Here is a 168,094-nt window from a genome sequence, read left to right as displayed (position 1 = left end):
TGTGAGGAGAAGGGGTTGTTACCCGGACGAGGACCCGAAGAAGATTTAGCGGCGCCCTTGGCACCGGGCTTGGGAGCCGCAGATTTAGCTGCAGGCTTTGCACCCGGTTTAGGGGCAGGTTTCGGTGCCGCAGGTTTAGCGGCAGATTTCGCGTCCGCCGACTTCTTTGGAGCGGCAGGCTTAGCACTAGCAGTTTTAGCTGTGGAAGCTGCAGACTTCCCTGACGCTTTAGTTGGTTTTTCAGCTTTTTCAGGTGCCTGAGCGGGGGTGGGGAACGCTTCACGCAGTTTCTTAACCACGAGCGGGTTAAGGGTCGAGGATGCGCCCTTTACGAATTCGCCTTGTTCGGCTAGTTTTGCAATAACTTCTTTTGACGTTACACCAAGTTCTTTAGCAATCTCGTGTACGCGAGGCTTAGCCAAATTTTCTCCTGTCCTGGCTCGCACCAGGACGGTGCGAACACTAATGATGTGTGTATGCGCGCACTAGGCTCTCGGTTACGCCTAACACACGCGTGGGCATAAATTTGCCGGGGTGTGAGCACAGATGGGTACTCATGTCGCGGCACTCATTAGATATCCATCAGTTTTCTGACTCGCTTTCGTAATCTGCAAGAAGTCGTCAAACTCGTTGACTTATAGGGATGTGAGTTTCACTCATAGCCCGTAGTTTCGGGCTTGCGCTGAGCGAAGTATTCGGTCAAAACCATAAGGTCTGCGCGAGCAATTGAAACTTTAAAGGCGCGGGCGAAAGCATTTTTACGAAAAGCCTGTTGCTGGCAGGATTCACGCATATGCAGCCACGCACCGCGACCGGGCAAGGTGCGGTGCACATCCGGAAGGATGCGCATCCGTTCTCCGTCGCCGCCGAAACAGACGATACGGAGCATATTCCGCGGACTATCGCGGAGGCGACAGCCAATACAGGTACGGAGAGGTTCACTCATTGCTCTCCCCTCTTCCCCCATCAAAACTGTCACAGTCGTTTAGGCACACCACTGGGGCGCACGCACCAAACGCACATCTTAAGTGTAGCCCCTCATCTGGGTCACGTCCGTATTCGGTTTCACGAATGCGGAAAGGCCCTTCAGGGGCTACAGGGTACTCCTACTAGAATACCGGTTACTACTCGTTTTCGTCTAAATCAAGGCTGCGGGCTACTCGCTCAGCCACCTCTTCTTCGGCACGAATCTGAGCATATTTTGATTCCGCCAAGATATCAATGCGCCAGCCGGTTAGTTTCGCTGCAAGGCGCGCGTTCTGGCCTTCCCGCCCGATTGCCAGCGAAAGCTGCTCATCGGGGACAATCGCACGAGCAGAATATTCACGGGGGTCAGCAATAATAACTTCGGTCACCTTAGCGGGCGAGAGCGCAGCCGTAATAAACTCCGCAGGATCCGTCGAGTAATCAACAATGTCGATCTTCTCGTCATTAAGCTCGGCGGCGACAGCACGTACGCGAGCGCCCATATCACCGATGCAGGCACCCTTAGCGTTGATACTGGGGTTCGTTGCGCTTACCGCTATCTTCGAGCGATGTCCTGCCTCGCGAGCAATGGAGTTAATCTTGACCGATCCGTCGGCGATCTCTGGAACCTCATGCTCAAATAGGCGAAGCACCAAGTTCGGATGCGACCGTGAGAGCACAATCGAGGGCCCTTTCTGCCCGCGGCGCGCCTCTAAGAGATATGCACGAATACGGGTTCCGTGGGGATATTGTTCTCCGGGAACCTGCTCGTTCGCGGGGAGTACGGCCTCAATAGTTCCCAAATCGACTTGAACCATACGGGGGTTATTCCCCTGCTGAATAACGCCGGATGCTAAGGTTCCTTCTCGGTCTTTAAATTCACCAAGCACGGATGCATCTTCGGCATCGCGCAGACGCTGCGATAAAACCTGACGCACCGTCGCCGCAGCAATGCGCCCAAAGTTATTGGGCGTATCATCGAACTCATCGATTTTCTGGTTGTCATCGTCAAGTTCCGGCGCAAGAATAGCGAAGTCGCCGGTGGTTCGATCGATGACGGCTCGGGAGCCTTTAATGGCGCCGGGCTGCTTCATATAGGCAAGCACCAGAGCATTTTCAACCAGCGAGAACAGTTCCTCCAAAACGAGACCTCGTTGCTTTGCAAGTGCATGCAGAACGCCTAAGTCGATCGTCATATTGTTGTCCACGCTCTTCAGCCTTTCCCTGTAGCACGGCGCCGGGACGCTTTTTCTGCGCCCCGGCTCCCGAACGGTTTGCTTTATGTTTGTTGAGTGTGAAAAAACAAACAGAAAGCCTATTTTGTACCTATTCTACAGTCTCTTGAGTAGAATTGAAATCAATTTCAACATTAGCATGCCCAATATTTTCCCAGGGCACAATCATAGCGTCATGGTATGTCTGCTTCTGCCCTTTCTTAGTCTGTTTCTTACGCCGAAGCACAGGGCCCTCGTCCGTAATCTCGTCAAGACGAGCCACGTATTCCGTGCCGTCTGTCTGTGTCACCGCCACAAGTCGGGTGCGAGCACGTTTCCAATGGCGGCGCTCGGTGAGTTCTCGGGTAGCTCCAGGAGAGGAAACCTCCAACATGTAGGGGAAGAACTCATCGTGCTTATCAGCTTTATCCAGAGCCTGTGAGATAGCCCCCGAGATTTCCGCAAGGCTGTCCAGAGAAAGAGAATCTGTCCGATCTTCCGTATAGTCCACGGTAATTTCTACCGTTCGGTTAGCTGCCGGACCACTGATCTTAATCCTTTCAAGCACTAACGAAAACTCGCTGAGCACAGGTTTGATAGCTTCGTTTACCTCGTCCTCATGTAGAGAGCGTGTCCCAATTTTTGCCGGTGCCGATTTTTCTGCCCCTGCGGATTCGAAGGGACGAGTCACACCCCTGGCGGTTCGTGATGCGGCACGCCGAGAGCGAGCATTGGGGGCGCCGTCTTTCTTACCGGACCGTTTAGGTTTATACGCCATATCTTCCTTCTCTTCTCGATAATCTTGTCGAGGATGATGAACGCGTCTATGCCTGGGAATAGGACCTAAGACCGGATCTCGGCGAGGATTTCGCGCACCGCATCCGATACAGCAATATCGCGTGCCTCTCCACTTCGCCGGTCTTTGAGTTCCAAAGTGCCGTCTTTGAACCCGCGGCCAATCACTAAGATGGTGGGTACGCCCAGAAGCTCTGCATCGCCGAATTTAACGCCCGGGCTGGTTTTCAGACGGTCGTCCAAAAGCACCTGCACCCCGGCACCTTCAAGCTCCGTGCTCAAGGTTTCTGCGTACTCGTGGGATTGAGCGTCTTTATTCGTGATGACGATGTGCACATCGGCGGGTGCCAAGTTACGCGGCCAGATCAGACCATTCTCGTCATGATTGCCCTCAGCGATTGCGGCAAGCGCACGGGTTACGCCAATACCGTAAGATCCCATCGTCACGGTCTGGAGTTTACCGTTCTGATCGAGTACTTTCAGTCCCAGTGCCTCGGCGTATTTACGGCCAAGCTGGAAGATATGTCCCATCTCAATGCCGCGTGCGGCAATAAGCGGTCCGGAACCATCCGGTGCTGGGTCGCCTTCGCGTACTTCACACGCTTCCAAAACGCCGTCTGCGCTAAAGTCTCGCCCGTAAACGAGATTTGCCACGTGTTTGCCGTGCTCGTTAGCGCCAGTAACCCACGAGGTACCGCGAACCACGCGCGGATCAACGAAAAACGGAATACCGGTAGCAGTTTGACGCTCTTCGGTATTCTCACCCAACATGGGCTGATCGAGAATAAGACCCGGACCAATATAGCCCTTGACGAGCTGCGGGAATTTCTTTAGATCCTCCTCAGAAGCAGCCTCAACCTCGATCTCGCCACCGATACCCATGAGCGCACCAATGTTAACCTCGACGCGTCCCAGATCGACTTCGCGGTCACCAGGTACACCCACGGCAAAGAGTTTACGCTCCCCAGCGGGGGTAATGACTGCGCCCACAAAACATTTGAGCGTCTGTTCAGCGGTGAGTTCACCGCCGGTCACCTGCGGGTGCAAGTCATTCATCTGGGCCACAAGGGTTTCAATCGTGGGAGATTCGGGGGTATCGAGTACGATAGCCGCGGGCGTATCCGTGAAATCAATGTCTGCAGGCACAACAGTGGTGACTGCCTCCACGTTTGCGGCGTAACCACCAGCTGAACGCACAAAGGTGTCTTCACCTACAGGGGTCGGATGCAGGAATTCTTCACTGCGTGAACCGCCCATAGCACCCGATTGCGCGGTCACGATGACGGTGTCTAATCCCAAGCGGTTAAAAATACGCTGGTAAGCGGCGCGGTGGGCCTCGTAAGCTTCATTCAAGCCTTCGTCGTCCACAGTAAAAGAGTAGGAATCCTTCATGACGAATTCGCGCCCACGCAACAAACCGGCGCGGGGTCGCGCCTCGTCACGGTACTTATTCTGGATCTGGTAAATATACAGCGGCAGATCCTTGTAGGAGGAATAAAGGTCTTTCACCAACAGAGTGAACATTTCCTCATGGGTGGGCGCCAGAAGCATATCGGCACCCTTGCGGTCCTGCAGGCGGAAGAGATTATCACCGTATTCTTCCCACCGGTTAGTTGCTTCATAGGGTTCTCGCGGCAACAATGCCGGGAAGAGAACTTCTTGGGCTCCAATTGCGTTCATTTCTTCACGCACGATATTTTCTACCTTGCGCAGAACTTTCAAACCCAAGGGCAGCCAGGTATACACGCCAGGAGCGGCACGACGAATATAACCTGCGCGCACTAAAAGCTTATGGCTTGCTACCTCAGCGTCTACAGGATCTTCACGCAGGGTCCGCACGAAGAGGTTGGACAAGCGAAGTACCATGTGTGTTCTCCTTGGATTTGATGCTAGACCTTCACCGCATCCCACATTCCTTAACCCGAAAGCGGCGGCGAACGGCGATGAATAATATAACAAGTCTATAGGTTTCCGCGCTCACAGGCGAAGCATAGTTGGTATAAAAAACCAACGTGTATATTTTCAGACGCTAACAAGTAAAGATAATGGTCGAATATTGCCCAATATCTTCCCATCCAGTGCGCTGATAAAGAGAGAGCGCCCGATCGTTGTAGTTATTAACGTAGAGGCTCAGATACGGGTGCCTCTCTCGGAAAAGCTCACAGGCCGCAGCAAGAAACGGAGCCGCAAGCCCCAGACCGCGATAGTCGGGGTGCACCCAAACGCCCTGTATCTGCGCAGCATCCAGATGCGATATACCCAGATCAGCTTTGAAGACCACCACGCCGAGATCGTTAGTGACAATCACGTTTTTGCCTTCGGATACCATCGACCGTACACGGTTTCTGTAGTTGCTGCCGTACCGTGCGATGGGTTCAATACCGACTTCCTCATGGAACATAGCGGCTGCGGCGGGCAGAACATCATCGTAATCTGACAGAACAGTACAGCGCACATATCCTCCAGGGCTCTCTGGAACCGACTGTAACGAGGGTAGATAGCCGGGCAGTTCAGGCAGAGAGGCCGAATAGAGTGAGAATAGATTTTTTTCTGGGGGCAGGTACAGTAGCGGCTGTACCGTCCGAACAGAGAAAGGCCTCGCGAGGCGTTTCCTCAAGTGCTCCCAGATTGGAAGCACACATTCACTGGGTCCAAAAAGAGACTCAATACTGCCCCGAGAACGGTAAATAAGGTGAGCAAGAACCTCGGCATGTGAGCGCATTCGATCGTCGTCGGGTAACCAGATGGGAACGGTATTGCTGCCCAGTAACAGCGCGCTCAGCAAGATGCCATCTTCGTAAATCCCCACGAACCCGCGATACTGTGCTGGCAGCTTATTCCCCGTCATGCGTGCTCCGGATGCCGATGCTGGCGGCAGCCCGTAAATATCGTAATGCTCAATAGCGTAGAGGTTCCCCAGCGTATCCGCATAGAGAAGCTCTTCGAGGGCATCTGCATCGCGCCGATCGAGAGCCACCACTTGGGGGGCGGATGAGGAGAAAAACTTTTTGAGCACGCTTTCGATTCTATCTAACGAGAGAGCTATCGCGGTTTTGAATGTGTCACAGCAAAGCGCCCCGCGTCCGTTGAAGGCGAGGCGCTTAAAGATTTCAGACTCGTCGCGTTTATATTCAACGCTACGGACGAGGTACAGCCGTACTATTTGACGGTAACAGCGGGGGCACCTTCGGGCACATACTCCCCCGAAGCTTCCATCTCGGCGGCAATACGGGTTGCCTCTTCAAGAAGGGTTTCCACGATCTGATCTTCGGGAACGGTTTTAATGACTTCCCCTTTCACAAAGATCTGTCCCTTACCGTTACCGGACGCCACTCCTAAGTCTGCTTCACGTGCCTCGCCTGGACCGTTCACCACGCATCCCATCACGGCGACGCGAAGCGGAACCTTCATATGCTCCAAGCCCTTGGTCACGTTTTCGGCGAGCTCCCACACATTCACCTGGGCGCGACCGCATGAGGGGCACGAAACAATGTCGAGCTTGCGCGGGCGCAGGTTAAGGGATTCCAGAATCTTGGTTCCCACCTTGACTTCTTCCACCGGAGGGGCCGAAAGCGAAACACGGATCGTATCGCCAATCCCCTGAGAGAGGAGGGTGCCGAATGCTACCGAACTCTTGATGGTTCCCTGGAACGCGGGACCTGCTTCGGTTACGCCTAGGTGCAAAGGCCAATCGCCGCGTGCGGCAAGCTGCCGGTATGCCTCAACCATAACCACCGGATCGTTATGTTTAACGGAAATCTTGAAGTCGCGGAACCCGTGCTCTTCAAAAAGAGAGGCTTCCCACACAGCGGATTCAACCAGCGCCTCCGGGGTAGCGTGACCGTACTTTTCAAGCAAACGTTTATCGAGCGAACCAGCATTCACACCGATGCGGATAGAGGTACCGTGATCGGAAGCCATCTCGGCGATCTCTTTTACCTGGTCATCGAATTTACGAATGTTACCGGGATTCACACGCACCGCGCCGCATCCGGCTTTAATAGCCGCATACACGTACTTGGGCTGAAAGTGAATATCCGCGATCACCGGAATATTAGACTGCTTTGCGATGATGGGTAGTGCCTCAGCGTCTTTATCGGTCGGGCATGCCACGCGCACGATATCGCATCCGGCGGCGGTTAGCTCGGCAATCTGCTGCAGGGTTGAACCGATATCGTGGGTCTTGGTGGTCGTCATAGACTGTACCGAAATGGGAGATTCGGAACCGATACCCACGGTACCTACCTTGAATTGACGGGTCTTGCGGCGAGGCGCAAGAACCGCAGGGGCAGGCTTCGGCATACCAAGGCTAACCGACAAGGCAATCCTCCAAATGTCATAAAAATTGGGGCGCGGGATGCGCCGCTCAGCTTCCTATTGTGCCACCGTCGCGCGCAGAACCACTAATACGGATACCCTAACCGCGAGCAATATCACGATGAGATGAAAAAACGGTAGTCCCGCTCACAATTCGTTTGCGTACACGATCCTCACTAGACGCTATGTGGTACATAGCTTGCTCCGCCATTTAGAACAGCCGCAGGGGTTTAATAAAGTCGGCGGCAATAATCACAATGGACATCAGAATGAAAGCACCCGCTACAACATAGGTAAGCGGCAGAAGCTTGACCGGGTCAAACGGACCGGGATCGGCACGGCGGGTAAGCTTGGCGAAGCCACGTCGAATTGCCTCCCATAGAGCACCAAAAACATGCCCTCCATCCAAGGGTAGAAGCGGAAGCAGGTTGAAGGCGAAAAGCATCAGGTTCATTCCGGCTATCAGCGAGACTAAGGTCGCAGTTTTTGCTTTCAGATCGATACGGTCTGTCGAGGCCACTTCACCGGCAATCCGGCTTACCCCCACTACGGATACCGGGGAGTTCGCATCGCGTTCCTGATTCGAGAAGAGATTCGCTCCCAGCTCCCATACGCGCTGTGGAAGCGACCACATGGAATGTGCAATACGTCCCAGCGTGTCGCCCACATTAGGCATTACATCGCCCAACGAGCCTGGAACCATCTCCGAAGTTGGTGAGATACCGATAAAGCCGCCGGTCATCATCTTGAATGACCCATCGTCGTTAAGCACATATTCTCGGGTCTTTTCATCCACGACCGGACGCTCCAAAAGCGCCGGGGTCATGGTGAGCTGCTGCTCAGAACCATCGCGTTCAATGGTGACGGTTACGGTATTATTCCCTGCCTGACGGATGTTAGAAGAAACCTGTTCCCAGGTGCTCGTGCGGTTGCCGTTGATAGCAACTATACGGTCATCTTTACGCAGTCCTGCCGCTTTCGCGGGAGACGGTGCCGAAGAGTCAGTACATTCGGAATATGAGATACGGTCTTCGGTGATCGTTGCTTTTGGCACGCAATCGGAAACCGATGCCACTTTATTAGTTGCAGACAGGGTTCCAAAACCGCAGATGAGAATGGCGGTGCATACGATCCCGATGAGCAAGTTCATGCTAGGCCCGCCCAGCATGATAATCATGCGTTTATACACGGGAAGTTTATAAAACAGGCGATTTTCATCTCCGGGTTTCAGGCGCTCTAAGTCAGCCTCACGGGCCGCATTCGCCAAAGACCCAAAAGGACTGGTAGTTCCGGCGCGAAGAGTTTCGATCTCGGGTTCGTGTTCTTCCTCCACGCCAGTGGTACCCTCGGCGTTCCCCTCTGCGGGATGCTCCATCGCCCGTTTCGCGCGTTCCTCATGTTCGGGCGCAGGCGGATACATGCCGATCATCGAAATATATCCGCCTAAAGGAATGGCTTTAAACCCGTACTCAGTTTCACCGCGGCGGAACGAAAAAATAGTTTTTCCGAAACCGATCATATATTGCGGTACACGCACCTTAAAGAGTTTCGCAGGTACCAGGTGTCCCACCTCATGCAGAGCAATAGACAGCGCAATAGCTATCGCCATGATGATGACGCCTGCGGCGTAGAGCAGAATCTCCACATTTCTCCTTCGCAACAAAAGGTACGGGTTCTCAAGCGGTTTCCCGCGAAGTCTCTAGGGTACTCCCCTAAGCTGTGAAATTATAGGGTACGTGGCGCTCAGGTTATGCGCCGCGTAGGGAAAACCTTCGTGATGGTTATGACGGCATCTTCGCGGCGCAGAGCTCACGAGCGTATGCACGTGCCCAAGCTTCGGCGTTCAGAACAGCCTCTAAGCTCATGTCGGCTTCAGCCGTAACCTCGCTACTGGCGGCGTGCGCCTCCAAAACACGCGCCACGGAATCCACAATATCGGTAAACCGAATTTTACCGGCGTGGAAAGCGCTAACCGCTTCCTCATTAGCGGCGTTAAAAACGGTGGGAAAGGTTCCGCCCCGTTTGCCCGCCTCTTTAATCATCTGCACAGCAGGGAAAGCCGTCGAATCAAGCGGCTCAAAAGTCCATGTTTGCGACTGAGTCCAATCGCAGGGAGCCGCTACCTGCGGAATGCGATGCGGCCACGTCAGTCCCAGAGCAATGGGCAGAAGCATGGTCGGCGGGGACGCCTGGGCGATAGTCGCGCCGTCTACGAACTGAACCATCGAATGCACAATCGACTGCGGGTGTACCGCAACATCAATGCGGTCAAGATCAACCCCAAAAAGATGGTGTGCCTCTAACACCTCAAGGGCCTTATTCACCATAGTTGCCGAATTGGTTGTGACCACCAGCCCCATATCCCAGGTAGGATGCGCCAGCGCCTGCCGTGGGGTAACGTCTTGAAGCATGTCACGGGTATATCCTCGAAAAGGTCCACCTGAGGCCGTGAGAATCAGCCGGTCTATCTCGGCGTCGGTGCCACTGGCTAATGCTTGAGCAAGAGCCGAATGTTCCGAATCCACGGGAACCATCGGGGCTTCTAACGGTGAGGCATCAACGGCAGCACGCACAAGCGGTCCACCCGCGATCAGAGATTCTTTATTTGCAAGGGCAACCCGGTGTCCCGTTTTGAGGGCGGTCAGTGTGGGTTCTAAACCGATAGATCCGGTAATACCGTTGAGCACCACATCCGCCGGATGCGCCGCCGCCTCAACGCTGGCACGTTCTCCCCAGACGATGCGCGGACTGTACCCACTAATGCCCACACTGCGGGCGGCCGCATCAAGGTATTCTTGCAACCGTTGTGCATCCTGCGCCGGGCCGCTGGTGGCAACAAGCTCGGCACGTACCCGAACTGCCTGCTGTGCTAATAATTCGAGGGAGCGTGAACCGGCGCTGAGAGCTACAACCTTCAGCGGTGCATCCTCAGCATCGACGGTGGTGCCCGCAAGACGCGCAAGATGCTCTATAACCTGTACTGCTTGGGTGCCAATAGACCCGGTGGAACCGAGTAAAGTAACCCTTCGAGCATCGCAAAGTCCATGTTTAAGAGCATCAGTGAGGGTTTCGCGGAAGCCCCCAACCCGAGTAGAGGAACCAAACTTCATGTTTACTAGTATCGCATGCTGCCAGCACGGCCTCAGAAGGTCCTGCGGCTACCAGCAACGTCTCTTAGGTCAGATCTTGGATAAGCTCGATACAGCGATCCATAAAGGCATCAACCTGGGTTTCTTCATAGCTCACCGAGCCGGTCGCAGACCTAAAGACAGCGTTACGAATAACGGATGTATCAAGCGGTTCTTCGCTATTGAGTTGAGCATAGATATGATGGCATACCTTATCAACATCACCCACAAAATACCCGGCGTGCTTGCGTTTAGAGGGGCGGCGGAAGCGTTCACCATCCGGCCGCTCTAGTCGCTGTGCCAGAAGCTCACCCGCGTCTACGAGGGACAGCTCCCAATTGCTTAAACCGTACTGTTCGATATAACGGCTGCGTTCCAGCTTGGCAAAACGTTCTTCTATACGCTCTAGAGCGCGATCGACGTCCCCTACCGCATAGCCGCCGGGCTCGGTACGAAAAACAACCTGGCGAATAAGCCGCGACGTGTAGATATTAGCGTGCTGCTGTACGGCGCCGCTTAGCTGTTCGTAATCCTCGGCTAGTCGAGCAAAGAGACGATCGACCTCGGTTCGTTTATAACCAGGTTCGAGTTCTGCCGCACGGCCGAAGCCGTTATCTGTACGACTAGTATTCGTTGCCAAGGATTCTCCTTATCATCAGGCAGGGCACACGACGTGAGTGGCTCGTGTGCGTACCCTACGCATAAAGTTTTCGCTATCTTGTGTTCCACTCTAGAGAGGAAGCACAAAGGTAAAAATCAAACACCCAACCGCGGCCGCAAAAAGTACCGAGTCCAGACGATCCATCATGCCGCCGTGCCCAGGCAGGATATTTGACATATCCTTAATGCCTATTCGACGTTTAAAAACAGATTCTACAAGGTCACCCGCCGTAGAGGCGACAACCATAACTGCGGCAAGCGGTATTCCCCAGTACCATTTCTGCCCCAAAATACTTAGCGCAATACACGCTACCACGGCAGACCCAAGATAGGAACCGGCAAAGCCCTCCCAGCTCTTCTTTGGCGAAATGGTAGGTGCTATAGGATGTTTACCCCATATAACACCGGCAATATACCCGAAAGTATCGTTGCTGACGGCCATAAGAAGGATCATCAGGATGCCTGCCCAACCGCGCTCGGTGCTAAAGTACACCATCGAAATTCCGAGGGTCAAGGGTACCCATCCCAAAATTAGAATGAGACCCCTCAAAACTTTATACCGTGAGGCTGTGCGTTTCCTGGGTACCACCAAGGTGACACAAGCAAGTACTAGGGTGACAGTAACGCAGGAGATCCCCAAACCAGTGAATCCCCAAATATACGCTGAGACTATGGGGATCGGAGCCAGCACCGTCACCAGGGTCAGGGGTAAATTGTAGTCGCGTTTTTTGTTGAGTGCGGAGGCAAGCTCCCAGCTTCCCAGCCCGGTAGAGATCGCGCAGAGAAGCACAAGAAACGGAGGAAAGAAAAGCCCTGTAGTCAGCACCGCGCCGAATGCTACGCCTACGCCGATAGCGGCGGGTAAGTTGCGCCCCGCTCGGGATGCTGTTTTCCCTGGGGCGGGGGCTGTTTCGCTCTTCTTATCCCCCGTATCTTCTCGTGTGTTCATCTCTGAGCCTTAAACCTCAAGCAGCTCAGATTCCTTGTGCTTGTAGAGCTCATCGATAGTATCTACATGTTTCTTAGTGAGGGCATCAAGCTCTTTTTCGGCACGGGCACCGTCGTCCTCACCGATCTCGCCGTCTTTCACAAGCTTATCAATGACGGTTTTAGCATGGCGGCGCACATTACGTACCGAAACTCGAGCTTCCTCGGCTTTGTGGTTGACCAATTTTATGTATTCTTTACGACGCTCAGAGGTCATCTCGGGCATAACCACGCGGATAGCGGCACCGTCGTTGCTGGGGTTTACACCCAAGTCAGAGTCACGCACTGCTTTTTCGATAGCAGCTAAAGCGCTCACATCAAATGGAACAATCTTAACCGTACGGGCATCTTCAACGTTGAACGACACCAGCTGCTGCAATGGAGTCGGCGCGCCGTAGTAGTCTGCGGTAATAGAGCTAAAAATCGCAGGGTTCACACGTCCAGTGCGGACCTTGGCGAATTCTGTTTTGATAGCTTCAATGGTCTTATCCATCTTCTCGCCGGCTTCGGCAAGGGTTTCTTCGATCACGACGGAATCTCCTTTATAGGGGAAGTCGGCTCATGCCGATTTTGGTAGCTACGGCTACGGGAAACACCAAACGGTGCAAACCGCGACCTAGTTATAGTTTAGTCGCCCGAGACTATCTCGGGCGACTTCTCACCGTTTTTTCCTTATGGCTAAGCCGTTGAACGGCTTCTAATGCAAGGAGTATAACGGCATAACGTTTCTTTAGCGGGTTACAAGAGTACCCATCTTCTCCCCCAGAATAGCGCGGGTTACGTTACCTTCGCCCTGCATGCCGAAGACGCGCATCGTCACGTTATTATCGCGACATAGGGAGAATGCGGTCTGATCCAACACGCGAATGTTGCGTTGCATAGCTTCATCGTAGGTGAGGTTATACAGGCGCTCAGCCTGAGGGTCTTTATTCGGATCGGCAGTGTAGATGCCGTCCACACCATTTTTTGCTACCAGAACTTCGTCAGCGTGAATTTCCAAGGCTCGCTGGGCAGCTACGGTATCGGTCGAAAAATAGGGCAGACCGGCACCGGCGCCGAAAATAACCACACGGTCTTTCTGCATGTGGCGAATAGCGCGGCGAGGAATGTAGGTTTCTGCAACCTGCGGCATAGTAATAGCAGACTGTACGCGGGTATCAATACCTTCTTGCTCCAAGAAATCCTGAAGAGCCAGAGAGTTCATCACGGTACCGAGCATGCCCATATAGTCTGCGCGGGAACGATCCATACCTGCCTGTGAAAGCTCGGCGCCACGGAAGAAGTTACCGCCGCCAATCACGATGGAGGTCTCTACCTTACCCACAGTTGCTGCAATCTGCTGTGCAATATTACGCACAACCCCGGTCGAAATACCAACTTCTCCCCCGCCGAAAACTTCGCCTGAGAGCTTGAGTAGAACACGGCGACGACCGGTGTCGTCTCGATGGATTGGGTGCGTGTGCGAGTCGGTCATAAATACCCTCCAACGGATAAAACTTATGCTGATAACGGGGTGAACACTCAATAGTCCTTATCAAGGATACGCTACGGAAACACTGTCTTGTGGTACACCCTTCGATATTTTTCTCTCTCATTCGACATGCCAGAAGGCGTAGAGATTGAGAGACTAAATGCTCCGGGCATATAAAACCCTATAAAACCTCAGGTCAACACTGTATCTGCAAGATAATCTATACAGAAAATAGGTTCTGGAACTTTCTTTGCGCTAGGTGCGCAACCTGCACAATATTTATACAAAAAAAGTCGGATGCTCACCCTTCACAGGGCAAGCATCCGACTTTAGCATATAGCCTCAGATAAAGGCTGTCTGCTTGAGGAAAGCTCCTAGAAACTAGGCACCAACGCGGAAACGTGCGAAACCGGTAGCGGTTGCGCCAGCCTCAGAGAGAGCCTGTGCCACAGACTTCTTGGTGTCTTTTGCGAAGTCCTGGTCAAGCAGGGTGTTCTCTTTGAAAAAGCCCTTGAGACGACCCTCAACGATCTTATCCAGAATCTTCTCGGGCTTGCCCTCAGCAATTGCGGTCTCACGTGCAACACGCTTCTCAGCTTCAACCTGGTCAGCCGGGATAGACTCAGAGTCCAGGTACTTGGGGCTCATCGCTGCGATGTGGACTGCTACGTCGTGCGCAATTTCATCAACGTTATTGCCGGAAACAGCAAGCAGAACACCAACCTGTGCGGGCAGGTCCTTAGAGGTCTTGTGCAGGTAAACTGCCACGTTCTCGCCTTCAACACGTGCTACGCGGCGCACCACGACCTTCTCACCCAGCAGGGCGGCAGCATCGGTGGTGAGCTCTTCAACGGTCTTACCCTCGAAGGATGCGGCCTGCAGCTCTTCCAGAGTGGATGCGTTAGCCGCGATAGCAGCCTCCAGCACGTTACGCCCGAAGGTAATGAAGGGTTCGGACTTAGCCACGAAGTCGGTTTCAGAATTGACCTCAACCATGTAACCAACGCCGTTTTCTACGCGAGCTGCAACCAAACCTTCAGCGGTTGCACGACCTTCACGCTTGGTGACGCCCTTCAGACCCTTCACACGGATAATCTCCATTGCTTTCTGCTGGTCGCCGTTAGCCTCATCGAGAGCTTTCTTGACGTCGAGCATACCTGCGCCGGTCTTCTCACGCAGTGCCTTGATGTCTGCTGCAGTGTAGTTCGCCATGTGAACTCCTCTTTTTCCTTAATTTAAGATGTAGGCGTGATAACGCCCATGAGCTATGAGCGGACGGCACCTTACCCGCCACAGGGTAGGTACCGTCCGTACTGCTTTTCCCATCGTGGAAAAGCTAAAGCCTACTTAGCTTCAGCCGCCTGAGCTGCCTCGTGCTGCTCTAGCAGTTCGCGCTCCCACGCAGCCATAGGCTCTTCAGCAGCCTCTGCCTTACCGGTCTTCTTAGCATTACGCTCAATGAGACCTGCAGCGACAGCGTCTGCCACCACACGGGTGAGCAGGTTGACGGAACGGATCGCATCGTCGTTACCAGGGATGGGGAATGCAACTTCGTCAGGGTCACAGTTGGTGTCAAGAATAGCTACCACGGGGATGCCCAGCTTCTGAGCCTCGTTAACCGCCAGGTGCTCCTTCTTGGTATCAACAACCCATACGAGGGAGGGAACCTTGCTCAGGTTACGGATACCACCCAAAGTCTTTTCGAGCTTCTCAAACTCGCGGCGCATCAAGAGCAGTTCCTTCTTGGTGTAACGAGAACCTGCGACATCGTCAAAGTCGATCTGCTCAAGTTCCTTCATACGCTCAATGCTCTTAGCAATGGTGGAGAAGTTGGTGAGCATACCACCAAGCCAGCGGTGGTTAACGTAAGGCATATTCACGCGGGTAGCCTGCTCAGCAATAACTTCCTGTGCCTGCTTCTTGGTACCCACAAACAGAATGTTGCCGCCGTGTGCAACGGTGGATTTAACAGCCTCAAAAGCCTTATCGATGAATTCGAGGGACTGCTGCAGGTCGATGATGTAAATGCCGTTGCGTTCGGTGAGGATGAAACGCTTCATCTTGGGGTTCCAACGGCGGGTCTGGTGACCGAAGTGAACGCCGGAATCCAGCATCTCACGCATAGTTACGACGGGCATGTCGTCTCCTTTATATCAGGGTGCCGCGCTGACCTCCCATCTCGGGCTAGCCACACGCGCGCATAGTAGTTATCGGTTTATCCTAGTGGCGATTAGACATTCGGGTTGCCCCGTGTCTCAAGCCCTGACCGCTTGTTCTAAGCGGACCGAAGGTCTTTTATCACCTGGTACTTAGGTTCCAGGTGCTCACACCACGCGTCGTCAGCGAGCCTTTCCGTTACCAGGCTAGGCACACTGCAATAGAAAATTGTACCTGATATTTGGGTCTTAAGTCTTTAGTACCATGAGCTTTTCGTCCGTATAAACGTGGTTTTTGTAAAAATTTTTGCTACCACCTCACTTGAATCCGTAGAATCACGAGTCTTCATATTTTGGAAGTTTGTGAAAAACGCTGAGCCATCTCACCTGTTTTTCACGAAAACGCTAAATACCGTCTGTGGATATCGAATAAAAATGTCCCGAAAGGGTAAGTTTTCCACAGTACAGCCTTGTACATATCTTTATGCGTCTTCGACTATGGTGTGCTCGAAGAATGATATGTGATTGGTTAGGGGCGTGGATACACCGCGCGGGTCTGGCGGCGCAGGCACGTATTTTTACGATGTCCAGACGACACTTTGTATCTGCGCTGCGGCGTACTCCCCTGTTTCTTCTAGTACGCTGGCGCTCAGGGCATCCTATAAAAGTCCGGGTACCTTCTCCAATATTCTTGCGGGTTTTAACAATCCAGATCATAGTCCTTACCGTGGCATTATCTTTAGGCTTCGAGCCACACGTCAGCGGTATAAAGTACCGACACGGTCCCCTACAGATCATGTACACTTCTGCGCGTTCATGGATTTCACCTATATCTGGAAAACCTCATGTTATTCATGCCTTTATCAAGCCCAGTCAGCGGTGGTCGGCAGGGCATCGCGGAGTCGATCTTGAAGCAACAGAACAGGACCAAGTGCGCGCTCCGGCGCCTGGAACCATAGTTTTCTCGGGAACTGTCGTCGATCGACAGGTAGTAGTCATTGAGCATCCGAACGGGTATAGGTCGAGTTTCGAGCCCGTCACCGATCCTCTGCCAGTCGGTACTCACGTTCAGGCGGAGCAGGTTATCGCTCGGGTGGATGCGCATCCCGCAAAACCTCGGTGCTCTACCACATGCCTTTACTGGAGCGTTCGGCGCGGCGGCGACCACAAGAACGGAAGCGGCAAAAACGCAGAATATATTAACCCTATGCTTCTGTTGGGACCAGCAGAACCAACTATACTACTTCCCGTTGACGAGAGTTTCAAAGCCTGAAATATTACCTATATGTCGTGAGCCCCGCATCGTGCACGATGCGGGGCTCACTGTGTGCCTGACCAACCGGTCTCTGCTTTGCTATACGTTATGGCACGGCACTACTGCAAAAAGTCCTGATCACTATCACCCGAAACGGGTTTCTGCTGTGACTTTGCAGCGTGCTTCGGAATAGGAGCCTGTTGGGCGGGCAGCGGAATAGTACCGTCCGTTTCAGCCGCATAGGAGCTTCCGGACGAGAACGCAACGGTCGGCGAATCGTCGCCGTAATTGAGAACATCCGAGTCAGAAGCTGTGTAGGCTGCTGTCGGCTGCGCCGCTTGCTGTGCAGCTCGGCGTTCGCGTGCCTTCTGGCTTGCGCGACGAATGCGCTTGCGGAAGATGAAGAGCACCAACAGAATCAGCAGAAGCAGACCGAGCAAAATAGCATCCACCACAAAGTCCGTCATGGTAAACCCATGCGCTGGAATGGTGAGGGATGAGGTATTGACATAACCCTCCGAACTATTAACCGTAACGTTACGCCCGTCGCCAGAAAGATGTGAATCTTGGCGACCAAACATAGAGTTACTTCCCTGCAGAGCATCGGTTTTAACCGAGCTCATGATAGGGAGTTCAAACTTGAAACCGTAGTTTTTGGGCTGTAGCTGACCAAAACGCTCCTGCAGGTTAAACTTGGGCGAAACCGTATAGTCTGCCCCGAAAAGATTAACCCCGCCAGGATGATGAATCGTCATTTCAGAACCGGGTAGGTAAGCACCAATACGGGTATTGAATTCCGCAGAATCTTTGCCCCGTATCTTTGCTGAATATATCGTATTATCGCCGTCAGTACGTTCCTCAAATGTCGCTTGAGCCTCATCAGGCCCTTGAACGAAAGACTTAAGGGCATCCCCAGCCTGCGCGACATCAGAACTCTTAAAGGCAAGCTCAAACCTCGCTTCAACAGAACCGTCCATACCCAGCGCAGAAGTCACGTTTAGGCTTTCAGGCTGAATCGTGCGCGAATTCTTTAGGTTGACTTTTATTACCCTATCCGACGCGGATGCGCTTGAGCTTGAGCTATTCGACGAGCCGTAGTCCTGGTCAAAATTTTTACCGTCGTCAGAGAAGCTAAACTTCACCCCGTAGTTGGTTCCCGGTGAACACACACGGCTGCAATCAACTGAACCTGTTATATGCTCAATGATCTTCACCCCAGAAGAATCAGTTTTAACTTCTTGGGAACTTTCTAACGCAGTCTCTTGAGTACCCAGAATTTTCTGAAGTTTAGCATTGAGATCCTCGAAAGAATCGGCAGTAAATTTTAAGTTGCGACCGCTTTCATCTTTACCAGATTGCGTGGACGGTAAGCTCCGGTAAGACTTTTTGGCGATTTCTTCGTCAATACCCTTGGTAAGCTCAGCTCCCTCAGGTTTCACCGAGTTAAGATAAGTGTCTACAGCACTTACCCGGTCAGGTACCATGATCTCTTTTGCGAGAAAGACAAGCTTGGCGTTGTATTTACCGTCCTTCTTATCGACTGCAATCACAACTTCGTCAAACCCATTATCTTTGAGGTCTTTAGCTTGAACCTCATTGGAGGACTCTGTTGTTTTAATTTCGCGACCTTCAAAGGTAACGCTGTTTTTCCCACTTGACTGCAGGACATTGTCTTTGCGTTTTGCTTCGACCAAGCCGTCTGTTACAAGCGCTTCGGGAAGCCACTTGATAAGGTCCTGCGAGGTGAAGTTTTCAGAGACTTCAAGGCCCTGAACCAAACCGTCTTTGCTGTCGCTAATCAGAATTTTGGGTTCTTTATCAAAGCTTGAAGCCTTCAAGATAGCGGAGACTTTAGTACGATACTCATCTACGCTATTAAAATTCACTTTGAAGGTGGCCTGAGCATTATCGCCTTCGGTTCGAATGCCCTCATAATCAAGTTCTTGAGGCTTGTGTTTCTTAATCGAAGCGTCAAGAGCGTTAACGTCACCCTTGAGGTAATCTTTGTTGTCTTTCAAACTGAAAGACACTGTAATGGTGCGGGAGCCTTTCTCGGAATTTTCAAGCCCAAGATTTGTCTCAACTTTTGCACCACAGGCAGACATAATGAGCGCTAGAACCGTCAGAAAGACGGCAAGGAATCCAAGTCTTCCTTGCCGTCTTGACGAGCGCTGCTGTAGTAGCTGGCTCATCTTACGATGCTCCTAGAGGCTTGATGCCAAGGGGTTAGGCATCATCTGGAACGCAATGTTGTATACAATGAGGGCCACAAGAACCCATGCAGTTGTAAGAAGAGCGTGCATTAACACAGGAGATTTCTCAAAACGACCCAGGCGATTCAGCCCCAGGTAGATAAGAGACTCACCGATCACAATCGAGAACGCAAAGATTGCTACCAGAAGATATATCGTCAGGGTGGGGTTCTCTGCAAAGTTCTTCCCATTTGTACCCATCGTGAGAAGAACAAAGAGGTAGAGCAGAAGATAGGAGCCAACCAAAGGAAGAGCCGCAACACCTGCCGCGCTCATGCAGTCGTTGAAACTCGACTGAACTTTTCCGATACGAGCGGTCAGCATGAGCTGCAAGCCGCGCAGAACGTGAATCGCAAAAATTGCGACAAAGAAAATCAGGAAAATCATGACGGTCTGCCCGAAGTTTCCTCCCTGAGAGGAGCTCCCCCGGCTACCGTAGAATGATCCGCGGAACATGTAGAAAAGCCCAAGAAGACCGCTGACCAGCTGCGTAATGACCAAAGAGCCTGCGAAGGACTGTGCTGCTACAGCGATAATCCATCCCCAAGGTTGGCTGTCCTGCAGTCTTTTATGTGCGTCGCCCGGCTGGCTCTTAAAGACATCAAGGAAGCTGCCCCAAACATTCTTGAGAGCTTCAGCAAAAGGGTTTGGCGCTGCCGGTGCTGCTGGCTGGGCGAAACCAGCATGTGGGTCTCCCTGAGGCTGTGCAGGGTTTTGCGGGTTAAACCCGTTCGGCTGGGGAATCTGCTGGTTCGGAGCACCCGGAACCGGGTTTCCAAACTGATTAGGATCCTGCTGGTATTGTCCGCCCTGCTCCTGGGGAGGTACAGACTGGTGCATATTAGGGTTCCCATACGGTTGAGCGGGGTTGGGATTCTGGTACCCGTCATTGCCATAGCCTTGAGGATGTTGTGGCTGACCTTGACCGGACTGCGGAATATTCTCACTCATCATCTGATCCTTATCTCGGATTTTCCTATGCAACAAGCCGATATACACTCGGGACGTTGCTTCAAGAAACCAGATAAGTCTGAAGATCTCATGGCTAAGCCTTATTCCAGGAAGAAGGCGCTGGAGCAACAGTACTCCGTGTGTTTATCGGCGATGTCTCGCGTGTGCATGCGAGGTTACTTTTTACCCTACCTTAAATCTCGCCTTTACTCACGATAATTCGTCATATCTTCAGAAAATAAGGTATTTATTCTTCTTCTAATTTCTTCACGCGACGAGTCACTACGATGGGGATAGAGATCAGCACCACGATGAGCAGGGATGCTACGACAATCCCAGCAATCATAATTGGCCTGTAGTTGCGGGGAGCCTTCTGCATATGAATTTCCATTGTGGCGGTGTTAATACCCTTGGCGCGCACATGAATTGCCCCATCGGACTGATCTACAACAGTATTAGCAGGAGGATTTACCACCGCCATACCGTCCGGCGCCACCACAATATATTCACTGTCGCCACTGAATCTATCGGTGACTTTAGCATCCGCAACGAGCTTGGCACGCAACGTCAGCTGATCGTTCTCACCCTTCTCAAGACTTACCTCGCTACCGGGCATATAGTTATTGAGCAAACGTTGGAAATCTTGAACTTTGATATTGCTGATCCGGGTAGTAAAGGTACGCCCTATACCCTGCTCATTACGCTCCATATTATGTTCACCGGTCTTTGTATTGGAGGCACCAAAGATCTCATTAATACTCCGGCTAAAAAGCATTGCGTCGAGCGGGCTAAAGGTATATTGGAAGCTCGCACTCAAAGAAGACTCGGAGCTGATGTAGAAAGTGCTTGAAAATTTCTCAGGAACCACTCGGCGACTCATCGTATAGCTGACAACCGAAGATGTACCAGAATCGTATTTTGCTGCCTCGTTGACGCTGTACAAAGCTTCGTCGCCGCTCTTACCCCAGGATGCGGGCGCTGCCACAAGCCCCAATGGCGGGGATGACATGCTCGCATCACAAATACCGGCACAATCAATATGCACATTCGCGGTTGATAAAAGCTCTTGATTTTCTCCTGTGGACTCACTGAAAGAGATGGAATTATTCTTGGTTCCGAGAAGCTGTTCGAGGTCTCTATTAACCTGGTCGATGCTATTCGCAGTAAATGTTACGTGCCGACCCTGCGCTTCTTTCGGGATAAGAGCATCTTTACCCACAAAATACGGCTGATACGAATGAATATCGGACTCTACCTTTTGGTTATCAACTTTGACGGCCTCCAGATAGGTATCTAGGTCTTGAAGCTCGCTTTGCCCAATCTCACCTTTAAAATCTCCGAGAAGCAAGTGCCCCTCAAAGGTACCGTCTTCCTTGAGCTGAAGCACAAAAATAAGATTGCGAACATGGGGCGAAGGAACATCCTGCTGATCTGCGCGAGCTGCTGTCAGGAAGGCCGAGCCGTGATCGTATGTAGGCACCGGCGCAAGAACGGGTGCCGCCACGCCAAGAACAGAGGCGAGGGTAAACGCGGTGGCAAAACGCAGAAAGCGGCGCTCATATAAACCGTGTAGCGCTCTCATGCAGGATTTATCGGTGGTCATTATTCCTCTTTTGAGTGAGCCGGAGTCTCTAACAGGGGTTCCGAGAGAAAATGGTGCTTTTCAAAAGTAGCTGGCAAACACTTTATCTCTCAAATGTTCGTATCTAATGTAGCGTGTTTATGCTCTCTGTTCTAACTCACGTAACTCGAACCCCGATATAAAGCGAAAAGACCCCGCTTGGCGACATGTAATAAATGAGTCATACCGAGCGGGGTCTGTAGGGAGTGTGGGACTTGAACCCACGACCAAAGGATTATGAGTCCTCTGCTCTAACCGGCTGAGCTAACTCCCCTAGAGGCTTAGCGCGTAAGCCACGTCTCTAGAGTACCTGAGGGGTACAGTTTTGGCGAATCTTAGACACACCTTATTTTTCAGAACGTTGAGCAAGAAAACGCTCATAGGGGGCATCCGATACATATAATTCCTCAAAAGTGCGCCAGGTATTCTCCGCACTATGGAATTCCACAATACGGCGGCTCTCACGCCCCATCTGCTCGCGTTCAGCGGCAGGTAGACGAAGAATTGCTGTAAGTTTATCCGCCAAATCCTGCGGATTATTAGGCTCAAAGAGGTATCCGTTAACGCCTTCTTCCACGAGATGTGGAAGCGCTAGGGCGTTTGCCAAGACTACGGGGGTGGATGCGCTCATAGCCTCCAAGGAGACAAGCGACTGCAGCTCTGCGGTCCCAGGCTGACAGAAAATATCTGCCCTCTGGTAAACACCCGGCAGTTCTTCGTCCGGAACAAACCCGCGGAACGTTACTCGGTTTTCAACACCGCATTCGCGTGCCTTCTGTTCGAGGGTTTCACGAAGCTCGCCGCCTCCAGCGATATCAAGGCGAACGTGGTCAAGGTCTTCGGGGAGAAGAGAGAGCGCCTCAATAAGCACATCCACGTGCTTCTCTTCAGCAAGACGGCCCACGAAGGTTACACGCAGTTCGCCGGGTGCTTTGCCCAAATCTGCGCCCTCAGCAAGCTCGTAGTCGCTGATTTCAATGCCGTTAGAAACGGGCATAACGGGGCGAGTAAATCTTCCAAGATCTCGCATCGCATCGGCGCCGATCTGAGTCGGAGTTGTCACCACCGCCGCATATTTGAAAAGACGGCGCATATCCGCCCAGGTAATGTGCGCATACACCTTTTTGATGGGTTCCGGGAACGGCAGGAATGGATCTAAATTTGCGGGCATAAAGTGGTTAGTGGCGATAACTCGAATTCCACGCTTATGTGCCTGCTTCAGTAATGCGCGCCCGATAATGTAGTGGCACTGCACATGAATAACATCCGGCTTAACTTCGTCAAGGATACGACCCACCTCAGCGTGGATTTCCCAGGGAATACAAATGCGGTTGGTTTCATGAGTGGGGGGCAGATGCGAACGCAGACGGTGCTCGACGATGCCGCCCTCTACGACGGTTCGGTAGCTAGGTCCACGGCTGGGATTTGCGGCAACTACGTGTACTTCGTGCCCGCGCTTGAGCATAGAGGTCGCTAGGCGGTGCCCAAATTGTGCCGCGCCGTTCACATCGGGGGGATAGGTCTCAGCACCGATCAGGATCTTCTTTGCCTGCTGCATCGCCTGTTCTCCTTGGTCTGACTTCTCAGGTGTATGGGGTGTTCTTCATTATTTTATCGGGTGTTATCGCGTTCCTCAGCATAAATAGGCCTTGGAGTTCTCTGAGAGTCGCCTCTATACGCACTCAAAATTGGCCCGCCACCGCGGAGGTGACGGGCCAATATACGGAGTTTGTGGTGCAGGTACTTGCGTTAACGTCGCACAATCTTTCGGAGGAAGAGTACGACTGCAGAGAGCGATGCGCCCAGAGTTGCGAAGGACTTCCACCGAGCCTTAACAACCTCAGGCTTGGATGCATTGCTGACCATGTTGCGCCCAGCGGTAGCCGCGCTGCTGGGCGCGTTCTGCACACCGGTCTTTGCGGAGTCTACGGTTGATTGGGTGAAGGATTGAGCATTCTGTGCGTACTTCTGCATATCATCGCGCAAAGCTGCAAGGTGTGCGCGACGTTCTTTAGTGCGCTGTTGAATCTGCTCAATGGTGAGCGGCTTGGGTTCTTCTTCGCCGCGTGCCTTACGCTCCTCAGCTTCTTGGCGTGCCTTCTCTGCAGCGGCCTCACGCTCTGCCTGCTTGCGCGCTGCACGCTCAGCCTGCTCTTGTTTCAAACGGGAGGCTGTCATTGCGCTGCCCTCACGAAGCACACCGAGATCGAAGAGAACGCCGAAGATTGCCGATTCGGGAGCAAAGGGCAGTTGGGCTTTAACTTTTTTATATCCGATAAGCCCTAAGATGGCGAGAATAATGAGGAAGACGCCTGCCCAAATCAGCGCCGAGGCCCATAAAGGTACAAGCTGTCCAAGAAGGAAGATAAGCAGACCGATAATAGCGATGACCATGAAGCAGGCAAAAACAGCTGCGACGGCGAGGAAGGCTGCACCTTTGCCAAGAGCGACGCCTTTGGTCTTAAGCTCGTGCTTTGCAATCTGGACTTCGTCTTTGACCTGGTTAATACCTAGGGTTTTAAGTACCTTAGCGGCATCAAAGAGACCCGCGATACTTGACTTAATCCCTGCAATGCCTGCTCGTATGCCTTGGGGATTAGTGTTTGTGGTCATGCCCACCTCTCCGTGATTGTTCTGTGTGGAGCTTCTGTTTAGCACCCCACGGTTATTATTCTAGCTCTATTCTTACCGCAGGTGTGTTGTTACACAGCCGCCCCAGCGATCACACCAACCAAACCGTATGGTTTTTCTGCTCTCATCAAATCTTCAGAAGGCGGCAGTACACGGTTTTATGGTGCGTAGGGTATCTTTCGCATTCTACCGTGTGCTGTGTAATTTCTCGAAAACTTTTATGCGTATGCATTCATATAGTGTTCGAGACAGAGATGTTTGATGCGCGAGAGGGTTCTTGTGCGAGGGTATTTAGAGCCCTCCAGCGTTGAGAAAACATGGAGCGGGTTACTGGCAAAATCCAGTCACCATACAAAAAAGCCTCGGAGCTTTGCTCTGAGGCTTTTAAATGCTCCCCCGACTGGACTCGAACCAGTAACCCTTCGATTAACAGTCGAATGCTCTGCCAATTGAGCTACGGGGGATTATCCCGTTACGGCGTTTATCCGCAACGAGTAATAACTATACCGGCTGTTTGTTGCCTCCGCAACTTAGGGTATAGTGATGTACCTTACTAGTTTTTTGTGAGTGTTCTGCGGCGCATTTCAAGTTCTAAAAGCTCTCGCTGCACGTGCGCATACTCTTCACCATCAGAGGCCGAACTGAGCTGCTCCAGGCGCATCATGAGGTCGGATTTCTGTCGGGTGATCTGGTGGATAAAGAGACTGTTGAGGGTACCCTCAATAAACCTGGGGAGATGTTCTTCGTGGGCTATGGGCAGCGCCGCCACACTCAGTTCGGCGATCGCGGGGTGTACCTCGGCGATAGTACCGGACCGCACTACGTTGAGCCATTCAACCCCGGCAGCGGGCGCTACCGTGGAGGCCGCGTGTATGATGCCTCGAGAAATTTCGCGGTGCATACGGTAGCGGAATTCTACGCGGGCGAATTCCTGCCACTGGGATACGCTCATCAAGTGAGGATGCTGCAGGGCGATTTCGAGCGCGGCCTTTTCGAGACGAGCCACGGGGTCGGCAGGGTCGGGGGCGAGTATTGGCTCTCCCCCGGCGGTATTTGCCACGCTAGTATCACTGTGCATAGTATTTCCGGGGTTCGCGGAACCTTCTGGCTGAGGCGCAGGGTTTCCAGCAGATGCGTTCCACGGTTGAGCTGAGTAGTTCTGCGGATCCTGCTGCTGACCGTATCCAGATACCTGCTCGTACCGGGGCGTTTGGGCCTGCTGAGCCACCGGTTCGTAACGCTTTTTCTGCTGCGGGTGGCGCTGGGCGTAGGCAACTGCACGCTGTATTTCCTCAAGTTCCATACCGAGCTGTCCAGAGACTTTACGCATATAGGCCGGGCGCAGGTCGCGGTCCCTGATTCCGGCGATAATGGGCGCGATGGCGCGCATCGCCAGCACACGCCCCTCTAGGGTGGTCAGGTCGAAGCGTTTGAGGGTTGTGTCGATGACGAATTCAAAGAGCGGACGGCGAGAGGCGATAAGGGATCGTACCGCCGCATCGCCCCTGTGCAGGCGAAGATCGCACGGGTCCATACCTTCTTGGGCGACCGCCACGTATGTTTGTGCCACGAAACGCTGATCCTCCTCAAACGCTGCGAGCGCGGCTTTCTGCCCCGCAGCATCGCCATCGAAGGTAAAGATAATTTCTCCGCCAGAGCCGTCATCGGTGATCATGCGGCGTACCACTTTAATGTGCCCTGCACCGAAGGCGGTGCCGCAGGTTGCTACGGCAGTTTTGATGCCTGCCAGGTGTGCCGCCATAACATCGGTATAGCCCTCGACGATGACGACCTGTTTGGTTTTGGTCATCTCACGTTTGGCAAGGTCGATGCCGTAGAGCACTTGCGATTTTTTGTATAGCGGCGTTTCGGGGGTGTTGAGGTATTTGGGGCCTTGGTCGTCGTCGAAGAGACGGCGTGCCCCGAATCCGATGGTTTCGCCCGCTACGGTGCGGATGGGCCAAATGATACGCCCACGAAAACGGTCGTAGAGGCCGCGGTTTCCCTCAGAAAACATACCGGTAGCGCGCAGTTCCTCGTCGGTAAATCCTTGGGAACGCAGATGTTTGAGCAGATTGTCCCAGCCGCGGGGAGCGTATCCAACCCCGAAGGTTTTGGTGGCGGCCGGGTCGAACCCGCGAGCGCCAAGAAAGCGTTGTGCTTCCCCCGCGTTCGCTGAGTAGAGGCTGCGTTCAAAGAACTCTGCGGCGATTTTGTGTGCGTCGAGAAGTCGGCGGCGCAGGCTTGCTTCGTACCTGTCTCGCGGGTTTCCACCTTCATAGTGCAGGGTGTAGCCGATACGCGCCGCTAAGCGTTCAACGGTTTCAGTAAACCCGGTGTGTTCCATCGCCATAACGAAGGAGTAGACATCACCGGATTCGCCGCATCCGAAGCAGTGGTAGGTGCCCATTTGCGGGCGCACGTTGAAGGAGGGCGTGCGTTCGTCGTGGAACGGGCACAGCCCTTTGTACGCGCCGATACCTGCACCTTTGAGGGTTACGTATCCCTCAACGATTTCGCGGATGTCGGTACGGGCGCGTACTTCATCAATGTCTTCTTTGCGGATTAGTCCAGCCATCGTCTCATTTCTGCTGCACCGTGCTGTAATACAGTTTTAGGTATTTCATGCCCGTCTATACACGGGTCTCTGTCTTGTCTTTGCCGCGTGGAAGGCTGCGGCTACCACAAGGGCTTCTCCCCCAGCATCCAGGGGGTTCCGTTAATGCGTTTATAGAGCGCAACCGCCGACCTGTCGGTTAGGGATGCCACTTGATCAATGACAAGGCGCAGGCGTGCATCGTCGTCATGAGTCCCCAGCTGCGCGTAGTCCGTTCTGAAGATGCTGTCGATATACTGCGGGTTTGCGCGCTGGGAATCTTCGTAGAGCGCTTCAACTAGAATACCCAGTATTTCGTGCTGGTGTTCGTAGTGGGGTTGGGCGTCACGAACCGTCATAACGAATGCTGTTGCGATCCCCTTCATGACGGCGATTTCGTCTCGGGTATCTTCCGGTACGATCAGTTCGGCGCTGTAGCGGGTTAGCGGGGTGTTTCGCCCATAACGTTCACGGGTTGCTTCCACAGCGCTCCAGGCGAAACGACCGATGAGTTTACTGGTGAGTCCCTTGAACTGGGCTAGGGAGGCGCGCGAACCGGTCATGCACGGAACCCACCGGTTCAGGGTCTCTAACCGGCTGAGTGCCGCATCCAGCTGTTCGTCAGTAGCGGCTGGCAGATACCATTGGCGGGTCATGTCGAAGACGGCTTGCCGATGCTTCGCCTCACGCAGCTGTTCTAACTGCACGTGCCCGCCGAAGACTGCATCTTCAACGTCGTGCACCGAGTATGAAATATCGTCGGCAAGGTCCATAACCTGCGCTTCCAGGCATTTGCGCTGGGACTCTACCCCGGCATCACGCGCGCCCTCGCGGAACCATTCAAAGACCGGCAGGTCATCCTCGTAAACACCGAATTTGTGGGTTTGGGTACCATCTGCGCGACGTGGTGCATCTGTGCGCGTCCACGGATATTTGCAGGTTGCGTCCAGGGATGCTCGTGTCAGGTTCAGACCCGCAGATACGTCATGTTCGGCGATCACTTTCGGTTCAAGGCGGCTGAGCAGCCTAAGGGTTTGGGCGTTGCCCTCGAACCCGCCCATATGGGCGGCGAGCTTGTTCAGGGCACGTTCACCGTTATGTCCAAAGGGCGGATGCCCCAGGTCATGAGAGAGGCAAGCAGTATCAACTACGTCTGGATCGCATCCGAGCATCCCGCCCACTTCGCGCCCGACCTGGGCGACTTCAAGGGAATGAGTGAGACGGGTACGCACGAAATCGTCCGTATCCGGGTTCATGACCTGGGTTTTAGCGCCTAGACGCCGCAGCGCAGAGGAGTGAAGCACACGGGCACGATCGCGTTCAAAGGGGGTGCGATCCCGGAACGGATGTATTTCGGGCACCCAGCGTTCCGAATCGTCGGGGGTGTACCCTGCGGGCAGGTTCCATTCCCAACGTTCCTGCCCCTCTTCGGCAATGCGAGTCATCGCTCCTCCGTTCCTGCTTCCGGTGCGTCTGGCACATTGTTTACTACCTATATAAGCACTATTTCACCCAGACGCAATGTTTTTATCAGACTACGACAAACTCCGACCGATTATCCGCCCGAGATATCGAGTTCCGCCTCCACAAGTCCAAGCCTTTCAGCATCCCCCAGAATACGAGAATTTAGCCACCCATCTGGCAGATGCGGCTTCTTCGGGCTCCCGGCCCGGCCGCGCGAACCTTCAACCGCAGCCCCCGGATACCCGATACTGTGATCAAGCTGCCCCAGCAGTTCACGGAAAGTCGCTAAATCAGGTACGGTCGCCATCTTGACACGCAGCTCGCCGCCCACCGGGTAACCCTTGAAATACCAGGCAACATGTTTACGGATCTCACGCAGTCCCTTGTACTCATCCGCAAAAGTCTCAACAAGCAGCTCGGCATGCCGGTAAATCATTGCGGCAACTTCACTCATAGTAGGTCGGATACGCTCGGTACTACCCTCAAAAGCATTCTGCAGATCGCCAAAAAGCCACGGGCGCCCTTGGCAGCCGCGCCCAATCACCACGCCGTCCACACCGGTCTGTTCGACCATGCGCACGGCATCTTCGGCGGCGAAAATATCGCCGTTGCCTAAGATGGGGACGTCTGGAATCGCCTCGCGAAGCTGCGCGATTGAGCCCCAGTCCGCTGTTCCCGAATAGTGCTGGGCAGCGGTGCGCCCGTGCAAGGCTATGGCGGCGACCCCCGCATCCCGGGCTATCTTAGCGGATTCAAGGAACGTGATGTGGTCATCATCGATGCCTTTACGCATCTTGATGGTCAGGGGAATATCGTTACGCGATGCTTCTTTGACCGCCGTATGCACAATCGCAGTAAAGAGATCGGTTTTCCACGGAAGCGCCGCGCCGCCGCCGCGTTTTGTGACTTTCGGCGCCGGGCACCCAAAGTTCAAGTCGATGTGATCCGCACGGTCTTCTTCTACGACCAGCCGAATAGCCTTACCCACGTTAACCGCGTCTACCCCGTAAATCTGGATGGAGCGAATCTGCTCATCTGCGTCATGTTCGATAATACGCATCGACTCGGGTTTGCGTTCCACGAGGGCGCGCGCCGTCACCATCTCGGTTACATATAATCCGCCGCCGTACTCGCGGCATAGACGACGGAACGCCTTATTCGTCACACCCGCCATCGGGGCGAGCACCACGGGCGTTTCAACAGTCAGTTTACCGAGTTTCAGCGGCGGTAATTTCAGGTGGGAGGCTTCAGAATTCACCTCTATATTGTGGCATACACACGCAAATCAGCACGGATGCGCATACCCCGGTTCACGACAGGCGCACTGGGCAGGGTGCCATACGGCTATCGTGCCCTCATGATGCGGTCTTTCTGAGGCATAGTCGGTGCCTTAATCTTTAGGAAGCGGCACCCGGATAATCGCTTGCGTAAATATAGGTTGGGTCGCCTTCCACGCTCGCGGTTCCGGCACGCAGAAGAACATCGGTTACCTCTACGAGAGCGGTCATCGAGTCGTCTACCTCAACCAACACCGGGTACTGCGCCGTCAACAGCGAAAGAAGCTGCATAATAGCCTCGACCGCGCCTTCGTTCTGCATGTCATATCCGAGCAAAACCTCAGTCGCGGTATTCTCATCGACCAGCGCGGCAGCGGGGTCAGTCTCAAAGGGGTGATAACTCACCGCAAAGGCAATGATTTCGCCTTTCTTCCCCTCTTTCTCAGTCTGCTGAATGTTATCGCGCAGTACCAGTGCCCCGAAGGCGCGTGCCTCGTCCGAGAGGAAATACCGGTTTACGGTTCCTAATCCGACCTCGGCGGGAACATCCCAATCATGCGAATCGTGGTAGAACTCCCAAAGTTTCGAGGTCAGCTCAACGGAACCGGTCGCCAAATCCTCAATTGCCTGGGTGGGTTTGCCGTTCTCATCCTCACGCAGGGGCACCGGCGGAATCGCGCCCGCATCAATATGAACCAAACGCGAGCGCTGAATCATTTTCATGCCCTTTGCCTGCGCAAATTCCTCGCCGGTGCTAAATGGTGCCAGCTTCACGCGGAGGTTCAGAACCTGCCCGTTTTCGGCGGCGATCTCACGCAGCCGGTCTAAAAGCTCGGTACCTAACCCGGCGCGGCGGTGCCCTTCGGCAACCTCAAGATAGGTCCACAGGCGTTGTGGATGCAGAAGTGACGCGGTCACCACACCAGCGGCGATAGGCACACCCGAGTCGGTGACCACAAGGGTTCGGCTAAAAGGTGCGTCCGAGGCCTCTCCGAAGGATGCGCGCTGCTGCGCCTCCTGCTCGCTTCGCGGATCTCCCCACACCTGCAGAAGTTCTAAATCGTCGCCTTCGCGCCATGGACGAAATTCGTAGGTGTTCATGGGATGCCTTTCTTCCACAGGATGCGCGGGTTTCACCGCGAGGATAGGGTTCTCACTATTGTACGTATCGGCTAGGTTCTGCACCAGATCCTAGTGACTGAGTGAAAATACCGGCGGGGCTCTCTGTTGCAGAGAACCCCGCCCATGTACATGTCGAAAAAAGATCCTAGACAGCTAGACGCGCCGCCAGGTATGCCTTCACCTGATCGAGTGCCACACGCTCCTGGCTCATGGTGTCACGCTCACGGATGGTAACCGCTTGATCCTCCAAAGTATCGAAGTCTACGGTAATGCAGAACGGGGTGCCGATTTCGTCTTGGCGGCGGTAGCGGCGGCCGATAGCCCCCGCCTCATCGTAGTCGATATTCCAGGCACCGCACAGATCGGCTGCCAACTTGTGGGCGGGCTCGGAGAGTTCGGGTTTCTTCGACAGGGGCAGAACGGCAGCCTTCACCGGTGCCAGGCGCGGATCGAGTTTGAGCACCACGCGCTTATCGACGCCGCCCTTAGTATTCGGGGCTTCATCCTCAACGTAAGCATCAACGAGGAACGCCATCATGGAGCGTGTCAGGCCGAATGAAGGCTCAATGACGTAGGGCACGTAACGTTCGCCGCTGGCTTGGTCAAAGTATTCGAGCTTCGCGTTCGAGTGTTCATTGTGCACGCCCAGGTCGTAATCGGTGCGGTTCGCCACACCCATGAGTTCGCCCCATTCGCCGCCTTGGAAACCAAAACGGTACTCAATGTCGATGGTGCCCGCCGAGTAGTGCGCGCGGTCGTCCTCAGGAACATCGAACCGGCGCATATTGTCGGGATTAATGCCCAAGTCAACGAACCAATTCCAGCAGTCTTCAACCCATGCGTCAAAGTGTTTATCTGCTTCGTCGGGGTGAACGAAGTATTCGATCTCCATCTGCTCGAATTCGCGGGTGCGGAAGATGAAGTTGCCGGGGGTGATCTCGTTGCGGAATGCCTTACCGATCTGCCCGATACCGAAGGGAGGGCGTTTGCGGGCTGCGGTCACCACATTGTTGAAGTTTACGAAGATGCCCTGCGCGGTTTCGGGGCGCAGAAAGTGCAACCCTTCTTCGTTATCGACAGGACCCAGGTAGGTTTTCAGCAGCCCTGAGAAGTTCTGCGGCTCGGTCCATTCGCCGCGGGTGCCGCAGTTCGGGCAGACAACCTCGCCCATATTTTCGGGCGCACGCCCCTTTTTAGCCTCAAAGGCTTCGATCAGGTGGTCTTGGCGCTGGCGCCTGTGGCACGAGAGGCATTCCACCAGCGGGTCCATAAAGGTTGCCACGTGCCCGGATGCTTCCCACACCGGGCGCGGCAGGATTACCGAAGAGTCCAGCCCGACCATGTCTGCGCGTGAACGCACGAAACGCTGCCACCACTGCTGACGGATGTTTTCTTTCAGTTCCACGCCGAGGGGACCGTAATCCCATGCGGAGCGGGAACCGCCGTAGATTTCACCCGCCTGGAAGACGAAGCCGCGGCGCTTAGCGAGCGCAATAACGTTGTCGAGAGTGGACTTTTCTGCCATGTTTACTCCTTTATGCCCCGCCACCGGCTGTGGCGTGCGTGAGTTCAGTGTTTTTCCGCGCGCGGTAAGCGCCGGGATATACGGTCACAAGTACAAGATACTAGGGTATCATTGCCTGCCTGCGTTACCGTGTAGTTTCTGGGTAACGGTAGACAGTGTTTAGTTAGAGCGTGTAGATGAGGGACACGTGGCGGGTTAGTATGACTGCCGCACATGGCATCCTCCCGCCGATACACTGGTGACATGGAGAAAATCTATATTCGTGACGAAATGATTCGTCTGGGACAGTTTTTGAAGCTGGCTAATCTGGTCGAAGACGGTGCACAGGCACGCGAAGTAATCCAGCATGGGCTGGTAAAGGTCAATGGGCAGATTGAGGAGGCGCGGGGCAAACAGCTGCATCCGGGCGATATGGTGAGCTTCAACGGGGTAAGTGTGCAGGTGGCTCAGGACTAGGTTTTCTGTCCTTTCCCTTCCCGCAATAACGCATCTTGGGTTGTGTAACGCACCGCCGGAAGGTGCGTTACACAACCCAAGATGCGTTATTCAGGTCCTTTTAGTCAGCTGACCCTTGCTCTGACGCCCCAGCGTTACCCGCAGCATCCGCAACTTTTTCGGCACGGATTCGGGGCGCGTTGCCCAGCACCTTCACGTCGATGAACTCGCCCACATGGCGAATTTCCAGGGCGCTTACCCCGTGCCCGGTGCCCGCATACAGAACTTTGATGCCGTCGGTGTACGCGCGAATCCACTCGTAGGTGTAATCCACGAAGGGCTGCGGAATAATAGGGTCTTCCTGGTCCCTGCCGAAGAAAACGGGCAGCTCGGTGGCTTTGAGCTCGTCGTCCTTGAAGTAAGGAGAGTCCGATTCGACCGCGTACCCGGAGAGCCCCACCAGTGCAACAAATTTTCCTGGGCGATGCCGCACCATAGAAGTCGCCACCGCCATGCCTTGCGAGAACCCCACCAGCGCGACCGAAGCGTAGTGTGATTCGTGCTGCTCGACCCACTCCAGCACGTAGTCGCTGGCCTGTTCTATGGTCCGCACATCCGCGTTGAGCTGTTGGTCCAGCGGGTACCACTGGTAACCTATGGCCTCGGCGGGAATGTGGGCACCGGTTGCGTCCGCCGAAAACTGGGTGCCTACCGGCTGCGGGGCGCGCATTCCCGCGTAGGTGATGCCCTCCTGCGGCAGATGTTCAGCCAGCGACAGCAGGTCTTTCTCGTGCGAACCGTACCCGTGCAGCAGAAGCACCAGGTGGGTTCCGGCGCGTTCATCCTCGGGTCGGGAATATTCGACAATGTACGTATTTTCGCTCATATCTTCATCTTACCGAGGAGCCTGCCATAAACAACCGAATTAGATTTCCGCTCAAGGCTTGACCCTCACCCAACGTCAGGATCTACAGTAAAAACATGGACGCGAACACTACACCAGATGGCGGGCAGCACGAGTACACCGTAGGAGAGGCTGCATCCCTGCACGGGCTGACCGTGCGCACGCTTCACCACTGGGAACAGCGGGGTCTGATCAGCCCCGCGCACGATGAGCTCAACGGATACCGCTACTACAGCGATGCCGATCTTGAGCGCATCACCGTCATTATGGGGTATCGCGCCATTGGCATGAGCCTTGAAGCCATTCGCAGCGTACTGCAGGACGAAGCGAACAGCACCGAGCATCTACTCGCCCAGCGAGATATGCTCCAGCGCAAAATGGCCGCCTATGAGCGCATGCTAACAACACTAGATCAACTTTTGGAGGATGCAATGGCACCTAAGAACGAACAGCTTACCGCTGCAGAAAAAGCAGAAATTATGGGCGACGGGTTCAACCCCGCACATGAGCAAGAAGCGCAGGAGCGTTACGGGCACACCGACGATTGGGCTGAATACCAACGCCGTACTGCGGCTATGAGCCGCACCGACTGGGTGAAGGGCAAGCAGGAGCTTGACACGGTTGAGCAAGCCCTCGTCGAGGCTTTCACTCGTGGCGTGCAGCCGGGCAGTGAGGAAGCGAATGAGCTTGCCGAGCGGCACCGCGCCTCACTTTTCTTCTTCGAGGTAACCCCCGCCAAACACGTAATTCTGGCACGCGGTTATGTTGAGGACGCCCGTTTCAACGAGCACTACGAGAAGCTCGCTGCGGGACTGGCTGTCTGGCTGCGGGACATCATCTACGAGAATGCCCGCGCCCACGGCCTTGACCCCGAGAATGTGACCTGGTGCTAACCTCGTCCATTCACAAATATCGGTACCGTACACAAAGCCTTGTGGGGACTTATTTCACGCCGAAATATAGTCCTCACAAGGCTTTTATGTACGGTTTCTATGTTCGGATATATAAAAACGAAAGCTAGTTCTGTTTTTGTGTTTCAAGAGGCGAACCGAAAAGAGCGGATATATCATGAAGAGATTTTTCTTCATCGACAGCGCGCTCTCGCTCGGGAACCGGGACTCCGAGAGCCTTAGCGAGAATCGCCTCCAACTGGCGGGATTCGACTAAGAAACCGTCATGTCCGTGGTCGGATTCGATAATATCGACCTTTACGGGAACCGGCAGCGCCTCCGCCAGACGATACGATTCGTGCGGAAAAAACAGACGATCGGTGCTTACGGCGGCGATAGTCCACTTGCAGTCGCTGAGCGCAAGCGCATGCGAGAGGCTGCCGCGCCCGTGTGCAACATCGTGTGAAATTAGCGCCTCATTCACGGCAAGGTAGCTATTGGCGTCAAAACGCTCAACGAGCTTATCGCCGTGGTGGTCTAGGTAGCTTTCGACCGCATACCGTCCGCGGTTCTCACCGATGGACCCGCCGTCGGTGGATTCTCCGCGGTTTGCCTGCCGCCCAAAGCGGTGCTCCAACTCTGCTGGGCTGCGGTAGGTGGTATGGGCTATGCGCCTCGCCAGCGCGAGCCCGGCTGTGGGTGCCGTTCCCCCGTAATAGTCGCCGGAAACAAAATTGGCATCAGCACGGATGGCGAGGTTCTGGGTGTGCGCCCAGGAAATCTGTTCGGCAGTGGCGGCGGGGCCGGCGGCGATGACCGCGCATCCACGTACCAGCTCGGGGAAGGTTGCCGCCCATTCGATAGCGCGTGCTCCGCCGAGCGATCCTCCGATGACGTGGTGAAAACTCTTAATCCCTAACCGGGTGATAAGTTCGGCTTCGGCTCGTACCGAGTCGCGAATAGTGACGTGAGGGAAGCGTGATCCCCAGGGTTTCCCGGCGCCCGGGTATCCCTCGGGTACGATGCTTGCCGGGCCGGTTGAGCCGTAGCATCCGCCCAAGATATTGGGGGCGATCACAAAATATTTGGTGGTATCGACCACCGCGCCCGGCCCCACAATACCTTCCCACCAACCATCACTTTCGACCGCACGGATACTGGGTGCAGGCATATCCGATGTGGGAATCCCACGCGAAACATGGGTGTCACCGGTGAGGGCGTGCAGAATAAGAATCGCGTTGTCCCCAGCTTTATTAAGAGTCCCCCACGTTTCGTACCCGATGTTTACCTGTGGAAGCACGGTACCGTTTTCGAGGGTGAAATCACCGATCGCCATCTGCCGCAGGTACCCCTGAGCGCTGGGATGCTGCAGCTGCGACAGATAGGTGGCGTGTACGGTATTTTCCGTCATGTTTTCTCCTGGGTAACCGGTAGTTGGTAATGGCAGGCGAGAAACCGATACCGCGACCGGGCACTTACTGTGCAGCCCGGTCGCGGCGGTGCAGGTTAGGCGTTCAGAGTTGCAAAACCCAATTCTAGGTCTGCGATAATGTCGTCAATATTTTCGATACCTACCGAGAGACGCACAAAGTTTTTGCTCACCCCAATTGCCTCTAGCTCTTCCTCGGAAAGCTGCGAGTGGGTGGTGGATGCAGGGTGAATAACAAGCGAGCGTACATCGCCGATATTCGCAACATTGGAGTGCAGCTGCAGAGCGTCCACAAAGGTGCGAGTCTGTTCCAGGTCTGCGTCTTTGAGGGTGAATCCCACAACGGCGCCCGGTCCCTTCGGCAGGTATTTTTGGGCTCGCTCGTACCAGGGCGATGAAGGCAGACCGGCCCAGATCACCTGATCGACCAGCGGATGCTCCTCCAACCAGTTTGCGACCTTGGTCGCGTTCTCGATATGGCGTTCGATGCGCAGGGAAAGAGTCTCCAGACCGATACCAATGTTGAAGGCGTTAGTTGGAGAGATCGCCGCCCCGGTGTCGCGCAGAAGCGAAACTCGCGCCTTGAGAATATAGGAAAGGTTCGCACCGAAGGCGGAGTCTTTGCCCAAGTCACGGGCATAAACTAAACCGTGGTAGCCAGGTGCTGGCTCGTTGAACTTGGGGAACTTTTCAGGGTCGGCACCATAGTCGAAATTCCCGGAGTCCACGATAACGCCGCCGATTGAGGTGCCGTGCCCACCCAGATATTTCGTGGCGGAATGGATTACCACATCTGCCCCAAATTCGATGGGGCGCACAAGGTATGGGGTGGGAACGGTGTTATCGACGATTAGGGGAACGCCATTGTCGTGGGCGATCTGGGCGATAGGCTCGATGTCGAGCACATCGTTCCGGGGGTTAGGTACGGTTTCTCCGTAGAAGAGTTTCGTGTTGGGGCGAACCGCATCGCGCCATTGCTGCAGGTCGTCCGGGTTTTCAACAAACGTAGTTTCAACGCCGAGGTCGGCAAGCGTGTATTTAAGTAGGTTGTAGGTTCCCCCATAAATTGATGGGGAAGCCACGATATGGTCGCCCGCGCCCGCAATATTAAGAATCGCATAGGTAATAGCCGCTTGGCCTGAGGCCAGCAAAAGCGCACCCACTCCCCCTTCAAGGGATGCGATGCGGTTTTCGATAACCTCTTGGGTGGGGTTGTTCAGACGGGTATAGATAGGCCCAAGCTCAGCTAGAGCGAAACGGTTAGCGGCCTGTTCTGCGTTCTCGAAAACGAACGAGGTGGTCTGGTAGATAGGTAACGCCCGAGCTCCCGTTGCGGCATCCGGTGCCTGCCCCGCGTGAATCTGGCGGGTCTCAAATTTCCAACCGGCGGGGTTGGCGGGAGTCGGGACTGTAGTGTTGCTCATGCGAAGCTCCTTGTGATAGTTCAGGGGGCCGCATGCCGATTTCGGTACAGAGTTCTTAGGCTTTCTTCTCTGCAAACGAAAAAACGATGTACCAGAATCGGGCACATCGGTCCCGCGCTTGCGTTGTACTTTGTGTTCAACGCCTGGTCCTCACCCAGGGCACCCCACCGCGGAGGAGGGTTGCCGGCCAGCTAGCTGGGGCTTATCACTGGCTCTCATGACCTGCATCTAGAGTTTCATAGGAAGCGCGCACGGTCAAGCGGGATACGTGTTTTCGGCGTATTGTTGCAAAGATGACGTTTTATGAATTGCCTTTGCTCTGACCTCATTTTAGGGATTCGTATACTCTCAACCCGATTAGCCGAGTCAGGCACCTGTAGTATCCGCAGCAGATTCATCCCATTGGCCTTGACCCGGTGGTAGTCCAACAGAGTCTAAAAGACCGGGGAAAAGATTCTCAATCACGCTGTCTCGGCGTGTAATTTTACGGTGCGTTCCCAGCACTTCGGTGTGCATGAGCCCTGATTCTCGGAGCACTTTGAAATGATAAGACATCGTAGATTTGGCGATTCCATAGTCAAAATCACCGCAGAACTGCGGTCCGTGGTCAGCAATGCGTGCGAGAACATCTCGTCGAATGGGATCTGACAATGCGCCAAGGACACGATCCAACGTCACATCATCAGGGGTGGGGTGATGCAGCCGTTCTTTACCCATAACCATGCCTTTCCAGGTTCTTCGCATAACGTATTGAGCCTGCAAGACTCTGTGACAGAATATTACCTCTTGGGCTTGCCCTTTAGCATAATATAGATTTATTCTAATTTCGACGAACATAGAAATAGCATCAAGGGGTACACCATGAATTCTCACAATACATCTCATCAGCTACCTCAAAATTCTGAGGCAACCATGCGGCTTGTCTCATTCAGCACTCTCTTTGTCATCGGCACAGATACTCTGCTCACTGCCCCTCTGCTTCCGCTGCTCAGCAAGGAGTTCAACACCAGCACAGAACAATCAGGGTGGTTCGTCTCTGCATACGCTTTAGGGTATGCAGTTTTCGCACTCATTGCAGGCCCGCTGTCAGACCGCATTGATCGCAGGCGCATTATTCTTACCGGGTCCATCGGCTTTACGCTTTTTACGGGCTTATGCGGTTTAGCATGGGGGTTTTGGTCTCTTTTTACCGCCCGGTTTCTTGCGGGAGTGTTCGCTTCTCTGATCTCACCGCAGATTTGGGCATCTATCCCCATGACAGTGCCGAAACAAGCCATTATTAAAACTATGGGGTATGCAACGGCTGGACTTGCCATAGCCCAAATCGCCGGTATTCCTGTAGGTTCATTCCTCTCCACTTATGGATGGCAGATACCATTTTTTGCAATCGCCGCAGCGTCTCTTCTTCTCTTGGGTATACTCTATTCACGTTTTCCCAGCATTCCCCCCTGTGGCTGCGGCGCAAGATGGAAATTTTCTGACTCCCTACCTGCACGTTTTAAAAGCCCCTTCACTTTTGCTATCCCTCCTGGCGTACCTGATTTTCCAGACAGGAGTATTCGCATCTCTATCTTTCATAGGTTCATGGTTTGCGCGAGACTTTGGGGCATCGCAGACAACCATCGGTTTCGCCATGCTTGTAATCGGATGTGGCAACGCTCTAGGCTCCCTCACAGGGTCACGATTCGTCGCACATATAGGTATGCAAAAGACTATGCTCGTGGGGCTTATTGCACTCAGTATTGTGTATCTCTCAGTGTCATTGACAGCTAATTTCTGGACTGCTTTAGGTATTTTTACGCTTGCACTTTTTCTCGGAGGAGTTATGCTCCCCATCCTCATGGGAGAGCTGCAAAGCCATACCGCTATAGCTCGCGGTACTGTATCATCCCTCTCAAACACGGCAATGTACGCTGGAACAACTATCAGCGGTGCCGTCGGCGGTACATTACTCACACAGTTTCCGGGGTATAGCGGTATAGCCGTTATGAGCGCATGTGCAATCGCAATTTCTCTTGGGGTCTATGCACTTGGCGGAGCGTTCCGGCCGAAAAACGGGGAATCGTTTTAACTTCTTCGAATAAAATCAAAAAAAATTTAATCACAGCATTCCGTGAGCCATGCTACACTGATGGAAACCTTGAATCTAGGAGTGATGAGGTATGACCTCCCGCTAAAGTCGCACCGGCTCGCGGAATGCCCGCCCAGATGGTGGGCTCTAAAAATTTCAGAAATAACCCTGCTTTGGTTCGATACATTTCATGAGCGCATAGTGAGCACCTTGAACACCAAAGTTCTGAGGGTTTCATTGTTATACCTTCCGCATCTGCAGTCGGTGACTTGGGATTATTCAGGCACTAAGAAGTGCCTCTCTCACGACTATTCATCTCACCCGTCCCACATATTGCAGGCGTGCGAACACCATGCTCAAGAGGCTTCGGGTGACTAAGCACCGCAAGGTTTTATCACAATGTCTACAATTCTTGACGCGGCACAGCTATGCCGCACCTTTGGCAAAGGTGAACACGCTTTCACCGCTGTCGATAATGTTTCGTTCAGTATAAGCTCCGGCGAAATTCATGCTCTGCTCGGTCCCAATGGGGCGGGGAAAACAACGGTTGTGCAGATGTGCGCAACACTGCTGACTCCCACGAGCGGTACCGTGCGCATTGACGGGGTGGATGCACTTGCGCACCCCCAGCGTGCGCGCGCGTCCCTAGGGCTTGCGCTCGGCGGAGATACCGGGTTCTATCCGCGAGCATCCGCCCGCGATAATCTTCTCTTCTTCGCTGACCTTGCCGGGGTTAGCGCGCGCAAACGCCGTAATCAGGTGGCGAGCGCTTTGGAACGGGTCGATCTTGCCGATGTTGCCGCGAAGAAGGTACAGGAGTTTTCCCGCGGTATGAAACAACGTCTGCACATCGCGCGGGCACTGCTGGGCGAGCCGAAACTGCTGCTTTTGGATGAGCCGACGAACGGGCTTGACCCAGATATTTCGCTGACGATACGCCAGCTAATTCGCTCCCTCGCTGATGACGGCACCGCTATTTTACTCACGAGCCATCTGCTGGGCGAGATTGAGGAGTTAGCGCATCGGGTCACGGTCATCGGGGCTGGTCGTGTAGCGGTTTCGGGCACAGTGGCGGATATTACCGCGCACGCCGGGATCTCCGCTACCACCGTGGGGCGTGTGGGTGCGAATGCCGGGGCGGTGCTTCAAGAACTTGCCCGGTCTTTGGGCGATGCAGGAACAGTGTTGCTGACCCCGCGCGGCAGCGAGTGGGAGATCACCGTGTACTGGAATGAACGTTCTGTTTCAGAAGAGCCGCACCCCTTCAGTACCGAACACGCCGAGGCTCTGCTGACCCGTATTCTCGCTGAGCGTGAGGTTCAGATGCTCACACCGCTGTATACTCGCCCAGCCACCCTCGAAGAGGCATACCTGGCTATGGCGGAAGGACTGAAACGATGAACCGGCAACTTCGCTTGATGTCCTTTTCCCTGCGCCAATTCCTCACAGTTCCCTACTTCCTGCAGCTGCTACTGCTGAGTACCTTTGGGGCGACGGCCCTGCAGGCGCTCGCCGCCGGTGCCTGGCCAGTAGATGCGACCCTCGCCTGGACTCGCGCAGGCATTATCGGCACCTGGAACATGTGCATTGTTGCTGCCGGAATCCTCAACTTTGAGCGCTACCGGGGAACGTTCGTGTATCTGCTCAATGGTGCCGTGAACCCGTTGCGGGCGCTCGCAGCGGTGGTCTCAACTGCCTCCATTTTTGGGCTTGCCGCCCTGCCATTGGCCTGGTTTTTCTGGGCGCTGTGCACCTTCTCGGTAGATTTCACGAATTTTACTCATGTGGGTGCACGCTATCTGGTGGGTCTTCCGCTGCTGTGGGTTTCCTGTCTGGCGGTGACCTTCGTGATTGCAGGGTTCTTTGTGGCGACCCCGAACGCTATCGCCTATGAGGAGCTGCTGCTCGTGCCGGTTTTCGTGGCTTCCGGGGTGCTTTTTACCGAGAGTTCCGCGCCTGCCTGGCTTGATGCGCTCGGCACGCTGATTCCGATTCAGGCACCCGTGAAGGTTCTGCTTGGGCAGATGCCTATGAACTCATTCGGTGATTTTCTGGGCGTTGTACTGCAAACCTGCGCGGTCACAGCCCTCTGGATGCTCACGGCATATCTGTTAGGTAGGCGAGCACTGCGCGCTGCAACGGTGCATGGCACTTTGGGCGCAATCTAGGAGGCTGCGATGTTTAAACGAACGAACTCTCTCTATCGCCTGAACAGTACCGCCAAGGTTGGGTGGTCTTCATCCATCACCTTCGCCACGGTTGGTACGGCGCTCAGTACCCTCGTGATCGTACCGGGGATGAGCGTGCTGTTCAGCGTTCTACTAGGACGTGATCTTTCCGCACCTGATCCTGTGCGGATCGCATGTGCCTCTGCCCTGGCAAGCGTGGTACTCGGTGTGGCGTCCGGCGTTGTGGCGCGCGCGGCGACCGACCGCTGGCTGGGAGTGTTCGAGCAGGTGTGCACCGCCCGACGGTTTGATGCGGCTTATTGGCTGGGAGTCTCTGCAATGCCCGTGCTTTTAGCTCTGATCACTGGCATCACGAACTTGGGTATTGCAGCTGCCTATGCCGGTTTCGGTGGTTCCCTTGAAGGCAGCCTGTCCATGCTTGTGCGTTCTGTGACACTCTTACCTCTGACTCTCATGGCAGGCGTATGTCTGGGTGTTTTCGCCGCTGGACTGGGACTGTATCTCTCCGACCCATACCTGGGAGGAACTATCTTAGGAGCGCTTCTGCCTATCAGCGCGGGCGTGATCGTGCCGGTAGATGCATACCCGGCGTGGCTGGCGGCATTGTGTACGTTGGTTCCCGGCGGGCGGACAGTTGCCCTAGTGGGAGGCTCTTCTGAAGTGGTGGTTTCAACAGTCGTGACTGAGGTGCTAGTCTGCGTACTTTGGGCGCTTGCGGGGCTTGTCCTAGTGCATGCCGCTGCGCGACGCATTCGCTCGGGTGCACACACGAATCTGCTCTGAAAGTCTTATGTCTCCTGCGAGCAACGGATTTTTGGCCGAGAAGGTGAGAAAACATCACTTTTTTGGTCAAAAATCCGCTTCTCGTAAGTTCCCAAAATAACCTCTTACCCTTGACAGGTGACTATATAGTCACATATTCTCGTGTTATGGATGATGACGCAGTTTTCAAAGCTCTCGCAGACCCCACCCGCAGAAAGCTGCTCGATAAGCTCTACACTACCGGCGGCCTCACCCAGGGACAGCTCGAAGAAGGTCTGGGAATGACTCGCTTCGGAGTGGCCAAGCATCTGCGCATCCTCGAAGACGCAAACCTTGTGATCACACAGCGCTCAGGCCGCCAAAAGCTCCACTACCTTAACGCTGTGCCGATTCGCCGCATCCACGACCGTTGGATCGATAAATACACCGCCCACCAAAGTTCAGCACTTCTTGACCTACAGAAGAATTTAGAGGAGGAAGACTCATGAGCACCGCCGACAGCCCAAGCACTCCCCCACGTCCCCAGAGGATTATCAGCTCGGTAATTATTCAAAACACCCCGCCGCGGCGTGTGTGGGAGGCAATCACCCAGCCCGAGTTCACCTCCCAGTATTTCTTTGGTTCGCGGGTTGAAGTCACCGAGAACGAGCCGGGCCGCCTGCGCTACCTTTCCCCAGATGGGAAGGAAGTTTGGGGAGACGGCGCGATTCTGGAGTCTGACCCACCGCGGCTTCTTGTTGTAGAGTGGCGCTCGCTTTATCTTCCCGATGCGGCACACGAACCGGCAAGCCGCGTTACCTGGCAGCTTGAGCCGTGGACGGATGGTGCCACGAAACTCACGGTCACCCACGACCGCCTAGAAGACTCTCCTGTTACGGCGCAGAATGTGGCCTCACCTCGGGGCTGGTCGTTTGTGTTGGCAGGCCTCAAACGAGTTCTGGAAACTAGCGAATAAAACCCGGCGCCCCCTGCGAGCAGGTGGTTTTTGGTACGAGCAGGTAGGAAAATTCTATCCACTCAGCCAAAAACCAACTGCTCGGGAGGGTATAGACACCGCGCACAGCTGGATACGCAAAAGTACTGAGAGATGCTAGAAAGCCTCAGACATCTGCCAGGAGATCGTGCGGGGAACATCCTCGAAAAAGAAGAAAGAAATATTAAGTTCCGGCAGTTCCACCGTCACAGAACCAACCTCTGCAGCTATGCCCCATTCTCTCAGCTGAGCCACGAGTTCTTCGGCGGAAAGCCCAGTCAGAGGCAGCCCCTCAAAAGAGAATTTATCCCCATCAGCCCATGAGATTTCAATCAGAGAAACAAGATCGTCTTCTCCGAGTTGGCATGCGATACTACTATGTTCTGAGCCTTCAAGAGCGAGACGACCATGAAGTGTACGGATGCTCCTACCCGTACCCGGCAGATCGGCAACTATCATCCTCGAATCCGGGAGTTTCCGCTCATAGAATTCAATCTTCTGCCCTAGAGGAAAACCGGGAAAACCCTCGCGTTTAAAGTCGTACATGTGTGACTCCTCAAGATGTGTGCTTCTCACACCATAAAGTTCTGCCGCGAACAGGTGGTTTTTGGTACGAGCAGGTAGGATTTTTCTACCTGCTCGGTCAAATCCTACCTGCTCGCGGACGTTAGGATTTAGAGCTTATCGCCCATCGAGACGTCAATAATCTGCCCGGTAATTGTTTGCGATGCATTCTGAGTCAGCAGACCAATTACTTCTGCCACGTCTTCAGGCTGGGTAACCTTCTTCATCGCGTTGCCGGATTTCACGAATTCGGCCGCCTCCGCATTATCGCGCAGCCAGGCGGCGTTAATATCGGTATCGACCACGCCGGGCGCCACAAGATTTACAGTAATCCCCTGAGGTCCAAGCTCAACCGCCATATTCCGCACCAGGTACTCCAGTGCAATCTTGCTCATGCCGTAGCCCGTCATCGCGGGGAATGCGTAGCGAGTCAGCACCGAGCCGGTAAAAATATAACGCCCGCCCGGTGCGCTCATGAGCGGCACCAGCCCGGCGGCAAGTTCGTAGGGGGCAACCGTATTGATCTGCAGCAGATTACGCAGAGCCTCTCCATTGAGCTCCTGGAAGGTTCCCTGCGTGCCAACGCCTGCGTTGAGCACCGCAACGTCGAGGGTATCCCCACCCAGCGCATCCTTCACGTGAGTCAGGAAGTCAGAAACGGACTGTGGATCTGAGAAATCAGCCTGTACAGGTGTTACTTTTACTCCATGTTCGGATGCGGCAGCCTCTACCTCGCTAAAGTCCGGGTTTCCCGCACGGTGCTGCGCAATCACATGATACCCCAGCTGCGCCAGCCGAACTGCGGTCGCCTTACCAATACCGCGGCTGGCGCCGGTGACGAGAGCAATCTGTGCCATTTTTCCTCCTTGTATGAGCTGTGAAAGACGCTGAAAGTTCAGCATCACCTTTCAGCATAGTGAAATAAAAGAGAAGCTGTCTATCAAGGAGCACTGCACCTATCGCTAGATATGGCATCAATAGATACATCACTGCAGACTTCTATGTCCAGCGCAGACATTGGCTCCGTGGGGTTCGCCTGCTGCGGCAGGCTGAATAATGAATTGCATCATCATGCTGCTGCACAAATCTGCTCTTTCAGATCAATTTACGCAATCTAGCAGAACGATCGCACAGGACACCTTCAAGCTGAAATACGCAGCGATTCAAGAAGCTTCGTTAAGGTTTTCATCGTGTCTTCTAAAGCATCTGAGGAGTCGGTTTCGGCCAGCCACAGCGCTGCCTCATTCATCGCGCCAGAAAGCAGATGCGAAAGAGGCTCCACCGGCTGCTTTGCAATAATTTCCTGTTCCATAAGGGTCTTGAGGATGTCAGCCAAGAGCACCATTGAAGACGATTCATCGAGCGCCCGCCATTCATGCCACCCCAGAACGGCAGGTGCATCTACTAACATGATCCGCCGCACATTTGGTTCTACTGATGCAAGAATAAAAGTTTTGCTGCCCTCTACTAACTCTTCCCAAGGGGTGGCGCACGACCGAGCCGCATCTTCAATCTGACGCCCTACATCCTGCTGCACCTCACATACAACAGCACGGAAGAGGTCTTTCTTATTTTTGAAATGATGATATAGAGCCCCTTTAGTGATACCAAGCGAAGAGACGATATCGTCTATGCGCACGCTGGCATAGCCATCACGAGCAAACCTTTGGCGAGCCTCGGTTACAAGTGCTGAAACAGTAGCTTCACGCTGGGCGGCACGCTGTCCTTCCATAGTTCTCCCCTTTTATATTGACATACCCAAAGTATGCCAGATATTTTTAACATACTCAGAGTATGTGAAACTTTTTGGATCCCTAATTACCCGTATATGCAGGAGGAATATATGAATTTCATTGACCGCTACCCCCTCGTCGTTACCCCCATGAAAGACTCTTCCCGAGACTTCTGGACGTCTTATTTTGACTTCCAGATTATCTTTGACAGCTCATGGTTTACTCTTCTTGCTTCTCAAGACGGAGCCACATCTATCGCGTTCATGACGCCCGATCATCCTTCTGCGCCTCCCGGCTCAGAAACTTTCAACGGAATTGGGATATGCCTTGAGCTTGAAGTTCAAGATGCCACCGCCACCTATAACGATCTCAAAGCTCAGGGACTCGACATAACCTATCCTCTAACCAATGAGCCTTATGGGCAACGCCGTTTTGGGTTTTCGGACCCTTCAGGATTATGGATAGATATTGTCGAACAGATCGAACCTGCCGCAGGATACTGGGATAAATATATGCTTCCCTAGTCTCAAAAAAATCAGCCACACATACTGAGACAGCCGCGACATGCGGGCTACCTCAATTCGGAGATTTCTAGGGCGATATGTGCGCTGCCTCGTTACACTAGATAGCAAGCATATTTATCCAGGACTATTACGAGAAAGAGCCCCATGAGCGACGCATCGAACACCACACCAGCAGAAGAAGTTCCCCTCGTTCCCGTCCCTAAAAAAGTTGAGCATATTCGTGAGTATCACGGCGATACTTTTATCGACCATTACGAGTGGATGCGAGACAAAGAAAATCAGGAAGTCCTCGACTACCTGAACGCGGAGGCAGACTACACTGCCGCCGTCACAGCGGATCAGCAGCCTCTACGCGAGCGCATCTTTGAGGAGATCAAGTCCCGTACCCTGTTGACGGATTTGACGGTTCCGAATCGCATCGGCGATTGGTGGTATTACAGCCGCATGGTTCCCGGCGGTCAGTACCCAATTTTCTACCGTTACCCTGCCCTGCATGAGGGCGACGAGGTGGTGCGCTACACTCCCCCGGTTATTAAGCCCGGCGAGCCGCTGGAAGGCGAATCGGTGGTGCTTGACTGCAATGAGTACGCCAAAGACATGGAGTTCTTCGCACTCGGCGTGTTCCAGCCTTCGCGTAACGGTAAGCTTCTGAGCATTTCGGTTGATGAGAAAGGCGATGAACGTTACGAGCAGCGCTTCCTCAACCTGGAAACGGGCGAGTTCCTGCCCGATACCATTCCGAATATTAGCGGCGGGTCGTTCTTCATCAACCACGCGCAGCAGCTCGTGTACACTGTGCCGGACGATTCGTGGCGTCCCTACCGCGTGTATGTGCACGATATTGGCGCAGGCACCGAAGATTATCTGATCTACGAGGAGACTGACCCCACCATGTGGCTGGGTTCTGCAATGAGCGCCGACCGTTCATCCATCGTACTCTCTAGCGGCAACTCCGAGTTCACCGAGGTTAGCCTGGTGCCTATTGCCGACCCGAAGAGCACGCCACGCGTGATCATTCCGCGGGATGCGCGCATTGAGTACCAGGCGGAGCCGATCACGATTGCCGGTGAAACCCATCTGCTGATTCAGCACGACTATAAGGCGCTGAACTCGGAGCTGGTGCTCGCCGATATGCCGAAAGAAGGCGAATCTTTAGAGGAATATTCGAAGCGTTGGGTTCCGGTGATTCGCCACAGCGAAAATGTTCGCCTCGAAGGGTTCACGCTCTCTGCGACCCACCTGGTGGTAACCGCCCGCGCGGATACGACCACACGCCTGTTCCTTGCCCCGCGGGAGCAGCTGCCCGTGCAGTGGCGCCGCAAGAAGCCCGCAGGCATCACGTTCATGGAACCTGCCGGGTTCGATGAAGAGCTGTACACCGCTGGCGTGCTGCGTGCCGAGAACTATTCCCCGGTTATCCGTATCGCCTACACCTCATTCCTAACTCCACGCCGCGTATACGATTACTTCCCCATGTCACAGACCCTGCTTCTGCGCCGCGAGACCCCGGTGCTTGGCGGTTATCAGCGTGAGGATTATCGTGCCTACCGTGACTGGGCCCCCGCCGCCGATGGAACCCTCATCCCTATCTCGGTGATTCACCGTGCCGATCTTGACCTGACGCAGCCGCATCCGGTGCTTCAGTACGCTTACGGATCCTACGAAATTTCGATGGACCCCATGTTCTCCATCCCCACACTGTCGATTCTGGACCGCGGAGTGGTGTACGTGATTGCGCATATTCGCGGTGGCGGCGAGATGGGGCGCACCTGGTACATCAACGGCAAGAAGCTGCACAAGAAGAACTCATTCACTGATTTTGTGGATGTCACCGATTACCTAGCGACCAAGCCATGGGCGGATCCTGCGCGTATCGCCTGCTACGGTGGTTCCGCGGGCGGGTTGCTTATGGGTGCCGTGCTGAACCTGGCTCCTGAGAAATATGCGGTCTCAATTGCCCAGGTTCCCTTCGTGGATGCACTCACCACCATCCTTGACCCTGACCTGCCGCTTTCTGCTTTGGAATGGGAAGAATGGGGCAACCCCATTGAAGATAAGGAAGTGTACGAGTACATGAAGTCCTACACCCCCTACGAGAACATCCGCCCCGTGCGCTACCCCGCTATCGCGGCGGTAACCAGCCTGCACGATACGCGCGTGTTCTATGTGGAACCCGCCAAATGGATTGCAAAACTGCGCGAAACCATCGACCCGTCATCCCCCACCCCGCTGCTGAAGATCGATATGACCGGCGGACATGGAGGCGGCTCCGGGCGGTATACCCGCTGGCGTGAGATTGCTTGGGATTACGCCTTCATCCTCACACACCTAGGGATTACCAAATAAGCGGGTATACCCTTCCGCATGCAGATTTGGTACCTCGCGCGCTCGGAATCTGCATGCTCCAGCCCGCTGGCGTGAGATTGCTTGGGATTACGCCTTCATCCTCACACACCTAGGGATTACCAAATAAGCGGGTACACCCTTCCGATGTGTCCCTTCTTCGGGGCACAAAAAAGGCTCTTTATTCCAATAAAGCGGCGAATAATACGCTTTATTGGAATAAAGAGCCTTTTTAGCAGGTTGTCAGGGATGTCCCACAAGCCCGCGTTCTAGGGCGGCCGCGTGCACATCATCCCAGGTTCCGGAGGCTACAAGCTCGCCGTCTTCCATGACAAGTACCTCATCGACCGCCGCCAAAACCTCGGGAACCGTACGGTGCGTAATGTAAACAAACCCTTCCATGCTCTCAAAAAGAGCACGCTCAACCCGTCCCGCCGTAGCGTGGTCCAACCCAGTGGTGAGCTCATCCACAATATAGAAAGAGCGTTCGTGCAAGAGCATACGTGCAAGCAAGATACGCTGTTTCTCTCCGCCGGAAAGCGATCTCAAATCGTCGCTCAGCATATAATCAAGACCCTTCGCGGAAGCCCATTCGCCCAGACCTGCGCGCTCACAAGCCCAGAGAATCTGCACATCCGGCACCGACGGATCATACAGGCGAATATTCTCGCGCAGGCTATCGTGCAGCAGATGACTGTCCTGCGCAAGCAGCCCTAGGGAAACATGCATATCCTGTTCGGCAATCTCACGCAGATCGCGCGTCTGCCCAGATTCGTGTACCTCAATAGTTCCGCTATACTCGGGATGATTTCCAAAAAGAGGTTTGAAAAGCGTAGATTTGCCCGAGCCGGATGCGCCAATCACCAGATACTTTTTACCAGTCTCAAATATGAAACTCACGCCATAACCCGCCGACTTTTCGCCCAGCGGCTTGACGTCACGATAGGTAATCGCGTCCAGTGTGAGAGGCTCGCCCGATCGGTAATCTTCCACAGCGGGTACTTCTGCATCAATCTTGCGAATAATCTCACGACCTGCATAATACTGGGTGAGCAAACCCGTAGATATAAACAGCGGCATGCAAATCATACCGGTCAACTGGGCAAAAGCGACCACCTCGCCCACGCTCGATAGCCCCGAGAGCACCAACGCCCCACCGGCAAGCCACGTTCCCAAATACAGAAGTTTCGTGAACATACTATTGACGGCGTCTACACGCTCCTGCGTGCGCTGATAGCTCCGCGCAGCCACGTACCATTCACTCAATTCTTCAGAAAAGCGTTTAGCCACGAATGAGTATGCGCCCAGAATCTTCCACCCCAAAGCGCTGCGGAGCGCATCACCGCTAACCTCGTTCAATGCGTCGGTCCGCGAAGCATAAACTTTCGTCACGGTACCAATACGTTTTCGAGTCAGCATCGGCATCAAACCCACCGGCAGGCTCAGCGCAAGAATAGCGCACGCCATGAAAGGGTTCAGAATAAAAGCAGCCACAATGGCGAGAATAAGCTGCGTGGCAAGGTACCCGCCCCAGAAAATAACGTCAATATAGTTGGTTTTAATGCTTTCAAGCTGACTCGTGAACTGCGAAAAATAATATTCGGAGCTCCTGCCCGTCAGCCGCGCTACGGGAGAAAGCCCGATGCGGCGGAACAATTCTGCACGCAGATTATTCTGAATCTGCACCCCAGCGAGAGCGGCACGGTACTGGCGTGCGTAATGAAAAAATGTATCGACGATAAGATATACGGGCACGGCAAGAAGCATCAAGAGAAAAAGCTTACGATCGCCCGTGATAACGGCATCGGAAAGGTACTTGATGAGCACACTTTCAAGCACCGAACTTACAGCAAGCACAAGAGTAAGCATGATAAGCATTAGGAGGGTCCCCGAGCTGAGTCTTCGGATAACCTTCATGCTTTCCTCCCCAATCTACTATGCTGCATATCACTACTGTACCGTATGAGGGTGAATGTGCCGCGTGTCTGCTGCGGGCTTCTCCCCTTTTACTCATCGCGCTGCTGCACTGTATTCAGCATAAAAAGGCTCTTTATCCGAATAAAGCGATAAAAAATACGCTTTATTCGGATAAAGAGCCTTTTTAGCACCCAGTTATAGCATTTATCAGGGTGCTTAGGTAATTAGCCTTCCACACCGCAAGCCTGCAGAATAAGCTCACGCACGCGAGCCGCATCCGCCTGGCCTCGGGTAGCCTTCATGACTTGGCCAACGATTGCGCCCGCTGCCTGAACCTTACCAGCACGAATCTTATCGGCAACATCCGGCATGGCCGCCAAAGCTTCCTCAACGGCGGCGGTGAGCGCACCATCGTCAGAGACCACAGCAAGACCGCGAGCCTCAACGATCTCGGCAGGCTTACCTTCGCCAGCAAGCACATGCTCCAGAACCTTACGGGCAATCTTATCGTTGATCTTACCCTCGCCGATCAACGCTTCAAGCTCCACCACCGTTGCGGGTTCAACGCCCAAATCGGTTAGTTCAACTTCTGCCTGCTTAGCCTTACGGGCAATTTCACCCATCCACCACTTGCGGGCAGCGGATGCGCTAGCCCCAGCGGCAATAGTCTGCTCAACAACATCAAGAGCACCGGCATTGACCACGTCACGGAACTCTTCGTCTGAGTATCCCCACTCCGCTTTCAACCGGCGGCGACGTTCCGCAGGGGGCTCGGGCAGACTTGCGCGCAGCTCTTCAACCCACGCCGTCTCGGGTACCACGGGCACCAGGTCAGGTTCCGGGAAGTAGCGATAATCGTCGGCATCAGATTTGGGACGCCCTGATGAAGTCTCACGGGTATCCTCATGCCAGTGGCGGGTTTCCTGCTGAATTTTCTCACCACGTTCCAAAATAGCAGCGTGACGGCGAATCTCATAGCGTACCGCACGTTCCACCGAGCGCAGGGAGTTAACGTTCTTCGTCTCCGAACGAGTACCGAATTTCTCGCTCCCCTTGGGCATGAGCGAAACGTTTGCGTCACATCGCACGTTACCACGCTCCATGCGAGCATCCGAGATACCTAAGCCTTTGACAATCTCACGAATCGCCGCAACATAGGCGCGTGCCAGTTCGGGCGCACGCTCGCCGGCGCCCACAATCGGGCGGGTCACAATCTCGATTAGCGGTACACCGGCGCGGTTGTAATCTACCAGTGAGAATGCCGCGCCCTGGATGCGCCCGTCGGCACCGCCCACGTGGGTGAGCTTACCGGCGTCTTCCTCCATATGTGCGCGCTCAATCTCAACGGTAAAGACGGTTCCGTCTTCGAGTTCTACATCCAGCTTGCCATTCTCAGCGATAGGACCGTGATGCTGCGAGGTCTGGAAGTTCTTCGGGGAGTCCGGGTAGAAGTAGTTTTTACGCGCAAAATACGAGATAGGTGCGATATCGCATCCCAGGGCGAGACCCAGCTTAATAGCTGATTCAACTGCAACCTTGTTCACCACGGGAAGCACACCGGGCAGCCCAAGCGAGACCGGGGTGATATTGGTGTTCGGTTCATCCCCGAAAACGTTCGGAGCGGCATCGAACATTTTGGTGTTTGTATTGAGCTCTACATGCACCTCAAAACCAAGCACCGGATCATATTTCTCGATGGCTTCTTCGAAGCTGAGGACTTCTTCACTCATTACTTGGTACCCCCAAAGTCAAAGTCGCTAATCAGATTTTCGGTGTTGGGAATGCGGGTGTAGAACGGCGCGCCCCAGGTATCATTCAGAAGTGCTTCCAAACCGGCACCCACTCGGTACAGGCGTGCATCCTCGCGTGCGGGGGCGGTGAACTGTATGCCCACAGGCAATCCGTCCTCGTCAGCAACACCTGCCGGAAGCGAAATCGCGGGAACCCCCGCAAGGTTTACCGGCACGGTTGCCACGTCACCCAAGTACATCGCCATAGGGTCACCTTTGGTTTTCTCACCCAGTTTGAAGGCGGTCGTTGGCGAGGTTGGAGAAACCAGCACATCGCACTTCTCAAAAGCGGCGGTGTAATCACGCTGAATGAGGGTGCGCACGCGCAATGCCGCACCGTAGTGGGCATCGTAGTTACCCGCTGAAAGCGCATAGGTACCCAAAATGATGCGGCGCTTAGTCTCGTCGCCAAAACCAGCTTCGCGGGTAGCTGCCATGACGCGCTCAATAGTCACCGGACCGTCTTCGGGTATAACGCGCAGACCGTACCGCACGCCGTCGTATTTTGCCAGGTTTGAAGATACCTCGGAGGACATAATCATGTAGTAGGCGCTAATCGCTTCCTTCACTGAAGGAAGGGAAACTTCTACAACCTCAGCCCCAGCCTTCTCCAGCAGCTTTAGGGCGTCGTGGAAACGGTCAAGAACGCCCTGTTGGAAGCCGCTGCCGGAACCGCCACCGAGTTCTTTAATAACGCCGATGCGCATCCCTTTGAGGGATTCAGGGTTGGCACCCTCAAGAGCCTGAGCCGCAAAAGGACCGACTGGTTCATTCAAAGAGGTAGAATCCATGGGGTCGTGACCGGCGATAGCTTCGTGAAGCATCGCGGTATCAAGCACGGTACGAGCGCAGGGACCTACTTGGTCAAGCGAAGATGCCATAGCAATTACGCCGTAGCGGGATACCGAACCGTAGGTCGGTTTTACGCCTACAGAACCGGTGAGGGAGGCAGGCTGGCGAATAGATCCACCTGTATCAGTTCCAAGAGCTAAGGGAGCCTGGAAAGCCGCAACAGCGCTGGCAGATCCGCCGCCAGAGCCGCCGGGGGCACGATCAAGCGCCCAGGGGTTACGAACTACGCCAAATGCCGAGTGCTCGTTCGAGGAACCCATCGCAAACTCGTCGAGGTTAGTCTTCCCCAAGATTGGCATGCGTGCTGCACGCACCTTGCGAGTTACGGTACCGTCATAGGGGCTCATCCATCCTTCAAGCATGCGCGATCCGGCGGTGGTGGGCTGTCCCTTTGTGACGATCAAGTCTTTAACAGCGATGGGTACACCAGCGAGCGCGGGCAGCTCTTGACCTGCCGCACGGTCAGCATCAACAGCCTGCGCGGTCTCCAGGGCTTCCTCACGGTTGATGTGCAGGAAAGCGTTCAGACCACTTTTACCGTCAGCGCGGTTCTCGCTGAGTGGGGTGCCATCGGTTGCTTCAATGCGATCTATATGCGCCCGGGTAAGCTCAACGGCAGAAATCTCACCGGCTGCAAGTTTTTGAGCGGCTTCAGCCGCAGTGAGCACAATAAGTTCGTTCACGTCTTCCCCTTAGTCTTCGTCGAGAATTGCGGGCACGCGGAATTTGCCATCCTGCGCATCGGGGGCGCCTGAAAGCGCCTCTTCCTGGGTGAGGGTCTGCCCTACAACATCTTCGCGCAAGACGTTCTGAAGCGAAATCGGATGGCTGGTCGGGGGTATGTCTGGGGTGACGGTTTCAGACAGATGCTCCATCGAGCTGACAATAATATCGAGCTCTGCCGCCATAGCGTTGAGCTCGTCCTCGGTCATCTCGATGCGTGCCAGTTCGGCAAGGTGCTTAACCTGCTCGGTGGTGATGGCAGACATGATTCTCCGTTAGGTATACTTTCAATTCTCTATCTAGTGTACCCGCCGGCTCACAGGTATGCTGACGTATTGGTGATCTAGCGAGAGAGTTTTTAGATTTACAGGGACTCCAAACCTATAAGCCTGCACAGAATAGATTTTCGCTCTGGTATTCATAAAAGTCTGAAGTGTAAAAGGGCAGTATTGTACCTAGACGCATATGAGCCCCACCTTCCCAAAGGAAGGTGGGGCTCATATGTCTACGTTAAGGTGAACTCCCTAAATTATGCGGGGATGTTCAGAACCTGACCGGGGAAGATCAGGTCAACGTTGTAGACAACGTCGGTGTTAGCAGCTGCGATTGCCTGGTAACCACCAGCAACGCCGAGCTGAGCAGCGATACCGGAGAGGGTATCACCGGACTGCACGGTGTAGGTGCCAGCAGCGGTTGCTGCGGGTGCCTGAGCTGCAGGTGCTGCTTCCTGAGCAGGTGCTGCGGGAGCTTCCTGAGCAGGAGCCTGAGTCGTAGGTGCGGGAGCAGCAGGTGCTGCTTCCTGAACGGGCTCGGAGTAGGACTGCTGAGCCTGTGCCTGAGGTGCTACCTCCTGCTGAGCTGCACCGGGATCGGTGTAGGAGGGGGTTGCGTTACCGGACAGACCGAGCTTCGAGGAGCATGCGGGCCATGCGCCCCAGCCCTGCTGTGCAAGCAGACGCTCTGCTGCCTCAATCTGCTGTTCACGGGAAGCATTCATGGGGGAACCGGACATGCCGACACCGTTCCAGGACTGCTGGGTGAACTGCAGACCACCGTAGAAACCGTTGCCAGTGTTGGTTGCCCAGTTACCACCGGACTCACACTGTGCCAAAGCATCCCAGGTGGATGCCGGTGCTGCGTTTGCAGCAGGCGCGGCAGCGGCTGCAGCTGCACCACCAATAGCGAGAGCAGCAACAGTACGGCGGATTGCGGAAGTGTTCTTCATAATGCTCCAAATAAGGCCATCCACGCTCACTCCGTCCCCGGAGCTTCATAGCGTTACCGCTCACCCGTTTTAACAAATTGATTACTTGTCGAGGCTCTACCATGTGAGCGGCTATCCACGTGATTCGCACTTCCGCCATAGTCGCGTATTGCGGGGTAGACGGCAGAGGCGCATCCTCACGTGGGGACGTGCGGTAGAACCGGGCATCGTTTTGGGGTTTCCGGTCCCAAAACTAAATTTCTGATTGACTCCCAATAAAGGAATCGTTCTGCAGATAAAGATAGCTGAGAAAACTCAAGATTCCAACCTCTTCTATGCTCTCAGCAAGCGTTCTGAGTTCTCACAGGGAACTCCCAGGTAAATTAACTCAGGGTAGGCTAAGTTCAAACTTTTAAAACCTCGATTCCTACTCATCCATTGCCATACCAAGGAAGCATACAAGAACAACTCTTCTATATTCTGTTTCTGGGGGTGGGCTTTATCATTTCGTAATAGTGACCCTCCACCCATTTAAAAATTTTTTAAAAAATTTTTCGCTTGCGGCGTGTTTTAAGGGTTCATGACGACATAAGTCCAAACCACTTAACAGCTCTGCGGCGCGATGGCGCGCCTTAGCATATATGCACGGTCTCTGGGAGATTATGCGCTTATGTCACCCCATATAGAGCTATTTTCGGGCGTTAACAACTCTATTACCGGGTTTCAGGACCTTCATCGCAGCACATCATGCAGCTGCGCTGCCCCACACCAAATACCAGCTACAGCGTAACCTTTCGCCGTTATTTGGTGGATAACTCGGAGTAAGAGTCCTACTCCCCCGGTGTTAGCGCATCGGGCCCGTGGGCCAAAAGTTTCGTGAACCCGTCTTCATCAAGAACCGGAATTCCCAGGGCCTCGGCCTTATCGAGTTTTGACCCCGCAGAGGCTCCGGCAACCACAAAATGGGTCTTCTTAGACACAGACCCGGAGGCACGCCCGCCCCGCACGATAATCGCTTCCTTCGCGCTGTCACGGCTATAGTTCACAAGGGTTCCGGTCACAACCACGGTCACGCCTTCGAGCGTGCGTCCTATTGACGCGTCACGCTCATCTTCCATACGCACACCGGCATCCGCCCAACGGGCAAGAACTTCGCGATGCCAATCCGTTGCAAACCATTCGATAATCGAATCGGCGATAACGCCGCCCACACCATCAACAGCCGCTAACCTATCCCGGTCAGCCTGGGCGATCGCATCCATAGAGCCAAATTCGGTGGCAAGGGCTCGCGCCGCGGTTGGCCCCACATGGCGAATCGATAAGGCCACAAGCACGCGCCAGAGAGGCTGCGATTTTGCTTTCTCAAGCTCTACGAAGAGATTTTGTGTGTTCTTTGTAGGAACAGGGTCTGGCTTTGCTTTCGTGGGCTTCGTATAGAAGTATGGAACAAGCTCAAACTTGCCGGTACCCACCCCCTTGACCTTCTTCTCGCGGCGAATTTTCACATCGCGTAGATCTTCAGCGGTGAGATCGAAGAGGAACGCCTCACTCGTGAGCGGAGGCTGCTCAGGCTCGGCGGGAGCTGTCAACGCCTTAGCCGCCTCAAAGCCGAGTGCTTCAATATCGAAAGCACCCCGCGACGCGGCGTAGTAGATGCGCTCGGTCAGCTGCGCCGGGCAGGAACGGTAATTGGGGCAGCGCATATCGACGTCGCCCTCTTTACCGGGAGCCAACGTCGTACCGCAGGAAGGGCACTCGGTGGGCATGACGAACTCGCGTTCATGACCGTTACGAAGAGCAACCACAGGCCCCACGATCTCGGGAATCACGTCGCCAGCCTTACGAAGAACCACGGTGTCTCCGATAAGCACACCCTTGGCCTTCACCACATCCTGATTATGTAAGGTTGCGCGTTCAACGGTAGAGCCCGAGACAAGCACGGGTTCCATCACACCATAGGGAGTTACGCGGCCGGTACGCCCAACATCCACGCGAATATCGAGAAGCTTGGTGTTAACCTCTTCGGGCGGGTATTTATACGCTACAGCCCAGCGCGGCACTCGCGAGGTGTACCCCAGTTGAGTCTGCGCTACAAAGTCATTGACCTTGATGACAATGCCGTCGATCTCGTGCACCAGAGAATGGCGCTTTTCACCGTACTCGGCAATATACCGAAGAATATCATCGACTGAAGTAAAAAGTTTGCTGTATGGACTGGTGGGAAGCCCCCAAGCGGCCAATTGCTCGTAGGTTTGGTACTGGGAGTTCACGTCTAGCCCGGTCCGCGAGCCCACGCCGTGAACATACATGCTCAGAGGGCGCTCAGCGGTCACGGCAGAGTCTTTCTGGCGCAGGGATCCTGCCGCAGCGTTTCGGGGGTTGGCGAACGGGTTCTTCCCCTCAGACACCATTTTTTCGTTGAGTTTCTTGAAGTCTGCCGATGAAATGAAAACCTCGCCGCGTACTTCAAGCTCCGCCGGATGGTTCTCCCCCGCTAATTTCTGTGGGATTGAGGCTATAGTGCGCACATTATGGGTTACATCCTCACCCGTGGTGCCGTCACCACGAGTAGCCGCACGCACCAACACACCGTTACGATACAGCAGATTGACCGCAAGACCATCAATCTTCAGCTCCGTAAGCCACTGCGGTGCGGCACCGGTGAGAAGACGGGTATTTTCTTCGGCCTTTGTTAGCCATGCCCGAAGCTCCTCAAGAGAAAAAACATCCTCAAGGGAGTACATGCGTACCAGATGGGTTACCGGCGAAAAAGCCTCGCTGACTTCTCCACCTACCTCTTGGGTAGGCGAATCGTTAGCAATCAACGCGGGATATTGTGCCTCAATCTGCTCAAGCCTGCGGTAGAGCCTATCGTATTCGGCATCCGAGAGAGTCGGGGCATCTGCCTGATAGTAGTCATGCCGAGCGGCGCGAATAGTATCGGTCAGCTCGGCATATTCGGCGCGAATAGTATCGGTCAGCTCAGCGCTCGAATCTAGCGCCTTGAGGGCACGGTCAAGGGATGCGGGAGTTTCAGCAAGATTTTCAGTCACCCCACTAGTCTAACCGTTCGCTTTCCCCGATGCGCCGGTTAATGTCACGGGGAAAGACTAGTCTTGCGCTTCTATGGCGTCAGCAACAATCACGGTAATATTATCGCGACCGCCCGAGCGCAGCGCCTCATGCTGTAGCACATCGGCGGCATCCTGCGGGTGACGTATGGAGGTAAGAACACGCGCCATATATTCATGGGAAAGCTCGCCAGAAAGACCGTCCGAGCAGAGCATCAGACGGTCGCCCGCTCGTGCGGGAAGCACCCAAAAATCGGGTTCCCAAAAATTACCTGTACCTAGTGCACGAGTAATCACATTTCTGCGCGGGTGCGTTAGGGCTTCAAGCTGAGTAATCTGCCCTTCATCCACCAGATATTGAACCTCAGAGTGATCAGTAGTGACCTGCTCAAGAGATACATTGCCCTCGTTGCCCGGCAGGCGTTCCATTTCAGCATGGTGAATACCATCGTCTTCACGCATCAACCGGTATGTACGAGAATCGCCAATATTAAAGACAACCCACAGGTACTGCTGACCTATATTGGTAAGCCACGCGCCGGTTACGGTGGTACCGCCTGAACGCGAGAGCGCATCTTTAATACTGTCGTTCGTTTCACCCAAAATCTCGCGTGTGCGATCAAGGGCACGCACAATTTCATGGTTCAGTTCATTTGTTAAACGACGATGACGCTGCTTTGAATTTTTATCTTGGTAGTCCTGTTTAATCTTTTCGACACGCTGGCGGTAGTTTTCTTGTTCTTCTTCGCTCATACCGCCGGGTCGAGTAAAAAAATGCGAATACGCCAGCTGACGTACACACAACCGCGATGCGACCTCTCCCGCTTCGTGACCGCCCATACCGTCGGCCACCACGCATAGAGACCCCGCTACAGCCATCGAGTCCTCGTTGTTGTCACGATGAGCCCCACGATGAGTCGCACCACCGGTGCGCAGGGTCAGGTTCAAGGGAGTTGCCATGATGTATCGTTCTCCGTTATGTAACTAGCGCCGGGCGTAACCGCCACAGGGTCTACATTACCAAAGCTACGCACGTTGCGTGTGCCTTGGTACGTCAGAGTAAAGCGGTCGCCATACTCTTTGAGCGTTTCGGCGGTCTCGCTGTCGGTCAGCACAGAACCAGGTTCCGCGAGAGATACCAGCCGTGAAGCAAGGTTTACGCTCGAACCATAAACATCTCCACGATTCGCCAGGACCTCGCCCCAAATAAATGCTACACGCACTTCTGGCAGTTCAGGGTCTTTTCCGATTTGCTCCGCCAGTTTCAGACTGATCTCGGCGATAGCCTCGGGAGCCTCCGTGAGGAAGAAAACTTCATCGCCTAGAGTCTTAATGATGCGCCCGCCGCTCGGAGCAATAATGTCGAGGCAGCTTTGTTCAAAACGGTTGATAAGACGCGCTAATTCGGGGGCACTCAGGTTACGAACCAGGGAGGTATACGACACCAAATCAACGAAACCTACACCCCGCACGAGGGGGAGCTGAGCTGGCTCCGGCCCCAGCTTTTTATTCTCGCGCAGAGCGAGACGAAGAACACCCGTATACATTTGACGACGATAAGCGTAGAGCGCGAGTTCTTCGAGAACCGGCATGAGATCTGCAAGACGGAAGAGAAGCTGACGGCGTGCCTGCGCATCGTCTACACCATCACGATCCATAATGTCGTGCACCAGCGTTTCAATCTGCCACGCCACAATGCGATCGGTCAGCTGCCCTACGGACCGTGTCAAAGAGACAATGCTCTCTTCCGCAACAAGATTCGTTCGGTTGAGATTCTCCAGGTCTTCGAGCATATTGACGTCGAGTTCCGTGAAATGGGGATCGGCGGCATGAATATCAGGAAAACCCATATTGCGCCAGATCCGGCGAGCATCTTCAAGGCTCATCTGCGCGGCAGCAGCGGCTTCTCCAGGTTTATACCGGCGGCCCTCTCCCAGCAGAGCGCGTTCAAGCACGCGTACGCCTTCTTTTGAGGTTTCGTCACGGTAAATATTGTTTTGCGCCAGGTTCTGCAGAATACGCAGATTCAACATCTGGGTTTCAGGACCCAACGTTCGGGGATTCTTATACGGGGTAGCCTCAACGCTATCGCCAGATAGGCTCTCATGAGTCATAGGCGTTGAGTTCTCCTTCCTTGTCCCCTGGATATATGCAGCACACTGTATTCGGGTGCAGTATTTCACATTAAGAATACCCGTGTGCTCTTCCGGGCAGACATAAAAAGTATGCTTGCCCACATTATTCTACCCTTACCAGGCAAAAATCTCGCCCGCTAGACCCTAAACATAACTAACACGTAACGGATAGTAGTCCTGCCAGGCATGCTCGACAATATTCCGGAACCGTTCGGGGTTTGGAAGGTGCATAAGCTGGTGCCGAAACCCTCCTGCATAATCAACATGGAAAGATCCGTACCCCATCCAAGCGCCCAGGCTACTCTGCGAAACCCAACGATTTCCCATGCCGTCAAGCAGCAAGGATATGTCAGCCTTACGGCGCATCAGGCCCTTAATAATCATGATGCGATGCGTGGTGATAGCGTACCGTGTGACAGACCAGCGCCATATCTTACGAAGAGCCACCAAAGCGGTAACCGCAGCTACCACACTGCCCGCCCAGAAGAGCAGCCCCGATGATCGTGCGGTCGAGGCAAAACTTGCTGAGGTAAAGGCCACCAGCAGGTAGACAAAGGCTCCCACAAGAGCGCCGGGATGAGCCCTCGTTAGGATAATGGTCTGTTCGCCGGGGTAGAGTTTGCCACGCAGTTTCATGCTTATGCCTTTGCAGAAGTATTAGGGGTTATCTCAGACGGTGCTAGCGTTGGAGAATCTTCCCGTCTGAGGGCAGGATAAAAATTACCGTAGCTTCCATCTGCAGGACGCAAATGTTCAATGTCTCCTACGGAATAGGCCTGCACGGCACCGGTTGTATCACGAATTAGGATGCGCCCTTGAGCATCAAGATCGGTTGCAACTCCGGTGACGATGCGTCCATCAGGAAGGTGCACCGATACCTCGGCTCCCAGCGTCACCGTGGCGGCACGTGCCTGATCAAGCAGAGACTGTCCGCACAACAGAGTTTTTTGGGGGTCTCCCCCAACGCTTACAAACTCACGATAGCGACGGGCAAAAATGGTCAGCATACGGTTCAAAACCACATGGTTATCAACGGGTTCACCGCGTTGGATAAGAGCGCTCGTGGCGGTCGGTACGGGCACCTGGTCTTCACGCATATTCAGGTTCTGCCCAATCCCCACGACAATGCTCAGGCGCTCTTTCTCCCCCGGCGCTTGAGTCGGTTCGCTCAGGAGCAGGGCGAGAATACCGCATGCCTTACGACCTTGAATGACCAGATCATTGGGCCATTTTAAGGCGGCATCAAGCCCCAGTTCACGCCAGACATCAAGCACGCTCAGCCCGGCAAGCATGGTCAGCCAATGGTAGCTTGTGATCGGCAGCTGCTGCCCAATACCAGCATGGGGACGCACCACAATGCTGGTGGCTAAGCAAGTACCTGCAGGAGCTGTCCACGAGCGGTCCATACGTCCTTTTCCGGCAGTCATATAAAGGGTGGTAAAAACCGACAATTCCCCCAATTCGGTACGTTCGCACGGTTCCCCGCGTGTAAGGCGCCGAACAATTTCGGTGTTCGTCGTATCGACAATATCGTAAACACGCACGAAGCTGTACCCTGCCTCACGTGCTTCGGGGAGAATACGGGACGGATCAAGGATTGCAGGCCTCTGGTCTGGTAGCGACATATGTACCATCATAGTGGCTCGGAGCCTTGTACACTCTGTACTTCGTGATGCTGAGCTCTCGTACGGGTGTGAGATAGTAGAGTAACTGGGGTCTACGCCCTGCGCGTACCCTTGGAGACAGATAACCACCGGTAAATACCATAGGAAAGGAACCCGCCATGGCATACTATGTCATTTCTTACGTCTACGGAGACCCAGCCCTTCAGGATGCACATCGTCCGGCGCACCGTGAATACCTCTCTACACGCGTCCAGGAAGGTACGATCGTAGTTTCCGGTCCGCTTCTGAAAGACTCGGTGTCCGTAGGTGCTCTCCTGATCGCTCAAGTTGATTCTTTTGATGCCGCCGAGACCATCGTCAAGAACGACCCCATGAAAATTGGCGGTGCCGTCGAGTCCTACACTATCGGCGAGTGGAACCCGGTTCTGGGCAGCATCCGCTAGTTTTACCCCTCAATACCGTTTTCGACCCGCCGCTTTGTGCCCTCACCAGGCAACGAACCGGCGGGTTTATCACGATGGGGCATAGGAATCTGACCGGCAACACGTATAACGAAAATACGCGGGTACCTGGCACCATGACCGTCCCGCACACTATAGTTGATAGGGTAGCTTTTCTAGCCTGAGAAAACCTACTATCTGTATCGACACCGCACGTCATAAACACCCTCTACCCATGATGCGTGCCGCACGAATCGAGGAATACATGTCTGAGAACACTCAGGAATACGACTTGAGTACGACCGCCGGTAAACTCGCCGATTTTTATGCTCGTCGCGAGCAGACCCTTGCCCCCGGCGGGCAGGCCGCTGTAGATAAACAGCATGCACGCGGTAAGAATACGGCGCGCGAGCGCATCGACATGATTCTCGATGAAGGTTCTTTTGTAGAGTTTGACGCCTTAGCTCGCCACCGTACCACGGCTTTCGGTATGGACAAGAAAAAACCCCTCGGTGACGGCTTAGTTTCGGGCTACGGCACCATTGATGGGCGTCTTGTCGCTATCTATTCTCAAGATTTTACGGTGTACGGGGGTTCGCTCTCGCAGGTGAACGGCGAGAAGATCGTGAAGGTGCAGAAGTTTGCCCTCAAGAATGGCTGCCCGGTGATCGGCATTAACGATGGCGGCGGGGCTCGCATCCAGGAGGGTGTGGCCTCTCTGGCGCTGTTTGCCGATATTTTCCGGATGAATGTGCGTTCTTCGGGTGTTATTCCACAGATTTCAATTATTATGGGCCCCTGCGCAGGTGGTGCCGCATACTCCCCCGCGCTCACTGATTTTATTGTGATGGTCGATAAGACCTCGCATATGTTTATCACCGGTCCGGACGTTATTAAGGCGGTCACCGGTGAGCAGGTTGACATGGAAACCTTGGGCGGCGCCCGTCAGCATAATGCAATGACTGGCACGAGTGCCTACCTTGCCGAAGATGAAGAAGACGCTTTCGATTTCGTGCGGGAGCTTTTGGAATTCTTGCCCTCCAATAACCTGTCAGAGTCGCTGCCGTTGGATCATGACCAGGAGTTTGAGGTCGTGGTGGATGATCTGGATCTTGATACTCTCATCCCCGATTCTGCGAATCAGCCTTATGATATGCGCGATGTGATCGAGTCCGTGGTTGATGATGGGCATTTCTTTGAGCTTCAGGCGTTATTCGCCCCGAATGTCATGATTGGTTATGCCCGTGTGGAGGGTCGCACGGTGGGTATTGTGGCAAATCAACCTACACAGTTTGCGGGATGTCTCGATATTGCCGCCGCTGAGAAGGCTGCGCGTTTTGTGCGTAATTGCGATGCTTTCAATATTCCGATTTTGACGTTTGTGGACGTTCCCGGATTCTTGCCGGGTACGGATCAGGAGTTCAACGGTATTATTCGCCGCGGTGCTAAACTGCTCTACGCCTATGCGGAGGCGACTGTACCGCTCATTACAATCATTACTCGCAAGGCTTTTGGCGGCGCATATATTGCGATGGGGTCAAAAACGCTGGGAGCCGATATTAACATGGCGTGGCCTACCGCCCAGGTGGGTGTGCTTAATGGTCAGGGTGCGGTCAATATTCTTTATCGTCGTGATCTTGCCGCAGCTGCGGAGGCTGGCGAAGATGTTGAGGGACGCCGTTCTGAGCTGATCGAGCAGTATGAGGAAGAGATCCTGAACCCTTACCAGGCCGCCGAGTTGGGGTATGTGGATGAGGTTATCGCCCCGCATGAGACCCGTGTGCGTATTATCTCTTCTCTTCGCGCGCTGCATGATAAACGTGCCGCTATGCCTGCGAAGAAGCACGGGAATATTCCGCTGTAGTTCTTGACCGCTCCCAGTTCACGTTGTGATGCAGTACTGACCGGAGTTCGAACCAAGATACTGCATTATCGATTATTTATTGTCAGGAGGCGCCTGTGGCAGGCTACAATCCGCTGAATTATTTCTCTTTCGGGAAGAAGAAGGATGCTCCTACGACTCCCAAAGAGTCCGCTGATCAGGTTTTACCGCGGGACGGTACTTCGGAGGCTGCCTCTCACGCTGATACCGTGGATCACGCGGATATTCAGGATGATTCACAATCTTCCGAGCAGCCTTTGCTGCGTGTTATCAAGGGTAATCCGACGGTTGAGGAGATTGCCGCACTCACCGTATTGGTAGCTTCATATCAGAGTTCGCAGGCTCAGCAGGAGCACAATTCGATTCTGACGGCGGCTTCTCGTTTGCTTAACCGGCGTCAGCGGCTGGGGGCTTCGCTGCGTCCCGGTCCGGGATCGTGGCGTAGGGCTCGCCCGATGTAACCTTGCCTTCGCTGCGGCAAAATATCGAGTCTCGTGCGCTATAACGTACGAGGCTCGACGTATATGAAGAGAAATACGTATGGCTTCTCTGGAAGATATTTAGATGCCCTATATACTAGGTATATATAGCGAACCACACTAAAATGCCCGAAAGGTGGTTCAGATATGTCTAAAGAATACAAAAATTATGCTGTGCCGCTTGAGGCCGTTGAGATTCTTTTTCTGCCGGCTCTGCGGCGGCTTAGCCGTGCAGTCCCCCGCACCGTGGCGGATATATCGCAGTCCCTCTCTGAACAAACACACGCTTTAGGCACCAAAGAAGAACTTCAGGATCTTAAATCCGATGCTTTTATGCACCAGGTCAAGGCAACACTCCAGGCGATGGCTCGCTTGGGCTATGTGCTGGTCGTTCCCAAAACCACAACCTCGAAAACTCGCTATCTGCTCAGCGATTCCGGTGCCGACATTCTAACGGCGCAGATTCGGCGCCGCGGCAGCGTCATTCCCCAAAGCGCTCGATATGAGCTCCAAAAACTGTTTACTCCGCTTTATGCAAGCGCTCCTAAGGGTTCTGACACGTCGGATTTTCCCGATACCCCAGCTTCAGAAGATAAACACGAACATAGTTCGTATACCCCGATGACCACCCCGTTGAGTCCCGGTGCGTCTTTGCGGGATGCGCATCCCGATCTTATTTTGGCTCAGGCAACATATGCGGCAGATTTTGCCGGTGATCTTATCGAACGTATTTATGCTGTTTCACCGACATATTTTGAATATATTGTGGCAGATGTCTTTAATTCTTTAGGGACTTTTCATGCAGCAGTTACAGGCGGCCCTAACGATCACGGGATTGATGTTCTTGTACATTATCCTAAAGAACTTTGTTTTCCGCCTATCTATGTTCAAGCAAAACATTATTGCGGATCATCAAAAGTAACCCTCAGCGATATTCAAAAATTTGCTGGAGCAGTTCTTTTACACAATGGGTTACAGGGTGTTTTTGTTACCTGTGGAGAATTTGCTGCGCAGGTTCCGCAACAAATGGAAGCCCTTCCCGGTGGCAACCGCATTGCTCTGGTTGACCGTGACCGTTTAGTTTCACTGATGATTCGACACCGTGTGGGGGTCATTCATGCTCCGGGAGAATGCACCTACAGAATTGATGAAGAGTACTTCTCCCGCGGAATTCCGCAGGATTCTCATGAGTGACACCTTCGAAGGACAGCAGAATCCTGTATAAATAGACCGCAAAGCTGGATCAGTAGTTCTGCGCACCTTCCTGTCATAATTCATCCTTTTGGATGAATACACTTATTCCTTTTTCCCGTTTATACTAGTAGAACAGTAAATATAGATATCAACAGGGGTACTTGTGACCATCGTAAATACGAACATGCTTCGGCATGAGAAAACACCGGTAGATAACATTCTTAAAGCGCTTTCCTGGGACGATATTCCAGAGGAGTACCGCGATGATTGCCGTGATATTGCGGTTCGAGCGGCATTAGCGCTTTTGCGCCAATTTGAACGAGCACATGAGCACGGACAGAAACTGCTTTTTCCCGAACTTTACACTCCAGTTGGGGTTGAAATAGGTTTCACCATGACCCAGCGCTATATTGCGGTGGGTAAATCCGTGTTATTTCGTGATGCGATTGACAAAATTATTGTCGCATTCGTAAATCATGATTATCTTGATGTATCGCTCAGTAATCTGCATCCGGGAAATTTACTCTATTCTTTGAGCGAACGTGGGCTTGATTTTCTTCAGCGCCCTGAGGACGAACAGCGTGAAATTCTAGAGGATCTTTTCTATCCCATTATTGGCACGCATTTGTTCTATATGCAGGATTACTATCCGCGACTGCTGGCTCAAATTAATGTGCGCAATATTGCTCCTATTGCCCTATCGGTTATTCCGCTGCATCTGAGCGTTACAGAGAGTAAACTTCGTGAGCTTGTGATGCGCGAATGTGGCTTTGTGCAGGGATGGTACGGTCTCACCCAACTGGAACAGCAGCTTTTTGAGACATCATGCGCCGAATCTGTGCGTGGACTTCTTGATGCAGGCTACCTGCGCCCTAAGGAGCACCACGATAAGATCGCATATGCGCTCACGACCGAGGGTAAGAATCTGCGGTACAGTTTCCCGCACGGGGTGCCTGCCCAGGCACTCAGCGATATTTTCGATGATGCTCCCGTCTCCCTGCTCACGGTGGATCAGCTTAAACACCATGAGAAACTTCTCATTCGTATGGGGCACGTCATCATGGATGCGGTACTCGCCAAAGGCGAGAACGCGAAGCTGCCCCTGGCCGATGTGGATCGTGCTATTGCCCAGGATGCTGAGATTCAGCAGCTTGCAGACGAAGACTCTCCTGAGTATTTGCAAGGACGCGAGCATGTCTATGACGTACTGTTGGCGCACCGTTACCTCGAAGAGGGAGATGAAGATGAGCAAGAGGTCTTCATGGTGGGGTCTGCCTACGCCGATGCTCTTAGTAGCGTAGAGGACGGCTCGATTGACGAGTTGATGCGCCGTGCGTTCCTCGATCCCGCAGCAGCGGAACAGATTCCGCATCCGCATCATATGCTTTTCGACATTCTGACCTTGGTGCGTGACAACCCGGATATCAACTTCTACGATCTGTTCGCGAAGGTTGAGGACACGCTGGATTTGCCGTATCTGCAGGCTCGTTTGGCGCCGCATCGCTCCAATACGACTCCTCGCGTGCGCAACCGGTACGCGGTTGCGGTTCAGGTTTTGAAGCAGGAAGGCTATCTGCAGGTTCATGGTGGGCAGAGCGGTCGGCTTTCTCGTAAGGATCCCGAACGGTATACACTCACGCAGAGCGCCATAGAGCTTTTGGAGCGCTTCCCCAACGGTATTCCGGAGACTGTTGCCGCGCGTATCGTACCGCTTCAGAAGCAGGCACTTCGACACAAACTTCCCGAGGATATCGCGGCTGCGCTCAATACTGGCCGTAAACCGTATGAGAAGCGAGAACATTCTCAGGATTCCTATTCCTACCAGAATTCGCGCGGTCATTACGGGTCAGGTCCCCGCTCGGGCTATGGTGCTCCCGTTCAGGCGACCCCGCAGAACATTGCCCAGGCACAGGGTGGTTCGGGTGTTTCTTCGGCAGCTTACGCTTCGCAGTCCTTCACCCAGCCTGCCCCCGCCTACCAGGCATCTGCGCCGGTACCGTCTCAGACACCCGGTGTAGAGCAGTCGTCGGATGCGCCTTCGGACGCTCTTAGCGCCGTCGAATCCGCAAGGAATGCCGTGCAGGATGCGCAGAGGCGCTACCGCGATGTCTTCAAACGTGCTCTTCTTCAGCCCCAGCTGCAGGCGGTGACGAAGGACCGTTTCACCGATATTGCGGCAGACTTGTTCTCAGTACGCGGATATACGGCTGAACGTGCGGATGCTTCACAGGGTGTTCAGGTTATTGCTTACCCCTCTGGTGGGCAACGCGACCGCGCATTCTATGTGCGGGCTCAGCGTTCAGCCGACGGTGCGGTCAGCGTACAGGATATTACCAACCTGTACCTCTCTCTAGAGCAATTGGGTGGTCAACTGGGTGCGTTTATCACGGATGGAACTTTCGGTGATGATGCATACGATGAGTACATTCGATGCTCCACCAAGTACCCGCATATTCTGGTGGATCTTATCGCGGGCGACGAGCTCATGAACCGTCTAATTGCCCATCGTTTGGGTATTCGTGACGGTCGGGTGCCCGGGACGATAGAGCTCGATGACGCGTATTTCAGCGGTTCTGACTCCGCTGCATCGTAATTATCTTAAGTACCCCTCACGCGACGGTGGCTGATAATCTCAGGATTACTCAGCCGCCGTCGCGGCGTATGCGGCGCACGCAAGTTTCGGCGCTTCACGTACTGGACATACAGCGCAATAATGCCGTGCTGTATGCCACGCTACGTTAGTATGAAAAGTATGAGCATTCACCACGAAATTCCGGAGATTTACCGCGTCAAGCGAGCGCTGACCGACGTCGATCACATCGCCAACGAATTCTACGAAGCGGTTCTAGATTTAGATCCCGTCATTGCAACGGAGCAGGGGCGCACGGGTGTCGCGACTCAATTTCGCGACTATTCCCCCGCCGGGGAGGAAGCCTATATCCAGTTAGTGCGCGCGACCCTCAAGAAACTTGATCAGGTCATTCCCATAGACGATGTTGATCTTGTGACTCTTGATGCCATGCAGGAGCGTCTGGGGCTTAGTCTTGAGAGCCACCGTGCCGGGCTAGGCGGCTGGCAGTTAAACAACATTGTTTCGGTTCCTCAAGAGATTCGCGGCGGGTTCGATCTGATGGCGCGAAATACCGAGCAGGATTGGGCTAATATTGCCGGGCGTCTGTTCAACGTTCCGCAGGCGATCACCGGGTTCGTTCAGACTCTGCATACGGCTCGGGTTGCCGGCTATGTCTCGCCGCGTCGACAGATAGAGATTGTTATCGAGCAGATCGCCGCGTATATCGCCGAGGACGGTTTCTTCGATGAGCTTGCCGCCGAGATTACTCAAGCGGTACCGGATCTTGCCGAGCAGGCGCGGCGGGGTGCTAAAGCGGCAAAAGATGGATACGCCACGCTCAAGACGTACTTGCACGAGGTGCTGCTCCCGGCAGCTCCCCAGCAGGATGCGGTCGGCCGCAAACTCTATGCCCTGCACTCTCGGGCATCCTTAGGGGCTTCTGTCGATCTTGATGAAACCTATGCCTGGGGTGTGCAGGAGCTTGACCGCATTATCGCTCAGCAGCGGCAGGCTGCAGAGGAGATCGAGCCCGGAGCATCGATTGAACGTGCCAAAGAGATCCTGGATGCCGACCCGTCACGCACTCTGCACGGAACCGATGCGCTCCGCGAGTGGATGCAGTCGCTCTCGGACCGCGCGGTGCACGAGCTCGCAGGTACCCAGTTTGATCTTGACGGCCCAATGCTGCGTCTGGAATGCCGCATCGCCCCTACCCATGAGGGCGGCATCTATTACACCGGCCCCTCCCCCGATTTTTCGCGCCCTGGGCGCATGTGGTGGTCTGTTCCTAAGGGCGACGATACATTTGGCACGTGGCGCGAGACTTCGACGGTGTACCACGAGGGCGTTCCGGGGCATCATCTGCAGACGGCTATTGCGCTGGTCATGAGTGAGAGCATGAATAAATGGCGTTCGCAGCTGATCTGGGTTTCCGGGCATGGTGAAGGCTGGGCGCTCTACGCTGAGCGTCTGATGGAAGAATACGGGTTCTTGACCGATCCTGGAGACCGTATGGGCATGTTGGATGGTCAGCGGATGCGCGCCGCCCGCGTGGTTTTCGACATTGGCGTGCACTGTGAACTTCCGATCCCCGATGCTTGGGCTGAACCGCTGGGGGTTGAACCAGGTACCTTGTGGACTCCTGAGCTGGGGTACGAGTTCTTGAAACTCAATCTAGAGGGTACCGAGAGCGTCATCCGTTTTGAGTTCTTGCGGTATCTAGGGTGGCCCGGGCAGGCGCCCAGCTATAAGGTAGGTGAACGTTTGTGGCTTCAACTTCGAGACGATGCGCTTCGTGATGGGTTGTCTTTACGTGAGTTCCACACGAAGGCTCTTATGCTCGGTTCGGTAGGGCTCGATACGTTACGCCGCGCCCTCACCGATGAGGTCATGCCCCATAGCGATGATGAGGATGACGACGACGATGATTAAACCCCTGCGCTTTACCGGGGAATAAAGCTAAACCCTAGAGAAGAGAGCTGGCGCTAAAACCCGTATATTTTGCTGCGTATCGTACATAAACCTATGAACATACAGCAAAGTGTACGGGTTTTAGTGTGGTTAAACGCGGTACACCGGCTACGGAATAAGGTTCGGTTTGACCTGTACGAGATGCGGGGCGAAACGACATTCGTAGTCGGTGATAGGCCTGTCCGATTCGCGAATGCCCATACCGACCGCCTCGCCATTGACCATCCAGATGCCCAGCATCGGCAGGTTAGTGCGGTTAATAATCCCCGAGTACACCGGCGGAGCAACAAAATCCTGATACACAAATTCGCTTTCAGGTACGTTGATAAAGTGGTCATCGTCCTCATCACGCACAAAGACATCGTAATCGGGAGCATTGATCTCAATGCCATCGCCTTCGCGGCCAAATATCGGTTTACGAACCCAGTTCTTCAGACCGCCTCGCGTACCTACATGTGTTTCTAAGAGGTTGGGGTGGTTGGGATATAAATCCCATAGAGCGGCGAGCAAAATCTTATTCGACAGGAACATCTTCCATGCGGGCTCAATCCAACGGTTCATCCTATCGTGGTAGGCGAAGAGCAGCTTATCGTAACCGCTTTCGCTATCGGTCACCATATCTTCCCAGGGATAAAGCTTGAAAAGGTTCTCGATGCGCTCTCCCTCAGGGTCTTTCCAGATTTTTAGGGTCTCATCGAAAATAACCTCGTCGATACGGATAAGCTTCGTGGTCAGGCCCGCACGATTGGCGGCATGGGCTATAAGCCAGAGATTGTTATAGTCTTCATCGTTAACATCGATTTCTTTGGTTACACTCGCTAAGTGCAGTTGTGGTGAACGCCCATGAGAGAGATCGTGCGCAAAGATTTGCCGCCAGCGTTCGGTGAATGCCTCACCAATTTCGCCCCAGTGCACGTAACCGCGGGTGTCGAGGCGCTGATCGCTCGCCCATGTCTTCTGGCTGATAGCGGCCTCAACGATGCCGGTTGGGGTATCGGCGTTGTATTCCAGGAGTTTGAGAGGGTCGCCGGGCACCCCGGAGTAGATGAAATCGAAGCGACCGTAGAAATCCGGTTCGTGGCGGTTCCACGATTCTTTAGCCATGTTAAAGGCGGCTTCGGGAAGACCGAGCGTTCCGTAGGCACCAGATGCCATACGCTCAATAGCGTGCAGGCACATTTGATGAACCTCACGCGCCTGGTCCCGCAGATTGGTCATTTCTGCGGGTGTAAAAACATAGGCCGCATACTCATTCCAATAGTGCTGCAGATCGTGTGGACCATCGACGCTATAGGTCAGGCCTTCGTCAATAATGGTTTGTTCCCAGCCGGGGCGTCCCACCGGAAATTCTTCGCGTTTCATATTATCTTTCGTGATAAGACACCGCCGCTGAGTACGATGTGCAGTATAGGAACTTGTAGAGAATTCTCATCTGCGGGGCGGCGTATAGAGCAACCGGCGCAGATAATAGGTATGTCAGCCGGGTGTTTATGTCCCTTGAGAAAATACGCGGGGCGGGCTATCCGCCGGAGGTACCGCCTCCGGACTTCGAGCCTCCGCCGAAGCCGCCTTTACTCCCGGAGCTGCCGCCTTTATTATTCGAGCTGCTTCCACCCTTACCGCCCGAGTTATTCCCCGTCAGTCCCGTTCCCTTAGAGGTCGTGGTCTTGCCGCCGCTGCGCGATTCCGTCACCTTGCCCGAGGAATAGGTGGAAGTCTTTTTAGCACTCTTATAGGAGGATTCAAATCCGCCGCCGCCGCGGGAAAGACCGCTGTATACCGTTCCCGAATTGGGGCGTGTGGTGCTGCCGCCGCTCAGGGATGAACCTACGGCGGGAATGGAGGTAGTACCGGCGCTGCGGCGCCCTAGGTAGTACCACAGGAACGCATTGGTTGTACCGGAATGGTGTGTCGTGCCCGAATTACCGGAATTCTGAGTTCCGGAATGAGAATCGCCCGAAGAGCCAGAGCTGGAATCCGAAGAAGTATTCCCAGCCTCTTTCTCTGCCTTCTCGCATTGTTCATCCTCAACGCGCAGCCCGGTGTTGGAGTCTTGACAAACCTGAGCGTATTCTTCACCGTCCGCACTAAAGGCTTCCTCGCTCTGGTGCAAAGAGTTATAGGCGAATATGCCGCCGCCTGCCAAAAGGGCACCGGCGCCGAACACTGCGAGCGCTTTCTTACCGGTACCGCGTGCAGGAGGAGACTTGAGGTCTTGATTGTCCTGTACGTTCTCCGGATGCTCTACGTCTGCGGCATCTGCGGTTTGATGTTCGGCCCCGCTCACGGGTCATTTCTCCTTCACACTATCCTGTCTCGGTGATAACAGGCTCTTTTCAGGATACCAAGCACGCCTCGCACAAAGGCTTTTCTTAGCCGATAAAAATTAGCAATAATACGTGCCTCGGGTCTTTTTCGGTGGCGCTTGTACGGTCACGCTATGTCATACAGTCATAGTTCGTCACACTAATTACCGCTGTTTTCTCTTACGGGTCTACAGTAACGCCATGCCTACTACACATGAAACACCGCAAAAATCCAGATTTTCCAGCTGGGCTACTTCTTTCGGACATCAAATTATAGCTTCCCTTATTCTGGGCATCGCGCTCGGGTACGTTGCGCTCACCCTCGGCGGCGATGCAAAAAATAACCCCAACTGGCTCATGGCCACTCTAGACGCTGTCGGCACGTCCTATGTGACTCTCCTTAAAGCCGCGGTGATCCCGCTGGTGTTTACCGCCGTCGTTGCCTCAATCTCGAATCTCTCGCAGGTGACGAATGCGGCGCGTTTAGCGGTTAAGACTCTTATCTGGTTTGCTATTACAGCATTTTTTGCGGTCTCCATCGGTATCGTACTGGGGCTGCTCGTTCAGCCTGGAGTGGGTGCCGAGGTAAGCGCCTCGGGCAGCACCAGCACCCGGGGATCATGGACAGCATTTCTGACCGGGATTATCCCCTCCAATTTCTTAGGGCTTGAGGTCACCACGAAAACCACCGACTCCGGTATAACCTCTTCGGTCTCCTTTAACGTGCTCCAAATGCTCGTGATTTCGGGGGCTATCGGTATTGCGGCCCTGAAGGTAGGCGATGCGGCTAAGCCCTTTATTGATATCGTCAAGAGCGCGCTCGCCATTATTCAGAAGGTGCTGTGGTGGATTATTCGCCTCGCTCCGCTGGGCACGATCGGGCTGATCGGGCACGCCGTCTATGCCTACGGGTGGACATCTATGGGCTCGCTGGTGAAGTTCATTGCGGCACTGTATGCGGGTCTGCTCCTCGTATTCCTGGTGGTGTATCCCATGATCGTGAAGTTCAACGGGCTCTCTGTGAAACAGTACTTCTCGGGCGTATGGCCCGCAGTGCAGCTTGGTTTCGTATCACGATCCTCGATGGGCACTATGCCCATGACTGAGGCCGTTACCGAACGTAATCTCGGCGTGCCGCGTGCATACGCATCCTTTGCAGTGCCGCTGGGTTCTACGACCAAAATGGATGGATGCGCCTCCGTCTACCCCGCGCTGGCAGCTATTTTTGTGGCGCAATTCTACGGAGTGCACCTGGATATTTCGCAGTATCTGCTGATTATTCTGGTGTCGGTGTTGGGTTCTGCCGCTACGGCAGGTACAACGGGCGCTATCGTGATGCTCACTCTGACCCTTTCGACTGTGGGTCTTCCCCTTGATGGAGTGGGTCTTCTATTGGCGATTGACCCGATTATTGATATGGGACGTACCGCCTTGAACGTTGCCGGGCAAGCTTTGGTTCCCACGATTGTCTCTAAGCGCGAGGGTATCCTCAGCGCCGAGATCTACAATGCACCGCGCAGCGCTAACGGGTTTGTGCCGCAGGATCTTGTGGAAGCCGCCCAGTCGAAGCTGATTCGTGGCGAGGATACCTCGCCTAGTTCTGCCAAGGTTACCGCTGCGTCCTAGGCGGTTCTTGGCTACGGCATAGGGTATGCAGCGCATCGGTATGGTACGGAGGTCGTTCTCTCGTATGAAGACCAATCTTGATACTCGTTCTAAAATAAAGATATGACTTCCCAATCTTCTGTTCCATCCGGTGCGTCGCATTCGGCATCAGGCCCCGCACCGCGCCTGATTCTGGCTTCCGCATCACCCGCGCGTAAAAAGCTCCTTGAAGACTCCGGCATTATGTTTGATATTCACGTCTCCGATGTCGATGAGGATGCGGCACTCGCCAGTGCTGCCCAGCGTGCCCGTGAAGAGGGACGTACCGACCTAACCCCGGCGGAGGTTTCCGGTATTCTTGCGGAGGCAAAGGCACGCGCGGTTGCTGATTCTCTTGCCGCCCAGGGTATAGTAAACGCCTTTGTACTCGGATGCGATTCAGTCTTTGAGTTTGAATCGGTCGCCTATGGCAAACCGCACACCCCTGAGAAAGCACGCGAGCGCATCGCTGCGATGAGTGGCCGAAGCGGGGTGCTCCACACCGGGCACTGCCTCGTGGATTTACGGGACGGGCTCGGTGAGACCGAGGGTAAACAGCTTCCCGCCATTCATCAGGTACGCAGCGCTACCGTAAACTTTGCGCCGATGAGCGCCGCAGAGGTTGATGCTTACGTTGCCACGGGTGAGCCACTTCATGTAGCGGGTTCCTTTACCCTCGACGGATATGGTGCTGCCTTTATTCAAGGCATCCGCGGGGAATCACATACGGTGATTGGGCTATCGGTGAATGCACTCAAGGAAATGCTCTCACAATATGGGATATCGATAAACATGTTCTGGAAGTCCTCATCAGACTAACGAGCGCTAAGCCAAACCTAGTATAAGCATCCTCACTTTTCTTATATTTTTCGCGTCATTCGGCGCTATATATTCGCCATTCTCAGCTTTTCTCGCTATGCTTTCGGCAGGATAAAAAGGAGAGCCTCAGTGACTCACAACCCGGCAAAAGCCACCAAAAACTTTACAGCTGTTCCCGGACACCATACCGGTCCGGTCAGTAAAATTCTTATTGCTAACCGCGGCGAGATCGCGGTACGTATTATTCGCGCAGCCCGTGACGAAGGTTTAGAGACCGTCGCCGTTTATGCAGAACCGGATCGCGATGCCCAGCACGTTAAACTCGCGGACGAGGCTTACGCTCTAGGAGGGGCGACCGCGCCCCAGTCATATCTGGTGATGGACAAGCTCATTGAGGTAGCTATTCGTTCCGGCGCGGATGCGGTGCATCCCGGCTACGGTTTCCTTTCAGAAAACGCCGAATTCGCCCAAAAAGTCATTGATGCCGGGTTAACCTGGATTGGTCCCTCCCCCGAATCTATTACCCAGTTGGGCGATAAAGTCGCCGCGCGCCATATCGCTCAGAAAGTGGGTGCCCCCTTGGTACCGGGGACCAAGGATCCCGTAGAGTCTGCTGATGAAGTGCTCGCTTTTGCCGATGAGCACGGTTTACCCATCGCGATCAAGGCAGCATTCGGTGGCGGCGGTCGCGGCATCAAGGTTGTGCGTAACCGCAGCGATATTATCGAGCTCTACGAATCCGCCGTGCGTGAAGCGGTCGCAGCCTACGGTCGCGGAGAATGTTTTATTGAGCGATTCCTTGACTCCCCGCGCCATATCGAAACCCAGTGTCTGGCCGATGCTCACGGCAATGTTCAAGTTGTTTCGACCCGTGATTGTTCTCTTCAGCGTCGTAATCAAAAGCTCGTAGAAGAAGCCCCCGCCCCGTACCTTACGGAAGAACAAAGCGACCGGCTCTATGAAGCATCCCGTAAGATTCTGCAGGAAGCCGGATACCAGGGTGCGGGTACCTGCGAGTTCCTGCTTGCCCCGGACGGAGCGATTTCCTTCCTAGAGGTGAACACCCGCTTGCAGGTTGAGCACCCGGTTTCCGAGGAAGTATCGGGCATTGATCTGGTGCGCGAACAGTTCCGCATTGCCCGCGGCGAGAAAATCGATCCGCAGAGCCCCCAGCTGCGCGGTCATTCCTTCGAGTTTCGCATCAACGGCGAAGATGCAGGGCGTTCCTTTATGCCAGCGCCGGGTACCATCGAAAAACTTCGTGTTCCTTCCGGCCCTGGTGTGCGCTGGGATTCCGGCTTCGTAGAAGGCGATGCTATCAGCGGCAACTTCGACTCAATGCTCGCCAAGCTCATCGTGACTGGTGCTACCCGCGAGCAGGCGATCGAACGCGCTCGCCGAGCCCTAGACGAGCTCACACTCGACGGCCTTCCGACAGTGGTTCCCTTCCACCGCGCAGTTCTGGACGAACCCGATTTCGCCCCCGCAGCAGGAGCAGACTTCAAGGTTCACACCCGGTGGATCGAAACCGATTACAAGAACACCATTTCGCCCTACTCCGGCGCTCCCGGCAGCGTGGATGATGACGATGCCGAACGTCAAACCGTGGTCGTTGAGGTTAATGGTAAGCGTCTTGAGGTTGTTCTACCTGAACTGGGCGGTACTCCTGCCAAGAGCAGTTCAAAGCCCGCATCGAAAACCCGTAAGTCCCGTGCTCGCGGCGGTTCAAATGCGGTCAGCGGCGACGATCTGACAAGCCCTATGCAGGGTACGATCGTAAAGGTCTCCGTTGCCGATGGAGACACGGTCGCCGAAGGCGATCTGATCCTGGTGCTAGAGGCTATGAAGATGGAACAGCCTATCAACGCGCATAAGGCCGGTAAGATTTCCGGGCTGTCCTTGAAGGCGGGCGATACCGTCACCGCAGGTGCCGTTCTAGCCACCATCAAATAGCCTGCTGACGGGACTCTATACCCTATAACCGCCGGATGCGTTCTCTCATACGCATCCGGCGGTTTGTTTTTCGTGTATTCCTGATTTTTCATCCTCGAACACTGAAATACAGCTGAATGGTCCAGATGATGAATACAGGATGTTGGCACCGCATCGCGAGGCGTAGAATATAAAAGTTGAAAATCTACACTCACAACATCGAGCGTAGTCGCTACTATCCCTTTTTCAGGAGCTAATTCACGATGAGCACACACGCGCCCGACGTTTCCGCCGGGCACAACACGCAGGTTGAGAATACAACCCCCAAGAGCAGAGTTATTATCGCCTCTCTGGTGGGCACCACCATCGAATTCTACGACTTCTATATTTACGCCACCGCAGCGGTAGCGGTTTTCCCGGTTCTGTTTTTTGCCTCCAAAGATGACACTACGGCTTTATTAGCTTCTTTCGCTTCCTTCGGGGTCGCCTTTATCGCCCGCCCCTTGGGTTCTATCGTTTTCGGTCACTTCGGCGATAAGATCGGCCGTAAAGCAACGCTCGTGGGCGCACTTCTGACCATGGGGTTGGCGACCTTCCTCATCGGCTTGTTGCCCACCTACTATCAGATTGGTCTGTGGGCACCGGTCATGCTGACCATTATGCGTTTCTGCCAGGGTCTAGGCCTAGGCGGCGAATGGTCGGGTGCGGCTCTGCTCGCCAGCGAATATGCCGAAGAAGGCAAACGTGCACGTTCCGCTATGTGGCCTCAGTTAGGCGCGCCTATCGGGTTCTTTCTTGCCAATGGACTTATGTTGCTTCTAACCGGGTGGATCACTTTCAACTCCGCCACAGATGGTAAGAACCTCGATCACCCCTTCCTCGTCTGGGGCTGGCGTATTCCGTTCTTGCTCTCCATCCTCATGGTTGCTGTAGGCCTGTATGTACGTTTCAAGCTCGAAGAAACCCCTGTCTTTGCCAAAGCTGTCAAGAATGATGAGAAGGTTAAGACCCCGCTGGTTGAGGCGTTCAAAGTTGCCTGGTGGCCCATGATCCAGGGCACTTTCATTATGGTGGCATGCTATGTGCTGTTCTACCTAATGACGACGTGGATTCTCTCCTACGGTAAAGCTGATGTTAAAAACGGTGGGTTAGGAATCGCCTACCACAAGTTCTTGGAGATTCAGCTCATCTCTATCATTGGTTTTGCGCTCTTTATTCCCGTCTCGGGATGGTTAGCCGACAAATACGGTCGCCGCAAACAGCAGCTGTGGACCACTATTGCCATGGCTGTCTTCGGCGGTACTTTCACCCTGGTCATTGCTCCCTCCGTCGTGGGAACCGGCAAAAACGCTAACCTCGTTATTATTACCATCTTCATGTTCATCGGAATGTGCCTGATGGGGCTTTCTTTCGGCTCCATGAGTGCCTATCTGCCCGAGCTGTACCCCACTAATGTGCGGTACACCGCCAGCGGTATCGCCTACAATATGGCATCTATTTTGGGAGCCGCCTTGACCCCGTTCGTGGCGGTATGGCTGAATACGAAGTTTGGTGTTGGGGCCGTCGGATACTACCTAGCAGGTGCATCCTTGCTGAGTGTTCTCTTCATCTTGCTCACGCATGAAACCCGCGACGTCGATATGAACGCGGTCAACACTAAATAGCCTGAATACTGTAAGCATTTGAGGGGCGTGACTCTACACGAGTCACGCCCCTCAACCTATATCAAGAGCTGTGGTGAAAACTAAACACGGGTGTGAAGCTGCCGCGATGCCGTAGAAATCGCCTCGGATAGAGACGGGTATACAGCAAAGGTTGCGGCCAAATCATCCACCGTCAGCTTCTTCTCGATAGCCAGCGCGATAGGATAGATAAGTTCGGATGCACGCGGACCGACCACGACCCCGCCAATCACAGTACCGGAGTGCTTACGGGCAAAAACCTTCACAAAACCGTCTTGGAACGCCATCATTTTGGCGCGCGGATTCGTAGTCAACGGAAGCATGACAGCCTCGCCTCGGTAAACCCCGGCGGCAAGGTCTTTCTCACTAATACCCACGGTCGCAATCTCCGGGGTGGTGAAAATATTCGCTGCCACTCGGTCGGTGCGAAGCGGATGCACCGTATCTCCCAAAAGATGCGCCATCGCTATGCGCCCTTGCATAGCGGCTACGGAAGCCAACGGGTACACACCCGTGCAGTCTCCCGCAGCGTAAATATGCGGTACTGACGTACGTGAAACAGCATCGACAACCACATATCCCGACTCATTGGTCTCTACACCAGCTGTCTCAAGACCCAGTCCTTCAGTGTTGGGAATAGAACCAATTGCTACCAAGCAATGCGTGCCGGAAACCTTGCGCCCATCGGAGAGAGTCACTACCACGCCGTCGTCGGTGCGTTCCACGGCGCTCGCACGCGACCGCGGCATTACCCGAACACCACGGCGCTCAAAGACGTCTTCCAGCACACGCGCGGCGTCTTCGTCTTCGCCCGGAAGCACACGATCTCGCGAAGAAATTAGGGTCACCTGGGAGCCAAGCCCGTTATAGGCAGAGGCAAATTCGGCACCGGTAACACCCGAACCGATTACGATGAGTTCGCGGGGTACCTCACGCAGATTATAGAGCTGTGTCCAGGTGAGAATCCGTTCCCCATCAGGCTGCCCGGTCGCCATCTCACGTGGGTGCGTCCCGACCGAAAGCAGAATAAAGTCTGCATGCAGGTCATATTCCAGCCCGGTATTATCGGTAACCGCGACGGTATGCGGGCCCGTAAGCTTACCGGTGCCGCTGATAATTTTGACCCCGGCGGAGGCAAGAGCCCTTTTGATATCGGCAGATTGTTGATGCGCTAGATCCAAAACACGGCTATTCACCCGGTTCATATCTACTTGCAGCTGCGGCGCTTTGCCCTTTGTATTTTCGATCCCCAATCGCCCAGCATCAGAGAAACGAGTCATCATATCTGCAGTAGCGATAAGCGTTTTCGAAGGTACCACATCGGTTAGGACTGCGGAGCCGCCTAGAGCATTACGTTCGATGATTGTTACATCGGCGTTCGATGATGCTGCCACAAGCGCGGCCTCATAGCCGCCGGGCCCAGCGCCTAGTATCACGATTCGTTGGGATGCATAGTTCACTGTTGAAGTCACACTTTCATTGTGTGCTATCACACTGAAATACTCAACCGAAACCGCCGTCGTCTCTAGGATATTAAATGCCGATTTTTGGTGCTGAGTAGGTACCGTGATGCCTGCAGGAGCGGCAGAGTTGCCGAGAACGCTACGGATACATCTTGCTGCCTACGAGAGTCTTATATTTGCCGGGTAACGTCATGAACCCGTAGTTTGAGTTTGCGCAGTGTCATAAGTGTGCATTCGTGCGGGTAAAAACACTATACTTGAGAAAGGAGTTCTCGGTTTATAAAGGTTTATAGGGCACTGAAACCGGGGTGAAGCACACACATCATCGACCCAATGCAGGTCGCTACAGATGAAGGAAAATTATGGCTAAAACGACGAAACCTCCCGCCTACTCCGGGCATGGCAGGCATCTTGAGAACGCAGTGTTGTTCATCGGCTGCTTCGTATTTTTGCTTCTATCCCTCTACCTGCTGGGCACCTACCCCGAAGGCGGTCCGGTTCTGTATGCCGGAGCCCTCGTTGCGTTTGGAATTTTCTTTGGTGTTGTGTTCCATCTGCTGCCCTCGAAGACAACCCGTAAGATTACGGATCAGAACAAGGTACAGAAGTAACTGAAGTACCTCATTTTATAGTTTTTCTTATCTGCCGGACGGTATCACAGTCTATAAGAAATGTGACACCATCCGGCAGTATGTTGCTCCCACGCTATTCCTTGCTGCCAAACCTTACCGGTCCGCTCGTGCCAAATTCTCCGCTGCGAACCTTAGCTCGATGGGCGACATAAAACAGGAGGGCAGGTGCACCGCAAGCAACCGCGATCAGCAGGTACGCCACTACAACGAAGTACACCGTTAACCCGTACGAGCTGAAAAATACCCAGACAATCGTTCCTAAAGCGACAAAACCTAGCGCAGCCCATCCCACGATACTCAGCAGAAGTCGCACCCAGCCTTTCGGGGTGCGCGGGGTAGGTGCCGATGACATCATGACTCCTCCAATGCTTTCGGGTCTGCCGCGTAGATAGAGTTAATGAACTTCGAGCACCATTCCAACATAGGACCGTCAATAAGGTCCACGCCACCAACCGGCAAAGTCTTAGGACGCGGAACCAGCGTCAGCCACGTGCTCAGACCCTTCGGTTGGGTGTGGGTTGAGCCGGGATACACACGTTTGAGGCGCATCTGCCGTGATTCCGGCAGTGGTTCACCGCTGACCACACGCAGCTTCGGGCCCAGCGCAGTAATCTCATGGATACCTGCTTCCCGTGCTTCGCGGCGCAGCACCGCCACCTGAAGCAGATTCTCCACGGGCTCGGGTAAGGCACCGTAACGGTCATGAAGCTCTTCGCGTGCCTCCGCGATCTTCTGATCGGTGTCTGCGGAGGCTATCTGGCGATATGCCTGCAGGCGTAGACGTTCCGCATCAATATAATCATGCGGAATATGGGCGTTAACGGGAAGATCAACCTTAACCTCGACCTCGGTGTTCTCCTGTTCGCCGCGGAAATTTGCCACGGCTTCTCCCACGAGACGCAGATACAGATCAAAGCCCACACCCGCGATATGCCCGGACTGTTCGCCGCCGAGCAGGTTACCGGCGCCGCGAATTTCAAGGTCTTTCATCGCCAGCTGCAGACCTGCACCCAGCTCGTTATGGGTAGCTACTGCTTTGAGGCGTTCATGCGCGACCTCACCAAGGCTCTTATCCGTCGGGTACAGGAAGTAGGCATAAGCCCGTTCACGCCCGCGGCCCACACGCCCGCGCAGCTGGTGCAGCTGACTCAGCCCATAATTCTGAGCGTTATCAACAATCAGGGTATTAGCGTTTGAAATATCCAACCCGGTTTCCACGATGGTTGTACACACCAGAACATCGAAGCGTCGCTCCCAGAAGTCCACGATAATCTGCTCAAGCCGAGATTCGCTCATGCGCCCGTGCGCCGTGGCGATGCGCGCCTCCGGCACGAGCTTACCGATTTCGGCGGCGACAGTATCAATATTCGCCACCCTGTTATGGACGAAGAATACCTGCCCTTCCCGCATAAGTTCGCGTCGAATAGCGGCAGTAATCTGGGCATCGGTACGCGGCCCTACAAAGGTCAGCACGGGATGCCTCTCTTCCGGCGCGGTCGCCAACGTTGAGGTCTCCCGAATACCGGTAAGCGACATTTCAAGCGTGCGCGGAATCGGGGTGGCGCTCATGGCAAGCACATCCACATTAGTGCGCATCTGCTTGAGCTTTTCCTTATGCTCCACACCAAAGCGCTGTTCCTCATCAATAACGACGAGTCCAAGATCCTTGAACTTCACGTTTTCCGAGAGGATGCGGTGGGTACCAATTACCACATCTATGCTCCCGGAGGCAATATCCTCCACGATAGCGCGGGTTTCTTTAGCCTTTTGGAAGCGCGATAGCACCTTAATTTTGATGGGGAATCCTGAGAAACGCTCGGTAAAAGTCTCAAAATGCTGCTGCGCCAGCAGGGTTGTGGGTACGAGTACGGCAACCTGTTTACCATCCTGCACGGCTTTGAAGGCAGCCCGAATAGCGACCTCCGTTTTGCCAAAGCCGACGTCCCCGGAGATCAGGCGATCCATGGGGATTTCCTTCTCCATATCCGCCTTAACCTCGTGAATAGCGGTGAGCTGGTCGGGAGTCTCATTATAAGGAAAAGATTCCTCAAGTTCCCGTTGCCAGGGAGTATCTTCTGAGAATGCATGACCACGCGAAGCTTGCCGCGCCGAGTAGAGTTTAACCAAGTCAGCGGCGATTTCTTTAACCGCTTTACGTGCGCGGCTCTTTGTCTTAGCCCAGTCGCTCCCGCCCATTTTAGAGAGGGTCGGGGTTTCGCTTCCCACATAGTGCGAAATGAGATCCAGCTGATCGGAGGGTACAAAGAGGCGGTCAGGGGCTCCCCCGCGTTTTGAAGGCGCATACTCGATCACCAGGTATTCTTTCAAAGGGGTTTCCCCATGTTTTGAAGACACTCCAGCGACTGGGCGCGAAGCCATTTCAATGAATTTACCGATACCGTGACGTTCGTGCACCACATAATCGCCAGGGGTTAGTGCCAGAGGATCGACGGCGTTACGTCGTTTACGGGGTTTGAGTTTTTTGCCGCTCGTGCCACGTGGCGCATAGGTGCCGCGCCTGCCCAAAATTTCACCTTCAGTCAAAACAGCAAGGCGCGCCTCAGGAATTAAAAATCCGGCAGAGGCTGGGGTCTCACAAACTTCGACTACTCCGGGTTGTAGAGCGCCTTCCGTTCCCCCGTCGAGGGTTTCCCGACGTATGGCCGGAATCGGGTCTTCTCCTGAGATACTCTCACGGAAAAGCTCGATAAGGCGGTCGGTGGATCCTCGCCCATTGGTAAGCGCCAGTACCGTCCAGCCGTCACGAACCAGCGAACCAACCTCGTGAAGCATTTGTTCTACCGAGCCGGTGAAGGATGCTGGAGCCTGTGCCGCGACCGTCATAGTTGGGATGTCGTCGTCGAGAGCATTGTTGAGAAGATCTACACTATCGACAAGCTCGGTGATTTCCCACCAGGATAGGTTACGGTCCAAAGATTCCTGCTGGGTCGCGGCAATCGTGCGGAACCCGCTGTCGCTAACCCGAAGCTGTCCCAAGTCTATAGGCGCACGCGAGCCCGCATCAGCGGAAGCATCCCAAGCGGCCGCTAAAAACTCCTCGTTGGTTGCCACAAGGTCTTCGGCACGGGCACGCACCCGCTCAGGTTCCAGAGAAATAATGAGTGATTCTTCGGGGAGCAGAGACACAAGAGTCTGCATTTTATCGACAAGAAGCGGGGTTAGAGATTCCATGCCTTCGACATAGATACCTCCCGCAATCTTCTCAAGCATGCTTGATGCCGTCGGATAGTCCGTTTTGAGTCGGGCAGCACGTCCCATAACTTCCGGGGTAATGAGAAGCTCACGGCATGGGAGCAAGGTAACGTGCGTTGGGTGGTCTGCTTCCTGCCCTAGAGTACGCTGGTCTGCCGTTGAGAAGTAACGTATTTCGTCAAGTTCGTCGCCGAAGAATTCCAAGCGAACTGGATGCTGTGCGGTGGGTGCAAAGACGTCGATAATACCGCCTCGAACCGCATATTCACCACGCTTTGCTACGAGATCTACACGCGAGTATGCGGCATCTGTTAGACCTTTAATAACGTCTTTGAAAGAGTATTCTTCACCGCGTGCCAGGCTTACCGGTTCCAGGTTCTCAATACCAGCCACGAGGGGCTGAATGACCGCGCGCACCGGGGCTATAACAACCTGTGGAGTCGGCGTTTCAAGATGAGTTATAGAGCGCAGAACATTCAAACGTTTTCCCACGGTATCGCTGCGTGGCGAAAGCCGTTCATGCGGCAAAGTTTCCCATGCGGGAAAGCTCTCGATATGGTGATCAGGCAAATATGAGTGCAGGGCATGCGCGGTATCCTCAGCCTGTCGCTCGGTTGGTGTAATAATGAGCGTCAGCGGAGTTTTTCCGGTTCTGGACTGGCGCCGTACTGCAACGGCAAGATCAGCTATAAGGGGTGCCTGTACACCGGCGACGGCGCCAATTAGGGTTTGGACAGGACGTTCCGCAGCGGGAACATCGCAGGCTTCAAGAATATGACGGTAGGAGGGCTGTTCTGCCAGAAGACGGCTCAGTCCAGTTAGTTTCACGGATACTCCTTCTACCGGATGCGGTGGCTATCAAGGCGGCGCCTCCCAATAACGCGTGCGCTCTATATTGCCACGTTGATGCGTTTGGGTACCCGTCTATCTTATACCGTAGGGGTATCTCGCTCAGGCTTTTTGTCTATCTCCTCGACTACAGCCGGTGGGGCGGGTCTTCACGACAAAATCTATTGTTCGTCGTTTCCTATCTGCTCATATTTTTGAGGATGGCATGCGAAATGCATATTTTTAACTGTTCATGAAAGTGTCCTTAAGGTATATACCCTTGTAAATCCTGGTTTTAAGGCCGTGGCTAGGAAATTTATAGCAGGGTTTGCCCGCCTCCCTTCTCCCTTGTTATCACAGGGAACATGTTTTCTGGGGGTATATACTATTATTTTTTATTTGATAGGTAAAGTATGTGCCAAGTCTCAGAACGTATATTGAGTGCATATTTATAAATTTAAGAGCTTTAAGTATCTTTCAAGTAGACTCAGCTACCAAAACCTACCCCCTCAGAAGTTTTATAGGTATTTTATGAGTAAATTTCTATACACGAGAACAACTATCAACTTTGTATCGCAACAACCATTTACACCTTTCTTTTGATAAGGGTTCATAAAATATTTATTAGGTTTTCTTATAGTATTTGTCCACCCCTCGGACTATCCGCGAGTATTGTGACCTCACCGCGGTCACAACTTTCGTTCGCTGTGCTAGCCTATAGGTATCCACGGAAAGTTCTGTGCCTTCATGGCGCGGTGTAGCCCCATGGAAAATAATAAAAACCAACGGGTACTCCCGTCGGCAATAGCAATTCACTCACTTACAATTACACAAAGGGTGGGTTGTCGTTATTGTTGGCAGAAGTGCCTTCACTTTACCGATAACCAACCACCTTACAACTGAACGAGAAAGATCGTGCTTCGTACGTTTTCTTCACTTCCGAAACAGCGACGGGCAGCAACGGGCTTACTTCTGAGTTTGTCTCTGATAGTCCCCCTTGCGGCATGCTCTCAGTCATCAGATCAACAGACTGCGAGCCCTGACAGCTCAGCCTCAGCAAGCTCGTCATCTTCTGCTTCCAGCGCATCTAGCGCTTCTTCCGCCCCTTCTTCTGGGACTGCTACTTCCTCTGAATCTGCACAGGCTGAAGTTCCTGCGCAGGACGAAAATTATCCCCAGGCAGAGCAACTCAAAGACGCTAAAACTGTCTCGACTGACGCGGCCGAGGTTAAAGAAGTCAACGGTCTCGTAAACTCCTATGAGCAGACCATGTCTTCTGTTCCAAGCGCGCCTGAAGGTTCAGCAGATACTGCTTCATCAGATTCCGGTCAACCCCGGCAGTTTGTTGATGAGGCAACCATGGACTCCATCAACAAGGTAGCTGTAGACAACGCCGCCGAAGAATACGCGGCATCCGCTGCCGAGTATGCCCAAAACGGTTGGCATTACGAGGGCACCAGCACGGTCGTCGGCACCCCCAAAGTTGCCGAAGGAACCTACCAGGGCAAGCGTGCACGATTCGTCGAGGTGTGCCTGGATTCCTCCCAAGTCAAGACCAAAGACAGCGCGGGTCGGGAACTCCAGAGCGGAGGCAAACGGTCTCTCAATATATATACGCTGGTCGAATCTGACGGCACGTGGAAAATAGCCCAACACGACTTCCCTAACAATCCCGATTGCTAAGCACATGGTACGTCGTACCTACAGGCATCATAAGGCCGTTTTATCCTTCGGTGTCTGCCCGTGTTTATTCCACTCCTTCAATACGTATTCAGCATTCAACGGAGGTGCAATAAAACCATGAAATTTGCTAGAAAAGCGACTACGGCGGTAGGGCTTGCCCTGACGCTTGGACTTTCCGGGCTAGCCCCGGTAGGTCCCGTAGCCTACGCTGCTGAGGATGCGGTCGTTCACGACGGCTCCTCCAGCGACAAGGCAGCCGCTTCATGCTATGAAGCTAAACAAGTCAACAAGGATGCAAAATCCGGTAAGTACTGGCTGTACACCCCTTCGATGTCGGCTCCACAGCAGTTCTACTGCGACCAGGAGACTAACGGCGGCGGTTGGGTTCTGATTGGTCGCGGCCGTGACGGTTGGACCGAGAACTACCACGGTCGAGGTGCTGCGTCTAAGCTGTACACCAGCCCTGAGGGTGACGACGCGATGACTCCGGTACAGCTGCCCTCTACCACTGTTGATGAACTGCTGAACGGTCAGAAGCCACAGGATCTTGAAGATGGCGTGCGCTTCCGCCGCGCCCTGAATACTGACGGCACGGAATGGCAGAACATCACGGCGCACCGTGATCAGACCGAGCGTTGGACCTGGGCTCTGCGAAGCAACAATATCTGGTCCAATATTGACGTCAGCGCGGATAACCCCCAGTACATGCAGAGGGATCGTACCCACTTCGACAAGACCGAGGGTCATATCCAGCAAAATGGCACCTACTCGGTGCTGAACTTTGATGAGCAGCGTGAGCAGGGATGGAAGCTCGGTTTTAGCTACAGCCGTGATGTTCGTGCTAACGGAAATCGCAATGAGAGCGCAAGCAACTCATATCTGTACCGCCCGAGCGGTTCCAACGCTACTCCCTTCGCTTTCACTCAGGTGTACCTGCGCCCGAAGCTGACCCAGCAGAACATGGGTGCACAGGCTATTGGCGATAACGGTACCGCGGCAAGTAACCGCCGCGCACTGCCCAAGAGCGGTTCTATGCCATGGAAGTGGCGCACAAGCGATAAGTCTGGAACCGGTAACGTCAACGAAATGAACACCTACGTTCAGGCTATTACTCAGGTAGGCGACACTGTCTTCACCGGCGGTGACTTTGCATACCTGGAGTCTGCAGCCGGTGCTCATGTGGATCAGTCTTATCTTGCTGGTTTCAACGTCAATACTGGTGAACTGGTACAGACCTTCAAGCCGAAGTTCAATGGTCAAATTAAGTCTCTTGAGGCTCTGCCGAACAACAAGTTGGCCGTTGGTGGCGAATTCACCGAGGTTAACGGAGAAAAGGTGCCCGGTTTTGCGGTGCTTGACCCCGCAACCGGACAGCTTGACCGCGAACTGAACCTGCAGGTTGAAAACAATGTTTCCGGTTCAGCTCTTTCTGTGAAGACTCTGCAAGCTCAGGGAGATTACCTGTACTTGGGCGGTACGTTTACCCATCTCAAGAGCTCAGGAACCCCCAATAAGGTTTACTCCCGTAACGCTGCTCGCGTGAAGATCTCCACCAACCAGGTTGATCGCACGTGGACCCCGCGTTTCAACGGAACAGTAAATGGTATGAGTGCATCGGCAGATAACTCCGAGGTATTTGCCGCTGGTTACTTCACCGAGATGAATGACCAACGCGCATTCCGTGTGGCACGTATCCTCGATTCCGCCAAGAAGGTCGGAACATGGGAGGTCACTCCCTCATACCTTCCGGATCCACAAACCCGCGAGAAAAGGGTGTGGGGCTTCCATTTTGACGTTCAGGATGCTGGCAGCTCCGTATGGCTTGGCGGTACTGAGCACATGATTTCTCAGTACACTAAGAACGAACCAATGACCCGTTTGAGCTCGAGTATTACCCGCAACGGCGGTGATTTCCAGGATCTGCATCTCAACGGTAATAACATCTACGGCGCCTGCCACTGTGGTGACTTCCTGTACCAGGGCAGCGGCACCCACGACTACGCATGGCGTGGTTCTACCGTGACCGACAGCATCCGTTTGGTTGCTGCGTTCGATAAGGACAGCGGTAAAACTCTCCCCGAGTTCGCTCCTACTCTTAAGGGTAAGAGTGGTCACGGCATCTGGGAATCCTTCGTGGACTCCAATGGTGTACTGTGGGTTGGCGGCGATTTGAACCGCTCCCTAGGTGAAAATGGTGTACAGCAGGAATCTGTTGGCTTCGTACGCTACGCACCACGCGATGTTACTCCCCCGCCTGCTCCGAGTAACCTGACTGTTACTCAATCCGGTGATAACGATCAGCTGAACTGGAGCGCATCTGGCGAGGCGGGTGCACGTTACCATGTGCTCCGTAACGATCGCGTGATTGCTACTGTGAACGGCACCAGCTACAGGGTAAAGCACACCGACAACGCTCGTTACTTCGTGCGTGCGGCTGATGCAAACGGTAACTACTCTGCTTCTACTTCGGTTGCTGTATCTGGCAAGAAGGCTGAGCAGCCTAAGCAGGAGAACCCCAAGCAGGAGAATCCGCAGCCTCAGCCGGAAAACCCTAAGCAGGACGATCCTAAGCAAGAGGACCCCAAGCAGGAACAGCCCAAACAAGAGCAGCCTAAGCAGGACGATCCTAAACAGGACAACCCCAAGCAAGAGCAGCCTAAACAGGATGATCCCAAGCAGGATGACAATAAGAATATCGTCAAGCCTCAGCCGGAAAACCCCATCCAGGACGATCCTAAGCAAGAGGACCCCAAGCAGGAACAGCCCAAGCAGGACAACCCGAAGCAGGAAGATCCTAAACAGGATGAACAGCCTCAGCCGGAAAACCCTGCGACAGACGACCAGGTTCAGCCCGCTGATCCCAACGATGATCTGAAGCCGAACGAGCCTAAGCAGCAGGAGAACCCGAAGCAGGAACAGCCCAAGCAGGAAGATCCTAAACAGGACAATCCCAAGCAAGAGCAGCCCAAACAAGAGGACCCGAAGCAGGAGCAGAAGCCCCAGGGCGATCAGGTTCTCGTCGATAGCGGTTCTTCATGGGTCTACCGCGTAGGCAGCGACCGCGCCGAAAGCGAATGGAAAACTCGTTCATGGCTCGGCGGTGCATGGTCTCGCGGCAAGGCTCCCCTGGGTGCTGGCTCGGTGAATGTTGAGACCGAGGTGAATACCTTCTTTGGTACTCCGATGAGCATCTACGCCCGTAAGGACGTTACCCTCACGAAGGAACAGGCTCAGCAGTATCTGAAGCTCACCACCTACGCAGATGACGGTACTGTGGTTTATGTCAACGGCAAGGAAGTTGCTCGTAAGAACATGCCGCAGGGTCGTATCTCGGCTAACACCCCCGCAACCCAGCGTCCGGAAAGCCAGAACGCTCAGCTGTTCTCAGTTGACGTTCCTGCTGAGTACCTGCGCGAAGGTCGCAACGCAATCGCCGTTGAGGTTCACGCTAACTCGCACTGGAGCAACAACATCAGCTTCGATATGCAGGTTATTTCCACCGCGCAGCACCAGAATCCCCTTCCTGAAGTACAGAATCAGGAGGATAACGGTCAGCAGCACCGCCCTCAGGTCTGGTACTGGTACTACCCGGAGTACTACGGCAACTATGGTAACGGTGACTACTACGGTCGTCGTAACCAACGCGTAGCCTATAACTACGATCACCGTGGTTTTGGTTACATGGGTGGCTTCGGTTATGCCCACGGATTCTTCGGTCGTGCATTCTACGACTACGGATTCGGTTGGTAATCACCTAACCCCCGCGTAGGGACTGCATAAACGCTCCTGTAGCTGGATTTAGTATTCGGCTACGGGGGCGTTTTTCAGCGCGATACCGTCTTCAATGTTTGACTAAGAGTCAGCAAAATAAGGCGCGCCTGGCAAAGTCCTACTTTTTAGAGCATTTTATTTCTATAATCTTTATGACTTACTTTTTGCTCGGACACTCGGTTTTAGATCGCATGTCTTCCGGCGGGCTTAGGTAACAGCAAACGTCGTCATCACCCGCGGCACCACCTCAAACTTTGATCACCGATTAGGATTCTTCACATGGGTCACATCACTACGCCAAGCACAGCAAAACGCCCCGGCTTTTCGGATACTCTGAGAGCGCTTGAGCAGGCGCAAAAACCAGGTATTGGAGTTCCCGCATACACCCGATGGGTAAACCGCAGGGTTGCACGCTATTTTGCTGCTGCCGCTGTCTCCCTCGGTATTACGCCCAACGGCGTTACGGCAGTCAGCGCAGCTGTCTCGGCGGCAGGTGTTATCGTTCTTCTAACCGCTCCCCCAACAATCCTGACAGGCGTTATCGTTGCACTTCTGTTTGCCCTCGGTTACGGGCTTGATTCGGCGGACGGGCAGGTAGCCCGCGTGACCGGCGCATCCTCACCCGCAGGAGAATGGCTTGACCATGTAGTAGATTCCATGCGAGTACCCACCGTACACCTAGCGACGCTGGTAGGTTTCATCCGTTTTCCCGAATACTTCTCTGTATCACATACCGCCGATGGTTTTCCCGGTGGCTGGATTCTTTGGGCACTGCCCATGGCATTCACAGTACTCACCGCCGGACATTTTATGAGTCAGATTCTCGCTGAGCAGCTGCGCAAAAACCGTAAAACTGCGGCACCGTCGACCGGGGGTAACCTCCGTTCCTTCATCAATCTGCATATGGACGCCGGTACGCTCTGCTGGATCTACATTTTTTGGGGTTTTGGCGTGATCTTCGTCTTCGTCTATGCGCTTCTTTTCTTGGCAAATGCGGCGACCGTTTTGCTGTCTATGCGCCGTAAATACGTCACGCTCGCAACCCCCGCATCGTCCCCCTCGCAGGAGGCATAACCGTGAAGTTTGAATCTTCAGCTCCCGCCGTAAGCGCCGTGATCGCAACTAACGGTAAACGTCCCAAAACTCTGCGCACTGCGGTACGCTCTATTCTCGATCAAGATTACGCGGGGTTTATCGAGGTTGTCGTGGTGTATGACCGGGTAGAGCCCGATCTGCTGGAAGACATACAGGTTCCGGAAAATCGGAAGCTCATTACGATAGCAAACACACGCACGGGCGGTCTTGCGGGCGGTCGTAACAGCGGGATTCTTGCCGCCACTGGAGAAATTATTGGTTTCTGCGACGACGACGATTATTGGATGCCCACCAAGCTGACCGAACAACTCGCACTATGGAATGCTCACCCGGAGGCAGTCGCGGTTTCTTCGGGTATCACCGTTCGCTCGGGTGGGCGTGATATTGAGCGGCTGGCGCCTAAGCGTGCATCCTTCGATGACTTTCTGCTCTCACGCATTACGGAAATTCATCCTTCCGCTATGCTCTATGCGAGGCAAGACCTTGTGACCGACCATCTCGGTTTAGTCGATGAGGAGCTGCCAGCTTCCTACGGCGAAGACTACGATTTACTCTTACGAGCAACCCGCTATGGCGACGTTTTTTCAGTGCAGAAACCGCTTATTCTGGTGCTGTGGGATCGTCCCTCATTTTTTGCCGGTAAGTGGCAGGCTATGGCGGACGGGCTTACCTATATACTGCAAAAATTCCCCGAATTTGAGCGTAGCCCGCGTGGACTGGCACGTATTGCCGGGCAGATAGCTTTTGTGCATGCGGCGCTCGGTCACCGTGATCTTGCTCGTTCCTACGCCCGCTCGGCCCTTAAACGCGATAAAAAGCAATTACGTGCCTGGGCGGCATACGTGGTAGCACTGGGGATTGTGAAACCTCAGCTGCTTCTTGATCTCGTTCAGAAGACAGGAAGAGGTCTGTAATGTCTACTGCTCTAGCTCTTCCAACCCTCGGTGCTTCAAGGAAGCTCGCGTCTACACCCGCGGCGGGCGGTGCATCCGCACAGGCACCCCGTAAACGTCTTCCTGCGTGGCCTCTTCTCACCCTGTTCTATGGGTTCCCGGCATTCTGGGCGTTGGGGCTGCTTCAGATCGTGCCGCTGGTGCTTTCGGTTACGATGGTCATTTACTTGACTATCCGCGGCGGCGTGCGAGTGCCCCGCTCGCTCTGGATATGGGCTGCGTTCATCTTCTGGGTGATTGTCTGTACCGTCTCGTTAGAAGATGTGACAGACTATATCGCCTGGACACTGCGCTTCGTCAATATTCTCAATGCGGGCGTGTATGCGCTCTACTATTTCAACGCTAAAGAAAGCATCTCGATCAATCAGCTCTTGGGCAGCTTAACTGCCCTGTGGGTTACGGTTGTCGTACTCGGATGGGGCGGCGTGCTCTTCCCCGAAGTGCGCGTTCAAACACCAATGAGCTACGTCGTGCCACAGAGTTTCATGTCGAACTCTTTGGTGAAAGACTATATGCTCCCACCCTTCGCGGAGGTTCAAAACCCCTGGGGGGCGCCTGAACCCTACGTGCGCCCCGCCGCGCCTTTCCCCTACGCCAATAGCTGGGGTCTTGCCTTTACCGTGCTTACGCCCGTCATGTTCGCGTTCTTTGCGCGCACACGCTCGTGGCTTCTGCGCATCTTTTTGGCGATCGTCCTCGGAGCGTCGGTCGTGCCGCTCGTGGCGACCAGTAACCGCGGTATGTTCATTGGTCTGGGTTTTGCGACTGCATACGTCATTATTCGCCTGATTATTGGTCGCTATTGGGGCCTGGTAACGGCGGCCGGGGTAATGGTTGTCGGGGTGGTGACCGCGTTAATTGCCTCCGGCACGGTGGCAGCTATTTTGGGTCGTCAGCAATATTCTGACTCGACCGGCGGTCGCGCGGCGCTGTACCGCTCAACCTGGGCAGCGTCCTTAGAGTCTCCCATTGTGGGGTATGGAACTCCCCGTATGGAATTGAGCGTGGGTGTTTCGATGGGTACTCAGGGGTATCTATGGACTCTAATGTTCTGTTTCGGATTTGTGGGTCTTGCTATATATGCACTCTTTATTCTTAGTATTTTGGGTGAAGGGTTGAAGGTGCACACCCCCGCCGGATTCTGGTTGCATTCTATTCCGGTCTGCAGCTGTGTTGTCATTATTTTCTATAGCTTCGATGTGGCACAGCTGAGCGTTCTTCTGCTCAGCGCCATGGCTTGCATTCGTGCACGATATTACAGAGAGGAGCTTTAATGGCACGTCATGCTTCTTTAGCGCGCAGCGGCTCGCTGGCTTCTCTCTGTGTGATGTACGGTGCCGGTATTGCGTTCGTTACAACCCTCGTGGTCTCAAACGGAATCGGCGCAGCCGGTGCCGGTGAATTCTTCCGTCTAATGGCACTCTTTGCGATCGGAACCTCGCTCTCAGTCTTCGGCGCGGATACCGGACTTGTACGTACGATGTCCGCACAGCGTGCCCTAGGACGATACTCTGCGCTCCCCCAGCTTATCCGCTTCGCTCTTTTCCCCTCGGTACTTCTTGCCGTTGTTGTAGCCCTCGCAGCGCTGGTGTACAGCTTGATCATGCCGGGAAGCGACGAATACGCCACCGCTCTACGGGTGAGCGCTCCGTTCCTGATAATTGCCGCCGCCATGACGGTGGGGTTCGGAGCATTACGCGGTCTAAACCAGGTAGTGACATTCACCCTCCTGCAGAACGTGGTGCTCCCGACTCTTCGCCTAGCTGGCGTAGCTCTTGCAGTGATTCTCGCGGGTTCTCTGATGGGCTTAGTGTGGGCATGGACTATTCCGGTGATTATCACCACGGCGGTCACCGCATATCTGCTCAACCGCCCTCTTCCCGAAGAAATGAGCCAGGATGCGCCGCCCACCACGAACGAGCATCAGGACGCCCCAGAAGAAACGCTGCGTTCCTTTTGGATGTTCTCATCTGCCCGCGGTGTTGCCGCTATTGTCGAGACCGCACTCGAATGGATTGATGTGCTGGTTATCGCAGCATTCCTCGGACCGGCCGCGGGCGGTGTCTACGGCGCGGTAAACCGGTGTGTGCGTGTTGGCACTATGGTCGAACACACCGGGCGCATCGTGACTGGACCATCGATCAGCGCGGCGCTGGCAACCCAAAATCTGGTTCGTGCCCGTGAAATCTTCCTTGCGACCACCCGCGTGCTCACCGCCCTAGCCTGGCCTTTCTACCTTTCACTTGCTTTCTTCGGCCCGGTTTTGCTGCGTTTCTTTGGTAAAGGTTTCGAGTCTGGCGCCGGTATTCTCTGGGTTATCTGCCCGGCGGCGATGCTCGCGATGAGTGCGGGCGGCGTGCAATCGGTCCTGCTCATGAGCGGTAAAAGCCGTTGGCAGCTTCTCAATAAGCTCTCGGCTCTGGTTCTGGCGATTATCTTGAACCTTACCTTGGTTCCGTTATGGGGGCTCTATGGTGCCGTCACCGCTTGGGCGGCGGCGTTGCTGATTGATACGTTCTTGGCAAGCTACCAGGTTTTCAAGCTGGTGGGTATTCGCGCTACTGTCAAGGAAATGGCTCCGGCGCTCATCCTTGGCGGTGTGGTACCGACTGTATGCGCCCTTATTCCGCTTGCAATTCTGGGGCAAAGCCTAGTAGCTCTGGTGCTGTACCTGGTTCTTCTGGTTCCAAGCTACGGTTACCTGCTGAAGCGCTTCCGCAAGCCGTTGGGCGTTGAACGTTTCCTCTCGGCACGCAAGAAGCCCGCAACCGCGGAAGAAGTTGTTGCAGCCCAGACCCCGGAAAACGCGCCTACCACGGTGATGGCGATCGTTCGCTCCCCCAGCAAGTTTTCGGCGGTGCGTGCTGCCATTGCTCAGGGGCGACGTGAAGCGTTCCCGCAGTATACCGATTCCGGTGCCGATGCACAGCGCTTGAATGATGCGCTTGCCCACGGAGCAACGATGGTTCAGCTCGTCGGGGTTTCCCCGCAGCATCCTCAGCGCTCTTCCAGCATTGCTTCCGCCGTTACTGCGGCGCTTTCAAAAACACCACCGGCGCAGTCTTCGGATGCGCCCTCTCAGCAACATACCGCAGCTGAGACACATCTGTCAGCTACGCCTCCCGCCGAGGGAACGGCGGTTCACCACGAACAACTTCACGAGAAGGGACAAACTCCGCACATGGGGAGAGAACAAGAGTCTGCGCCGCAGGCTAACGCATCGTCGCAGGATCACAGCAACCCCCAGACGGGGAAAACACCGCATATCGAAAAATCGCCAACCGTGCCAATATTCCTGGGTGCGGCGGCTGGTGATGAGCCGGGTTCACCCGATTCTGCGGTTGGTACCCTCAGAAATGCTCTGCCGCAGGATTCTGCACAGCCTGAAGCCGATAAATCTCCCGAGCCAGCTCAGCCCGTGCAAGCCGTGAAGAAGCCGAGGCTTCCTGCGATTGCACAGGCTACCGCGAATGGTGCCCCGGATACGCCCACGGGCATGATACCCGCGCAGCCCGCCGCTAAGACTCAGGCGACACCAACGGAAAGCACAGACGCCGAAGCCCCGGCGAAGTCTTCCGAAGATACGACGGACTCTCACAACACAACACCGATCACGAACCACGAACGACCCAGGATTATCGTTCAGAAAGAGAACACCATGGAAAATTCGAGCACTTCCGAGAAACAGCCTTCGGCATCTTTGCTTGAGCAGGTTCAGCGAGTATGGCGCCATAAGCTCATTGTTCTTATTCCGATCGTGGTGATGGCGATTCTTGCGGGAACCTACGGTGTGATTTCGCCTGCATCATACGCCGCGAAATCAACTGTGGTGGTTTATCCGCTCGTGAACGACCTTTCTGGAACCGGCAGCGCGAACTCCTTGAAGGTCGATATTAACACCGAGTCCCGTGCGGCAAGTTCCCGCCAGGTTGCCGGGCGTGCCATTACCAAGGCTCAGGCTAACCAAGAGGGCCCCAACTACCAGGCGATGGACGTTGATAAGCTCATGGCTGCCACAAAGGTAACGGGTACTTCGCAGTCGGCCGTTTTGGATATTGAGGTGACTCTGCCTAACGCCCAGCAAGCGGCTGACTACGCAAATGCCGTGGCTGAAGCCTATCTGGAGGTGCGCAGTGAAGGCCTCAAGTCTAATGTGGAGGACCGGCGCAAGAAGCTCAATGAGAAGATTGACGAAGCACAAAATAGCAATACCATCCCAGCTTCCGAACTTACTCAGCTTCGTGAACGCCTTTCTCAGCTTGAGCTGATTTCTCAGGAGGGCGGTCGTGTTGTATCTTCGGCTCAGGTTCCAAAGAGCCAGAAGGGACTCTCCCCCATGGTTCTGACTGTCGTTGGCGGTGCCTTCGGTCTGCTGGTGGGTATTGCTGCAGCATACATTTATGACCGTTCGATGCGTACCTTAGGTTACGCTGGTCGTCTCAAGGAAATGGGTATCGATTCGCATGAGCTCAAGCCGAACGACACCGAAGGCGCGCTTTTGCTGCTGCACCGTGTAGGCGCTACGGATGGTGACCTCAAGAAAGCCGGTTATGCCGGTATTACCCTCAGTTCTGCATCCGGCAAACTCGCTTACCGTTTGTACCAGGCTCTCTACACCGCGCTGCCAAGCGATCAGGTGCGTTTTATCGACTACAAGTCGCTCAAAGACAGTCACTCGCTGCAGAACCCCGAGAAGTATGTTGCGGGTAATTCCATTCCCGTTGTGGTTGATTTGGGGAATTCCGCTACGCTTCCGCAGGTTGTGCGATTCAGCAATGCCACTCGTTTGTGCCTGATTCCGGTGAACAAAGATACTAACCGGGCAAAGCTGCGCGAGCTCTTCTCGTACCTGCAGACTCTTGAAAATACCGTGAGCATCGCAGTATTTATGGAACCGCAGAAGGAGGGGTAAGCGATGACTAATTCGTCGGATAAGTCCGCAAAGTTACTTCTCGTCTCTAGCAGCGGCGGGCATTTGAAGCATCTGACCGAGACCGCTTCTGCATGGGAAAACTACGAGCGGGTGTGGGTGAGTTTCAAACAGCCCGATGTTCAGGCGGCGCTTGAGAACGAGCGTGTACATTGGGCCTACTACCCTACGACCCGCAATATTAAGAACGCTATTCGGAATTTCTTCTTGGCTCTGAAGGTTATTCCTCAGGAGAAACCGCAGGCCGTAGTTTCTGCGGGGGCTGGGGTTGCGGTTCCGTTCTTCGTAGCGGCGAAGTTATTTCGGGTCAAGACCATGTACATTGAGTGTTATGACCGCCCAACGCTGCCGACGATGACGGGAAAGATGCTCTATATTCTGGCCGATAGCTTTAACGTTCAGAATGAGGAACAGCAGAAGAATTTTCCGGATTCGACGATTCTGCATCCGATTTTCTAGGGCGCAGCACCGCATTATATGCGCGGGCGTGGGATTAATAATTTTCACCGCTTTCATGACCGTGAAGTTTTACTTTAATCCTGCGTCTGCGCGTATATACTTAATACATAACAAACTGATAACAACATCTGCGGGCGAGCATTACCTTCGACTAACCACCGGAGTCAATCGCAGAAACTCTTCCGATTTACCAACCACTCGGGGTTAGCTGGCCTACTTCCACTCTTTAGGCTGACCGATTCCGCACTCACCGATTAGAGTTAGGATCAGACATATATGTCTATTCAGAACGTGCCCCATACTGCAGGGCATAGCATTATTCTCGATCCGGCGAGCTTCACTCTCGCCCAGGCTCCCTCACGTCTTCCGGCGGATACTTATGATCTTGTGGTTTCTCTCGGAACCGACTATCACACCTTTGATCGGCTGCTACGGTGGGTCAAGGCTTATTTGGCGGAGAACCCTCAGGTACGATGCCTCATTCAACACGGCCATACCTCCCCCATTGAAGGGGCAGACAACGTTAAACTTCTGCCCGCAGGCACCCTCAAACGCCTATATGCCAAGGCGCAGGTTGTACTGGTTCAGGGTGGTCCGGGGTCTATTCAGGATGCGCGTGCTACCGGCGCTATCCCCCTCGTTGTACCGCGCCGCGTTGAGTTTGATGAAGTTGTCGATAACCACCAGGTCCCTTTCGTTACCATGATGGAGAAGCAGGGCGGCGCCGTTATCGTTGAGAGCCGCGCAGACCTGTTCGACAAGCTTACTTTAGCCTTTGAAAATCCCTCACTTTTTCATGCGGCACAGCCCTATGTGGCGAACCCAAGTATCGCAGCGGGACAGCTGGCGCAGGGGCTCGATAACCTGCTTTCGGGGAAAACTCGCCGTGCTGAGGGATATATAGCCCGTTTCAAGCAGGCAGCACGTGCTCACGCTGCGGGTAAACAAGAAATGGCTCGAATTAACGCTATTACACCCAGCGAGTAGAATCTAAGTAGCTATCGACGATATAGTGCACATGTATCCGCCGAGTTTTCAGACGTAAGGCTACACCGGAGCATCCGCCACTATATGAGGCAGAAGACCGCACATATACGCGGGTGTTCCACTCAAGTTGTGCAGCCACGAAGGCTGTTACCTGTTAGGTACGAAAGCCTCGGAGCGCTTATCTTCCGGATAGGATGCCCGGGGCTTCGCACGCGCCATGGAAGGAAAAGAGAAAATATGGCAGTTCAAGAGTCCAACGACGTCAACGTATCAGTTGAGCAGATCGCTGCAGCATACGCCAGCGAAGATTTCGCACGCTTTGTATGCAATGAGGTTGGTGTTAATTTCGTCAGCTTCAACCTTGACGGTGACCCCGCCGGTGAGTACACCATCACCACCGAGCGCACCATCCCCGCAGACCGCGTGCCGGATATTGCGAAGAAGTTCGTCTCTAACGGTGTGGGTATGACCCAGACCGATAAGGTGAGCGCACCCGCTGCCGACGGCACCCGCACCGTGAACACCGAGGTTAAGGTTAGCGGTATGCCTGTAAGCGCGCAGGCTACCCAGACCCTCACTCCTGTGAGCGACAGCCAGGCACGTGTGGACGTCAATGGTGAGGTCTCCTGCTCGATTCCGCTGGTGGGCAAGAAGATTGCTGCCGCTGCCGAACCTCAGGTTGGTCGCGTGCTCAAGGTTCTTGGTACCTCGGCTGAGAAGTGGACCGCTCAGCAGGGTTAATTACTGGTCTGCTAGTCTACCTGCTAAAAAGGCTCTTTATTCGAATGAAGCGGCGAAAAACCCGCTTTATTCGAATAAAGAGCCTTTTTATGTTGGGTACTGAATGCTAACGACCGATGGGGCTTTAGGATGCTTCGGCTTCTGCCGCTCCCACGGGGGTCTCTGCTTTAGCGGCGACTACCGCCTCATGATAGGCACGGTCACCAAGAAGTTCGGCGAAGCGACGCATCTCAACACGCAGGTCGTGCTCAGCTTCTAGCAGGTCAACAACTTTGCGGAGCTTGGTGCTTGAGGTGTGCTCCGTATAGGGGAAGTAATGGACGCTCACACCGACCTCTGCGAAACGTTTTTCAAGGGCGAGGCCCTGCGGGGTTCCCTTCCAGTCATCGCCTTTGAAAAAGACGTTAAAGGGCTTCTGGTGCCATGTTTCGATCTTATCGGGGGTGGTTTCGATATAGACTTCGTCCACATAGTCGATATGACTGACGATTGCGGCACGTTCATCAATGGGGATAACGGGACGGCGCCCCTTGGTTTGTTCAAGAACGTCGTCGTGCACGACACCGGCGATAAGGTAGTCGCAGTTTTCCTTCGCCTTGCGCAGGATTTCGAGGTGCCCGTAATGGAACAGGTCGTAGGCGCCGGCGGCGTATCCAATAATCATAAGAAACCCTCTCTTAGGGTACGTGCTTACGGCAGACGCCTGGGGCACATTCACACGGTGACTGCGCGGTTTTATACCGCACGTATAGCACCATCAGTTTACCAGCCGGAACGCTGTTCAGCTTCCGTCTGGATAACCGCAGGAACATGATAGGGACGGCAAAAAGGTGACTTCCCGATGGCTATGTCGAGAAGTCACCTTCTATATGAGCTACCCTTGGGTAAGATCTCCTGCTTGCCAAGCCTGGTGATCCTGCCACGAAAAGCCAGCAATACGCTCGCCATGAGCAAATAGCTCCCATGGATCGTTCACCGCGCCCGCTTGCAGGGTTAAAGTCCACGGGGAACCATCAGAAGCACGCAGTGTTATCACGGGGTTATACCCGTCTTCTGAACCGGAAACCTCAGTGATTACCGTTCCCTGAACTTGCCCCAGACTATCCGGAAAATGATTATCCTGGGGCTGGGGTCCCTTGGGAACAGAGCCCTCTGCTGCGGTAAGAACACCGCTACAGTTAACTTGAAGTGCCCAATCTTTCCCAGATAAAACTGCGCAGGCGTTCTCGCCCATGATCTCCACTGCATCAACGGTTAGCGGGAGGTGTGAACGCATACGTTCAAGTACTGAACGGGTATCCCACCCCGCAGGTGTCTCATCCGATGGTTCCAACGGGGCTGTGCCATCAGAAGGAACATACCCAAAATAGTGGCGTGCCTCGGCAAAACTATGAGGCACAATAAATTTCTTATTCTCTTCTACCTCAAACTCTGGTTTGTACCGATACACCGCCACGCTACGACCCGTGTAGAAGTTCTCATCATACGGGTCAATTCGCATAGCGTGCGCATAATCGATCAGCATATCCGCACTGAGGCGGTCAGGAATACGCGCAACCTTATATGCTTCTTCCTTCTCAAAGTTAATTGGGAGCCCCTCATGAACGAAACGCCACCGAGAGCCCATCTCACGTTTAACCTCAACACATCGTCGAGCCCGTTCCGTGTGAATATCGCCGGGATTATCAGGCTGAAAAAGAACCTCAAACCGGCGACGACCTCGCACATTCACCTGAGAATCAGCATGAGAAGCTATGGGGTACCGATTCGGAACATTTGAGATCAGCACGCCGGTAGTATTCAATAGTCGAGAGGTTGTGTGCACAATAGAATCTACATCGTTACTCGGCACACGATTTGTCAAAACCGAAACCCAATAATTTTCACACTCAGTAAACACAACAGCATCACTGATACGACGCAGCGGCTCAAGGTACGATATCGCCGCAGCTAACCCGCCTGATTCAACAACCTCATACTGCATGCGGTAGCCCAGCTTTTGCTGCCAGTCGATATATGCCTGGGCGATATCCTGCAGGTCCGCATAAATATAGCCAAGTTCGTAGGTAGTGGGCTCATATGCACCGTTAGCTAACGTATAGTGGGGATTCATAACACTCTATTCTGTCTGTTATCGCTACGTAAGAATTTAGGATGCGGAACGGGTAAAGGTCTTCGTTGCAGGATCATCGTATTCCCGCACAGTACGTATTTCTATCCCTCCATGTTCTGGGTCATTAGCAGCTATACGCTGTGCCTTATACTGCGCGAGCTTGCTCTCTTCAGTCAGCCAGAGAACATAGTACCGTTTACCATCAAGCGTGTACTGCAACTCAGGATGGTTATACCCTACTTGGTAGCCGTAAGCACTCTGCTGAGGGGCATTAACAAGAATATCCTCAGCACCCTGATAATGTAATTGCTCGATGGTGCGTTGTAAGTCATCATTCTGGCTGGTAACGGGGCTTATGAGTACCATGTATTTATTCCTTCGTCATGGGGCGGGGGATGTAATGATCTACATTAGCGATAGTATCGGATAGAGTTTGCAGGTGTACGAGTTCTCGTCACCAATATTTAGACTTTTACCTTCCGGTCTGCTGGCAGCGTGCTTCTTTCCATGCTTCGTGAGCCTGCCAACTGGGGCCTTCGATAATCTGTTCCCGATTTTGTATGACACCCCACGGAGCATTTTCATCTTCGCTCAGGATGTGAATTACCCAGTCCTCACCATGAATATCGCGAACGGTAATAAGCGGATCATAGGCATCTGGTGTATCCGCTTCAACGGCAATTATCATGCCGCCTTGGAGAGCTTTAATAGGCTCTTGCTGATTCCTCGGAAACCCTTCCAGATGATCTTTCTCTCGCGCCGGAGCGATACGCCAGTCACAATCCACATAGAGCTTAAAGGAAGAATTATCTTTATTACCCGTGAAAGAGAAATTCAAATCTCCTACGCTAACTTGTTCAACCGGTAATGGCAACAATGCCTGTAGCTCACTCAGACGTAGAGAATCAGCCTGATATTCATCTAAAGGCTCGAATTCATCAGATTTTTTAGATTCATTCTTCTGGATATCATCAAGATGTGGTTTCGATGAGTCTTCATCATCACCATAGCTATCGTAAAGATGATCAAGTTTATATTCTTTGCGCGCTTGGGCAAAAGTTAAAGGTTTTAAGAATTTTGGATCATCGTGATGCCAAGACGCTTCTACATCACATATAAGGGCGGGTCCAGTATAGAAACTTGGATTATACGGGTCAATCCCTAGATGCTGTGCATACTGTAACATTAGCTCTGGAGAAAAACGGTCAGCTACTTTCCGATTCTCATAGACATTCGTATCCTCGAAGCTGAAAGGTGGTTGACCAGCTGCCTGGAAATACCATTTCCGAAGCCCTTGCCGAGTTAAATGTATGATACGACGCCCGGTCTTACCGCACAGTTTTTCTCCAGATCCATTATAATAACCAAAAAATATATCTCCATATGATTCCCTATAGTTATCAAGATCTTTATAATTCTTCGGTGGATAAATATTGGGAATATACCTTATTAGAACACCATCAAGAAAATATTTTTTCTCCATGTTCCACATGATAGTTGTATAGTCTTGCATTTTTGGACTATTCCTTAACATGACAGTCCATCCGTTCTTACATTGAACAAAAACAATCTTAGTTTCAGCAAATTGCAAAGGCAAGAGTGTCTCAAATAAATTATCCTCCAAAATATGAACTTCTTTACATTTTAAATTCCTAGGACTTTCGATATTCGATGCCCAATTTTTGTAACAATCAGCAACATATTGGTAATTTCCCTTGAAGAAGGCTAAGTCATAAGTGACAGGCTCATACCGACCACCAGCTAGACGATAACGGTTAACATCCTCAGTCATGGTAATCTATCCATTCTCATATTGGTCTTCTAGCAGAAGGTTTATCTTTAACGTTACCTTCAGTGTATCGATTTAGTTCATAGAAAAACGGCCCTTCGGTCATGAGGACCGGAGAGCCGCTCGATGGGTGAAGCTATGTTTTAGGGTCAGCGCAGCAGCCAACCATAGGTGCGTCTATTTCGTGCTTGCCTCGCGGGCTGCCTCTTCGACTGCCACCCACGAGAGCATCGCACATTTGACGCGGGCCATAAACTTTGAGACCCCAGAAAATGCCGCCATATCGCCGTATTCTTCCTCATCCAGGGTAATCTGACCGCGCGAGCGCAACATCTCGCGGAACGCATCTACATGGTTCTGCAGCTCCCCCACGGTCATACCCGGTGCCATCTCGGAAAGCACCGATGCCGCCGCCATCGAAATGGAACAGCCGTCGCCTTCCCACGAGACCGATTCGACGACCTTTTCGCCGTCTTTCTGCTCATCAGAAAGCACGAGGCGCAGGTTGATTTCGTCTCCGCAGGTGGGGTTGTACTGGTGGTTGTCGGCGCTGGCGTGCCCGGCGGGTACCTCCACCAGATGTTCGCCGGTGCGCTGCTTTGAGTGTTCCAGAATAATGTCTTGGTAGAGCGATTCTAGGGACATGAATTATCCAATCCTGTGTATATGAGTAACGGCTTCTTTACAGCCCGAAGTAGGGGCGTACCTCGGCGAGCGCAGCAAGGAACGCATCTACATCTTCGGTGGTGTTGTAGATGTATGCGGAGGCGCGGGTCGAGGCCGTCAGCCCGGCGCCGCGGTGCAGCGGCTGGGCGCAGTGGTGACCTACGCGCACGGCGATACCTTTCGTATCGAGCAGCTGCCCAGCGTCGTGCGGGTGAACCCCGTCGATACCGAGGGAGACGAGCCCGGCGCGTTTGTTCGGGTCGCTGGGTCCTAGCAGGCGCACACCCTCAATGTTCTGCACCCCGGCCACGAGCCGCGCACCGAGTTCTTGTTCCCAGGCATGTACGTTGTCCATGCCGAGGTGCTGCAGGTAGCGTACTGCCTCGGCGAAGGCAACTGCTTGGGAGACGCGCTGGGTTCCCGCTTCAAATTTGATGGGGGCGGGCATATAGTCGGCGTCTTGGAGTTCGACGCGGGTGATCATAGAGCCGCCGGTGAGGAATGGGGGCAGGGCACCAAGAAGTTCGGCGCGACCGTAGAGCGCGCCGATGCCGGTGGGGGCGAGCATTTTGTGCCCAGAGAACGCGGCGAAATCGACACCGAGTGCGGGGAAGTCTACCGGCATGTGGGGTACGGATTGGCAGGCGTCCAGGACGGTGAGGGCACCGACTTTTTGGGCGAGTGAGACGAAGCGCGGCACATCCGCAATGGCGCCAGTGACATTGGAGACGTGGGTGAAAGCGAGGATGCGGGTTTTCTCGGTGACGAGTTCGGCGGCGGCTTCGTAGTCGATCTGTCCGTCGTCGGTGGCGGGGATGTGTTTGAGGGTTGCGCCGGTGCGTTGGGCTAGAATCTGCCAGGGTATGAGGTTGGCGTGGTGTTCGATTTCGGTGGTGAGAATTTCGTCGCCGGGGTTCAGGGCAAAACGGTGGGCTTTTTCGCCGCCGAGTCCTTGGGAGGCGTTGCCTATTGAGTAGGCGACAAGGTTGAGCGCTTCGGTAGCGTTGGAAGTCCAGACGATGTTTTCGTCGCGGGCTCCTACGAAGGCGGCAACGGTGGTGCGAGCCTGTTCGAAGAGTTCGGTGGCTTCAACGGCAAGGGTGTGCGCGCCGCGGTGTACCGCAGAGTTTGCGTGCAGGTAGAAGTTGCGTTCAGCATCAAGAACTTGGAGTGGTTTTTGGCTGGTGGCGCCGGAATCGAGGTAAACGAGCGGGTTGCCATTGACGACGGTGTTGAGAATAGGGAAGTCTGCGCGCAACGCTCGCACGGTGTCATCGTTGAGCGGCGTGTTGGCGGGGACTGAGTATTCTGCCACGGTTGTTCCTTTTCTCTTGACCGGTTTCAGGCACGCCGCATGGCGTCGAGACCCCTGCTGCTGGCACGTTAGGTCGGGGCTGTACGCCCGGGCTTAGTGTCTGTGGGGCTATAACGTCATGCTTTTCTAGCTTATTCCTTGGCGCGGGCAAAACCTAGTTAGGTGTGTGCAACAGCCTAGGAAATCTGCCTAACCATAGCTACGGGCGTAACGGGGCGTCACGTTTGCTGCTGGGCTTATCCGACAGATGTAAAGGCACCAGATTGTGCGGTTTGTCGAGTACCCGTGCCCTGCGCATATTTAGGATGCACTGTGAAAGCGCTGCTGCGCCGCCGTCAGCCCGTCGGTGATAAGCATGGCGACCGCATCAACAGAGTTGTCGATCAGGAACGGCAGGTCTTTGACTTCGGCTGCCGTGAAAGGTTTGAGCACGTAGTCGGCGGTGTTCATGCGCCCGGGTGGACGACCGATACCAGCGCGCACACGGTAATAATCTTTGGTGCCTAGCGCCTTGGTAATATCGCGCAGGCCGTTGTGACCGCCTTCTCCCCCACCAATTTTGAGTTTGATGGTGTCGAAGGGAATATCAAGCTCATCGTGCACCACGATTATGTGGTCGGGGTCGATGCCATAGAATTTTGCGACCGCAGATACGGGCCCGCCCGAGGTATTCATGTACCCGAGGGATTTCATGAGTACGACCTTGGAACCGCCTATGCCTAAGCGGCCTTCGACAACTACGGCGGATGCTTTGGAATGCTTCTTGAAGGTGCTGCCCATTTCGTGGGCGATTTTATCGAGCACCATCTGCCCGATGTTATGGCGGGTTTTCGCGTATTGCGGTCCGGGGTTGCCCAGGCCTACGATGAGCCACGCATCAGACATGTTCTCGTGTACCTTCCTGCGGGTTATAGGGTGAGAAATAAAAAATGCTCGGTAGAGATTACTCGGTAAACCGGATAAAACTATGGGCGGATTAGGCGGTTACTGGTCGGCTATCTCGCACCTGAGCCAAACAGTAAAGATGAGTGTACGCCGTAAGTTGGCGGGGAATATGGAAGCGGCTCGCACCCGCCAGAAGCAGATACGAGCCGTACCGTTGCCGAAAAACCTCTAAAACAGGTTCCGTCGTAAACGTTGATGCGCCGCGCGCTCCTTCGTCTACCTAACCTTAGTCGACGAACAGCAGGTCGATGTGCTGCAGTTCGGGGCGGATCGGGTGACGCTGAATATCCTGCACGCGAGTCTTGAACTGCTCACCATCAACCTCGATCACCAGAACAACGTCCTTGTTACGAACAGCCATGGTGGTCGCGTGGCCGGGGAGGATCACGTGCTTAGGCTCTTTGCCATTGCCGTAGATAACGGCGGGGATATCACCAACAGCGCGGATGCGGCGTGCATAGCCCTTACCGAAATCGGTGCGGGGCTCAGCAGCAATTTTAATTTCAGACATGGTAATCTCCATTCTTTAATCATGGGTAATGCGCCAAGAGAATAATGGCGCAAATCATGGGATTCCATGCGCCACCTCGTCGATAACGGCAGAATCTGCCCTCGCCTTGGCTAACACTATATTCTTACAGATTTTCCAGATACGAGCAAGGATAGTTTTTCCTAGGTCCAGGCTCGCACCCCAACATCAAGTACTGCTGAGGATCCCCAGATGCTCGGCGAGCGCATCGCGGTGATCGCAAGGCCGTCTGAAAAATTAAAATGTATTAACAAACCGCCCTCGTCCCCATACATATTCAAGATGTGACTTGACTGCGTTTTACAAAATTACATATTTGGAATTTCGAGAACACTCTCATTTTTAGAGTTTGAACTGAAAGAGAAAAAATACTACCCTGTTTTCAAATGACGTTGAATAAACGACTAAAACCCAATAAAAACAACTAAAGCCCAATAAAGACAACTTAAGGAGACAGCATCATGGCAAAAGATTTGAATGTGTTCGATAAAGAGTACGGTCTTTTGATTAACGGCGCGTGGACGAGCCCCGGCACGCTTTTGGATTCCTACAATCCCGCCAACGGCGAAACACTGGCAAAATTTACCGACGCGTCCGACGCCGATGTCGATACCGCCGTCGCCGCCGCACAGGAAGCGTTCAAAACATGGCGCAAGACCACCACAACCGAACGCGCCGCCATACTCAACAAAATCGCCGATGTAATTGACGAAAACTTGGAATTGTTCGCCTTGCAGGAAACGCTGGACAACGGCAAACCCATCCGCGAAACCCGCGCCGCCGACATCCCGCTGGCTTCCGACCATTTCCGTTATTTCGCCAGCGTCATCCGCGGCGAAGAAGGCACCGCAACCCAGCTCGACTCCGAAGACCTGTCCATCGTATTGCGCGAACCTATCGGCGTCGTCGGTCAGATTATTCCGTGGAACTTCCCCTTCCTGATGGCGGCTTGGAAAATCGCACCCGCGCTCGCCGCAGGCTGTACCATTGTCATCCACCCGTCTTCCAGCACTTCGCTGAGCCTGTTGTCGCTCGCTCAAAAAATTAACCACCTGCTGCCTAAAGGCGTGCTGAACATCATTACCGGACGCGGTTCAAAATCCGGCGAATACATGCTGCACCACAAAGGCTTCAACAAACTCGCCTTCACCGGCTCAACCGAAATCGGCCGCCGCATCGGCATCGCTGCCGCCGAAATGCTCATTCCCTCTACCTTGGAGCTGGGCGGCAAATCCGCCAACATCTTCTTTGACGACATGCCGTTCGACAAAGCCCTCGAAGGCGCACAAAAAGGCATTTTGTTCAACCAAGGCCAAGTGTGCTCCGCCGGCTCGCGCATCTTCGTACAAGAAGGCATTTACGACAAATTCGTCAACGCCTTGGCAGAAGAGTTCAAAAAAATCAAAGTCGGACTGCCTTGGGAAGACGATACCCAAATGGGTTCGCAAGTCAACGCCGGCCAGCTTGAAACCATTTTGAAATATGTCAAAATCGGTGAGCAGGAAGGCTGCCGCATTATCACCGGCGGCAAAAAACTCGAAGGTGAATTGGACAAAGGCGAATTTGTTGAGCCGACCTTGATTGAGGCTGACAACAACAACGCCCGCGTTGCCCAAGAAGAAATCTTCGGACCGGTTGCTACCGTGATTAAATTCAAAACCGAAGAAGAAGTCGTCAAAATGGCCAACGACAGCGAATACGGCTTGGGCGGCGCAGTTTGGAGCAAAGACATCAACCGCTGCCTGCGCGTCTCCAACGCACTGGAAACCGGTCGTGTCTGGGTGAACTGCTACAACCGCCTGCCCGCAGGCGCACCGTTCGGCGGCTACAAAACTTCAGGCATCGGCCGCGAAACCCACAAAATGATGCTCGCCGCCTACACGCAGGTGAAAAACATCTACATTTCCACCCGCGAAGAACGCGAGGGGTTATATTAATTGCCTGCTGAACGCTGATTGATAGAGAGAAGAGGTCGTCTGAAAATCCGGAGTCGATTGAACTGCCCCCCCATCTTGGACACTCATAAAAACCTCTTCAGGCGCTCTGCATAAGCTGGGTTCTGTATGCAACAGAACCCAGCTTTTTCAATTTCAAACTGCAGCGCTCCCGCAGTCCCCCTGCGCTACATGCTTTGAACCATAAAATGGTCGGAAAGTAAGTTCCTATACCCCGGCGTACGATATAGTACGCCTTGGTCGGAGTGCAGCATCGTTCCTTTGCCGGCAGGCTTTGTGCAGCATTTTCATCACCATATCGCTGTTGGCCCTGCGGCTCACGACGTAGGCGACGATTTCGCGGTTGAGCAGGCCCACTACCGGTGAGAGGTACAGTTTACCGTCACATTGACCAACACTATATTCTTACAGAATTTCCAGATTTGAGGCGGGTGCGCAAGGAATCCCAAGGATTTCGCCTTTGCTCCCCTGCGCTTGCCGCGCGCCGCTTTACCGGCAGCGCCGCCGAGGCGAGCATCAAAAGCACACAAACCCAGAAGATGACCTGCAGCTGATTCTTATAGGGTGCATCATAGGTCAAATTCACCTCATATGTTCCTGCTGGCAGAACCGTCTTGATGTATCGCCCCGGTCCGGCAGACAGCGCCATCGCGTGGCATTTCTGGGTGTTTTCAGCGTCGCAAAGTTTACCCGTCCAGCCGGTGTAATACGATTCGTTCAGGGCGACTTCGGTTTGATGCTCAACCTCAACCCGGTACGATATCTTGCCGAACCTGCTGTACGAGAGTGGGGTGTACTCTAACCCTGCACAGTGACCTTCCTTGAGGCATGCATCGGAAAGATCCGCGAAAGAGCCGCCCGAAAGCGGCACCACGGCACCGGCAGCGGCATAGAACCGAATAAAGTCATTGCCCTTTTCGCCTTTGAACGCTTCATGCTGTTCGCGCAGTGCCGAGCTCCCTTGAACATTGGCGTATCCGCTCAGGGAATCGGTGCAGGTGAAGGCGCCTCCCAGGGCAATATTATCGTGGTCCCAATCTTTGACGGGCTGATCGGAAACGCGACGTTCAGGGCGACGCGTATAGTTCTGCTCGCACGCCTGGTTTTGGTGCATAAGCTGCGAAATCTCAGCCCCATAGTGCCCGACCTCAAGCCGTTCACGCGCCGAAGCCCACGTGCTTGTCACCGAGTAGGCGAAATTCAGCCCGGAGGCTACCGACAAGCAAAGCAGCAGGATGCCCAAGGTTCGGGCTGAACTCTGCCGCGCAAACCGCCATAAACCGTGCGTATAGTTCGTTACAACAACCGCTGTTAGGGCAAAAAGTACCACCGGCACGAGCATCAGCACAAGGCGAGGAACGCTTAGATTCCACGACAGCGATAGGCCGAAAATCACGATGGCGGCAGCAACAATCGAGCATCCCGCCAGGACGCGACGGCGCGACACGTTGCCCTCAAAAAGCCGTTTAAGCCCCAGGCTGCCCAAAATAATCATGGTGAGCGGCACGAAGTTTTTGAAATCGTTAATCCAGAAACGGCTCAGGCTCATACCCGGAATATTCCACAGAAGCTTAGGGGCGAAGGTCGCCAGCCCCAACAGCAGAATTGACAGCCCGCCCAGCAGATAGAGCGGCAGGTTACGCCGTGAACGCCACGGCACGAAGGTGAGGGCGAGCAGAAGCGGAATCACGATAAAGAAGGGGCGCATCGCAATATCCGAGCTCATGGCCGGGTTATCGTACGGGTAAATGAGTGAGGCCAGGTTCGGGAAAGTCAGGTGAATGCGCTGCGGGCTCCAGTCGCGCTGCCCGGTTCCCGACAGTAGCGCCGGAACATATTTGACGACGCTCAACGGTACCGCAATGAGGATGCTGACGATGACACGCCATATCCAGGCGCGGCTTCGAGAGACGATTATCCACCCGATACCCCACCCACCAATGCATACGGCGGCGGCGATAAGCTGCCCCGGGTATATACCGACGAAACTCTGCCACAGGATTAAGACCGCAAGCGGAATCCCGTAGCGTTTATGCCACGCCCATAACGGGGAAATGACGAGCAGGACCCAGGGCCAGTAGGCGGCGGCACGGTGAAAATCCAAGAATTGGGCGTTTGCAAAGATTGCCGGAGCGAAGAATTGCCCCACGAGGGCGATCAGCGAAACAAGGTGGCGCCCGGTCAGCTGACGGACCAACAGGTACATGCCCACCGCGCCAAGACCCGCGAGCACCGCCGACGTGATAGACGATACCGTAGGACTCCACGGCGAAATACCGTTTGCGATGCCCTGCGGTAGCACATACGATCCGCCCTGAATATTGCTCCCGGCGGGGCGGCCCATCCAAGTGTAGGCAACCCAGTCGGGCGGGTTGAAAATCCCGCCGTTATTCCACCAATAGTAAGAATCTGAGAGGTAGTGGGCATTCGCATCGCCGTTAACCACCGTCAGACGCATGAAGTATGACCAGTAGGTAATGACCTCAAGTGCGATTACAAGGAGTGCAACCTGTATGCCCTGACGCGCGAGAAGATCACGGATTTTAGTCTTCACGTGTCCCGCCTAGCTGGTGCAGATACTCGGCGAGCGCATCGCGGTGATCGCGCGGGGTGAACCCGGCAGCAATAAGTTTTGAAAGATCCAGGGCAGAGTTGGCGGGGCGCGGGGCGAAGACCTGGGCGTCAGCGAAGTATTCCTCAGTGGTGGTGTTGCTTACTCGGGCGGCATCGTGACCGGTTCCGGTGTAGACGGCTCGGGCTAGGTCTGCCCAGGTGATAACCTCGCCGCTATTTGACACATGGTAGGTGCCATAGGGTGCGCCGGTAAACAGCAGATGCAGTGCCGCCCCCGCCAAGTCTTGGGTGAAGGTGGGGCGCCCCCACTGATCCGCCACAACGGCAGGATTCACGCCGCGTTCGGCCAGCGATGCCATAGTCGCCACAAAATTTTTGCCCTCGCCAACCACCCAGCTGGTGCGCAGCAGGTAGTGTTTGCGCCACGCGGTCGCGGCGCTCTCCCCCGCCGCTTTGGAGGCCCCATAAACGCTCAGCGGTGAGATGGGATGCTCCACCGAGTATTCCTGCCCTACCGGCAGAGTTCCGTCGAAGACATAGTCGGTGGAAACGTGCACGAGAGGAAGATTCGCTTCTTCGCAGACGCTCGCTAGGGCGGCGACTCCGTGAGCGTTGGCGGCCCAGGCTTCGCGGCGTCCCTCGGGGGTTTCGGCGTTATCCACTGCGGTGTAGGCGGCGGCATTGATAACCGCACGGTATGACCGCCAGCGGAAGGCTTTTCGCCATTTTTCGGGGGTTCCAAGGTCGAGCCGGTCACGATCCACCGCCTCGAAAGGGATGTTCTGTGCGGTCAGCTGGCGAACGAGTTCACGCCCGAGCTGCCCGCTTGCACCCACAATCAGAAGAGGGTCGGGGGTAAGCGGGGTGATCTCATGTAAGCGCGGATGTTTGCGGTCCTTCTCGGAAAGCTCAGCCTGCGCCAGGTCGATAGGCCATTCGATGGCGGCGCTTTCGTCCGCGAGGTTCAGGAAGCTGTATGCGGTCAGAGCATCCGCCGACCAGTGGTCGTTCACCAGATAGGTGTAGGCGGTGTTTTCCTCCAGGGTTTGGAAGGCGTTGCCAACCCCGCGCGGAACGAAGATAGCGGTGTCGGGGCCGAGTTCGACGGTCACGACCCGTCCGAAGCTCTCCCCCGCACGCAAATCTACCCAGGCGCCGAAAATTCGGCCGCTCGCCACCGAAACGTATTTATCCCAGGGTTCGGCGTGAATACCGCGTGTGGTACCCACCGAGGTGTTAAAAGAAATATTATTCTGCACCGGGTCAAAATCGGGCAGGCCGGCGGCACGCATTTTCTCACGCTGCCAGTTTTCCTTAAACCAGCCGCGATTATCGCCGTGCACGGGCAGATCGATGACGAGCAGCCCCGGTATATCGGTTGCCCTTACGTTCAACTCTTTCGTCATTTACTGCCCCGCCTTCGCGTATTTAGCCTCAACTTCTGCCTTGAGCGGTTCCCACCAGGAACGGTTATCCGTGTACCACGCGATGGTATCGGCAAGACCCGCTTCAAAGTCGGTGAACTGCGGTTCCCACCCGAGTTCTTCGCGCAGACGGGTGCCGTCAATGGCATACCGCATATCGTGCCCGGGCCGGTCTATCACATGTTCAAAGTCGTTCTCGTCTTTACCCATGAGGCGAAGAATAGTGCGCAGCACGGTAATGTTATTCTCCTCGCCGTCTGCACCGATAAGGTAGGTCTCACCAATTTTCCCGGATTCAAGGATGCGCAACACCGCCGAAGAATGATCGGATGCGTGAATCCAGTCGCGCACGTTCAGACCCTCGCCGTAGAGCTTAGGGGTCAGCCCCGAGAGGATATTCGTAATCTGCCGGGGAATAAATTTTTCGATGTGCTGATACGGCCCGTAGTTATTCGAGCAGTTCGAGATGGTCGCCCCAATCCCGAAAGAACGCACCCAGGCGCGCACCAGCAGATCCGAACCTGCCTTGGTGGAAGAATACGGGGATGACGGGTTATAGGGCGTAGTTTCGGTGAACTTTGCGGGGTCCTCCAGCGCCAAATCACCGAAGACTTCATCGGTCGAGATGTGGTGATAGCGGGTTCCGTGCCTGCGTACCGCCTCCAGCAGGGTAAACGTGCCGACTAAGTTGGTGTGAATAAAAGGTTCTGGGTTCGCCAGGGAGTTATCGTTATGGGATTCTGCGGCGTAATGGATGACTGCATCCGCCTGCGCTACGAGCTCGTCAGTGAGTTCACGGTCTGCAATATCGCCAACCATAAGGTTAAATCTGGTGCCGTCAAGACCATCAAGCGAAGTTTTATTGGCGGCATAGGTCATTTTATCGAGTACTGTAACAGTGTGTTCAGTATTATCCAATAGATAATGAACAAAGTTAGAGCCAATGAATCCGGCACCGCCGGTAACGAGTAAGTGAGACATACTTTAGATTTTAGCGGTCAAAACCGAGTAATTTATACACAGGTTACGAGAGAAACATGACACAATAGATATTATGAAGGGAATTATTCTTGCCGGTGGTACCGGCAGTCGTTTACACCCCATCACTCAGGGTATTAGTAAACAACTCACTCCGGTTTACGATAAACCAATGATTTATTATCCGCTTTCCACTCTTATGCTGGCGGGAATTCGTGACATTCTTATTATCACAACCCCCGAAGATCAAGAACAATTTAGACGTCTTTTAGGGGATGGAACTCGTTTTGGTGTACATTTCGACTATAAAGTGCAACCTTCACCTGATGGTTTAGCCCAAGCATTTATTTTAGGTGCAGATTTCATAGGCGATAATCCCGTTGCACTCGTTCTAGGTGATAATATTTTCTATGGTCCCGGTTTAGGAACCCAGCTTGGAAAATATGAGCAAAAAGACGGTGCAACCGTTTTTGCTTACCAAGTTGCAGACCCGCGCGCCTACGGGGTAGTGGAGTTCGACGAAAATTTTCACGCCGTCTCCATTGAAGAAAAACCGCAGGTACCGAAAAGCGATTATGCTATTCCGGGACTATATTTCTATGACAAACATGTTGTGGAATATGCGCAAAACATTAAACCTTCTCAGCGTGGTGAACTAGAAATTACCGACCTCAATCGTGTATATCTAAAACAGGGTAAACTAAAGGTTGAGGTACTGCCTCGAGGTACAGCATGGCTTGATACCGGCACCTTCGATTCACTCGCAGATGCCAGCAACTTTATTCGCACCGTCCAAAAACGTCAGGGACTTTCTATTGGATGCCCTGAAGAAATTGCATGGCGCGCAGGTTGGTTAAGCAATGATGATCTTCACAGTATCGCCACCAAATTCGCCAAAAGCGGTTATGGGGACTATCTGATGCACCTGCTCAAATAGTCACAAAAAACTCACTACCCCGCACGGGGTTCACCACTCAAACTCAACACTCTGGAGCAAATTCAGAAATGACAATTTTAGATTTTGTGCGCACCACAAGAGCCAATCTCTTGTTGCTCATTGCTGGTATCGTGATCGGTGCCATCGCAGGGCTCGGCTATTCCCTGCTGCAGCCTAAAGTTTATGCCGCCAGCGCCTCCGGGTACGTGACCGTCGGTCAGAGTGGCACTATTGACGTACTATCCGGCTCAAACGCCGCAAAAGAACGTGCCCGCTCATACTCGGCAATCGTTTCATCAGAAGCCGTCGCCAAGATCATTCAGGAACAGAACTCTGACCTAAGCATCGGGACGATTCGCGGCAGCCTGAGCGCAACTACCGAAGAAAACAGCTCACTCATTAAGGTGCGGGCGACCGCTTCTAGCCCTGAGCAGGCACGGGTTTTGGCGAATTCGGCGCTTCACGCCACCGCTCAGTACATCGAAAATATTGAGAAGAACGGTTCGGGGAACAACAGTACCGCTACCCCCACGCCTGCTGGGGAGGAAAACCAAGAAAGCGCTCAGAACAAGGTTTCTTCAACCAACCCGTCCGATACCACCAATACCCTGATTCGTGTGATCCCGCTGGATAACGCCAGCGTGAACCCGCCTCTCGTATCGCCCAACTACATGCAGAACGGCCTCATCGGTGCCGGTGCCGGGCTGGTGCTCGTGTACCTGGCGATCTTCCTGCGCCGTTCCGTGGACCAGCGCATCCGCACTCGTGACGATGCCATTAAGGCGACAAACAGCAATATTCTGGGTGTGCTGCCCGTCAGCGATGATCTGGCGGAAGAAAACATCGTGCATGCCAGCAACGATGACCATATTGCCCACGAATCTATCCGTCAGCTGCGCACGAATCTGCGCTTTGTGAATATCGATAACCCGCCGAGCTCCTTCATTGTGACCTCCGCAGTTCCTGGCGAGGGTAAGTCTACGGTCTCGCTGGCGGTGGCGCGCTCTATGGCAAGCTCGGGGCAGCCGGTCATCCTGATCGACGCCGACCTGCGCCGTCCCACCGTCGCGAAGAAACTGCACATTAACGCCAAAATTGGTTTGACGCAGGTTCTTGCCGGTCAGGTTGATATTGCTGAGGCCGTGCACCAGGTAGAGGATTCCAAGCTCTTTGTGCTTCCCGCCGGGCGTATTCCCCCGAACCCTTCCGAATTGTTGGGTTCCGACAAGATGCGCCAGCTTATCGAAGAGCTCTCCAAGGAATTCCTGGTGATCGTGGATGCTCCCCCGCTGCTGCCGGTGACCGACGCATCGCTGCTCTCCTACGCCGTGGACGGTGTGATTATGGTCGGTACCGTGGGCAAGAGCCACCGCGAGCAGATGACCGAGGCTGTTGCCGTGCTGGAGCGTGTGAATTCACACCTCTTCGGCGTGGTACTCAATAAGGCTCCGCGTAAGGGCTTGGGCAATTCCTACTATGGATTTGGTTACGCCAATAGTTATGTAGGTTATGCCAGCTACTACGGTTATTCCAAGGATGGTAAAAAGAAAGTTTCTTCCGGCGCGCACGGGGCTTAAGAAAATTTCTGAATCAGATTCTTGAGTATAAGGGCGGGAAAATAGGTGGACTATTTTTCCCGCCCTTATATTCAAAGGTTTTCGTTGTGTGAAAGGATATCGTGCACACTACACCACAGCACAAACCTGGTACGCCGCTCAAGGCGCGTATTATGCTGGCGCACGCCTACTTTCAAAGGCTCGCGGATCTTCACGGAATAGATATTTTACATATCAAAGGATATGCGTTTAATTCCGAAATTTTTAAACCTGATAGACATAGCACCGATGCAGATCTTTTAGTACGGCCTTCTCATGTAGATACTTTTGTTCACATACTTTTAGCTGATGGCTGGAGTATTCAGGCGCATTTTGACACCGGATCCGTTTTTGAACATGCAATGACGCTTTATCACGAATCTTGGGGTCTCACCGATATTCACCGTTTCTTTCCGGGGCTCGGAAAAGATCCCGAACGTGTTTTTCAGCAGCTCTGGGCGGCACACATGCAGCGCGAGATAGCGCACCGTTCCTGTGCCGTGCCTTCAGTACTCGATTCCCGGCTGATTGTGGTGCTGCACCGCGCTAGGGCTAGTTCCGCCTATAACCCGGATCTTGAGTATCTGCGCGATATTCTCGACTCCTACGACTGGGCTAAACTGCGCGAACGTGCTGCCGAATTGGATTCTTCTCTCGCCTACTCCGCCGCAATGGGTGGCTTAGAGGCGTACCGTCACGAACGTGACTACCTGCTGTGGAAGTCGGTTTCCACGCGGGTGCCGAGCTATATTCAATGGGTGGGCAGGTTGCGGTCGGCGCGTGGATTCGCTGAGAAAATGCGCACGCTCAAGAATATTTTTATGGTCAATCAGGATCATTTGGCGATGGAACTGGGGCATAAACCCACGCGCGCCGAAATTCGCACTAGGTTCTTTGAGCGTTTTGGGTTGGGAGGCGGCTCCTGATGAGTACTACTACCGCGCCGGTGAGGTACCGCATCCCAGAGTATGTTGCCTTCGTACACGCCGAAGAAATTTCCGAATACGCTTCCGTCACGACATATCTTGCCGACACACGGACCGCGCAGGTTTCGGTTTTGGAGGGGTCAGCATCCATTATTTGGGGTATTTTTGAGGAGCCGTTTTCCCTGCCCGAGGCCCTTGAGCTGATCGCCGAGCTTACCGAGCAGAACCCCGAGGATATTCGCGGGGAGGTTGAGGATTTTGTGCATCAGCTAGTCGAAGACGAACTGCTGGAAGCCGTCTAACCCGCCCTACCCCACTATACGAAGAGCCTTGAGAGTAAAGATATTTACTCTCAAGGCTCTTCATATAGCCCCGGCGAACCGAGTCTACGCGCCCGAGGACGAGGATGCGGTAAGTTCATCAACCGCCTGGCGGATTTCGTCGATAAAACGTTCTTCGCTAAAACGCGCGATGTAGTTCTTAATCGCCTGCTTATCCCACTCTTCGGGGTTGAACTTCCGTATTGCCGCCTCAATCTGTTCCGAGGTCGGCTGTTCAATAAACACGCCGTTGAGGCCTTCGCGGATGGTATCGAGGTACCCGCCCGCGCGGTATGCGATCACCGGTTTTCCACTGGCACCAGCCTCCAGCGGAGTAATCCCGAAGTCCTCATGAGATACCGCAAGAAGTGCCAGACAATGCCGGTAGGCAGAACACAGCTGCTCATCGGAAATCCCGGAAATAATGCGCACATTGGGCCCCGAGAGTTTGAGGAGCTTATCTTTTTCGGGGCCATGCCCGATAATCAACAGCTTCTTACCCGCTCGATTGCACGCCTTAATCGCCTCATCCACGTTCTTATAGGACATCAGGCGCGACACCAGCAGAAAGTAGTCTCCCGCAGCCGTGAATTCCTGCAGACCCGCGATCGGTTCTTCCACGCGGGTTGCACCCCCGGAGTAAGGCGGGAAAATAATGGGTACGTCTTTGCCGTACACCCGCGAAATACGTTCCTGAATGGCGGTCGAGTTCGCCACGTAATGTTCCGACCGCGCCGCCGCGCGCTGATCCCAGAACCGCAGCAGCGGGTTTATCACCCGTAACCCCACCCCAATCACACTGTTCTTTTTCTCGTCGCCCAGGTATTGGTCGCGCAGGTACAGCCAACGCGCCGGGGAATGGCAGTACACCAGTTTCTCGCCGGTGAATTTGAACCCGTGCGCCCATCCCGTGGTCGAAACCACCGCAACGTGCGCCGGAACTTTCAGGCAGGATGCGGTCAGCGGCAGTAGCGGCAGCGCCAGCCGGTGGTAGCGCCGCAGCAAGCCCACCCGATTGAGCGGACTGGTGATGATAGTCGCATTCTCAAACTCGGGGAAAGTACCTTCAGGATTGTAGAGGGTCGTGTAGATAGGGGCCTCAGGGAACGCCCGGTGCAGGGCCAGAACAACCCGCTCCGCCCCACCGCGCTGCGTCAAATAGTCGTGAGCGATAGCGAGCCGAGGGGCGGTGGCAGAACCCGTATCTGCCGAACCTGCAGGCTGAGATTCCGCCGATGTCGGGAATTTTTTCGAGGCCAAAGAACGAATGTGAGCGGATGCGCCGCGCCAGGATTGTGCTACTCGATTCAGCATTAGAACACCTTCCGTGCGCGCTGCGGGTACTTCACGCCTGCGTAGGATGCCGCCTCCACCTGCAGCGCCACCAGCTTCTCAGCGATCTTTGCGGGAAGTTTCAGCAGTACCGCATCGAGAGTATTGCCTATCCGCCGGATATTTGCCTCGGTACTGACCACCGCGAGAGCCTTCACCGCGGCGCCCCAGAGCCCGGCAGGGTTGGGAGCCGCATGCTCATCTTCGCCGTGTTTACGCACGAAAATGGTGCGCGCACTGCCCGCGTGCAGGGCGCGGAGAGCTCGCACGGCGGTCGTGGTCGCCTCGGCATAATGCTTCGTTTCAACCGCATCGGAAATTATGATTTTCCCGCCGGCATCAGCGATCATCTTACCCAGATCGACGTCTTCCCAGCCGTAAAGACGATAGGCGGGATCGAAGCCGCCGATAGTTCGGTACAGCTCTGCCGAGACGGACGAGTTTCCATTCCAATAGTGCCAACGCTCGGATTCGGGTGTGCGCAAAGCCGCTTCCTTAAACTTTGCATCGCGGTAGGTTCCGTACACCTGAGAGTAAGCGGTCTTGGGGAAAATATTGTTCAGGGTGCCGATCACCCCGTCATAGTCGCGGTGTAAGCGAAGGTGGTTCGCCACATAGTCGGGACCGGGTTCCAGGTCGTCGTCGCAGCGAATCAAAATATCCGCATCCGCCGCATTATGCCCGGCATTGAGAGCCGCCACACGCCCAAGATTTTCGGGGAACACAATCTTCGTGAGGTTCAAAGTTCCGCGGGCGATATAGTCGTCAACAACTTTTTCGCTCTGGTCGATGTCACCATCGAGGACAACGATAACTTGAAAGTCTCGTTCCGTCTGAGCAGAAAGCGCGTCTAAGGGATAGTGTAAAACCCCTGCTCCACCCCGCGACGGGATGATGACGGCTGCTTGATAGTGAGCCATAAACTGTCCTGTAGTTGTGAGAGTGAGTATTTGGCGGGAACAAGCGTGGGCATAGCGAATGCACTAGAGATATTTCTCTAAAAGGTGGCGAACTCGTTCTCTGCCTGAGTCGGGTGAATATAGTTCCTGCCAGCGCCAAAATGCCGCAGAAACAATGTCATTAAGAATATCAGATTCTTGATAGAAAGCCTGAGTTAAATGTCGAATCTTTTCAACGAGGGCCGAAGGATCCTGGGCAGGGTAAATATACGGGTAGTCCTCCCCCACGACTTCGGGAAGGGCACCCGCATCGCTGGCGATCACCGGCACGCGGGCACTCATCGCTTCCGCAGCGACAAGCCCAAAGGATTCCGGGGCTTGCGAGGGCACTACTAGCATATCGACCGTGTCGAAGAGCTTTTGCGGGGTGCTCCAACCGAGACGGTCGGTGTAGCGTTCAATGTTTTCAAGGGCACGGGATACTTCGCGCTCTTCCTCGGCAGAGGCAAAGACGGGCGCTCCGGCAACCACGAGGCGGTATTCGGGGACGGTAACAGTACTGTTGAGGCGCTCGATCGCCTGGCAGAGGACGCCAACCCCTTTGGAAGGTGTGAGTCTGCCGAGGTAGCCGATGCGTACCACTCCGGGGACGGTGGACTTCGCCAGCGAGAGAGGGACTTCCTGCACCCAATTGGGGAAGACGGTCGCACCGGGTACGGATGCCGCAACATACTCGCTGGGAACGAGGGTTTGAAGGGCCTTTTTGCGAGCAAACGGTACTAATTTAGCGTTGGTACCCGTCGGCAGCTGATGTAGGTGCACGATGCGCCCTGCCCGTCCCCCGGTAGCGGCGGCAGGAACCAGCCCGTTACACCACAGGAGCGCATCCCGGTGCGCCCGGTGCCAGAGCCGCAGCTGAACCATATACTGCCTGCGCGTTTTGGCGGGCAGTACGATGCGTGTGAACCCTTCGTCGGCGGCCACTTCAATGAGATCCGGCGGGTTTGCCGGGCCTATGATGACAACCTGGTACCCGAGCCCTCGCGCCACCCGAGCGATATTCAGGAGCATGACTTCGCCCCCGCCTATATCGCCGTTATTGGTGGCTAGGTAGAGTTCTTTACTCATCTCGGGTGTATCTTTCTAGGTTTTCGGTACCGATATGCCAATTATCATAAGTGAATAGTCAAATATTTGGCGATGGCTCTAGGAGTTTTTGATCCGGTTCGCGATATAGGCGGTGATTTTTTCGGGTGATTTTGGCATTTCGATACGCCGGTCTACCCCCACGAAGTTTTCCGCCTCATACCCCGGCATGCCAAGTTCTCTGTTCCGGGCGATGGCGCCCGCGCGAACCGCATAGGCCATGACAATTGCCCAGGTAAAGGTGTAGAAGACCTCGCCCAGACTCAAACCACAGACGAGCAGGGCTATCGCTGCGCCCTGTCCCACTCGTTCTTCGACGGTCCAGGAGGTTTTTGAGACGAAGATGCGCATCCCCACGATAATCGTGATAGCGATGACGAAAACTGTCCAGACCCAGCCGCCCTCGGTACGAAGCACTAGGTAGGAGTTGTGATACACCCAGTTCCTATCCTGCAGGGGCGCGTAGGCTTCTCCAAGTCCGCTTCCAAAGAACCCCGCAGTTTCGGCTTTTTCTTGTGCCACCGCGTCAATACGTTCACGAAGCATATCGGAGCCCACGCGCGAGGCGAACTGCCCTACCTGGGCATAGTCCGTGGCGAGCGTCTGCACAAGCGCCCAGACCCCGCCCAACAGGAACATCCTCACCATAAAGTTGAATCGGGAAGCGAGCAGTACCCACAGCACGCCTACCAGGTACGCCGTGATGGAGGTACGCGAGTTCGTCAGCCACACCACCGAAGTTCCAAGCACGAAGGCGAAAATACGCTCGGGCATAGTGCGCATAATGGCGAAAGCGAGTACACCGAAGATAGCGTACGCCAGACCCGCATAGTTTTTATCGTGAAGGAAACCCACCAGAACGTTGCCGTCCGAGCGCTCGGTAATTCCCAGATAGAAGGCGGGAACGTTGATCAGAAGCGCCGTGAGGTATCCGGCTATGGCGGACCTAAAATGCAACCGCCCCTCAGCAAGATTCCACATCAAAATGGTGGTGAAGATCATGCGAACTAAGCGTTGTCGCCAGTCGAAAGCATCAGCACTGGCGGTATGCATAAGCGATACGAACATCATGTAGACCAAGCCCAGCCACATAATAGTTTTCAGAGATTTAAACCTGCCAAGTTCGTACTGTGCAGGCTTGGTAAGCCCGTAGAGTGCGCCGATAACCACGGCAATCTGGCTGAGGGGCTGGTTAATGACCGGCAGCACGGTAGCGAACACCATGGCACCGAAAATTACGAATTCGGGTATGCGCAGCTGATTGCTGTTGTCCCGCACGTAGTCACCGCTCTTTTTGAGCCCGTGACTAACGCGCGCAGAGAGGTTTGCGCTATCGTTCCGGTGCTGCGAGCTAGGCGATAGCGATGTTCCTAGGTGAGTGCTCATGCTAGTCCTTGATGCTTTTGTGTTTGAGTGTAGAGTTCTGCGATCTGCGCCGTCATCTCGGCGTTGGTTACCCACGTCCATGCTGAAGGGGCCGAGGCTTCACAGTTCCGCATAAGAGCTTCTAAAACGCTATCACAGAATGCGTTCTGGCGGCGGTTAACAAGCTCGTTGGGGGCAAGAATTTCGGGGTTTCCGCCCACGTTGGTTGCCACGGTTTTTAATCCGGCGGCTTTAGCGTCCAAGAGCGTATAAGAACAGTTCTCCCAGATGGATAGCTGAACCACCATATCGCTGCGGCCCATCGCTTCTAGGGGATCGACGAACCCGCTGAAGGTTACGGCATCGCTGATATGCAGCTCCCGCACCTGCTGCGCCAGGGTATCGGCAAGATCACCTTCCCCCGCGATTTCAAGGTGCGCCTTGGGGTACACGGTGCGCAGCTGGGCGAATGCTTCTATCAGCACGTCAATACCTTTTTCGGGCGAGAGCCGTGAGAGCGAGAGGATGCGCGGCGCATCCGGCTCGGTCGGCACGCGATGCTTGTGTACGGCGGCACGCAGCCGGGGTGCATCCACCCCGTTATAGATGATGCTCACCCTGCGAGCGCCCCATTTACGGCGCATCTGCTCGGCGGTAGAGCGTGAGACGGCAATAGCCGCATTGGTGCCCCACAGACGCACCCGGTGCACCTGTTCCATGAGTTTAGAACGCCAGGAGGTGCCGTGGTAGACGGCATCATCCCCCGCGATTCCGTGCTCGGTAGTGATGAGCGTGGGAACGGTCAGTGACCGGTTGGCACGCCGCCGCATCTTGAGGAAGTTGACGACGGCGGCGGCGATAACATCCGCATAGGCGAGGTGACTGTGTACGATAGCGGGCTTCTCTCGTTCAATAACATGTGTGAGCGAAGCGAACGAGGTTCTAAAACCGCGGCTCGGTCCGAAGGGCACGGCGTGAACGGGAATATTAAGCTCGCGAAGGCGCTCGGTGAGTTTTCCTTCGGGTGCGCAGACAACCAGGCGATACCCGGGAATACCGGTTCGGGCAACGTCAAGAACATGTCGCGCCACTCCCCCGAAGTCGGGAACCGGAACAACCCAGAGCACGGTCAAAGTCGCGGCTGTACTCATGCCCTCACCAGCTTTCGTGTCAGAACGTTACGCAGGGCGGCAGAAACTCGTGTCTCAACCGTACTATGCACGCACCACGCCCAGAGCAGAACCAGCGCGAGAGCCAATATGCGTGCGCCCCACGCCCCCGCCCAGGGGTAGAACATATCGATCAGCATATAGCCAAGCATCGCGTGCCCCAGATACAGGGGGTACGATATTGTGCCGAGCGCGTGCAAGGGTCCGCGCGCCAAAAACGGCACGTGGCGCACATAGATAACGGCAAAAAACACCGCACATATTATGGTGACTCCCACCCCGTGGGCGCTATCGTGCATCAGGAAGGCATTAATAGAGGCCGCCGCAGCACAGTACGGCATCAGCCAGTTAAATCTGCGGTCGTGGCTGTACATAAAGAACACCATGCCCAGACTAAACAGAGCCGCATGCTCGGCAACCACGCCCCACACCAGCATTTTAGGGGCACCCGTCAGGGACGCCTCCGGGTGGAATATGCAGCAGATGAGCAGCCCTAAGGTTGTCCAGCAAAAAATACCGATCGTGATCTCGCGGCGATATATTTTTCCACGCCGCACAGCCAGGTAGAGCCCCATGAGCAGATAGAACTGTAACTCGATGGCGAGCGTCCAATACACTTGATCGACATTATCGACCAGCATAAAACGCTGCATCATTGTCACGTTAATCAGGGTTTGCGCCACCGTAATATCCCGGCCAGGATTACCGTAGAGAAAATACACAGCCGCGGCAACCGCAAGCGCCAACCAGTAGGTTGGGTACAGGCGGGCGAAACGCGAAATACCAAATTTTAGGGCGGAACCGCTTTTGATAGCGCTCAACAAAATCACGTACCCCGAGATGATGAAGAAAAGCTGCACCCCTAGTTCTCCGAGCGGAATAGAGTACGGTTCGGGGGCGGTGCGCGGGTAGTTCTGCACGGCGGGGTACCCGAAATGGTAGGCCACAACGGCCAGTGCCGCTATTCCGCGCAGCCCGTCGAGTTCGCTAAATCGTCCGGGGGTGATGAAGCTGTTATCGAGTACTTCGCCGGGTTTTCGGGTGTGTTGAACGGTTCTTGGTGGTGTCACGAAACCGACCTACAGCCACTTTTCGAGGCGGTCTAGGGCGGTGAAGAAGCCTTCGCCGTTGTTGATATGCCCCTGCCAGATTTCGGGGATGAACGATGCTTTCGGCGCCAGCTCGCGCAGCTGCTTGCCCAGTGCAGCCCAATCGACATCGCCTTCACCTACCTGCACGCCTTCGCCGTCTACTCCGATACCGTCGACCAGGTGCAGGTGGATAGAGTGTGGTGCCAGCTGTGCTACCGCCTCCGAGAGCGGAATTTTGAGGAAATTGCATGCGAGCATAGTGTGTGAAATGTCCAGGCAGAGAGCACTGTCGTAGGCGCGCGCGAATTCGGCGGTGTCCTGCGGGTCAAGGAAGAGGTTGTGGTATTGCTGCCCGCCCATCAGCCAGGGGTAGGGCGGCAGAGTCTGTGCCGCTAGGCGCACCCCGGCGGTATCTAGCCGTCCCAGGGCTTCGCCGATGCGCTCGTACTTTGCGGCACGGGCGCTCGCCGGGATGTGCTTATCTTTGGTGAAGCCGCCCATCGTGACGACCATGACGGGGTCTTCGTCCACCGTAAAGTAGCGGGTCAAATCGCGGGTAATGTCGATGGTGCGCTGCACCTCGGCGATGGAACGTTCCCAGACTTCGGGGTCGCGGGAGGCCAGATCGACCAGAAAGTCCCCGGCGAAGAGGTCGGGCAAGTGGGTCGTGAAGCTCATGGGCAGTTTCTTCTCAAAGACCTCGTCAATATTGATGTCGAGGTCTTTGTAGGAGAAGTGGAATTCGAGGAAATCCGGTGTTGCCTCTTCGATCAGAGATTTGTAGTCGTGGTACCGTACCGGCAGGCCCCAGGGGCGTTCAAAGGTGAAGTCGCGGCGGGTTACGAAGTCGTCCTTCAGATCGCCCTCAAAAAAGAACGACCCTTCTTCAACGTCGCGTTGGATGGTACGCCCGAGCAGCTGCGGCAGGTAGTTTGGCTGCAGGCCGCGGCCGGGCGACTTGACGGCCACATCTGCCTCGGTGATTACCTCACCTTTGGCTATGCTGCGGGTTGCAACCAGTGATTTGGCCAGGTTCACGCGGTTCATCAGTTCACCGGTGGAGACCTCGCGGGGCGCGGCCGTGCCGATGGATTCCTCAATGTCACGAATCTGCCGCACCATCGCCGCGAACTCTTCGGGCAGCAGCGATACGGTGTGATCGTTGCCTTCCAGGGTTTTATCGGTCGTGAAATGCTTCTCGATAATCTTCGCACCGCGCGCAACAGCGGCCACGGGCACATGGTAGCCGCGTTCGTGTCCGGAATATCCGACCAGGCATTGGCCGATCTCGGCGAGACGGTCCATATACGCCAGGTTCACGTCTTTGAAGGGTGCCGGGTAGGTGGATTGGCATTGCAGCAGGGCGTAGGATGCGCCCGCCTTGCGCAGCAGGTTCACCGAGTCCAGGATTTCTTCTTCGCGGCTCATACCGGTGGATACCAGCATGGGCAGCCCGCGCGATGCAACATCGCGCAGCAGTTCGTGGTTCGTCAGGTCTGCGGAGGCAATCTTCATGCCCGCAATACCGTAATCGACGAGCGCCTGCACGGAAGGCGCATCCCAGGGGGTGCACAAAATATCCAGACCGTGCTCCTTGACGTGGTCGAATACCTCGTACATTTGCTCAACACTCAGCGAGAACCGTGAGAGCAGATCCAGGGTGTACTGAACGCCCAAATCCTCGCCCGCAGTGGCGCCGCCGCGCTGGCGGTAGAGCGCATCCAGATCGCGTAGCTGGAATTTCACGGCGTCCGCACCGGATTCCACCGCGAGGTCCACCAGCTCTTTCGCGAAGTCCACACTCCCCTGGTGGTTATTACCGATCTCGGCGATGATAAAGGCGGGCGCATCCTCGCTGATGGTGTGCTTTCCGATGCGCAGCACGTTCTGCTCGTCCATCGCCAAAGCCATCAGATGGCCGCGTTCGTCAATGAGCGGGATATGCTCGATACCGCGCGCGAAATAGCCGCGCAAAGATTCGGGGTCGCTATCGGCGGGAGCGGTCTGCGGGTTCGTATTCGCCGCCGCCAGTGCGCTGGTCTCTAGGGATGCGGTGGGGTTGGCGATCAGCCAGCGTCTGAAGTCCCCGTCCGAAAGTGAACCGCGCAAGATGCCGGATTCGTTGACTAAAAAGATGATGCGCTGACCGTTGGCAGAAATTTTGTGAAGCGCAGTCAGAATCGGGTCTTCGGCGAAGACCACATAGGGCGCGATATTACGTTCGATAATCACGGTTTATGATGCTTTCTTCAAGAAAACTTGTGTTTAGTGAGAGTGAGTGGTGGGTCTTTTGACGCTGAGGCTTAGCTTCTTACGCCGGGTTGTCCCTCAAGAATTTGCTTGAGCTGATGCTCGGCAACCGCAAAATCAATAGGAGCATCAATATCGACGCCCTCGACCTCATGAAGCGTGAAAAGATCAATGGTTCCTCCAGGATACCCCGCCAGACGGTTGTGGTGCTCGGTGTACACGTGAGTTTTGGTGAGGTAGAGCGAACCGTTTTCCCGGTACCGGAAGGTCTCCTGTGTGAGTTCCTGGCGGCGTGGGCGCGCCATAATCTCGAACTCTGCAGTAGGTTCGGCATCCGGGTGCCACCGCCAAATAAACGGGCCGATCGGGATAACCCCAACCAATGAGTCTTTGCCGTTCTCGGCGAATTGACGCACCGCGCGGGCCAAGGTGCCGGGCAGGCGTACCGGGCTGGTGGCCTGCAGTAGCATGACCGCATCCGGCGCCCAGCCCTCGCCCGTGTAGAAGTCGATGGCGTGCTCGATTACCGGTTCGGTGGCTGTGGTATCTTCGGCAAGATGTGCGGGACGCATAAACGGAACCTCGGCGCCGTAGTGGCGTGCGATGGCGGCGAGTTCTTGATCTTCGGTTGAGACCACGACCCGCACCTCGTGCTCCCCCGCCAGTTCGTCGCGGGCGGCGAGCGCCTGCAGAATAGTCCACGCCACCAGGGGTTTTCCGGCGATCTCGCGCAGGTTTTTACGCGGTATGCCTTTGGATCCGCCGCGCACGGGAATAACGCAGAGAACGCGCATTAGTATGCCTCCAGGTAGTCGATGATGAGCTGAGCGATAGTGTGGGCGGGCTCGACTGCGGGTTGCTCGGGCGCCGGCGTGGGGTCTTCACCCCAGCGGTTCATGCCGTAGCGTGCCCAGAATTCTTCGAGCCAAGCGGGCGGGTTCGGGTGGTATACCCACGCCGGAATACCGCGGATTGCGGCCTCAAGCACGCCGGTTGAAAAGACTGAGACCACCGGGTTCGGCACCTCGTTCAGGGGCGTAGTAGAGCGATCTATGGCGATGCCTTCTATCTCCCAGAGCGCGTGGGTGGCGCGGGAGAGTTTATCGGTTTCGTTCGGATGCGGCCGGTAGATGCCGTCGTGGCGTTTCAAAAAGCTGTGCGCGGCGCGGGCGAAGGATGCGCGCGGCAATTCCGCACCATGCATCTGCCCCAGAAACAGGATTTTGCCCAGGGATTTGGTAGTTTCGCCGTGCGTATTTTGGATAGCGCGGTAGAGTAGCTGTGAGCCGACGGTATGCGTCTGCACGTCGCGGCGTCCGGAAGCCCAAAATTGGGCGTCCTCGTCACTGAAGGCGAGCAGAGTTGACCCGATGGGCAGCGGTGGGGCGTGCGGAACCAGCAGCCCGTGCTGTACCACCCAGTAGGCTATGCCGCGTTCGCGGGCGAATCGGTAGGCCGCGTGACCGCGCGGCAGGTAGTGCCCTAAGGACAGCACGAGGCGCACGCCGGGCAGTTTTTCGGCGAGCTCATCGGCGCGTATCGGGGTGGCGGTCCAGTCTTTGCGGCTATAGTGTGTGCTGGCGTATTGTCCGTTGAGATATTCTGAAGCGTCGCTCGGGCACCAGAGCGCGACCCCCACCCCTTCGAGGTGTTTGAGCGGTTCCAGCAGGGCGTTGCGGCTTGTGGGGGAGAACGAGTCGAGCACGATCAGTACCCGCGGTATTGCCCCGCGCGTATAGAGTATGCCGGAAACCATGTCCTGTTGGGCATCTCTGCGGGCGCGCATCATGTTCTGGGCGTGTCCTTTCACCCAGCGCAGGGTGTTTTGGCGCTGCTGCCAGGCATGCCAGGCTTCGAGATCGACGGGGTAGTTTAGGCCCATAGTTTCTCCAAAATTTTGACGCGATCATCGAAGGTATGCTCGGCGAGGGTGCGTCGCTGCCCGGCCTCACGGATTGTATGCGCCCAGCGGGGTTCACAGAAGATGCGGGCGCACAGGTCAATAAGTTCTTCGGTACTCTCGTAGACCAGTACTTCGCGTCCGGGTTCGTAGTAGCGCGCCACATCGGCTCGGTCGATCAGGTGAAGTGCGCCTACGCCGGGGGCTTCGAAGGTGCGCATCGTGAAGCCGTCTTGGTTGTGGTGGATATTCAGGGTCGCCGGTGATGATGCCATGACCCCGTAGGCGGCGGATCGGTCGATATCGCGGTGTGCAGGAATTCCAGTGCCCTTGAATCTGCGGGTTCGGGCTATATCCCAGGGGTGGCGCGACCAGTCTCGCCCGTAGGCGCGCACGGGTATTCCCGCTTCGTGCAGAGTTCGCAGCGTATGCTCACGGTTAGGGTAATTCGCCCCGACGAAACTGATGGCGTCTTCGGTAACCGGCGCGATCGTGCAGTGCGAATCGTAGGCGTTGGGCATATCCAAGACGGCGTACCCTAGGGAGCGCAAGTATTCGGCATCCTGCGGGCTATAGCTTGCGAGCGCTCCAAGGCGCGGTAAATCTTCCAGGGTGTATGACATGCGACGCAGCTCGTCGTAGAGCCAGGTTCCGTAGCGCACCCCGGATTCTTCAAGTTTTTGCCACCAGGTATCCCCCAGCAGGTCGCCTTTGATGACGAGCACAATATCGGGGCGATACTCTTCAAACGCGGCGATAGCACGAGCGGTCGCCTGGGCTGCGGCGGATGCGGGCCGATATTTTTCGGGCAGTTCGTGCGCGAGTTTATTGCGGATACGGTCGGCAACTGTGCCGGGAGCATCGTAAATATGGGTGCGAACCTCGTATCCGGCAACGTTTAGCGAAGCCTCAATAGCCTTCCAATACCCGTGGAACGCTGGCGAAACCAGCAGAATCGTGGGGGCTCTCATCTCGTGTGTATCCTTTGTGGTTCTTCTCTGTCCTGTGATCCTTCGTGTGGGAAAGCCGCCTCGGTGCGGTTACCCGACTAGTTTTCGTGCCGCGTTCCTCGCCTGATCAGCTCTAGTTCGTGGTTCAGAATCTCGCGCGGGTTCACTCGGTGATTTCGCAGGGACCGCACCAGATTGAAGCCGTAATTGGCGTAGCTAGTGAGGGTTAGGGCGCGGCGCAGGTTCTTCTCGAACCCCCATTTTTCGGCGTAGATAAACCGTGCGGTGGTAAGCCATTGGCGGCGCCGGGATGAGGGGCTGGATGCGCCTCCTTCGTGGGTGACCGTCACCTCGGGCACTAGGATGCGCGGCACCCCAATCTCGGCTAGGCGGCGTTGGAAGTCTACTTCTTCGCTGTTCATGTAGAAGCGTTCGTCCATGCCTTGTACCCGTTTGTATACCGTGCGGGGCACCATCATGCAGGCGCCCATAACCCAGTCTGTTCCGTGGGGCCTCAAGGCGGTGCAGGCACTTATATCGTGCCCTGCCCCGCGATGCCACAGGCGCGTGGGTTTGAAGCGTGCCAGGGGTGTGAACCATTCCCACGCGATATGCCCCACGGTGGGGAATTTGCGGGCTACCCACTGGTGTTTTCCGTCGTGACCGACTACTTGGGGGCTGGCGAGCACCTGCGGATAGGCGGCGAGCGCCGTGAGCATCGAGCTGATGAAGTTTTCGCCGAGTTCAAGGTCGCTGTTGAGGATTATCAGCCAGTCTCCACGTGCGCGTGCAGCTCCGGAGTTTACGGCGCTGCCAAATCCACCGTTGCGCTCGCGGCGCACGATGCTCACGCCTTCGGTGTCGGGAAAGGGTATGGGTGAGCGGTCATCAGAAACGATAATCTCAAGATTTTCGGGGGTTATTCCCCGCTGCGCGCGCAGGCTGGCAATTAAATCCAGCACGGGAGCAGGTTCGCCATAAAAGGGAATAATGGCGGAGATAGTTTCTGCTGACGAAGTCACAAAAATGCTTTCTGTTGCGGTTTACATCTATGTTCCGGTCATCAAACATTGTCTGTAAACGTATGTGTTTATTCGTGAGGAAACTCTCGGCATACTGCACATAGTTGTTGCCGTCATATCCTCGTGAGTGAGTGTTACTTTATAATTCTAATATAGTATCGACATATCAGGTGACTACACAGCGTAATTTTGCCTCATAATAAAGGTATTGCGTGTGTAAATCCCAGGGAGTTATGTGTGAATCGTCGTTCTGAGTCTGAAGATAAAACCCGGTTAACAGAACTTGAGGGTATGCGCCCGCCGCATGTTGAAGCTTATTTTCGTGTGATGGGGTTTTTACGCCCCGGTATTGCACGGGTTTTGGATACAGTTCGCCACTCTCGCGAGAAAGTGTATATTGCGCCTCCTTTTTCTCGCGGCGGTAATTGGCTTTATCTGTTGGCGGCCGTTGATGCTGACCGTCGCGCCGATGCTGGGGATTTTTCATATATGCTCGATACTGCCGGTTTAGAACCTTGGCTTACAGAATTTCCCGCTTTGCAGGAACTCATGATGGATCCAAAAGATTTTAAGTTTTTACACCGGCGTTATTCTGGTCTTGATACCAATGTAGAAGATAGTTTTGCGCCCGGTTCTCTTGAGATTTTTGCCCGTGAACGATTACTTTCTTCTGAGCATTTTAGGCAGCGTATTCTTACAGTAGGCAATATTGTAGGAAGTAATACGGTGGTGCTCAGTATTCGGCGCGGTGATTATTATTCTGTTCCCGCAATTCGGCAGCGTTACGGTATTGATACCGTAGCCTATGTACGTGAAGCCCTGGATCAGGTTCTTAAGCGCATGAGTCCCAGTAATTTCGTGGTCACGAGTGATGACCCGCAGTGGTGCCGTGAAAACCTGAGTTTTCTCGAAGATATTGCCCCGGTGCTCTACGATAAGACCGGCGAGGGTATGTTCGCGGATTTAGCGGTTCTTGCGAAGGCGCGCTGGCTTATTCTTACAAACACCACGTTCGGGTACTGGGGCGCTTATATGGCGCAGGCAGATCACCCCGTTGAGGTGTACGTACCGAATGCCCACGAGTACGATGCGAAAACCCGCCAGCCTATCGTGGTGCCCGGAACTGTGCGTCCTCATCCGCATTTCTCCCGCTGGCATGCGGTTAAGCCGCCGCACGGGGGAACCTGGCTTCTGCCTGAAGAAGGCGATACCGTGTAAAACCCTATACTTCACTCTTTCACAACTCACTCATACTCAAGCACGGAAGATAACCCATGAACATCAAATTTCTCGCGCCGTTTAAATTTTCGCAGCGAATCGTATCTAACTCCCGTAGTTTTTTCTCTGGACGCCTTGAAAACTCGCGTTTTAAACCCCGTTTTCTAGACCCGACTGTTCGCGGGCTTCGCACTGGAAAACATAGGCTTTTTCTGGCGCAGCGCGATCTGCGTACCCGGCGTGAGGCACGTACCCTGCTGAACACAGGAGATTTCAAAAACCGCTACCGGGCGTTAGAGAAGACCTTCGAGCTCCCTCCCCTGCCCACGACCAAGGGCGTGTGGGCGGTCGCGATGGTCAAGAATGAGGCGGATGTGCTCGAACGTTCCCTGCGGCATCTGCACGCCCAGGGGGTGGCGCGCATCCTGGTGGTCGATAACGGTTCGAATGACGGCACCTTTGAGCTTCTTCAGCGGCTTAGCCGCGAGCTTCCGCTGAGTGTTGGGCGTGATCGGGAGCCCGCCTACTATCAGTCCGAGAAAATGACCTATCTGACCCATCGTGCCCAGCGAGCCGGTGCCACTTGGGTGGTACCTTTCGATGCGGACGAGTTTTGGTTCGGCGTTGAAGGTACTCTCGCCGAGGTTCTGTCCACCAGCAAAAATACCGTGGAAATCTCGCAGCTCTACAACCTGTTTCCTACGGCCTCGGGAGACCTGGTGCTCGATACAACCGCGCATTTTGACCCGAAGGTGTGCTTTAAATCCTGGCGGTCATCGGTCGTCACCATGGGCAACCATCGGGTGCTTCGACCTGGGACGCAGGGCACCGACAGGGTGGTTATCTTACATTTGCCTTGGCGTTCGCGGCAGCAGCTGCAGCGCAAGCTCATGCAGGGGGCAAAGGCGCTTGAGCTCACCGATTTGCCGGAAGATTTGGGGTATCACTGGCGTAAAAATGGCGAGCTGAGCGAGAAACAACTTGCCGATATTTGGTTGGATCTTATCGCGGGCAGGCCCATTCCCGTAAATCTTGCGTGGCAGCCGCGCGGAAGCCTCTATCCACTAGGCAGCGATATACCGCAGGATGCGCACAGCCTTAAACCCTTCCTTGAAGCCCGGCCAGAGACCGCCTAAAACTAGCATCCGCATAGACCTGTGCCCGCCTCCCCAAGATTGGGAGGCGGGCACAGTTTTAATGTTTTTCAGTTCGATTCGCCCGACTATTCGGGAAGCTGCCCTAAACGCACCAGATTGGCGAACTCTTCATTCTGCTGCTGCACCTGCGTGAAGGTTCCCTGCGCGGCGATTTCACCCTGCGAAAGGTAAATCAGCTGATCCACATTGCGCACCGTCGAGAGGCGATGCGCCACGATAATCACGGTAATATCCCGCGAGATACGCTCGATCGCCTGGGTAATCTTATGCTCGGTCTCGTTATCCAGGGCGCTGGTGGCCTCGTCCATAATGAGCACGCTGGGGTTGCGATAGAGCGCGCGTGCAATGCCTAGACGCTGGCGCTGACCACCCGAAAGCCGAACAGCATTGTGCCCAATCATCGTCATCAGCCCGTTCTCCAGGGAGTCCACAACCTCAGTAAGCTCGGCGACAGCCAAGCATTCACGCACCCACGCCTCATCAATCTCATGAGGTTCAAGCCCGAAAGCAACCGCCTCCAGCACCGTAGAATCGGCAATGAAGACATCCTGAGGCACATACCCGATGCGCTGAAACCACGCGGGTAGATCCTGCTCGATCGGCACTCCATTGCACAACACACGCCCCTGTTCAGTACTGAAAAGCCCCAAAATCAAATCAACCAGGGTGGTCTTTCCCGAACCCGAGCCGCCCACGAAGGCCATCGACGTCCCCATAGGGATCTGCAGGTTAATGTTCTTCAGCACCGGCTGATCACCGTCGGGGTAGGTAAAGGAAAGGTTCTCCACCGTAATAGTGATGGGCTCAATCTCACGGTTTACGTACTCTGCCTGAATATCAGAGTCGGGAGCAGGCGGAAGATCGAGCTTCTTCCCCTGTTCATCAAGCATCCCAATTTCGCGGACAAGCTCATCGCTGGGTTTCTCACCGGAACGAATATTACCTAAAGACGCCACAATGCGCGTGTAGTTCGGCAGAATACGGATGCAGGCACCAGCGAAAAGGAGCAGATAGGGTGCGCTATCGACTCCCTGAGTCATGCTCATGATCGCTAGAAGTGCGGCGATTCCGAGAATAAAAATAATTTCAAGGGTATACTTTGGAAGTTCTTGAAGGAAAACGTTCCGCATATTCGCATTCACCGAGTCCATGCGCTTGCTCTGGTACCGGTGTAGGTACCGTTCGGTCACACCGTGCATACGAATCTCGCGGAACCCAACCACAGCATCAAGCGCTGCATTCATCGAGCCGCGCGTAGCTTCCAGGATAATCTCGCCCTGCTCCTTGTTTTTCCTTCGCAAAACGTATTGAAGCGCAAAGGCAGCCACGCCGAAGTAGGCAAAAGCGAAAAGCGCGGGAAGCGGCATAAGAACCAGCAGCATCACCATGAGCACCACAATAGAGAGTAAATCCCCGATAAAGCTCATGACACCATTTACGAAAGCGCTGTACGCCTGCCCCACAATGTCATTAACCGAGTTAAGCACCGCCGCTGCACCACGCTTACGGTGAACCAGATAAGGCTCACGCATATAGCAGTTGAGCAGATTCACCGAGGTAATGCTCTGCTGAGTAGCAATAAACCCCAGACTCCAGCGCTTAATAACCAACGACAATACACCCTTGATGACAAAGGCGAGCACCAGCGCGATACCAAAAATCACGATAAGCTGCGTGCGGTCGGAGTTGCCGAAAAGTTCCGCGACAGTTCGCAAATATCCAGTAATAGGGGCGCCCATCGCCAGGTTAACGATAGGTAGAATAGCCGCCACACCCAGCATCTCGAAAAGAGACACCACAAAAAGCCCCAGAATATTGAGGATTAAAATATAAAATTTTCGTCCAGGAAAGAAGATTCTGAGTTTACGATAAATATTTTTCATAAAAACCTCACAGAGTGCGCGTGGATGCCTTGAGAATCATAATACGTGCGGGACGTTCGATCGCATGATGCGCAATAATCGCTGCAAGTATAGAAATCACCAAGATTATGAGCATCATCAAGATTCCCCGTGCATCCATGCGAATCATATCGCTCCCTAAAGAGGTCTTGATGAATCGGAAAATAACAATTTCATGGACCAGATAGAAGGCAAAACTCACCTCACCGAAATACACGAGAGAGCGGCGTATCCAATTCCCCGGCACCGGCTCACCAACCTGATGATGCGATTGCGCGCGCTGTATATCGTGAAGCGCAAACATCCCAATCAGCAAGAACCATACCGGGTCAAGCACAAACCCGTTGATGGTCTGCGGCAAACTAACTTTAGAAACACCAGAAATCCAGGCTAAAGCAAGTGCTGTTACCGCCCACAGTTGCCAGGTACGTATCCGTGGCATCGCTAAATCGCCGTCACGAACTTTAAGCGCCAGCAGCCCTAAGAGCATGCCTAAGGCGAACTCACCCGAACGAAGCAACGGGTTAGCGTACACCACAACATCGGCGTAATTAGAGGTAAGTGCTATAGCGCTCGCCACCGCCGCCGTCAGCAGGAACCAGCCCGCCAAAACGGTATATCCCGCCTTCGGGGAGCGGCGGCTGAGCCAACCCAACACGAGCGGAGTACAGGCATAGAAAAAAGCCTCGCAGCCTAAAGACCAGCTCACCCCATTGACCGAAAAAATATAGTCCCAATTCGGCACCCAGGTGTGGAGCAGAACCAGGTTGCTTAATGTAGCACCCACAGATGGGGCTTCCTGAGTCAGGACGAGAATTGCCAAGGCAAGTGCAAAGAAGAAAAGGTGCAGCGGGTATACACGCGCAAATCGGCGCAGGTAGAATTTCTTGGCTCCGTCGGCAGGCTTATACGACCAGGTCAGCACAAAGCCCGAAAGCACGAAGAACAATGCGACTCCTACATATCCCACGGATGCGCTAGGAACCACATGCGCCCACCTCGTATGGTAGAAAAAGACGAATAGCGCAGCCGGACCCCGCAAAATTGTCAGGCTATCCAGCATAACGTACCTAGTACTAGGTACTCCTGCCATAACGGGTGCAGATTCTTTACTCATGATGATCCCCCAGCATTACCTGAGGCATCAGAAGAGAATTTGTTTAAGGAACCGTCTTCGTTCCAGCTTCTCCACCGCAAAAATTTTCCGCGCACCATAGGACCTTCAGCTTTGAACTGGATGCGCTCATCCGGCAGACCGTGAGAGATATTGGTCCATACCTCTTGAATCTCACTATCGCTGAGCTTACTGCCAGCAAGCCAATGCGGAGTAATCACTGCGGCGTCTCGGCCTGTGCTCACAGCGCTGGTGACCCCTTGCCGAACTTTTCGCGCAATCTGAGTAGCCCCCCGATACTGCACATGCACGATCTCTAAGGAACGTTCATGAGCGCCTAAACGGCGTACTTCGTGGTTACCACGTACCACAACAGCAAAAGGATGGGCACGAAAGGCCACCTTTCCGGGGAAGGAATCTGCCGTATCCATCACAAGTTCCGTGTTGATAACATCACTCGGGTTCTCCGTGACAGGTACCGAATGATGAAATCCGGCATAAATTACCGAGCTTTGGCAGGTCTGTAAAAATTTTGCGAGCGTATCTGAAGGCGCATACCAAAATTCGTCTGCGTCGAAAGGAATAACCCATCGTGCACCGTATCGCCAGGCCAGATGCGCTAACCACGTCATTTTCTCGGATTGTACATACGGAATGTAATTATCTTCAGCATAGATAATTCTAGAGTCGTGAGTTGATCTTTCACGAATATATTCCCGGGTACCATCATGCGAAAGATTATCCGCAATAAGCAGCCGATGTACTCCCTGTTGAAACATATGGTCAATAACAGAAGGCAAAATATCTATTTCATCTTTAACCATCGCAATACCCCATACTTCTGTACGGGGGCCTCGATAGTGTATAGATGGCGTGTTAAAAATGCGGATACCACGAATTGCGGCGTATTGATCTCGCCATTGTTGAGGGGTTTTACGAGCTTTGAGTGAATAGCTTAGCTGCCCCAGTTCAGTCCGCAGTGCGGTGAGGAATTTCATGAATTGTGCTTTCGTGAAACGGCAGGCGCCGATAAAAATACACGTAAAATACGTATGTAGATTTTAGCATGCAGATCAGGATTATTTTCAGACTATGCATATTTCTACTTAATCTTTGCGGCGTATAAGACGTATTATGATACATAGTTTTTTCGCGAAAATTTATCCGAGTAAACACTACCGTCGTGTACTCTGCTCGTGCCTAACACAACATCGAGATACACGCTAGGAACCCTCCAAAGACTGACAAATTGTGTTCTACAGGTAAAATAATAGGTGAGTAGCCCTGCCCTGGAGGCAATGCAATGCGCTTCTGGAGCGTCCGAGACTCTGAAAGGTATCCATGGGAATTTTTAATATTCAGTCCCTCAGGGACAAATATCTGTCTGACTCTGGTGTACCTGCCGGGCAGGATAACCGTGAGTCCCCCTCCGCCGATACCGCTTCCGGACGCCGCCGAGCAGGGGGCTCCTCAAGGTCTTCCCTTCAGGACGGGGTCGCACGTTTGAGCGCGCGACATGACCTGCCCCAACGTTCCGCACGCAGCGCTTCCCGTAGGTCACAGGATCTTCCACAAGAAGTACGCTCGCTCGCTGCTCAAAAGAGGAAAGCGCGAGAGGACGAATCCCGCTCCCAGGGTTTGCATCACACTGGGCCGGTAACATCCAGCATTAACATACGCGCGGCACGCGATATTGCGGTCGCCGAAGCAGAAGAACGGCGTGCTGCAGAACGTGCTGCAGCTGAAAAACAGGCCGCAGAGAGGCGGGCGCAGCAGGCAGCCGATGCTCGCCGCCGTGCCGCAAGCATACTTTCTTCCGCCACGGGGGCACAGCGTTCCGTGGGCGGCAACCGTAAAAATTCTCAGGCGGCACCACAGACGCAGTCAAGCCCGATGGTTCGGAAAACCAGGTCGATTAACATCGGCGAATTCCACGGCAAGATTTCAAAGCGTAAAAAGAAGCCAGAGCAGCAGATTACCAAGCCGACGACGAACAGCGCAGAGCTGGATCAAACGGTTCTCATGGATACCAACGATGTGCAGGCTGCGGCACAGCGTTACGCAAAACAGCATAAATCTCAGCAGCAGACTCCTCGCGTGGAAAATACTGCTGCGCGTACAAATTCTCCGCGCCCGAAGACCGCACGGATACCCATAACCCAGCGTTCCACCTCGTCTCGTTCACAAGCACCCGGCGCAGCTGCGGCGCAGAACAAGCGCCCCAAGTCTGGCACGGCGCCGCAGAGGTCAGCTCAGGCGCGCACCGCATCCGCAAAAACAACTGGCGCGAAAAAGGTACGCCCCAAGAATTCGATTGCCAAGAACCCTGCAGCTCGGAATGCTGCCTTGAAGAATACGGTGCGCACCAACCTTGCGCGTCAAGCAAATGAGCAAATGGCGCAGCGCCAGCAGAGTCCTTCATCGGCGCAGCAGAACCAGAGCCAGCCCACCCAGCAGCGCGCCCAGGCACATCAACCGCAGCGAAGGACCCACCAACAGCCAAGGCCCGCTGAAGTAGCTTCGCGTTCCTCGGTGCAGTCTAAGCCGGTTCAGTCGCATCTTGCGCAGTCCGACCCTGGCTACTCTCCCGCCAAAATTGTTGCCGCGGCGCAGGCTCGCGCACGCCAAGATGCTCAGACTCATAAAAAGTCTGAAACTCCCCAGCAACAGACTCAACAACAGAGCACGGCAACGGCATCTACAGCAGCAACCCATAACCCGTGGAACAGCATTCCCACACCCCAGAAAAAGTCTGCTGCCGCTAATCCGTGGAATAGCATTCCGGCAACATCCAAGCAGACCCCGGAGGATATTCCAACGAGGCAAAAGCAGAGTGAACCCTCTATCAGCGAGAAACTTGCGAACAAGCCCGAGTTCGCGGGGTTCGATATGGAGAAGCTTCTGCAGCCTGGGTATAAGCCGCAGACCCGTAAAGAGGCAATCGCCATTCGCCGCGCACAGGAAGAACTGAATCTTCACAGTGGAGAAAATCAGCAGTCTCAGACAGAGGAAACGCAGCGCCAGGAAGATGAAGCGGCCCGGCGCGAACGTGAACGCGCGGAAGTTCACCGTCAACGTCTAGAGGCTCGCCGTCGCCGAGAAGAACAGGCTCAGCGCACGCGCGCTGAAGAATCCAATGCCGGGCAGCAGAACGAGCAGACTCAGTCTGAACGAGAGCAGCGCGAGCAGAATCAGGCTCAGCTGGTGCGAAAACTTGCTCAGCGTGATAATGCTCGTCCCACGTCTAACGAGAACACCCGCACAGAGCCCTCGCGGCCCGCTCACCAGACCTTGAAGGTGCGTGATGGCGCAAACAACACGCTCTCTACTTCCGCCCAGGATGCGCAGGATACGGATACGCAGAGTGCCCAGCCAGCAGCTCAGCCGACGGGTTTCCGTTCGGCTCCTGCCCAGGCATCTGTGCATCCGACAGCTTCCGTGCGTCCCGTAAAACGGGCAGCATCCCATGCTTCTCCGTTTAAGCTCGCGCCGGGCGAAGTTCGCTCGGGCGTGGTGCGCAGGCGCAGGCTCGCTCCCAGGCTCCAGGGGCCTATGGAAGCGGTCTTCGTGTGTACCGGGAACGTAGCGCGCAGTGCGGCGGCAGAGATTATCGCAAGCCAGCTCTCCGAAGAATACGGTCTGACCGATGACTGGATTTTCACCAGCGCCGGAACTTCGGCACTTTCGGGCTCGCGCGTATACCGTCATGTGGGTAAACAGCTTGACGAGCGCGGCTACGATATTTCCGGGTACCGCGCCAAGCAGCTCACCGAAGACATGGTGGAACGCGCTACCCTGATCCTGGTGGCGGAGGCGGAACACGCCGATTGGATTATCCGCGAATGGCCGCAGTACCACCATAAGGTTCATCTCATCAAGCAGGTAGCTAATCTGAAGCAAGAAGTCGGTTCCGAGGCAGAACCGATCTCATACCTGTACAGCCATAATCAAGCACCGCGCTCAAGCGATAACATTGGTGATCCGTACCGTCAGGGTAAAGAGGCGGCACGCATCGCGGTTGATGAGATTGAAAACTCGCTCTTCGAGATTCTGCCGTGGCTCTCGCAGGCACAGGTGCAGAACTAAAACAGCAGATTATGAGGGGCATAGCCTCTAAGTAGTTAATATCCCCGTCTGAGCGCTAGCGTTCTCAGACGGGGATATTTTTCTCGGTCTAATAACATCACCCCGCGCCGAACTGTTGAAACTCGGCCACGGGGTGAATGCGATAATACGGTTTAGGCGTGATCGTTGAAGATGTTGGTCACAGACCCTTCGTCGAAGACCTCACGGATAGCACGTGCAATCAGCGGAGCAATCGATAGAACCGTCAGATTATCGAAGGACTTCTCGGCAGGCACGGGCAGAGTGTTAGTGACAACCACTTCGGAGGCACCGCATCCGGAAAGAATATCGACGGCTGCACCAGAAAATACGGGATGGGTTGCCGCGATAATGACTTCTTTCGCGCCCTTATCCTTCAGAACCTTGACCGCGCCAGCAATGGTTCCGCCGGTATCGATCATATCGTCGATCAGTACGCAGGAACGCCCTTCAACGTCGCCCACGACAGTCTTCGAGACGGCGTGATTCGGCACGTTAATATCGCGTGTCTTATGCACGAAGGCCAAAGGGGCACCGCCGAGCAGAGCTGCCCAATGCTCAGCAACGCGCACACGACCGGTATCCGGGGAAACGACGGTCACGTTCTCGGGGTTCTCAACGCGCCCGCGAATATAATTCGCCAGAACTGGAATAGCGAAGAGGTGGTCGAGCGGACCGTCAAAGAAACCCTGAATCTGCGAAGTATGCAGATCGACGCACATCAGGCGGTCCGCGCCAGCGGTCTTGTACAGATCGGCAATCAGACGAGCCGAAATAGGTTCACGTCCCTTATGCTTCTTATCCTGACGGGCATAAGGGTAGAAAGGCGAAACTACGGTAATCGAGCGGGCGGAGGCACGTTTGAGCGCATCGATCATGATGATCTGTTCCATCAGCCATTCGTTGATGGGCGCCGGGTGCGACTGAATTACGAAAGCATCGGCGCCGCGCACAGATTCCTCGAAGCGCACATAGGTCTCACCGTTGGCGAAGGTATACGCAGAGGTCGGCAGCAGGTCATGCCCCAGTTCAGCAGCGATTTCTTCGGCTAGTTCCGGATGCGCCCGCCCGGACACCACTGCCATTTTACGCATCCCAGGATTGGTAATCTCGCTAGACATGATTGTGTTCGCTTTCCTTGTGAACTCGGTGTGTGAAAACTACTCCTGCGCGGCCTCAGCAGCCTGTGCAGACTCGGTTCCTTCACGATTTTTTAGAACCCAGTCATCAATATTGCGCTGGGAAGTCTCAGAAATAGCGAGCGCGCCCGCCGGAACATCCTTGCGGATCAGGGCTCCCGCACCGGAATATGCGCCGTCTCCAACGGTGACAGGTGCCACGTAGATGCCGCCCGACCCCATGCGGGTATGCGCGCCGATAACGGTTCGGTTTTTGGTAACCCCGTTGTAGTTAGCGAAGATGGATCCCGCACCAATATTGGCGCCTTCGCCGATTTCGGCATCCCCTACGTAGGTGAGGTGGGGTACCTTGGCGTCCTGGCCGATCTGTGAGTTCTTGGCTTCGCAGAAGGCACCGAGTTTTGAGTTCGCGCCCAAAACGGTACCGGGTCGCAGGTATGAGAAGGGGCCTACGGTGGCGTTTTCGCCGATGGTCGCGCCGAAACCGTGGCTGCGGATAACGGTTGCGCCGGTTTCGATAGTCATATCGGTCAGGGTTGTGTCCGGACCAATAGTTGCACCGGTGGCGACCGATGTTGTCCCGTGCAGCTGCACGCCGGGCAGCAGAGTTGTATCGTTTTCAAGGGTAACGGTTACGTCGATCCAGGTGTTGTGCGGATCCACGATAGTTACACCGTTACGCATATGTTTTTCCAGGATACGTTCGTTAAGTTTACGCCCAAGCTGCGCGAGCTGTACGCGGTCGTTCGCGCCTTCAACCTCCCAGCGATCCTCAATAGCGAGGGCGGCGGTGCGATGCCCCTTATCGCGGGCTATAGCGAGCACATCGGTAATGTATTTTTCGCCCTGCGCGTTGTCGGTCGTGACCTCTAGCAGAGCTTCGCGCAGAACCTTGGCGTCGAAAGCGTAGATACCCGAGTTTATTTCGGTAATCGCCAGCTCTTGGGGAGTTGCGTCTTTGGCCTCCACAATGGCGGTAACTTCGCCCGCCTGGTCTCGCACGATGCGCCCGTAGGCACCAGGCTCTTCGATATTGGTGGTAAGCACGGTAACGGCATTGCGTCCCTCTTCGTGGAAGTCCATCAGTTCGCGCAGAGTTTCGGCGCGAAGAAGGGGTACGTCGCCGTAGGTGACCAACACGGTGCCATCAACGAGATCGGAATTATCGAGGGCGTTAAGACCGACTTCAACGGCTCGACCGGTGCCGGGAATGTCGTCCTGATCGACGATAGTGACCTGAGCATCAAAGTCGAGAATATGCTGGGCTACCTTATCACGCTGGTGCCGCACTACAACGGCTAGACGCTGGGGGTCTAGGTCTCGGGCGGCAGCTACGGCGTGTTCCACCATGGAACGACCGCCTATCGCGTGCATAACTTTGGGGGTAGCAGATTTCATACGAGTGCCAGCTCCCGCAGCCAAAACAATAACAGCCGAAGGTGCCTTCCGATTTTCTGCGTTCACCTAGATGTCTCCTTGTTAGGTGTGGGATATAGCCGGAAGTCTACCCCCGAACTATTCGCTCCGCCACCAGGATTCGAACCTAGACAAACGGCTTCAAAGGCCGCTGTGCTGCCATTACACCATGGCGGATTATCCGCATGAACACCCGTCGGGTTGACGGACAAAGAAACGGATACTCCATAGTGTAGCAAAAATAGCAGCGTTCTCACACACGCCGCTCTGTGCCCTTGGGAAGCCCTAATTTTTGCATTACCACGGTGCCTGTGGCGCCTCAGATGCCCTAAGATTTATCCCTCTCAATGGCATGATTTGCACCAGATTCACGCGGTTCACCCAGACAAGCGCAGAGAACCAACCCAACAGCAGCCAGAGTCAAGATCATAAAGCCGCCCCAGGCTCCGGCGGCGAGCACGAGGAGCATCCAGCTTCCGATGCCCGGGCCCAGCGCATAACCAATAGACTGCACGGTCGCCAGGTAGCTTTGGGAACGAGACTGCGCGGCTTCAGAAGATAGTTCTGCCACATAGGTGTGCGACATGGGTGCAAAGAGGCACTCCCCTACGGAAAACAACACCCATCCGACAATGACGACGGCGGGCAGCTGTGCACAGATACCGGCGAGTGCAACCCCGAACCCCATAACGAATATCCCAAAGCACAGGGCGAGGTATGAAGGTAGCCGTTTAGTGAGATGGCTGAGCGGGTACTCGAAAAAGATCACGATTACGGGGTTGATGATCAGTAAGAACGAGTAAAGCTGTACTCCGTTTGGCTCGCTATCAAGCCGTAGCGGAACTGCGCTTTGATGCTGCGCATACACCACCATCGTGAACGCCATAGCTATATAGACGAAGGGCAGAGCGAGCGTATCCCACATACTTGAGAGATAGGCGCTAGGCTTGTTCCGGGGATTATCTGCGGCGGGCGAACTTTCGCGGGGTTCGGATAGTTCTGAGGTGCCCGAAGTGTTGCCTCCACCAGTGGTTGCACCGCGTATCCCCCAGTACAGGATGAAGGGAACAAGAGCCGAACCCGCGACCGAAAACCAGAACAGCAGATTAAAATGTTCGCGCCCGATAATACCCACGAGTGCCGGGGCGACAATACTTCCCACATTGATAAAGATGCGGTAGAACGCGAACCTGCTAACTCGCTCACGCCCAGCAGCAGAGGCGGCGACCAGCGCGGATGCCGGTCCCACGAAGGATTGAGAGACAAAGACGTTAAGCGCAGCAAGAGTGACCGTCCACCACCCGAGCGTGTAATCTGCGAGCGCGAGAGCAGTAAAAATAACGATATTGATGAGGGTGCTTCCCAACAGGACGGGGAGCTTACCGATTCTATCGGCAAGATGCCCGCCAACAAGCGACCCGCTCACACCCGCAATACCCACGATGAGCAGGGCGAGAACGACGGCTTGGGCGTCGAGTTTGATTTCGTTGAAGAAGACGGCGGCGAAAAGTCCGAGGAAACCGGTTGCGCGGTTAATGAACGTGGCGAGTGAGAGCGCCCAAATATCGCGGGTTACGCGGGAGAGTTTTTGTGCCATGTGTGTTTTTAAATTTAAAAATGTTTGAGGGTGCCGAGGGAGTTAGCTTGTGGAATGTGGTGCGTAACGAACAACCTGCAAAAAGCCTTACAGAGTGTCGTACGGCACTAGCCTAACAGAGCCCTCGGTAAAAAATGTAATACATATTACGTTGATTACCCTAGTACTCCTGTCTCATTTTTCATCGGATATTTGCCTTCAACAAGCTATAGGAATTATTGACGGTCGGCTGCCTGCACTTCCCCAAACGATCTTACGTCCAACTGCCTGCACGGTTTTCGCCGGATTTATACGAAGACTTCCAGGCGTGTGGGAGTCAGGCGTTACCCTGGATATGTGGCACATTTACTTGGCGGCGAAGCGCTGCACCTTCAGTTCCCTACCCGCACTATTTTTGAGGGGGTGACCGTCGGCATTAATGAGGGCGACCGCATCGGTATTGTGGGTCGCAACGGCGACGGTAAATCCACACTCATGAAGATTCTGGCGGGGCGTCTTGAGCCGGACTCCGGGCGCGTGACGGCGCGCGGTGGCACGCGCATCGGGTACCTGGATCAGTCCGATGTTCTCAACGATTCTCACACGGTCGGTTATGCTCTAGTGGGTGATACTCCAGAGTATGAGTGGGCCTCGCAGCCGCGTATTCGTGATGTTATTGCCGGTTTAGTGTCTGACCTGCCCTGGGATGCGCCGGTTTCTTCACTCTCGGGCGGGCAGCGTCGCCGCGTGGCACTGGCTGCTCTGCTGATACAGGAATGGGATGTGCTCATGCTGGATGAGCCCACCAACCACCTGGACGTGCAGGCAATTACGTGGCTTGCGCATCATCTGAAAAGCCGCTGGAGCAAGAACGCGGGCGGTCTGCTGGTGGTCACTCACGACCGCTGGTTTCTCGATGAAGTCAGTACCGACACCTGGGAGGTTCACGATAATATCGTGGAACCTTTTGAAGGCGGGTATGCGGCTTACGTTCTGCAGCGTGTGGAGCGCGATCGGCAGGCGGCCGCTGCGGAAGCGAAGCGCCAGAACCTGATGCGCAAAGAGCTGGCGTGGCTGCGTCGCGGTGCCCCGGCGCGCACCTCGAAGCCGAAGTTCCGTATTGATGCGGCGAATGCGCTGATTGCCGATGTGCCACCGGTACGTAATACCGTGGAACTCAAGCAGATGGCGGTTTCCCGTTTGGGTAAGGACGTGGTGGATCTTGAGAACGTCTCGGTCACCTTTGAGGATTCTTCACTGCCCAACGGCAAACGTGAGGTGCTGCGTCGCGTAACTTGGCGGATTGCGCCGGGTGAGCGCACCGGTATTTTGGGCGTGAATGGTGCCGGAAAATCAACCTTGCTTGCCTTGGTCACCGGCTCTTTGGAACCGACCGAGGGGCGTGTGAAACGCGGTAAGACCGTCAAGGTTGCCACTCTCACCCAGCAGCTGGATGAGCTGAAAGAGGTTGAGAACGACCGCGTGTCTGATGTGATCGGCCGCAAGAAGCGCAGCTATATTGCCGACGGTAAAGAGATGTCACCGTCGCAGATGTTGGAACGGCTAGGTTTTACGAGCGCGCAACTTTCTACCCCGGTGAAAGATCTTTCGGGTGGGCAGAAGCGACGGCTGCAGCTTATGCTCATTCTCTTGGACGAGCCGAATGTGCTGATTCTGGACGAGCCTTCAAACGACCTGGATACCGATATGCTGGCGGCGATGGAAGACCTGCTTGATACCTGGCCCGGCACCCTGCTGGTGGTTTCTCACGACCGTTACCTCATGGAGCGTGTGACCGATCAGCAGTATGCGGTGATCGACGGTTCCTTCCGGCATCTGCCCGGTGGGGTGGACGAGTATTTGGCACTTTCTGCAGCGGGTCGGGGCGGTTCTGCCGCCGGTGTTACGGGCGGTGCATCCGTCCCAACAAAAAAGAACGATTCTTCGGTTTCTGGCGGCCAGGCTGCATCAACGAACCCTGATCCCAAGAGCACACCGAAAGTATCGGGGGCGCAGGCACGCGCGGCGCAGAAGGAATCCGCTGCGATTGAGCGTCGCCTCGGAAAATTGGGCGAGGAACAGAGCAAGCTCTCCGAACAGATGAGCATGCACGACCCCGCCGATTACGCCGGGCTTGCCGACCTGGGGCAAAAACAGCAGGCGCTTCAGGATGAGATCGACGAGCTAGAGATGCGCTGGCTAGAGCTCTCAGAACTCCTCGGATAGCCGCTCCCCTACTAAAAGAGCCTTGATGCGAATAAAACGGGTTCCTCAAACGTTGCATTCACTATCAAGGCTCTTTTTATAAACTCGGGGAAGCATCCGCAAGTTCCGCAGCCATAGCCTTTAGGTCCGCATCCAGCCGGGGGCTGGGCAAACCCGCAGCCTGAAATAGCTCGGTGAAACGGTGCCGCCAATCTAGTCTTTGCAGCGCCATACGCACCTGGTTGCGGCTCTGCTCAGGTGTCCATTCGCTCACAAGCTGCGCCACCGCATCCAGCCCGGCGCGAGCATCCTGCGGGTCAATATCGACGGTCGCTCCATCCCACAATATCTCGCGCGTGCTTTCAGTTTTAGGCACCTGCCCCACCACGGTCACCCCGTGAGCGAGCGCGTCCGTCCAGCGCCCGGTAATGTACTCCTTGTTTGGGTGCGTGTACGATGCGGGGCTCACCAAAGTACTAAAAGCCAGTACAAACTTGGCGTCCGCGAGTGCTCTCTGCAAAGACTCGATGGATTCTTGATCGGTTACGCCGAACGGCGGGCGCCCCGCGAAGGTTATTCCCACTTGCCGGGCAAGTTCTGCGGTGCGTTCATCGTCGTCATAGGCGGAGGGTTGGCGCCCCACACGAAGTATATCGGTGGTTTTCGGATGCGCCAGATGCTCATCGAATTTACTCCACACGTCTGCACCCCAAGGAAGCACCCGTACGTTTTTAACCCCGGCGCTGCGCCAATCGTGCACGTCGTCGCGGTCCGCGACAAAAACGGTGTTATAGGTTCCGTTGGTGGCGATGGTGGGAATGCGGTCATCCCAGAAACTATCGATAACCCACCCGTAAACCCCAGCATAGCGTCGTGCGGCGAGGCGCGGCTGCGCGATAGCGTAAAGCTGTCCGGGGTCACTGGCGATAACAAGGGCGGTACGTCTTCCGCTGGGAATACGCGGCAGGCGCCCCAAAATTTTGGTAGCGGGTTTGAGCGATGCGCTCGGGTCAGGGGTGACGATGCGCGCGTCCAGGTACGATGCCATCAGGTGCGCCATCTCATGGATGGGCGCCCACCCGGCGCCTTCGGGAACGCCTACGATAATATCTACGTCGTGGGGCATGGGGTATTCATTTCGTGCGAGTTCGAGCGGGAATAGGTCGCGCGTAATTTTGACCTGAACTATGCAAAATGTGCGTCATCACACCGCGCGATATACCACTTAGTATATACGTTTTTAGGTATCATCCGGGATACTTGGTAATCACCATGACGGAGTGGGTTTTATATCACAGACTATTGAGAGACACGGAGGCAATACTCAGTGCATCATAAATTCCGGGAGTGTTTTCTTCATGTGGATGTGCATAAACTGATCCCGTATAAAGAAAACACTCTCGCATTGCTCCCTACCAAAAAACACTCCGCTGACCGCCGCCTGCAGGTAGGCTACAATATCTTCAGACGGGCTTGCCACGGTGGTAGAGCCGCATAGGTCACACTCACTCACACGAATTCTCATGATTCAGAAACTCAAAGATTTGAAATACCGCCTGCATCTTATGCGGCGAGAACGCACAAATGCGCAAAAACGACGTGAACTCACCAAAAATGGCATTGTTTTTGGTGCCGGAACATATTGCGATCCTAGTTCCACTATTATGCCTAAGGTCGTAATGGGCACGAATTGTTTTGTCAATAAAGAAACTTTGGTGGGCGCGCATACGACTCTGGGAAATAATGTTTTTCTGGGGCCGCGCGTCACCATTTTTGCCGACACCCATGAATTTGGTTCTGCCGCTCAGCGCGCGGGAGCAAATATTACTCGTCCCGTACACATCAAAAACGGCACGTGGGTGGGGCAAAACGCTGTCATTACCGCCGGGGTTACGATCGGCGAAGGATGCGTGATTGCCGCCGGTGCCGTGGTGGTGCACGATTGTGCGCCTCATGGCGTGTATGCGGGCGTTCCGGCGCGGCGCATCCGTGACCTTGATACCGAAGGGAACTCGTACCCGGTAGCCGAGCAGGTGAAAGGAGACCGGTCGTGACTCATCCCGAGCCCGTAGCGGCATCCGTCATCATTCCGGTGTATAACGGCGCCAACTACATTACGCAGCAGCTTGATGCACTCGCAGCCCAAACCGGTAACCCTAGTTTTGAGGTGCTCATTTGCGATAACGGCAGTACCGACAGTACCAGCACCGTGGTCGAAAGCTACAGTGCCCCCTATCCCCTGCGGGTAATAGATGCATCCCAGCGTGGCGGAGCCAGCCACGCCCGCAATATGGGGGCGGTACAAGCCGCAGGTGATGTCCTTATCTTCTGCGATGGCGATGATCTTGTAGAACCTGACTGGGTGGTTTCGCATCTGTACGTGCAAAACCTATATTCCCCTGTCATAGCAAGCGGGTCTCTGCTTCATGATCGGGTCAATACTCCCGAAGTTCTGCGGGCTTACGGTCTTGAACCCGGCGATGATCAGAAGACTCTGAGCACACGCACCAGGATTTTCTACGACGATGAGCTCACCCCCTATGCTGGTTTTCTGCCGACGGTTGCCGGGGGTAATTTTTCGATTCCTCGCCGCGTATATCTTGAGGCTGGGGGTATGGATTCTTCATATAAGAGTTCCGAAGAGACCGATTTTGCCTGGCGTGTGCAGCTTGCAGGCGTTCCGGCGGCGCTTACGCACGGGCCGCTTCTGCACTATATTCTGCGGGATAAACCTAAACGCATTTTTCATCAGCAGCGCGCCTACCAAAAATACAAGGTACTGCTGTGGGTGCACTATCGGCAGCATGGAATGCGCGGTCCCAGCACAAAGGCGTCCATCCTGGAGGTTCTGCGGCATGCTCCCAAACTTATAAGCCCTACGACTCGTTTTCGGGCGGCGTATCTGGCGGGCGGTAACCTTGGGGCGCTGGAGGGTATTCTTCAGTACCGCATTCTCAAGCGTATTCCGAAGCCACTGCGGCTGGATACTGCGCCTATTACAGAGGAATAAGGGACTATCCCTAAGGAATTAGAGCATCGCGGGGGTTTGTGTGGCTATCGCGTGACGGCCTCGGCGGCGAAGTGCTGCGGCGAGTTCATCGGCTGCGGTCGCGTCCTCCGCAAGAATAGCTACGGTAGGCCCTGACCCAGAGACAAACGCCTCAACTATGCTCTCATTATCCATGGTCAAAATAGTTTCAAGATCGGGTGCTAGGGTCACGGCTGGGCCCTGCAAATCGTTGCGAAGCTGCCTGCCAATTTCGTGGATGCGCGCAATCGGCGCTTCCGTCTGGGTTAGCGCGTGCAGCAGCCCCGAAGGAACCTGCAGCTCGCCAGCTTCGGGGTAACGCCCGGCGACGCGTCCCTCATCAAGCTCGCTAAATACCTGCGGGGTCGAGAGCCCTTCTGAGGCGGCGACCAGTACAATATCGAGTGGAATCATGTCTTCAGGCAGTTCCACGATGCGCAACTCGGTTCCGGTGCCCTCCCCCACGGCTAACCCGCCCAGTGGGAACGCGGCACGCACCACGAAAGGCACGTCGGCACCCAAAGGCGCAGCTAGGGCAAGCAGCTCTTCGAGTCCGAGGGTGCGTTCGGTAAGCCGCTTCTCGTAGAGATACTGGTCGACCGCAAGAAGCGCGGCGGCGGCATCTGCCGAGCCACCCGCCATGCCCCCGGCCACGGGAACGGCTTTGTCGATATGCAGGTGCAGGTTCAGATCGTTCACGGTAAGCCCGTGCGCCTGCACCATAGAGACGGCTGCACGATGCGCCAGGTTCGACTCGTCCAACGGCACCTCGGCTAGATCAAATTCTCCGGAGCGGTGCTGCTGATCGACCAGGGATTCGGACACAATATCCAGGCTCAGGGTAATTCCCGGTTCCTGACCGTCGCGTGCGGTTACGGTTTCGTAGATATTGACCGAAGAAAAGAGCGTGGCAAGCGGATGGTAGTCGTCCTCGCGGGGGTTCCCCACGGCAAGATAGAGATTTACTTTGCCGGGCGCTTTTGCCCGAGTTTCTAGAACATGCATTCTTTATCCATCTCCGGTTTCCCGGTCTTAACTTTCATCCGCCACTAAAGCTGGCACCCGATGCGCCGCCTGGGCAATCCGAATATACCCGTGAATATCTAACTTTTCGCCACGCTCAGTAGGAGTAATGCCCGCCTCGGTCAGGATCGCTTCGGCACGAGCACCGGAACCAGCCCACGAGGCAAGCGCGGCCCGCAGGGTCTTCCGCCGTTGAGCGAAGGCCGCGTCAATCACGGTAAAGACTTCGTCGCGGTCAATATCGGCGAGCGGCTGCGGGCGCATCTTGAATCCCACAAGCCCGGAGTTAATTTTCGGGGCGGGCCAGAATACGTTTTTACCGATAACTCCCGCTTTAAAGACCTCAGCATACCAGCTTGCCTTCACCGAAGGAACCCCGTAAATCTTGGATCCGGGTTTTGCCGCCAGACGATCGGCAACCTCGTCCTGCACCATCACGAGGGCGTGGCGGATGCTCGGGAACTGCGCGAAGAGGTGCAGAAGCACCGGAACCGCCACGTTATAGGGAAGGTTAGCGACCAGCGCATCCGGCGTGCGGGGAAGCTCAGTCACCTTGAGGGCGTCCATAAGCACCACATTAACGTTTTGTGCCTTGTCGGGGCGGAATTTGGCGATAGTATGCGGTAGCTGCTGCGCCAATGGTGGATCGATTTCGACCGCAACAACCTGGCGCGCGGCATCTGCCAACCCCAGAGTGAGAGAGCCAAGTCCGGGACCGACTTCGAGCACGGTTTCATCATCGGTAATATCTGCTGCGGCAACGATGCGACGAATAGTATTCGGGTCAATCACGAAGTTCTGCCCCAGGGTCTTTGTGGGGCGAATGCCCAACTGCGCGGCAAGGTCACGGATTTCTTGGGGACCCAGCAGGGGTTTATCGCTCAGATTTTCTCTCACCCTACCTATTCTACGGAAGGTTGCAGGTCTAGGTCGAAGGATGCCGCTCACTGGTGCGGGTAGTTACTTGAGAACTCTGCGTTTCTTCCGTATCTGCCAGAGAGTAGATTTGACGATGTTTTGGGCGTTCTTCAAGCGAGCTTTGGGGGCGGCGTAAATCCGCAGCTTGTTAAGGAGCGGCTGATTTTTTGCTTGGTCTGCTTTACGGTACACAAAGTGTGTTCCATCTTCCTCAATAAGACTGTTTCCTGTCCAGCCGCATAGCCCTGGTTGCATGACCTTAATATCCACCCCAAAATCAGCGGCGAAAAGGGGCCAATCATCTGCTAGCCAGTATTGTGAGCCGCGCGCATCAATCTGCTCAATAATTTTCTGCGCCGCCGACCGAGAGATCAGGTACAGTCCCGTGCAGGCAGTCCAATCACTAGCGCAGTACCCTAAACGGTGGCGGCCCCAAATAAACGGAGAAAACAACGACAACCGTGGGTAAGGAGTGCGGGGGTTCATACGACCCATCTGGGTGGACCAGCCATCCGCAAAATTCACCACACCAATGCTGCGGGATTTTTCAATAACCCGAGAGATAATCTCATCAATGGAGGGGTGGATCAACGCATCGTCTTCAGCAACAAGCGCCCATTCTTCCCCGCTTTCTAGAAAATCACGCCACACGTAAGTATGGCTCAAGGCGCATCCTACTTCTCCAGGACGGGCTAGACGGCCTTTTCTTTTCTCAAAATAGACAGCATCAAATTCAGGGCTTTCCCCAGGAGTAGGTAAAGCGCGCCCATCTACTCCCCAAAATATATCGAAACCTGCGCTCCCCGGGGCATTGAAGAACTGCTCAAGGCGATTTTCGTCCTTAAGAGCAACAACATATTTTTTCATTTTTCCTCTTTATATTTGAAACGACGGTGATTTACCGATATCCACCAGGGTATGTTCCAAATTTCATATCTTTAACAATTTTTATACGGTCAATATATTTAAGGCTTAGAGGGCTCGTGATCCTTCCCGCCAACTCAAGCCATGGAATAGGATACTCCGGCATATACCCAAAAGCTTGAGGATCTCCGTAGCTCTCCAACAAGGATGAAAAATAGTCCATCCTGCGGTTTAATTCGGCAAGCCATTCATCAGTAAACCTGCTATATGGTTTACACCCAAAAGCAGACATATTCACAATCGATTTATAATAGTTACGCTGGTCTTTCCCCAACGTTCCACTTGCTGGTGACGAATTCCAAGAGCCTATTTCATGCGGAGCAATAACCCACATATCTTGGGTAGCATTAAGTTCCTCAAGAAGAGGCAACCAGGGCTTATCCATAGGCTTTATATCCATATACACACCACCGTGATGGTGCATCAGATAGGCGCGCAAGTAGTCAGAGCGCTGAATATAACTTAGTTTTTCGTAGGAAGAGTGCAAAGGATGCTCGGGAAGCACATAATCCGCAAGGTTATCCGAGGTTATCAGAATAACTTCACTTTCAGAATTAACAGAACGGATAAGATCGATAGATTTCTGACGAGTTGGAGTTATCTGATTATCTCCCAACCAGACAATAAATATCTGATTAGGAGCATTTTGAAGATTACCCTCCGGAAGTTGAGAATCATAGAATAGATGATTAACCATAAATGTACTAGAATTAGGCATTGCAGTATTTTTAATACACTGAGTATATTTTTCAATATCATAAGAGTATGGTTTTTTCTGCGAATACCAACTGCGCATCTTATCTATCCCTGCGCCATCTTTGACATAATTAATCCATATATAATGTTTTATTCTTTTTGAAAAAGAAATGATTGACACAGCTTTACCCTAGTTCTCTCACATTAACATGCTATTGATACGTTACGGGATAGAAAACTATTTATCGAGATACCACATCGCGCAAAGACAGAATTTACTCCAGAAATTATGAAGTAAAGCCTTAAGGTGAGATATAGCATCTATCATAATAGCATATACGCGTGATAGTTCATGCAGGTTTCGATAAAGGTGGCACAAAAGATACTTATACCTTATGCACTGATCGTTACCATCATCTAGAACCCTTCAATTCCCCAGCTGCCGTACACATGCATCGAGTTCGCGCGGATAATTCGGCACAGGTCTTCTAGGTTCTGCTCGCGGTGCGCCGCCATGAACCGCACCGTATAGTTCGTCATGTACGAGGCATTCGGGCGGCCCCTAAACGGGTGCGGGGTCAAAAAAGGCGCATCCGTCTCGGCAAGAATCAGCTCAGGGCGTGCCATACGCAACGACTCCTGAATATCCTTCGAGTTTTTGAAGGTCACGGTTCCGGCGAAGCTCATGTACCAGCCCTGCTCATTACAGATGCGAGCCAGCTCAGCCCCGCCCGAGTAGCAGTGAAATACAGTACGCTCGGGGGCGCTCTCCTCAAGGAGGATGCGCACTACATCATCGTGCGCCTGCCGGTCATGAATCTGAAGCGCCAGATCGTGCTTCTTCGCCAAGCGAATATGCTCACGAAAGCTGCGCTGCTGGGCCTCGGTTCCTTCTTCCCCGGTGCGGAAGTAGTCGAGTCCGGTCTCGCCGATAGCTCGCACGCGCGGTTCGGCGGCAAGCGCATCCAAGGTCTCCAGAGCCTCATCGAGGATACCGGCGGAATCCAGTTCGGGGGCGGTGTTGGGGTGAACGGCAACCGCCGCCAAAACCCGCCGGTCGGCGCGGGCGGCGGCAACCGCATACAGCGAGGAGGGAATATCGCAGCCAACCTGCACAATGGCACCTATGCCGAGTTTTTCCCCAGTATCAAGGGCGTCCCGGGCAGTAATCTCTACTTCGCCATCAAGCAGATCCATATGGGTGTGGTTATCGACGATGGCGTACGGCAGAGGCTCGGGTGCAGGCGGGAACACAAGGTTGCGGGACCGTCCGTCACCGCCCTTCGTGGAGCGGCGGCGGGTGCCTTCGCCCGAAGGTTCCTGCGCTATCCCTCCCCCGGTCTCGTCACGATAAAGCTCGGCGCGGTAGGGCGCGGGAGTTTGCCCTTCTTCGATCTGCCAGCCATGCGGAAGCACGCTCGCCGTCAGTTCTTCTTCGCTTGGCATCTTATAGTGTGCCAAGGCTGCAAGGGAGTCTAAATACTCCTGAGTGATTTCGGTTTGCTCGGAGTGGCTATGGCACACGGTATTCTCCTGTGGGCTGTGTTGAGGTGTGTTTAGACGTTGGCATTTCGAGCGGCGAGGGCGGCTTCATAGAGTTCTCGTTTGGAGGCACCCGTTTCGGCGGCGACTGCGGCGCACGCATTTTTGAGGCGTTCCCCCGCATCCACCCGTTCGAGGACGAGGCTCACGATATCTTGCGCCTGCGGAGTTTCGGGAGGCTCGGCGCCAGCAACCACAATCACGATTTCGCCGCGTACCTGGGTTTTGTGCGCCCAGTCAGCGAGTTCGTTCAGGGTGCCGCGCAGGGTTTCTTCGTGCAATTTGGTGAGTTCGCGGCATACGACGGCACGCCGTTCGCCCCCGAAGACCCGGGCAAAATCTGTGAGCGTGGCGGCTACACGATGCGGCGATTCATAGAAAATCATGGTGCGCTCTTCCGCCGCCAGGGAGTTCAGCCTTCTTGTACGTTCTGAGCCTTTACGTGCCAAGAACCCCTCAAAAGTGAATCGTCCGGTGGGCAGTCCCGAGAGCGCGAGCGCAGTCAATGCCGCCGAGGGACCGGGGATCACGGTCACCGGCAGGTCGGCGTCGGCAACGGCGGATGCAGCAACATAGCCGGGGTCTGAGATGGTTGGCATACCGGCGTCTGAGAGCAGCAGAACTGTGTTCCCGTCGCTGACCGCCTGCACGAGCTGGGCACTGCGTTCCGCCTCGTTATGGTCGTGATTTACGATAATTCGTCCCGTAGTGTGCACTCCCAGCCCGGAGGCAAGGGTGCGGAGCTTGCGAGTATCTTCGACGGCGATCACATCAGCGGTAGCGAGCGCCTGCCGTAACCGGTCGCTGGCATCTGAGAGGTTGCCGATAGGGGTTCCGCCGAGAATGAGAATACCTTCCTCACGCTCATCAGACGCTAGGGGCTGCATTGTTGTATCGGCGGAGGTGGTACTTTGTGTATCGCGCTCATACATTTCGTTTTCGCTCACTCCCCCAGTGTATCGTGTGTGCTTTTCATCTCGGAGATGCGCTGTGCCGCTATAGCACTCAGTTCCTCATGATGTCGGGGTAGTTTTATAGATTTTATATATGGTGTGAGCCAGATTTTTGTGGTTTCAGGTATTTTCAAGAAGACGTGGAGGCTTACACCCTATAGGATTGATAGGTGATGTTAACCGCTAGTCTTTCTTTTACGAAGTCCAGAGTGCAGTACTCTCTGTCGAATCTTTTCGAGGCTCTGGGCGTCGCCCGTGTTTCGCTGCCCCGTTGGGGCTGGCTTGCACCGACCCTGATTGTACTCTTAGCGGGTGTGCTGCGTTTTTATAACCTGGCACACCCGAATGCGATTGTCTTTGACGAAACCTACTATGCCAAGGATGCCTATTCGTACCTGCACTACGGATATGAAGTTTCGTGGTCGAGCGGCGTGGATCACGCATTCGCTTCGGGGGATTTTAGCGGTATCTTACCGAACAGCCCCGAGTATGTGGTGCATCCTCCCCTAGGTAAGTGGATGATTGCCTGGGGAATGGCGATTTTCGGCGAGAACGCCTTCGGTTGGCGCGTGAGTGCCGCGATTATTGGTACGCTCGCGGTGGCGCTTTTGGCGGTTGCCGGGTGGCTCATGTTCCGTTCGGTCACGGTTGCCTCTATCGCTGCGCTGCTGGGCGCCGTTGATGGTTTGATGTTTGTGGAATCCCGTCTGGCGCTTCTCGATATTTTCCAGATGTTCTGGATTTTAGCGACTTTTGTCTGCCTACTTCTTGACCGGCAGACAGCGCGTAGAAGGCTCGCGGCGAATGTTATGAAGATTGTGGATGCGCACGGCGAGTCGGGCTTGCAGAAGGTTGTTTTCGGCCCCGGCTCGGGTTTGCATCTGTGGCGTCTTGCCGCCGGTATTTGTGCCGGTGCCGCCGTAGCGGTGAAGTGGAACTCTCTGTTCTTTATTGCCGCGATGGGTGTGCTGACGGTGTTTTGGGATATGAATGCGCGGCGCATCCTAGGGTTGAAAAATTGGGGTCTTGTCGCTCTGATTCGAGAGGGTATTCCTGCGTTTATTCAGATGATTGGCGTGGGTCTTATCGTCTATCTGACCACCTGGATTGGTTGGTTTAAGTCGTCAAACGCTTTCTACCGCCACTGGAGTAATCAGTTCCCCGATTCGGGTGCTGTGAAGTGGCTTCCCGAGGATTTGCGCCTACTCTGGGAGTATCATACATCCGCGTTTAAGTTCCATTCGGGGCTCAGCAGTGAGCATCGCTACGCGTCGCAGGCTTGGCAGTGGCTTATTCTGGGGCACCCGACATCGTACTACTATGAGGCGCCCAAGTTTGGGGAAAAAGGATGCACGGCACTCAATTGTTCGCAGGCGATCCTCAATATTGGTAATCCGCTGATCTGGTGGGTGTTTATTCCGGCGATAATTCTCGCCCTAGTCATTTTTATCCTGAAGCGCGACTGGCGTTTTGGGGCTCTTTTGCTGGTTTTTGCCGCAGGCTATCTGCCGTGGTTCCTCTACCCTAACCGCACCATGTTCTTCTTCTACGCTCTCTCCTTTGAGCCTTTCCTCCTCATCCTCTTGGCGGGTTGTTTGGGCGTGCTTTTGGGGAACCGTACCAGTTCCGTCAGACGCGTGCGCGTGGGCGTTTTGTGCGTAGGTGTATACCTGACGGCGGTTCTGCTGGTGAGCGCATACTTCTGGCCTCTGTGGACCGGGCAGGTTATCCCGTATGAACAGTGGTACGGGCATATGTGGATTCCAACCTGGATTTAGCGGCGCCATTCCCCAATAACCCGGATCCAATCAGGATGCCGTACGAAAAAGGCTCTTGAGGTGAACAGGCGTTAGAAACAACGATTTTGTTCACCTCAAGAGCCTTTTTATGCCGGAGGGACGTGCGCCGGATACCCGCTAAGCTTCGATATCGCCGTCACGTTCGGCGCGCATCGCCTTGATTTTCTGGCGAATCTGGTAGCGCTCCTTGTAGTACCGATTTTCCTTCACGAGGCGGTACCGCGTGGGCCAGGTGAAAGCCAGCAGCACACCGATTATCAGCAGGGTTATCACCACGATGGCGAGCGCCGCGTCGATCCAGAATTGCGGCGGGTATAGGCGAATGAGCGTATCACTCATGCGGAATTGCCAGTTGCCCTGCGGGAAGAAGGTCGTGTGGAAGGTGGTAAAGAGCCATTCCCAGCTGGTGGCGCCTATGATACCTAGCACCACGAGCATAATAACGGTGGCCCAAGCGCCGGTGTACAGGCTGCGGCGAATAGTGCCGGGGGCGCGTTCCTTCAGCGAAATACTGCCAATTAAGGCCAGCACGCAGAATACCGCCACGGCGATGGTTGCGAAGAGCAAGACTCGTTTGACGTCGTGCATATGCTGAATTTCACTCTGGAGGAATGCCGGGGTGTTTGCCGGTCCGGTGGTGGCTTTTGCCAGGTAGTCTTCGGGGGCTAGGTTAGTCACGTAGTCCAGCCCGTAGGAGCCCAACCGCATACGTTCGGCGAGGTCGAATCCGTAGCTGTCTTCGGGGAATCCGGGCCTGCGGTATTCCAGCCAGAGGAATGGTGCGGATGCGACAGCCCGAATAGCGATCATAAACGAGAGGAGCGGTACCGCTGCCGTGATGAGGGTGGCACGGAGCTTGAGCAGGCGTGGGCGTTCGGCGGCGGCTTCTTGTGCTGCATCTTCTTCCCACGTATTTGAGGTTTCGACGGTACGGGTTGTTTGCGTGCGGTATTTAGGGCGTGAACTCAGCGAGCCGGTTGAGATTTTTGTTCCCTTCTCCACGGTCACCAGGGTGGATTTTTGGGGTTTGTTATCGGCATCTTGACTGGGTTCTGAGGCGGGTGTATCCGGCTGAGCGGCCTTTTCTACCGGAGCCGCTTCTTCGTTCTTTTTCTCGTCAAACTTCTGCACTAAAGTACTGAGCGTGGGGTGCTTCGGAGATCCCTTTGCCTCACGGATAAGAGGAACAAACCCGGTTGAGACGCTGGTGTAGGTACGTACCCGCTGCCCTACGCTTTCCCCTTCCTGCTGCCTCGTGTCATGTGCGCCGGATGCTAGATCGCTGGGAATATCGGGGTTGTCTGCAAAATCCGGAGCTTCGGTGTACATCTGTGCCGATGCTCCCAGCAGTGATTCGGGTGTTCTTTGTGTTGCGGGGGCGGAAGCACGCGCCGCCGCTTCTTCAACGGTTTCGGTACCGATCGCGGAGCGCAGCGCATCCCAGGATCTCTGCCCTGAGGATGCGGTACCGCTGTGACTTTCCTGTGCCATAGGTGTCTTTTCTGAATAGAGTGGTATAGATAGGGTGTTTGTCCTATTTTCATAGGAGAAGAACCTTCCGCTGAGCGGCGGAAGGTTCCTATGAAGGTTGTGAGAGGCTGGCAGTACCTCAGGTTCGTTCAGCTCTAAGCTCCACCGTGTAGACGACTCGCCATCCTTGCGGTGCGGTTAATCGTGCCGCATGATAATCGCAAAGATCGTAAGCGTGTGGCTCGCGGTACTCGGACAGCGGGCCGATCGTCGCCGTAGAGTCAGCGTATGAGTAGCTGAGGGTCACCGTGGCTTCATGTTGACAGGTCTGCCGGGAGCAGTGTCTAACTTTCTGCATGGGTACTGTTGTGCCTTCCTAGCGCCTTAGCTTGCCTGCTTACGTAGCCGGCGACGCTCGCGTTCTGAGAGACCGCCCCATATTCCGAAGCGCTCATCATTGTCCATTGCATATTTTAGACACTCTTCACGAACGGGGCACGATTCGCAGACGCGTTTAGCGTCACGAGTAGACCCTCCTTTTTCAGGGAAAAAGGCTTCTGGGTCGGTTTGGGCACACAGCGCATCAGTTTGCCAGGCGAGCTCTCCGTCATCACCTTCAGTTCCGTACATACCTGCAGCGGCGGCCCACATATCGAGACCTTCGACGCAGGTAAACATGTTGCCTACCTCAACTGTGGAAGCCGCAAAGCTGCCTTCCTCAGTGGTTGCGTCGGCAACACTCAGGAACATATTTGCTTGTTCTTCTAGGGATTGCGCGGTTTGCATAGTATGTTGGCGGGTTCCGCCTGTGCGTTCACCGGCAATACCGGTGCTCAGGCGTGAATACCCAGCACAGGTGTATGAACCCATAGTTTTTCCTTCCGTGTTCTCATTGGCTAGATGAGTCTGCGGTGATTCGTTGGTGTGCAAACGAATCTTTTTGGCTCTGTAGATTTATAGTTTTTGGGCATGAAAGATGTTTCTGCAAATAAACCTACATAACTATTAGAAGGGCGACACGCCCATTCGTCAAACTGGACTTACAACTTTTATCCGTGTATGTGCAGATCACCGTCAAATATTTCAATGTTTATACGGTGTTAGACCACAAAATAATTACTTCATCATGAAAGTTTTGGGCGTTATCTTCTGTATATATATGTTCCTCCACACCCCCTCCAAAACCCCCGAGATTACGCCCCGAACGAAGTTCTTTCAAACTCCTAAGCACCTAGTCAAAACAGGTTTTTTATATCCTATTCAAAACCTAATCGTGTCACTTATTACATTTTAATAACCCCCCTGCAAGATATTTTATGAACTTCACGCCCGTAATGCGCCCGTAATATAACTTCAACGTCCTTAAGAGTATATTTGCATCATACGCAAATTTATGACTACAAATACTTTCTTCTTCAACTGTTATGACGTCAGGAAAAATATCTCATGATGTGGTCGCGTGTACTGCCGAAAGTAATATCATGCATCGAAATTTTTGGGAGTTTACACACGGTAAAGTTATTCTATGGCTGAAAATTTACTCTCGACCGTGGCAAATGCCCGTTCATTCACGCGTATTTTCGATGCTCTCGCGCGTGTGCAGACCCCCGCCCTTATCTGGCATGCTCGCGGGGGTGAACGCATCGAGCTCTCCGGCCGCGTCTTCATGAATTGGGTAGCCAAGAGTGCAAATCTTCTGGTGAATGAGTGCGAAGTTACCGAGGAATCTGGGGTGCAGATTACGGCTCCCCTGCACTGGCGTTTTCTGGTTCTCGCCTGCGCGACTCTCTACGCTGGCAGCTGCTTCGACGATGAAGAACCGCTTGTAGGCGCCTCAGATACCACCGATCACGCTCAGAGCCTCAATAACCCCGACTATCTTCTTCTCGTTGATCGCGGGCCTCTCTCGATGCGCTACCTTGGCAATTTTCACGAGGCCGAGTCAATGATTGATGCCGAAGTTATCGACTTCTGCGCGCTCGTGCGCAGCGAGGCTGACCAGTTCATCGGCTTACCAGCTTCGACCTCATCGCCCGTGGGCAATAACTTAACATCGGCAGAGCTGACGGCACGAGTGCTCTCTCGGGCACATGAACATGCTGGTCACGATTACCGTCTTCCTTCAGGGGAACGAGCATTAGCGCTTCGTCTTCACCTTCCCTCAGAGTTCGACTCGGCACCCTCAGCCCTCACGATCGTGACAGAGGCGCTTGCCTGCCTCATCGCGGGTTATGCCATATTCCTACCCGATCCGCTGGCTGACTTTACCGATACCGAGTTAGACCCGCTCCTCCGTTCTGAGCGAGCTCTAGATCTCACCTCGAGCCACCCCTAGAAAACGGCAGCGTAGTTCGCTCAGAGGGTAAAAACACTGCGGCGGATTCTCATAAAAAGAATCCGCCGCAGTATACAAACAGTCTATTTATTTATGAACGTTTACCGGTAGAGGGCTTATCAACATCGGTAATTTCAACATTCTGTTGCGAACGCTGGGCCTGTGCCGCAGGGTCTACCACGGGAACCGAGCCGGTCAACACGCCCGTCGCCTGGTTCAAAATGTACCCCAATTCTTCGTGCTCGGTAGCGTCCCCTTCATCCACCTGTTTACGGTGCTTGCCGTAAACCCAGAAACGGTAGAGGAAGTACCGCAGAATCGTTCCCAGCGCGGTGCCGATGATCGTACCGGAGATAAACGATGCTTCCGGCGAACGCAGCCCCAACACGTAGTTAGTGAAGAACACGCATCCGGCCTCAACCAAAATGCCAAGAATATTCACAAAGGCAAATTCGATGCCCTCACGTTTCCAGTTCTCGGATCGGTCTTCGCGGAAGGTCCACAGGCGGTTCATAATCCATGCAAAGATGGTAGCCACAACGCTGGCAATTACTTTTGCCTTGGTGTGTGCGTTCTCGAAAGGACCAAGCATCAGCGCCCACACCACGGCGGCGTTTACCAAGAATGCGGCACCGCCAACGGTACCGAATTTAAGTACCTCTAAACCGTAGGTATTCCACAGTGATTTAAGACGATCACCCAGTGTAGAGCGAGAGTCTGAAGCCATATTCTCCATCTTTTCTGCCCGTTAAGATGACCTGGGCGTCTGTGAGTTAAATTTTGATAGCATCCCTAAAATACTAGTACAGCCGATCCCGTTTTACCTTATTTTATTGAGTTTTATCATGCACTTCCCAGGTTATTTTCAAGTCTGCGGCGCGGAATACTACCGATATTTGGGAGCATAAGAGTACACTTGAGTGATGTGACTTACCCTGTAACTGGACCTGTACTTGGCGTTATCGGAGGCGGCCAGCTGGCACGCATGATGGCTCCCGCAGCAACAAACCTTGGATTTGACCTTCATATTCTCGCTGAAAGCCCTACGGTGGGCGCTGTAGCAGCGGTGCGAAGCGCACCCGTGGGAGATTATAAAGATTTAGAGACTCTGCGGGAGTTCGCTCGCGGCAAAGATGTTATTACATTCGATCACGAGCATGTTCCTACCGAATTTTTGCACACGCTTATTGCTGAGGGGGTAAATGTGCAGCCGCATCCGGAGGCACTGCAATATGCCCAGGATAAGCTCATGATGCGCCAGGCTGTAGAAGATCTTGGACTACCGAACCCGCGCTGGGCACGCGTTGAAACTTTGGATGAGCTTCTCGCCTTTGGCGATGAGATCGGCTGGCCCGTGGTTTTGAAGACCCCGCGCGGCGGCTATGACGGCAAGGGCGTGATGGTGCTGGATTCTCCTCAGCACGCCCGTGAGCAGGCCGCTGCCTGGTTTGATGAGCTTCCTCACCGCACCGATTTTTCGGCGCTTTTGGCGGAGGAAAAGGTTCCGTTCACCCGCGAGCTTTCCGCTCTCGTGGCGCGCCGGGAGAGTGGGCAGGTTCTCCCCTGGCCTGTCGTAGAGACAATTCAGGTGAATTCGGTCTGTGATGAAGTTATTGCACCCGCGCCGAGCCTCTCCCCCGCGATCGCCCGGGCGGCATCCGATGCAGCCGTTACCCTAGCCACCGAACTTGGGGTTACCGGCGTAATGGCGGCGGAACTCTTCGAGGCTCCGGACTCTTCAGCAGGCTTCTACATTAATGAACTCGCGATGCGCCCGCACAATACCGGACACTGGACTCAGGAAGGTTCGGTAACCAGTCAGTTTGAGCAGCATCTGCGTGCGGTACTCGATATGCCGTTAGGCGCAACTACTATGCGCGACGAAGTTGCCATTATGAAGAATTACCTGGGCGGCGAGAATGAAGATATTTTCGGTGTGTACCCGCTTGCGCTCAGTGCCGAGCCACGCGCCAAAATTCATTTTTACGGTAAAGAAACCCGCCCAGGACGTAAAATTGGTCATGTGAATATTACCGGTCGGGCAGCTGAGACTCGGGTGCTACGCGATGCCGCCGCGAATGTGGCATCTATTTTGCGCGACGGTCGCCCGCTCTAAGAGTTTGCCGGTATATTTCGTGTCCGTAGTGTCTTATTAGCTCACAGGAAGGATTGTTCATGAGCTCCCCGTACGATTCAGATAAGCCCGTTGTTGGCGTTGTGATGGGGTCAGATTCCGACTGGTCCATCATGGAAGAAGCCGCTACGGTTCTTGAAGAATTCGGCATCCCCTATGAAGCAGATGTCGTCTCAGCACACCGCATGCCTGAAGATATGATCGCCTACGGCCAGCAGGCTCATCAGCGCGGTATTCGCGTAATCATCGCCGGTGCCGGAGGGGCAGCGCACCTTCCCGGCATGCTCGCCTCGGTTACCGCATTGCCCGTTATCGGTGTTCCGGTGCGGCTGAAGAATCTCGAAGGCATGGATTCCCTGCTTTCTATCGTGCAGATGCCCGCGGGGGTTCCGGTGGCGACCGTGTCTATCAACGGCGCACGTAATGCGGGACTTCTGGCGCTGCGCATCCTAGGATGCGCCACCGACGATTTCGCGCAGCAGGTGCACTCCGATCTTCTCGATTTCTCGAAGGATTTGCGCCAGAGCGCGGTAGATAAGGGAACGGCTCTGCGTGCTAAGCTCGCCGAGCATCGCGCCCAAGTTGCCGAAGAAGAAAAAGTACAGGCACCGGCGGCTCCCAAACCCGCCCCGACCGCCGACTCTACACGTGATGAAGGGGACGAACCGCAGGCTTACGTGCCCTAATGTATGGTCATTTCTCGGTGTTATCGAGCCGTTCCGTGAAGATACGGAACGGCTCGTATTTTATCTACTCCCAAGGTCGCCTTCGCTCATCGTAACCTGCGGTTGAGGCTAAAATAGTTGAATGAGCAATATTCTTCAATCCGATATTTGGGCACGTTTTCAGCAATCTCTTGGTCATACCGTTATTCGCCACGAAGGCGAAGGCTGGTCCTATCTCGCTACCGTTGAGGGCGGGCGCACCGGCAAGTATCTTTACAGCCCCTACGGCCCGGTGGCACAGAGTGCGCAGGCTTTCGATGCCGCGCTCGACTCGCTGAAAGAAGAAGCAAAGGCTCATGGGTGCCTGTTTGTGCGCATCGAACCAATTGACTCCGCTATCTGGGGTTCGCAGGATGCAGCAGAGTTCCTGAAGGCACGCGGCGCTGCGTTGGCACCGCGCCAGGTTCAGCCTTCACACACGCAGATTATTGATCTTTCCGGCGACGAAGCTGCAATTTTTAAGGATATGAAATCCAATAACCGCAATCTGCACCGTAATATCCACAAAAAAGGTGTCAGCATTGAGGTGTCTCAGAACCCCGAGGATATGAAGGTGCTCTTCACGTTCCTCTCTGAGACCGCCGACCGCAACGGGTTCAACCGTCAGCAGGACGACTATCTGATGCAGGTGGCAAAGACCCTCATGCCTGCCGATGCCGCGTCCCTCTATATTGCTCAGCTGACCGGCGAGGATGGTTCCAAGGAGCCTATCGCGGCGGCGTTTGTCTACGATTCAGACGATACGCGCACCTATGCCCACGCGGCGGCCTCTTTTGCGCATCGTAAGCTCTCGGCAGGCATTCCGGTAGTGACCAATTTCATCTTGGATGCTAAAGCAAAGGGTCTGAAATATGTGGATCTTTTCGGCATCGCACCCGAAGATCAGCCTGATCACGAATGGGCGGGGTTCACCAAATTTAAGAAGTCTTTCGGCGGGCGTTCGGTTGAGTACCCCGGAACCTGGGACATTCCGGTAAACGTGCTAGGCTACCGCGCCTACGGCTACGCATACCGCGCGCGTCCCGCACTCAAGAAAGCACTGGGAACCGCTCAGAAAACCGCGAAATCTACAGTAGCTAAGGTTCGCGCACGCCTGAAAAAATAATGACGCTCCAACAGCCTGCAGTGCAGGTTTTTAGGCGCCCCAAATTCTACGATAAAGCCTGTGCCGTGTTCTCTACTTTAGAACGCGGCACAGGCTTTTATGTCAAGGTATTATTCCGTATGCGACAGAATCTCGCGCAGGCGAGAAAGGCGATGCTCAGCCTCCACGATACGCACGGTTCCCGAGGAGGAACGCATAACGAGCGACTGGGTGGTCACAATATTCTTGCCGTAGCGCACCCCGCGCAGCAGCTTGCCGTCGGTAATACCGGTTGCAGCGAAGAAGCAGTTATCGCTGGTGACCAGATCGTCAGTTGTGAGGATGCGGTCAAGATCGTGCCCCGCAGCGAGCGCCTTCTCACGCTCGGCATCGTCAGTGGGTGCTAAGCGACCCTGAATTACGCCTCCGGTGGCCTTAATAGCGCACGCGGCGACGATACCTTCAGGGGTTCCGCCGGTACCGAGCATCACGTCAACACCGGTTCCTTCACGGCAGGCCGCGATAGCCCCGGCAACATCGCCGTCAAGGATAATGCGGGTACGTGCACCGGCATTACGAATCTCTTCAATGAGCTTAGCGTGACGCGGACGATCCAGAACGCACACGGTCAGTTCGCTTACGTTCTTACCCTGTGCCTTAGCGACCAAGTGAAGGTTCTGTTTGACGGGCAGGCGAAGATCTACGAACTCTGCGGCTTCGGGCCCAGTCACCAGTTTTTCCATGTAAAACACGGCGGAGGGGTCGAACATAGAACCGCCGTCTGCTACCGCGATTACGGAGAGGGCGTTGTCCATGCCCAATGCGGTCAGACGAGTTCCGTCGATGGGATCTACCGCAATATCGAGATTGGGGCCGATGCCATCGCCAACAACTTCGCCGTTGAATAGCATGGGAGCCTTATCTTTTTCGCCCTCGCCGATCACAACGGTTCCGTTGAAGTGCACGGTCGAGAGACGGTAGCGCATCGCGTCCACGGCGGCACCGTCCGCGCGGTTCTTATCGCCTGCGCCCACCCAGGGACCGGATGCGATGGCTGCGGCCTCGGTGGCGCGCACCAATTCCATAGCTAGGTTGCGGTCGGCGTGGTTATTGTTTTCAGTCATTGCTCACCTTCGAGGTCGTTGTCATGGCCGGCTGGCTGGTTCGTTCCAGCGCTTTGAACCGGCACCTCCTGTTTACTAGCATAACGCGCCCGGCGGAATGTTCGCGTGTATTGAACGGGTTTGCGTGGGCGCATGTACCGTGGTGAACATCCGCCCAGGTGGGTGTGGGAAACGGTATGTCTTAGAGCGTATGAGAGAATGTGTGAGTGGAAAACTCTCAGAATCACGCGCATACACCGGCTGAGAGCGATGGTCAGAACGCTCATGCGCCGAAGGCTCACGCAGATGCTTCTGCCGATTCATCTGTTGTGCCACAAATTACACAAAAACAGGCGAAACGCATTAATGCTCCGGCGCGCAATATGATTATTTCGATGCTGGCGATGGTGGCTATTCTCATTCCGGTGCTCTGGCTCATGCCGCAGCCGGATAAGAATCCGTACCGCCCGCAGGTGAATTTATCGCAGGTAGCGGCTGAATCTACCCAGCAGGCGGGTTTTCCGGTGGCGGTACCGCAGCTTGAGGGTTGGCACTATAACTACGCGCGGTGGACGGGTAATACTCCCGATAATATCCCGTACTTTAAGAGCGGACAGGTGACCAGTAAAAATCATTTTATTGAGTTGATCCAAGCGAAGGATACAAACCCTACCTGGGTGGCTCAACAGGTCGATAACGCCGCGAAACAGGGCACCGAGTCTATTGGCGGTGTGGAGTGGGAAGTACGTTCAGCCACCTCTAAGAAGAACAGTGAAAAAGTGTATTCCTATGTGGCGCAGGTGCCTCACGGCAACGGTGAGACGACAACCGTGATACTCACCGGCACGGCAGACCCGGCGGAGTTTGCCCAGTTGGCGGATGCGACAGTCACCTATATGAAAGCGCCGACGATGACGGCCTCCCCGGGTGCATCCAATACTTCTAATATTTCGTGATCTTCTCTAGCAAAATGTACGGTCTGTTTTCGGTAAAATAGAGGGAAGATACCTCTCACTTTAAGGAGCCTGCTCATGGGTTCTCGTCCGGTTCAACCCACCGCTGAGTACGTTTTGGAACGCCTGCAGGAGGGTAACGCACGCTTTGTACGGGGCGAGCTTTCGCATCCGCACCAGGATGTGGCACGTCGCGACGAACTCACGGGTGGACAATTTCCTTTCACTACGATTTTTGGGTGTGCGGATTCGCGTACACCACCGGAACATATCTTTGACCTGGGTCTTGGCGATGCCTTTGTGGTACGCACCGCAGGGCAGGTTCTTGATGACGGTGCCCTTGGTTCGTTGGAATATTCCATTACCCAGTTCAAGGCGCCGGTGCTGATCATTATGGGGCATCAGTCTTGCGGGGCTGTTCAGGCTACCTGCTCGTCGGTGGAATCGGGGCAGCTTCCGGGCGGATTTATTACGCGAGTAGTTGAGACTATTCAGCCTACGGTGCTGGCCCAAGAACTTCCCCACGGCGAGAAGCCAAGCCAGTATGTGAACGAGATGGTACGGGCTCATACGTCTGCGACGGCTTCCCGTCTGCTTCAGGAATCGCGCGTTATTGCCGATGCAGTTGCTCGCGGCGAGACCATTGTGCTGGGTTGCTTCTACCATTTGGATTCCGGCGCGGTCGATATTGTCTTTGACTCGCGCGAGATGAAGTAGTTCCTACGCGTTTCATATACGAAGGAGGCGGTGGCCACCGCCTCCTTC

At 54.5% G+C, this 168,094-nt stretch carries 136 protein-coding genes, 3 tRNA genes, 1 pseudogene and 1 riboswitch; of the genes and pseudogenes, 50 read left to right on the top strand and 90 right to left on the bottom strand.

Annotation, left to right across the window (positions count from 1 at the left end):
* The 15 genes from HMPREF2625_RS06505 to rpsB form a co-directional block, all read right to left on the bottom strand.
* Positions 1 to 422: translation initiation factor IF-2 N-terminal domain-containing protein (locus HMPREF2625_RS06505; RefSeq protein ID WP_210394397.1), on the bottom strand; the 422-nt coding region annotated here is incomplete at its 3' end.
* A gap of 230 nt (positions 423 to 652) precedes the next feature.
* Positions 653 to 946, bottom strand: a complete 294-nt coding sequence (locus HMPREF2625_RS06500; RefSeq protein WP_083295635.1) for a YlxR family protein — start codon at positions 944 to 946, stop codon at positions 653 to 655.
* A gap of 178 nt (positions 947 to 1,124) precedes the next feature.
* Positions 1,125 to 2,162, bottom strand: a complete 1,038-nt coding sequence (nusA, locus tag HMPREF2625_RS06495) for a transcription termination factor NusA (RefSeq protein WP_004006237.1) — start codon at positions 2,160 to 2,162, stop codon at positions 1,125 to 1,127.
* A gap of 130 nt (positions 2,163 to 2,292) precedes the next feature.
* Complete coding sequence (gene rimP / locus HMPREF2625_RS06490; protein ID WP_070523138.1) at positions 2,293 to 2,958, bottom strand: ribosome maturation factor RimP; 666 nt, start codon at positions 2,956 to 2,958, stop codon at positions 2,293 to 2,295.
* Between the two features lie 65 nt (positions 2,959 to 3,023).
* Entirely contained in the window at positions 3,024 to 4,841 is a 1,818-nt protein-coding gene (locus HMPREF2625_RS06485; protein WP_070523135.1) for a proline--tRNA ligase, read from the bottom strand.
* 163 nt (positions 4,842 to 5,004) lie between these two features.
* A complete protein-coding gene (locus HMPREF2625_RS06480; RefSeq protein ID WP_070523132.1) occupies positions 5,005 to 5,991 on the bottom strand; it encodes a GNAT family N-acetyltransferase in 987 nt (328 codons plus the stop codon).
* A 143-nt stretch (positions 5,992 to 6,134) separates the two neighbouring features.
* A complete protein-coding gene (gene ispG, locus HMPREF2625_RS06475; protein WP_080974366.1) occupies positions 6,135 to 7,277 on the bottom strand; it encodes a flavodoxin-dependent (E)-4-hydroxy-3-methylbut-2-enyl-diphosphate synthase in 1,143 nt (380 codons plus the stop codon).
* A 226-nt stretch (positions 7,278 to 7,503) separates the two neighbouring features.
* On the bottom strand, positions 7,504 to 8,937 hold the full coding sequence (locus HMPREF2625_RS06470) for a M50 family metallopeptidase (protein WP_070523124.1): 1,434 nt from the start codon (positions 8,935 to 8,937) through the stop codon (positions 7,504 to 7,506).
* A 136-nt stretch (positions 8,938 to 9,073) separates the two neighbouring features.
* Positions 9,074 to 10,402 (bottom strand): 1-deoxy-D-xylulose-5-phosphate reductoisomerase, encoded by a 1,329-nt coding sequence (gene dxr / locus HMPREF2625_RS06465; protein ID WP_004006231.1) that lies wholly within the window; start codon positions 10,400 to 10,402, stop codon positions 9,074 to 9,076.
* Between the two features lie 64 nt (positions 10,403 to 10,466).
* On the bottom strand, positions 10,467 to 11,060 hold the full coding sequence (locus HMPREF2625_RS06460; protein ID WP_004006230.1) for a DivIVA domain-containing protein: 594 nt from the start codon (positions 11,058 to 11,060) through the stop codon (positions 10,467 to 10,469).
* A gap of 90 nt (positions 11,061 to 11,150) precedes the next feature.
* On the bottom strand, positions 11,151 to 12,029 hold the full coding sequence (locus HMPREF2625_RS06455; RefSeq protein WP_004006229.1) for a phosphatidate cytidylyltransferase: 879 nt from the start codon (positions 12,027 to 12,029) through the stop codon (positions 11,151 to 11,153).
* Between the two features lie 9 nt (positions 12,030 to 12,038).
* On the bottom strand, positions 12,039 to 12,596 hold the full coding sequence (gene frr, locus HMPREF2625_RS06450) for a ribosome recycling factor (protein WP_004006228.1): 558 nt from the start codon (positions 12,594 to 12,596) through the stop codon (positions 12,039 to 12,041).
* A gap of 201 nt (positions 12,597 to 12,797) precedes the next feature.
* Complete coding sequence (gene pyrH / locus HMPREF2625_RS06445) at positions 12,798 to 13,541, bottom strand: UMP kinase (RefSeq protein ID WP_004006227.1); 744 nt, start codon at positions 13,539 to 13,541, stop codon at positions 12,798 to 12,800.
* A gap of 378 nt (positions 13,542 to 13,919) precedes the next feature.
* A complete protein-coding gene (tsf, locus tag HMPREF2625_RS06440) occupies positions 13,920 to 14,750 on the bottom strand; it encodes a translation elongation factor Ts (protein WP_004006226.1) in 831 nt (276 codons plus the stop codon).
* 131 nt (positions 14,751 to 14,881) lie between these two features.
* Positions 14,882 to 15,676 carry a 30S ribosomal protein S2 gene (gene rpsB, locus HMPREF2625_RS06435; protein ID WP_004006225.1) on the bottom strand — a complete coding sequence of 265 codons (795 nt, stop codon included), beginning with the start codon at positions 15,674 to 15,676 and terminating at the stop codon, positions 14,882 to 14,884.
* Positions 15,677 to 16,490: 814 nt separating this feature from the next.
* Between rpsB and HMPREF2625_RS06430 the strand changes: the two genes are divergently transcribed.
* Positions 16,491 to 16,967 carry a M23 family metallopeptidase gene (locus HMPREF2625_RS06430; protein ID WP_246826727.1) on the top strand — a complete coding sequence of 159 codons (477 nt, stop codon included), beginning with the start codon at positions 16,491 to 16,493 and terminating at the stop codon, positions 16,965 to 16,967.
* 101 nt (positions 16,968 to 17,068) lie between these two features.
* Here the strand turns inward: HMPREF2625_RS06430 and HMPREF2625_RS06425 are convergent, their stop codons facing one another.
* The 12 genes from HMPREF2625_RS06425 to HMPREF2625_RS06370 form a co-directional block, all read right to left on the bottom strand.
* Positions 17,069 to 19,141 carry a hypothetical protein gene (locus tag HMPREF2625_RS06425; RefSeq protein ID WP_070523121.1) on the bottom strand — a complete coding sequence of 691 codons (2,073 nt, stop codon included), beginning with the start codon at positions 19,139 to 19,141 and terminating at the stop codon, positions 17,069 to 17,071.
* A gap of 12 nt (positions 19,142 to 19,153) precedes the next feature.
* A complete protein-coding gene (locus tag HMPREF2625_RS06420) occupies positions 19,154 to 20,152 on the bottom strand; it encodes a Yip1 family protein (RefSeq protein WP_239652986.1) in 999 nt (332 codons plus the stop codon).
* Positions 20,153 to 20,399: 247 nt separating this feature from the next.
* Positions 20,400 to 21,755: a hypothetical protein gene (locus HMPREF2625_RS06415; protein ID WP_070523116.1), complete on the bottom strand. Its 1,356-nt coding sequence runs from the start codon at positions 21,753 to 21,755 to the stop codon at positions 20,400 to 20,402.
* Positions 21,756 to 21,973: 218 nt separating this feature from the next.
* Positions 21,974 to 22,047, bottom strand: a tRNA-Ile gene (locus HMPREF2625_RS06410).
* Positions 22,048 to 22,119: 72 nt separating this feature from the next.
* Positions 22,120 to 23,331: a glycosyltransferase gene (locus tag HMPREF2625_RS06405; RefSeq protein ID WP_004006220.1), complete on the bottom strand. Its 1,212-nt coding sequence runs from the start codon at positions 23,329 to 23,331 to the stop codon at positions 22,120 to 22,122.
* A 191-nt stretch (positions 23,332 to 23,522) separates the two neighbouring features.
* Positions 23,523 to 24,386: a phage holin family protein gene (locus tag HMPREF2625_RS06400; protein WP_070523110.1), complete on the bottom strand. Its 864-nt coding sequence runs from the start codon at positions 24,384 to 24,386 to the stop codon at positions 23,523 to 23,525.
* Between the two features lie 409 nt (positions 24,387 to 24,795).
* Positions 24,796 to 24,868 (bottom strand) — tRNA-Asn (locus tag HMPREF2625_RS06395).
* A gap of 89 nt (positions 24,869 to 24,957) precedes the next feature.
* Complete coding sequence (dnaG, locus tag HMPREF2625_RS06390; protein WP_070523107.1) at positions 24,958 to 26,982, bottom strand: DNA primase; 2,025 nt, start codon at positions 26,980 to 26,982, stop codon at positions 24,958 to 24,960.
* 101 nt (positions 26,983 to 27,083) lie between these two features.
* The gene (locus HMPREF2625_RS06385) at positions 27,084 to 28,445 is read right to left on the bottom strand and encodes a deoxyguanosinetriphosphate triphosphohydrolase (protein ID WP_013398715.1); all 1,362 of its coding nucleotides are present in this window, start codon (positions 28,443 to 28,445) and stop codon (positions 27,084 to 27,086) included.
* Between the two features lie 110 nt (positions 28,446 to 28,555).
* Entirely contained in the window at positions 28,556 to 29,728 is a 1,173-nt protein-coding gene (gene dusB, locus HMPREF2625_RS06380) for a tRNA dihydrouridine synthase DusB (protein ID WP_246826736.1), read from the bottom strand.
* 133 nt (positions 29,729 to 29,861) lie between these two features.
* The gene (locus HMPREF2625_RS06375; protein WP_070523096.1) at positions 29,862 to 30,926 is read right to left on the bottom strand and encodes a GNAT family N-acetyltransferase; all 1,065 of its coding nucleotides are present in this window, start codon (positions 30,924 to 30,926) and stop codon (positions 29,862 to 29,864) included.
* An 82-nt stretch (positions 30,927 to 31,008) separates the two neighbouring features.
* Entirely contained in the window at positions 31,009 to 32,388 is a 1,380-nt protein-coding gene (locus HMPREF2625_RS06370) for a glycine--tRNA ligase (protein ID WP_070523093.1), read from the bottom strand.
* Between the two features lie 213 nt (positions 32,389 to 32,601).
* On the opposite strand from HMPREF2625_RS06370, the gene HMPREF2625_RS06365 reads away from it, so the two are divergent.
* Entirely contained in the window at positions 32,602 to 32,844 is a 243-nt protein-coding gene (locus tag HMPREF2625_RS06365; protein WP_246826725.1) for an RNA-binding S4 domain-containing protein, read from the top strand.
* A 100-nt stretch (positions 32,845 to 32,944) separates the two neighbouring features.
* Here HMPREF2625_RS06365 and HMPREF2625_RS06360 read toward each other — a convergent pair whose 3' ends face one another.
* A complete protein-coding gene (locus tag HMPREF2625_RS06360; protein WP_070523090.1) occupies positions 32,945 to 33,709 on the bottom strand; it encodes an alpha/beta hydrolase in 765 nt (254 codons plus the stop codon).
* A gap of 95 nt (positions 33,710 to 33,804) precedes the next feature.
* Here HMPREF2625_RS06360 and HMPREF2625_RS06355 point away from each other — a divergent pair, with 95 nt between their 5' ends.
* Positions 33,805 to 34,620 carry a MerR family transcriptional regulator gene (locus HMPREF2625_RS06355; protein WP_070523087.1) on the top strand — a complete coding sequence of 272 codons (816 nt, stop codon included), beginning with the start codon at positions 33,805 to 33,807 and terminating at the stop codon, positions 34,618 to 34,620.
* Between the two features lie 124 nt (positions 34,621 to 34,744).
* Here the strand turns inward: HMPREF2625_RS06355 and HMPREF2625_RS06350 are convergent, their stop codons facing one another.
* From HMPREF2625_RS06350 to HMPREF2625_RS06340, 3 genes are all read right to left on the bottom strand, one after another.
* Positions 34,745 to 36,028: a homoserine O-acetyltransferase MetX gene (locus tag HMPREF2625_RS06350; protein ID WP_070523084.1), complete on the bottom strand. Its 1,284-nt coding sequence runs from the start codon at positions 36,026 to 36,028 to the stop codon at positions 34,745 to 34,747.
* A 95-nt stretch (positions 36,029 to 36,123) separates the two neighbouring features.
* A complete protein-coding gene (locus tag HMPREF2625_RS06345; protein WP_070523080.1) occupies positions 36,124 to 37,470 on the bottom strand; it encodes a bifunctional o-acetylhomoserine/o-acetylserine sulfhydrylase in 1,347 nt (448 codons plus the stop codon).
* 109 nt (positions 37,471 to 37,579) lie between these two features.
* A riboswitch (SAM riboswitch) is annotated at positions 37,580 to 37,693 on the bottom strand.
* Between the two features lie 143 nt (positions 37,694 to 37,836).
* Entirely contained in the window at positions 37,837 to 38,187 is a 351-nt protein-coding gene (locus tag HMPREF2625_RS06340) for an ArsR/SmtB family transcription factor (RefSeq protein WP_070523306.1), read from the bottom strand.
* A gap of 144 nt (positions 38,188 to 38,331) precedes the next feature.
* Here HMPREF2625_RS06340 and HMPREF2625_RS11175 point away from each other — a divergent pair.
* The 7 genes and pseudogenes from HMPREF2625_RS11175 to HMPREF2625_RS06310 form a co-directional block, all read left to right on the top strand.
* Positions 38,332 to 38,835, top strand: a pseudogene (locus tag HMPREF2625_RS11175) (MFS transporter); the annotation flags it as partial.
* Positions 38,831 to 39,541: an MFS transporter gene (locus HMPREF2625_RS11170; RefSeq protein WP_371440660.1), complete on the top strand. Its 711-nt coding sequence runs from the start codon at positions 38,831 to 38,833 to the stop codon at positions 39,539 to 39,541. The pseudogene HMPREF2625_RS11175 and the gene HMPREF2625_RS11170, both read left to right, overlap by 5 nt.
* 399 nt (positions 39,542 to 39,940) lie before the next feature.
* Positions 39,941 to 40,942, top strand: a complete 1,002-nt coding sequence (locus HMPREF2625_RS06330) for an ABC transporter ATP-binding protein (RefSeq protein ID WP_070523077.1) — start codon at positions 39,941 to 39,943, stop codon at positions 40,940 to 40,942.
* The gene (locus HMPREF2625_RS06325) at positions 40,939 to 41,709 is read left to right on the top strand and encodes a hypothetical protein (RefSeq protein WP_070523075.1); all 771 of its coding nucleotides are present in this window, start codon (positions 40,939 to 40,941) and stop codon (positions 41,707 to 41,709) included. The genes HMPREF2625_RS06330 and HMPREF2625_RS06325 overlap by 4 nt, the downstream gene beginning before the upstream one ends.
* A gap of 9 nt (positions 41,710 to 41,718) precedes the next feature.
* The gene (locus tag HMPREF2625_RS06320) at positions 41,719 to 42,513 is read left to right on the top strand and encodes an ABC transporter (RefSeq protein WP_070523073.1); all 795 of its coding nucleotides are present in this window, start codon (positions 41,719 to 41,721) and stop codon (positions 42,511 to 42,513) included.
* Positions 42,514 to 42,623: 110 nt separating this feature from the next.
* Entirely contained in the window at positions 42,624 to 42,980 is a 357-nt protein-coding gene (locus tag HMPREF2625_RS06315) for an ArsR/SmtB family transcription factor (protein WP_246826718.1), read from the top strand.
* Positions 42,977 to 43,447 (top strand): SRPBCC domain-containing protein, encoded by a 471-nt coding sequence (locus HMPREF2625_RS06310; RefSeq protein WP_070523066.1) that lies wholly within the window; start codon positions 42,977 to 42,979, stop codon positions 43,445 to 43,447. The genes HMPREF2625_RS06315 and HMPREF2625_RS06310 overlap by 4 nt, the downstream gene beginning before the upstream one ends.
* 135 nt (positions 43,448 to 43,582) lie before the next feature.
* Here HMPREF2625_RS06310 and HMPREF2625_RS06305 read toward each other — a convergent pair whose 3' ends face one another.
* From HMPREF2625_RS06305 to HMPREF2625_RS06295, 3 genes are all read right to left on the bottom strand, one after another.
* Positions 43,583 to 44,011 (bottom strand): hypothetical protein, encoded by a 429-nt coding sequence (locus HMPREF2625_RS06305; RefSeq protein WP_070523064.1) that lies wholly within the window; start codon positions 44,009 to 44,011, stop codon positions 43,583 to 43,585.
* 128 nt (positions 44,012 to 44,139) lie between these two features.
* Positions 44,140 to 44,886, bottom strand: coding sequence for an SDR family NAD(P)-dependent oxidoreductase (locus tag HMPREF2625_RS06300; protein ID WP_070523061.1), 747 nt, complete (start codon positions 44,884 to 44,886; stop codon positions 44,140 to 44,142).
* Positions 44,887 to 45,170: 284 nt separating this feature from the next.
* A complete protein-coding gene (locus HMPREF2625_RS06295; protein WP_070523058.1) occupies positions 45,171 to 45,761 on the bottom strand; it encodes a TetR/AcrR family transcriptional regulator in 591 nt (196 codons plus the stop codon).
* 111 nt (positions 45,762 to 45,872) lie between these two features.
* Between HMPREF2625_RS06295 and HMPREF2625_RS06290 the strand changes: the two genes are divergently transcribed.
* Positions 45,873 to 46,286, top strand: a complete 414-nt coding sequence (locus tag HMPREF2625_RS06290) for a VOC family protein (RefSeq protein ID WP_070523054.1) — start codon at positions 45,873 to 45,875, stop codon at positions 46,284 to 46,286.
* Positions 46,287 to 46,430: 144 nt separating this feature from the next.
* Positions 46,431 to 48,632, top strand: coding sequence for a S9 family peptidase (locus tag HMPREF2625_RS06285; RefSeq protein ID WP_070523051.1), 2,202 nt, complete (start codon positions 46,431 to 46,433; stop codon positions 48,630 to 48,632).
* Between the two features lie 240 nt (positions 48,633 to 48,872).
* On the opposite strand, the gene HMPREF2625_RS06280 is transcribed toward HMPREF2625_RS06285, so the two are convergent.
* From HMPREF2625_RS06280 to HMPREF2625_RS06235, 10 genes are all read right to left on the bottom strand, one after another.
* Positions 48,873 to 50,507: an ATP-binding cassette domain-containing protein gene (locus tag HMPREF2625_RS06280; RefSeq protein WP_246826716.1), complete on the bottom strand. Its 1,635-nt coding sequence runs from the start codon at positions 50,505 to 50,507 to the stop codon at positions 48,873 to 48,875.
* 263 nt (positions 50,508 to 50,770) lie between these two features.
* A complete protein-coding gene (gatB, locus tag HMPREF2625_RS06275; protein ID WP_048778636.1) occupies positions 50,771 to 52,276 on the bottom strand; it encodes an Asp-tRNA(Asn)/Glu-tRNA(Gln) amidotransferase subunit GatB in 1,506 nt (501 codons plus the stop codon).
* A complete protein-coding gene (gene gatA / locus HMPREF2625_RS06270) occupies positions 52,276 to 53,871 on the bottom strand; it encodes an Asp-tRNA(Asn)/Glu-tRNA(Gln) amidotransferase subunit GatA (RefSeq protein ID WP_070523047.1) in 1,596 nt (531 codons plus the stop codon). The genes gatB and gatA overlap by 1 nt, the downstream gene beginning before the upstream one ends.
* Before the next feature lie 9 nt (positions 53,872 to 53,880).
* Positions 53,881 to 54,177, bottom strand: coding sequence for an Asp-tRNA(Asn)/Glu-tRNA(Gln) amidotransferase subunit GatC (gene gatC / locus HMPREF2625_RS06265; RefSeq protein WP_004006192.1), 297 nt, complete (start codon positions 54,175 to 54,177; stop codon positions 53,881 to 53,883).
* A gap of 263 nt (positions 54,178 to 54,440) precedes the next feature.
* Positions 54,441 to 55,136, bottom strand: a complete 696-nt coding sequence (locus HMPREF2625_RS06260) for a transglycosylase family protein (protein ID WP_180950159.1) — start codon at positions 55,134 to 55,136, stop codon at positions 54,441 to 54,443.
* Positions 55,137 to 55,945: 809 nt separating this feature from the next.
* Positions 55,946 to 58,096 carry an NAD-dependent DNA ligase LigA gene (gene ligA, locus HMPREF2625_RS06255; protein WP_246826735.1) on the bottom strand — a complete coding sequence of 717 codons (2,151 nt, stop codon included), beginning with the start codon at positions 58,094 to 58,096 and terminating at the stop codon, positions 55,946 to 55,948.
* A 129-nt stretch (positions 58,097 to 58,225) separates the two neighbouring features.
* Positions 58,226 to 59,146, bottom strand: coding sequence for a PP2C family protein-serine/threonine phosphatase (locus tag HMPREF2625_RS06250; RefSeq protein WP_004006189.1), 921 nt, complete (start codon positions 59,144 to 59,146; stop codon positions 58,226 to 58,228).
* On the bottom strand, positions 59,131 to 60,300 hold the full coding sequence (locus HMPREF2625_RS06245) for an adenylate/guanylate cyclase domain-containing protein (RefSeq protein WP_048755129.1): 1,170 nt from the start codon (positions 60,298 to 60,300) through the stop codon (positions 59,131 to 59,133). The genes HMPREF2625_RS06250 and HMPREF2625_RS06245 overlap by 16 nt, the downstream gene beginning before the upstream one ends.
* A gap of 165 nt (positions 60,301 to 60,465) precedes the next feature.
* On the bottom strand, positions 60,466 to 60,957 hold the full coding sequence (locus HMPREF2625_RS06240; RefSeq protein WP_048778631.1) for a PH domain-containing protein: 492 nt from the start codon (positions 60,955 to 60,957) through the stop codon (positions 60,466 to 60,468).
* Positions 60,958 to 60,959: 2 nt separating this feature from the next.
* Positions 60,960 to 61,946 (bottom strand): biotin--[acetyl-CoA-carboxylase] ligase, encoded by a 987-nt coding sequence (locus tag HMPREF2625_RS06235; RefSeq protein WP_168162332.1) that lies wholly within the window; start codon positions 61,944 to 61,946, stop codon positions 60,960 to 60,962.
* 158 nt (positions 61,947 to 62,104) lie between these two features.
* On the opposite strand from HMPREF2625_RS06235, the gene HMPREF2625_RS06230 reads away from it, so the two are divergent.
* The 6 genes from HMPREF2625_RS06230 to HMPREF2625_RS06205 all read left to right on the top strand — a co-directional run bounded on the left by HMPREF2625_RS06230 (position 62,105) and on the right by HMPREF2625_RS06205 (position 70,445).
* Entirely contained in the window at positions 62,105 to 62,389 is a 285-nt protein-coding gene (locus tag HMPREF2625_RS06230; RefSeq protein ID WP_004006185.1) for a YciI family protein, read from the top strand.
* Positions 62,390 to 62,651: 262 nt separating this feature from the next.
* On the top strand, positions 62,652 to 64,250 hold the full coding sequence (locus HMPREF2625_RS06225; RefSeq protein WP_070523040.1) for an acyl-CoA carboxylase subunit beta: 1,599 nt from the start codon (positions 62,652 to 62,654) through the stop codon (positions 64,248 to 64,250).
* Positions 64,251 to 64,345: 95 nt separating this feature from the next.
* Entirely contained in the window at positions 64,346 to 64,729 is a 384-nt protein-coding gene (locus tag HMPREF2625_RS06220) for an acyl-CoA carboxylase subunit epsilon (RefSeq protein WP_070523037.1), read from the top strand.
* Between the two features lie 165 nt (positions 64,730 to 64,894).
* A complete protein-coding gene (locus tag HMPREF2625_RS06215) occupies positions 64,895 to 65,941 on the top strand; it encodes a restriction endonuclease (RefSeq protein ID WP_070523034.1) in 1,047 nt (348 codons plus the stop codon).
* Between the two features lie 163 nt (positions 65,942 to 66,104).
* Positions 66,105 to 68,534, top strand: coding sequence for a restriction endonuclease (locus HMPREF2625_RS06210; RefSeq protein ID WP_246826714.1), 2,430 nt, complete (start codon positions 66,105 to 66,107; stop codon positions 68,532 to 68,534).
* A gap of 159 nt (positions 68,535 to 68,693) precedes the next feature.
* Positions 68,694 to 70,445, top strand: coding sequence for a DUF885 domain-containing protein (locus HMPREF2625_RS06205; protein ID WP_070523030.1), 1,752 nt, complete (start codon positions 68,694 to 68,696; stop codon positions 70,443 to 70,445).
* A gap of 147 nt (positions 70,446 to 70,592) precedes the next feature.
* On the opposite strand, the gene HMPREF2625_RS06200 is transcribed toward HMPREF2625_RS06205, so the two are convergent.
* Complete coding sequence (locus HMPREF2625_RS06200; RefSeq protein WP_070523027.1) at positions 70,593 to 71,846, bottom strand: glutathionylspermidine synthase family protein; 1,254 nt, start codon at positions 71,844 to 71,846, stop codon at positions 70,593 to 70,595.
* 157 nt (positions 71,847 to 72,003) lie between these two features.
* On the bottom strand, positions 72,004 to 72,771 hold the full coding sequence (locus tag HMPREF2625_RS06195) for a hypothetical protein (protein WP_070523024.1): 768 nt from the start codon (positions 72,769 to 72,771) through the stop codon (positions 72,004 to 72,006).
* Positions 72,772 to 72,991: 220 nt separating this feature from the next.
* Between HMPREF2625_RS06195 and HMPREF2625_RS06190 the strand changes: the two genes are divergently transcribed.
* The 4 genes from HMPREF2625_RS06190 to HMPREF2625_RS06175 all read left to right on the top strand — a co-directional run bounded on the left by HMPREF2625_RS06190 (position 72,992) and on the right by HMPREF2625_RS06175 (position 78,849).
* The gene (locus HMPREF2625_RS06190; RefSeq protein WP_070523022.1) at positions 72,992 to 74,416 is read left to right on the top strand and encodes a dicarboxylate/amino acid:cation symporter; all 1,425 of its coding nucleotides are present in this window, start codon (positions 72,992 to 72,994) and stop codon (positions 74,414 to 74,416) included.
* A 102-nt stretch (positions 74,417 to 74,518) separates the two neighbouring features.
* Positions 74,519 to 75,253: a Maf family protein gene (locus HMPREF2625_RS06185; protein WP_070523017.1), complete on the top strand. Its 735-nt coding sequence runs from the start codon at positions 74,519 to 74,521 to the stop codon at positions 75,251 to 75,253.
* Positions 75,254 to 75,382: 129 nt separating this feature from the next.
* A complete protein-coding gene (locus tag HMPREF2625_RS06180; RefSeq protein ID WP_070523014.1) occupies positions 75,383 to 77,206 on the top strand; it encodes an acetyl/propionyl/methylcrotonyl-CoA carboxylase subunit alpha in 1,824 nt (607 codons plus the stop codon).
* Positions 77,207 to 77,448: 242 nt separating this feature from the next.
* The gene (locus tag HMPREF2625_RS06175; RefSeq protein ID WP_070523011.1) at positions 77,449 to 78,849 is read left to right on the top strand and encodes an MFS transporter; all 1,401 of its coding nucleotides are present in this window, start codon (positions 77,449 to 77,451) and stop codon (positions 78,847 to 78,849) included.
* Positions 78,850 to 78,929: 80 nt separating this feature from the next.
* On the opposite strand, the gene HMPREF2625_RS06170 is transcribed toward HMPREF2625_RS06175, so the two are convergent.
* A complete protein-coding gene (locus HMPREF2625_RS06170) occupies positions 78,930 to 80,339 on the bottom strand; it encodes an NAD(P)H-quinone dehydrogenase (RefSeq protein ID WP_070523008.1) in 1,410 nt (469 codons plus the stop codon).
* Between the two features lie 353 nt (positions 80,340 to 80,692).
* Between HMPREF2625_RS06170 and HMPREF2625_RS06165 the strand changes: the two genes are divergently transcribed.
* Complete coding sequence (locus HMPREF2625_RS06165; RefSeq protein ID WP_070523005.1) at positions 80,693 to 80,941, top strand: hypothetical protein; 249 nt, start codon at positions 80,693 to 80,695, stop codon at positions 80,939 to 80,941.
* Positions 80,942 to 81,035: 94 nt separating this feature from the next.
* On the opposite strand, the gene HMPREF2625_RS06160 is transcribed toward HMPREF2625_RS06165, so the two are convergent.
* Together HMPREF2625_RS06160 and mfd are read right to left on the bottom strand one after the other, a co-directional pair.
* Positions 81,036 to 81,314: an amino acid transporter gene (locus HMPREF2625_RS06160; RefSeq protein ID WP_246826713.1), complete on the bottom strand. Its 279-nt coding sequence runs from the start codon at positions 81,312 to 81,314 to the stop codon at positions 81,036 to 81,038.
* Positions 81,314 to 85,003: a transcription-repair coupling factor gene (gene mfd, locus HMPREF2625_RS06155; RefSeq protein WP_070523000.1), complete on the bottom strand. Its 3,690-nt coding sequence runs from the start codon at positions 85,001 to 85,003 to the stop codon at positions 81,314 to 81,316. Before mfd ends, HMPREF2625_RS06160 begins: the two co-directional genes overlap by 1 nt.
* Before the next feature lie 915 nt (positions 85,004 to 85,918).
* Here mfd and HMPREF2625_RS06150 point away from each other — a divergent pair.
* The 9 genes from HMPREF2625_RS06150 (at position 85,919) to HMPREF2625_RS06105 (ending at position 99,622) form a co-directional block, all read left to right on the top strand.
* Positions 85,919 to 86,686 (top strand): IMS domain-containing protein, encoded by a 768-nt coding sequence (locus HMPREF2625_RS06150; protein WP_070522994.1) that lies wholly within the window; start codon positions 85,919 to 85,921, stop codon positions 86,684 to 86,686.
* A 117-nt stretch (positions 86,687 to 86,803) separates the two neighbouring features.
* Positions 86,804 to 90,436 carry a fibrinogen-like YCDxxxxGGGW domain-containing protein gene (locus HMPREF2625_RS06145; protein ID WP_070522993.1) on the top strand — a complete coding sequence of 1,211 codons (3,633 nt, stop codon included), beginning with the start codon at positions 86,804 to 86,806 and terminating at the stop codon, positions 90,434 to 90,436.
* Positions 90,437 to 90,736: 300 nt separating this feature from the next.
* Positions 90,737 to 91,531: a CDP-alcohol phosphatidyltransferase family protein gene (locus tag HMPREF2625_RS06140; RefSeq protein WP_070522990.1), complete on the top strand. Its 795-nt coding sequence runs from the start codon at positions 90,737 to 90,739 to the stop codon at positions 91,529 to 91,531.
* A gap of 2 nt (positions 91,532 to 91,533) precedes the next feature.
* Positions 91,534 to 92,466, top strand: coding sequence for a glycosyltransferase family 2 protein (locus HMPREF2625_RS06135; RefSeq protein ID WP_070522986.1), 933 nt, complete (start codon positions 91,534 to 91,536; stop codon positions 92,464 to 92,466).
* On the top strand, positions 92,466 to 93,779 hold the full coding sequence (locus HMPREF2625_RS06130) for an O-antigen ligase family protein (protein ID WP_070522983.1): 1,314 nt from the start codon (positions 92,466 to 92,468) through the stop codon (positions 93,777 to 93,779). The genes HMPREF2625_RS06135 and HMPREF2625_RS06130 overlap by 1 nt, the downstream gene beginning before the upstream one ends.
* Positions 93,779 to 97,417 carry an oligosaccharide flippase family protein gene (locus HMPREF2625_RS10780; protein ID WP_083295633.1) on the top strand — a complete coding sequence of 1,213 codons (3,639 nt, stop codon included), beginning with the start codon at positions 93,779 to 93,781 and terminating at the stop codon, positions 97,415 to 97,417. The genes HMPREF2625_RS06130 and HMPREF2625_RS10780 overlap by 1 nt, the downstream gene beginning before the upstream one ends.
* A 3-nt stretch (positions 97,418 to 97,420) precedes the next feature.
* Complete coding sequence (gene pssD, locus HMPREF2625_RS06115; RefSeq protein ID WP_048753458.1) at positions 97,421 to 97,894, top strand: PssD/Cps14F family polysaccharide biosynthesis glycosyltransferase; 474 nt, start codon at positions 97,421 to 97,423, stop codon at positions 97,892 to 97,894.
* Positions 97,895 to 98,170: 276 nt separating this feature from the next.
* Complete coding sequence (locus HMPREF2625_RS06110) at positions 98,171 to 98,881, top strand: glycosyltransferase (protein ID WP_070522981.1); 711 nt, start codon at positions 98,171 to 98,173, stop codon at positions 98,879 to 98,881.
* A gap of 237 nt (positions 98,882 to 99,118) precedes the next feature.
* A complete protein-coding gene (locus HMPREF2625_RS06105) occupies positions 99,119 to 99,622 on the top strand; it encodes a DUF2505 domain-containing protein (RefSeq protein WP_004006161.1) in 504 nt (167 codons plus the stop codon).
* Between the two features lie 124 nt (positions 99,623 to 99,746).
* Here the strand turns inward: HMPREF2625_RS06105 and HMPREF2625_RS06100 are convergent, their stop codons facing one another.
* The 8 genes from HMPREF2625_RS06100 to HMPREF2625_RS06065 all read right to left on the bottom strand — a co-directional run bounded on the left by HMPREF2625_RS06100 (position 99,747) and on the right by HMPREF2625_RS06065 (position 106,961).
* Positions 99,747 to 100,286 carry an FAD synthase family protein gene (locus HMPREF2625_RS06100; RefSeq protein ID WP_048755149.1) on the bottom strand — a complete coding sequence of 180 codons (540 nt, stop codon included), beginning with the start codon at positions 100,284 to 100,286 and terminating at the stop codon, positions 99,747 to 99,749.
* 210 nt (positions 100,287 to 100,496) lie between these two features.
* Entirely contained in the window at positions 100,497 to 101,735 is a 1,239-nt protein-coding gene (locus tag HMPREF2625_RS06095) for a hypothetical protein (RefSeq protein ID WP_013398663.1), read from the bottom strand.
* A 36-nt stretch (positions 101,736 to 101,771) separates the two neighbouring features.
* Complete coding sequence (locus tag HMPREF2625_RS06090; RefSeq protein WP_070522978.1) at positions 101,772 to 102,101, bottom strand: hypothetical protein; 330 nt, start codon at positions 102,099 to 102,101, stop codon at positions 101,772 to 101,774.
* Positions 102,102 to 102,207: 106 nt separating this feature from the next.
* The gene (locus HMPREF2625_RS06085) at positions 102,208 to 103,527 is read right to left on the bottom strand and encodes a hypothetical protein (protein ID WP_070522975.1); all 1,320 of its coding nucleotides are present in this window, start codon (positions 103,525 to 103,527) and stop codon (positions 102,208 to 102,210) included.
* A 174-nt stretch (positions 103,528 to 103,701) separates the two neighbouring features.
* A complete protein-coding gene (sufU, locus tag HMPREF2625_RS06080) occupies positions 103,702 to 104,169 on the bottom strand; it encodes a Fe-S cluster assembly sulfur transfer protein SufU (RefSeq protein WP_004006138.1) in 468 nt (155 codons plus the stop codon).
* 37 nt (positions 104,170 to 104,206) lie between these two features.
* Positions 104,207 to 105,505 carry an aminotransferase class V-fold PLP-dependent enzyme gene (locus tag HMPREF2625_RS06075; protein ID WP_070522972.1) on the bottom strand — a complete coding sequence of 433 codons (1,299 nt, stop codon included), beginning with the start codon at positions 105,503 to 105,505 and terminating at the stop codon, positions 104,207 to 104,209.
* A 300-nt stretch (positions 105,506 to 105,805) separates the two neighbouring features.
* On the bottom strand, positions 105,806 to 106,390 hold the full coding sequence (pth, locus tag HMPREF2625_RS06070) for an aminoacyl-tRNA hydrolase (RefSeq protein WP_070522969.1): 585 nt from the start codon (positions 106,388 to 106,390) through the stop codon (positions 105,806 to 105,808).
* A gap of 286 nt (positions 106,391 to 106,676) precedes the next feature.
* Entirely contained in the window at positions 106,677 to 106,961 is a 285-nt protein-coding gene (locus tag HMPREF2625_RS06065; protein WP_048778589.1) for a 50S ribosomal protein L25, read from the bottom strand.
* 479 nt (positions 106,962 to 107,440) lie between these two features.
* Here HMPREF2625_RS06065 and HMPREF2625_RS06060 point away from each other — a divergent pair, with 479 nt between their 5' ends.
* Positions 107,441 to 108,916 (top strand): aldehyde dehydrogenase family protein, encoded by a 1,476-nt coding sequence (locus HMPREF2625_RS06060; protein WP_070522966.1) that lies wholly within the window; start codon positions 107,441 to 107,443, stop codon positions 108,914 to 108,916.
* Between the two features lie 415 nt (positions 108,917 to 109,331).
* Here the strand turns inward: HMPREF2625_RS06060 and HMPREF2625_RS06055 are convergent, their stop codons facing one another.
* The 3 genes from HMPREF2625_RS06055 to rfbB are packed head-to-tail and all read right to left on the bottom strand — an operon-like array spanning position 109,332 to position 113,913.
* Positions 109,332 to 111,488, bottom strand: coding sequence for a Tat (twin-arginine translocation) pathway signal sequence (locus HMPREF2625_RS06055; RefSeq protein ID WP_070522963.1), 2,157 nt, complete (start codon positions 111,486 to 111,488; stop codon positions 109,332 to 109,334).
* Positions 111,478 to 112,914, bottom strand: a complete 1,437-nt coding sequence (rfbD, locus tag HMPREF2625_RS06050; RefSeq protein WP_070522959.1) for a dTDP-4-dehydrorhamnose reductase — start codon at positions 112,912 to 112,914, stop codon at positions 111,478 to 111,480. Before rfbD ends, HMPREF2625_RS06055 begins: the two co-directional genes overlap by 11 nt.
* A complete protein-coding gene (rfbB, locus tag HMPREF2625_RS06045; RefSeq protein WP_070522956.1) occupies positions 112,915 to 113,913 on the bottom strand; it encodes a dTDP-glucose 4,6-dehydratase in 999 nt (332 codons plus the stop codon).
* Positions 113,914 to 113,986: 73 nt separating this feature from the next.
* Between rfbB and rfbA the strand changes: the two genes are divergently transcribed.
* The 4 genes from rfbA (at position 113,987) to HMPREF2625_RS06025 (ending at position 117,670) form a co-directional block, all read left to right on the top strand.
* Positions 113,987 to 114,847 (top strand): glucose-1-phosphate thymidylyltransferase RfbA, encoded by an 861-nt coding sequence (gene rfbA / locus HMPREF2625_RS06040; protein WP_004006131.1) that lies wholly within the window; start codon positions 113,987 to 113,989, stop codon positions 114,845 to 114,847.
* A gap of 68 nt (positions 114,848 to 114,915) precedes the next feature.
* Complete coding sequence (locus HMPREF2625_RS06035; protein ID WP_070522952.1) at positions 114,916 to 116,424, top strand: tyrosine-protein kinase domain-containing protein; 1,509 nt, start codon at positions 114,916 to 114,918, stop codon at positions 116,422 to 116,424.
* Positions 116,425 to 116,525: 101 nt separating this feature from the next.
* On the top strand, positions 116,526 to 117,368 hold the full coding sequence (locus tag HMPREF2625_RS06030; RefSeq protein ID WP_246826711.1) for a nucleotidyltransferase family protein: 843 nt from the start codon (positions 116,526 to 116,528) through the stop codon (positions 117,366 to 117,368).
* On the top strand, positions 117,368 to 117,670 hold the full coding sequence (locus HMPREF2625_RS06025; protein WP_013398631.1) for a PqqD family protein: 303 nt from the start codon (positions 117,368 to 117,370) through the stop codon (positions 117,668 to 117,670). The genes HMPREF2625_RS06030 and HMPREF2625_RS06025 overlap by 1 nt, the downstream gene beginning before the upstream one ends.
* 84 nt (positions 117,671 to 117,754) lie before the next feature.
* Here the strand turns inward: HMPREF2625_RS06025 and HMPREF2625_RS06020 are convergent, their stop codons facing one another.
* The 11 genes from HMPREF2625_RS06020 to HMPREF2625_RS05970 form a co-directional block, all read right to left on the bottom strand.
* Positions 117,755 to 119,002, bottom strand: coding sequence for a glycosyltransferase (locus tag HMPREF2625_RS06020; protein WP_070522948.1), 1,248 nt, complete (start codon positions 119,000 to 119,002; stop codon positions 117,755 to 117,757).
* On the bottom strand, positions 119,002 to 119,940 hold the full coding sequence (locus tag HMPREF2625_RS06015; protein WP_070522945.1) for a glycosyltransferase family 2 protein: 939 nt from the start codon (positions 119,938 to 119,940) through the stop codon (positions 119,002 to 119,004). Before HMPREF2625_RS06015 ends, HMPREF2625_RS06020 begins: the two co-directional genes overlap by 1 nt.
* A 63-nt stretch (positions 119,941 to 120,003) precedes the next feature.
* Complete coding sequence (locus tag HMPREF2625_RS06010; protein WP_070522942.1) at positions 120,004 to 121,047, bottom strand: glycosyltransferase family 4 protein; 1,044 nt, start codon at positions 121,045 to 121,047, stop codon at positions 120,004 to 120,006.
* Positions 121,048 to 121,125: 78 nt separating this feature from the next.
* Positions 121,126 to 122,451 carry an O-antigen ligase family protein gene (locus HMPREF2625_RS06005; RefSeq protein ID WP_070522939.1) on the bottom strand — a complete coding sequence of 442 codons (1,326 nt, stop codon included), beginning with the start codon at positions 122,449 to 122,451 and terminating at the stop codon, positions 121,126 to 121,128.
* Complete coding sequence (locus tag HMPREF2625_RS06000; RefSeq protein ID WP_070522937.1) at positions 122,448 to 123,581, bottom strand: glycosyltransferase; 1,134 nt, start codon at positions 123,579 to 123,581, stop codon at positions 122,448 to 122,450. Before HMPREF2625_RS06000 ends, HMPREF2625_RS06005 begins: the two co-directional genes overlap by 4 nt.
* Positions 123,578 to 124,669: an acyltransferase family protein gene (locus HMPREF2625_RS05995; RefSeq protein ID WP_070522934.1), complete on the bottom strand. Its 1,092-nt coding sequence runs from the start codon at positions 124,667 to 124,669 to the stop codon at positions 123,578 to 123,580. Before HMPREF2625_RS05995 ends, HMPREF2625_RS06000 begins: the two co-directional genes overlap by 4 nt.
* A gap of 9 nt (positions 124,670 to 124,678) precedes the next feature.
* Positions 124,679 to 126,922 carry an N-acetylneuraminate synthase family protein gene (locus tag HMPREF2625_RS05990; protein ID WP_070522932.1) on the bottom strand — a complete coding sequence of 748 codons (2,244 nt, stop codon included), beginning with the start codon at positions 126,920 to 126,922 and terminating at the stop codon, positions 124,679 to 124,681.
* Between the two features lie 71 nt (positions 126,923 to 126,993).
* Positions 126,994 to 127,734 (bottom strand): acylneuraminate cytidylyltransferase family protein, encoded by a 741-nt coding sequence (locus HMPREF2625_RS05985; protein ID WP_070522929.1) that lies wholly within the window; start codon positions 127,732 to 127,734, stop codon positions 126,994 to 126,996.
* Positions 127,734 to 128,822 (bottom strand): RNA-binding protein, encoded by a 1,089-nt coding sequence (locus HMPREF2625_RS05980; RefSeq protein WP_070522926.1) that lies wholly within the window; start codon positions 128,820 to 128,822, stop codon positions 127,734 to 127,736. The genes HMPREF2625_RS05985 and HMPREF2625_RS05980 overlap by 1 nt, the downstream gene beginning before the upstream one ends.
* The gene (locus HMPREF2625_RS05975; RefSeq protein WP_070522923.1) at positions 128,813 to 129,811 is read right to left on the bottom strand and encodes a CgeB family protein; all 999 of its coding nucleotides are present in this window, start codon (positions 129,809 to 129,811) and stop codon (positions 128,813 to 128,815) included. Before HMPREF2625_RS05975 ends, HMPREF2625_RS05980 begins: the two co-directional genes overlap by 10 nt.
* 77 nt (positions 129,812 to 129,888) lie before the next feature.
* Positions 129,889 to 130,812: a glycosyltransferase family 2 protein gene (locus tag HMPREF2625_RS05970; protein ID WP_070522920.1), complete on the bottom strand. Its 924-nt coding sequence runs from the start codon at positions 130,810 to 130,812 to the stop codon at positions 129,889 to 129,891.
* 237 nt (positions 130,813 to 131,049) lie between these two features.
* Here HMPREF2625_RS05970 and HMPREF2625_RS05965 point away from each other — a divergent pair, with 237 nt between their 5' ends.
* Complete coding sequence (locus tag HMPREF2625_RS05965; RefSeq protein WP_246826709.1) at positions 131,050 to 132,030, top strand: alpha-1,2-fucosyltransferase; 981 nt, start codon at positions 131,050 to 131,052, stop codon at positions 132,028 to 132,030.
* A 56-nt stretch (positions 132,031 to 132,086) separates the two neighbouring features.
* On the top strand, positions 132,087 to 133,166 hold the full coding sequence (locus HMPREF2625_RS05960; RefSeq protein ID WP_070522917.1) for a glycosyltransferase family 2 protein: 1,080 nt from the start codon (positions 132,087 to 132,089) through the stop codon (positions 133,164 to 133,166).
* Positions 133,167 to 133,252: 86 nt separating this feature from the next.
* On the opposite strand, the gene HMPREF2625_RS05955 is transcribed toward HMPREF2625_RS05960, so the two are convergent.
* From HMPREF2625_RS05955 to HMPREF2625_RS05945, 3 genes are read right to left on the bottom strand one after another with little or no spacing between them, the layout of a single operon-like run.
* Entirely contained in the window at positions 133,253 to 135,070 is a 1,818-nt protein-coding gene (locus HMPREF2625_RS05955) for an ABC transporter ATP-binding protein (RefSeq protein ID WP_070522914.1), read from the bottom strand.
* 7 nt (positions 135,071 to 135,077) lie between these two features.
* The gene (locus tag HMPREF2625_RS05950) at positions 135,078 to 136,205 is read right to left on the bottom strand and encodes an acyltransferase family protein (protein WP_083295632.1); all 1,128 of its coding nucleotides are present in this window, start codon (positions 136,203 to 136,205) and stop codon (positions 135,078 to 135,080) included.
* Positions 136,202 to 137,200, bottom strand: a complete 999-nt coding sequence (locus HMPREF2625_RS05945; RefSeq protein ID WP_070522908.1) for a glycosyltransferase family 2 protein — start codon at positions 137,198 to 137,200, stop codon at positions 136,202 to 136,204. Before HMPREF2625_RS05945 ends, HMPREF2625_RS05950 begins: the two co-directional genes overlap by 4 nt.
* Positions 137,201 to 137,543: 343 nt before the next feature.
* On the opposite strand from HMPREF2625_RS05945, the gene HMPREF2625_RS05940 reads away from it, so the two are divergent.
* Positions 137,544 to 140,288 carry an arsenate reductase/protein-tyrosine-phosphatase family protein gene (locus HMPREF2625_RS05940; protein WP_070522905.1) on the top strand — a complete coding sequence of 915 codons (2,745 nt, stop codon included), beginning with the start codon at positions 137,544 to 137,546 and terminating at the stop codon, positions 140,286 to 140,288.
* Positions 140,289 to 140,440: 152 nt separating this feature from the next.
* Here HMPREF2625_RS05940 and HMPREF2625_RS05935 read toward each other — a convergent pair whose 3' ends face one another.
* The 4 genes from HMPREF2625_RS05935 to HMPREF2625_RS05920 form a co-directional block, all read right to left on the bottom strand.
* Positions 140,441 to 141,427 carry a ribose-phosphate diphosphokinase gene (locus HMPREF2625_RS05935; protein ID WP_048778555.1) on the bottom strand — a complete coding sequence of 329 codons (987 nt, stop codon included), beginning with the start codon at positions 141,425 to 141,427 and terminating at the stop codon, positions 140,441 to 140,443.
* A gap of 39 nt (positions 141,428 to 141,466) precedes the next feature.
* Positions 141,467 to 142,909, bottom strand: a complete 1,443-nt coding sequence (glmU, locus tag HMPREF2625_RS05930) for a bifunctional UDP-N-acetylglucosamine diphosphorylase/glucosamine-1-phosphate N-acetyltransferase GlmU (RefSeq protein WP_013398612.1) — start codon at positions 142,907 to 142,909, stop codon at positions 141,467 to 141,469.
* 58 nt (positions 142,910 to 142,967) lie between these two features.
* A tRNA-Gln gene (locus HMPREF2625_RS05925) sits at positions 142,968 to 143,038 on the bottom strand.
* Positions 143,039 to 143,189: 151 nt separating this feature from the next.
* Positions 143,190 to 144,458: an MFS transporter gene (locus HMPREF2625_RS05920; protein ID WP_070522902.1), complete on the bottom strand. Its 1,269-nt coding sequence runs from the start codon at positions 144,456 to 144,458 to the stop codon at positions 143,190 to 143,192.
* A gap of 336 nt (positions 144,459 to 144,794) precedes the next feature.
* Between HMPREF2625_RS05920 and HMPREF2625_RS05915 the strand changes: the two genes are divergently transcribed.
* Positions 144,795 to 146,663, top strand: a complete 1,869-nt coding sequence (locus HMPREF2625_RS05915) for an ABC-F family ATP-binding cassette domain-containing protein (protein WP_070522899.1) — start codon at positions 144,795 to 144,797, stop codon at positions 146,661 to 146,663.
* 76 nt (positions 146,664 to 146,739) lie between these two features.
* Here HMPREF2625_RS05915 and HMPREF2625_RS05910 read toward each other — a convergent pair whose 3' ends face one another.
* Positions 146,740 to 147,768, bottom strand: coding sequence for a glycosyltransferase (locus tag HMPREF2625_RS05910; protein WP_070522897.1), 1,029 nt, complete (start codon positions 147,766 to 147,768; stop codon positions 146,740 to 146,742).
* Between the two features lie 397 nt (positions 147,769 to 148,165).
* On the opposite strand from HMPREF2625_RS05910, the gene HMPREF2625_RS05900 reads away from it, so the two are divergent.
* Both HMPREF2625_RS05900 and HMPREF2625_RS05895 read left to right on the top strand, forming a co-directional pair.
* Entirely contained in the window at positions 148,166 to 148,696 is a 531-nt protein-coding gene (locus tag HMPREF2625_RS05900) for an acyltransferase (protein WP_048754410.1), read from the top strand.
* On the top strand, positions 148,693 to 149,652 hold the full coding sequence (locus HMPREF2625_RS05895; protein ID WP_070522894.1) for a glycosyltransferase family 2 protein: 960 nt from the start codon (positions 148,693 to 148,695) through the stop codon (positions 149,650 to 149,652). Before HMPREF2625_RS05900 ends, HMPREF2625_RS05895 begins: the two co-directional genes overlap by 4 nt.
* Before the next feature lie 18 nt (positions 149,653 to 149,670).
* On the opposite strand, the gene HMPREF2625_RS05890 is transcribed toward HMPREF2625_RS05895, so the two are convergent.
* The 6 genes from HMPREF2625_RS05890 to rsmI all read right to left on the bottom strand — a co-directional run bounded on the left by HMPREF2625_RS05890 (position 149,671) and on the right by rsmI (position 155,660).
* Positions 149,671 to 150,675 carry a GHMP family kinase ATP-binding protein gene (locus HMPREF2625_RS05890; protein WP_070522884.1) on the bottom strand — a complete coding sequence of 335 codons (1,005 nt, stop codon included), beginning with the start codon at positions 150,673 to 150,675 and terminating at the stop codon, positions 149,671 to 149,673.
* Positions 150,676 to 150,702: 27 nt separating this feature from the next.
* Positions 150,703 to 151,590 carry a 16S rRNA (adenine(1518)-N(6)/adenine(1519)-N(6))-dimethyltransferase RsmA gene (rsmA, locus tag HMPREF2625_RS05885; RefSeq protein ID WP_246826708.1) on the bottom strand — a complete coding sequence of 296 codons (888 nt, stop codon included), beginning with the start codon at positions 151,588 to 151,590 and terminating at the stop codon, positions 150,703 to 150,705.
* A gap of 63 nt (positions 151,591 to 151,653) precedes the next feature.
* Positions 151,654 to 152,478, bottom strand: coding sequence for a glycosyltransferase family 25 protein (locus HMPREF2625_RS05880; RefSeq protein WP_070522881.1), 825 nt, complete (start codon positions 152,476 to 152,478; stop codon positions 151,654 to 151,656).
* A gap of 31 nt (positions 152,479 to 152,509) precedes the next feature.
* Positions 152,510 to 153,412 carry a capsular polysaccharide synthesis protein gene (locus HMPREF2625_RS05875; RefSeq protein WP_070522875.1) on the bottom strand — a complete coding sequence of 301 codons (903 nt, stop codon included), beginning with the start codon at positions 153,410 to 153,412 and terminating at the stop codon, positions 152,510 to 152,512.
* A 236-nt stretch (positions 153,413 to 153,648) separates the two neighbouring features.
* A complete protein-coding gene (locus tag HMPREF2625_RS05870) occupies positions 153,649 to 154,755 on the bottom strand; it encodes a TatD family hydrolase (RefSeq protein ID WP_070522872.1) in 1,107 nt (368 codons plus the stop codon).
* Between the two features lie 32 nt (positions 154,756 to 154,787).
* On the bottom strand, positions 154,788 to 155,660 hold the full coding sequence (gene rsmI, locus HMPREF2625_RS05865) for a 16S rRNA (cytidine(1402)-2'-O)-methyltransferase (protein WP_070523287.1): 873 nt from the start codon (positions 155,658 to 155,660) through the stop codon (positions 154,788 to 154,790).
* Between the two features lie 239 nt (positions 155,661 to 155,899).
* Between rsmI and HMPREF2625_RS05860 the strand changes: the two genes are divergently transcribed.
* Complete coding sequence (locus HMPREF2625_RS05860; RefSeq protein ID WP_037231859.1) at positions 155,900 to 157,504, top strand: dolichyl-phosphate-mannose--protein mannosyltransferase; 1,605 nt, start codon at positions 155,900 to 155,902, stop codon at positions 157,502 to 157,504.
* A 138-nt stretch (positions 157,505 to 157,642) separates the two neighbouring features.
* Here the strand turns inward: HMPREF2625_RS05860 and HMPREF2625_RS05855 are convergent, their stop codons facing one another.
* From HMPREF2625_RS05855 to HMPREF2625_RS11050, 3 genes are all read right to left on the bottom strand, one after another.
* Entirely contained in the window at positions 157,643 to 159,016 is a 1,374-nt protein-coding gene (locus tag HMPREF2625_RS05855) for a TIGR01906 family membrane protein (protein WP_070522867.1), read from the bottom strand.
* A gap of 118 nt (positions 159,017 to 159,134) precedes the next feature.
* The gene (locus HMPREF2625_RS10775) at positions 159,135 to 159,353 is read right to left on the bottom strand and encodes a DUF3499 family protein (protein ID WP_080974329.1); all 219 of its coding nucleotides are present in this window, start codon (positions 159,351 to 159,353) and stop codon (positions 159,135 to 159,137) included.
* Between the two features lie 26 nt (positions 159,354 to 159,379).
* Entirely contained in the window at positions 159,380 to 159,865 is a 486-nt protein-coding gene (locus HMPREF2625_RS11050) for a WhiB family transcriptional regulator (RefSeq protein WP_013398598.1), read from the bottom strand.
* Between the two features lie 655 nt (positions 159,866 to 160,520).
* On the opposite strand from HMPREF2625_RS11050, the gene HMPREF2625_RS05845 reads away from it, so the two are divergent.
* On the top strand, positions 160,521 to 161,330 hold the full coding sequence (locus HMPREF2625_RS05845) for a TIGR03089 family protein (protein WP_070522864.1): 810 nt from the start codon (positions 160,521 to 160,523) through the stop codon (positions 161,328 to 161,330).
* A gap of 91 nt (positions 161,331 to 161,421) precedes the next feature.
* Here the strand turns inward: HMPREF2625_RS05845 and HMPREF2625_RS05840 are convergent, their stop codons facing one another.
* Complete coding sequence (locus HMPREF2625_RS05840; RefSeq protein ID WP_048751380.1) at positions 161,422 to 162,057, bottom strand: GtrA family protein; 636 nt, start codon at positions 162,055 to 162,057, stop codon at positions 161,422 to 161,424.
* Between the two features lie 198 nt (positions 162,058 to 162,255).
* Here HMPREF2625_RS05840 and HMPREF2625_RS05835 point away from each other — a divergent pair, with 198 nt between their 5' ends.
* From HMPREF2625_RS05835 to HMPREF2625_RS05825, 3 genes are all read left to right on the top strand, one after another.
* A complete protein-coding gene (locus tag HMPREF2625_RS05835; protein ID WP_070522861.1) occupies positions 162,256 to 163,446 on the top strand; it encodes a 5-(carboxyamino)imidazole ribonucleotide synthase in 1,191 nt (396 codons plus the stop codon).
* A 59-nt stretch (positions 163,447 to 163,505) separates the two neighbouring features.
* On the top strand, positions 163,506 to 164,150 hold the full coding sequence (purE, locus tag HMPREF2625_RS05830; protein WP_037231852.1) for a 5-(carboxyamino)imidazole ribonucleotide mutase: 645 nt from the start codon (positions 163,506 to 163,508) through the stop codon (positions 164,148 to 164,150).
* 121 nt (positions 164,151 to 164,271) lie between these two features.
* The gene (locus HMPREF2625_RS05825) at positions 164,272 to 165,294 is read left to right on the top strand and encodes a lipid II:glycine glycyltransferase FemX (protein ID WP_070522858.1); all 1,023 of its coding nucleotides are present in this window, start codon (positions 164,272 to 164,274) and stop codon (positions 165,292 to 165,294) included.
* Between the two features lie 110 nt (positions 165,295 to 165,404).
* On the opposite strand, the gene glpX is transcribed toward HMPREF2625_RS05825, so the two are convergent.
* A complete protein-coding gene (gene glpX / locus HMPREF2625_RS05820) occupies positions 165,405 to 166,397 on the bottom strand; it encodes a class II fructose-bisphosphatase (RefSeq protein WP_048751337.1) in 993 nt (330 codons plus the stop codon).
* A gap of 206 nt (positions 166,398 to 166,603) precedes the next feature.
* Between glpX and HMPREF2625_RS05815 the strand changes: the two genes are divergently transcribed.
* Complete coding sequence (locus HMPREF2625_RS05815) at positions 166,604 to 167,332, top strand: DUF4245 domain-containing protein (protein WP_013398592.1); 729 nt, start codon at positions 166,604 to 166,606, stop codon at positions 167,330 to 167,332.
* Between the two features lie 75 nt (positions 167,333 to 167,407).
* Positions 167,408 to 168,046 carry a carbonic anhydrase gene (locus tag HMPREF2625_RS05810; protein ID WP_070522855.1) on the top strand — a complete coding sequence of 213 codons (639 nt, stop codon included), beginning with the start codon at positions 167,408 to 167,410 and terminating at the stop codon, positions 168,044 to 168,046.
* Positions 168,047 to 168,094 lie beyond the last annotated feature (48 nt).

Origin of the sequence: Rothia sp. HMSC064D08, from assembly GCF_001809525.1 — a bacterium.
Classification (GTDB): Bacteria; Actinomycetota; Actinomycetes; order Actinomycetales; family Micrococcaceae; genus Rothia; species Rothia dentocariosa.
This window is presented reverse-complemented; position numbering and strand designations above follow the sequence as displayed.

What these genes read in the sequence shown, in the direction of transcription:
- HMPREF2625_RS06145 (WP_070522993.1), top strand. Translation starts at nt 86,804, where the DNA reads ATGAAATTTGCTAGAAAAGCGACTACGGCGGTAGGGCTTGCCCTGACG.
- HMPREF2625_RS06025 (WP_013398631.1), top strand. Translation starts at nt 117,368, where the DNA reads ATGAGTACTACTACCGCGCCGGTGAGGTACCGCATCCCAGAGTATGTT.
- HMPREF2625_RS05960 (WP_070522917.1), top strand. Translation starts at nt 132,087, where the DNA reads ATGAACATCAAATTTCTCGCGCCGTTTAAATTTTCGCAGCGAATCGTA.
- HMPREF2625_RS06425 (WP_070523121.1), bottom strand. Translation starts at nt 19,141, where the DNA reads ATGAGCCAGCTACTACAGCAGCGCTCGTCAAGACGGCAAGGAAGACTT.
- pssD (WP_048753458.1), top strand. Translation starts at nt 97,421, where the DNA reads ATGACTAATTCGTCGGATAAGTCCGCAAAGTTACTTCTCGTCTCTAGC.
- HMPREF2625_RS10780 (WP_083295633.1), top strand. Translation starts at nt 93,779, where the DNA reads ATGGCACGTCATGCTTCTTTAGCGCGCAGCGGCTCGCTGGCTTCTCTC.
- HMPREF2625_RS06290 (WP_070523054.1), top strand. Translation starts at nt 45,873, where the DNA reads ATGAATTTCATTGACCGCTACCCCCTCGTCGTTACCCCCATGAAAGAC.
- HMPREF2625_RS06455 (WP_004006229.1), bottom strand. Translation starts at nt 12,029, where the DNA reads ATGAACACACGAGAAGATACGGGGGATAAGAAGAGCGAAACAGCCCCC.
- HMPREF2625_RS10775 (WP_080974329.1), bottom strand. Translation starts at nt 159,353, where the DNA reads ATGCAGAAAGTTAGACACTGCTCCCGGCAGACCTGTCAACATGAAGCC.
- HMPREF2625_RS06000 (WP_070522937.1), bottom strand. Translation starts at nt 123,581, where the DNA reads ATGAGTACAGCCGCGACTTTGACCGTGCTCTGGGTTGTTCCGGTTCCC.
- HMPREF2625_RS06240 (WP_048778631.1), bottom strand. Translation starts at nt 60,957, where the DNA reads ATGAAACTGCGTGGCAAACTCTACCCCGGCGAACAGACCATTATCCTA.
- HMPREF2625_RS06230 (WP_004006185.1), top strand. Translation starts at nt 62,105, where the DNA reads ATGGCATACTATGTCATTTCTTACGTCTACGGAGACCCAGCCCTTCAG.
- HMPREF2625_RS06360 (WP_070523090.1), bottom strand. Translation starts at nt 33,709, where the DNA reads ATGAGCGAAAATACGTACATTGTCGAATATTCCCGACCCGAGGATGAA.
- HMPREF2625_RS06090 (WP_070522978.1), bottom strand. Translation starts at nt 102,101, where the DNA reads ATGGTACTCATAAGCCCCGTTACCAGCCAGAATGATGACTTACAACGC.
- HMPREF2625_RS06020 (WP_070522948.1), bottom strand. Translation starts at nt 119,002, where the DNA reads ATGCTGAATCGAGTAGCACAATCCTGGCGCGGCGCATCCGCTCACATT.
- HMPREF2625_RS06105 (WP_004006161.1), top strand. Translation starts at nt 99,119, where the DNA reads ATGGCAGTTCAAGAGTCCAACGACGTCAACGTATCAGTTGAGCAGATC.
- rpsB (WP_004006225.1), bottom strand. Translation starts at nt 15,676, where the DNA reads ATGCCCGTCGTAACTATGCGTGAGATGCTGGATTCCGGCGTTCACTTC.
- HMPREF2625_RS06260 (WP_180950159.1), bottom strand. Translation starts at nt 55,136, where the DNA reads ATGAAGAACACTTCCGCAATCCGCCGTACTGTTGCTGCTCTCGCTATT.
- HMPREF2625_RS05825 (WP_070522858.1), top strand. Translation starts at nt 164,272, where the DNA reads ATGAGCAATATTCTTCAATCCGATATTTGGGCACGTTTTCAGCAATCT.
- HMPREF2625_RS06415 (WP_070523116.1), bottom strand. Translation starts at nt 21,755, where the DNA reads ATGACCACCGATAAATCCTGCATGAGAGCGCTACACGGTTTATATGAG.
- HMPREF2625_RS11170 (WP_371440660.1), top strand. Translation starts at nt 38,831, where the DNA reads ATGGATGGCAGATACCATTTTTTGCAATCGCCGCAGCGTCTCTTCTTC.
- HMPREF2625_RS06485 (WP_070523135.1), bottom strand. Translation starts at nt 4,841, where the DNA reads ATGGTACTTCGCTTGTCCAACCTCTTCGTGCGGACCCTGCGTGAAGAT.
- glpX (WP_048751337.1), bottom strand. Translation starts at nt 166,397, where the DNA reads ATGACTGAAAACAATAACCACGCCGACCGCAACCTAGCTATGGAATTG.
- HMPREF2625_RS06385 (WP_013398715.1), bottom strand. Translation starts at nt 28,445, where the DNA reads ATGACTCGCATTGCCGAAGAGGGGCAGGAACGTTGGGAATGGAACCTG.
- sufU (WP_004006138.1), bottom strand. Translation starts at nt 104,169, where the DNA reads ATGTCCCTAGAATCGCTCTACCAAGACATTATTCTGGAACACTCAAAG.
- HMPREF2625_RS06085 (WP_070522975.1), bottom strand. Translation starts at nt 103,527, where the DNA reads ATGACTGAGGATGTTAACCGTTATCGTCTAGCTGGTGGTCGGTATGAG.
- dxr (WP_004006231.1), bottom strand. Translation starts at nt 10,402, where the DNA reads ATGAAGTTTGGTTCCTCTACTCGGGTTGGGGGCTTCCGCGAAACCCTC.
- HMPREF2625_RS06060 (WP_070522966.1), top strand. Translation starts at nt 107,441, where the DNA reads ATGGCAAAAGATTTGAATGTGTTCGATAAAGAGTACGGTCTTTTGATT.
- HMPREF2625_RS05855 (WP_070522867.1), bottom strand. Translation starts at nt 159,016, where the DNA reads ATGGCACAGGAAAGTCACAGCGGTACCGCATCCTCAGGGCAGAGATCC.
- HMPREF2625_RS06355 (WP_070523087.1), top strand. Translation starts at nt 33,805, where the DNA reads ATGGACGCGAACACTACACCAGATGGCGGGCAGCACGAGTACACCGTA.
- HMPREF2625_RS06160 (WP_246826713.1), bottom strand. Translation starts at nt 81,314, where the DNA reads ATGTCATCGGCACCTACCCCGCGCACCCCGAAAGGCTGGGTGCGACTT.
- gatC (WP_004006192.1), bottom strand. Translation starts at nt 54,177, where the DNA reads ATGTCTGCCATCACCACCGAGCAGGTTAAGCACCTTGCCGAACTGGCA.
- HMPREF2625_RS05810 (WP_070522855.1), top strand. Translation starts at nt 167,408, where the DNA reads ATGGGTTCTCGTCCGGTTCAACCCACCGCTGAGTACGTTTTGGAACGC.
- HMPREF2625_RS06245 (WP_048755129.1), bottom strand. Translation starts at nt 60,300, where the DNA reads ATGACTCATGAGAGCCTATCTGGCGATAGCGTTGAGGCTACCCCGTAT.
- HMPREF2625_RS06100 (WP_048755149.1), bottom strand. Translation starts at nt 100,286, where the DNA reads ATGATTATTGGATACGCCGCCGGCGCCTACGACCTGTTCCATTACGGG.
- gatB (WP_048778636.1), bottom strand. Translation starts at nt 52,276, where the DNA reads ATGAGTGAAGAAGTCCTCAGCTTCGAAGAAGCCATCGAGAAATATGAT.
- HMPREF2625_RS05880 (WP_070522881.1), bottom strand. Translation starts at nt 152,478, where the DNA reads ATGAAAAAATATGTTGTTGCTCTTAAGGACGAAAATCGCCTTGAGCAG.
- HMPREF2625_RS06330 (WP_070523077.1), top strand. Translation starts at nt 39,941, where the DNA reads ATGTCTACAATTCTTGACGCGGCACAGCTATGCCGCACCTTTGGCAAA.
- HMPREF2625_RS05900 (WP_048754410.1), top strand. Translation starts at nt 148,166, where the DNA reads ATGATTCAGAAACTCAAAGATTTGAAATACCGCCTGCATCTTATGCGG.
- HMPREF2625_RS05860 (WP_037231859.1), top strand. Translation starts at nt 155,900, where the DNA reads ATGTTAACCGCTAGTCTTTCTTTTACGAAGTCCAGAGTGCAGTACTCT.
- pyrH (WP_004006227.1), bottom strand. Translation starts at nt 13,541, where the DNA reads ATGACCGACTCGCACACGCACCCAATCCATCGAGACGACACCGGTCGT.
- HMPREF2625_RS06305 (WP_070523064.1), bottom strand. Translation starts at nt 44,011, where the DNA reads ATGTACGACTTTAAACGCGAGGGTTTTCCCGGTTTTCCTCTAGGGCAG.
- HMPREF2625_RS06015 (WP_070522945.1), bottom strand. Translation starts at nt 119,940, where the DNA reads ATGGCTCACTATCAAGCAGCCGTCATCATCCCGTCGCGGGGTGGAGCA.
- HMPREF2625_RS06140 (WP_070522990.1), top strand. Translation starts at nt 90,737, where the DNA reads ATGGGTCACATCACTACGCCAAGCACAGCAAAACGCCCCGGCTTTTCG.
- HMPREF2625_RS06370 (WP_070523093.1), bottom strand. Translation starts at nt 32,388, where the DNA reads ATGGCAGAAAAGTCCACTCTCGACAACGTTATTGCGCTCGCTAAGCGC.
- HMPREF2625_RS06340 (WP_070523306.1), bottom strand. Translation starts at nt 38,187, where the DNA reads ATGGGTAAAGAACGGCTGCATCACCCCACCCCTGATGATGTGACGTTG.
- HMPREF2625_RS06295 (WP_070523058.1), bottom strand. Translation starts at nt 45,761, where the DNA reads ATGGAAGGACAGCGTGCCGCCCAGCGTGAAGCTACTGTTTCAGCACTT.
- HMPREF2625_RS05935 (WP_048778555.1), bottom strand. Translation starts at nt 141,427, where the DNA reads ATGTCTAGCGAGATTACCAATCCTGGGATGCGTAAAATGGCAGTGGTG.
- pth (WP_070522969.1), bottom strand. Translation starts at nt 106,390, where the DNA reads ATGTCTGATGCGTGGCTCATCGTAGGCCTGGGCAACCCCGGACCGCAA.
- HMPREF2625_RS05840 (WP_048751380.1), bottom strand. Translation starts at nt 162,057, where the DNA reads ATGGCTTCAGACTCTCGCTCTACACTGGGTGATCGTCTTAAATCACTG.
- HMPREF2625_RS05890 (WP_070522884.1), bottom strand. Translation starts at nt 150,675, where the DNA reads ATGCATGTTCTAGAAACTCGGGCAAAAGCGCCCGGCAAAGTAAATCTC.
- rimP (WP_070523138.1), bottom strand. Translation starts at nt 2,958, where the DNA reads ATGGCGTATAAACCTAAACGGTCCGGTAAGAAAGACGGCGCCCCCAAT.
- HMPREF2625_RS05950 (WP_083295632.1), bottom strand. Translation starts at nt 136,205, where the DNA reads ATGAGTAAAGAATCTGCACCCGTTATGGCAGGAGTACCTAGTACTAGG.
- HMPREF2625_RS05955 (WP_070522914.1), bottom strand. Translation starts at nt 135,070, where the DNA reads ATGAAAAATATTTATCGTAAACTCAGAATCTTCTTTCCTGGACGAAAA.
- HMPREF2625_RS06130 (WP_070522983.1), top strand. Translation starts at nt 92,466, where the DNA reads ATGTCTACTGCTCTAGCTCTTCCAACCCTCGGTGCTTCAAGGAAGCTC.
- HMPREF2625_RS06300 (WP_070523061.1), bottom strand. Translation starts at nt 44,886, where the DNA reads ATGGCACAGATTGCTCTCGTCACCGGCGCCAGCCGCGGTATTGGTAAG.
- HMPREF2625_RS06190 (WP_070523022.1), top strand. Translation starts at nt 72,992, where the DNA reads ATGCCTACTACACATGAAACACCGCAAAAATCCAGATTTTCCAGCTGG.
- HMPREF2625_RS05985 (WP_070522929.1), bottom strand. Translation starts at nt 127,734, where the DNA reads ATGCGCGTTCTCTGCGTTATTCCCGTGCGCGGCGGATCCAAAGGCATA.
- HMPREF2625_RS05920 (WP_070522902.1), bottom strand. Translation starts at nt 144,458, where the DNA reads ATGGCACAAAAACTCTCCCGCGTAACCCGCGATATTTGGGCGCTCTCA.
- HMPREF2625_RS06405 (WP_004006220.1), bottom strand. Translation starts at nt 23,331, where the DNA reads ATGCAGCAGGCAAAGAAGATCCTGATCGGTGCTGAGACCTATCCCCCC.
- rfbA (WP_004006131.1), top strand. Translation starts at nt 113,987, where the DNA reads ATGAAGGGAATTATTCTTGCCGGTGGTACCGGCAGTCGTTTACACCCC.
- HMPREF2625_RS05975 (WP_070522923.1), bottom strand. Translation starts at nt 129,811, where the DNA reads ATGAGAGCCCCCACGATTCTGCTGGTTTCGCCAGCGTTCCACGGGTAT.
- HMPREF2625_RS06200 (WP_070523027.1), bottom strand. Translation starts at nt 71,846, where the DNA reads ATGAAACGCGAAGAATTTCCGGTGGGACGCCCCGGCTGGGAACAAACC.
- HMPREF2625_RS06010 (WP_070522942.1), bottom strand. Translation starts at nt 121,047, where the DNA reads ATGAGTAAAGAACTCTACCTAGCCACCAATAACGGCGATATAGGCGGG.
- HMPREF2625_RS05945 (WP_070522908.1), bottom strand. Translation starts at nt 137,200, where the DNA reads ATGAAATTCCTCACCGCACTGCGGACTGAACTGGGGCAGCTAAGCTAT.
- HMPREF2625_RS06430 (WP_246826727.1), top strand. Translation starts at nt 16,491, where the DNA reads ATGTACACTTCTGCGCGTTCATGGATTTCACCTATATCTGGAAAACCT.
- tsf (WP_004006226.1), bottom strand. Translation starts at nt 14,750, where the DNA reads ATGGCGAACTACACTGCAGCAGACATCAAGGCACTGCGTGAGAAGACC.
- HMPREF2625_RS06175 (WP_070523011.1), top strand. Translation starts at nt 77,449, where the DNA reads ATGAGCACACACGCGCCCGACGTTTCCGCCGGGCACAACACGCAGGTT.
- HMPREF2625_RS06250 (WP_004006189.1), bottom strand. Translation starts at nt 59,146, where the DNA reads ATGGCAACTCCCTTGAACCTGACCCTGCGCACCGGTGGTGCGACTCAT.
- HMPREF2625_RS06325 (WP_070523075.1), top strand. Translation starts at nt 40,939, where the DNA reads ATGAACCGGCAACTTCGCTTGATGTCCTTTTCCCTGCGCCAATTCCTC.
- HMPREF2625_RS11050 (WP_013398598.1), bottom strand. Translation starts at nt 159,865, where the DNA reads ATGGGTTCATACACCTGTGCTGGGTATTCACGCCTGAGCACCGGTATT.
- HMPREF2625_RS05910 (WP_070522897.1), bottom strand. Translation starts at nt 147,768, where the DNA reads ATGCCCCACGACGTAGATATTATCGTAGGCGTTCCCGAAGGCGCCGGG.
- HMPREF2625_RS05940 (WP_070522905.1), top strand. Translation starts at nt 137,544, where the DNA reads ATGGGAATTTTTAATATTCAGTCCCTCAGGGACAAATATCTGTCTGAC.
- HMPREF2625_RS06035 (WP_070522952.1), top strand. Translation starts at nt 114,916, where the DNA reads ATGACAATTTTAGATTTTGTGCGCACCACAAGAGCCAATCTCTTGTTG.
- HMPREF2625_RS06235 (WP_168162332.1), bottom strand. Translation starts at nt 61,946, where the DNA reads ATGTCGCTACCAGACCAGAGGCCTGCAATCCTTGATCCGTCCCGTATT.
- HMPREF2625_RS06005 (WP_070522939.1), bottom strand. Translation starts at nt 122,451, where the DNA reads ATGAGCACTCACCTAGGAACATCGCTATCGCCTAGCTCGCAGCACCGG.
- HMPREF2625_RS06215 (WP_070523034.1), top strand. Translation starts at nt 64,895, where the DNA reads ATGTCTAAAGAATACAAAAATTATGCTGTGCCGCTTGAGGCCGTTGAG.
- HMPREF2625_RS06310 (WP_070523066.1), top strand. Translation starts at nt 42,977, where the DNA reads ATGAGCACCGCCGACAGCCCAAGCACTCCCCCACGTCCCCAGAGGATT.
- HMPREF2625_RS06280 (WP_246826716.1), bottom strand. Translation starts at nt 50,507, where the DNA reads ATGCTTATCATGCTTACTCTTGTGCTTGCTGTAAGTTCGGTGCTTGAA.
- HMPREF2625_RS06320 (WP_070523073.1), top strand. Translation starts at nt 41,719, where the DNA reads ATGTTTAAACGAACGAACTCTCTCTATCGCCTGAACAGTACCGCCAAG.
- HMPREF2625_RS06400 (WP_070523110.1), bottom strand. Translation starts at nt 24,386, where the DNA reads ATGACCACAAACACTAATCCCCAAGGCATACGAGCAGGCATTGCAGGG.
- HMPREF2625_RS06365 (WP_246826725.1), top strand. Translation starts at nt 32,602, where the DNA reads ATGGCATCCTCCCGCCGATACACTGGTGACATGGAGAAAATCTATATT.
- dnaG (WP_070523107.1), bottom strand. Translation starts at nt 26,982, where the DNA reads ATGGCTGGACTAATCCGCAAAGAAGACATTGATGAAGTACGCGCCCGT.
- HMPREF2625_RS06420 (WP_239652986.1), bottom strand. Translation starts at nt 20,152, where the DNA reads ATGAGTGAGAATATTCCGCAGTCCGGTCAAGGTCAGCCACAACATCCT.
- rsmI (WP_070523287.1), bottom strand. Translation starts at nt 155,660, where the DNA reads ATGCAGCCCCTAGCGTCTGATGAGCGTGAGGAAGGTATTCTCATTCTC.
- HMPREF2625_RS05980 (WP_070522926.1), bottom strand. Translation starts at nt 128,822, where the DNA reads ATGGGCCTAAACTACCCCGTCGATCTCGAAGCCTGGCATGCCTGGCAG.
- HMPREF2625_RS06110 (WP_070522981.1), top strand. Translation starts at nt 98,171, where the DNA reads ATGTCTATTCAGAACGTGCCCCATACTGCAGGGCATAGCATTATTCTC.
- HMPREF2625_RS06285 (WP_070523051.1), top strand. Translation starts at nt 46,431, where the DNA reads ATGAGCGACGCATCGAACACCACACCAGCAGAAGAAGTTCCCCTCGTT.
- HMPREF2625_RS06225 (WP_070523040.1), top strand. Translation starts at nt 62,652, where the DNA reads ATGTCTGAGAACACTCAGGAATACGACTTGAGTACGACCGCCGGTAAA.
- purE (WP_037231852.1), top strand. Translation starts at nt 163,506, where the DNA reads ATGAGCTCCCCGTACGATTCAGATAAGCCCGTTGTTGGCGTTGTGATG.
- HMPREF2625_RS06500 (WP_083295635.1), bottom strand. Translation starts at nt 946, where the DNA reads ATGAGTGAACCTCTCCGTACCTGTATTGGCTGTCGCCTCCGCGATAGT.
- HMPREF2625_RS06185 (WP_070523017.1), top strand. Translation starts at nt 74,519, where the DNA reads ATGACTTCCCAATCTTCTGTTCCATCCGGTGCGTCGCATTCGGCATCA.
- HMPREF2625_RS06095 (WP_013398663.1), bottom strand. Translation starts at nt 101,735, where the DNA reads ATGAATCCCCACTATACGTTAGCTAACGGTGCATATGAGCCCACTACC.
- nusA (WP_004006237.1), bottom strand. Translation starts at nt 2,162, where the DNA reads ATGACGATCGACTTAGGCGTTCTGCATGCACTTGCAAAGCAACGAGGT.
- rfbD (WP_070522959.1), bottom strand. Translation starts at nt 112,914, where the DNA reads ATGACGAAAGAGTTGAACGTAAGGGCAACCGATATACCGGGGCTGCTC.
- rfbB (WP_070522956.1), bottom strand. Translation starts at nt 113,913, where the DNA reads ATGTCTCACTTACTCGTTACCGGCGGTGCCGGATTCATTGGCTCTAAC.
- HMPREF2625_RS06350 (WP_070523084.1), bottom strand. Translation starts at nt 36,028, where the DNA reads ATGACGGAAAATACCGTACACGCCACCTATCTGTCGCAGCTGCAGCAT.
- HMPREF2625_RS06345 (WP_070523080.1), bottom strand. Translation starts at nt 37,470, where the DNA reads ATGAGCAACACTACAGTCCCGACTCCCGCCAACCCCGCCGGTTGGAAA.
- ispG (WP_080974366.1), bottom strand. Translation starts at nt 7,277, where the DNA reads ATGCCGAAGCCTGCCCCTGCGGTTCTTGCGCCTCGCCGCAAGACCCGT.
- HMPREF2625_RS06065 (WP_048778589.1), bottom strand. Translation starts at nt 106,961, where the DNA reads ATGTCTGAAATTAAAATTGCTGCTGAGCCCCGCACCGATTTCGGTAAG.
- HMPREF2625_RS06205 (WP_070523030.1), top strand. Translation starts at nt 68,694, where the DNA reads ATGAGCATTCACCACGAAATTCCGGAGATTTACCGCGTCAAGCGAGCG.
- HMPREF2625_RS05845 (WP_070522864.1), top strand. Translation starts at nt 160,521, where the DNA reads ATGGCTGAAAATTTACTCTCGACCGTGGCAAATGCCCGTTCATTCACG.
- HMPREF2625_RS06165 (WP_070523005.1), top strand. Translation starts at nt 80,693, where the DNA reads ATGGCTAAAACGACGAAACCTCCCGCCTACTCCGGGCATGGCAGGCAT.